Genomic DNA, 230,686 nt, shown 5'->3' on the forward strand with positions numbered 1-230,686 from the left:
GAAAACCGTAACTTTGCGCGCTATTAAAAGTATGTGAATGAAAAAGGTTGTATTTTTATTGATGATGATGACTGTCTTGCTGTCTTCTTGCGGGGAGTATAACAAGATACTTAAAAGTACAGATTATGCATTGAAATATTCGTATGCAAAGAAATATTTCAATGCCAAGCAATATTCAAAATCTGCTACGATTTTAGATGAGTTGGTCCCTATTTTTAAGGGAACCGAATATGCCGAAGAATCATTGTATTTATTGGCGCAGAGTTACTACGGCCAGAAGGATTACCAGACCGCGTCGCAATATTTTAACACCTATTATTCGACTTATCCGAAAGGTGAATATGCCGAATTAGCGCGTTATTATTCCGGCTATGGTTTGTATCTGGATTCCCCGGACCCCCGTCTGGACCAGAAACAGACCTATGATGCAATTAACCAGTTGCAGCTTTATCTGGAATATTATCCGCAGAGCGAACGGGCAAAGGAAGCTCAGGATATTTTGTTTGAACTGCAGGAAAAACTTGCTTATAAGGAATTGCTTGCAGTCCGGTTGTATTTCAATTTGGGTACCTATATGGGTAACAACTATCTTTCAAGTGTGATTACAGCACAGAATGCCTTGAAGAATTATCCTTATTCCAAGTATCGCGAAGAATTTATGTTTTATATTATCCGTTCCAAATACGAAATGGCACTTGTCAGTGTGGAAGAAAAGCTACAGGGACGTTACCGCGACGTAGTGGATGAATATTATAACTATACGAACGAATATCCGGAAGGACAATATTTGAAACAGGTGCAGAAGTTCTACGACTATGCCAACAAGAGAATAACAGATACGTATTAACGATATAAATCAATAAAGTGTAAGTATGGATTACAGAAAAACGAACGCTCCAGCGAATACGGTTACCCGCGACATGATGAAGTTGTCTGCCGACACGGGTAATGTGTATGAAACAGTAGCTATTATTGGTAAACGTGCGAATCAAATTTCTGTTGAAATGAAACAGGATTTGGAAAAGAAACTCCAGGAATTTGCTTCTTACAATGATAATTTGGAAGAAGTATTTGAAAACAGAGAGCAGATTGAAATTTCACGTTACTATGAAAAACTTCCGAAGGCGACATTAATCGCTGCTCAGGAGTACGAAGAAGGTAAGGTTTATTATAAAAATCCTGCCAAAGAGAAAAATAACTTCTAAGAATTTTGGATTTGGGAATTGATGGTTGATGGATCAATTTCTCAATATACGAGATAAGGGGCAATTGTATGGCAAGCTGGTTTATGTAAGCTTGGTTTTACCAGTTGCCCTTTTTGTTCAACCTTCAATTCAGATATTCCGGTGTTCAATTTTTGATTACTCTTATGATACAAAGAATACAAACCGTATATTTATTTATAATAGCAATTTTATCTGTTGCAATGTTATTTATGCCACTTGCTGTTCTACAGTCGGGTGACCAGTTTATGTCTTTTGATGCAACAGGTATCAGTACAATGACAACACAACAGCCTGAGCTGATTTACCCGACATGGGGATTATTTGCTTTGAGTGCAATTGTGGCTTTGATTGCATTATTTACAATCTTCTTATTTAAGAAGCGTATGTTGCAGATTCGTCTTTGCGTGTTTAATGCTATTTTGATGCTGGGCATTTATGGTATGTTTGGCTTTTTTATCTGGAACCTGAAAGGGCAGATGGATAATGTGGCAGTGTCATTAAAGTTTGCTCTTGCATTTCCTCTTGTTTCTCTGATATTGGATTATCTGGCTATCCGTAATATTGGAGCGGATGAAGCATTGGTACGCTCTTTAAATCGTTTAAGATAAGGCGTCTGGTGATGAATTATTAATGCCGGTGGACTATCGGTTTTTCCTGAAATAGTAAGAGGATGTCTCAATCACTGGGACATCCTCTTTTTTGTAGAAAACCTAATAATCAATTTACCTAACCTAATACTCGATTATCAATTTTCCGCGTTAAGGTTTTCAGTCGTGTTTATTTGTCTAACTCTAGCATTTTCGTTTAATAGGGAGAAGTGTGGGTTAATCAACTATAACCTCATCAATATATACCCACGTATTTTGACCAGGGCGTACATGGTCTTTTGGACATATGCCCGGATTACCTAATTCAACCTTTAAATATTTACCTGTCGCGTTTATGTTATCAAATATTTTGTCTTCTGTCCGTATGCCTTTACGAAATATTTCGTCCGTAGTAAAAGTCTTTTCCCTGACTGTTGTGAATATGGTTCCGTCATTGGAAAGGGCCAACCGGATATATTTAGGTATATGGACAGCCATCCCGTAATTGGTGATACAACCGATTGTCACCTTATGGATCGTTTCTTCTTTTTGCAGGTCTATGATAAAGGATATGTCCTGGTTATACCATCCGCACCATTCGGAATCTGTATGTTTATCACTACCCCGTATACTATTGGTAATCCGGTAGACATCATTGTTGTCTTTACAAATTACAGGACATGCTGTTGCTTTATTCCATTGAAGGGGCAATACCAGTGTTTCTCCTTTTTGCTGTTCTCCGACAAAAGTTGCGGCCTTAATGGTCGTATTGCCGGTTATAGACAATGTATCACTATAAATTGGAGATGTGGCAACAGGCTCAGACTCATCTGTAGTATAACGGATTTCAACGTCCGGCCGGATACAGGAGAGAGATACATTCAGTACATTTCCGATTCCTTTGACGGAGTGGTCGAGGTTGTACATGGAATGGGCATAGTTAATTCCCATTATATCGTAATGTTGTGTAAGGTAGTCCAAACGTTTAAGGAAATCCGTCCAGTCTTTTGTGCCTTCAGGCGACCAAGCTGTTTCTGCAAATGCTGCCAAACGGGGGAACAGTAAATATTCCGAATCTTCCGGGGAACGGAGAAATTCTGTCCATAAGCAGGCTTCCATGCCAATCAGATTCTGTATGGCTTCCGGCTTCCAATCTTTTTGCACAGGCTCATAATCATAAACGTCTTTTAGTGTGTTATTGCCAAAGTAGGTACGGGGTTCGAACCATTGAGGACCTTGGTAACGAATCAGGTATAGGACGTTTGCTGGAGACATAATGAAAGGATGCCCCTGGAGCCCCGCCTTATATCCGGCTTCACCCATTTCACGCCAACCACAGATAATGGTGCCGTCGGGTATGGTACTATTTGTCAGTTCATCCCATCCGATAACTTGTTTGCCTTTGCTTTTTATATACTCGGCCATTCTGTTTATGAAATAGCCTTGCAAATCTTCAATATTAGTAATACCTTCTTTTTTCATCCGTTTCTGGCAAAGCGGGCATTTTTCCCAATAATATTTGGAAGCTTCGTCTCCGCCGATATGGATATAGGAAGATGGGAATATGTCTGAAACCTCATCAATCACATCTTCTAAAAAGTGAAATACATTTTCATTACCGGCACAATAAACATGCTTGGCGGCATCACCTCCCAAACCGGGTAAAACTCCGATAAAATCTTTTACCACCGGACAAGCCAGTGACGGGTAAGCCGCAAGTGCAGCATTGCTGTGGGCAGGCATCTCTATTTCCGGAATAATTTCTACGTTTTTATCGGCCGCATAATCTATAATTTCTTTCATCTCTTTTTGAGTGTAGAAACCACCAATGGGAGTTGGTTCACCTTTTACCGGATTTCTTCGTTGGGGGAAATCTCCACTTCGTTCAACGCGCCATGCTCCGATTTTCGTTAGTTCCGGATACTTTTTGATTTCAAGTCTCCATCCGTTATCATCGGTTAGGTGAAGGTGTAGACGGTTTAGTTTGAGCATAGCCATACCGTCAATTAGCTTTAATATATTTTCTTTAGGCATGAAAGTTCGTGCCACATCCAGCATCATTCCCCGGTATGGAAAACGAGGGCCGTCTTTTATGGTTGAAGAGCGTATTTTCCATTTCATGTCAGGGACCAGTGTCTTGCTTTCTATTTCCGGGGGAAGCATCATCCGTATTGTTTGTACTGCATAGAAAAAACCGCCGTTATCTGCTGCTGTTATCCGGATATGTATTGGGTTTATATCCAAAATATAATGTTCCGGTGCAATAGTCGTATCCGTATAAAAATTGATAGACGATAAGTGATAATTAGCAGGAGTTATCCTGATTTCAGGTGTGAACCCTGTTGGTTTACTAAGTAAATCAGCCAATTGCCAGGCAACAGTAACCTGCGTGTCATTTTCTATATTTATTACGGTATTGTCATCAAAATGGAAATAGGTGGATTTGGTTGCAATTTCTATAGGCTTAGGGGTAATATCCAACTGATTGTTTGTGGTAGTACATTGCACAAACAATAGAATAAAAACGATTGGTATAATTTTTTTCAAAATAAACATTATATTAGATGTTTTAGATCTGTCCGGTTAATTATATGGCGTATGTTTTGAGCAAAAGTATCTCTAAGACTTAATAATCATGTTCAATATTATCTAATAATGTTCCAAAATTGTCTTTTTTTAATATCTTTGTGATATTAATACGGTTAAAAGAAAAGACCACAGCTGCCATGAAATCTATATTGTTAAATATATTATTGCTGTTTATATGTATACCTTATATAGAGGCTGCTACCCAGTATTATTTTAAACAAATATTTTTAAAGAACGGATTATCTCAATCCACAGTAAGTGCAATCCTGACAGATTACAGAGGCGTGCTCTGGATTGGCACACAGTTCGGTTTAAATAGTTTCGACCAACAACAAATAACTCCTTATTATCAAAATAAGAATAATGACAATACACTTCCACATAATAATGTGCTTTTTCTGTGTGAAGACGAAAAATTAAATTTATGGGTGGGGACGGAAAACGGACTTGCCCGGTATAATAAAGAGAAAGACAATTTTATACGGATTACTGACGGAAATGAAGCCATTGTCGTTTATTCTTATGTATTGACAGATGATGGTATTTTCTTTTTTGGAAATGGTAAAGTTTATAAGTATTCATATATGGATAATGTATTGCATCCTGTTGAAATAGTTACCAGTGAAAAAATAGAGAGTGCCTTTACGGAAGCTTGTTTATATGATTCGGGTAGGAGGGAAATATTATTGGGATGTCGTTGGGGCGGAATGTGGATATATCATTATGGTACCGGGAGATTGCAAAAAGCACCTTTTACGCAGGAACAGAATATAACAGCTCTTTATAAGACTTTAGATGGGACTGTCTGGATTTCATCTTATGCTAGAGGGGTTTTTCATTATGATCGTGAAGGAATATTGAAAGAACATCTTACATCTCCCGGTTTGTTAAGTAATAATATTGTAATGGACATGAAGGAGAAAGACGGCAAATTGTGGATAGCTACCGATGGGGGAGGTATTTCTGTCTACGATCAGGAGTCTTGTTCTATGGAAGTGATAAAACATATATCCGGTGATCCTCATTCTATTCCTGTCAATTCATTCAATTGTCTTTATAATGATGCGGAGAATAATATGTGGGCTGGTAGTATACGTGGCGGATTAATAGGAATGAAAGAAATTTTTATTAATACCTATCAGGACGCGCCTTTGGGCTCATCAAAAGGCCTAAGCAACAGGACGGTTACCAGTATGTATGAAGATAAGGACAAAATGATATGGATGGGAACCGATGGTGAAGGACTTAACCGCTTCGATCCTGCTACCGAAATGTTTCGCCAGTATCCTTCCACGTATAGTGCAAAGGTTGTCTCCATAATCAGCCTTGGTGATTCAGAATTGCTATTGTCTTTGTTTGGAGACGGGTTGTACCGCTTTAATAAAAAGACAGGGCTTATAAATGAATACAGGGTTGCCGGAGATGAAAAATCGCGACAGATATTCCGTTCAGGTTTTACTGTGCATATGTATCGTCTGAACAAAGAACGGTTCTATCTTTTTGCAGATAGTGTCTATCTGTACGACCAGCCAAAGAATGAATGTACAGTAATCCCTTGTATGGATAAACAGGTTGCCTTATCCGCATTGCAATTGGTGCAAGGAACTGATACGGTTTGTTATTTACGGGGATCTGCCGGTCTTTTTAAACTGGATTGCCGGAATAATTTATTGTCTGCGTTTTATCGTCCGGACAAGTCTATAGGAACAATTAATGCAGGTTGTCCGGATAAAGAAGGTAATTTCTGGATTGGAACTACTTCCGGCTTGTATTGTTATGAGGTGGAAAAACATGAGATGGACTCGATAGAGAACGAACAGTTGGTAGGTTGTACATCTCTTGCCTTCGATTTTCATGGACGTCTTTGGGTTGGAACGCATGACGGGATGTTTGCTTATATGCCGGATGATCAACGTGTGATTAATTTTGGCGAATCGGACGGCGTTTTTGCCAAGGAATTTATTTTTAAATCACCATTGGTTTCTTTTTCAGGAGATGTTTATATGGCGGGTATAAGTGGATTGGTCCGTATTAAAAACGATTTGCAGTTTACGGAAAAAAAGGAACCTGTGGTCAATTTACTGGATATAGCATTGAATGGCATCTCTGTGGGAGCAGAAGTTGCAAGAAACAGAGGCTTGATAACTATCCCCTGGAATTATACCTCTCTCAATGCAAAAGTTATTGTAAAGGAAAACGACATGATGAGAAGGGTGTTATTCCGTTTTTATATACGGGGGGAACAAGAGGAGATTGTGCAGACTTCCAATCCAGTGCTTGCTCTTCACAACTTGTTTGTCGGAAAACATCATATATACGTGTCCTGTAATAAAAAGTATGGAGGTTGGAGTTCTCCGGTTAAAATATTTTCTGTAGTGGTTACCCCTCCCTGGTGGAGGAGTTCATGGTTCTATCTGTTATTTATCGTTGTTTTGCTAAGTGGTTTTGGCTGGTTAACTTATCAGGTAATCCGTAGGCGCAAACCTGAAGCAACTGCGGATGTAGAAACAATAATAATCAGTAATCCGAACGAACAGTTTTTGGCAAAACTGAACGAAATAATCAGCAATCATTTAACCAATCCTGATTTGGATGTGAATTTTGTGGCAGAACAAATGGCTATGAGCCGTGCCTCCCTCTATAGTAAGCTGAAACTTGTGGCAGATACCAGTATAGGAGATTATATAAATAAACTTCGGATGGAAAAGGCACTACTTTTATTAGCTGACAAGCAATTGAGTATTCAGGAAGTCTCGGAAAAAGCAGGTTTCACTCATCAACGATATTTCAGTACCGTATTCAAACAATTGTATGGAATGACTCCTTCCCGCTATCGTCAGGAACATTTTTCGTGATTATTTAATCACAGAAAACATATACGTTAACTTCACCGAAATAACCTGGTTGGATGATTTGGAGAAACGGTCTTCTTTCCGGCTGTTAAATATATCGCTAAGTCCGTAATAATAACGTCCTTCCAGTTGAAAAGAGCCGATACCAGTACGCAATTCCATGCCCGGCCCTCCACAGATACCCCAATCAAATCGCTTCTGTACGGCAAGATTATGTTGTTGGTTCTCGATATTAGGAGATGCTCCATTCAGGTTTTCGTCAGTACTTTCACTCAGGGCATATCCGATTTTCGGTCCTAAATTGACAAAAGCCCTGAAACGGTCGCTACCGAAATAGATATGAGTCAGGAACGGTATTTCTACATAGTTGATAGTTCGTGTATATTTATACTTAGTATCTTCAAACTTTTCATCCCAGCCGTATTGGGTAAAATTGATTTCACCTTGTAGTCCCAGATTTTTTTCTGTGATCCATCGCACGCTAACTCCACCGCTGTAGCCCAGTTTCATCTTTGTGTTCACTTTATAAACAGCGAAACTGATTTTTGAAAAGTTCGCACCAAAAGAACCTCCTATCAACAATTCTTTTTTGAAAGGTTTTTTTTGTGCCTGTCCACCGGCAGCCACAGTCAGTGCTATAATGAGTGTTACAATTATTTTTCGAATCATCTTATTTCGTTTCGGGTTACGTTATAATCGCTTTGATAGTGTACAATAAAAATATTTGTATTGATGAAACCGCCCCAGTTGTTTACACGGTGGAAATCAAAACCAGTCTGAATACTCTTATATTTGATATTATCCAGATTATTCTCAAAGTTTGTACCATATTTATTGATGGCTCCCAGGAAGAACATGCCGGTATCAAATCCCAGGATTCCGTATTTAGGGAATGTGTTAATCAGATTCTTACTGAACCAGGTTTTATAATGCGTATAGAAACTGGACACATCCTGCGAAAGGTTATCCGCATAGAAGTTACTGTAGATATAAGTATTCAATGCATAAAAGTCATCCAGGCATTCGCGGGTATAAGTTTGCCATTCCGGATATCCGAACAGAGTCATCATATATTCCGGTTTTGTTTCGGCAATCATGCGGAGCGGAGATTTTATTTTGTTCAATGCATTCAAAGAGCTGGAAGTCGGTACGACAATATTTCGTTTTCCACTTTCCAATACACTTGCTATATCTGTCTGGAAAGAATCTCCATTGTAATTCATTTCTTTATAACGGATATTACGTTGTCTCATCTCAGCTTTAAAAGCTTTGATAAAATCCGCTTTTTCGTCCTCATCCTTTATATTCAGTAGAATGATATTGTCTTCTGCAAACAAGTCGCAGCCTGCCTGTGAGGCGTTGGCATATAAATAGGAGTGAGGTGTATTTACTTGATATACGTATGCATTAGACAAAACATCGTCATTCTTGGAGGTAAAAGGGATCACATATTTGATTTTATTTTTCTGGGCGAAATTGGCAACCAGTTTAATTTGATCGTTTTGGACTGCACCTATAATCAGGTTGGTTTCTTTCAATGCATCCGTATTCAGCACCTCTTTAATTTTTTTTGTACCGTTCCCTGTGTCATAAACGGAAAGGTCAATAGAGCACCCGTTCTTTTGCAGGCTGTCTACAGCAAGCAATAGTCCTTCGTAATATTCAATAAAACGGGATGTTGTTGATGACGGATGGGGCTCTTCAGCCATAAACGGTAGCAAAAGAGCTACTTTTATAGTATTTACCCGTTTTATATTTTGGGGAGTTGCAAGCAATGCATTTACATCCCGTTCTGCAGGAGTTGCCTTCTCGACAGTTACACTTTCTTCTGTCTCTACCGGGATTTTAATGACCATACCGGCTTTAACGCCCCCTTTTAACTTGGGGTTTAGTTTGATAAGTTCATTGCTGGAAACGTTAAATTTCCGGCAAATACTGTACATCGTTTCTTTTTTCTCTATTTTATATTCGATTTCTTTCGTTACTGTCTGAATTTCGGTAACGGGCAGGCTTTCCAATGGAGTAGCCGGTATACGGATATTCTTGCCGATGGTGAATGTCGCGACGGATAATCCGGGATTAGCGTTTATAATATCTGCTCCCGGAACTTTATAACGGATAGATAAAGAATAGAGTGTTTCACGCGGTTGGATCGTATGGTAAATGTAGCCATCTCCTTTTTTATCGGTAGCCCCTGTCATCGTATCGCGTTGGGGTATTTTTAGAGTTGCTCCGGCTTTAATATACTCTTTGCTTCCGGGGTTCAAACGGTAAATATCATCAACTGTGACTCCATACATGGTAGCAATGGCATATACTGTCTGTCCCTGTTCTATAGTATGATAAAATATCTCATCACTTTGCCCGCTGGTTACGATAGTTTCAGGCTTGTTGTTTTGCGAATAAACGGTTACACTTCCAAAACTCAGAAAAGATATTAAAATGTAAATGCTAATCCTATTCATTTGCTGATTGATTATTTCACGCAAAGATAGAAATAAAAACCGAAAGATAATGCAGTAAGATGTATTTAGGGGAGTTCCCTGTCGCTGAACGAAACAGTTTACTCCCCTGAATAACTCTTATAAATTCATCAGGTCATTGAGCGATTCGCTCATGCTTGGATGAGTGAAGATGAAATCCCGGAGGAATGTATAATCTAATCCGGCTTTCATGGCGATAGCCACACTGTTTATCATTTCGCTTGATTCCGGAGAAAATAAGGTACATCCCAGGATTTTATTCGTATTTGCATCTATAACAACTTTCATCAAACCATCAGTTTCATCGATTGTTTTGGTTCTTGGGATGGAGGCAACAATAACTTTGTTCGTTTTTACTGTAAATCCTTTTTTCTTTGCCGTTTCTTCATTCATGCCGATATGCGACAGCGGCGGGTCGATAAAAACAGAATAACTTACCGGTTCGCGATCTCCCGTGTTCCGTTCATGGTTCCCGAACAAATCCTCTCTGATGATACGATAATCGTCCAGGGAAATATAAGTGAATTGTAATCCGCCTTTTACATCCCCGATTGCACGTATATTCGGAACCGTTGTTCTTAAATGATCGTCTACGATAACAGCTCCCCGCTCATCTGTTTTCACACCTGCTGCATCCAGGTTTAGTCCGGCTGTGTTAGGTCTTCTGCCTGTGGCAAGTAGAATTGCATCAGCTTCCAAACGAAGCGTTTCTTTTTGTTCCGTATCTTCGTATAGTACGGCCGTTTTATCTATAGACTGGACTTTGGCATTCAAATGGAATACAATTCCTTTCTTTTCTAAGGTCTCTTTTACCGCAGCTGCAATGTCCCTGTCTTCCCGTGGTATGAGTTCGGAATATCCTTCAAGTACTGTGACCCTGGAGCCGAAAGACGCAAACATGGAAGCAAATTCCAATCCGATATATCCACCTCCCACGATTACCAGATGTTCGGGCAACTCTGCCAGCTCCATAATGGATGTACTGGTATATACAGCCGGATTTTCTTTTATTCCGGGAATAGGAGGGATGACTGTTTCGTCTCCCGTATTGATGAATATTTGTGGAGCCTGTATATGGAATGTCTCTTCCTCGGTAACGACTTCAATAATTTCCGGGCTTATAAATGAACCGTTGCCGGTATACACCGTAATGTTGGGATTATCTGCCAGATTATGGTAATTTTTTCCTCGCAACAGAGTTGTCACCTGTTCTTTTTTAGCAATAGCTTGCCTGTAATATGCTTTCTTTTCATCCCATGTCGCTGTTTTAGGAGCCAGTTTTGCCTGGTGCACCAACGTTTTGGTCGGTATACAGCCTATATTTATACAGGTTCCTCCATACATTTTGTCGGAACGTTCCACCATAGCTACTTTTTGATTCCTTTTTGCCAATTCGGCGGCAAGGGTTTTACCACCTTTGCCGAACCCGATAATAATTGCGTCGTACTGTTTCATAACCGCTTTTATTTGTGTTGTTGTAAAATTCTTTTAGCACAATCCGATAATACAACGATTGCTCCGGCAAGAATGGCTGTGTCTTTGATAACCAGGCGTCCTGCTCCCGTTAATAGTGGAAAACCATGTTCGCCACTACCCAAATCCGGGACCCATACTTCAGGGGTGGTAAACAGGAAGGAAAGCGTGCCTAATGTCATGATAATCGCCAGTCCGGTACCTATTAAACCTATTTTAGGGAAGAAAGTTCCCAAAAACGTTAAGATTCCGATACTCATAATCAGGATTCCTAATCCATAAGAGAAGCCATATGTGTTGTTCTGCTTATGCCAGTCATGTTTTTCCTGATTAAATTCACCTTCTTTCAGTTTATATTGTTTGTATTCCGGTGCGCTGTTTGTGTAAAAGAAACTCATAAAAGGACTGTTTGCCACGAACGGAACAATTCCTTCGGCTTCATAATTCCAGAATTTCAGTCCGCCTATCCAGACGAAGATAATCAGGATTGCCACACGGATCAGGTTAATACCCAGTTTTTGAGTAGAAGCTGCCATATTCAGGAAAGCAGTAAAAAGAGTTTGTAATTTTGCGATCATTTTGCTTTATGTTTTTAGATGTTTAACTGATAATGCAAAGATCGATGGTTTTTCCTGTGTAATAAATGGCAATTTTACTGCTTAAGTTGGCAATTGTTCCCGTTTTTCCCTCTTCCTGTAGTCCGAGATACTTTCGTTTGTCATTTTCTTGAAAAAGCGGCTGAAAGCAGCCAGTTCTTCGAATCCCAGGATTTCACTGATTTCTTTGGCACTTTTATCCGTATAAAGTAAAAGACGTTTGGCTTCCGCTTCTATTCTTTCATGGATGATGCGCAGAGGCGAGGGGATTCCATATGAAGAAAAAAGATTCGACAAGGTTTTAGGAGAGCGGAATAAAAGGTCGGCATAATCCTGAACTTGTTTTTTCTCTTTAAAATGGTTGTCCACCAATACATAATATTGCCGGATAATATCAAAGCTCTTTTCTTTTTCAAGGTTGACCTCAAATTTCTCACGGGCGATACGGGTACAAGTAATGATGAAACGTTTCAGGATAATACGCAGCATTTCTTCCTGCAAATTATCCTGTATGGAACATTCACCCATGAAAATACGAATAATATCATGCAGGTTTTCCGCCTGTACCGGGCTTAGTTTTAAGCGGGCAATGTTAGAAGAACCATTGAATAACAGACCATTACAGGAGACTTCATTGTCGTGCCCGTAAATGCAATAGAAGTTGCTGTTGAACAGGAAAGTAAGATATTCTCCTTCTACTTTTTTTATTTCGATATGATGCAGCGGCGTCAACGAAATTATTTCATCTTTTTCAAGATGTATGATTACGTGGTCTATTTCTATATCTAATGAACCTGCCTGTACCCAAATAAATTTGTAAAGGCTCTTGTTATTTTGTAAAACAGAATCCTCATGGAAGCGGAAAGTCATTGCAATGTTTCCGTCAAGAGAGGTGTTTAGATGATATTCCATATCTGTCAGTTTTTAACGAGATTGTAAATATACGGACTTTTGTTATTTTTTGGCTGCGCGGAGCGGAAAGATATAGGGAAAAATTGTAACTTTGGAAGCCAAATCAAGGATAATATCTTACAGATGAAATTTACAAAAAATAGTATAATCAGTTTTCTTGCAGGAAGTGTAATTTGCCTTACCGCCTGCCTGTCTATAGGTTCCACCGATTCAGAAAAAGTGAAAGAAGAGCGTCCGCTGGTGTCTGCGGTAACAATGTCGCCGGAAGTGCCTGCGTCCGTTTCTTTTTGCGGGAAAGAATATGACCTGACACGTTATAATATGCATGAAGGTTTCGACCGTGAGCTGACAAGTTTTACTTACCAGCATTCTGTAACATTGTTGGTTCTGAAGCGTGCCAACCGTTATTTCCCTATCATAGAACCAATACTAAAAGCGAACGGTATCCCCGACGATTTTAAATATCTTGCCGTTATAGAAAGTTTTCTGGAACCGCGAACCGTTTCTCCTGCACGTGCTGTCGGAACCTGGCAATTTATGGAAGGAACTGCCAAGCAGTATGGGTTGACTATTACCGCTACGGTAGATGAGCGCCGGAATGTTGCTAAATCAACGGAAGCGGCATGTCGTTATCTGAAAGATGCCTATGCCAAATACGGCGATTGGGCCACAGTCGCCGCATCTTATAATGCCGGGATGAGACGTATTTCCACAGAGTTGGAAAAACAAGAGGCTGACAGTACGTTCGACTTATGGCTGGTAGAGGAAACTTCACGCTATGTATATCGTATCATGGCAATGAAACAGGTGTTTGAAGCCCCTTATAAATATGGCTTTGTTCTTCGTCCGGATGACTTATACCGGCTGATAGAATGTGACGAAGTAAAAGTTTCTTCCGATATACCCGATCTTGCAATATTTGCCAAATCGAAAGGGATTACTTATGCTGACCTGAAACGCTTCAATCCCTGGCTGATGGACAGGAAGCTCCAGACGTTAGGTAAAACTTATACACTACTTATACCAAGGGAAAAAGAAATGTATTACGACAAGTCCAAGACCAAAGTACACAATCCGGCCTGGGTTGTAAAATAGTTGTTGAATTTATATGAAAATGAACGATAAGAATGCATTGGAAGGAGGGCGCATTTCCGTTTTAGGCGCCCGTGTCCATAATCTGAAAAATATAGATGTAGAAATACCTCGTAATAAACTCTCGGTGATTACCGGTATGAGCGGTAGCGGTAAATCGTCGTTGGCGTTCGATACTATTTTTGCGGAAGGCCAGCGGCGTTATGTGGAAACTTTCTCCGCCTATGCCCGGAATTTTCTCGGAAATATGGAACGGCCGGATGTAGATAAGATAACCGGATTGAGCCCGGTTATATCCATCGAACAAAAAACGACCAATAAGAATCCGCGTTCTACCGTGGGTACCACTACTGAGATATATGACTTTTTCCGTTTGCTTTATGCAAGGGCAGGGGAGGCCTATTCCTATTTGAGTGGGGAGAAGATGGTAAAATATACCGAAGAACAGATTCTTAATTTAATTCTGGAGAAGTACCGGGGAAAAAAGACTTACCTTTTAGCTCCACTGGTGCGGAACCGTAAAGGACATTATAAGGAACTGTTCGAACAAATCCGGAAGAAAGGATATATAAATGTACGTGTAGACGGCGAGATGAAGGAAATATTCCATGGCATGAAGCTCGACCGTTACAAGATGCACAGCATAGAAGTCGTAATCGACAAAATGATTGTATCCGAAAGCGATGAACGCCGCCTGAAAGAAAGCCTGCGGGTCGCTATGAAGCAGGGGGACGGGCTTCTCCTTGTGTTGGATGCCGAAACGAACGAGGTGCGTCATTACAGCCGCCGCCTGATGGATCCGGCTACCGGGCTGTCTTATAGTGAGCCGGCTCCTCATAACTTCTCCTTTAACTCTCCTCAGGGCGCTTGCCCGAAATGCAAAGGGTTGGGACAAGTGAACCTGCTGGATATGGAGAAAATTGTACCCGATCCGTCACTTAGCATTTACAGTGGAGGAATTGTAGCCCTCGGTAAATATAAAAACTCCCTTATTTTCTGGCAGATTGATGCGATATGCCAAAAGTATGGCGTGACGGTCAAGACTCCAATTAAAGACATCCCGGAAGAGGCGATGGATGAGATTATGAACGGAACGGACGAACGGCTGCAGGTTAAAAATGAAATGCTGGGTTCTTCTAACTATTTTATGACCTATGAAGGGGTTGCCAAATATATCCTGATGCAACAGGATGGCGAAGCTTCCGCTTCTGCGCAAAAATGGGCGGGGCAATTCATAAAAATGGCGACTTGTCCCGAATGTAACGGGCGTCGTCTGAATAAGGAAGCCTTGCATTATCTGATTGCCGGAAAGAATATTGCAGAACTGGCGGAGATGGACATTTCCGAACTTTACGAATACTTGGACGGCATTGAAGAAAAACTGGATAAAAAGCAGTTGCAGATAGCCGTCGAGATTTTGAAAGAAATACGTTCCCGCCTTAAATTCCTGTTAGACGTAGGCTTGGATTATCTGGCGATGAACCGTGCTTCCGCTACTTTATCCGGAGGAGAAAGCCAACGTATCCGTCTGGCTACCCAGATTGGCAGTCAGTTGGTAAATGTTCTTTACATATTGGATGAGCCGAGTATCGGTCTGCACCAACGTGACAATGTCCGCCTGATAAACTCCCTGAAAGAGTTACGGGATACCGGAAACTCGGTAGTCGTTGTGGAACATGATAAGGATATGATGCTTAATGCCGATTATGTGGTGGACATGGGACCTAAGGCCGGACGTCTTGGGGGAGAGGTGGTCTATGCCGGAACTCCGGAAGATATGTTAAAAGCAGATACACTGACATCAGCTTACCTGAACGGGAAAGAAGAAATTGCCGTCCCGAAGAAGCGCAGGGAAGGTAATGGACAGTTCCTGACGATAAAAGGAGCTAGCGGTAATAACTTGAAGAACGTGGATGTTACATTCCCGCTTGGTACACTGATTTGTGTGACCGGTGTGTCCGGTAGCGGCAAATCGACATTGATAAACCAGACGCTCCAACCAATCCTGAGCCAGCATTTTTACCGCTCATTGGAAGACCCGTTGCCCTATAAATCAATCGAGGGTATAGATAATGTCGATAAGATTGTAAACGTGGACCAGTCGCCTATCGGTCGTTCTCCCCGAAGCAATCCTGCCACATATACCGGCGTGTTCTCTGATATCCGTAATTTGTTTGTGGAGTTGCCGGAATCTAAGATTCGCGGGTACAAACCCGGGCGTTTTTCATTTAATGTAGCCGGAGGGCGTTGTGAAACCTGTAAGGGAAACGGTTATAAGACCATCGAGATGAATTTCCTACCTGATGTCCTTGTGCCTTGTGAGGAATGCCATGGCAAACGTTATAACCGTGAAACGTTGGAAGTCCGTTTTCGTGGCAAATCTATTGCAGATGTGTTGAATATGACAATCAACATGGCGGTAGAGTTTTTCGAGAATATTCCTTCTATCTTAAATAAGGTGAAAGTCTTGCAGGATGTAGGTTTAGGATATATAAAACTGGGACAGCCTTCCACCACCTTGTCCGGAGGAGAAAGCCAGCGTGTCAAACTGGCTACCGAACTGGCAAAGCGTGATACGGGGAAAACGTTATATGTATTGGACGAACCGACAACCGGTCTTCATTTTGAAGATATCCGTGTATTGCTGGGGGTCCTGAACAAATTAGTGGAGAAAGGTAACACGATTATCGTTATTGAACACAATCTCGATGTGATTAAATATGCCGACTATATTATCGACATGGGGCCGGAAGGTGGCCGTGGCGGCGGACAAGTACTCTTTACCGGTACCCCGGAACAAATGATAAAAGCAAAAACAAAAAGTTATACGGCTCCGTTTTTAAAAGATGAACTAAAGAAATAAAAAAATGAAGAACCCGATTCAAATGATTAAGCAGTGTGTAGAAAAAGAGGAACCCTATTTTTTGTTACGGGGACAAGATATTTGTGCCCTGGCTGCGATTGAAACCTACTACGAGGAAGTAAAGAAGAACGTGAAAGATCCTTATTTTATAGAGGAAATAGAGGAAATAATGAAAGATTTCTGGGCTTTCCGGGAAGAACAGGAAACCCATATTCCGGATTGACGCATGGCAGACGACAGTTACAGAACCATTAAACAGATAGCCGAAGGATATTATACGGAAAAGCGCAGCCGTTTTATTTCGTATGCTATCCCGGTGCGTACTGTGGAAGAAGCAAAAGAACAGGTAGAAAAATACCGTAAAGACTATTATGATGCTCGCCATGTCTGTTGGGCATATATGTTGGGAGCAGACCGGAAAACTTTTCGTGCCAACGATGACGGGGAACCTTCCTCCACAGCCGGCAAACCGATTCTCGGACAGATTAATTCAAATGAACTTACTGACATTTTAATTGTTGTAATCAGGTACTTCGGTGGTATCGAGTTGGGTACCAGCGGGCTTATTGTTGCATATCGTACTGCTGCTGCCGAAGCAATTGCTGCTGCGGAAATAGAAGAACGTACTGTTGACGAAGATATTACGGTTTTATTTGAGTATCCTTTTTTGAACAGTATTATGCGTATTGTGAAAGAAGATAAGCCCACAGTCGTTTCCCAACGCTTTGAAATGGATTGTGAAATGACTCTCCGTATCCGGCAGGGAGACGCAGCCCGGTTGAAGTCGCGTTTATTGAAAGTTGATACTGCCCGGTTGAAGTAATTTATTAATAATCTGAAAGATGGTATTGCGGCTCTTTCAGGTTTGACCGGATTGTTGTATTTTTGTGTGCTGAAATCTAAATAAAAAACAGTTAGTAAAATAATGAAGAAGATCCTTTTATTTTCTTTTTTCCTTGTGGTTGGTTTAGTGGTTTCTCAATTTCTTCCTACAATGGTAGGAGACAGTTATATGTCAGTCAAAACGATATCCAACACACTTTTATATGTTTGTCTTGCTTTTATTATGATAAATGTAGGACGCGAGTTTGAAATGGATAAAACCCGCTGGAGATCCTATACCGAAGATTATTTTATCGCGATGGCTACCGCAGCTTTTCCCTGGATATTTGTTGCTTTATATTATATGTTCGTACTTCTTCCGGATATCTATTGGACAAGTGGAGATGCCTGGAAAGAAAATTTATTGCTGAGCCGTTTTGCCGCTCCGACTTCTGCCGGCATTTTGTTTACCATGCTTGCCGCCGCAGGGCTTAAGGCTTCGTGGGTATATAAAAAAGTACAGGTTTTAGCTATATTCGACGACTTGGATACTATCTTGTTGATGATACCGTTGCAAATCATGATGGTCGGTCTGCGTTGGCAGTTGGGAGTAATTATTCTGATCGTAATGGTTCTGCTTATACTTGGCTGGAAGAAGATGGGTTCGTATGATATGCGCCAGGACTGGAAAGCAATATTGCTCTATGCTGTTGTAACATTCGGTATCACACAGGTAGTGTATCTGGTTTCCAAACATTGGTATGGGGAAGATGCAAGTATACACATCGAAGTGTTGCTGCCGGCTTTTGTCTTGGGCATGATAATGAAGCATAAGCATATCGATACAAAGGTTGAACATAATGTGGCTACGGCCATTTCATTCCTTTTCATGTTTTTAGTCGGTGTCAGTATGCCGGTTTTCTTTGGTGTCGATTTCGGGGCTCAGTCTGCTGAGGCATCCACGATTACAGGTTCCCAGCCCATGATGTCGTGGCCGATGATAATAACACATGTCATTATTGTTTCTTTCCTTTCCAATATAGGAAAACTTTTCCCGCTGTTTTTCTATCGTGAAAGACGCAAGCGTGAGCGTCTGGCTTTGTCAATCGGGATGTTTACCCGTGGTGAGGTAGGGGCCGGGATTATTTTTATCGCTTTAGGATATAATTTAGGTGGACCGGCATTGATGATTTCCGTATTAACTATAGTGTTTAATTTAATTTTAACTGGTATATTTGTTGTCTGGGTAGAAAAGCTGACCCGCAGTGCATACGCACTGGAACAAGCTGAGATGCACAAGGTGCAATCATAAGAAAAAATCCTGGGGGAGATATTCAGCAAGTTATCTCCCCATAACATATTTGATACTGTATGGAGAATACCTTTAATGTTATCCTTAAACCGTTACGTCGTTTTGCCACACAGAAAACGAACGCCAGTCTTTTATTATTCATGGCGACTATCTTAGCCATGATTTTTGCCAATTCACCATGGGCAGAATCCTACCATCATATCCTTGCCTATCCGATAGATTTTAAAATAGGAAATTTTGTTCCTTTTGAACATCATGGGGCTCCAATGTCGATGCTTGCTTTTGTGAATGATGCTTTGATGGCCATGTTCTTTTTTGTAATCGGTTTGGAAATTAAACAGGAAGTATTGATTGGAGAACTTAGTTCCGTACGAAAAGCGCTGCTGCCGATTATAGCAGCATGTGGTGGTATGGTCGTTCCGGTGTTGTTCTATTATCTGGTATGCAATTCCGCTCCGGAGGTAAGAGGTGTGGCAATCCCTATGGCTACTGACATTGCATTTGCCCTTGCCGTACTGGGAATTTTAGGGAAGCGGGTTCCATTGAGCATGCGTATTTTCCTTACGGCTCTTGCTGTGGTGGACGATATAGGGGGTATTATTATTATTGCTTTGTTCTATAGTGGGCATATTTCAGTCCAGCCGTTACTTATTTCTTTGGCTCTGTTAGCTTTGCTTTACATTGGCGGAAAGATGAGGGTTAACAGCAATATCTTTTATTATGTTGTCGGCTTTTTTGTCTGGATGCTCTTTTTGGAGTCCGGCATTCATCCTACCATCGCCGGGGTACTGGTGGCATTTACGGTTCCGGCACGTCCGGTTGTTAAACTGGATGATTTCACCTGCGACATGACCGGTTATCTGAATATGTTGGATTATACCGAGGTACGCCATTCCAAAAAGGCGGAAGTGCTGACCTCTACACAGATACAAGTATTGAATAATATCCATTCCCTGGCAGATAAAACCATTAGTCCCTTGCAGAGTATTGCCGATAAATTGCATCCGATGGTGAATTTCTTTATATTACCCCTTTTTGCTTTTGTAAATGCAGGAGTTACTTTCGGCGATATTCAGTCGGAGTCATTGATGAAGGTTCCTTTGGCAGTATTTGCCGGATTGTTTGTAGGAAAATCATTGGGTATCTTTTCTTTTACTTACCTGTTTTCCCGTTTGGGGCTTGCAACCATGCCCAAAGGGGTTACAAAACGAAACCTTTTCGGAGTCTCCATGTTGGGCGGCATAGGTTTTACTGTCGCATTGTTTATTGCGAATCTTTCTTTTTCCGGAATGCCGGACATAGGAGCTGACTTGCTGAATCAAGCGAAGTTGGGAGTGTTTGCCGGTTCATTTATTTCTGGATTGTGCGGGTATCTTATTTTGAAATGTGTATTACCGAAAGAGGTACAATAGGTAGAGTTAGTTTTTTAACCTCTCTTTTTGTAAAGTCTCTTTCAATATACTTTTATTCAAAATTCTTTCCTTTGATTTGATCATATACAACGCACATTTCCGTACCACGTTAGTAATGGATCCGCCGGAAAGTTCGGTTTCGGCGGCAATATCAATCAGTTCGTCAGTATCCTTCCCCAGCCACATTCCGGGAAGCATTTTCCGCCACAATTCGGCACGCAGTTCTTTTGTCGGCATTGGAAAATAGATGATCGACTGGAAGCGGCGGGAGAATGCTTCATCAATATTCGAGCGTAAATTCGTCGCCAGGATTACCATGCCGGGAAAATCCTCTATCCGTTGCAGCAGATAAGCTACTTCCTGGTTGGCATGGCGGTCATTGGAGGTATTATTGGAGGTACGTTTTCCGAACAGGGCATCTGCCTCGTCGAAAAAAAGAATCCAGTTCCGGTTTTCGGCGAGGTCGAATACCCTGGCAAGGTTCTTCTCCGTTTCCCCAATATACTTGGATACAATCATAGACAAGTCTATCCGGTATACATCCATATTGTTCTTCTTTCCCAATAACGTTGCCGCCAGTGTCTTTCCCGTTCCGGGAGGTCCGTAAAACAGCGAGCGGTATCCGGCTTTCAGGATACGGGACAATCCCCAGTTTTCCATGATAATCTTACCTGAAGAAATCCAGGTATTGATCTCTTCCAGTTCGGTAGCCACTTGGTAATCCAATACCATATCTTCCCAATCCAGTTCCGTAGTGATACGTTTGGCAGGGAAACCGATCGTATAATCCGGCTTATATTCCTTGTCCAGTAAAACACGACTCAAAAACTCTTCCGACACCCGTAACTGTCCGCTCAAAAATGGTTCTCCTTCACCAGCTCCTTCCAGACGGAGGATATTCTTCGTATGGAACCAGTGGTCCCTCTGAAAGAACCGTATCACCTCTTTGCGTTTTTCCGTATCTTCGCCGGCAAGGATAAAGACTGCCGTTTCGCCGGTAGGCAGGAAGCCTCCGTGTGACAGTCCCTTCCATCCTCCGAACTCCGTATATTGCCGGTCAAAGTTCTTGTTTTGCACAAAGAATATGTCTAATATATGCGGACAGATATGAGGCATTAGCGCCAACATGACCACAATCCGTTCGCCGAATGTAACTTCCGGGACGGTTAGTACTTTTTGCAGCCAATCATCCGCAGGCAGCTCCACTTCCTCAAGCGAAGTATATTCACATTCTTGTTGGAAATAAAGCTGTATAGTCGTTGTCAGTACCCGGTTGAACCAATCGATATATTTATCCATATTCCCGGAATTTACATGCTATTCGCCTTTGTACCCATCACGTCCGCTTCATGTTCCAGGCCTGCATTGTCATTGACAGGCATTCCACCTATTTCCATAGTGGGTTCTACGCGTCCCGCCATCTGTTGTGTCACGTGCCACGCTTCATGCGGCAAATGTTGTTCTTGTCCGGGTGCCACATGGATATCCGTACCCTGCGTAAAGGCAAGAGCTTGTACAGTTGCCGGCTGCGAAGAGTTATAGTGGACTTTCACATTATCCATCGAGAAGCCCGACAAATCTTCTACACCCGCTTTTAAGTTATCCGGCAGTCCGGTGTTGTTCGGCTTCTGCTGCATAGTGGTATCCGATTTCATTTGCGAGATTTCGTCATCATCTTCCTCCCGTTGGATGGTCCCGTCAAATTTACCTTGGAGAGTATCTTCCTCTTCCTCTCCGATACGCTGTAACAACTGATTCGCCGGGCGGTTGTCGATAAACTGCAAAGTTCCGTTACCATCCTGCTTCTGTTGGATGGTGCGGGCTGTCTTTTCCTGATATACTTTTTCTGTTTCCATACCAAATATTATTTGTTGTTGCTTATTACTATGAGAAAACCGTTTAAAATTCCTGTTTTTCGTGCCAAAAGACCTGTATATATTTCTTCAGCCATGGGAAACGTATCTGCTTAAAACTCCACGGAACGGTATCAAGCAGTATATCATACGGCCGGTTGTCTACAGTCAGTAACCATCTTTCCTCTTGCTGTTCCAAGCGGCCTGTCCGGATTATGAAACTCTGTAGGAACCCTTTTTGTGAAGTATTGCGCATTTTCGGCCAATTGGCTTTCACGCCAACCATCATGGTTTCGGCTATTTGCTTTTCCCTATCGGTCAACATCAGATTTTCCGGTAATGGAATGTGCATTGGCAAGGAAACCAGTAGACGATTAAATGCCAGTTCCGTTTCCCGATATGCCTTTTCTTCCATATAGATGAGGTATTGCAGCAGGAATACGGCGCGTATTTTCGCTGTTGTATCCTTAAAGTCCCTTTTATCTTCATCCAAATAACCAAGCAGGTTTAACAGTCGGGGTAACCATGGAGTAAAAATACATAGTCCGGCATTACCGATGAAGAGGATATCAGAGAATTCTATCTGTTCATCTGCTGATGAATAGTTTTCTGCGTTTGTGATATTCAACGCCTCTTTTGTTTTTTGTATCATATCTTCTTTTTTAAAGTTCTGTATCATGTTTTCATTTTCCTTTTTTGCTTCTTCCTTTGGGGTAGGAAGCGATTGGATAAACGAACGAACTATTTCTTCCCTGCTGCTGTATACCAATGTTTCCATGTGGTTTACAATAAGACAGGTTGCCAGTGCGATTCGTAGGTCTTCTTCTTTAGCCAGATTGTTTTCCGACAAATAGTCCATGGTCTGGCTCAATAGTTCCGCCTGCGACAGGGATACATTTGCTACCAAATGTATCCACTCCCGAGTGTCTATTTCTTCCAGCCAATATGCCAAAGGCAATATATTCTGTTCCACTGTCTGACGGATATAATCTAACAGTTCTTTCGGTTGGAAACGGATGTATTTGTAAAGCAGTCTTTTCCGGATATTATCCGGCAGGGTGATGTCCGAAAGTCTTTCTACGGGCAGACCAATCTTATTTTTCATGAACAGGTGTGAAAAGAAATAATCTTCCATTTGTTCCGGTGTTTGTTTTCGCCAGTCTGTTTCCCTAATCCATAGAAGCAATGTACCGACCGTATCCGAAACCAATACCCGGTTGGAGGCAAGGCTGGTGAGCCATGTTATCAATCTTTTAAAAGCAATGGAATGTTCAAATCCTTCAACGGCAGGCAGAAACGTAGCCCATTGCTCCAAATTGGTTATATCCGATGCTGTGGCTATCTCTGTTATCGAAGAGATATCGGATTCTTTTTCCAGCCATGCCAGTATGTTTTCAGGTCGCTTGTAAGTGATGGGAACCATATCGGCAACGATCCGGTTTGACAAGTTCTCCCATTCCGTATTCTCCTGATACGTGGAGTTTCCGGTATAAACAAAATGCAGATACGACAGGAGTTTGTGCACTGTTTCCTTCTCCGTCAAAGCTCTTCCGCCACAGGTATCTTCATCTTGCATATAGAGCAACAGAGCTTGTGAAAGAGCCGTAGAAAAAACGACACTGCTTCCGCTCAGGAAAGGAAAGCGGTTTGTTCTGTTTCGCATCCATTCCACCGTCCGTGATAGTACCGACGCTTGACAGAAGTCTGCTCGTGCTACGTTTTGCAGGAGTAGGGTGGCGGGTAAGTCGGATGATAGTAAAAGAACCGCCTTACTTTCCCGGGGTTGCTTACGGAGCAGGCAAATCCACTCCTGTGGTTTCTCCGTAACTATTTTTTGCAACAGGTTTCGTCTGCTATCCGGGGAAACAGCCGTATCCTCCAGCCAGCCGATAAAGCCTTTATCAATATTCCAACGGTTTTCCAACAGTGCTTGGACAATGTTGGAATCGTATTCCGCTTGTCGGGTCCATTTTTCAAAATCAGCTTTGGCAGAACATCCTTTATAAGATAGCCCGGTATTTAGCAGCAGGCTCCATGCAGCTTCAGTATGGTAATATACTACATCGTCGCTATCCGTACCCGATGCAGCCTCTCCGAATATCTGTGCGATAACGGATGAAATGTTTTCGTTGCCAAACAATGCTATGAGTAGGGTATGGAGGTTTCCGGTTGCCGCCCTTTCCTCATCGGTTAGTGACCGGACTGCTTTTGCTAACCATACGAGCAATTGCGTAGTCAGTCCCATTGTCTTGTTTCTCAGACTGGTATAAACAGTCGTTTCGTGAACAGTCAGCCAATAAAGCAGAGGCAACAGTTCGGCCGTTCCCTGGGTCCGGACAGCCATTCGCCTGATGATTTCTTCCAGTACCGGTCCGTTTGTCAGGCGGATGACATTTGCCAACAGATTCCGTTCCTGTAAGGCCAGTATCGCATCCGCATAACTCTCCACATACTGTTCCAGATAAAAGAGAAGCAACCTGCGTTTTACCGGTTCTGCGATGCTATCATCTTCCAATATGGTTTGTAGCTTCTGCATGTAAGTAGCAGATGCAACCGTTTTTCTGTTTTCGGCAAGCTGCTTCAAGTCTTCTTCCGACAGATTCAGTACTGCCAATGCCCTCTCAACGTTATCTTCATCGTCTTTGCCAGTGATTTCACGGTAGACCAGATGCAACAATTGCCGGATACTTTCTGTATTCGATAAGTCCGGATATCCGTTTCCTATCCAGAGTAGTACCGCCTTGCGGACGGCAGAGTTTAGCCGGGATTCGGTCACTCCGCTTAGTCGGCCGGTTTCCAGTGCATGGCTTTGCAGATAATATCTTACCTGTTCCACGATTTCTACAGTGGTGAAAGAGATGGAAAGGAGTAGCCGGTTTATTGTTGCCATACCGGTCATATCCGTTATGGTAGAAACCAATGCATTTTCCTGTGCTGCCTCCGTTCGTAGCCAGTCCATCAGTATTTCCGGCTTTTCTTCTGCCAGCAGAGCAAGCAACATTCGCTTATCCGCATCGCTTCGTTGCGCATCTTTTAGCCAGACCGTCAGGGCAGCGGCATCAACCGGATAGGAGAGTGGTGTCTTTTCGGAAGCCAGAGCATCTTTCCTTTCCCCTGTAACCGGTGACCGCAGTAACGACAATCTGAGGAACATACGATATAACTCCTGATTGAAATAACTGTCATAAACAGGTGAACCATCCGTATGACGCGGCTGGAGACTATAAATAGCATTCAACACCTCTACATAATAAACAGAGCCGAACACCTCAAGCAGAAAACTGGTGGTCAGTTCCGCTTTGGAAAGGTAGAAGGAGTGATTTCGTTTGCGGATGAACGTGAGCAACTTCCGGTGCAGATGGAGGATAAACTCTCCCTTTCCGCCGAAGATGGCAAGCCCGTTGAACGGATAATATCGGATAAGCCACTCGTACAGGTAATGCCAGTATGGGGGCAGATCGACCTCAGCATGCTCTTCTGCTTCAGTTGTCATAATCCTGCGGACAGACACAGAGTCAAGAAGTTCCGCCATTCCGTACAGATCTTCATCACCTGCTGCCTCATGGATAAAGAACACGGGGATATCGGGCTTTACTTCCAAAAGCATTTCTAAAAAACGGCGTTTTTCAAGCTTTCCGAAGATGGGTTCGGACAGCATGGTGGTATAGAGCCTGAGAAGTGTTGTTCTGCCTTCTGTCTGCCATAGCAGGCGGTACAAAATATGTTTCCTGCCCAGACTGAGCTTTACAATCCTACCGGTATATTGTACTGATTGTGCAACTGCCCATCCGATTTCTTCCGCCAGGCTGAAATCCTCGTCCGCCCATTCCGTTTTCGGATAGCCGTGTTCCAGATAAAAGAGTAGGTTTTCCAGCCGGGCTGCCTCCGTCCGTTCCTCCTGATTTCCCGTAGCCGGTAAGCGGAAGGAGGGTAATATTTTCAACAGTTCCTCCCTCAACTTTCGTGGAAACTCCCGGTAGAAGTCTTTCTCCGGGATGCTACCTAAGTCTAAGTCGAGAACTTCTATTTCATATAATACTTTGTCTCTGTCTTGCGAGGTCATACATTCTTCTACCACTTTTTCAATACAGGTATGGCAAAAGCTGTCCCAGTCTGCATACAATTGGTGTGCAAACGGTTCGTCCTGCATGGTGAACTCGAACGATAAATTGTCAATACGTATCATCCAGTAGCTGTTTTTCTTTTGTTTTATTCAATACATCATCCATACTTTCCTGCAATATCTCTACGTCATCCATATAATGTCTTGCCAATGCTTTGCGCCACAGCCGGTAGCTGTCTTCGAATTCCTGCATTAAAGAGCCATCCAGCCAGTAAATAGTACCTTTCAGGTGGGCGGGTAGCAGCGAACGTAGCAATTCCCGGCAAACCTCGCGGAAACGAGGTATATGGAAACGTGCTGTCCACGATGGCAATACAAGCGAAAGGGTGAATGGGCGGGACGTGTCAGAGAGCACCGGCTCGACAATATAGAGTGTTTCGCAATCATGGTTGAGTTCCAACAGATAGCGGTGCAAAACATTAGCAAGCATATTCAGTCTAATCTTGTCATCGGTCCGTCCTAGGTTCATCCAATTGTTTTCCTCCCGGTTGCGGAACACCAACATATATTCATTCTCTGCAGCCTCCACAATCCGGTAGTTGTCTAACAGGATACCTCCACGGAATAAGCTGCTGCTGATAAGATTGTGGTTGAATACAGGCAGTTCTATGCGCAGCTTGTCGTATAGTTTCTTTTTCTCCTTGTCTTCTTCCGGTAGCTTTTCCGGTGTGATGGTTTCCACATAGTTGCTATCCAGCATCCGCTCGTTAATGAGCATCGCAGTCAGGCGGTCGCGGAAACGTTTACCTTTCTCGCCCGTATTCATCAACACGAGATTGTGCCCGGGCAGTACATTGCCCACCGACCGGCTCTCGTTGTAGCTGATGCCGAGTAGTAAGCAGAACCATTTCTTCGCCACGGCAATATTTTCTTTTTCATTCGTGTTTCCGATGTCTCTTGCCACGGCACGGTTCTTTGTCAGGTAAGCCACTTGACGCAGAAATCCTGTGCGGCGCCGGAGGATATCTTCTGTTGTTTCACCATAGCTGTCGAATTCGTTCATCCATACCGGTTGGCTATCCACATTAAAGAGCCGATCGAGAAAATCCAGATAACGGCTTTTCAACGTATAGAGATTTTGCACGGACGGATAATCTATGTCTTCCGTTTTAATGGAGAGCAAGCGTGGCAAGTCCTCTACTTCCTTCAAACCCTGCTGTATAGTCTGGTCGTACAATTGCAGGTAGGCTTTGAAAGAGGTAGAGATTTCCCCGTCAGGAGGGAAGTTATAGCATGGAGGAAAATCATCCACTATGGATGTATGGGTAAATATGTCCCGGTAAGTTTCCTGCGTGTTTTCCCATTCATATTCCTTTAGTTCTGCCTTCTTCGTGCGGAGACGTCCTGAGGTATAATAGAAGGCTTTCAGGCGTTCCATGAATTTTTCCATATCGACCTGCAACAGCGAGCATCCACAACGGATGCGCACCATCAGTTCTTCTTCTTTCCGGGGAATTTTAAGACTAAAACCATTGCTGAAATCTGTCAGCGGTTCGCCCCCTTTCATCAGGTAGCAGGTGCTGAACGAGCTAATACCTTCTACCAGGCAAAGCTCCTTGTATAATTCATATTCGGTATACTGTTGTTTCGGTATAACTACCCGAACAGTATCATCCAGTCCTTCCAGCCATTCTTCGGGCGACATGCCGGAGGCAACCAGTTCATCCGACGTGCTGATACGTACCGCACCGGAGAGATAGTGGAGGATGGTCCAGTAGACTTTTGCCAGCACAAGGGTGACGTCTTCGCCCGGTTTGATTTCAAATTCCGCCTGGAACTCCAGTTCTTCAGGCTGCATGATAACTACCTTATCCAGATACTCGCACAGGTTGCGGCGACTGTTATAGACCGTTGCGATCTGTTTTGCCACGTCCTTATGGTCGTTCTCGAAAGGAGAAAGTACCGCCTTGATCGTGTAGCCGCCAGTCATAGTATCGCACTCCATCCATACGTTTTCCAGTTCGGGAATACGGGAGAAGAATAGCCGTCGATAGTCTTCCGTCGTGATGGGTGCAGTGGTATAGACTTTGCCGGGTGAGAAGAGCCCGAAACGTTCCGATATGAAGGTTTTCCCATCCTCCATCAGATAGTCCATCAGCCCAAAGCCCAACTTGTAGTCCATCTCCGTCAGTGCATAGCATGCGATGTCTGCCAACGTAACGCCGGGGTCGTGGGGATTGAAGTCTGTCCATGCCTTTCCGGAAAGGCGCTGTACTTCTTCAAGCATCTGTTTTTGCAGGTGCGTGTACAGGTTTTCACCCTCCGCCTGTTGCTTGATATAAGGTTCTTTATTGTTTTTTTCCATCTGAATAGCCTTTTATTGCCAAGTTTCAATTAACAATTGAAGCTTATCCTTTGTACATCTCTATAATCCTGCAATGTATTTCGCCGGATGGCAGTTGTTTCTTGCTGCGCATTTGCAGGCAGGGTTTACCTTTTATTTCCAGCCAGCGGAAACGGATACCGCCTCCCCAGCCCCACCAGTGCTTTTGGGGCGATTCTATCCGTTGTTCCATCCGGTTCAGCCAAATGGCAGCGACGCGTGTCAGCCGGCAAAGTCCCGTACCTTGTTCCCGGAAGGAAGCATAGATGTGGTATACACGGCAACCGATACCCTCACGCGACATATCCAGAGGCAGGTCGTGCCACTGTTTGTCGGCGGGAATGTTTAGGTAATCTTCCCCACTGGGAACCGGTTCTTCGCCATTGCTTTTCACTGTCAGGCTGCCGGACAGTATAACCGATTTATCCTGTGATGCGTCAAGCACTGTTTCACCCATTTCGTTTTTTACCAGCAGATGTTTTTCGGATGTGACGGAAAGTGTCCATACAGGCGGCTCGTTTTCCTTCGTATAAAGCCCGATGTCCATACTGTCTGCCAGTGGCGGGTAAAACGCCCATCCGGTAGCGGTTCTTATCACTTGCCCGTCCTCCATGAGGTTCGGCATGGAGTCTATCAATTCGGCAAAGTGTTCTTCAGTGGGTGTTTTGCCTTTTTTGAAGTATTCCTTCAGTGTATTTCTGTCTTTTCGGTTATTCCGGTCCATATGCTATCCTATTATGAAGTTACTCCCGATTTCGGCTTCGTCGATACCGTCGTGGGGAGAAAGAAGTTCGATGTCTATTTTCGGGAGCAGCACGCACCATGGGTGATTGCTTCGAATAATTATGTCCTCCGTTCCTATATTTACATGCGGAAGGCTTTTGCCGTTCACTTCGAGGGTAACCAGTTTCATCAAGTCCTCGTGGTTCACCATCCGGGCATGTAGTTCTTTGTAAGAGAAGTGTTGCCCTGATTCGGGTATTTCCCTCTTCCGGTACCACGGCGCGATATAGTTCTGTGCCAACACCACGAGTTGCCGCAATGCTTTACCTTCATCCTGTACCCGAGGCCACAATATTGCCTTACAAAGGATGTTCACTCTTTCGTATATGGGATTGACTACCCGGAGGCGAACAAATGGTGACGCATATTGCACGATAAACCGCTGTATTTCCGCCAGTTTACATGCCGGAGAGAGGTAATAGCGGCTGTCTTCAGCATGGCTGAACACCACCAGGCAGACCTCAGATACTCCTTTATCTTGTGGAATGGGGATACACTGTGTTTTATCTACTTCGGGGAAGTGTTCCAGTACAAGCTGCTCATAATCCTTCATCGTGATTGCGCGGTGGCGATTGCCGATGCGCGAGCTCTGGTGCACGGCAACGCCTGTTTCCGTTTCTGCAGGTCTGCCTCCGAAGCCGTGCATGGGTTGGATGGCACTTTCAATCCGTTCGTCCGCCTCATTTGTTCCTTCTATTGTCCCGGCAGGCAGTGGAGTACCGTCGCCATTTTGTGCTTCCAGACGGATGCAATTTGTCCGGATACCACGCACGGCAAGGCAGGAAGACACTTCGCCTGATAAAGCGGCACGGAGCCATGTCCTGCCTTGTCTGTCTATGTGGGCTTCACTTATTTTCTGCGGCAGCCTGATTTCCACAAACCCACTTTGCGTTAGTCCCGAGGTTTCTTCGGCAATAACGGATTCGATGGGGATAGGCAGCCAATTGTTTCCGTCCCGGTATTCCCAAGTGATTTTTATGCTTTTGTCCGGTTGCGGGTTATAGAACGGTACGTTTTCTTTCGGCAATACCAGGTCTAAATAGAACCTGATTATTTGTTCTCCCCAGGCACGGACAAAGCTGAAATACAGTAAATGGTCCGTAGGGGCGGTAGGCAGGAACGGCAGTTCCTTTTTTGTTATGGGACAGGTATCTTGTTCCGGCAATGCCGTGATACGGCTCAGGCGGATGGTGGAGCGCTCTATCTCTGTCAGTGTCGTTTCTTCCGAAGCGATGTACGAGAGTTCCGCATCCGCGAGAATGGGTATAGTCGGCTCTACAGGCAGTTCCCGGCAATCCTTTTTTTTGCATAGGCTGTTGTGTATCATTGTTTCGGAGAAAAGCGTGCGATATGCATCTATGCCGAAGCCAATGCCGGGGGCTTGCAGGGTAACACGGAAGAAACCGTCCGTATTCCAGTTTAAGTCGAAAACTATGTTGGCACAGTTTATCGAACGGTTTTCCTCCTTGTCCGGTACGAACAAAGGCTGTTCTCCATTCTCATAGCGCATCCACTGCCGGGCTTCCCGCCATTCGGTGGCGATAGTGAATGAACTGGCATCGATGGTTTTACTGGCATCAGTATAACTTTTATATAGTCGGTTGAACTCAGTTTCCGTTTCGGGCAGTTTCTTCCAGAAACCTTTCAGGCAGACTTTCTGTAAGGGTTTTATTCCCATTTCCTCATTGCCAAAGAAGAACCATGCGCCTTTTTCTGCCTGTATACCGAAGGGAGAGAACGGTTGTGAGGTATCAGCTTCGCCCAATTCGTTGCAGAAGGTGAAGTTGTGAATGCCGTTTACATTTATCTGTATCTTTACCGCATTAAAACGAATGCGGGAAGCCTGGTCGTAAGGGCAGTATGTGTCGTCGGAAAGGATGCGAAGGGCAGGGTATGCAGTTGTCATGCCGTGTATTTCTTCGGCACAGGGTGTTAGGGCTTCGGCTTCTCTGCTTATCGTGAAGTCGAAGCAGAGTTGCCGGTAGCCGGCTGAAGTGTCTATGAGGCAGGTACATGCCTGCTCCGTCCAACCTGTTGCATTGCTCAGTTGCAGGGTAAAACTGTGGGGGGATAGCGTGTCGGCAGACGGTTCATCGGCGGTAATCCGGAAACCAATACGGACTACCCTTTCGCCTTCTCCCAGTACCAGCATGGGCGATTCCACCAACCAACCCAGCGGTAGGGCTTCGCTATGCCTGTCGGCAAACAGTGTTTCTGTTGTCGGTACGTCCCGGAACGGTACAAGCTGTTTACGGATACCGGTAACCTTTCCCTCTTTTCGCACAAGGTATACGGCATTTATTCCATCGCACTGTATCGGGCTGATGTATTCTTTCCGGACGGACCGGTAAATCAATGCTTCGCCTGCGGAATTTTGTCCGGCAGGGAACGGCTCTCCTGCGGGCAAAGTAAAACCGCTTATGCCTTCTGTCGGGGTAATGACGATATAGGCATTATCCTGTACTGCTTTCTGCGGTACAGCGTGCAGGAAGTTACGGCGGTAGAGTTCCGGCAATGTGGCAAGGCGATTATTGAAAGTATTGACAACACCACTGTAATTTTTCAGATGGGCAATCAACAAGGATAAGGCTGGGTCTGTATCTCCGCTTTCCTCTACTTGTTGCAGGTAGCAGTCCATATTTTCCTGTAAGGCAGTCACGGTACGGAGCATCCGGTAGTAAGCGGTCTTGTCCGTCTTTTTATTTTTGTCCTTGTCCGGCGAAGCATTTTCCAGATGGCTTTTCAGTAACCGGGTGACTTTGATGGCAGGACTGTTGTTGTCCTGTGTCTGCCAACAGTTGTTCAGGTAGACATCCAATTGTTTTTTCCAACTCTCGATGTCCCTTTTCAGTTTTTCTGCATAATTGTTCTGTCCTGCCGTCCCTTCTGCGCTGGTAAAAGTATCGCTGTAACCCGATAGCTTTTTTCTGGCGATGTCGGCAAGCACGGTCAGTACGTGGTTTTCCAGCAAAGCATTGAGTGTGCCTTCCCGTCCGTCCTTATCGTGGTAGCAGAAGGCATTACTTGCTTTCATCAATCGATGGAACAGCATATACCAGTCGCTTTCCATGACTGGGAAGTCATCCAACCGGGCATGGTCGGCTTGGTAGTCCGTGCGGAGCGTGCCGCTATGTTTGTTGTTCGTCATCATATAGTTGTTCCTTCATTCAGATAGAACGGATAAACCATGTTGTTGCGGTTGTTGGTACGAATAACGGTGTAAGTAAGCCGTATCAGCAACAAGCCCTCCGCCGCCTGTTCTTCGAACGACACCTCTTCGAGTGTGATACGCGGTTCGAAGAGCGTAACTGCCCGCACGATGTCGTTGCGCATCCTGACGGTGGTTTCTGTGGTTATCGGTTCGAAGACATAGCGGCGCAACGGGCAACCATAGTCGTAGCGGTTCACACGCTCGCCCGGCGAAGTGCTGAACAGTACGCGCAGGCTCTGCTCAATGTCTTGCTCGTAGGTAACCATATCCGCTCCGCTTTCTGTCAGCGTGGGAGGAAAACTCCAGCCTTTGCCCAGAAAGGCGTCGGAGTCCAGAAGGTTTTTCAGGTCGTCCATATTTTGTTGATTTGATTTCCAATTTATCCACCAATTAGTACCGTGGGACATCCGATGACTATCGAGCCACCGTGCGCAGTGCTGTCGCCCATTCGTGCAGCAGGCTTGCCGCCTATCATTACGGTGGACGAACCTTTTATTATCGTATCCGGTGGTCCCACGCAGACGCACATGTCACCCATGACGGCTGCCGGTAATTTCCCTATCAATACGCTTGGCACACCGGAACCCATTACCGGTCCGCCCACATGAGGTATCGGCGAGGGAAACGCCGGGGTCTGCATGGGGCAGGTATGCATATCTGTTAATCTTGCTGCTGGAGGCATATCGTTCTCCTTTCTTTTTTAGTTTATCATTACCAAAGTACCTTTTACGGTGGTCTGCCCACTTGCGGATAGTTCCGCTGTGGCATTGCCTTTCACCGAAGCGCCGACTTTTGCCTGTACTTTCACATTCAATCCTTCTATGCTGACATCTTGCTTGGCAGTTCCATTGAGCTTCATCGTGGCATCCATCGTGATGCTGCCTTTCGCTTTCAGCGTAATATCTTTGGAAGAGGAGAGAGTGATGCCACCACTATCCATTTTAATCTCGTTTTTGTGCTGGTCGGTCAGGCGGATACGCTTTGCATCGTCATCGATTTCCACCGTATTCTTTCCGGGAGTGGAAACCGTTATTATTTTCTTTTCCTCGTCAAATTCTATCCGCATTTTTTCGCGGGTGACGATGGCTTTCGTATTGTTTTTTGCTTCGTACTCGTAAGGAGGCTTGTGCTTTTCGCCGTAGAGTCCTCCGAGTATCACCGGGTGGTCGGGATCCTGGTTCATGAAGCCTATAACCACCTCATCGCCAGGTTCGGGCAGGAAGAAGGAGCCCATGCCTCCGGTCGCATACATCGTGGAGAAGCGTGCCCATAGCAGCTTATTCTTTCCGTCCATCCAAGGTAATTCCACTTGTACACGGTATGCTTTTTCCGGGTCACCGTCCAGTTTCTTCACCACCGCTGCATGAAGTCCCTGCAAGCCGGGCAGGAAACCGGAGGCGGAGGGAGATACAACGTCTGTTTCGTCGGTGATGTTCAGGGGTGATACGCCTGCACCTGCTTCGGTTGTCCATTCGTTGTCCTCGATAGTATGCGTTACAGAACCAATGAACAGGTTCCCGTTGAACCGCTTGCCCAAACCTTTCAGTTCGATGATGCAGCCGGGCTTCACCTTTGCGGAGCCATAGAAACTGCATGAGCCTTGGTAGCGCGCCAGTCCAGCTTTCAGCGCCATGCTATCCGCCCATTGCTTCAACGCCTTTTCGTCCGTCGGAGCATCGGTCTGGAGCAGCAGGTTATTGCCTGTGGCAATGGCTTTCTGCTGGAGGTCGCCTTGCTTGTTGAGCGCGGGTGTGGCGGCAGATATCTTGACAGCCTTTTGCGTTTTGGGGCACCACGACACTGCCTCGTATTGTGTGAACTGGTCGTCGGCAGTCAGTTCGAGGTCGAAGGCGATGATGTCTGTGCCGTAGGTTATTGTCTGCACGGGCGAACCATTTACTTCCGGCTTCTTTACCTTAATTTTGCTACCCTCGGTGAAGACAAACAACCCGCAGGCATCGGCACGCGAGAGAGCGAAATCCCAGTCCGAACAGTAATACTGCATAAGAGTGGGATGCTGGTAATCCGTGCCATCCACATCTACGCTGCCATAAGCGGAGAGCACTTCCTTGATGATGTCGCTGTCCTTTTTCTTTTCGAAGATGCAGTTCTTGCGTCCCTGTGTAGCGGAATAGGCGTGGTCGCGGCACTCTACCATCATGTAGGAACGGAAGTCTTTGCCCGTCATGATGCGCAACCCTGTGATTACACCGTCAAATAGGGTTTCTTCCTTGTCCGTGCCGCCTGCATCCAGACGAATCGTGTTACCCGGCTTGAAGAGGTCGGCATCGCTTTCGTCGAAAGTCTGCTTGTCCATGTTACCGGCATTAAACTTTAATGTCGCCTTACCGATGCGGTTCAGTTCCAGCCTTACCGAAGCGGACGCTAGCGAATAGGTATCTTTCAGTTTGCTTCCGTTGCAATAGACGGAGCAAGACAATACGCGATCTTTGTTTACAGAAGGTGATTCTGCCATATCCTTATTCTTTTTTTAACATTGGCAATAAGATTACCGTACCTGCCGGTATGTTCCTGTAGCCGTTCAAATTATTAAATCTCGCGACTTGCCCCACCAGGAGCGGGTCGCCATAAACTTCGTAGCAAAGGGCAGCCAATGTCTGTCCTTCTTTTAGTGTGACCAGTCGCGACACATCGGGCGAGCGTTTGGAGAAGTGCTTTTTCTCTTCCTGCTGGCTGCAATAGCCCGTCAGCGTCACTTTCAGTTCGGCGCGGAGCGGGATGCCCTCCGGATCGAACAGGGTGTATTCTGTTTCCAGCGTCTTGAGCTGTCCGAAGAAGGTGATGTTGCCGTACTGTACCTTGACGAACGAGGGGCGGTGGCCTTCAGTGTTGTAATCGTACAGCCGTTCTTCAAGTTCGTCTACCGCATCATGCACGGGTTTCTTCTCATCATCGTCTTCCATGGCATTGGTCATGTCGAACAGACAGTCGAAACTGAGGGTTTCGGGCTGGTAGCGCACATAGACGTTTGACCCGTTCAGGCTGCCCAACTGCTTGTCTTCCGCATAGCGGATTCCTTTGGCGAGCTTTACCTTAGCCGGATTAACAGGCAGTTCCAGTGCAGATTTGCATTCGTTGTTGAAATTGCCGTCCGTATAGGCTGTAATGGTCATCTTTCCCATGTAGCTCCTTTTTAATTGTTATGCTTGTTCGTTGTTACCGTCCATTCCTTTTCCGCCGTTGTCCGGCAGGCAGGCCTGTTCTTTCTTCTTCGGATAGCCTGTCCAGTACGTGGTTCTCTATCTTTCGGATGATTTCTTCCGGAAATTCCGCTTCCGTGACGATGCGTTTCTCTACCACGGTACGGATACGCATTTCTTTGATAATGACAGCCATATTATTAAGTTTTAAATTTTTATACGGTCCATGCGGTTACAACTCATGATGACTGATTCTGTAGCCAGTCCGCTTTTTTCCGCATTCAGAGCATCCAGGCTCCATTGTGTGGGATATGCATGCGAACATATCCATCCTGCCAAAGGCTTTCCGTCTTTGCCTAACAACTTTACAATCATGTCGTAAGGAATCATTTTTTTATCCTTGTCCGCCTGTAAGCTTTTGTCAATCCATTGGGTAAACGTATCATTGCTTTCCAGCGGAACCGGGCGTTTGAGTGTTATGTTTCCATATTTAGTTCCACCGGGCATTTTAATCCACATACCTGCATCACTGGGCTTTTCTTCCGTGCTCATCTGCATATTTAGACCCGACACTTCCGTGAATGAGGTCTGGAAGCGGTCAAACTTGCTTTGAAATTCCACCAGAAAGTAGAAATTCACAGGAAGTGCCCAATCTGATGCAGTGTTGTCTGCCATACTACTTGACAGTTACTCCTTCGTGTGCCAGAATCAAAGTTTCTATTGCCGCTGTGTTGCCGTCTGCTTTGAAACCTTCCACTGTGATTTTCTTGGGCCACGCGTTGGTCAGTTCCCAGGTCTTTACAGGCTTGCCAGCTTCGTCCAGTAAGCTGATTGTAACTGTTGCACGCTTGATCGTATTCAGCTTGACAGTGTTAATCCAGTCCCACATTGCCTTGTCGTCTTTGAAGATTCCTTTCTTCAAGGTTACGTCGCTGGTCTTTCTCATTCCCGGCATTTTCTGTTTGGTAAAAATCGGACTGTCGCCTGCACGATATTCTATCATGTCGTATTCTGTTTCAAGACCCGATACTTCGCTACACGAAATATCCCCTACATCGGTAACTGATACCTTGAAGTAAAAACTCGGTAACGGCCATGCTTGTGTACTTGCACTCTGTGCTGCTCCATCTTCTGCCATAATATTCTGATTTTTTGATTGTTAATGGTTTAATTCTTATATAAATCTCAGCTTTTTTGCATCTGTTGTTGGAATGTGATTTCGATGAACTCGGCCGGACGGGATATGGCTACCAGTACCGTGATGCGCAGGATACCTTCCAATATATCTTCTGCCGTCATCGTATCGCCCAGTCCGACGTGTACGCTGTATGCATCTTCGGGTGTGGCGCCAGGCAGTCCGCCGCGTTTCCACACACTACGCAGGAAGTTTTCTATCATGCACTTCATATTAATCCATGTGTTGGCATCGTTCGGTTCGAACACATAGGCGCGGGCGGCGTTTTTCACGGACTGCTCCAGAAAACTCATTGTGCGGCGCACATTGATGTAGCGCCAGTCCTGCGAATTGCCGTTCAATGTGCGGGCACCCCATACCTTGATACCTTCGCCTACAAATGAGCGGATGGCGTTGACGGCTTTGCCGCTCATCGGCATATTCAGTTCTTCTTGTGCCTTGTTGTCGATTATTACCGAAGGTTTGTTTACATAGTTGACTGAAACATTTGCCGGAGCTTTCCATACACCGCGTGTGTTGTCCACCATTGTATAGATACCTGCCATGGCAGCCGAAGGAGGGAGCAGGTTCAGATAGTCTTTCACTTTCTTTGCCAGCAACTTGTATTCCGGCCAGTTCTGTAGTAAGGCGTTATTGAGGTCGTTTTTCATTTGAAACAACTCCTCTCCAGTGTAGGGAACCTCTTCATCTGTAGTAGTATCGTTTTCTATTACCTGTATTATTTTTGTTCCCTTTTTTATCTTCTCCCAGGTTTTATTGATAAAAATATATATATCCGAATTTTCATCAAAAAAAGGTTTCAAATCTAATTGAACCGGTTTTGTATCAAACAACAACATTTCTCCGTTAATATCATTGTCGGATAGTACAGATGTTTCCAGCCAGGGATAGTAAGCCGCCGCATACGAGAGATGGCTACTACCGATAGCCTCGCGAAACGTATCGACAGCCTCGTTACCGGATAATGGGATATCCAATATAGCGAAACGGTTTTGTCCTTCACAATGTGCCAGTATATTCGTGTAAATGTCCATACAATCAGTTGTGTTCACCGCTTCGGGAACTACCAGCATGGTGATGTCCTGCACTTTCTTCAATTCTGGAAGCACACTATTTGCAATCGTGTTTTTGTTCAGTTGGTCACTTGTATAGTCACCCACCGATACGATGTAGCAGGTTCCTCCACCATTGGCAAAGAACATAACCAGATTATAATACAAAGTGCATAATTTACTTTCCAGTTCCGCTTTCAGACAGGCATCTTTTTCTTTATTACAGACCGATAAGTCCTTTTTAGTATCGGTAGCAGGTGGTTTGATAACCGAAAGCTTGAACTTCGGTATCGGCGCGCCGCCGAAAAACTTGTTATATTCCGTCATCGATGAAATCTTTACCGGCTTCATCAGTAACGATTCCGTTCCGTTTTCGGCTTTTTCCGTCAGCCCGATAAATACCGGAATGGCGGTTTCTGCTTCTACCACGGAATTTGGAAAAGCGTTCTTCTCTTTGATGTAAACGCCCGGGGTTTTGTATTCTCCCATGATTCTTGATATTATTAGTTTAACAATAGATTATCAACTCTTTTGCATCTGTTGCTGGAAGGTAATCTCGATAAATTCCGCCGGATGCGAGACTGCCACCAGTACGGTGATGCGCATGATACCATCCAGTATGTCATCGCCAGTCATCGTATCACCCAGTCCTACATGTACCTCATAGGCATCTTCAGGCGTAGCACCAACCAGTCCGCCGCGTTTCCACACGCTTTTCAGGAAGTTCTCTATCATACACTTCATATTCATCCATGTACCTGCATCGTTTGGTTCGAATACGTAAGCACGGGAGGCATTCTTCACGGACTCTTCGAGGAAGAGCAGCGTGCGGCGTACGTTGATGTAGCGCCAGTCCAGCGAATTTCCATCCAGTGTGCGTGCTCCCCATACTTTGATTCCTTCGCCCCGGAAAGGACGTATCACGTTGATGGCTTTGCCGTTCATCGGGGCATTTAAGTCTGCCTGTTGTTCATCGTCGATATCTTCTGTCGGGCTATCCACATAGTTCAGTGTCACGTTTGCCGGAGCTTTCCATACGCCCCGGCAGTTGTCCACCATGGTGTAGATGCCTGCCATAGCTGCGGATGGAGGAAGTCGGTTGATATATTTTTTCACAGCCTTCATGGCTTGTTGGTAAAGGATGGAACTATTGGTCAATACCTGGTGGAAATCATCCTTATCGGCTATATCTGTGGATATAAGAGTGATGGTTTTCTTGTTGGACGTTTCCGTTGTGTTTTCTTTTACTTTTACAGTGATTTTTTCACCCAGGTCCTTTTCTAAAGCATCTACTGTCACCTCTGTATATGTATAGTCCTTTTCTCCGATTTTTACCTTTTTATCCTGTTGGGCTTTATCCTGTTCGAACAGGATGGTCGTTTCCCTAAAATGCTTCACTATTTTCTGCAACTGGCTATCGACCCGCGAGAATTTCGCTATATGGTCGTATGCATCCGTCGTCCATTCAAACATTTTGCCATTCAGATCCCTGTCGCTCAAAACTGAGGTGTTCAACCACGGAAAGTAAGCCGCTCCGTAGGACAGGTACTTGCTACCGATATTCCCCTGGAACGTTTCTGCCCGGGTACCCAGCGGACTATTGTCGGGATATTTAGGCGGCATATCCAAAATAGTAAAGCGGTTGGCCATTTCTCCGCAATGTATCAGCATTAATTGTTGGATATTGGTGCAAGTCTCATTTTCTACTGCTTCCGGCACTATAATCATGGTGACTTCCTGTATTTTCTCCAAAGCGTTTAAAGCAGTTTCCACTTTTGTCTTATCCAGAGAGCCCTTGCCCTTGTCGTTATCCGGAGTGTTTTTGCCCTTGTAGATATAGTTTCCTGCCGATACCACATAGCAGTTTCCGCCGCCATTAGCGAAGAACAGCATCATGTTGTAGTATAAGGTATATTTGTTTTCTCCGTTTATGCAAAAAGCATATCCGTTGGTTTCCTCAACTTCGGTATCATTTTCCTTTTCCTTCAATTCCACCGTGTACTGGAAAATTTCTACCTCCGGTTTCACAACAGCACCATTGGGGTCAATCGTGCCATCTTCCTTTTTCTTTGCTTTCGGATTATACTTCTTGATATCCACTGAAAAGTTCAATTCCGGTGCTCCGCCGAAATACTGTATAAACTCCGTCATCGACGAGATTTTCCATGGCATACCTGTCAGGTCATCATTTCCGTTCAGGGCTTTTTCGGTTATACCGATAAAAGCCGGAATAGCGGTCGGTGCTTCTACCACCGAGTTTGGGAAGGCGTTCTTCTCTACGATATAAACGCCGGGTGTTTTCATGTTTCCCATACGATTTTATTTTTTAAGATTAAATGAATATAGCCGATTATGTTCAGACGTAACAGATCTGCCGGATGCAATCCTGTTGGTCCGTGTTGTATTTCCCTGGCTCAGGAAAGGGGAGAAAGCGGCTTACGGTCCGTTTTTTCAGCGATCTGTCAGCAAGAATCCCGGGAAGTACGCCGGAGAGTATTTCCGGTGGCAATTTGGAAAAATCTTCCGGCTGTATATCTTTGGAGAGTACTTCGGAAAGCCGCCTGGAAAGCTCTGCTGTCTGTACCTCAGACAGTCGAAGGTTGCAATCCGGATGTTCCCGGCAAACAACGGGGGATACAGAAACAATTCGCCAAGCTATTTTACTAAAAGAGATGTTAACCTCTTTCTCGGGAAGGGTAAAGAGAATCTGCCCGTTGGTATCTTCCAGCAAAAACGTCTTTGATTCGTCTGTACTTTCTTGACGAGGCACGAGCAAAAATTCCCAACGGTAAGCCGCCTCCCGGAACCGGAGCAGGTATTCCGGCGGTCTTCCGCTTTTTGCCTCTTTCAGCATATTGTCTGTCAACTTGATACTGATGTGGCAAAAATGAGATTCCCTCTTTGGCTCTTTTGTTGGCACAAGGGCAGAAGCGACATCTATCTCCCGGCTATTTTCGGGCAATGCCAACTGGTAAAACGATTGCGGACGATAATCTTGCAATTGTGTTATACGTATAAAATTGGTATCCTGCATCAGCAAAACCAATTCGAATTCATCACCTTTCAGAAACCCGGCACAATCGTTTGACAACAGCCATTGGCAACCATCTCTGGTTTGCCGGAACAATATTTCTCGGCTACGCATCAACTGTTCGGTTTTTATTGTGGGCAAAAAGCGTAGGTTTCCTGTCATGTTGGCATAGTAGGGGTGTACTGTCTTTATGTTAATGAATACGATGAACTGTCCCATATCTTTTTCATTTTATAGTTTTATATCCGGTTGTTTCATTGTTGCCCCGCTGCCGGTTATTTCTTCCGCATCTATCACCAGCCGGCGCAGTTTGCACACTACCGAAGGATAATACTGCCCGCCCAGCATCGTCCAGATGTTATTCAGGTCCTGCGATGATAGTGTTACAATTTCCACCGTGTATGCCATTCCATCCACTTCGAATATCGGTACGGACTGGATGAATTTCAGCGTATCGGAAAGGATATCGAGTGATTCGGCATACCGCTTCTCATCATATACGGCGGCAAGCATCAGGTTCAGATTCAGCAACAAAGGGGGAGCCTGCCGGATGTAACCTTCTGTCGTGCGTTGCATCGGGGAGGAGATGCCTCCTGCCGTTTCTCGTTCGATGTTGATAAGCGAAACAATCAGTTTACAAGGCTTTTCGTCTGTACTGTTGCCGATGACCCCTATTTCCGCCAGACCTTCGGGCTGGTGATGCAACCGGGATAGGTATTCGTCCAACCGGGAGGCATAATATGACAGTATTTTCTTTATCATAAACAATTACTATTTATGTATTTTACGATTCCTTCTGTGATAATATCGGTTACACACTGCTTGCCTTTTTCCGAGAGCAGGAACTTCACATCTTCCTCATTATCCTGAAAGAAGTTTTCTATCAGCACAGTTGGGCAATTGGTGTCTCGGCAGATGCAAAGGTTGCTGGTCCAGTAAAGTGTATCGGTACAGGGTTGACGCACCTTTATTTTTTTGCTTTTGGCTACTTCAGTCAGAGCCATGGCAAGCTGTTTGCTTTTTTGTGAAGCGTTTTCACTGACAAATACGCTCCACCCATTTGCATCCATCCATTTCGCTCCGCTACCCATAGCGTTGCAATGGATGGATACCAATATAGCTTGTCTTCCGGTTTCGATGTATATTTTATTTGCCCGGACTACACGAACTGACAGCGGTATATCCGTTTCTTCGGGAACGATGCGAAGGGCGTCAATGCCTGAGAATTTTAATTTATCCACTACACGGTTGGCTATTTCGCGGGTGTAGGCATACTCTTTAAGGCGTCCGTCGGGGGAACGCTTACCCGGAGTTTCCACTCCGTGACCGTTGTCTATTAATATTTTCATGGCATTTGAATTTTAAATTTTTCAGTTCAACAAGGTCTCTCTCTGCAGTCATTGGCCTCTTATTACTTTTCGTGTGCCACCGCTTCCTGCGAGAGAAGCAGTCGCTACCTTTATAGGTTACTCACTCCGGGCTTACGCATTCAGTGCCCGGCGGTGGCAACATTTTTTATAGTACTACTCGCTGGATATCAATAATATGTGCATCGCCTTCGGGTGTTACATGTATTTTCAAGATAGCTGGGAACTGATGCTCGCCTTGAACGGCAGGATGGCCATAGCAGAAGAAGCGGCAGTTTATTCCGCACACAATCTGTTTGGAAACTTTTACAGGGTCGTATTTTACGCCAACAAGTCCTTCCATAGCCTTATTGAATACAAGTTTGTCTTCAGCGGTCACTTCCTCGAAGGGAGACCAGGCTCCCGGAGTTGAGAGTTGATTGTCTGTAGCGGGCTCTACGTTAAAAGGTAATACCTCTTCAAAGATGACAGTTTCCATTTCGAAACTACGGAAATGTGCAAACTGTATTTCTGCCTTACCCGGACGCAGACACTGGAACGTGAAACGCTGGATTTCAGGAGTGCCGCATTTTCCTGGTTCCAATTGGATTACTTCACTGTCCAGCAAAGCAACTTCACCTGTCAAACGGACGAGTGCATAACGATAACCGGTACCACCCATAGTGATACGTTCGGCTGTGAAAATTTCACCTACTTTCATAATCTTGCATTTTTTAGATATTAAATTCAGTAAGGTTCTAAGAACCGGAATATCCGGTTTTGATTCAGAGGAAGTTTTCGGAATATCACTTTCGGAAACTGATAGGGTGTAATCTATATTTACTTCTGGTTCCCTTATAAAGAACAGTATGAGCAGGGATGAGGAACCATATCTGATTAGCGGAACCTATGCATAATCTACTGATTTCTTAATCGAGTTTAGTTATTTTGTCAAATGACAATGTCGTAAAATTTATTACTCCGGATATTGTGTACACGGCCTCTTTTTTACAGTCTCTTTTGTATTGGAACCATATATTGCCATGATCGTCACTTCCTGCAACCACATTTGCATAGGCATTAACCCAGGCAAGATCTGGAATATCCAATTCATCCAGATTAAGTCCTTTGTGGAAGCCGACTGTAATATTACCCGTTGATCCTATTCTTGTCGGATTGTCGTTCTTCTCCTTTTTATAATAGCATTCTAAAGAACAAACTGTACCTGATTGATTGTATAGTTTCAGGTGATCTACAAAATCTTCTCCATATTGGTCACTAATTGAGGAATATGATATTTTAGTCTTAAATGCTGTCCCTGTTACCTTGAACAAGGCTTTAGAACCATAGCCTTTTTCATAGATAAGCCATACATCTCCAGAGCTGTCTTTCCCTGCTCTCACGTTTGCATAAGCGGTAACCCAAACTCCATTTGGAATGTTCAGATCATCCAAATTCAAGGTTTTACTTTGTCCTACCGGAAATCTTCCGGTAGCTCCAATTCTTTTAGGAGCATCGTCCTCATTTACTTTGTAATAGCACTCTAAACTACATACTGTTCCAGATGCATTGTTTAGTTCAATTTTACTGATTTTGCTTTTCTGATAAGTTGCCATACTAATAAAGTTTTTTAGTGTTATAATATTAAATCCTTAATGGATACTTTATATAATAAGGAAGAAAGACTTGAAAATAAGAAAGTCATAAACTTGATTTACCCTATATTGCTTATTGTTATAGGCGAAAATACGGAAAGGAATTGAAAGAGCAAGATTTTCAAGGGATATTGTTAGGTCATATCGTCACCAATTTCGGTCATATCGTCACTGGAGTTGGGAATCAATGCTTTACAGGGCGTGTCGATATTCGTTCGGAGTCATTTTATATTTGTTTTTAAAAGTCCGGTTGAAGGTGGAAACGCTGATTCCGCACTGTTCCGCTACAATGGCTATGTTGTATTCGGGATGTTCTTTCAGTAATTCGACGGCATATTCCAGGCGTTTATTGCTGATGTACTCTGTTGAATCGGTGTCTGCATTCTGTTTCAGGATTCGTATTATCCGGTTTTTACCGACCCCGATACATTTCATTAACCCTTCGCGTGAGAAATCCTGTTGAGTAAACAGCTTTTCGGTCGTGACGATACGGTCGAGTTTGCGGAACAGGGCGGTATTTTCTTCCATTTCTTTATCGGAAATAAAGGGAGTGCTTTCTACTTGGGGTTCCTCTTCCTGCTCAGATTCCTGTCCTGCGTCATCTTGTTCATCCATAGCCGGTGTACTTGCCAAGGATGGTCTGGATAACCGGGCGTTCTCCGCTTTCAGGGTAGCCAGTTCTTCTTCCGTTTTGTATAGATTATCGCGGTATGCAAGCAGCTTCTGTATGGTGGCGGACATGCCAACATTTTTTTCGCGGATAGTGCGGGTATACTGTATATTCCTGACAAACAATACCAGCAGAATCATAAGGACTATTCCAGAAGAGAATAGCATCACATTACGCATCTTTACCCGCTCTGTCTGTTCATGTAATTCCGCTTCCCGTTCGTGTGTTTCATATACCGTGGCAAGTTCGATGGCGGAACTTTTCTGTTCCCGTACTTTCAGGCTGTCCGTCAGGATAGCGAGTGCGTCATAGTATTGCGACGCCAGCTTGTACTGCCCTTTGCCCTCATATGCTTTGGCAAGCGAGCGTTTTACCGCCATCATGTGGTAATTGATAGTATCATTGTTTGCATATAGGAAGGCTTCGCGTGGCGTGTACATTTCAATCACCTTATCGTACCGTTTTCTGTCCATCAGATAGGGGATAATCAGATAATCATCTTTTGTGTAGGCCTTTCCGATGGCTTCCCATGCCTGGTATGCTTCGTCCGCCTCCTTTATCCGTCCCAACCTGGACAGGACGACTGCTTGGTGCGCATGCATTGTTTTTATCTCTTTTTCTGTCAGATTCCCGATACCAGGTTCTTCATCGGTAGCCTCGGTTACCACTTTCTCCAGTTCTTGAAGCGTTTGAAGGGCATCTTCATAGCGTTTGTCCCGTTGCTGCATGATAAGCAGCGAATTGTAATTATACCGCAGGTTGTCGTATTTGTATTTGTAGTTTGTTTGCTTCATGAGAGAAATAGCTTCCTTTATCATCTGGTAGCCCCGTGGCTTATCTTCCTGGTAATAGACCATTTTCCCCATGTTAAAAAGAGCAATGGATTTCATTTCCATATTGCCGCACTGTTCCGCTTTCTGTAACAATAACCGTACGTAATTGGCTTTCCTGGTTTCGTCGTGCAGGCAGTCGTAGCAGGAAATCATGCGGTGTACCTGTTCCATATATTCCTTGTCATTGTTCCGTACGGAATCGCTTTCCAGCACCCGTTTATAAAATTTCAGTGCTTGCAGATACCGGCCCGTATTAAAGTATAAATCGCCTTCGGTCAGATCCATTCGGAATTGTGAATAGGTATTTCGTTTGCGTAGTTCCTTCATGATTTGTGTAGCTTTGTCAAAATCCGAAAAGGTATATTCATAGACATAATCATCAGTCAGCAGGCTGTCCGGTAAAGAGTTGTTTGCTGCATGTACATGTGTAATGTTAAGGCAGGCTGTTACAATTAACCACGTAAATATAAGTATAAGGTTGTTCATATCTTTTTTATTCCTTCAGTTTCTATTTACAAACGAATAAGCATTTACAAAAATAATATAAAATTATCCGTACGGTAACCATTTCCTGAAAATCTTTTTATTTTCTTGGAGAGGGTCTTGTTTCCGTATTTATGAGCTTTTATTTTAAGATATATCTTGCCAAAAGAGGTATGAGAGATATAGCAATAATTACCCGCGCAGACTGTTTTCACAATCTGCGCAGTTCTTTTCCACTACCCGGAACATCTTTTCTATTAGGTTCCGGGTAGTGGAAAAGAACTGCGCAGGTAGATTTGGAAGGGTGGAAACGAACTGTTTCTTGCGCGGAGTTGTTGTATTTTTACTCTAAAAAAGTACAACATGAAGGAATCTGATTTTTATCAATTAATGTATGAGCAGGAAATATGCAAACGTAAATCGGGTGCGGAAAGCACAGCCGATTTATACCGCGTAGTACGTAACCGGCTTAAATGTTATTGCCGGGGAAAGCCATTGACACTCCGGGGTGTGACAGCACTACTCGTTTCCGGATTCAGAAACTCTTTGGAAATGGACAGGCTCTGTACGAATACTGTGAATAGTTATATCAGTAATCTCAGGGCGATGTATAACCGTGCAGTAATGCAAACCGGCTTGAGGCGGAAGGAAAGCCCGTTTAAAGGTGTGCGGCTCAAGTATGAAGAGACGGCGAAACGTTCCATCCCTTTAGCCGCAGTGGAGCAGATTGCAGAATTGGACCTTTCGGGACATCCGCATTTGCAGGTTGCCGCCGATATGGCCTTGTTCAGTTTTATGGCATGCGGCATGCCTTTTGCCGATTTGGTAAGGCTGACAGGGAAGAACATCAGCAAGAATGGAAAATATGTTATTTACCGTCGTAAAAAAACAAATGCATTCATACAGGTAGAGATGAACCGGGGGATGAAGCAGATTGTGTCCCGTTACAGGAAAGCCGGTTCAAGCCTGCTTTTTCCGGTACTGCCAAAAGATGCGAAGCATGAAGAATATAAAGCACTTTTATCTTTATACAACCGGCATTTGAAAAAGATTGGGAATATACTTGGCATATCCGAACCATTGACTTCGTATGTTTTCCGGCATAGTTGGGCATCGGCGGCATACCGGTGTAATGTTCGCATAGGAATTATCAGCCAGGCTTTGGGACATGGTACGGAACAGATGACACGCAATTATCTTTCACTGCTTGACCCGGAAGAAATAGTCTCGGCAAACCACCGTGTTGTTGGAAAAGTAGAAACATTTGTCAGGGGAAGGAAAGAATACCCTTATTTATAAAATAAGGTGAGGGGAGGGAAGTTAGTCATTATAATGAAATGTCTTGCTTTTCAAAGCGCGTAATGGTGCAAAGGTAAGTAATAAAAAATTAATAGTAGATACTATTTAGATAATATTTCTAAGGCTAAAGGGCTTTGGTTGTTTTTGTATACTCTTATTTGGACTAAATTAAAGGTTAAACTTATTTTTTTACAGAAAAATAATAAATCTCCTTATTTTGGGATATAGTGATTTTAGAATGTCCCGTATTTAACACTCTTTTGTAACCTATTCTCTTTACTTATCCTTAAAAGGAATATCCGAAAACTTTTAAAAATTAAGCAAAAACAGCTTGTTGCAGGGCTTCACCTCCCTCACCTTATTTTATAAATAAGGTGAGGGGGAAAGGACGTAGTACTTATTAATCTTTGAAAGAAGCAGTTAAAACGAATAAGTTTAATCATGGTAAAGAAAAGGCAATTATGGCTTACAGCATTGTTTATCCTCTCTGTAGGAATACTATCAGCACAAGAAGCAATAAAAAGTTATTGGGTTTTCCATTTTGTTCCCCAAAAGGATATGTTTTATGTACCCTATAAAGGGAATGAAGCCGAGTTGAGAGACTTGCTGGATGTATTAACTGCGAATATGGAACATTTGCGTACCGGTGAAATGTATATTCACGTAAGCAGCTATGCGGTATCCGGCAGTGTGGAAATGTCTGCGAGGCATATGGCTTACCTGCGTGCCAGCCGGGTGAAATCCGCATTGATAACGAAAGGCGGGATAACAGAAGGAATGTTTGTTTCCGACCGCTTGTTCTCTCATGCCTGTGGAAGAGATAGTATATATAATAATGTAGTAGTCGTCTCTTTTCCTGCAAGTGTGGAAAAAGTGGAACAGTTAGCCGGCACAGCGGCTGCCGCTAAAGTCCGCATTTACAAGCAGGGAATAGACGAAAAAAGGAAATTGGCGGAGGTGGAAAAACGGGATGCGGAAGAAAAGGAACGCATTATCACACGGCCTAAGGCAATTGGACAGGAGCCGCAGGAAACAAAAAATAAACAAGAAGTAACTGTAGTTACTCCGGAAATGCCGGAACCTGGAATTTATACAACCGGTTATCAGGTAGCCTTGCGGACAAACTTGCTGCGTTGGGCAACGCTTACTCCCGACCTGGGAGTGGAATGGCGTATCAACCGGTATGTGGGTATCCTCGTGAATGGCTCGTGGACATCGTGGAGTTGGGATGACAAGAACCGCCGGTATGCCCTGTGGAAGGTATCGCCCGAAGTACGCTATTATATAGGTAAGGAGAAACGGGGGTATCTGGGGGCAATGTACCATATAGGTAATTTAAATTACAAGCTCGGCGGCACAGGCAAACAGGGCGATTATCAGGGCGGTGGTATCACAGGCGGCTATCTGCTGGAACTGAACCGGGCACTGTCGTTGGATTTCCATGCAGGTATCGGCTATACCCGTGCTGAATATGACAAATACCGGGTGACAGAGGGTGTCCGGGTACGGCAAGGCAATGAAACAAAGAATTACTGGGGTATCAACCAACTGGGTGTGACATTGGTATGGAAGCCTTTTTAATGAAGAATGCAAAAAGAAGAAGCATGAAAAAAACAATCATTCATAAAAGAGCCCGGGGCCTCCGGGAAATAAAAATGTCCGGTATGTACAGGGTGCTGGTTGTTGTTGCCATAACCTACTCATTCGGCGGTTGTGTGAAAGATGGCCTTTCTAACACCCCGCACCCCGGCAAGGGTGCAGTGGAAGTAACTACCGACTGGACGGGACGCTCGTCGGACGCCGTGCTGCCGGACAGCTATGTCCTGCGTATCGGCGCACAAGAGCAGACCGTCAGCGGGGAAACGAACGCTTTCGATGCCTTGTTCCCTCCCGGCAAGCAAGACTTGCTGGTGTATCACCGGACAGATGGGATTACCATTGACGGGGATGTAGCCACGGTGGACACACGGACGGACGGCACGCTGGAACCGTTGCCGGGCTATCTGTTCGCGGCAGCCGAAACGCCGGTAGTCGTGCAGGACGATACGGTAAAAGTAACTGTTCCCATGCAGCAATATACCCGCACGTTGACACTGGTACTGGCACTGGAACCCGGTGACGAAACCCGTATCGAAGGAACAACCGCCACCCTGACGGGCATCGCACCTTCCATCGACCTTGTCCGCGGGACGCTGGTGGCAACCGGAGGAAAAACAGTGGCTCCCGTTTTTGCCATCGGGACAGATGCCGGAAGGACACGTGCCGCCGGACAGCCGGTACTGGCTGCCACGGTGCGGATGCTGGGGACGGCGGGTGGAGAAAGGCAAGTACTGACATTCGTCATTACACGGACGGACGGCTATGTGCAGACCTTCACAAGCGACCTGACCGACGCCCTGAAGAATTTTAACGGAACGGACGTGGAACCGCTGGAACTGGATGCCACGTTGGAACTGCCCAAAGAGGCAGGCATGAGCGGAGCGATCAGCGGATGGAACGTGGTGGACAACGGGGAGATTAAGGTCGATTGAAATTAAAAACCAAAAAGGGCAAGAGAATATGAAGGAAAGGAAATTTAGTATGGGCATATTACCGTGTGTGCTGCATGGCATGGCCCTCTGTGCCGCCGTCTCCCTATTGACGGGATGCACCGGGGAAGAGGACGGGACAATGCCGGGAAAGGACGGGCGCGTAGCCCTCGAGGTGAGCAGCGGGATAGATGTACAGACCCGTGCGCATGACGAAACATGGGAGACGGGCGATGCCATCGGCATCTATATGCTGGACGGCGAAACCGTGGAAGCCGGCAACCGGGAGTACACCACGGCCTCGACAGGTAAAAGGGGGGATTTTGCCGCTGCTGCCGGACAAACCGTTTATTTCCCGGTGGACGGTTCGGCGCGGGATTTCATCAGCTATTACCCCTACCGCACGCTGCCGGAGAGCAACCTCTATACGGTGGATGTGGGCAGGCAGTCGGTACAGAAGGACATCGACCTGATGGGGAGCGGCAAGGCAACGGGCAAGACGAAGGACAATCCGGGCGTGCAGTTTGAGTTCCGGCACAAGTTGGTGAAACTGTACCTGGTTATCAAGCCGGACGGCACATCGCTATCTGCCGGTGATATGGAAGGGCTGGGGGTTTCCATTACCAACCAGAAAACCCAAGCGACATATGATGTAGTGAAAGGCGGTGACGTCGCCGTCGGCACGGAAGGCAATGCCGCCACGACCATCGAACTGCTGACAGATGCCAAAGGAACAAAATCCGAAGGTATCGTACTGCCCAACAGCAGCACCGGAAACATGCTATTCGGTTTTCACCTGAAAAACGGCACCTCTTTTACATGGGCGATCAACAAAGCCGCCCAATCACAGCAATTTACTGCAGGCAACAAATATGTGTACGCCATCACCATCGGCAAGACTGCCGTGGAAGTCACTTCCAGCGTGACGGACTGGACACCGGGCAACGGCGGTGGTGAAACGGGCAATGCCGAATAGTCCGGTCGAGCGGGAGCAGTCTCGATAAATGAGAGCCAAAACGTATGTATTGTAATATAAACAAAAAATTAAAAATGAAAGCGAAATTATTTATGACAATGGCAGCCGCCACGATGATACTGGCAGGTTGCAGCAACGACGGGAACGAACCGGCGGACAACCGGAACGGGGAGATATGCCTCACGAGCGGGGTGACGGCACAGACACGCGCCAACACGCAGGCGGAGCAGATACAGAGCGGTGAAACGGTTTACGTATGGGCGGACAAGACCCCTTCTACGCCGGATTATATAGAGGCATGGACGCTTGTGGCCGGCGGTGATGGCAACTTGACAGGCAGCTCCCAATATTATCCCACCGACGGCGGTACACTGGATTTTTATGCCCTGCACGGGAATTTTAAAGAGGCTGCATTTACGGAAAATACCACCCTGTTCCCTACATCTATCATACATTCGGTAGAAGCCGACCAGTCAAATACGGATATGTATGCCAAGTCCGACCTGCTCTATGCCGTCCGGACGGGTGTAACCCGTAGCAGCAGTGCGGTGCCGTTGGACTTCTACCACATGCTTTCTAAAGTAGAGGTGGCACTGAAATCGGGCAACGGTGGCCCGGACCTGAGGGGTGCTACCGTGAAGATTGTAGGGACAAAGTTGAAAGCGGACTTCACACCGGACAAAAGCGCAACTATGACCGACCAACCGGCTCGTGCAAGTATGATAGCTCTCACGGCAGCAAGCAATGCTGCTACTCCAATTACCATTCGCACGGTAACAACAGACAATCTCGACGCTAACACCGACTATGGTGAAGCGGTTATCCTTCCGAAGCAGACCATAAGCCAGAATACCCCATTTATCCAAGTGACACTTGCCGACAATGCCGTATTCAGCTACAAGATTCCCGATGTCGGTGGTCTGTCCCTTGAAAGCGGAAAGAAATATACCTATAAGATTACGGTGAACCAAAGCGGGCTGAGTGTTACTTCAAAGATAGAGGACTGGACATCCGAAGTAAAGACCGGCGATGCCGAAATGGATTAGGGTACAGCCATAAGGCGGGTACGAAAATCAGCCATCCCGTATAAAAGCGTAAGGTACGGAGGATGCAACCCATAGAGGTGGTAACCGGCAGCTTCGCCGCTGCCGATGGCACACAGTGATAATAAAAGGAAAAATGATACGATGAACAAATCAAATCCACTTAGAAATTTAGCGGTGGCCGGCTTCGTCTGCCTGCTCGCCGCCTCGTGCAGCGACTTGACCGATGACGACGGCACCACGTTGCCGGACGGTAAATACCCCATGACGTTTACCGCCAGCGTGGACGGGCTGACCGCCACCCGCGCCACCACGGACAACAGCAGCCAATGGGCAGGCGGCGAAGAAGTAAACATACAAGTAGGCAGCGATTCTAAAACCTATACCGCTGCCAGTAACGGCACCTTGACCTGCGCAGACGGTTTTTATTGGCAGGACAAAAACAGTGTAAACGTCGCCGCCTGGTATCCGATGAATTTCAGTCTTACAAATATTGCCGACCAGAGCCAAAGTGATAATTATGCAAAGCTGGATTTCCTGTATTCTCCTCAAAAAGAGGTTCCCTTCAATACCACCGCCACCCTGAACTTCGGGCATCGTATGGCAAAAGTCACCGCCACCCTGCAAGCAGGCGGTGGACTGACGAGCAGCGACTTGAACGGTGCTGCCGTAAAATTCTACGGCTACACCACTGCCACAGTGGACTGTGCTGCCGGTACTATCACTAAGCCCAGTAATAACAGCTGGATAACGGCTTACCAATCCGGCAGCAGTTATTCCGCCCTTTTGATACCTCAATCCCCTTTCCCCGGCGGAGAGAAATTTATCAGCGTCACCATAGGCAGCAATACCTATTATTATACTCCACAAAGCGGTGATGCAGATACCGAAGCCGGAAAAGCATATAATTACACCATCACGGTGCACAAAAGCGGAATACTTGTCTCTGCCGACGGCTGGCAAAGCATGGGCGAGGTGACGGGTACGAATGATACAAATCCTTCTTATACCATCACCGTTGTAACTGAAAACCTGACGGATGTTGCCATTACGAATACAACGCAAGAAAAGGTTACAGAAAGCAGCCGGTCCTTCCAATATGCGTTTAATGCCACCGAGAACCCTGTCCTCACCTTTAAGACCGGTAGCGGTTATGAAGTGACTGGTGTTCAGATGGAGGGAATCGTAAAGAACAATTTTGAGTGTATCTGTGAGAACGATACATATACATATCGATATACCTTGTCCGATGTTCATTCTGATGTGCGAATTGATGTAGCTACCGTATTATATAACCGGCCAGCAGCTCCGCAAGTAGGCGATTTCCTTTATGAGGACGGGACATTCTCACATGAGACATTGTACCTGAAGACATGTGCCGGTGTATTTTATAGTCAATACAATGCTGTGGCACTTCATAATGCAGGAAGAGTCTATTGGAGAAGCGGATATACTAATAGTGAAATGAATAACAAAATCAATGCATATCAGCCTAAAGTGAAAAACAAGAATTGGTATTTACCGGATAGAGGTACATGTCACGATCTTTCCAACGCCAACAGTCCAGACGGTAAGGTTGCCGCTGCAATAGCAAAAGCCGGTGGAACTTCTCTGGGTAAGGTTTGGACAAGTGATAATACTGGTGCCGGTTATCAGTCTTGGGTTGATCTTTCAACGGGAGAAGGAGACAATTCTAATGACGCGACTCTTGATGTTCGCGCTTTTTTGCACTACTAAAGAAAATACGACAATGAAATCAGTACATTACATATATAGCATTCTATTTCTGTTTCTTCTGACTGCTTGTTCGGAAGAAGAAACTGCCCCCATGATGCAGCAGGCAGGTACGTTCAGTATCGAAGTGTCCGACGGTGGTTTCCTTTCCGTAGAACCCGGAACTGCAACCCGTGCGGTCGAGAACGGTTATCAAACCGTGTTTACCAACGGTGACAAGTTGGGACTGATAGTGACTGGCAGTAGCGGCGAGTTAGTGATAGACAATAAACCCTTCACCTTCGACGGCGGCAAATGGACGGATGCAGCCGGTAATTTGGATATAACTTATGATGCAAGTTATAACTACCTTGTTTACTATCCATACAGCGAAACGATGAATGGCAAAAAGACGGCGGATGAAATAAAGGCCGTTTTCGTCCCCAAGGCCGACCAACGTAATTATGCCGATTATACCGCATCCGATTTAATGATTGGCAGTGGTACATTCAACCAAGCCCATAATGTTTTAAAAGTTACCTTGCGACACGTCATGACTTTGCTGGCGCTTGCACCTCAAAACACGTTTGAGGTTAATGGACAGACGTATTTATGGGTTTCGGAGCACGCCTCCACCGGAAGTTTCACCATTGACGACAAAGTGTACGTTCCCTGGCAGAGCGACACCAAAGAGATGCGCCTGTTGCTTCCCGAGTCTGTGTTATCAGCCAATAAGTCTGTCCGTTATTACTATTTGTATAATGATGACAAAAAAGCAGGTTCGGCAAATGTGAAAGCCGGTCAGGAAGGAAAGTATCAGCGGGTTGTTCCCGAAGCCATTGCATATACACTTGCCCCCGGTGCGGTTTATTACGCTGACGGAACGACTTTGCCTTATGCTGCCGGATATGCGGAAAGTTCTCCTGTCGGTATTGTGTATTGGGCAGGTAGTGAGGCCTACAATGACGACCCTTTGCTGAAGGAGAAACATCCCGGTTGTAATCATGGTTTGGCGGTAGCCCTGCATGATGCCGGTAACGGTACAATGTATTGGAGTACCGATTACGAAACGATCACAACCTATTGGGTAAATAAAGACGGTAATCCTTATAAAGATAAAGTCAATTTGCAGGCAAGCGACAAATGGTGTGGCTATTCCAATACGCTTGCCTTGACGGATTATAATGCCGGAATGTATGGCTCCAGGGTAAGTACAAGTAATAGCTATCGTGTTTTACCCATCGATGCCCTTCAGGAGTATGCTGCTGCCCATCCTGCTCCGGCAAATAGTAGCGGTTGGTACTGGCCTTCTGTCAATGAGTTGAAATACGTGTGTTGGGGGCAAGGCAGTGATGACCGAAGTACAGCAGGAAAAGACATGCTGAATGCCCAGCTTGCAAAAGTCGGTGGGACCATTTTCGGCGACGACTTCTACTGGTCGAGTACGGAGAAGGACATCTTTTGGTCGGCGTGGGGCGTGTCCTTCGGCGGCGGCTACAGCGGCAGCGGCGATAAGGACAGTGCCTATCGTGTCCGTCCCCTTTTTGCTTTTTAGGTGTGCGTAACTACATTAGAGATGGAAGTAGATCTTCCGCTATCTGCTTGCGGTGGGTGGAAACATGGTTGGTAACAAAACCAATGCGCCACCTGCCGACCCTGCCTGTGAGGAGCTTGGGGTGAAAGTTCCCGGGCTTACTCGATACGAACGAAAAGCATTGAAAACAAGAGCGTTCTTTGAAAGATTGTGTTGGAGATAAAGGAAGATTTGAAGGGAAAAGCCTACCTTTGCCGATGTTTAAACGAAAGGAGACGAAATGGCAAAGATAACAGTACTGGCTACTGACATTCACGTAGTGTCTATCAACAACGAAGATTATATCTGTATCACTGATATGCTGAAAGCCAAAGACGGTGATTTCTTCATATCCGATTGGTTGAGAAACCGGAATACACTCGAATATCTCGGTGTCTGGGAGCGTTTGTATAATCCGGATTTTAATTATGGCGAATTCGCCACAATTAGAAATCAGTTAGGATTAAACAGTTTCAAAATCAGTGTGAAAGAATATGTGGAGAAAACCCATGCCATCGATATTCAGGCAAAAACCGGACGTTATGGCGGCACTTATGCGCACAAGGACATTGCATTTGAATTCGCGCTGATATGAAAACGAATAAGGCTGAAATATATAAAAATGTGTTCCGGCTGTTCTTACAGGACAATTACGAGAAGGTGGCGGTGGTGAAACTGGAAAAAGCTATCGGATTATCGTGAAGCCTGCCGAATGGTTCTTCACGGTCGTTCTATACAACTTTAACACCGTGCCCGAACAACGAATAGCGAGACAATATCAAGATGCTGAAAGGAGTGTTTCATGATAAAAGTAATCACGTAAAAATAAATCCCAGATATGAAAGATATTGTATTATCCTTGTTGGGCATGTTGACCCCTTTGTTTTTACCCGGGCTACACGCGCAAGAAAATCTCAAGTTACCGCGTTTCACCGAGTTTCGCACGGACGCAGATTTCGATAAGGGGGAATGGCAAGATAAAATTGTTGATGAAGTCGAAATCGGGAATTACGTTGTACAATTAATCACGTCGCAAGAAAAAGGCGATTATTTTAGTGAAGGGCGGTACGTGCAGGTGTTGGATAAAACGAACCGACGACTTGTACAGGAAGAAATAGTCCTGGAAGGCTATGATAGTGTATGGAATGATCAGTTGTACGTTGATGATTATAATTTTGACGGGTACGATGATTTCTCGTTATTTCAAGGTTCAGGAACGCTGGATAACATATATTTTGGTTATTTTTTATACAATCCTGAAACCAAAACCTTTTTCGAAAGCGAGTTCGGCGGTACAAACATGGAATTCTATCCCGAATCAAAAACAATTACCACGAGAAACCGGAGTTATGCCGGTGCGAACATGACGTTAGAGACGTATAAAGTTGTCGGTTTTCGAATGATACTCTTGGAACGACATTGTTTAACCGCGGAAAGGATTGAAGATGAAGAAACTGGCGAAACATCGGTGTGCGTGGACGAGGAAGGAAATCTCGTTTTTGAAGAAGAAGATTGTTACGAGTATTATATGGATGTCGAACAGGAATCTGTCGGACTAAAGAAGAATTTCCAATTGCGGCTGGCTATTTACGATGAAGACATGGCTGGCGGCTTCGTGCTATATGAAGGTCAGAAAGAACGAATACCCATTTATTTAGACCGCTCGGAAATTGTAGAACAAGGCGAAGAGGGACGCCCTGCCACACGACAATTATTCTACAATGAAATGTACAGGGAGAAGGTAAACGGGGTGTATGTCGTCACGATTCAGGGTTCAAATATTATCAAGGTCTGTTATACCCGGGGGAAAGACAACAAAAAGTTCACCTTAAAAGAAATAGCGCGATGAAAATAACAGCATTCATGTTGGGGCTATTGTTTCCTTTGTTCTCGGTTTCGCCCTCAACACGAGAGAAACAGCTTCGAATCGAACGAAAAGCCTTGGATATCGGGGTTTACGATTATAGTAAAGTGAAAAAGTGCCCGTGTAAAATATATTATGATCGGGAGGCGGAAGATAAATTTCTCGAAGTATTAATGCGGAGCGAAAAACTTCTCAATTCAAATATCTTTGGTCAGTATGTGAAGAGAGAAAATGATAGTCTTGTTTTCGAGAGAGAAAATGAAGCCTATGAATATTGTCCCGAATTGAATTATGTGATAGAATCTGGCGGGCATGGTTTTGTAAGTGCGTATGATCTGGAAACTTTGGAAGAAATCTTCGTCAATCCCTCTACGTTTGTTTATTCCCCATCCGGCAACTATCGCTTCGGGTCATTTGAAGCCGACGGGACGAGGTATTATCTGGAAATAAAGAAAGGAGATAAGTGGACTTCACACCCTTTTGCAGATGGGACAATAATAGAGGGAGCCTATTGGATTGACAATGAAACGATGTATTATTTAGAAGAAAAGGAAAGACCGGATGGTTTTAAATACTGGATTGGGTATTCAATGAGACTTTATTTTGAAGACAATATGCGGGAAGTTGGGCGTTAGCGGTTAAAAATCCGAGTCAAGACTATACGTCTCTTCCTCTATAAACTGCTGTTCTCTTCACGTAGAACAGGACTTTAAAGGTGCTTCTCTTTGTTTTCATAACTCTAAATATTCGTTTGTAAAGGTAATTACTTTCCCGTTACCACGAGTGATGAAGAATTACGCAAAATAGTGAAACAAAACTTGTCACCTTTATGGTAGGGTGTCATGGATTAGGTAATGGCTTACTCGATACGAACGAAAAGCATTGAAAACAAGAGCGTTCTTTGAAAGATTGTGTTGGAGATAAAGGAAGATTTGAAGGGAAAAACCTGCCTTTGCCAGTGTTTAAACGAAAGGACGCGGGAAATGGCAAGAATAATCGTAAAAAATACAAGCGTCACCCTTGTAAAGGTAAACGGACAAGACTATATTTCTTTAACCGATATAGCTAAATACAAGACCGATGACGCATTTATCGTGATAGGAAACTGGATGCGTAATCGTAATACAATTGAGTATCTTGGCATTTGGGAAAGTTTGTACAATCCCGATTTTAAACCTATCGAATTCGATAGGTTTAGAAAAGAAACCGGCTTAAACGCCTTTACACTTTCTCCGCAGAAATGGATTGAAGCGACAGCCGCTATCGGTATTGTTTCCAAATCCGGTCGTTATGGAGGAACTTTTGCACACAAAGACATCGCATTTAAGTTTGCCAGTTGGATATCTGTAGAGTTTGAATTGTATGTTGTCAAGGAGTTCCAGCTCCTCAAAGAGCAGGAGCAAGCCCAGATAGGCTGGAGTGCGAAGCGCGAACTGTCGAAGATAAACTACCGCATTCACACCGATGCCATCAAGCAGAACCTCATTCCGGCAGAAGTCACCCCGCAGCACGAAAGGCTCGTGCGGCTCAACCGGATAGCCATTCAGCAGATGCAGGTACTGGAAGACGTGAACAAGAAGTATCTCAAATAATCCCCTCCCCGACACCCTCTTTCCGGGAAACGCTTATAACTGAAAACAAATTTATAAGCGATATGGACAAGAACAACTATTTACGGATCACCCGGCAAGGCCTGCGCCTTGCTTCGGCGGCAGCCGTCACCTGTCTGATTGCCGCCTCGTGCGGCGACCTGACCGGTGACTTTGCTTTCTGATCTTATTTACCTATTACGGCGTAGCCGTTCATTTATCTATTTAAACGGATAACCCGAGAAGCGGGTCGACAATATTTTTTTATGGCATTAACCGAAGAATCATCCATCCCGGCGGATCTGTTGTCCGCTGTTCGCGAGTATCAGGATTTTCAATCTGACAGATATCTTCGTCTAACCCTTTAGTTACCGGTTATGTGCCCTTTTCCAGGCGATAACCGGTATGGCAGGCAGGAGGGCAAACCAAACCCCTCCTTCCAAAAATAATGTATATAGATTTAAAACGACTGTTCGGGAGCGAAACGCCTTCCGTACACAGGTTTGAAGCGAAACTGAGTAGATTAACCAAAGAAGAGCGTGTCTTTTATTATCGTGCTGCTTATGAGACCGCATTTTGTGAATGGGATAAGGTCGGGGTGCGTTACCGCCTGTTCCTCCGCCGCCTGTTCCAGCATGATTGGCAATATGCTTTGAATTTTTTACTGGAACACACCGTATTGGGAACGCTGCAATATCCGTTGCAGGAACGTGAAATGCTGACGAAGCTTATCTCTTTGCTGGAAGGAAAGAAACGCGGGTACATGCCATCGTATAACCATCTCGCATTTGTATTGGAACTGGTTTTTCCTAATCCATACAAATTAAGCACGTTTGGCGATAAGCTCCGTTTCTGTAATCTGGATACGGATGAATTGCTCGACCTTTTTGCACGCCTGAAAATTCATGATATCGATGAGATGTAGCAGGATGAACCGGCGTAACGGATAGTTTTCGCTTTTTATTGTAATGGGTACCCCGTAGATTTCCGGTCTTTAATAATAGCTGAGCAAGCGAATGAAGCGGGTACCTTACAATTTTCAGCGAATCAGAGTATAGGTAATACTTATTTTATCCTCCCACCCGTTTTTCATTTATAAATTCCTCATATAAAGCTACAGCACCATAATGCCATAATTTGGTATTTTCTTTTTCTAAATTCTTATAGGTGTTAGAATGATAGAATTTTCGTATTGCATCTATAATTGGACCTCCGTGTTCTTTTACATATACCTGTGCAAATAGACTAACTTTTGAGGGTAATAGCAAATAAAGATTATTGTCTGTAATTTCTCTATTCATAGCAAGCCGTATTTGCGGTTTTTCTACTGTTTCTAAACTACCGTGATATAATTTCATAGAGTTTTCTCCTTTTCCTTTGTGATATAATCCTCTATTTCTTCTATCAACCATTGCCGGCTTTGGGTATGTAGTACTTCAAAGTTGTCCGACAAATATTGCAAGACATCATATTTCTCAAACAAACTCATTACTTCTTTGCCTGAAAAACCATATTTTGTTTTATATTGTTCGATACAAAACGAAATGAAGTAAGCAATATCTAAGTCCTTTTTGTCCATAATAACAGTTATTTCACGAATATACCTTACTTGGGTTCTATATCTCACAAAGATAAAAAAAATATAGAATAAAGCATGGATGTAAGGGATTCTTTTGTTCATATGACTCCATCAGAACAAAAAGAATATGCGAGCATTTATAAATTCCTCATATAAAGCTACAGACACATACTATAATTATAGAAGATATCTTTCGTCTTGAAAACCGATTAATAAAATATAAATAGATATATTGTAATCTTTTGTGTATCCTGTAATTATGGCAATTATAGGCTGGAATGCCTGTTGCTATATAAAAGATTGCTTGATATGTAATATATTGTATATTATTGTTGTGTGTATTTATTGTGTCTTTTATATGGCGTTTTATAGTTCGTATTCATATTATGTTTGTATTGTGTCCGATAACGGATATATAACAATTAAAAAACATTATTATGTCGGTAAAGTACAGATTGGTAGTGAGAAAGAATTTAGGTAAAGACAGTGAGCTGGTTCCGCAAAAATTGTATGCGCAGATTGTATCCGGTGATTTGGTGACTTTTGATGAATTTATAGAAGAAGTGGCGGACAGTAGCGGAGTAGGAAGCGCCGGAGTAAAAGCGGTTCTGGACCGTATGAATGTTGTATTGGTTCGCCATTTACAACATGGGCGGCGCGTACAAGCAGGGGAGTTGGGTAATTTCCGTTTAGCTTTAGGGTCGGGAGGTGCGGAGAGCGCCGAAGTTTTTGACCCGAATATGATACGGGAACCACGAGTCCGTTTTTTCCCGGGCAAGGCATTGCGAACGATAAAAGGGCAGGCAGTCTTCGAGAAGGTTGCCCTACCGGCGGCATCCGGAGATGACACCGGAGGTAGTGATGGAGATAAACCGTCGGAACTGTAATTACCGGAAAGCTTTGGAATGAAGAAGATGACTGTCCAGTTAGTCATGGCAATCCTGCTCACATTGAGTGGGATTGTCCTTCTCTTCTGTAGTTTCTGGGTAAATCCGCCGGGACTGATCGACCATAGTGTACTGGTGGCTTTCGGGGAAATCAGCACCTTCGCCGGGGCGCTTTTCGGAGTGGATTATACGTACCGGTTCAAAGTAAGGGGGAGTAAATAATAAAGGTATAGGGTGAATCTTATAAATGGGTAATATGAAAGGAAAAATAATGTTGAGCGAGCATTTTAGTTTGGAAGAAATGAGTTACAGCCGTATTGCGGTAGAACAGGCTATCGACAATGAACCGCCGGAAGCTGAACGTGAAGCAATGAGGCATTTGGCAATTCATCTGCTGGAACCTCTACGACTGCTATACGGTGCGCCGATTGCCATATTGAGCGGATTCAGGAACCGGAAAGTGAATCGCCTTGCCGGAGGAGTGGTGAATAGCCAGCATTGCCGGGGAGAGGCGGCAGACTGTTATACGCCGGATCTGGCAAGATTATTGACGGTTCTTCGTTCTTCCGGGCTGGTATTCGACCAGGCGATATACTATTGCAAGCGGAATTTCCTGCATTTGTCGTTGAAAAAGTCAGGGGCGAACCGGATGCAGGTCTTGTTTTATGTATGTTGTTTTGCTTTTTTGCTACAGGGATGTGGGTCTCACAGGCAAACTAATAAACAGAAACAGTTGGTTTATGCAGATACGACAGGGTTAAAGGTATTGCAGGCATTACATGGAAAACGGGATTTTCATTTGACGGACACAATGGTCTACCGGCTTTGCCAAGTGGTTTATTCGCCTCCCGACAGTTCAGGAGGGCAGTTTCCGAGGGTTGTTACAACTATAGAGACCGGGAGATACAGGCAAATTGCAGATACAGGGAAAGTGATGGCTTCTATTTCTGGGGATTATACCCGGCAACAGACAGGAACTGTCTCTACGGAAACAAAAACTCAACATATTTCTTCGGGTTATATCCGTCCCTTGCTTTTGATTATAGGGTTCGGATTGGTTGGTGTTTTCTTTGCTTATCGAACGGTTTCCGGATAAGTTTTACTTTACCTCAAAAAGAATCTTCCTTTGATTGCCCCAGTTGTCTATTAACGTAAGCATGTGTTTGCCCGGTGCCGGGGAACAGGTTATCTGATGCCTGTCTTTGGTTTCTCCCAGATATGTATCGTCAAGGTGCCAGTAGACAACAGCCTCGGGACGTGCGTGTGCGGCTTTAAATATGAACTTCTCCTGTTGGCCGGAAAAGCCTTTGGGAAGATAGAGCACTGCATTATGTTCTGGATAAATCAGTTCGATTTGGTGGCTTTGTGTTTGTTCGCATCCCGGTTTGATAGGGGGGAGCGGGGTGTAGCCGATATGATAATTCCGGTAATAGAATTCTTGCGACGGGGGCAGTACAAACCAGGGACGGGTTATCATACGGTCGACCGATTCGCAGGAACTGTTTACCCGGAACTTGCCGTCTGCCGAAAGATGTACTAATTGGTGATAAGGGCAAACTTGTGTATTAATGCCTGTGCGCGGCATATATAATGTATCAGTTTGGTCGCAGATAGGAGATGCTTTGTGCCCGCTGAGGCGGCAGATTACCATCGGTTCCATTTCGTCAAAAGGTTCGTCGAACCAGTTTCCGGCAGGTAACAGCGAAAAGAGGTCGAACATAACCGGAGCCGCGCTTCCCACACCGGTAAGGCCCGGACGTCCTTCTCCGGATGCGTTGCCAACCCATACGCCAACCACGTAGCGGGGCGTGGTGCCGATAGACCAGGCATCGCGTCCTCCGTAGCTGGTTCCAGTTTTCCATGCTACCTGTTTCATCGAATTGAATTGTTGCCAGTCGGCTTCTTCTTCCGGACGGTTCAGGGCCGACATGGCTTCGTATGTGAACCAGAGTGAGGCAGCAGAAAGCAACGGTTTATCCGTTAGCCGCTTGTCTGCAGGAGACAGGATAGGAGCTTCCTCCTCTTTTACAGGATAAGGGGTTAGTGGATGAATGTCGGCTGGATTATACCGGCCGTTATATTTACGGTAATGGGAGAGTACGCGCGACATGGATGCATACATGCCGGACATATCCCATAGGGTTCCTTCTGCTCCTCCTAAAATAAGGGCTGCCCCGTAATGGTCTTCCGAAAAACGTAAAGTGGTCATCCCATAGGATTTGAGCAGGGACATAAAGCGGCCGGTATTATATTCGGACAACATCCTGACAAGCGGCACGTTTAGTGAACGTGCGATAGCCTGATGGGCAGGAACCGCACCGTAAAAGGTCTTGTTGTAATTCTGGGGGGTAAATCCGTTTATGTTTAACGGAACATCGGATACCAATGTGTTCGGAAGTATTTGCCCGCTTTGCAACATGGCTGCGTAAAGAAATGGTTTCAGGATACTGCCTGTGCTCCGTGGAGAAGTGATGACGTCGACATGGTTACTCTTACGGGCATCCGCTTTGAAAGTCGCGTTCCCGGCATAGGCAAGCACTTCTCCTGTTTCCACATCGGCGATGATTGCCGCTATATTATGGATATGGTTGGAACTGTATTCAAGGGCGTAACGGTTTACAATGTCTTGTGTCTGCCGTTGTAACATTTGCCGTACAGAAGTGGATATGCGGGTTCCCGGTGCCTGGGCTGCCAGACGCTCCAATAAGTGAGGAGCATCATTCGGTAGGGGGACGGGAGCTTCGGGAAGGGGTTCCATACAGGCCAGTTCGTATTCCGTTTCATCCAGAATACCTCTTTGCTTTAAAGAGGCAAGCAGTTTATCTCGTTTGGCTTTCAGTTGCTTCCTGTTTCGTCCCGGATGAATAAGGGCGGGAGAGTTGGGAAGAACTGCAAGCGTTGCGCTTTCCGCCCATGAAAGGTCTGCGGCACTGCGCCCGAAATATCTCCACGAGGCTGTTTCAATGCCTATGACATTCCCTCCGAACGGGGCATGGGATGCATACAGGTTTAATATTTCTTTTTTACTGTAAACACTTTCCAGATAAAGCGCCCAGCAGATTTCAATGCCTTTCTCATAGAAGGTGCGTTCCCGGTTCCCTCTGGCGATACGGGCAAGTTGCATCGTAATGGTACTTCCGCCGCTGATAACTTTCCCTGCCTTGGCATTTAGGCGGAATGCCCGTGATATGGCTGCTATATCGATTCCGGGGTGCCAGTAGAAGCGTTTGTCTTCGTAAGTAAGCAGGCAGTCTATAAATTTTTCCGGCAATGAATCCGTTGCAGGAAAACGCCATTGTCCGTCCGGGGCGATACGCGCTCCCAGCAGGTTTCCTTCAGACGAATAAAGTAATGTGGAATAAGGTGCCCGGAATAACTTTTGAGGCACCCATATGTACATACATCCCCATAAAATCAATATGGATAGAAGAAAAGCTATCAGGGTTTTCTTCCTTCTTGAGGTTAATTTTATAGATATTCGAATGTGATACATATTTTTTAAAAAGGTCAGAATGGCGGAAATATGATTTCTGCTTTTTGTAATGCATTAGTTGCCATAGGTAATCTTCTTATTCGGTTTATACAAAGATAGTATTTTCCTTTGTATCATTTGTGAAAAATGTAAAATTAAATACTTATATTCGTGGACTAACTGTTTTAAAAGTATAGTAACCGTAAATTAATGGATTCTATGAAGAAGTATTTGTATTTGTTGTGCTCATTTTACCTGATATCATTGTTTACCGGATGCAATTCCAGCAGTGGAGGGGATGAAGAATTAATGTTCAATCCTTATGTGGAAGCCTTCACTTCCGGGAAAATTTCAAGATATACTCCCGTCTACCTTATTTTTAACCAGGAAATCCCGGCTGAGAAGATAAAAGAAACAGACTTGGACAAGCTTATCAAAATTAAGCCAGAAGTGCCCGGTAAATTTTCTTTTGAGAATAGCCGTACCATAAAGTTCAAACCGACGAAGGCACTTGACCGGAATACCACTTATAAAGTAAGTGCTGACCTTTCCAAGTGGTTTGATGTGGAAGGAAAGGAAAAGGATTTCTCATACAGTTTCTCTACATTGCCTTTATTAGTACGGGGTAACTTGTATGCAATGGATGTCAATAAGAAGAATGAAAACGGATATGATGTTGTCTGTTCTCTTTTTACCTCTGACAAGGAAACGCCGGAAACCGTAGAATCATTAATCCGTTTTTCAGAAAAAGCCGATGCAACCTGGGAGCATAGCCAGGATGGCAAGAAGCATCAGGTAACTTTACAAAATATACAGGCGGGAGCGGATGGCGCCCGTCCTTTTGCCGTATCTATAGCACAAAATAAGCAGCGTGTGCCCGAAGGAGAACTTTTTTCGGTAGATATTCCCGGTATGAATGATTTCAGTGTATATGACATACAATATGTAGCGGAACCGGAACGTTTTGTTGAGGTTACTTTTACCAAGCTGCTGGATGCGGCACAGGATATGGAGGGGCTTGCCTACATTAGCGGGAATAAGTCCGGATCTGTAAATGTAAACGGGAATAAGCTCCGGTTGTATCCGGATGCCCAACGTACCGGAGCCATGAACATCCATTTGTCTAAAAATATACGTAGTAAAAGCGGGCTGGTATTGAAAGATAATGTGGTAAAACAAATAGAGGTAAATAAGGATTTACCGGCTGTCCGTTTTACGGGGGAAGGGGTGATAATACCTCAGTCCACTCAGTTGCTCGTCCCATTCCAGGCTGTATATTTGCGGGGTGTGGTAGTCCGTGTTATCAAAATATTGGAACAGAATATCGGTCAGTTTTTGCAGACAAACGATTTGGACGGACAAAGTGATCTGATTCGTGTAGGGCGTTTGGTTGCCCGGAAAACGATTTTCCTGGATGACGATGCTACACAGGATTTATCGAAATGGAATACTTATGCCATCGATTTAAAACAGTTGATAGACCTCGAACCGGGGGCTATTTACCGTGTGGAACTTTCTTCCGATAGAGACTTGTCGGCTTATCCTTGTGAGGGACAGGAAAAACCATCCAAAGAACAAATACTGGCAGAAGATGAAATTAAGTTCCGTGAAGAGAGCAGCCGCTTCGATGAGGGGGGCTATTTTTATAATAGCGGCCTGGATTGGTCGGATTATAACTATATGGAACGGAATGATCCTTGCTCCAATAGCTACTATTTCAATATTTCAACAGGAAAGAATGTGCTGGCAACGAATCTGGGATTGATGGCTATGTCTGGGGAAGATAACGAAATGACAGTTCTGGTACATAATCTGTTGAATACGGAACCGGAAAGGAATGTAAGGGTGGTAGCTTATAACTATCAAAACCAGCAGTTAGGTTCCGGGTTGACAAACGATAAAGGACAGGTAACATTACCTTTGAAAAACGGAAAACCTTTTTACGTGATTGCCTCCCGTGGCGTAGAGCGTTCTTATCTGCGGGTAGATGGAGGTTCGGCTCTTTCACTCAGCTCTTTTGATGTTTCAGGTGAAGTCGTACAGAAAGGCATCAAAGGTTTTATTTATGGCGACCGGGGCGTATGGCGGCCGGGAGATACGCTCCATCTCAGTTTTATGCTGAATGACCGTTCAGGCAAGTTGCCGGCGAATCATCCGGTGGTAATGGAATTGTATAATCCGTTGAATCAGCTTTATCTGCGTAAAACACAAACACAGAGCGAACTGGGATTATATACCTTTGATATGCCTACGGAACCGGATGCTCCGACAGGTGCATGGAATGTAAATGTAAACGTAGGCGGAGTAAGTTTCAGCAAACGCCTGCGTATCGAAACAATTAAACCGAACCGTTTGAAAATAAATCTTTCCATGCCGGAGAAGGTGCTGCTTCGTGGTGAACCTCTGGATGCCGATTTGCATGTGGCTTGGTTGCAAGGGGCTGTGGCACGTAACCTGAAATATGATATCCAAGGTACATTTATCTCTACAACCACAACATTCGACGGGTTTAAGAATTTCTGTTTTGATGACCCTTCCAAAGTTTTTAATACGGAAGAAAGTAAACTGATTTCCGGAACGACAAATGAAATAGGGGATGCAACAGTAAAGGCACGGTTTGAAGTAGGTTCATCGGCGCCGGGCATGTTGCTGGCAAATTTTGTTACCCGTGTATTCGAAGAATCCGGCGATTTCAGTATCAATGCCAGCCGGATGTTGTATTCTCCTTATAAGCGGTATGCGGGTATTCATTCTCCCCAAGTAGGGAAGAAGCAGTTAAATACGGATAAGGCGTATTCGTATGAAGTAGCTTCTGTAGATTATAAGGGACAACCAGTTGCCAATACGGAAATCGAGGTAAAAGTCTATAAAATATACTGGTATTGGTGGTGGAGTTCGGATAACAGTATGTTGGCAAACTACGTTTCAGACTCTTATAATAAACCCATTAAGGAATTTACAGTCCGTACCGGAGAAAACGGTTTGACTACATTCCCGCTGATGTTCGATGCAGACGATTGGGGTTCTTACTTTATTTCCGTAAAAGATAAAGGTACGAATCACTCTTCCGGTATTGTGAGTTATTTTGACTGGCCGGATAGCGAAGGACGTCGTGATGCCAATGGCTCTTCTTCTGCAAATATGTTGATGTTTAAAACGGACAAGGATAATTATGCTCCGGGCGAAAACATTGTCGTTACCTTCCCGTCGACAAAGGGAAGCCGGGCTATTATAAGTATAGAGAACGGAACCCGTCTGCTTTCTTTGAATGAATATAACTGCAATGACCAGGAAACGACTGTGAAGATAAAAGCAACTCCGGACATGCAGCCGAATGCCTATGTTTACATTACTTTATTGCAACCGCATGGGATGACGAAGAACGACCTTCCAATCCGTATGTACGGGGTGGTGCCGTTTACCGTAACATCTCCGGAGAGCCGTCTTACCCCGGTTATCCGGATGGCGGATGAGATTAAGCCGGAAAGCAAGTATGAGGTGACCGTTTCCGAAAAAAACGGAAAAGAGATGGCTTATACGCTTGCTATCGTAGATGAAGGTTTGTTGGATTTAACCCGCTTCCAGACTCCTGACCCCTGGAAAGCGTTCAATGCCCGTGAAGCATTAGGGGTTAGTACATGGGATTTATATAATTATGTATTGGGTGCTTATGGCGGACGTATAGAACAAATGTTTAGCATCGGTGGCGATGAAGCATTGAACAGAGGGCCGAAAGCGATAGTGAACCGCTTCAAGCCGGTTGTGCAGTTCGATGGTCCGTTCCTTTTGAAGAAAGGAGAAAAGAAACGCCATTCTTATCAGATGCCGAACTATAATGGCAGGGTGAGGGTAATGGTGGTTGCCGGTAATGGCAGCGCTTACGGAGATGCTGATAAGTCCGTGTTTGTCCGTAAACCGGTAATGTTGCTGGGTACGTTGCCGCGTGTAATTGGTATTGGTGAAGAAATGGTGGTGCCAGCTACTGTATTTGCGACAGAAGAAGGAATAGGAGATGTACAGGTTTCTATTGCCTGCTCCTCTAATATGGAAGTAGTAGGAAGTGCGAACCAGGAATTGAATTTCCAAACCAAAGGGGATAAAGAAGCCTTGTTCCGTATTCGCGTAAAAGATAAACCCGGTGCGGGAAAGGTTACGATTACTGCTACGGGAAAAGGGGAAAAGTCCGTATATGAAACGGATATCGAAATTCGTAGTGTGAGCCGTCCGCAAGTGAAGGTTATGCCGGTAACGTTGGAACCGGGCAAGTCCTGGAAAGAAACGGTTAGAATGCCGGGGCTGGACGGTACAAATTCCCTGACTTTGGAAATGTCGGATGTGGAACCGATTAATCTATCTACCCGTCTGTCCTATTTGTTGGGATATCCGCATGGTTGTGTGGAACAGATCACATCCAAAGGTTTCCCGCAACTTTATTTGAAAGAATTTGCAGCGTTGACAAAAGAACAGGAACTGTCTACGGAAGATGCTGTGAAAGAGGTGATACGCCGCCTTCGTTCTTATCAAACTGTAGACGGAGCTTTTTCTTATTGGCCGGGAGGTACGAGCAGCAATGCCTGGGGAACCGTGTATGCTACTCATTTCTTATTATCGGCGGAAGCGAAAGGATATTTAATTCCGGATGCTATGAAACGGAATGTATTGAATAATTTACGCCGGGTGGCCCGCGACTGGAAACCTGTTCAGTCGTATTACTCCCGTTCGGAGGAAATGACGCAGGCTTACCGTCTGTTTGTTCTGGCAAAGGCCGGTTCTCCGGAAGTAGGAGCAATGAACCGTCTGAAAGAAACCAAGTCGTTAGCTCCGATGAGCCGCTGGTTGCTGGCTGCCGGTTATGCGTTAGTCGGACGTCCTGATGTGTCAAATGCATTAATAGAGAAGACTACGGCTTTGAAGACGGATTATTCCGGATATGACGAAACCTTTGGTAGCAATACCCGCGATCAGGCTATCCGCTTAATAACACTTTGTCTGTTAAATAATGGCAAGGAGGCAGCTATTCTGGCAAATGATTTGTCTAAAGCGCTTTCTTCAGATGATTGGATGAGTACCCAGACTACCGCTTTTGCATTGGTAGGGCTTTCTGATTATGTGCATAAATATAAGGTAGCAGGAGATATGGATTTCTCGTATACTTGTGGTAATAAATCGGAAAAGATAACCACAGCTAAAAACGTATGGACGGGGAATTTACTTTCCAAAGCGGCTTCATCCGCATCTCTTGAAATAAAGAATACAGGTAAATCGACTTTGTTCGCCCGTGTTATTACCGAAGGTATTCCGGCACAAGGTGAAGAAAAGGCTTATTCCAATGGATTATCGTTGGCCGTTAGCTATATGGACCAGTCCGGTCGTCCGGTAGATGTAGCGGACTTGCCCCAGGGAACGAATTTCATGGCTGTTATAACAGTTATGAATCCATCTCCGCGAACTTATGAGAATCTGGCTCTTACGGAAATCTTCCCGGCTGGTTGGGAAATTTTGAATACCCGCTTCCTGAATGAAGGAGCGACAGATACCAAAGCTGTAGGCGTAAGTTATCAGGATATCCGGGATGACAGGGTGTATAGTTACATCGACCGTCTGCCGGCAGGTAAGCAGGTAACCGTAAAGATTAATCTTTGTGCGGTATATCCGGGCCGTTTCTATCTGCCTCCGGTTTATTGTGAAGCTATGTACGACCATTTGGTACGGGCAAATACCGAAGGGAAAAATGTGGAAGTGAAGTAGAATCCGGGAATATCTCAGGCACATAAGTTTTGTGTCTAAAATTTGTACAGCAGTGTCTAATTTTTAGACACTGCTTGTTGTATGATGTGTTTTTATTTGGTTTATTTTTAGTCTGTTAAGTGTATTGGCACACTATTTGAATTAAGAAAGGTATAGCTTTGTTTTTCAAAGGTTGGATTTAGTTGTATGTTTCTTGAAACAGATAAAATATATGAAAACAATCATTCGTAATTTCCTAAGTGTGCTGAGGCGGTTCAAAATGGCGACGCTGTTGAATATCGCAGGATTGTCGGTTGCATTTGCCGCTTTTACCATTATTCTGGTTCAGATTAACTTTGAGCGGAATTTTGACCGTTGTTACTCGACTTCCGAAAGAATATACCGGATGGATTTGGTTGAACCGGGTACTTTCTCGACTATTTTGCCACGTGCTTTTATTGAGGCTGCCATCCAGTCGTCGCCACATATCGAAGCGGGGACACTTATCAATCCTTTTATAGCGCCTGTCTATTTCTCTGTAACGGAGAATGGAGAGAAACGGGGATTCAGGGAGACTATACAGACTTGTCACCCGGATTTTACGAAAGTGTTCGATATTCCTATAGTTGAGGGTGATGCGAACTGTTTGCATGAACCGGACAAAGTGATTATTCCACAGAGTCTGGCTCATAAATTGTTTGGTAACCAGCCGGCTGTCGGTAAGTCGATACATGCCGAAGAAGATATCTGGTCGAAGGAGAGAACGGATTTGACAGTCGGTGCCGTTTACCGTGATTTTCCGGGAAACACTCAGTTACGTAATATTATCTACTCAGCCATAGACCATGAGTTTGCTCTTACTAACTTTGGAGCAAGCAATTATTACTGCTTCCTCTTACTGGATGATGCCTCATCCGCACAGAGTGTAACCGATAATTTTAATCGACATTTTGATTTTTCAAAAATAGATCGTCCCAATCAGAAAATAAAACTGGTTCCGCTGACCGATATCTATTATTTGAATGAAGACCATGATGGCAATATTTTCCGGAGTGGCGACTCTGAAGTAGCAATGCTTCTATTGTGGATTGCCATTCTGATTATTGTAGTTGCCGCCATCAACTTTATGAATTTCAGTACGGCACTGACCCCTTTGCGTATAAAGAGTATCAATACCCAAAAAGTATTGGGCAGTTCGGATAACGTGCTTCGTGGGTCTCTGCTTGTGGAGGCTGTTATTATATGTATGTTGAGCTGGTTGATTAGTCTTTTTATTGTATGGGCACTCAATCAAACCGCTTCTTTGCCATTTATCGAAGCAGATTTGAGTCTTTCCGGTAATCTTCCCGTTCTTTTGCTTTCGGCTGTAATAGCACTGTTTACCGGGGTCATAGCAGGAGTTTATCCGGCTTATTACATAACTTCTTTTCCTCCGGCATTGGTTTTGAAAGGTAGTTTCGGGCTATCGACATCGGGGCGTAAATTGCGTACAACATTAATAGGTATCCAATTTGTCGTTTCCATCATGCTGATTATCAGTGCCTGTTTTATGCGTTTACAAAATAATTACATGAGAGGTTTCTCATTAGGGTTTGATAAAGACCAGATTGCCATAGTAGATATAGGTGGACAGTTGTATGATGAACATCATGAAACGTATGTGAATCGCTTAAAAGATTATCCCGGTATTGAAGATGTAGCATTCTCAATGCAAAAACTTGGTTCCAGGGATGGTTATAGTACCAATGGTAGTAAGTATAAGGAAAAACAATTCCAATATTTTCAGTTAGTCGTTTCTGATAATTTCTTATCGACAATGGGAATACCTGTTACCGAAGGACGAAATTTCCAACGTTCGGACGCACAGTCGGAAGACATGTTCTATATCTTTAATGAAACAGCTCGTAAAAGCATGGATATGGATGCCGGCGATTTGTTTGGCGGTTGGGGCGACCGTGTGGGACGTATTGTCGGTTTTACAGGAAATGTAAAATTTACTTCTCTCCGTCAGGGTGAGAATAATATAGGATTCATGGTGACGAAAGATTATAGTTTACCTGTTTCTTATATTCGCCTGAAAGCTGGCACCGATGTGCAGGCAGCCGTAGAGCATATCCGTGAAACGGTGGCTTCCATAGATCCGTCTTTTCCATTCAACATCGAATTTTACGATACACTGTTTAATAACTTATACCATCGTGAAGAGAATCTGCGCAGCATGATAACCATGTTTAGCCTGTTGGCTATAATCATCTCTTTGGTAGGCGTATTTGGCTTGGTTGTATTTGAAACGCAATATCGCCAGAAAGAAATCGGTATCAGGAAAGTACATGGAGCTACGGTGGGAGAAATTTTGGCAATGTTTAATAAAGCTTATATCCGGATTGTTGCGATCTGTTTTGTGTTGGCAGCCCCGGTAGCCTGGTATGGCGTAAAAGTTTGGTTGGAAAGTTTTGCCTATAAGACGCCGATGTACTGGTGGGTGTTTGTACTTGCATTTGTAATTGTGTCTGTTATTACAATAGCTACAGTGACTTTCCAGAACTGGAAGGCCGCAAATGCAAACCCTGTAGATAGTATAAAGACAGAATAGAGACTCAGCGAAATAGAATCCCTGGGATTTAAAAGGGGAGCTTGGATACTATGTATGATGAATATGTCATACATAGTATTTTTTTTGCGGATAACCGGACCGTGTGATTAGACTTCAATTGAATTATAACGTTTGTGGAATATTTGGGGAGAAATATACCATAGTTTTTACAGAACTATTTCGATTATATAGATATGTTAATCCAGAGTAACCATCTCTACAAATAAAGGTTAATAACAACTCTGATTTTTGATATCGGACACAAAAATAAATAAAATATTTTAATCAAGGGTGTGAAAAGTAAAAAAAATCAACAAAATTTTAATAGAGGACCTTGTGAAATATTTAATTTCTGCATTCTAATTTACCTTATAAATGCTACCGGAACCTGTGAATGGTATTTCTCTTTTTGCACAAAACCAACATATGTTTTTGATTATTAGTAGTATAACCCTGTTTATTTCTGAATAATAGGAAAAAGGATTAGGTTCTGTAAAGACTGAGGCTATTTCTAATTGCCTGTTTGTTAGTGTTTTTTAATGCGGATTAAATGTAATGAATACTTTTTCACAAAGAAAGATAAACTTAAATATACAGGACGGCACTTAGCTGTCATATTTGGATGTGTGAATTTAATTCTTGCCGGATATGATAAAGGAGATAAATAAAATTATAATGTCTAATTAAAAAGGGAAAGCCTATGATATATGGTGATAGATGAAATTTTGTGATGAAAAAGATTCAAGCCTGTAGGCTGAATCCTACTACTTAGAAAACTCTTATTATTAACTTTTATATGATAATACATGAAAATGCAACAAAAAAAGATTGGTGACATTCCTTTGAAATGGAATAGTCCTATGTCTCGCGTGGCCCATGTTACTTGTGGGTTACTAATCTGTTTGTCAACAGGTACTTTTGCAGCAAATGAGAATGCAAAATTGTTAACTGAAAATCGAATTGAAAGTGTTTCTCCGGACCAGGTAGGGAAAACGATTACTATTACTGTTTCTGATGCAATGGGCCCGGTGATCGGAGCGAACGTTGTAGTGAAAGGAACAACAAACGGAAACATTTCTGATATGAACGGAAAAGTTGTTTTGAAGGATGTTCCAAACAATGCGACCCTTGTTATTTCATACATCGGCTATGTTACCCAGGAAGTAAAGGTCGGCAGTCAGAAGTCCATTCATGTAACAATGGCGGAAGATACCCAGGCGTTAAGTGAAGTTGTTGTGGTCGGGTACGGTACATTGGATAAAAAACAGGTAACAAGTGCTGTTACTTCATTGTCTGCCGACGACTTGACGGTCGGTGTAAGTGGCTCTGATATTTCTACCGCTTTGCAAGGTAAAATCGGCGGCTTGGTTATGATAAACAATGGCGACCCGAATGCTTCGACAACCTTCCAGTTACGTGGTATGACTTCCGTAAAAGCCGGAAAATCCCCTCTTATTGTAATTGATGGTTTCCCCGGAGGCGATATCCGTTCTTTGAACCAAAGTGATATTAAATCCATAGATGTATTGAAAGATGCTTCTGCCGGAGCAATCTACGGTACACGTGCCGCCTCGGGTGTAATCTTGATTACAACGAAGAATGGTGCGAATACAGATGGCAAGGTGAAAATGACCTATAATGCGGAGTTGCGTAAACGCCAGGCGTTCGGTAAACCGAAAATGCTGTCTGCCGCCGAATATGTAGAGCACAATGTGGGTATCGATTATGGTGACGATGTAGACTGGTGGGACGAACTTTTGCAAAAAGACAATTTTTCACAGAAACATAACCTCACTCTGGAAGCCGGTACGGAAAAAGCACAGATTTATACCTCTCTGTTTTATGAAGACAACGATGGTATCTCCATCAATAACTCCCGTAAAGACTTCGGAGGACGTGTTAATTCCAATTTCAAACTGTTTGACGATTGGTTGGAAATACGTGCGAATGTAGATTATCGCCAAGCCGACCGAAATAATAACTTCCCGAACTTCCAGCAAGCCCTGCGTAACAATCCGACGCGCTCTCCGTATGATCCCGAAAGTGAAACGGGGCTGAATGTATGGACAAACGAATCACTCGATTATAACGTTGTAGCAGACGCCCGTCTGAGTACGTATGAAGGATTGGATAAATGGTTCAAACCGGAAGCAACGATTAAGTTGAACATTAAAGCTGTTCCGGGCTTGTCTGTACAACAGGTAGTCGGTTATGAGAACCGCCAGTGGGAATATCATTATTTCCGTTCTAAAAATCATCGTGACGAAATTAATAATTCCCGGAAAGGATATGCTAAGCTGGAGTTCAGCAAGACTGAATTTTTGACTTCGGAAGGCTTTGCTACTTATATCAAAGAATTTAAAGGCGGACATAACCTGAATGTTGTAGGCGGTTATTCTTATTTTGAAAAGAACAATGAGAATTTCTATGCTGAAAACTATAACTTCCCGGTAGACGGTGTTAAGTATTGGGATATAGGTGCAGGAACCTACCTGAGTGATGGTAAAGCCGGAATGGGCTCAGGCAAAGGTATTACCGAACGTCTGTTCTCCTTGTTTGCCCGTGCGAACTATTCTTATCAGGATAAATATATGTTGATGGCGTCTATCCGTCATGAAGGATCATCAAAGTTTGCAGTAGATAACCGTTGGGCTAACTTTTGGGCACTATCTGCAGGTTGGCGTATCTCGAATGAAGACTTTATGAAAGACATCAAATGGATCGATGACCTGAAAGTTCGTTTCGGTTATGGTGTAACCGGTAATAATGACTTCGGTTCCGACTATACCGCCAACACATTATCATCCGACCAGGACTGGATGCTTCCGAACGGCCAATGGGCGAAGAGCTATGGTAAATCCAAGAATCTGAACCTGCAATTGGGTTGGGAAGAAAAGAAAGAGTGGGACTTGGGTATCGACTATGCTTTCCTCGATAACCGTATATATGGTAAGTTCGACTATTATCGTCGTAAGATTGATAATATGCTTTATGAAATTAAAGTGCCTCAGCCTCCGTATCCACAAGGAAGTATGTGGAAAAACATCGGAAGCATGGAAAGTAAAGGTTGGGAATTTGAAGTTGGCGGCGATATCATTCGTTCGAAAGATTTCACGTGGAGTACAAACCTGAACCTGAGCCATAACACAGCAAAAATCCTGACAATGTCTGGTGATAATACCTATTTAAGTGCTGCAGGTTTCCCGTCTCCGGGTAACCCGGGTGACGCTCACCGCCTGGAAGCCGGCACGACGATCGGTAGCTTCTATATCTACCAGTTCGCCGGTTTTGATGACAAAGGTAACTTCTTATTATATAATAAAGATGGAGAAGTTATTCCGGCAAGCGATAAAGTAGAGCAGGACAGACGCTATATCGGCAATTATATGCCAAAAGTTATTCTGGGTTGGAACCATACCCTTGTTTATAAGAACTGGGATTTAGGTATTAACCTGCGTAGTTGGTTGGATTTCGATGTTTACAATACTATAGATATGTATTTTGGCATTCAAGGTGTAGACAACTGTAATGTATTGAAAGATGCATACGGTAAATTCGACCATATCCGCGGAGAAAAACAACAATGTGATTACTATTTGCAAGACGGTTCTTTCCTGAAAATCGATGCAATTACATTAGGTTATACACTTCCTTTGAGAAAGTATACGAAATATGTAAACCAACTGCGCGTTTACGGTACGGTGCACAACGTTGCAACTATCACAGGCTATACAGGTATCAATCCTGAAGTGAATGTATCCGGATGGGATGGCGGTATCGATTGGTTTACGGGTCTTTATCCTCAGGTTCGTACCTATACATTAGGTATTCAGGTTAGTTTCTAATTGGTTGGACATAAAAGTAAATAGCTAAAAATGAAAAAAGATATATTAAACTATATAGCTTCCGGTATTCTGTTATTGACTGCCGCTACGTCATGCAGCGTAGAGCCTACTTATTATTCGCAGGTCGTACCGGAAACTTTCTATGCATCACAGGAAAATGTATGGCAACGTTTTAACCGTCCGTTTACTCACTGGCGTTGGTATGTGGCACATAACGAACCTCGTTGGATGATGCAAGAGTTAGGAACCGACGAGTTTTGTTTGCCGACCCGTGGTAGTGACTGGTATAATGCCGGCGTTTATCAAAAATTCCATCATCATGAATATACTGAAGATATGACAGCTATCGAGACGGGCTGGACAAACTTTGGTATGGGGGTCGCTTTGGCATGGGATGCATTAGAGGATTTGGAAAAGGTTGATTTCAAGGCATTGGGATTTGAAGACGGCGTTCGCGAATCCATGCTGAACCAGCAAAAGGCGCTGGTTGCCTCTTTCTATCTGGATGGTCTGGATTTCTTCGGTGGGGTTCCTTTGTATACGACTACACAAACAGATGCAAAAGGACGTGCTACAGCTCTGGAAACATTCAACTTCATCGACTCTCTGCTGACAGAAGCAATACCGAATCTTCCTTTGAAGACTGAATTGGGTAGCTTTGAGAACGGTAGTATTAATCGTGCTACAGGAGCTGCATTAAAGGCACGCTTGTATTTCAATGCCAAATCTTATATTGGCAAGGAAATGTTTACAGAAACGGCTACTATCTGCCAGGATATCCTGGATGGTAAATACGGCTCTTATAAGTTAGATCCGGACTGGACAAACATCTTCGGTTTCTCCAATGAGACATCTACTGAAATCATATGGTCTGTACCGAGTCAGAATGCGAAGTTAGAGACAGACGGTATGCTATGGAGTTATATGGTTCCCTATAATTTCAAGAATTATTTGGGAGGATTGAAAGATTCCGGTTCCAATAACGGTTGCTGTTTGACTCCAAGCCGCGACCCGGAAGGTAACCTTTATAATTTCAACATAGGTAATCCGTATGAATCATTCCATGATAAAGACTTGCGCAAGCAATTGTATGTTTACGAAGGAAGTGGAAAATACCGTGGTATGTTTATCGTAGGTGAATTGAGAAATCCGTTAAATCCTGATTGGGTATGTACCGGCGACCGTGAATATAAAGACCAGGTAATCGTGGAACGCGACCAGATTGCTTATTTTGCCAAAGTCGGTAAAGAATATGCAAGTGTAAAAGATTTGCCCTCCACAATTGCTACTGCAGAGGAAAGTTCAGGCGTACGTGTAACCAAACGCAGCCCGCGTCCGAATCAGGATGACTATAAACGCATGTTCGACCCGGACGTTCCTATCATCCGTATAGCCGAAATTTATTACATGCTGGCTGAATGCAAAATGCGTGCAGGAGACAAACCGGGTGCGGCAGACCTGATTAACGAGGTTCGTAAACGTTATTTTGAAGGTGGTGCAGACCCGGACCCTGTAACTGCAGCCAATCTGGATAAATACCGCATGCTGAAAGAATGGATGGTCGAATTTCTGGGAGAAGGCCGCCGCCGTACGGATTTGATTCGTTGGGATGCCTATGTTACGGAAAACTGGTGGGATCATAAGGCTACAAACAATCAGAATTTAAACTTATTCCCTATTCACTATACGATTATCGGTGCTAATAACCTGATAGAACAGAACCCGGGTTATGGAGGCAAGAAATAACATGTTTCAAGTTGTGTTTTAATATATATTAAGAGAGAGAGGAAACACTATAATCAGTAGTTTCCTCTCTTGTTTTGTCTTATTCATATAATAAAGAGTAAAAAACTTATGAAATGGAAAGCACTTGCCTTTTGGCTTCTCGTTTTTGCGGGATTATTTTTCTTCTTCCGGTCGTTCAATATCTTTTTTTACCAGCAACAGGAAGAGATGCAACTGTTTATTCCGGAGTGGTTTTTTATTCGGGACCTATTGTTTATACCGGGAGGCTTTTGTTCCGTATCGGGACAGATGCTGGTACAATACTATCCGGATCTTTTTATTGCCATATCAGTCAATAGTTTATTGATTAGTTCGACAGGAGTCCTTTGCTATTTACTTCTACAAACGATAGCACGGCGGGAATACAACCTTTTGCTTGCCCTTGTACCCGTAGCAGCCTTGATGAAAGTACATATGAACCTTAATTATGTGCCCGACGGGACTATCGGGATTTTACTGATGCTGCTGTTACTGTTTCTTTTTACTGTTCTGCGCAGGAAACAGGTCTGGTTCCTATACAGCCTGGCAAGCACATTCGTTATTTATGTATTGGCCGGACAGATGGCGGCACTTTATGGTATTGCTTTAGCAGCTCTTAGCTTTTTTCAACGGAAAGAAAAATGGCCGTATGCATTTTTTGCATTATTCACCGGGTTGGGACTTTCATTTCTTTCTACACGCTTGTCCTTATCCATCCCTCTGACAGATGGAATTTATTCGATACGATACCAGGAAAAACAAATGCTGCCGGAGTCTTTCATCTATTTTGTATGGATTCGCTACACCCTGCTTCTGGTTATTTTATATCTCATAACCTATTCTTTAGATAAAATAATGGGAGGGAAGCGGCTTGGTAAAATTGTTGTAACCGGCAGTACCGCTATACTGGTCAGCTTGTTTATTTGTTTTTTCTGCCTGCCGGATAGACAGGATATGCAAAACCGCCTGATTTATGAACTCTCTTATTGGAAACGCCATCAGAAATGGGACAACCTTATACAAATGCACAAAGGAAAGAAAATCCCGAACCCGATTAGCCAAAACTATCTGAATATGGCATTGGCGGCAAAAGGGGAATTGGGTGACAAATTATTCCATTTCGACCAACAAGGGCCTCAAAGCCTGATAGCCCCCTGGGACGGTTCCTATTATATGAGCGCAATGCTTAGCGACATACATTATATGATAGGGGATATCAGTACCGCCGAAAGCTACGCGATGGAGGGCCTGACACTGGCTAAACGCACATGCAGCCCGCGCATGTTGCAACGTTTGATACAAACAAACCTGATACGGGGAGAATATGCCATAGCCCGGAAATATATCAATCTGCTTGAGCGGACACCCTATTACCATACATGGGCGGAGAAATATAAGATATACCTCTGTAACCCGGAAAAAATAGCTCAGGATAAAGAATTAGGAACCAAAAAACTACCTTCTATAGCTGATGATAACCTGTTATGCCTGGTTGGAATGGATAGCCTTTGGGAAAGACATTTGTCGGAACCAGCCGTCAACCGTATAGCATTGGATTATCTTGGATGTTCTTATTTGTTGGCAAAAGAAATGAATGCATTTAAGGCATTACTTCTACGGATTGCAGATAAAGCGGAGTGGCAGCCCCTTCCCATCCATTTTCAGGAAGCGGCATTGGTATTGTCTGTCGAGGATGCTTCTGTTTTGGAGAAGATAAAAGTCCGGCCGGAGATAATCCGTCGTTGCCGCCAGTTTCAGGCGGACATCAAACAAGCAAGGAACAATCCGGACGGCTTAGGGTTGCTTTACCATCAATATGGGAATACGTTCTGGTTTTATTATTATTGTAAACAACTGAATTAAGCATATGAATCGATTATACATATTATTGGCATGCCTGTTTTATTTATGCGGATGCAGTGAAGGCATTCCGGAGTCACAGCCAAAGGATACGTTACCGGAAATATTCCCTGATTATTGTAATGTAACGGTTCCCTGTAATATTGCACCGTTAAATTTTAAACTGAATACGCCCTCAGAATCCATACTTGTTATCTCGAATGGAGAACAACAGGTACGCGTTGATTCCGAACAAGGCGCTTTTCAGATTCCATCCGGGAAATGGCATCGTTTATTGGAAACCTCGGCAGGCGAGACCCTTCAGTTTCTTGTCTATGCGGAGGAAGGCGGTCAATGGATGCAGTATAAACCTTTTTCCGTACATATAGCCAAAGAACCTATAGATTCCTATCTGGTATATCGCCGTATAGCCCCGGGATACCGGATGTGGGGAGAAATGGGTATCTACCAGCGTAATCTGGAAAACTTTAAGGAAGAGGCATTGCTCAGCAATAACCTGACAAACAATAATTGTATGAACTGCCATTCGTTTTGTATGCAGAATCCGGGCCGGATGTTGTTCCACCAGCGTATGATACACAATGGTACCTATATGATTATCGACGGTGAGATAGAAAAGTTGAATACGAAGACCGAACAGACTATCTCCGCCCTGGTCTATCCTTCATGGCATCCTTCCGGCAAATATGTAGCGTTCTCCACAAATGATACAAAACAGGATTTCCACCTTTCGGACCCGAATAAAATAGAGGTATTCGATAACAAATCGGATGTCGTAGTATATGACGTGGAAAAGCATGAAATCATTACATCTCCGAAACTCTTCTCGGAAGAGAATTTTGAAACTTTCCCAACCTTTTCGCCCGATGGCAAGCGGCTCTATTTCTGTTCAGCCAAGGCAAAGCAAATGCCTGAATCTTACAAAGACATCCGTTATAACCTGCTCAGCATTTCATTCGACCCGGAAACCCGTGTATTCGGACGTCAGGTAGATACCTTATATAATGCGGAGAAGGAGGGACACAGTGTTAAATTTCCGCGCGTATCTCCGGATGGACGTTATTTGCTATATACGATTTCCGGTTACGGAAACTTTTCTATCTGGCATAAAGATGCCGATTTACGGATGTTGGAGCTAAATACGCTACAAACCGACTCTCTTCCCGGAGTAAACAGCAAGGATGTGGATAGTTACCATTCATGGAGCAGCAATAGCCGATGGTTTGTATTTAGCAGCCGCCGTGGCGACGGGCTGTACACCCGGCCGTATATTTGTTATATAAACGAGGAAGGAGTTGCAGGCAAACCGTTTTTATTACCTCAGCAAGATGCCGATTATTATGATTTATCTCTTTTCTCCTTCAACATCCCGGAATTAGTTAAGGGTAAAGTAAAGATAGATACTTATAAACTAACGCAAATCAGCAAATATGGTCCGGGCACGGATATTTCTTTTATGAAATAATCCTTTTGTCAAAACCTCCCTTAGTTTACAAAATGTCAAAATACCCCATTCCTGCGTCATCTGTATGGATACATGTCCGGAATGGTTTGTAAATACGCTACTCTCACGAGGTTAAGTTTTGTCTGTTTGTTGCAAAAAATAATGTAAGGCTTACTAATTGATTCGGATACAAAAGTTGATTTGTTAGGCACGGATTTCGCGGATTTCACGGATTAATAAAAGTATAACATGTATTTAATCCGTGAAATCCGCGAAATCCGTGCCTAAATATAATGTTATGTTTTATGAAAAATAATAATCAAATTAATATTCCTGTCAAGTCTGGTTTTATAACCATTCCAGAGCTGTGTTTCTGTTTAATAACATCAAAAAACGAAACATATATGCTTTGAAATCAAAACATATATGTTTTAAAGTTAAAATATAGGTGTTTTTATCTGCGCAGATAGTAGGATTTAGTACCGGTACTAATTGAAATTACCCTCCGGGAAAGTGAAAAAAGGTTCCGGGTAAGTATGAAAAGCCGGCTTTTTAACATGAAAAAGAGCCTGAATATTCCTGAAATGCCTTTTCGGTTTATATGCTATGTTATTATAAATAGCGTTATTTTATCAAAGTGTCATCTAATAAGGTGAAAAATAAACATTATAACAGTTCTGCAAGCACCTCTTTACATAGTTTTTCCAAATAACAAGCGTCTACTTTGTCAAAACTGTTCAGGCTGTCGCTGTCGATATCCAATACCGCAACTACTTTTTCATCCTTGATAACCGGAACTACAATCTCCGATTTCGAATCGGAGCTGCAAGCTATATGCCCCGGAAACACATCCACATCCGGAACAACCAGTGTTTTAGCTTCTTTCCAAGCTGTTCCGCAAACCCCTTTACCGAACCGGATACGTGTGCAGGCAAGCGGGCCTTGGAACGGTCCCAGTACCAATGTATCCTCTTTTACCCTATAGAAGCCTACCCAAAAGAATCCGAATGTCTGTTTCAGGGCAGCCGCGATATTAGCCAGATTTGCCACTACATCTGTTTCCGCACCTGTCAGGGATTTTATCTGAGGCAGCAATGTTTGATATTGCTCTTCCTTACTTCCTTGATTTATAACCAGATTTTCCGCCATAATAATTCTCAATTTGTTTAGGACAAAGGTACGTCATAAATTTTGTATCTTTGCACCCATGATAAAGCAGAATTCTCCTTTGGTTCTCGGAACCGAAAAAATTGGCAAACTACTTACTCAATACGCCATTCCTGCCATAATTGCCATGACGGCATCTTCTCTTTATAACATGGCAGACAGTATATTTATCGGACAGGGAGTCGGACCGTTGGCAATCTCCGGCCTGGCACTGACATTCCCATTAATGAATCTGGCGGCAGCATTCGGCTCGCTTGTCGGAGTAGGGGCCTCCACATTGGTTTCCGTTAAACTCGGACAAAAGGATTATGAAGGAGCTAATAAAGTGCTGGGAAATGTTCTGGTATTAAATGTCATCCTCGGATTGGCTTTTACGGTGATATTCATGTTCCTGCTCGACCCGATACTTTATTTCTTCGGTGCCAGTGAACAGACGATTACGTATGCCCGCGACTATATGAACATTATCCTGGTGGGAAATGTAGTTACACATATGTATTTAGGGCTGAATGCCGTACTCCGTTCCTCCGGGTTTCCCCGGTTGGCTATGTATGCCACGCTTGCTTCGGTGGTGATAAACTGTATTTTGAACCCGGTATTCATTTTCGGCTTCGGTTGGGGCATCAAAGGGTCGGCATGGGCAACCGTTATTTCACAGGTCATCTCTTTGACAGGGCAGATGGTTCATTTCTCGAGACCGACGCAGTTGTTGCATTTCAAAAAAGGCATTTACCGATTGAAAAAGGAAATCGTAAAAGGTATCATATATATCGGAATGTCTCCTTTCCTGATGAACTTCTGTTCCTGCGTGATTATTATCCTGATAAACCGGGGATTGAAAGAGCATGGAGGTGATATGGCTATCGGAGCATACGGAATCGTTAATCGCATCGCTTTTCTGTTTGTAATGATTATCATGGGATTTAATCAGGGAATGCAACCTATCGCCGGATATAACTTCGGTGCCCGCCAGTATTCGCGCGTGACTGAAGTTACGAAATTAACCATGATGTGGGCGGTAGGAGTGGCAACCGCAGGGTTCCTGATGTGCCAGTTGTTCCCGTCTGCCATTGTCCGCATTTTTACGGAGTATGACGAGTTGATAAATGAAGCTGTATATGGGTTGCATATTGTCTTTGCTGTCTTTCCGATAGTCGGTTTCCAGATGGTGGCGACCAATTTCTTCCTTTCTATCGGTATGTCGAAGAAAGCAATCTTCCTGTCGCTTACCCGCCAGATGCTGTTCCTGATACCTTGTCTGCTTATCCTGCCACCGCTGATGGGAACTCTGGGAGTCTGGATCAGTATTCCTATTGCCGATACGACAGCTACGATTGTAACAACAATAGTTCTGATAAACCAATTCAGGAAATTTAAGCAGGCGAACTGATATTAATTGATAAGAAATTATATCTTTGTGTATAATAAAAACACATTCGAAGATGGAAAACAAAATCATATTAACCATTGGTCGCCAGTTCGGAAGTGGTGGCCGCGAGGTTGCAAAGAAACTGGCGGAAGCTCTCGGAATCGCATATTATGATAAGGAAATGATGGCTGTGGCTGCTAAAGAAAGCGGTTTGAGTGAAGAATTTTTTGAAAAAGCCGACGAGCGTGCCTCCAGTGGATTGTCCTATGCTTTTACCGTTGGTTTTTCTTATATGGGAATGTTTACCCCTTATACCGATATCCTTTCCAACGATGGGCTGTTCAAGTTCCAGAGCGATGCCATCCGCAAATTGGCAGAACACTCGTGTGTGCTGGTTGGCCGTTGTGCCGATTATATCTTGCGTGACGACCCTGCCTGTCTGAGTTTCTTTATACATAATACAAAGGAAAACCGTATCCAGCGGATTATAGAATCCCAGGATTTGTCCGTGGAACAGGCAAAGGAGTTGATGACAAAGACCGATAAGTCCCGTGCAGCCTATTATAATTATTATACCAATAAAGAATGGGGCGTGGCATCGTCTTATAACTTCTCAATAGACGTCTCCGTGCTGGGAGTGGATGAAACGGTCGAGTTCATAAAAAACTTTGTAGAGCGGAAAATGGATAAACGGCCGCCTCATTTCGGATAAATTTCGATTGGACACGATATAGTAGCAACAGTATCGGGGCGGACAGATATCTTTTTGTTCTCATATCGCTTATACTTTATTATTATTCGTTGGTATAAGCGTTCAAAATGATTTAGTGGAAATATCAGATAGTACAGAGAAGAATATTATGTATCAAACTGCTTGATAAAGTTACGAATGGAGGATAATAGTGGCGTCAGTTCATTACTAATAATCCACCAAATCTCTTCGGCATCTACATTAAAATAATGATGAGCAATTATATCGCGAACCCCCATTACGTCACTCCAAGGAATAGTAGAGTCGGTAATCAAGAGTTTCTTTTCTGTTACTTTATCAAGATTTTTAAGGCTTTCGCCAATAGCGATGAGTAACATGCAAGCGGCATCCAACTTTTCCATACCGCCCGATGTAAGCAGAAAATCATCTGCACTATGTATTTCGGCTGTTCTGTGCTGAATCTTCACAATAGCTTCTTCTATCTGTATCAAGATATTATATGCTACTATTTTTTTATTAGAAGATAAAAATTCCATCTTTCTCTATTTGTTGTTTAAGAAAAGCGTTCATATTTCTATGGAAACGAATTACGTCAACAGAACACCCTAAAAGTCTTTCCAAATATTTCTTCATTCGCACGATTAGAAAAGGGTTGGGTGTTTCGGTATCGACACAAATATCAACATCGCTCGTTTCCGTCTGCTCATTGCGAGCTACAGAGCCAAACAATCGAAGAGAACGGACACCAAACTGCTGCTCCAACTCGTGTGCAGAAGATTTCAGAATATCAATATAGTCTTTCTTTGTTTTCATTCCTCATTGAATTTGGTAAAGGCAAAGATACAAAAACTTTCTTAAAGAATATCTTTTCACCGTGCTTCCTGCCGACTAGTATTCGGCGGCTACCAACGATACTTTCAACATTCTGCACTTGGTCTCAGTTTTATTTCGTATCTTTGCCTCCACTTATCATAGGGGTGCCTTACTATCAGGCTGAGATTATACCCATAGAACCTGCCCGGGTAATGCCGTGAAGGGAGAAAGGTAGAATTACTAAATAAAGGGGAGCGTTACCTCTATGTGCTTCCCGATGTTTAAACTCTAATTTTATTTGTAATGGAACAGATTGTTTCTACAGGGATTATTGACTCTTACTTTGCAAAGTTGAAGAGCAATTTATCTATTGATGTCGCTATTGTAGGTGGCGGGCCATCCGGTATTGTAGCTGCTTACTATCTGGCTAAAGCCGGGAAAAAAGTAGCCTTGTTTGACCGTAAACTGGCTCCCGGAGGCGGTATGTGGGGAGGTGCTATGATGTTCAATGATATTGTGGTGCAGGAAGAAGCAATGCCTATCGTTAAAGAGTTGGGCGTAACGTATAAGGATGCCGGCAATGGCACTTATATTATGGATTCGGTCCATACTACTTCCGCTTTGATTTATAATGCAACAAAAGCCGGTGCGACTATTTTCAATTGCTATTCTGTTGAAGATGTGGTCTTCCATAACGACGCAGTAGCCGGCGTGGTGGTAAATTGGGCTCCGGTTATCCGTGAAGGTATGCATGTCGACCCGCTGACTATCATGTCTAAAGCCGTACTGGAAGGTACAGGCCATGATTGTGAGATTGCCCGCGTCGTAGCCCGCAAGAATGATATTAAACTGAATACTCCGACTGGCGGTGTTATTGGCGAACGTTCGCTGAATGTGGAATTGGGAGAATCTACCACTGTAGAGAATACCAAGGAAATCTATCCGGGCCTGTTTGTTTCCGGTATGGCGGCAAATGGTGTAAGTGGAAGTTTCCGTATGGGACCGATTTTCGGTGGTATGTTGATGAGCGGTAAGAAAGCGGCAGAACTGATCTGTGCAAAATTGGATGCTGAATAGAAAACCGGCCGGATAAATCGGCTTGGATATTTAATGAAGAGGCTGAATGTGTCACAGTCTATATTAGGGAACGCAGAATTAGCAGACAGAGCGCAGATTTACGCAGACCATATTTTTTAATTAAAGAATCTGCGTAAATCTGCGTGTTCTGTGTCATCAGCGTTCGGTAATAGCTTTTTGACATATTCAGCCCCTTGTATTGGTATACATATTAAACTTATTGCCTTATCGGTGTTTTCAGACTATCAATAAGGCGATTATTGAATCGTTTCATTGCAATAAAATGAATTTTTTCTATATTTGCATTCGCAAGTATGAGAGCAAAAAAACGAATATATCAATATGTTATGCTGGTTGCCAGTATTGTGATGTTGTTGTCGGTTGTAATACCACACCATCATCATAGTAACGGTTTGCCTTGCTACAAATCGGTGAAGACGGAAGCTGCACATGGCGGACATGGCAGTCCCAATTCGCATGATTGCGGATGCAACGGGCATAATGTGGCTCTTTATACCTCTCTGTTGACTCATATTACGGATGTGGATATGGGGCATCAACTTTTTCCTCTACTTGTATTATTTGATTATATTAACCCTCCTGAACCTGCTTTCAACGGACAATTCTGTGAACGGGAGCAAGGCTTCTATGTTGAAACCCTGCATGGAACGTGGATAACATCTGCGTCAGGGCTTCGTGCGCCTCCTTCTTTCCCTATCCTTTAATGCTGTAAAGGACAATTTCGTTGTAGATATCCGGATTAGATTCATTTTTTTGTTACAAATTCTGTTTGATTAAAAGAATTTGTCATGTCTTGATATTTAGTCTGCGTTGTTTATCTCATTCGCGTCAGATACTTGTTGGCGCCGTCTTTTACTGCGAACATATGTTTCCCTAATCTGTTAAGTTGTTTATTAAAACCATTTTATAAAAATGAAGAAGATATATTTAGTAGGTATTCTGTTTGCCTATTTACTTGCCGGCTGTAGTGGTAATGCAGCAAAAGGAGGACAAGAACATGCTCATGAGCATGAAGAAGGACATAGCCATGAACATGAGGAAGAAGAAGGACATGACCATGAGCACGAACACGATCATGAACACGAAGCCGGCGGAGCGCATGCTGTCGGAGAAATTATTTTTAAGAAAGCATTAGCTGAGGCTGTCGGATTGAAAACAGTCAAAGTCGAGCCCGGAATATTTACGGATGTAATTAAAACAAGCGGACGAGTAATGGCAGCCCAGGGGGAGGAAACGACTATCGTCGCAACAGTGCCCGGAGTCGTGACATTCGGAAACCTGTCGTTTGTAGATGGTACGGCTGTAAAGAAAGGACAAGCGATTCTGAGTTTGGCTTCAAGTGGCTTATCCGATGGAAATGTGGCTTCAAGAGCCAAATATGCTTATGAAACGGCAAAGAAAGAATATGAGCGTATGCAGTCGCTTGTCGGTGATAAGATTGTTTCGGCTAAAGACTTCGAACAAGCACGTCTCAATTATGAGAATGCGAAGATAGCCTGGGAGGCGGTTGAAGGAAAACAGACGGCGAATGGTGTTTCTGTTGTTTCTCCAATGAATGGTTATTTGAAAAATCTCCAGGTAAAAGAAGGTGACTATGTAAGTGTAGGGCAACCGTTGGCTACTATCTCGCAGAATAGCCGTTTGGTGTTGCGTGCGGAAGTTTCTGAAAAGTATTATAATGTGCTGCCTGCCGTACAATCGGCTAATTTCAGCACTCCGTATGATAATGCAGTGTATCGGCTGGCAGATTTGCGCGGCCGTTTGATTTCATATGGTAAATCTTCGGATGCCAACTCGTTTTATGTGCCGGTTACGTTCGAGTTCGATAATAAGGGAGCGATTATTCCGGGTTCCTTTGTCGAGATTTATTTGCTTACGGCACCGATGAAAGATGTGATGAGCGTTCCTGTTTCCGCCCTGATCGAGGAACAGGGAGTTTACTCTGTATATGTCCGTTTGGATGAAGAAGGTTATTTGAAACATCCGGTAACTTTGGGTGCGAATAATGGTTCTGAAGTGCAGATACTTAGTGGTATCCATCCGGGAGATGAGGTAGTAACGGAAGGGGCTTACCAAATTAAATTGGCCTCTGCATCGAATGCAATACCGGCTCATACACATAATCATTAAATCAGTTGACAATTGATAGGTGACAGTTGACAGTTAAATACAGTTATCGATTGCCGATTAAAAACGAAGTATTCTTATGCTGAATAAAATAATATATTACTCGCTGCATAACAGGCTGGTGGTTCTGGTCTGCTCTTTGCTGCTGATGATAGCCGGAGCATACACCGCAACCAAGATGGATGTGGATGTATTCCCGGATTTGAATGCGCCGACAGTTGTTATCATGACTGAGGCGAATGGTATGGCTCCCGAAGAAGTGGAACGTCTGGTTACTTTTCCCGTAGAGACTGCAGTAAATGGTGCGATGAACGTGCGTCGTGTACGTTCTTCTTCCACGACGGGATTCTCTGTTGTATGGGTTGAATTTGATTGGGGAACGGATATTTATCGTGCCCGGCAGATTGTTTCCGAGAAGCTTGCTGTAGTAAGTGAAAGTTTGCCGGAAAATGTAGGGAAACCGACCCTCGGCCCGCAGTCTTCAATCCTGGGTGAAATGATGATTATCGGATTGACGGTGGATAATGATTCGGTAAGTGGCGGGGATAAAACTTCTCAAATCGATTTGCGTACGATAGCGGATTGGACAATCCGTCCCCGTTTATTATCGACCGGCGGTGTAGCGCAGGTTGCGGTTATCGGTGGTGAAATCAAGGAGTACCAAATACTGTTGGATCCGACCCGTATGAAACATTATGGCGTTTCGTTGGATGAAGTATTGACCGCTTGCCGTAATATGAACCGCAATGCAAACGGAGGTGTCTTGTATGAATATGACAATGAATACATCATCCGTGGGGTTCTTTCTACATCCAAAGCAGAAGAGATTGCAAAAGGGGTTGTGAAAGTTGTAAATGATTTTCCTGTTTTATTGGAAAATATAGCAACTGTAAAAATAGGCGGGAAGAGTCCTAAACTGGGTACCGCTTCAGAACGTACCAAACCGGCGGTTTTAATTACGGTGACGAAACAACCGAATACCAGTACAATAGACCTGACAAATAAACTGGATGCAATAGTTGCCGATTTACAGAAGAATTTACCGGCGGATGTGCATATTTCGACCGATATCTTTCGCCAGAGCCATTTTATAGACAGTTCAATCAACAATGTGAAGAACAGTTTGCTGGAAGGAAGCGTATTTGTTGTCATTGTATTATTCCTTTTCCTGATGAATATCCGTACAACGGTGATTTCATTGGTCGCTTTACCTCTTTCTTTACTCGTTTCCGTCCTTGTCCTGCATTTTATGGGATTGACTATTAATACGATGAGCTTGGGAGGTATGGCAATTGCTATCGGTTCATTGGTGGATGATGCCATTGTGGATGTGGAAAATGTGTATAAACGGATACGGGAAAACCGCCTTTTACCGCCGGATAAACAACGGTCGATACTGGAAGTCGTATATGATGCTTCCCGTGAAGTACGTATGCCTATTTTAAATTCGACGCTGATTATTGTAGTCAGCTTTGTTCCTCTGTTCTTTCTTCATGGAATGGAAGGACGTATGTTGATTCCTCTGGGTATTGCATTTATTGTAGCATTGTTTGCTTCGACTGTGGTGGCATTAACACTTACTCCGGTACTTTGCAGCTATCTGTTAAAAGGTAAAAGCCAGAATCAGACAACCGAACCTTGGGTGAGCCGTTCCCTGAAAAAAGTATATAGCAAGGCATTACAAGGTGCATTAACACATAAAAAGGGGGTGATAGGTTTTACTTTGGCTTTATTTATCGTATCTCTTTATACCTTCTTTACGTTAGGACGCAGTTTCCTGCCGTCTTTCAATGAAGGTTCATTTACGATTAACGTCAGCTCGTTACCCGGTATTTCTCTGGAGGAATCCGACCGTATGGGAAGGCGTGCCGAAGCGTTATTGATGCAGATACCGGAAATTCAAACCGTAGCCCGTAAAACAGGCCGTGCAGAGTTGGACGAACATGCATTGGGGGTAAATGTGAGTGAGATTGAAGCTCCGTTTGTCCTGAAAGATCGCAGTCGTGACGAGGTGATGAACGATGTACGTAAAAAACTGTCTACTATCAGTGGTGCCAATATTGAAATAGGACAGCCTATTTCCCATCGTATCGATGCCATGTTGTCTGGTACCGAAGCAAACATTGCCATTAAATTATTTGGAACAGACCTGAATCTGATGTTTACAGTTGGCAATCAGATACAGGCAGCTATTAAAGACATCCCTGGTTTAGTGGATTTAAAGGTCGAACAACAGATAGAACGTCCGCAGCTTACTATTACTCCCAAACGCGAGTTAATGGCAAAATATGGTATTTCATTGCCTGAGTTTGAGGAATATATCAATGTAATGTTAGGCGGTGAAGTGGTAAGCCAGGTATATGATGATGGTAAAACATTCGATTTGACAGTGAAAACATCTGATACGAGTCGCGCAACCATGGAAGATATTAAGGACCTGATAATGGATGCCGGAGGAAAGAAAGTTCCTTTAAGTTATGTGGCGGAAGTACGTTCCGTTACAGGCCCGAATACGATTAACCGGGAGAATGTACAACGCAAAATTGTCATCAGTGGGAATGTCTCGGAACGCGACCTTCGCAGTGTGGTGAATGAAATCCGTGAAAAGGTGGATGCTTCCATTCAATTGCCGGAAGGTTACCACATTGAATATGGCGGACAGTTTGAGAGTGAAGAGGCTGCAAGCCGTACTTTATTGCTTACCTCTTTGATGTCATTGTTGGTTATCTTCCTGCTTCTTTATAATGAATTTAAGAATGCAAAAGAGAGTGGAGTGGTCCTGTTAAACTTACCGTTGGCATTAATCGGCGGTGTGTTTATCCTGAAATTTACATCCGGGGTGATTAGTATTCCTGCAATTATCGGGTTTATTTCATTGTTCGGTATCGCTACACGTAACGGTATGTTATTGATCAGCCATTATACGCATTTAAGGACAGTGGAAGGCCTGCCGCTTCGCGAAGCCGTATTGCAAGGTTCTTTGGACCGTTTGAATCCGATTTTGATGACAGCGCTTAGCTCGGCTCTTGCCCTTGTCCCGCTTGCATTACAGGGAGATTTGCCTGGTAATGAAATCCAGAGCCCGATGGCTATTGTTATTCTAGGAGGTCTTTTAACATCGACATTCCTGAACGGATTTATTATTCCGATTGTTTATTTGTTTATGAATAAGAATAAATAGTATGAAACGATATTTGATAATAGCAACTTTGATTACAGCTACACTGTCTGCTACAGCCCAGACATCCATTGAAGATGTCCTGAGCAGCATAGAAACTAATAATAAAGAGTTGCAAGCCAACCGTCAGTTAATTACGGCACAAAAGCTGGCTTCGAAGTTGGATAATAACCTGCCGGACCCTTCCGTCTCTTATGTCCATCAATATGGAAATAGGGAAGGGATGGGAATACAAGGTGAACTGGTGGCTTCCCAATCATTTGATTTTCCTTCTGTTTATGTACAGAGGCATAAGTTGGCAAAAGCGAAGGGTGAAAGTTATGACCGTCAGGGTGCTGAAGTCCGTCAACAGATTCTTTTGCAGGCAAAAGAAGTATGTTTGGATTTAGTTTTTCTGAATCAGCAGAAAAGCCTTTTGGACCAGCGCCGCCAAAATGCCGAGCAATTGGCTGCATTGTATGAGATGCGCTTGAAAAACGGAGATGCAAGCATTCTTGAAACAAACAAGATTAACCTTGAACTTCTCAATGCAAAGAATGAAGCCCGTATGAATGAAGCTGCCCGTGTGGCTAAATTGCATGAATTAGCCACTTTGAATGGGGGAGTTGCCATTCATTTTACGGATACTGTTTATCAGCCGGTTGAGACACCGCAGTCTTTCGTGGACTTGCAACAGGAGGCTGTTCCTGCAAACCGTCAATTACTTGCTTTACAAGGTGAGAAGTCTGCTGCTTTACGTCAGTTAGGAGTAAGCAAATCTTTGTGGTTGCCAGGATTTGAGTTAGGTTACCGTTTGAATACGGCAACAGGAGGAGAACGCTTTAATGGCTTTTTAGTCGGCATTACGATTCCTCTTTTCTCTAATCGTAATAACGTAAAACAGGCAAAAGCACAAAGTTTATATACCGATTTGCAGATAGAAAGCACGACCACGACTGTAGAAAACGAATTACTCCAGCTCTATAATCAGTCTGTGGCACTAAAGACGTCTATCGATGAATATCAGTCTGTTCTGAAAAGCCAGAATAATCTGGCGCTTTTGAATAAAGCGATTCAAAGCGGGCAGATTTCAATGATTGAGTATTTTGTTGATGTAACGACTTTGTATCAGAGTATGCAGAATTATATGCAGTTACAGAATGAATACCAGAAGGTGATGGCGCAGCTGTATAAGCATCAGTTGTAATCTTTTTTGTGGTCTTATACTTGATTATATTTGGTGTTGTGTCTAATACCTGATTCTTTTAAAGAATATAGATACGTTTTCGGATTCATAGTTATGATTTTCCAAAAACCATAACTATGATTTTTTCGATGAATCCGTATTTTTTATATGGGTATCCCTTTCAAAACAGAGGGTATAAACATCATTTCTATTTATTTTTTGTTGTATATCCATTGTTTTTAATGCTTTATGCTCGAAAAGCCCTGGTTGGTAGATTTTATAGAAGAGAAAAGTTTGTAATCTTATATTTTGTAGCTACTTTTGCAGAGCTAAAGGGAAAACTATAGTTTTTGTCGATAGTTTTTCGTCATCCAATCGTGGGACTGACGAACTTTGTTGTGTATAAGCAAAACTAAAGTGACATGTTATTTTTTATTATTTTAGTATTTATAATTTCAACGATTTTATCTTCCTTCATCATTCCACGAATCTTGGTTGTGGCTTTCAGGAAGAGGCTATTTGATATACCCAATGACCGTACAGTTCATCATGGAACAGTACCCCGTTTAGGTGGTTTATCATTTGTGCCGACTATTATCTTCTCATTGGCATTTGCAATGAGTTTGAGGTATATTTATGGATTTCCTCTTGCTCCGAATCTGGTTCATATCGTTGTTCCGGAAGTTCTTCTGCTTATATGTGGACTAACGATCTTGTATATTTCCGGCATCAAAGATGATTTAGTCGGATTGCGTTACCGTACAAAGTTCGTAATCCAGATTATTGTCGCATCTTTTTTCCCTTTATCCGGGTTATGGATAAACAATCTCTATGGCTTATTTGGTATTTATGAACTGATTCCTTGGTTGGGTATACCTTTTACGATATTATTAACTGTATTTATTACAAATGCCATTAATTTAATTGATGGTATTGACGGTTTGGCTTCCGGACTTAGCAGTGTTGCTTTGATTATCCTGGGAAGCCTTTTTCTTTATAACAGGGTTTGGTTGTATGCCATGTTGTCTTTTGCCACCTTAGGTGTACTGCTGCCATTTTTCTATTATAACGTATTTGGACGTGTCGAACGTCACAACAAAATATTTATGGGAGATACCGGAAGCTTGACGCTAGGCTATATTTTAGCATTCCTGTCCATCCGTTATTCTTCCTTTAATCCGGACCTGATCCCTTATTCGGAAGGGGCAATAGTGGTTGCATTTTCAACCCTGATCGTTCCGATGTTTGATGTGATCCGGGTTATATTGGTACGTTTAAGAACAAGAAGTGCCTTATTTGAGCCGGACCGGAATCATATTCATCATAAGTTTTTGGATATGGGACTGAGCCACAGAAGGGCAATGCTGTCTATTTTGGGATTGGCTATAGGATTCTGCTGTTTGAATATTATATTGGTTCCTCATTTGGATAATAATGTATTATTTGTTGGGGATATTGTGATTTGGACGGGGTTGAATTTGTGGTTTGATAGAATTAGAGATAAAAGAAATTGAAAGAGAATTTTTTTTGCGTCTTTGTGAGAATTTCTATGTAAGAAGGAAAAATAAATATGTGTAAAATACAAGATGTTAAATTGATAAATTTGCCTAAATTTATAGACAGGCGAGGTAATTTATCCTTTATTGAAGAGCATAAGCACATTCCTTTTAAAATCGCTCGTTCTTATTGGATTTATGATGTTCCAGGGGGTGAGGTACGAGGAGGACATGCATATAAGAATAATGAGGAATTTATTGTTGCTATTTCAGGTAGTTTTGATATTATATTAGATGATGGTACAGAACGGAAGACCTATTCTTTGAATCGTTCATATTATGGTATTTATGTGCCTAGTGGTATCTGGAGGGAAATGCAAAACTTTTCTACAAATTCATTAGCTTTTATTTTAGCTTCAACTTTATATAGCCCTGATGATTATATTTACGATTATGAACAATTTAAGCAATATGTAAAATAATGAATACTTCTTCTGTTTATGATTGTACAATTATAGAGTTAGATAAACATCATCATATAAAAGGTAATATATCTGTAATAGAGAACGGTAGAACAATTCCGTTTGATATTGAACGAGCTTATTATCTTTATGATATTCCAGGTGGGGAGTCTCGTGGGGGACATGCTCATAAAGAATTGCAACAACTGATTATTGCTGCAAGTGGTAGTTTTAATGTGACATTGGACGATGGAAAAGTACGTCGAACTTTTACACTAAACCGTCCTTATCTGGGATTATATGTGGTTCCGGGTATATGGCGTGTGTTAGATGACTTTTCTTCTGGGGCTGTTTGTTTAGTTTTAGCTTCAATGGTATATAATGAGAGTGATTATATTAGAGATTACAAAGAATTTATTGAATATAAAAATGAATAAACTTTCTAAGGACTTTCATTTACATAAATATGGTATTGATGTTCGTTTAGTTAATGAATCAGATGCAGCTTTTATGATTGGTTTGCGTACAGACACAAAACTTAGCAGGTTTATTCATCAGACATTGCCAGATATAGAAGTGCAAAAAGAATGGATTAAAGAATATAAAGAGCGGAAAAAAAGGAAAGGAATATTATTTTATTTTCAGTTTTAAAGGCATTGATTATGCTGATATGAAAAAAAATAATAAGGCTATTGTTCGTTTTAATATGTCATTTGAACCTATAATCTTAAAAGAGGTTATGTTAAGTTTGATAAAGCTAACTTTTTGAAAAATAAAGTAAAGCATATAGATATTTGTACTAAATTATTGGGTATAGAAAAAGAATAAAAAATGCAGAAGAATGTAATAGAATATTTGGTAAGGACATCATCGTTGTTTCCTAAAAAAATAGCGGTTCAAGATGCTATGGAGCAAGTTTGTTTTTATGACCTTTTGCAAGTGGCTTATTGTATTTCATTAAGAATTTTATCATGTGACATAAAAAAAAGTCCTATAGGTATTTATATACCTAAAGGATGTAAAGCAGTGGAAGCTTTTGCTGGTGTTTGTATGAGTGGTAATTTTTATGTACCTTTAGATACTAAATCTCCAGACAGTAGAATACTTTCAATTGTGAATGTATTAGATGCATCTGTAATCATAACAGACAAATGCCATTATGAGAAGCTGCGTTCTTTTTATAGTAAAACTATTTTAGTGATTGATGAAATATTACCACTTTTAGAGTCGCAATTTGATTCATCTTATGTTTACAATTTGTTGAGTTCCCAAATAGATACTGATCCTGTTTATTCTATTTTTACATCCGGTTCAACAGGAACCCCTAAGGGTGTGGTTGTTTCCCATCGTGGTGTAATAGATTATATTGATTGGGCAGTAGAAACGTTTGGTATTAGTAATGAAACTGTTATAGGTAATCAAGCTCCATTCTACTTTGATAATTCAACACTTGACATCTATTTGATGTATGCGACAGGGGCTACTTTGAATATCATACCAGAAGAAAATTTTATGTTTCCTGCCAAATTGGTGGATTATTTGAATGAATATAAGATTACGTTTGTATTTTGGGTTCCATTTGCTCTTATCAATGTGGCTAATTTTAAAATTTTTGAAAGCAAGTTACCATTATATTTAAAAGATGTATTTTTTGCAGGTGAGATAATGCCTAACAAGCACTTGAATTATTGGAGAAAATATTTACCCCAATGTCGATATGTTAATTTGTATGGGCCTACAGAGATTACCGTTGATTGTACTTATTATATTGTTGAACGAGATTTTTTAGATGACGAATCGTTGCCTATAGGTTTTGCCTGTAAGAATAGTGATGTGCTAATTTTAGTAGATGGACGTGAAGCTGTAGTTAATGAGCAGGGTGAATTATGTGTTAGGGGTACTTCTTTGGCATTAGGTTATTACAATGATTGGGAAAAAACTCGTAAAGCTTTTATTCAGAATCCCTTAAATAGCCACTATCCAGAAACGATTTATTGTACAGGAGATATTGTCTATCGTAATGAATTGGGCGAGATTATGTATGTAGGACGAAAGGATTCCCAGATTAAGCATAATGGCTACCGTATAGAGTTAGGCGAGATTGAAATGGCTGTATTGGGAAGTCATATGGTTGAGAATTGTTGCGTGATATATAATTTTACTCTCAAGAAGATTGTACTTTTTTATCAATCGAATGAAGATCTGAATATGGCAGATTTTAGAAAAGTAATTATGACTTATATCCCCAAATATATGATGCCATCAGAATATCATCGTGTTGATATGATAAAGCAGAATAGTAATGGAAAAATAGATCGTTTATTCTATAACGCACAAGTTAATGGATAAAAGATTGAGAATTGTATTTTGTGAGGGGAATTTTTATTTATATGTAAGTGTCCAGAATTGAAGATATGCTTTTAATCTATAGTAAGAATATTATAGTTAATAAAGATTAGATGAATAAAATTGAATCCATAGATGAGTTAAACTGTTATTTTAATGACGTTAGACAGAAACGAGAAGGTTTTCTTTCTAATCTCTATATGAATCATTTTAAGTACACACTTTGGATTGAAAAGGGTGAACTTTATTTCATAAAGAAAAATAATTGCTATTTTATCATACGGAAAAGTGATGCTGTTAATAATCTCTTTTATATAACTACAGATATAGAGAGTTTGCAAGATGGCTTGGAAGCTGTTCTGCCTCAAATCTCTTTTCGAGTAATGATTGACTTGGTTGGAGATACCAGAGTGGAATCGTTAAAGCAATTATTTTTGGATAATGGTTTTGTTGAATATGAGTATATTTACCGTATGTGTAGAGTCGGTTCTCCTTGTTATAAAGAACCTCATGCAGATATTGTTTTTGCGATAGATAGTGATGCGGATGATGTTTATACATTGCTTTGCAATAATTTTGACTTTTTATCTGAACAAATTATTGAAAGGGAAGAATTGGATAAATTTATTTCGGAGAAGTGTGTGTTGCTTTACAAACAAGATAACAAAGTGTGTGGTTTTATAATATTTGAGTTGAATGGGTATACTTTGTATCTCCGTTATTGGTTTGTATCTCCAGAATATAGAAATTTGCATATAGGTTCTAAACTTTTTAATGCATTTATGTATCAAGGTAGAGAAACGAAACGTCAGATGTTTTGGGTGCTTGCCAATAATAAGAATGCTATAAAACGTTACAAGCATTATGGTTTCAAAGAAGAGAAAATGTATGATTATGTCTTAAAATTAAATTAAATAATGAAAGAGAAAATTGTTGCGATTTTGAATGGCCTGCGTCCTGAATTTGATTTTAATGAATCCGTTAACTTCATAGAAGAAGGCATGCTTGATTCTTTTGATGTAATTAATTTAGTTAATGAACTTGATACTAACTTTGGTATTTCTATTGATGGTGTTGATGTTATGCCTGAAAACTTTTCTTCAATAGAAAGCATTGAAAACTTATTACATAAAAACGGAGTTAAATAATGGACTTACGGTTTATTAATAAGAAAATATCTGGTATTCTTACAGTGTTGCCTTCAAGAGAGGTCTCTTTTGAAGATGAGATGTGTAATTATAATTTTTCAACTGCAAAATCTCTGAAGTTGAAAATGGCTATGGGATATAACAAACATCGTATTGTAGAAGATGGTGTTTGTGTGTCAGATTTGTGTTGTTATGGACTAACATACTTGTTTGAGCATTCATTGTTGAAAAGAGAAGATGTTGATGCTCTGATTTTGGTTACACAGTCTCCTGATTATTTTATGCCTCCTACAAGCAATATTATACAAGGACGAGTTGGCTTAAAACATGATATGATTTGTATGGATATCAATCAAGGATGTGCCGGGTTTGTTTTAGGTTTGATGCAGGCATTTATGCTTTTGGAACAACCAACAATTCGAAAAGTAGTTCTACTGAATGCGGATGTTCTAAGTCGTAAAGTATCTAAGCGTGATAGGAATAGCAATCCTCTAATAGGGGATGGTGCTTCTGTTACGGTTATTGAAAGATCTATTAATAATCAACCAATTTATGGTAACATAAAAATGGATGGAAGTAGAGCGGAAGCCTTGATTATTCCTGCTGGTGGATTTAAGGAATTCTCTTCAGCTGAAACATCAGAAATGAAAGAAGATATGAATGGAAACTTTCGCTCAAAAGAAAATCTTGTAATGAAGGGAGATGAGGTATTCAATTTTGTACAAACGGAAGTTCCTCCTATGATTGAAGCTCTTTTGAAGACAGCAGGGATAGGAAAGGACGAAGTTGATTACTATATGTTTCATCAGCCTAATCGTTTTATGCTTCAAAAATTAGCAGATAAAATAGGTATTAGCAGAGATAAAATGCCAAGTAATATTGTAGAAAACTTTGGTAATGCGAGTGGAGTTACTATACCGACTAATATAACCTTCAATATTGGTGAACGTTTATTCGAGGAAGAGTTCTTGGTCTGTCTTTCTGGTTTTGGTGTAGGACTAACTTGGAGTAGCTTATTAATGAAAATTGGAAATTTGAATTTTTGTACTCAAATTAATTATTAATTAGAAATGAAAACATTTATCGAACAAATTGCAGAATTATTAGAAGAAGACTCTGTTAATATGACAGATGAACTTAAATCATTTGAATCGTGGGATTCCCTTACAATTCTGTCTATAATTGCAATGGCAGATGAATTATATGGAGTGACTATTAATACATCTGAAATAATATCAGCTAAAACCGTTAAAGGTTTGAATGAACTGATAGAAAGTAAAAGGGCTGAAAAATAGGTCTATGGATAAACCCGTTGTTTTGGTTACAGGATCGTCTTCTGGTATAGGTCGGGTTATTGCCATTGAATTATCTAAGGAGTATACAGTGATTCTTCATGGTAGAAATCAAGCTCGTTTAGTGGAGACACAACAAATGTGCTTTAATGGAGCTGAATGTTTAATTTGGAATGAAAATCTAGCTGATATATACTCACTAGAGGAACGATTACAAGCATTTCTTTGTGACCATAATATTCAAATAAACAGTTTTGTTCATTGTGCCGGAATCATAAACATGCTTCCTTTAAAGAGTCAGCATGTTCAAAATATTATCGATGCTCTAAATATTAATCTCGTATCTGCCATGTTGATAACAAAAGTTTTGTCTTCAAAAAAATGGAATAAAGGGGCATTAGACAATATAGTTTATATTTCTAGTAACATTAGCAATAGAGGTGCTAAGGCTTTTAATTCTTATGCAGCAACTAAAGGTGCGTTAGATGCGTTTATGAGGAGTGTGGCTGTTGAACTGGCACCTAAGGTTCGGGTGAATTCAGTATTGCCAGGGGCAGTCCTTACAGAAATGACTTCTTCTATTTTTGAAAATAAAGAGGTTGAAGAAAGAATGGAGTCTACCTATCCATTAGGTTATGGATTTCCGCAGGATATTGCTAATGGTGTAAAATTCCTTTTGTCTGGGCAGGCACGTTGGATTACAGGTCAACAACTTACTATTGATGGTGGTAGAACCATAAATATAACGGGATAGTATGGCTTTGAATATTCATGTTATTGAAAATCAACCTATAAATTCAAATTGTTTTGTTCTATTTGATTCTACGCTGGGAAATCAATGTATTATAGTAGACCCAGGGACGGATGATTGTGAGCATTTGTTACTATATTTGAATAGGAGTCTGTTGATTCCCAATCTTATTATTGTTACTCATGAACACTTTGATCATATAGCTGGTATTGCGTTATTAAGAAAATATTACAATTTTGTTTTGTTAGCAAGTGAAGAATGTTCCAATGCTATTCAAGACTCTAAAAGTAATTTGTCATTTTTTAACGATGGTAAAGGTTTTGTTTTGTCTCCTGCTGATCAAATTGTAAAAGATGGTGAATCTTTAGGTTGGAATGGACATTCTTTGCAGTTTTATGTCACTCCGGGACATACTAATGGTGGTATTTCTATATTGGTTGATGATCGTATTTTATTTACAGGTGATACATTAATTTATAAGCTGAAAACAGTGACAAAGTTGCCTTTTGGATCAAAAGAAAAACTTAAATTATCATATAAATTTTATAAGTCATTAATCCCTCAAAATGTGCATGTGTATGCAGGACATGGTATCGATTTTGATTTAAGTGATTATGATTTTGAAGAATGACCAATGGAGTATAGTGATACAGAATTTGTACTAAAATATGGGTTACAAGTAAGGCTTGTAGTTGAAGAAGATGCAGAGTTTATAGTGGCTTTGCGTACAGATAAAAGATTATCCCGGTTTATAAGTGTGACAGATGCAAATGTGTCAAATCAAGTAGAATGGATAAGAGCATATAAAGAAAGAGAAAAGGATGGGAAAGAATACTACTTTATTTTTTTTATAAATGGAGTAAGGCTTGGTTTGTCTCGTATATATAATATTAAAGACAACCACTTTACTCAAGGAAGTTGGCTTTTTTCTCCTAATGCACCAGTGGGGAGTTCTGTATTGGGTAATATTATTAGTTGCGAGTTTGCATTTGAATTGCCTAATATGGAATATTTGATGACAGATGCAAGAAGAGATAACCACACACATAAATATGTACGTTCATTTCACCCTGAAATACTTGGTGAAAATGAGTTGGATATATTCTATCGAATATCCAAAGAAAATTATACTAAATATAAACATGCTCATATTAGGTTATGCGAAAAGGTGATGAAGCAGGAATTAGCTTCCATTTTTAAATAATTGTGATAAATTGATTAAAAATATGATAAAATTTCTGGATCTTCAAAAAATTACTCAGAAATACTCTGAAGAGATTCATGAGGCGGTTAAGCGTGTCGTGGATAGCGGCTGGTATCTTCAAGGAAAAGAGAATGAAAAATTTGAAGCTGATTATGCTCAATATATAGGAACGAAATATGCAATAGGTTGTGCTAATGGTTTGGATGCATTGATATGGATATTTCGTGCTTATATTGAAATGGGAGTAATGAAACCTGGTGATGAAGTAATTGTTCCTGCAAACACTTACATTGCTTCTATCCTTGCGATTTCAGAAAATGGTTTAAAACCTGTATTAGTAGAGCCGAATATTGAAAACTATCAGATAGATGATTCAAAAATAGAAGCAGCTATAACAAAACGTACTAAGGCTATCTTGATTGTGCATCTATATGGTCAATGTGCTTATACTGAGAATATTAGAAGTGTTTGTGAAAAATACAATCTGAAGTTAGTAGAAGACAATGCACAAGCCCACGGCTGCAACTGTAATGGTAGGAAAACAGGTTCTTTGGGTGATGTTGCAGGTCATAGTTTTTATCCTGGCAAAAACTTGGGGGCATTTGGTGATGCTGGTGCTGTGACTACGGATGATGAGGAACTGGCAAAAGTCGTACGTGCAATAGCTAACTATGGGTCTCAGAAGAAGTATATATTCAAATATTGTGGTCGTAACAGCCGTTTGGATGAGATACAAGCAGCTGTGTTGGATGTGAAGTTAAAGCATTTGGATGAGGATGTGGCAATCCGTAAAGAAGTTGCTAAATATTATATTAGGCATATAATCAATCCGGATATTATAACTCCAATTGTGAAAGATTGGAATGCTCATGTATTTCACATATTTACCATACGAACAAAGAAACGTGATGAGCTACAGAAATATTTGACAGATAATGGGGTACAAACTATCATTCATTATCCTATTCCTCCCTTTAAGCAGGAGTGCTATAAAGAATGGAATAATTTGAGTTTTCCCATCACGGAGCAGATTCATAGAGAAGAATTGAGTTTGCCAATGAGTCCGGTGATTACTGAAGGAGAAGTAAAGAAAGTGGTAGAATTACTGAATGCTTGGAAAGGCTAAGATTGTGCGTGAATTACTATTAAACTTTTTATCTCTTTGCCGACGTGCTACAAAAGCGGATATTGTCAAAGTATTTTCTTTTACTGCTATTTCTACGTTAGTAAAAATGTTGACAGGATTAATCAGTGTCAAAGTAGTGGCATCAATTATTGGACCTGCTGGTGTGGCATTACTGGGGCAATTAAATAATTTTGCTTCTATTGCAATGACAGTAAGCAGTGGTGGCATTAATAGTGGAATAACAAAGTATGTCGCTGAGTATAAAGAAGATGAAATTAAAATAAAGCCTTTATTATCTACCGCTCTACGCATCACGGTTTATAGTTCGTTAGTTGCAGGAATATTAATGATTGTTTTTCATTCTTTTTTGAGTGAAATAATCATGCTTTCTGACGAATATGGCTATGTTTTTGTTCTTTTCGGTATCACAATTCTACTATACGCGTTGAATATGATGTTGATTTCTATTCTCAATGGTTTTAAGGAATTTCAAAGATATGTGAAGATAAACATCGCAAATAGTATTTTGGGGTTATTATTTACTCTTTTATTTGTCTTGACATTAGGATTGAAAGGTGCTTTGGTTAGTACTGTTACTTATCAAAGTGTGATGTTGTTAGTTACACTTTGGATGATAAGAAAGCTGCCATGGTTGAAGTGGAGTTATTTTAAAAGAAAGTTAGATATTGCCATTACAAAAAAATACTTTCGTTATACCTTGATGACACTGACTACAGCTGCGACAGTTCCTGTATCCCAAATGTTGCTTCGCGGGTATGTGATATCGGAAATATCGGCTGTAGAAGCAGGTTGGTGGGAAGCTATGAATCGTATCTCTAATATGTATTTGATGGTAATAACATCTTCATTCAGTGTATATTATTTGCCACGTCTCAGTGAATTGAATAATCCTAAAGAGTTGCGTCATGAGATATTCAAGAGTTATAAAGTGATAGTACCCATGCTTTTGGGTGGTTTCGTATTGGTTTATTTTTTACGTACTATTGTTATTCGTATTCTTTTCACTCCCGAATTCTTGCCTATGGAAAATCTTTTTGTTTGGCAGTTATTAGGAGATTTTTTCAAGATATGTAGTTGGCTGTTGGCATTCTTGATGGTAGCGAAGTCTATGACAAAAACTTTTGTGGCGACAGAGATAATCTTTGCTTTGACGTTTGTAGGGTTAGGCTTTTTATTTATGCATTGGAATGGAGTAGTGGGTATTACACAAGGATATATGGTGAACTATGTACTGTATATGATTTGTATGATGATATTGTTTAGGAAAATAATTTTTTTTGCATAAGCATTTGAATTTATAAATGAAAATAGCATTTATTACTCAACAGATGATAGTTGGTGGGGCTGAGACTTATATTGTTCGTAAGGCATCATGGCTGATAGAACACGGTTATGATGTAATAGTCATGTCCAAAGGTGGTGAATGTGTCGAAATGTTGCCTAAAGGTATAACGCATATTGATATAGATTGTATGTGTCCTCCTTATTCTGTGGGATATCATAGTTTGAATAAAACAATTAAAAGATTAGGAAATATATTGCTAGAGGAAAATGTGGATTTGATAGAGGTTCATAATTCGTATCCAGCTATTTATGTTGTTATGTCTTATTGGTATCATCGGATTCCTTTCATTTTAAATGTATTGTTGGAATCGGATTATGATAATAATTATGCTTTACGTTTTTTAACGATTTTGTTGGATAAGAAAAAGCAGTATTGTACTTTAACAGTGGGTATGAATGCTTATATTGAGAAAAGGTGTAAGCATAAACTTTCGCCTCAGATATTTCCTATCCCTATTTTCCAACCAACCCCAAAGTTTTTGAAAACGGAAAATTATCTATTGACTGTAGGTCGATTAACAAGTGATAAAATGTATTTGAAATATTTAATACAAGATTTTAAAACATTACATATTAAAAATCAAATACCGAAGGAATTAAAATTGATCGTTGTTGGTGATGGGTTGTTACGTGAAGATGTTGCAAAAGAGGTAGCATTAGTTAATAAGGATCTACGGAGGGAAGCCATATTGATGAAAGGTATTGTTATGGGAGAAGCTTTGGATAGACTTTATGAGCAATGTCTAGCTTATATAGGTGTTGGTACTACCATACTGATAGCTGCTTCTTTTCGTAAGCCTGTAATTTTAGCAAGTGGTATCAAAAATTGTCAACCTTATGCTTATGGATTTTGGGGAGAGAATCCGGAGATTGACAGAAATAATTTGGGGGGAGACGAGAGTTTATTTAGTAAACGCACTTCTTTCTTGAAGATTATAAAAGAGATAGTTGTAGATGAAAAGCAAAGAGAACAGGCTGGAAGAAAGGCTTTTGCTCTTTTTGAGAGTGTTTATGATATGAAGTATATTATGAATGAGTGGGACAAATTTTATAAAGGTGGAAGTAACATGAAATATGATAAAATGATAAGTTACATGGGAAGATTTTTATATGTAGCTTATATTATATTGTCCCCTATATATTACATATATAGATTGTCTGTTAGACCATTGTTGAAATATAAAAAATAGTGTTTTATTAAAATATGTATACAAAGATTATAAAAAATGAAGAAAATAATGCTTGTTTTTGGAACTCGTCCTGAAGCAATAAAGATGGCTCCCCTTGTAAAAGAATTTCAGAAGTATCCGAATTTTTTTAAAATAATAGTTTCAGTTACAGGGCAGCATCGTGAAATGCTTGATCAAGTATTAGATCTATTCGACATTACTCCTGATTATGATTTAAATATAATGAAGCAAGGTCAAGATCTATATGATATTACTGCTCGTGTATTAGAAGGAATGCGTGAAGTATTAAAAGATGCACATCCAGATATAGTGTTGGTTCATGGAGATACTACAACTTCTATGGTGGCTGCATTAGCTGCTTTTTATCAACAAATCCCAGTAGGACATATTGAAGCAGGTCTGCGTACTCATAATATTTATAGTCCTTGGCCTGAAGAAATTAATCGACAAATTACGGGTAGAATTGCAGCTTTTCATTTTTCGCCTACATTGTTAAGCCGTAAAAACTTGTTGGCTGAAGGTGTTGTGGATAAGACTGTTATGGTTACGGGAAATACTGTTATTGATGCTTTATATATGGTTGTGGAGAAAATCAAAAATGATAAAAATTTGGATGAACAATTAGAAACTCTCTTATTAAAAGCTGGTTATAATATAAATAGGGTGAAAGAAGGACGACGTATGGTGTTGATAACAGGGCATCGTCGTGAGAATTTTGGAGAAGGTTTTATTCATATTTGTAATGCAATTAAAACTTTATCTGAAAAATACCCTAAAGTTGATTTTGTCTATCCGATGCATTTAAATCCGAATGTAAGGAAGCCAATTAGTGAAGTTTTTGGAGATAAACAGCAATCTAATATGTTCTTTATAGAGCCATTAGAATATTTGTCTTTTGTATATCTAATGGAAAAAAGTACTATTGTTTTGACTGATAGTGGAGGGATTCAGGAAGAAGCTCCTGGTTTAGGTAAACCTGTTCTTGTAATGAGAGATACAACAGAGCGCCCTGAAGCAGTGGAGGCAAAAACTGTTAAATTAGTAGGAACAGATTATAATAAGATTGTAAGTGAGGTTGAATTTCTATTAGAGGATGTAGTTTATTATAATCAAATGAGTACAGCTATTAATCCATATGGAGATGGAAAAGCAAGTAAACGTATTGTTGATTTTTTTTTAAATGAAGAAAATGTTTGATTTTTTAATAGTTTCTCCTTATCCAACTATAGATAATATTAAAGATGGTATGGTTCAGAGGATAAAAGCTGTAGATGATGAAATAAAAGATTGTAATAGAATCTATCTGCAATTATCTATTAAGGATTTTAGGAAAAAAAGTTATAAGGTAGAACAAAATGTTTGGATCTATGAGTTAAATGTATTTGTTCATTATTTCCAAATAAGGAGGTTGTTGAAGCAAGTAAAAAATATTTATGTTCATTCTATTTTGAATTATTTTAAATTTTCATTTTTTTTTGTAAACTCAGATGTGAATACCTTTCTTGATTTTCATGGAGCTGTTCCTGAAGAGTATGCTTTTCAAGGCGCTAGCTTTATAAAAGTGAAGATTGCTAATTTCTTAGAAAAGAAAGCGGTATCTCATTTTGTAAATTTAATTTGTGTTAGTTATAATATGAGAGATCATTTTCGGAAAAAATATCCTTTGAAAAATAATTTTAATTACATAATAAAACCGATTTTACCCACTAATATATTAGAGGAAAATACTTGTTTTAATCCATTAAGTTTTAAGGATGAGCTAAATATACGTGAAAATGAGGTTGTATTAATATATTCGGGCAATTTACAAGCTTGGCAAAATTTTGAATTAATGCTTAATATAATAAAGGAAACGGAGAATAATAATTATAAATATATAATTTTAACAAAGCAGGTTGGCGAAGCTTTTGATATGATAAAAATGTATGATTTGGACATGGATAAATTAATTGTTCGTTCTGTTTTGCCTAATGAGTTATATAAATATTATTCTATTTCTAATTATGGTTTTCTTTTAAGAGATGAGCATGTGTTAAATAATGTTGCTGCGCCTACTAAACTAATAGAATATTTGTATTATGGGATTATTCCAATATTAAAATATGCAGACATAGGAGATAATAATTATTATCATTACGATTATGTTGACTATAAAAGTAATGAATTACAGCATCTTGATAAAAGAAAATCATCTTTAAATAAGAAAATAGCAGAGAAAATATTAAATCTATCTATAAAAAGTAATATAGGATATTTAAGAAAATAGAGTTTTAATCAATATGATTATACCTGCTTATTTATTGTTTATATTAGTCTCATTTTTTTCTTTAGTAGGTAGAGAAAAGATTGTTTATAACAGATATATTTATGTTTTATTTGCTCTTATATTAATATTATTTGCAGGATTGAGGATTGGAGATGCGTTTCCTGATTATATTACTTATGTTGATTATTATTATAGGATTGTTACAGGTGATATTGTCTTTGTGGAATATTCATTTTTTCTTATAGCTCATGCTGTTAACTTTTTGACAGGAAATGTTATTTATTTGTTTTTAATATATGCTATAATTGGTGTTTCAATAAAACTTTATGCAATAAAACAATTATCACATCTTGTGTTTTTATCCATTGTTTTGTATATTGCTAATATTTATATAGTTCAAGAACTTATTCAAATTCGATCAGGAATAGCTTCCGGAATATTACTTTTGTGTATAAAACCTATTTTTGACAAAAACTTAAGGAAATTTCTGTTCCTTGTTTTAATAGCCGTTTTTTTTCACACTTCGGCTATAATGATTTTACCTTTATGGTTCTTGAATTCAAGAAAAATAAATGTTTACTTTTGGGCTGTACTTATTCCAATAGGCTATCTTATCGCTTTTTCAAAAATAACACTCCTTACATTTATCCCTGTACCTTTTATTCAAGAAAAATTAGATATATATCTTTCTTATAAAGAGTATGGTCAAGATGGTTTTAATAATATAAATATATTTAATGTACTGTTCTTGTTTAAATGTATATTGGCTTATATTATGTTAATCTATAGAAATAATATTTTTTGTTATAACAAATATTCGATTTTACTATTGAAAATATATTTATTGTCTTTATTCTGTTTTGTGGGGATGTCCTCAATTGCAACAGTAGCTTTTAGAATGCAAGGTTTTTATGAAGTTGTAGAGATTATACTTATTCCGTATATGATTTATATTTTTAAACCATTATATATTAGTAAATTTATACCAGTTATTATAAGTTTGTTTATTTTAACTGTTCTGATATTTAATTCTCATTTAATATTCTTTTGACTTTAATTGTTTTATTCTAATGAATATATTACATATTACAAATTCACTATCAGAAGGAGGAGTTGAAACACTTTTGTTCTCTTTATGTAAAGGTTTCATTTCTCAAGGTCATTTTGTCTCTATATTAGTTTTGGAACGTAATAAGTGTGATTTAATGATTGATTTTGAAAAATTAGGTGTTAAGATCATAAGAGGAAGGTATAGTTCTAGTTATAACATACTAAATATAATAAGTATTTATAAATTGATACCTGGTTTTGATATTATACATGCTCATTTATTTCCAACTCAATATTTAGTATCTTTTGCAGGTTTTATTTCACAATCCAAGGGTAAAATATTAACAACTGAGCATAATACATATAATCATAGACGCGATTTTAAGATATTTAGATTTATTGATAGTATATTTTATTCGGGATATTCAAAAATAGTAGGAATAAGTAATGCTACAACAATAGAGTTACAAAAATGGATTATTAGAAGTATATGTAAGTCTCCTATCCATACTATAAATAATGGCATTGATATTTTTAAGTTTAGAAATCCTATTATTGCGCTCAAAAGGAGTGAATTAGGGTTGTCTGAATCTGATAAAATTGTAATAATGGTTGCTAGATTTAATGAACAAAAAGATCATGAAACACTAATTCGTGCATTTTCATTGCTTCATTCTTCTGTTCATCTTTTTTTAGTTGGCTCAGGTGAAACAATGGATGTTAATAAACAATTAGTTTTGGAATTAGGTTTAGAGAAGAGAATTCATTTTTTAGGTAATAGAAAGGATGTTCCTGCAATTATAAAAATTTCAGACATAGGAGTTTTGTCTTCTTTTTGGGAAGGTTTTGGATTATCTGCATTAGAATATATGGCAGGTGGTATTCCTGCACTTGTGTCTAATCTTCCAGGTTTGAATAAGGTGGTTGATAATGATTTCTTGCTATTTGAACCAGGTGATTTTAAAGGATTAGCTAATAAAATTGTGATACTTCTTACAGATAAAAAGATATATAATAAAATGAGTGAATATTCTTTATGTCAATCAGATAAGTTTAGTATAGAAAATACTGTAAATTCTTATATTGAATTATATACAAGTTTGAGTAAATTTTAGCTATGAGTTGGAGTTATCTAAAGAGAATGTTTATTAATAGGGTAAAAGAGTTGTTGTTACTTCGATTTTATTCTTTTAATAAAATAGAGAAAGCAGAATCGACTTTATATATTGTAATGATTGATGGACGATTCTTTCATGGTGGGTTATCTGATAGATTGAAAGGTATAGTTTCTTTATATGCTTATTGTAAGGCTACAAAAAAGAACTTTAGAATAAATTTTTCTTCGCCTTTTAATCTTTCTCAATTTTTGCTTTCTAATGAATACGATTGGACTCTAAGAAATAATGAATTTATATCGACCAGTTTTTTTAGTGCTTCTCCTTTAATTATAATAAATGAATATAATGGGGAAAGGTTATTTAAGTTGAAAACGAAAAAGCAGGTGCACTATTATAATAATCGTGATATAGTTGATAAAGTAAATCAGGTATATAATCAACATTATGTTTGGGGTGACTTGTTTAAAGAATTATTTAAGCCTGTACCAGAATTGGAGGAACTTATTTCTTTTCATATAAAAAAAATAGGTGGACCTTATATTTCAATTGTTTTTAGATTTCAACAGTTATTGGGCGATTTTGAAGAATATAATTTTCCAGTATTGGATGAAGAAAAAAAAGAAATTCTTATTGATAAATGTTTACGATCTATTGAAGATGTAAAAAAAACTTATTCGAATTATTCTATATTAGTGACATCAGATAGTATATCTTTTTTAAAGAGAGCTAAGTTATTAGATGTTTATATATTGCCAGGGAAAATTGTACATATTGATGTTACAAAAGGGGAACAAGCAAATGTTTATGGGAAATCTTTTTTAGATATGTTCATGCTGTCAAATAGTAAAATGATATTTTCAATAGGTACTAGTGATATGTATCCAAGTGAGTTTCCTTTATATGCATCTAAAATAAATAATATTCCTTTTAAAAGAATTCTTTTAGAATAATTATGATGTATTCTGTGTTAATCTCTGTTTATGTTAAGGATAATCCTTGTTTTTTTAGACAAAGTTTAGATAGTATTTTGAATCAAACATTGTCTCCTGATGAGATTATTCTTGTTAAAGATGGTCCTTTAACAAAAGAATTAGATATGGTTATAGATGAATATGTTAATAAATATTCTATTTTTAAAGTGATCCCGTTGCTTTTAAACCAAGGTTTGGGTATTGCTTTGAATCAAGGTCTAAAGTATTGCTCTTATGACATTGTAGCTCGCATGGATAGTGATGATATTGCAAAATCAGATCGTTTTGAAAAGCAACTGCGAATATTTCAAAAATATCCAGACATAGATGTTGTTGGAAGTTGGGTTGATGAATTTGAAGTTGATATATCGCAAGTTATTTCTGTAAGGAAATTGCCGGAAACACATGATGAAATTGTGAGTTTTTCTAAAAAAAGAAGTCCTTTAAATCATCCAACTGTGGTTTTTAAAAAGCAAGCTGTAATTAAGGCTGGCGGATATAAACACTTTCTTTTATTTGAAGATTATTATTTATGGGTACGTATGATACAAAATGGTTCTAAATTTTATAATTGTCAAGAGAGTTTATTATATTTTCGCTCTTCTCAAGAGATGTTTAGAAGAAGGGGTGGAATACAATATGCATTGAATGAAGTTAAGCTCCAAATAAAGTTTAAGGAGATGGGCTTTATTTCTTTTATTGAATTTTATAGAAATGTAGTAATACGTTTTATATTAAGAGTTATTCCCAATAAAATGAGAGCTTTCTTATATAAAAAAATACTTAGAAGGTACTGATTTTATTAATGATTAAAATAGACTTATATATCTAAATAAATTCTTCTTTTTTTATTCTATGGGAGAAATATTTGATATTTTGTGATGTCTTGATTATATTTGCACTTTACATTGAATATACTTGATTATATGAAATTTTTATTTACGAATTTTTTTTTAATTGTTAATTTTCTAACTGTAATTTCCGCTAATGCGCAAGTCTCTCAAGATTTGCTGGATAAAGCTAAATCTTTAGGTATTAGTGATTCTGAAATACAACAGGGAGTTAGTAAGTTGCGTGGACAGAGTAGTAATTCTTTGGGAGCTGATATAGATCAAGAAGATGTTATTAATAGTGATATACTTCAGGATATTAATTCTCAGACTACAGGACAACAGTTAAAAATGACAAATGCCCAATGGGAATATTTATTGATGTTGCGTGAGGATTCTATCAAAAGGAATATCGGGAATATTGTATTTGGTCGTGAAATTTTTTTTAATAAAAAATTGACTTTTGCACCATCGTTGAATATTCCGACTCCTAAAGATTATGTTCTTTCTGCAGGTGATGAGGTTCGAATTACGGTATGGGGAAATTCACAATTAAATTTGAAGCTACAAATATCACCAGATGGAACGGTTGTTATTCCTAATTTGGGACCTGTTTTATTGAGTGGACAAACTATTGACTCTGCAGAAAAGTACCTTAAACAAGAATTGGGAAAAATAATTTCAGATTTAGCAGATGTGAGTGAAGCTGGAAATACTTTTCTATCTCTTAGTTTGAGTAAGGTTCGTAGTATTAAAGTAAATATCTTAGGAGAGGCTAATACACCAGGAACTTATACAGTGCCTGCTTATGCGACTCTGTTTAATGCTTTATATGTTGCAGGCGGGGTCAGTGACATTGGTTCACTACGTTCTATAAAGGTATTTCGTAATAGTAAAGAGGTCGCTAATTTGGATGTGTATGACTTTTTGCTGCACGGTAAAACAGAGGCGAATATTCGTTTGGAAGAAAATGATATGATTATTATTGGTCCTTATGAAAGTTTGGTCTCTGCAAAAGGAAAGGTAAAACGGAACCGTATTTTTGAAATGAAAAAAGGGGAAACTTTGAAAGATCTTCTTGATATGGTTGGTGGTTTTACTGGAGATGCATACACACAAGATGTACAGATAAAGCGTAAATTTGGTCGTCGTTATCAAATAGCAACAGTGGAAAAAGGGGATTTTTCTTCATTTATAATGCAAGATGGAGACATATTGAGTGTGGATTCTGTAATTCCATTTTATGAAAATAGGTTAGTTGTGACAGGATCTGTCTGGCGTCCTGGGGAGTATGAATTAAATGAAGATTTGCATACAGTTAAACAATTAATAAACCAGGCTGGAGGGTTAAAGGGGGATGAGTTTACAGGAAGAGCTCAATTAACTCGTTTGAATCCGGATTTTACTACAACAATTTTAGCTGTGGATGTACGTGGTATTTTGAATGGTACCAATGAAGATATAGAATTACAGAAAGAAGATAATTTACATTTTCCATCTATTTTTGATCTACGTGAACCTTATACAATTAAAGTTTGTGGTGCTGTAAATTTGGGTGATACTGTACTGCCTTATCATTATAACATGACGGTGGAGGATGCAATAGTTTTGGCTGGTGGACTTAAGGAAGCAGCAGCAACTATTAATGTCGAGGTTGCACGGAGAATGAAAGATACTGAGACTACAAATAACCCTACTCAGATCGCAAAACAATTTAATTTTACTTTGTCGGAAGGACTGCAGGTTTTATCTGGAGATACAGTTTTTACACTAGAGCCGTTTGATGAAGTATTTGTTCGTTTTTCTCCGGGGTATGAAACTCAACAGGTAGTAAAGGTCGGAGGTGAGATAATGTTTCAAGGGGATTATGTATTATCTAAAAAGAATCTTCGCTTAAGTGATCTTGTTGCAAAGGCTGGAGGTATGAAACCTGGTGCATATGTGAAAGGAGCAAGCTTAAAGCGTACTTTAACAGAGGATGAAAAGAGAAGAGTAGAGACTCTTCTTAAAATGAGTCAGAATAAGGGCAGTGCAGAAGCAATGGAAGGTATGAATCTGAATATTCAAGAATATCCTGTAGGTATTGATTTGGAGAAAGCATTGGCTAATCCTGGAAGTGCAGATGATGTAATTTTAAGGGATGGAGATAAATTATTTATTCCTCAACAACAAAGTACTGTTAATATAAGTGGAGCTGTAATGTATGAAAATAGTATTACTTATAATAAAGGGATATCAGTTAAAGAATATATTCTACAAGCTGGAGGATATCAGGATATAGCTCGTAAATATCCTATTGTGGTTTATATGAATGGAAAAGTGCAAACAACAAAACGAACATTTATTTTCTTTAAGAAATATCCAAAAGTTGAACCTGGATGCGAAATTTTAGTTCCAGCAAAAACGACTCGTGATAGAAGAATGAGTTTACCTGAAATTATAGGTATTGCAAACTCAACGACATCTATGGCTGCAATGATTACTTCTATTATGAATACTCTAAAGTAAAAGGATGTATGGAAGCAAAACAAGTAAATGTATTAAATAAAAACTCCCTGCAAGAAATAGATTTAGTTGAATTATTTCAGGTATTATGGAAAAAACGTTTCTTTTTGTTGAAATGTTGTGGAGTTGCTTTTGTTATAGGTTTAGTAATTGCTTTTAGTATTCCTAAGAAATATGAGACGAAAGCAAAGCTTGCTCCAGAAAGTACTGATCTTTCTAAAAGCATGGGGAGTTTGGGGGGATTGGCCGCAATAGCTGGTATTAATATGAAACAAGGAGTTGGTGCAGATGCAATTTCTCCAGATTTGTATCCAGATGTAGTCAAGAGTACTCCTTTTTTATTGGAGTTGTTCCCAATAAAAGTAACAACAATGGATAAAAAGCTCTCTATATCATTATATGATTATATTCTGCAATATCAACGTAAGGCTTGGTGGAGTTATGTAGTGGGTGCGCCTTTTAAACTAATAGGATGGACACTTGGACTATTATCAGAGAAACCAGAAAAAAAACAAGAGCTAAATGCTTATCTCTTGACTTCTGAGCAAGCAGGGGTTATTGCTATGCTACAGCAGCTTATTACAGTAAAAATAGATAAGAAGACATCAACACTGGAAGTTTCTGTTCGTATGCAAGATCCTTTGATATCAGCAGATGTTACTTGTATAGTCATGGATAAATTACAAAAATATATGACTGATTATCGCATACATAAGGTAAAGCAAGATATGGAATATACTCAGAAAGTGTTTGGAGAGGCTAGAGGTGCTTATTATAAGGCTCAAAAAGCTTACGCTGCTTTTGAGGATGCAAATAAGAATATTATTTCGGCTAGCTATCGTACAGAACAAGAACGTCTGAAAAATGAAATGACATTAACATTTAATGTATATAACTCTCTTGCTCAGAAATTAGAGCAAGACAAACTTCGAGTACAAGAAGAAACTCCCGTATATACAGTAATAGAACCTGCAACTGTTCCTTTAAGGGCTGCTTCTCCTAAAAAACTGTTGATATTGGCGGCTTGTGTTTTTTTAGCTCTTTTTGGTGGTTGTGGTTATGTTTTGATTAAGAATTTCTTTGCAGTAAAGAAAATATGAGATATTTCAGGTTTATAAGCCTGAAATATCTTAAACCACATAGCTATATATACTAAAATTATTTTATGTATTATTGTGGTACGATGTATTAATCTTTTTAGCATTAATAGTTAGTATGCTAATTAAATAGTTGATAATTTATTGTAACGCAATTTATACCCCTCTATCAACTCCCGCATCACCTCCTTCACTGTCTGTTTTTCCCTAAACAGCGAAGCCACCTGTCCGATTTCAACTTCCCCTTCTTCCAGGTTCCCTTCAAAAATACCTTTCTTAGCACGTCCTTTACCTAGCAGTTCCCTTAATTCTTCCGCAGAAGCCCCACGTGCCTCAGCCTCTTCTACCGCAGTCGTGAAACCGCCTTTTGCCAAGCGGGTAGGAGAGACCTTTTTCAGAAGCAGTTTTGTATCCCCTTCATTCAAATTCAGACAAATATTTTTAAAATCATCATGCGCAGAACTTTCTTCCGTTAAGGCAAAACGAGTACCGATTTGTACACCTTCCGCACCTAAAGCAAAAGCGGCCAGCATAGCTTCACCAGTACCGATACCGCCAGCAGCTATCAGGGGGAGAGAAGTAGAACGGCGTACAGCCGGAATCAGGCACATTGTCGTTGTTTCTTCCCGTCCGTTGTGGCCACCCGCCTCAAAACCTTCAGCAACAATGGCATCCACGCCAGCCTGTTCGCATTTAATAGCAAATTTAGAACTGCTTACAACATGAGCGACCGTCATACCCTGTTCTTTTAGGAAGCCAGTCCATGTTTTTGGATTGCCAGCAGAAGTGAAGACCACCTTAACATCTTCCTCTACTAATATTTGCATCAATTTATCAATTTCAGGATACATCAGCGGGACATTTACGCCGAAAGGCTTGTCTGTTGCCGCCTTGCATTTTTGGATATGTTCGCGTAATACTTCCGGGTGCATAGAGCCGGAACCAATCAGTCCCAATCCGCCGGCATTACTTACAGCCGAAGCCAGCCTCCAGCCGCTACACCACACCATTCCCCCTTGAATAACAGGGTAAGTGATATGAAAAAGCTCACAAATTCTGTTTGACATAGTAAAATCGAGTTTAATGTATAAAGATAAACCGGATAAATATAAATATCCGCGTGCAAGATAGTAAAAATAGTACCGTAATCCGGATAGCATTCTCTATATTTGCATTATAGAAAGATAAGTAGCGTTAAAAGCACAAAAATTAAAACATGAAACACTATTGTTTACCAATGGCTGGCATGCTTGCCGGCTTTTCTTCATTTACATTGCAGGCCCAGAATCCGTCCCAATTGCCGAATGTCGTAATTATTGTGGCCGATGATTTGGGATATGGAGACCTGAGCTGTTACGGAGCCACAGCTATCCGGACTCCCGGTATGGACCGCATCGCCAATGAGGGACTCCGGTTCACACAAGGCTATGCAACAGCCGCTACTTCTACGCCAAGCCGTTATTCGCTATTAACAGGACTTTATCCCTGGACGAACAAAGATGCCAAGATTCTTCCGGGCAATGCCGCATTAATCATAGACAAGGAACAAGTAACCTTACCGAAGGTGATGAAACAGGCAGGCTATGTAACCGGTTCCGTTGGCAAATGGCATTTAGGCTTAGGAGACGGTTCGGTAAACTGGAATAAAACCGTATCACCCGGGGCAAAAGAAGTAGGATACGATTATTCCTTTATCCAGGCGGCAACCAACGACCGTGTTCCCTGTATCTTTATTGAAAATGGAAAAGGTGTGGGGTTGCAACCGGATGACCCTCTCTATGTAAATTATAGAGAAAATTTTCCGGGTGAGCCTACAGGCAAAGATAATCCCGAGCTGCTCCGCATGCATCCCAGTGTAGGGCATGCCGGTTCTATTGTAAACGGAGTACCCCGCATCGGTTTTCAGAAAGGCGGAGAAGCTGCACAGTGGAAAGATGAGGAAATGGCAGAACTATTCCTTGCAAAAGCAAAGGATTTTATGAAAAAGAATAAGGATAAACCATTCTTTCTATATTATGGTTTGCATCAACCACATGTACCCCGCGTTCCGAATGCTAAATTTGTAGGAAAATCGGGAATGGGGCCCCGTGGAGATGTTATTCTGGAAGCAGACTGGTGCGTTTCCGAATTTTTGAAAGAAATGGATAAGTTAGGATTGACGGAAAATACCTTGGTAATCCTGACCAGCGACAACGGTCCCGTACTGGATGACGGTTATAAAGACCAAGCCGTGGAATTGGTAGGCAACCATAAGATGGCAGGCCCTAACAGGGGAGGCAAGACCAGCCTGTATAATGGTGGTACCTGCATACCGTTTATGTTACGTTGGCCTGCGGGAGTCGAGCCCGGAGTGTCGGATGCTTTGGTTTGCCAGATGGATTTATTGGCATCACTTGCCGCATTGACAGGACAAACCTATTCGGATAAAACAGATAGCCAGAATACATTACCTGTCTTTTTAGGAAAAAGCAGCCAGGGACGCAAGGAACTGGTACTGGAAGGATATTTCAATTATGCTTTGCGTTTAGGAGATTGGGTTATGATACCTCCTTATCCGGGATATGGGGATACGGAAGAAGATGAGTTCTGCGGCTTAAGCAATTGTTATCAACTATATAATGTAAAGGAAGATGTAGGACAACGTAATAATCTGGCAATTCAAGAAACCCGCCGCCTTCGTCAGATGATGATGATGTTTGAGAAATTGAAACGTGAAACAGGAAAGATTACAAATTATTAAATTATAATACAATGAATAAAATACTTATGGCTACAGGACTGGCAGTCGCTTTAAGCGCATGTAACGCAAAGAAGCCGGATTCGGCATCACTTGTTACAAATCCTTTCTTCGTCGAATACACAACTCCGTTTGGAGTGCCCCCTTTCGACCAGATAAAAGTCGAGCACTATAAGCCCGCCTTCCTGAATGGGATGGAAGAGCAAGCGAAGGAAATAGAGTCCATCGTAAATAATCCGGAAGAAGCCACTTTCGAAAATACGATTGTCGCTTTAGACCGGAGCGGAGAGTTGCTTAATAAGGTGATGTATGCCTTCAACGGACAGGCAAGCGTAAATACGAATGATGAAATCCAGGCGCTTCAACAGGAGCTTTCTCCGGTACTTTCCAAACATAGAGATGATATCCGTCTGAATCCGGAATTATTTGCCCGTGTAAAATCAGTTTACGACAATCAGGAGAAGTTCAACCTGAATAAGGAACAGAAGAAATTGTTGGAGCAAAAGTATAAGAGTTTTGTACGTGGCGGAGCCAACCTCGATGCGGACAAGCAAGTCCAGCTTCGTAAGCTGAACAGCGATATAGCCATGCTGGAGCTTACTTTCGGACAAAATGCCTTGAAAGAAACCAATGCTTTCCAACTGGTTATTGATAAGAAAGAAGATTTGTCCGGTTTACCGGAAGGTTTGATTGCCTCTGCCGCTTCAGCTGCTAAAGATGCCGGGATGGATGGCAAGTGGTTGTTTACCCTGCATAACCCGAGTGTCATGCCGTTCCTGCAATATGCGGATAACCGTGATTTACGCGAAAAGATATTCAAAGGCTATATCAACCGTGGAAATAACGGAAATGCCAATGATAACAAGGATGTGGTAAAGAAACTGGTTACCGCCCGTCTTCAAAAAGCCAAACTGTTGGGATACGAAGATTATGCCGCTTATGTATTGGAAGAAAATATGGCTAAGGACGAAAAGAACGTCTATAATTTGTTGGACCAGCTTTGGACTCCGGCCTTGGCAAAAGCAAAAGACGAGTTGGCAGATATCAATGCTGAAATAAAGAAAGAGGGAGGCAATTTTGAAGCCGAAGGTTGGGATTGGCGCTATTATTTCGAGAAAGCGAAAAAATCCAAATTCAATCTCGACGAAAATGAAATACGTCCCTATCTGGAACTGAACAACGTGCGTGATGGCGCTTTCTGGGTTGCCAACAAATTGTATGGGATTACTTTTACCGCATTGAAGAATATACCGCTTCCGGACCCAGATGCACAGGCGTTTGAGTGTAAAGATAAAGACGGGACTATTTTGGGCGTTCTTTATATGGACTTTTTCACCCGTCCGTCCAAAGGTGGTGGTGCGTGGTGTGACAGTTACCGGGAACAATCTTATGAAAAAGGAAAACGGATAATCCCGATTGTTACTACCGTTTTCAATTTCAGCAAGCCGGCAGAGGGACAGCCTGCATTACTGAGTGCAGATGAGGCGGAAACCGTATTCCATGAATTTGGCCATGCTTTGAACGGTTTGTTTGCGGATGTGCATTATGAGGGCGTATCCGGTATGCCGCGCGATTTTGTGGAACTGCCTTCCCAGATTATGGAACATTGGGTATTTGAACCGGAAGTACTGAATGTATATGCCAAACACTATCAAACCGGAGAAATAATCCCGCAGGCAATCGTAGACAAAATAATCAAGAGCGGTAAATACGGACAAGGATTTGCCACGACAGAATATCTTGCCGCTTCTTTATTGGATATGGATTATCATATATTGAAAGAAATCCCGTCTGATTTCTCAGTAGAATCATTTGAAGCGAATGCAATGAACAGCCGTGGATTGATTCGCCAGATACCGCCCCGTTACCGTTCGACATATTTTGGCCATACGATGGAAGGCGGTTATACTGCCGGATATTACAGTTACATATGGGCAGAGGTATTGGACTGTGACGCTTATGAAGCATTTAAGGAGACAGGAAATATCTTTAACCCGGAAGTAGCGACAAAATTCCGTACGGATGTTCTGGCGCCGGGACGTATCGATGAGGCTATGGATATGTATAAAAACTTCCGTGGCAAAGAGCCGGGCATCGAACCATTATTAAAGAACCGGGGATTGAACTAATATTTTTACTTATATTTGTCCTTGTCAATCAATTAAAAAGCAAAAAGAGAATGAAGAGTATTTTGGTAACTGCCGGATTGGCTGTTATTTTAGGAGCGTGTAGCTCGCCAGATAAAAAGACGGATGCTGCCGAGGCAGGAAATCCGCTCTTGTCTGAGTTTACCACCCCTTTTGGTGTTCCTCCTTTTGATAAGATTACCCTCGCAGATTACAAGCCTGCTTTTATACGGGGCATGCATGAACAAATGCAGGAAATCGATGCTATTGTGAACCAGCGTTCGGTTCCCGATTTTGAGAACACGATTGTGGCGCTTGACCAGAGTGGGGCATTGCTTCGGCAAGTCCGGGCTATCTTTTCCGGCCAGAACAGCGTAAACACAAATGAGGAGATGCAGGCGCTGAACCGTGAGCTGTCTCCGTTATTGTCCGACCATACTGACAATATCCGGATGAACGAACACCTGTTCGCCCGCGTAAAAGAAGTACATGATAACCAGGATAAGTTTAATCTGAATAAAGAACAAGCTAAACTCCTGGAAGAAACGTATAAGGATTTTGTGCGTGGCGGTGCAAACCTGCCGAAAGATAAACAGGAACAACTTCGTAAGTTGAACAGTGAACTCTCTATGCTGGAACTTACTTTCGGGCAGAACTTGCTGAAAGAAACGAATGCGTTCCAACTAATCATCGATAAGGAAGAAGATCTGGCCGGTCTGCCGCAGAGCTTGGTTGCGACTGCTGCCGAAACAGCCAAGAAAGCCGGGCAATCCGGAAAATGGATGTTTACCCTCCATAACCCGAGTGTGATGCCATTCTTGCAGTATGCGGACAACCGCAGCTTGCGTGAAAAGATATTTAAAGGCTATATCAACCGTGGGAATAATGGAAACGAGTTCGATAATAAAGCCGTTGTACGTAAGTTGGCCGCCCTGCGTCTTCAAAAAGCCAAATTGATGGGATACGAAGATTATGCCTCTTTTGTTTTAGTGGACCGTATGGCAAAAAATTCCGATAATGTATATGCTTTATTGGATGAAATCTGGGCACCTGCTTTGGCTAAGGCAAAAGACGAATTAGCAGATATCAATGCCGAAATAAAAAAGGAAGGCGGCAAGTTTAAAGCGGAAGGCTGGGACTGGCGTTATTATGCGGAAAAAGCCAAGAAAGCGAAATACGATTTGGATGAAAACCAGATACGTCCTTATCTGAAACTTGATAATGTGCGTGAAGGCGCCTTTTATGTAGCCAACCAGTTATATGGCATTACGTTTACCCCGATTAAGAATATTCCATTGCCCTATCCTAAAGCCGAGGCATATGAATGTAAGGATAAGGATGGCAAGCATCTGGGGGTTCTGTATATGGATTTCTTCCCGCGTGCAAGTAAAAAAGGCGGAGCATGGTGCGGAACCTATCGTTCCCAGACTTACAAAGATGGCAAACGGGTTGGTCCGGTTGTAACGATTGCCTGCAATTTTACCCCTCCGGCAGCCGGTAAACCTGCGTTGCTGAGTGCGGACGAGGCAAGTACATTATTCCATGAATTTGGCCACGGATTACATAACTTGTTTAAGAATGTTCATTATTATGGCGTATCCAGTGTACCTCGCGATTTTGTGGAACTGCCGTCGCAGGTTATGGAACATTGGGCTTTTGAACCGCAGGTTCTGAAAGTATATGCAAAACACTATGAAACCAACGAGATAATCCCTGCCGGTTTGATAGAGAAACTGGACAAGAGCGGTAAGTACGGCCAAGGTTTTGCAACGACCGAATATCTGGCAGCTTCTTATCTGGATATGGATTATCATACATTAAAGAATGTTCCTGCCGGAATGAACGTCATTGACTTTGAAGCCCAGGTATTAGGCAAACGCGGTTTAATCCGCCAGATACCTCCCCGTTATCGTTCTACCTATTTCAACCATACAATGGGAGGTGGATATACTGCCGGATACTATAGTTATATCTGGGCGGAAGTGCTGGATGCCGATGCCTTTGAAGCCTATAAGGAAACTGGTAATATTTTCAACCAGGAAGTGGCAGACAAATTCCGTACTTATATCCTGACTCCGGGAGGTATAGACGATGCAATGGATATGTATAAGAACTTCCGTGGAAAGGAACCGAATACGGAACCGTTGTTGAAGAACAGAGGATTAAAGTAAATCCGTATGTCTGCCATAGACCTCGACGATTTCAGGCAAGCTGTTTACCAGATGGTACAATATATCCCTTACGGGCGCGCTACCAGCTATGGAGCGATAGCCCGTGCGGTGGGATATCCTAATATGTCCCGCCTGGTAGGTAGAATGTTGGGACAGGTCTCGGATTCAGACCTCGACATTCCGGCTCACCGGGTAGTAAACAGCCAGGGATACCTTTCGGGGAAAGATGCATTTACTACGCCAACCCTGATGCAGGAGCTGTTGGAATCGGAAGGCATACGTGTCGAGAATAATAAAATAAAAAACTGGAAAATAGTCTTCTGGAACCCGATGGAGGAGTTGACATGACAGTTGACAGTTGACAAGTGACAGTTGACAGTTATTTCGGCTTGCAGCCGATTTTATAAGACCGAGCGCGAAGCCTAACTGTCAACTGTCACTTGTCAACTGTCACTTGAATTTAAATCCTTTTTCCGCCACATAAACGCCGGAAAGAATAAAAACGGAACCGATTAAGGCGATAACCGTGATGACTTCGTCGATGGCAATTGCCGATGTAAGGAGAGTAACCAGCGGAACCATATAAATATAATTTGTAGTACGGACTACCCCTAATTCTTTTACACTGGCATTCCACATGATGAAGCAAAGCAAAGAAGCGACGATGCTGAGGAATAATAAATTGATAATTACACCCGGTTGTATCAAAACTTCCGGTTGAGGTTTGAAAGAAGAGGCAAGTAAGAAGGGGATTAAAGTGATTACCCCATAGAAAAACACTTTACGGGTAATGAAAAGAGTAGGATAGCGCCCTCCCAAACGCCTTAGAATCAATCCGTAAACAGCCCATGACAGGGCAGCAAACAAAGTAAGTATGTCTCCTAACGGGTTGATTTGAAGAATGAAGCTACCATTGAATGCAACCAAAGCCACCCCCAGTAATGCCATCAGGGAACCGTAAATCAGGTGATTGGGTAATTTCTCCCCTTTATTAAAGAAGCGGGAGAGGAAAGCGGTCAGGATAGGAGAGGTACAAACGATCAGAGACACGTTCGACGCCAATGTGATTCCTAAAGCCGTATTTTCCGATACGAAATACAATGAACCCCCGCAAAGGCCGGCTCCGACAAACCATAACTCGTCTTTCCACGATTGTGCGAATAGCTTACGGGGACAAACAAACCATATGCCCAGATAGGCCAGGGCAAAGCGGTAAAGCATAATCTCTACAGGAGTAAGTCCGTTCCCGATAAGGACCTTGGTCGATACGAAGGTTGTTCCCCATATGATAACGGTTAAAATAGCAAGTAAGTGGTAACGGAAAGTTTTGTTATTTGTATTCATCCTCTCAATTTTTTACAAGGCCCGGAGTATTTCCGGTGCAAAGATAAAAAAACATCCGTCAGATGAACTACTGAGGATGTTTTTTGGGCAGATAGGAGAGTTTGAATCCTTTTATTTGGTCTCTTTTTTCTCGAGCCGGAAACTCAATGCGCCGGAAGGACAGTGATTGATTTGATTGATCAGTTCTTCGGTTGTCGCATTTTCTATTTTTATCCAGGGACGTTCTTTCGGATTGTAAACTTTTGGCAGCATCTTTACACAGATGCCGGCATGCTGGCAAATATCCGGTTGCCAGAGAATGGTGAGTTCACCATTTGAATATTCATGAATTTTACCCATAATAACAATATTTTTATTATCCAATATTAATGCCTCTCATAATAAGCCGCTTCCATTCCGGGTGTTTTTGGATATATCCGGCAACGAACGGACACATAGGAACCAGCCTGAGCGCTTGCCTGTCGATATCGTTCAGTACCTTCTTTACCAGTTGGGCGCCGATGCCTTGACCTTCCAATTGTGGCGGAACTTCCGTATGAGTAAGGTATATCTCACCATTCTTCGATTTAATGTATTCAATCAAAGGCGTATATTTGCCGATATGGAACTCATATTGTCCTCTCTCAGCATTGTCTATCAGTTCATATTCTTCCATTATTTTTTGTTTTAATTAATCTGGTTATTTATTAAACACTTGGTGAAGAGACTTTGTTGTATCGTCTACCGGCTTTTTTACAATAGCGCCCGAATGAATGCTTAAAAGATAAATTATAAGTTAATTGATATCTTTTGTTTCAATATGAAACAGATTTGTGGTGATTTGGAAAACAATTATCAGGGGTATTCTTGTTTACTTTGTAAGTATAGCTAAAATTTTCAAAGAGGATTAATACGTCATTCATATATAAAAAAGAGGTTCTATGTTTAAAGAAGTTGGTTTAGAGGCCGGTAAAATCTGGGCCCTGTTAGCAGAGAGAGGAATGTTGTCCATAAGGAAGATTGGTGAGGTTACCCATTTTAGTGAATCTCTGATATTTATGGCCTTAGGATGGCTGGCAAGAGAGAACAAAGTCCGTATATTTGAAAAGAGCGGAATTGTACATGCTGAGTTGAATACCTCTGTTGCGGAATTATATTATTCCTGATTAGGTTTATGGTTTTAGCACGCTAATATTTCGTGCTCCCCAAAAAAAGAAGATATCTTGGAAAAAGGTATCTTCTTTTTTTGTGTCTGTATGTGAAATAAATATCGATTTTTATTTATGGTGAAAAAAGTTGTCTTATGACAGGTATTATGTGGGATAAGTAACTTAGTTCTACATGAACTAATATGGTTTTATATATTTTTCTGCAAATATATGGTGTATTTTTTATAAATGCAAATTAGATCTTCTTTTTTATTACGTTTTTCACATTTAAAATTAGCATTTAACTAATATAAGAAACAATACTCTACTTGTTTTTATATTGATTGGCATGATAATATGTGTAATTTATATCTAATCTATCTATTCATTATCAATATATTATATACTTATTATTGTAGTCCATGTAGAACCATGTCAATGTTAATAATAATGTAATTGTTGATATGTGTAAATAAAAATAATTGGAACTGTTGAGATAACTATTGATAGTTAAATAAGAAATTTATTTGCGAGTATTAATAATCAACGCTTGTATTTTATAATGATTTATAGTTGTACGATTGTTCTCTGTTATATCGAATCTATTTAAATGGTTTTTTATGAGATTGTAATAGTAATAATGCTTTGTTTGTATATAATAATCAATGTAATTAATTATTTTTTATTAACCAATTAAATTATTTGTAATCATGAAGAGATTAATTTCATTACTGTTATTAATGACAGTGGTATTTGTAGGTTGTAAAAAGGACGATCCGGTGGTAGCCGAGTATATAGTCACTTTCGATTCGCAGGGAGGAAGTAGCATTACTGCCTTGAAAGTGGCTGAGGGACAGAAAGTAACCAAACCTGCAGATCCGACAAAAGAGAAGGCCACCTTTTCCGGTTGGTATAAAGAATCGGCATGTACGAATGTATGGAACTTTGACAGCGATCTGGTAACACAAAATGTTACTTTGTATGCCAAATGGATAGGCTCGGACCAAAAGACCTATACGGTTATGTTCGAAACGAACGGAGGCAGTGATATAGAGCCTGCTATAGTGGTCGAAGGTGAGACGGTTCTTCGCCCCGCAGACCCGTCAAAAAGAGACTATGTGTTTGATAACTGGTATAAAAATTCAGATTTGAGTACATTGTATGATTTTACGATTCCTGTAACTCAAAATATGACATTGTATGCCAAATGGACTACTTCCACATTCAAATTAGTTGACTTTGAACCGGGTTCCGATTTTGAATCCAATGGCATTGTTTGGGATGAAGCTACCCGTACCCTTGACATAACCAAGGCAACGGCAGGTTCGGTATTAAAATTTAATGCAATAGGGGCATCATCTTTAGAAACTAATATAGAGCATGAGTATGATACATATGCCTCTTCTATCGGTGGAGAAAATACATTGAAGAATATATTGGTTGTAGGTTCGTCGGTGAGTGGCAAGATTGCACTTAAGGTTAATGTTCCGGCCCAGACAATTAAGGTTCCGTTGAATGTTCAGGCTACAGTCCGTAGTTTTGATAATGATAAAGAGTTTGATGTGATAACAATCAAGAGTCGCCCGGATTATGCCGGTACAGGTATTAATCCTGTGTTGATGGTGAATCATACAACGAAAAAAGAATTCTATTGGGCTCCTGTAAATGTTGCTGCAACGAAAATACCAGTATTAGTGCCTGCAAGTGGAGATATAACGGAAACTTGCGGTCATCTGTTCCAATGGGGACGCAAATATGGCTTCAATGCGACTGCAGATGCATCTGTAACGGCAAGAGATACTACAGGAGTTCGTGCTTTAGGTTTTCCTGTACAATCCAGTCTTGCCGATATGAGTAAATGGAATGGTAAATTTATCTATTATAGTGCATCTGCTCCGAATAGTCAGGGAAACTGGTTGCTTATAAATGGTGCAGGAAGAGACAATCCTACAGCTAATGAAATGCAGGAAGGTGCATGGTACCAGAAATTATGGAATAGTGGCACCGAAGACAAGCCGGTTAGAACTAATGCCGATCCATGCCCGGCTGGTTGGCGCGTACCTACCGCAGAAGAGTGGAAAGCTATTGGTGCAGGAAATAATGATATAGTTAAGGAATGGGATAGTGCTAATAAACTGTTGACTATTGCTGGTGCGGAAAGCGGACAGAAACTTATTTTGCCTGCTGCGGGCTACCGTAACAACAGTACCGGCGCTTCCTTCAATCAGAGTATCTACGGTTACTACTGGGCGTCGTCGGTTCCGTCAGGCAGTGTCAACGCGAGCTACGTGTACTTCAATAGCGCTACGCTGAATGCGACATCTTCCAACCGTGCCAACGGGTTCTCGGTGCGTTGCGTCCAAGAATAAAAAAAGGTCGGCGAATTGCCGACCGCATTCGATTGATTTGATTGATTTGATTCTTTTATAATGCCCCGCCTTCAGGCGGGGCGATTTGGGTCTAAATAAAACAGGTATCATGAATCTGAAAGATAAATTAGAAGCTGAGCTACAAAATGAACCACTAATCTTTTTATATATGGAGGGGATGTTCTGGAAGGCATACGAACAATCGGCCATGCGATTTACAAAAGAGGTGAAAGCCTACAAATTGCAGAAACGTTTTGTAAAGATTGTGAATTGTGAGGTTGTCTCTATGGGCTTCCCCGATGGTAGCTTGCATGAGGTTTTAAAAGGGCGGGAGTTTTTGCAGATAGATGACAAGCGGATTTCATTTTATGTGGATATGGCTTTTACAGCTGTGGAGTTTGAAGAATGGAAGTCTACCCTTCCGGCTGAAAGTGAAAACGCTTTTCTTCCTTCTGCTATAACAACTATAGGAAGACCTGACATCTGTATTTCCGAAGCTGAGCGTAATGTCTTATCGCAGTTGGCTGCATTCAGGGTCGAAACAGCTTCCCCTTTACAATGTATGATGTTGGTTTCTGATTTACAGGCTTTGTTGAAGCAATGATTTATGATAACCTGCCTGTCTACAAGGCTACATACGATTTATTGTTGCTGGTATTCCGTATGAATCGGAATTTTCAGCGCGATTATCGTTATACATTGGGGGAGAATGTGAAAAATGAGCTGATAGCATTACTTGTCTGTATTTATCAGGCTAATTCCACAGCCCAGAAGATGGTTCATTTACAAAGGGCGAGAGAACATGTGGTTGTGGTAAAGTTGCAGATACGTTTATTAATGGACTTAAAGCAAATCAATTTGAAACAGTATGCTACTGCTGCCGAACAGATTGAATCTATTTCAAAACAATTGGCTGCATGGTATAAATCAAGCGAAAGAAAATAAATAGAAGGGCGATTCATGTCCGGAGTATCGGTGGTTAAGGCTACCGATAGTGAGACTTGTAAATTCAGTAACCTACTGGCAGAGTAAAAGAACGTGAGGGAATAAAGGCGTACCTTATGTTTCTGCTAGTTAATTACCCGGTTGTCATAATGTTTACTTAGGTGTATCCGTTTTGATAATTAATAAAGTGGTTACTTTTTTGCCTGCTGCGGGCAACCGTAACAACAGTACCGGCGCTTCCAACAATCAGAGTATCTACGGTTACTACTGGGCGTCGTCGGTTCCGTCAGGCAGTGTCAACGCGAGCAACGTGAACTTCAATAGCGCTACGCTGAATGCGACATCTTCCAACCGTGCCAACGGGTTCTCGGTGCGTTGCGTCCAAGCATTTACCGGTCGCCTTTTATTTATTAAGAATTAGTACATGAACTTGATAGAAGACATATTTAAAGCTTATTTCGATGCTCGGGACGGGAAACGGAATTCGACGAATCAGCTTCGTTTTGAACTGAATCTCGAAGAAAACCTGATAGCTCTTTACCATGAAATAGAGGAACGTAAGTACCAAGTGGGACGGAGTATTTGTTTTATGGTGGATTATCCTGTAAAACGTGAAGTCTTTGCCGCCGATTTCCGTGACCGTATCGTGCATCATCTGCTTTTCAATTATATTTCGCCGATATTCGAACGGATTTTTATTGATGACTGTTATTCTTGCCGGAAAGGCAGGGGAACTTTGTTCGGAATAAAGCGTCTGGATAAACATATTCGTAGCTGTTCGCAGAATTATACGCAGGATTGCTATGTGTTGAAGTTGGATTTACAAGGGTATTTCATGAATATTGACCGGCAGATATTGTATGATTCTGTTTGTAAAACTCTGGAGAGATACGGGCATCTGGAATTGCCGGACAGTATTCATTGGGAAGATTCAGAAGAGTATGAATTGGCAAAATATCTTTTGCCGCTGGTCATATTTAATGATCCCACCCAAAATTGTATACGACGTGGTGATGTATCGGATTGGGAAGGTTTGCCTCCTTCAAAAAGCCTGTTCCATTCGCCTACGGGGTGTGGTTTGCCTATCGGAAATCTGACATCACAACTGTTTAGCAATATTTATCTGACACCGTTCGATAATTATGTAAAGAGGATTTTAAGTATCAAACATTATGGTCGCTATGTTGATGATTTTTTTCTTGTTCATGAGGATAAGGAAGTACTGAAACGACTGATACCTGAAATTCGTAATTATTTATGGGATACCTTACACATAAGGTTACATCCGCATAAAATAGTATTACAGCATTATGAGCATGGAGTTGAATTTCTGGGTGCAGTGGTAAAACCCGGGCGTATTTACATTCAAAATCGTGCAAAAAGGAAGTTTGCGGCTGAAATGTATTATTGGGAGAGTAGTCTGGATACTAATCGTGCACCTCCCGAAGTATATCTGCGTGAGATGTGTGCATCCATCAATTCGTATCTGGGCATCATGCGGCATTTTTGTACTCTGAATATAAAAAAAGAAATACTGGGTCGTTGTTCGCTGGTTTTTCTGTATGGATATTTTGGTAATGGGTTGAATAAGTATATACTCCGAAAACACATAAAAAGTGTGCAATAAAGGACAGAGTAAATCGCGAATAACTGTTAGAGAAATGATTATTTATAATTAAAACAGGAATAATATATGAATAAAAGAAATTTTGTAAAACGTATATCGGAGCAGTTGTCTGTACCACAACAAGATGTTCATCATTTTATTGATGCGTTTAAAAGGGAATTGATGAAGATATTGAAGGAAGACGGTCATCTTGTACTGCAGGGATTCGGATCTTTCCACTTATGGATGCAGTCCGAGCGTGAAGGACGTAATCCTAAGACCGGTGAAAAATGTATGATTCGTTCCCGGTCGAGTGTGAAGTTCAAGCCCGGTAAAAAGATGCTGGAGAATCTGAATGGACAAGTAATTTCTAACTGACAGTTTCATAAACATTATTAATAAACAATGTAATCAAAATCTTAATTGGTTTTACACTTATACACAACAAATAATTAGTTTATGCGAACGTCTGGGATGTGATATTTCGGGCGTTCGTTTGTTTAAATTAAAATAATTGGACGGTAAAAGTGTTTTTAAATTAACTTTGCGGAAAATAAGAATATGTACGCTTCGTCCTATATCATACTGACTTTCGCATCGGCTGTAGCAATGACTTTGTTGGGAAGCATGCTGCTCGGCATCCGGATACGGCGCAGTAAAGAAATGGCGAAGTTGCATGTGGCCCGGGTAATACTGTCCATATCCTATTTCGTGTTGGCCGTACCTGCTTATCTGGAATACTTTTGCCATACGGAAACAGACACGCGGGTAATTGCCACATTTACACTGGCTACTGCCGCGTTCCAGTCGTTGCTTTTTACAGCAACATTGTTGACATTCATTCTGCCTCATTATGTAACCCGCCGCCGGACTCTTCTCCAGGCAGGTGCTGTAACAGCAGCCGTGGCGATATTCTTTCCCCTTGCCTTGTGTAGCCGGAATCCTATTCCTGTCCTCTGCATCGGCTTGGTTGCTTATGGTTGCCAACTGATTTATTACACACGCCTTTTCAGGCAAAAATATAACGAGAGCCTGCGTAAACTGGAAACCTACTATGATGAGGATGAGCATGCCCGTCTCAAATGGGTGAAAATCGGATTCTATGCAGCCTTGATTGTAGGGATTGCAGCCGCAGTGTCGGCATACCTCCCTCTATTATTATATAATGTATTCACGGTAGTTTATATTGTATTTTATACCTGGTTTGTTGTCCGCTTCTATAATTATGTAGCTGATGCCGGTTTTTACCTTCCAGCCGTCACCATGCCTACGAAAGAGCCGGATAGCACCGGAGAAGAACCGGAGGGTGCGGATATCCCGGAAGAAACACCGGCAGCGCCCACCCGATTGCAGGAAAAAGAACTGCGGTTGCAACAAGCCCTGGATGCTTGGGTAGCCTCCAAAGGCTACGTCAGGAAAGATATAGGAACAGCAGAAATTGCCGCCGAATTGGGTACCGACCTTCCCTTTCTGCGATACTATTTCCATACGTATCTTCCGCCTGATTTTCGTGCATGGCGTATGGAACTTCGTATCCGCGAAGCCCAGCAGATTATGAAAGCAGAACCGGATTTGCCTATTTCGCAAGTCGGCGAAAAAGTAGGTATCAGCGACCGTTCGAATTTCCGCTGCCAATTCATCAAAATAACAGGCGTACTTCCTGCCGATTACAAAGCAAAACTGAAAGCAGACAAATAAAAAGGGCTTACAGGCAGTTACCGAAAATCATGTTTAGAGCCTCAAATATGTGGTTTTTTGTTATCAATAACGAAAAACCACATGCTTGTTCTTGTGGGTATCTCATTTAACCGATAGTTTAGTGTTACGAAAAAGCATGAATTTTAAGTCTGATGATGCTTACCCGGTTGTCACGGAAAAAGGGGGATTCTGTGATGAAGAGGGGATAAACCGGGAAAAATAAGCTCGCGGGAACTCCTGGGTTGTTGAAAAACGTTTTTTGAAGCCTGTGGAATCTCCTGAAATGTTCAAAAAACAATTTTCGGCTTTTCAGAACTTTCCGATATCTTGAAAAAGCGTTTTTCAGGTCTTCAGGAACTCCCGAAATCTTCAAAAACGCTTTTTTAACTTTTCGGAAACTTCCGCGAGCTTCAAAAACGCTTTTTCAACTGGACAACAGTTGCCGACGACAAACCGGAATTTTTTTTAGCATATAAATAATTAAAACAACGATGTCATGAAAGAAATCAATTTGAAATTCGACCTTTCCCGTGCACGAATCGCCGCCCTCGGGCTGGCAGCGCTGCTGGCACTCGTTGCCTGTAGCAACAAAGAAGAACCTTACGAAAACATCGACATGACCTCCATGACTGCCGACGAAGTAAAAGCCGCCATCCGGGTCGCCCTCGATGCAGGCATCACCAGGTTCAAACTGACGGGCCCGTTCGAGAAGACGAGGATAGGCGTGGATGCCAATTTTGCCACCCCCGGAAAGAATCCCTTTGCCGGGTCTGGTGTAACGTCGATAGACTTTACCGGTGTGACCGACTGGCCCGATGTGGATGCGGATGAAGACCGCAATGCCGACGGCAAAGGCCTGCCGGCTTGGGCCTTTGGGGCGAGGGCATTCGATGAATCAAGGAATTTAATTCTGCTCTATCCCGCCCTTGTGGAAGTGAAACTGCCTGCCGGAGTGAAAGTTATCGGTTCTTATGCTTTTGAGTCTTGTAATGCATTAACCACTGTTGCGATGGACAATGTGGAGGTAATCGGCTATAATGCTTTTGGGAATTGTTGGGCCCTTTCTATTGTCAGCCTGCCCCGGGGAAAGAAAATCATGGGGCAGGCTTTTGCATGCTTGGATACTCTTCACTGCTCCTTGACGAAGGTGGACATCCCCGTCGCTACCACTATAGGGGCACATGCGTTTTTCAACTGTCGAAGCCTGGTGAAGGTAAACGCTCCGGCAGTGACGGAGGTAGGCGACAATGCTTTCGATGGCTGCAAAGCCCTGACCGACGGCGTGTCGTTACCCAGTGCCGAAAAGATTGGCCAATCGGCCTTCCTGGGATGCAGTTCGCTGACTACTCTTAAACTGCCTGCCGCTACTAAAATCGGTTCTCTGTTTCTTGCCAATTGCAACAGTCTGACCAACTTGCAACTGACGGTTGCCGGGACATTCGCCGACGTGTCCGGGAGTGCTTTCATTGGTTTCCCTAACGCTGCCCGGTGCGTCCTCACACTGAACAAGGACAAGAAGCCTGATGCCGCGGGGGATGCCGAGCCGAAAGCCACGGCAGACGGCAAGTGGTATTGGACACCGAACTATCAAGGTCAACCCCCGGCGATCACATGGAAGAGCATCCGCTACACCGGCAATTGAAGCCTGCCGGACTGACTAATCTGCAAGAAGAAAAGGAAACGGTGGTGGACCTCAAGCTGACCGACAGCACGCAGCTTGCCGGATAGATTCGGATTTTGAATGCCTGTTCGTTAAAAAATATTACTATCGCTACTAATCGAAATTACTACCGCTACTAATTTGAATTACATGCGGTAGTAATTTTTATTTGTAGGTGGGGGATTAAAACCAATCTTTCCTGCGCATATAGAACCAAGTGGCTATTGCTGTAATCAACATTACAAACCAAGCAATAGCATATCCGTACGACCAGTCCAGTTCCGGCATAATTTTGAAGTTCATGCCCCAGACGCCGACAAGAAATGTCAGTGGGATAAAGATTGTAGACACCACGGTAAGCCGTTTCATAATGGCATTCATACGCAGGTCGTTGTTGGAGATATAAAGGTCTACCAGTGAGGATATGATTTCCCGGCAGCTTTCCGTAGTCTGTATCACAAAGAGTAGCTGGTCGGACAGGTCGTTGTAGACGGGGAGCATATCGCTACTGATGATACCGTTTTCCGTACGGAGCAGTTTGGCAAACTGTTCTTTCAGCGGCTGGCTGTTCTTGCGGATAATCATGTATTCGTGCCTGCGTTGCTGGATAAGCGGCCCCATATTGGTCTGGTCGCTTTTTATGTCCAGTAGCGTCTCTTCGATATCTTCCAGCATTTCTTCCACTTTGGAAACCGACTCCACCAGATTGGCAATAATCGTATTGAGCAGGAAGGCGAGGAGCAACCCGCTTCCTTTTTTGCGGAGATTCAGCATATTGGATTCCAACGCCTTGTACGTGCTCTCGAATACGGGATTGTTGCTTTCCGTAAAGGTAATGACAACATTTCCTGTCACCAGAATACTGATGTGTTCGGATTTGATTTCCGTATTGGCATCATAGTAGGAGGAGTTGAGGACAATCAGCATATGCTTGTCGTATTCCTCAATCTTTACCACATGTTGCGGAGTAAGGATATCTTTTGCATCCAGGTTGTGCATTCCAAATTCGTTTACCATACGGGTGATGGCTTCCGAATTGGTAAGGCCGCTTACTTGGAACCAGTTGATGCAATTAGCATCTACATGCTTTTGGAAAGAGGCATCCCCCGTTTTGACATCATGGTTGCGGAGGATGCTCTCATTGTATTGGGTGAGACGAATATCAGTAACCGTTTCATGCTCGCCGGCATAAAAGTATTTATCTGACAGATGGCGGTTTGAAATATGTTTCCGTTTGTGCAGATGGGTGTTGTCTTTTCGTCTCATACGCTTTGTTTTTATTCAAGTTCAACTACCGTGATACCGGCGCCACCGAACTGTACATGTTCGTCGTGGTAGTTGCGTACCCCCGGCACCGAATGCAAGTAGTCGCGTATCAGTTGCCGCAGGATACCGGTTCCGGTACCGTGCAGGATTCGGATGCGTTCTGCGCCAACCTGGATTGCATCGTCTACAAAGTAGGTCACGGCCTGCAACGCTTCATCCCCCCTCATACCTCTAACATCTATTTCCTGCTTGAAGTTCAATTTCTTCTCGTGCATGTTGTCGGTAGTCAGGGTGCTGACGAACGTACTTTTCTGTATTTCCTTCTTGATTTGTCCTTTGCTGACCTTTTCCAGTTTATCCAGCTTGACGGTACTTTTAATCATCCCGAAGGCTACGAGGGCCTGTTTTCCCTGTATCTCCATAACCGTTCCGGCGGAAACCTGGCCTTTCAGGCGTACATTGTCGCCCACTTCGATGACGTCGCGGTTGAAGGCCTGTTTAGGTGCGGGCTGGTCCTGCTTTTTCTGTTTACGCTCTTTCCGTTCTTGCAGCTTTGCCATCTTGCGGGCAATCTTATCATCTTCTTCCTCTTTGGAGAGGACGGCGGATTTAAATTCTTCAAGCGCTTTACGTGCCAGCTTGGTCTGTTCTTTCTCCGCTTGCGCCTCTTTGATTTCCCGGATGGTATTTTCAATTTTGGCATTGGCTTCTGCAAGGATACGTTCAGCTTCCTCTTTTGCGGTCTTGATGATTTCCTTGCGCTGACGATTCACTGCATCCAAGTCCTGCTCATAGCGGGCGGTAATATCTTCCAGCTTTTTCTCCTGTTGGCGGATATTTTGCCGCTTACTTTCCCAATAACGCTTGTCGCGAACGATGTCTTGCAAATACTTGTCCATATTGATATAATCTGCCCCAACATTGGCCGAAGCATCGGCTATCACATCTTCGGGTAATCCGATTTTCCTGGCGATTTCTACGGCAAAGGAACTTCCCGGATTACCGATAGACAATTTGAACAAAGGTTGCATCAAATGGCGGTCGTACAGCATAGCGCCGTTCACAACTCCTTCCGTATCTTCGGCAAAATGCTTCAGATTCTGGTAGTGAGTGGTGATTACGCCGTAACTGCGGTTCCGGTTGAAACGGTCGAGTAGCGCTTCTGCGATAGCACCTCCGATTTGCGGTTCGGTACCGCTACCGAATTCATCGATAAGCAGGATCGTCTTTTCATTGCAGTTCTTCACAAAGAATTTCATGTTCGTCAGATGGGAACTGTAAGTACTCAAATCGTTTTCAATGCTTTGTTCGTCGCCGATATCGATGAAGATATGTTCGAATATGCCTGTACGTGAACTCTCATATACCGGAATCAGTAATCCGCACTGTAGCATATATTGCAGCAAACCGACCGTTTTCAGGCAGACGGATTTGCCACCGGCGTTCGGACCGGAGATAATCAGCAGGCGTTTGTCTTCTTCCAGCCTGATTTCGAGCGGTACCACCTGTTTGTCCTGTTTTTGCAGGGACAGGAAAAGTATCGGATGTACGGCACGAATCCAGTCTATCTGCTGCTTGTTCTCTAAAGTCGGCTTGATAGCGTGGATTTGTTCGGCAAACAATGCTTTGGCACGTATGAAATCTATCTCTGCAAGAAACTCGTAAGATTGCAGGATATCGGGAATTAACGGACGGACGAAGTTGGTAAATTCCGTTAGAATCTTCATGATTTCCCGTCGTTCGTCTCCTTCCAGCTCCCGGATACGGTTATTTGCTTCCACTACCACTTCAGGTTCGATAAAAACAGTCTTGCCACTGGCAGATTCGTCGTGTACGATTCCTTTTATCTTTCGTTTGAAAGCGGGGGCGACAGGAATCATCAGGCGCCCGTCGCGCATAGTGGGGGTTACGTCTTTATCTACTACACCATCCGACTGTGCCGCACGCAGGATAGATTGCAATGAACGGGAAATGCCGCTCATTGTAACTGTAATTTCTTTGCGTATCTGGGCAAGGGCGGGGGAGGCGTTGTCTTTAACCCTTCCGAATTTGTCGAGTATCTGGTCTATCTTTCCGATTAGTTGGGGAAATACCAGAATATCTCCTGCCAGTTCCGTTAGGGCGGGGTACAGGATTTCTTCGTCTTCTTCCATCGTAGGGCGAAAGAAGCGGATAATATCGTGTATGGTTTGCAGGGAACGTTTCAGGTCGAACAGTTCCTTTTCATCCAGCCAGGTTCCTTCCGGGCGTATCCGTTTCATAGAGTAACGTACATCGAAAAAGTAGCTGGCGGGAAATTCAACATCTCCATGCAGTATACGGACAAATTCGTCGGTTTGCTCCAAACGCTGGGTAATGGTTGCATAATCGTTGGAGAAACTCATTTCGGCTACCCGCTCTTTTCCCAGCGGGCTTAAGCATTTTTCGGAAATTAAATGACGGACTTTATCAAAGCCCGTCTTCTGTTCAAAGTTTTGTGGATATATCACGTGTAATTAATTCTTTATTTGATTTCGACCGTCACAGACCTTCGGATGGTGGGACGGACAATCACTTCCATTTTGTTTTTTCCACGTACAATATTGAATGTGCAGGTATTGTTTCCTGACAAGTCGATGTACGGAGCATAATAAAATAAGTAGGAGAAAGCCGCTTTATTCTTGGAACTCTGGAGTGCATCCGATACTTGGGCGTATTTGAATGTATCCCAGAACATACAATCTTTGAATCCGTTGCTGTCGGTAAAACGTGTTGCCGGATCACGATATTTCATTGTATTGCTTATGAATCCTTTATATGCGGCAGAAAACTCCTCGGCAGAGTAGTTCATCTTATTATCGTTAATCTTCTCGATAATGTCGGAATTGCGCAGGCCGGCGGTAGAAGCCGGAGAATTACGGTCTATACTGGCCACTTGTTCCAAACGGTCGATATTGTAGTTCAGACCTGTGTAATTATAGGTCTTCTGGTTTACCCGGAACGGCACGTTGCGTGTGTATTTCACATATGGAAACTGCATACACATCAACGGAACGAAGATGCGGGCATATTCATCCAAATGGTAGGAGCTTTCCAATAGCTCATTGGCTTCGCATTCCCATAAAATACGTCCTGACACATGGCTCTGGTCAATCAGGCGAATGCCGAGTTGTAACAGGTATTCAGCTTCGGCTTCCGGAGTGGAACTGCTCAGGAACGGGAACTTTTCCATTTTATTTCTCAGCATATTATACCGGTAAGTCGGGTCTCTTTCTATCTGTATTCGATTGACTCCTTTGAAATTCGGATTTTTATCAAAGAAATAGAATGTCTGTATCAATATGTCAGGGGACGAAGTATCTACGGTAAGCCCTTTTTTGGTCAATTCCTTTTCAATACATTCGTTGATGGTCGTTTCCAGTTTGCTGTTATTCTCGTCAATTTCGGAAAATGCAAAAGTTTTGAATTTGGTGAAATCGACAGGGTCTGCTGTAACACTTGTCTTGAATGGACAAACAAAATCCCGTTCACTGTTTGTTTCCAGGCTATACATGGAAAAAGCGGATGCCAATTGTTCTTCCGTAATCGCATTGCTTTTTTTGCATTCTTTCTTAACCAGAATTTCTTTGGACGGATTAGTGAAATTGCTTACAGTAAGTAATATTTCACTTTTTCCGGCAGGATTAAGCAATTCTTCAATTTCCTTAATCGATAGGTTGTTGGTTTGTACGCCATCAATAGTGAGGATAATATCTGAAGGTTTTATGCCTGCCAGTTCTGCCGGCGAATAAGGTGTTATCCCGGTTACAATGGGCCTGTCTTTTCCCCAAGTGTTATTTTTACTGATATCATATGAGATGCCTGTTCTGCAAATAGTGCGGTTTTGAGCAAAACCATTTAGAAAAGCAAATAATAATAATACGGACAAAATCGTTCTCTTCATAATCAAAATCTTATTATAATGCTATATGAAACACAAACATAGGCAAAGGTAAAGATATTTTTTGAAGTATAAGGGGCAGTTGGCAGTATATTTGCTGGTATAAAGGTGTAATAGTCTTACAATATGAAACCGTATGTGAAGATACGGATTTATTGTAGTGCACGTATACCATTGATAATTAAATAATAATAGAAAAATATAATTTCATATGAGTAAGAAAGATTTTAATAAACAGGAAGAAATGGCAGGCAATCAGGAACTTCAGGATACTGAAGATGCGACAAATTTGCAGAATGAAGCGGCAAATGCGGCAGAAGAAAATGGCGTTGCTGACAATGTGGCGGACGAACAGGACGGGTTGCAAAAGAAATATGATGAATTAAATGACTCCCATCTCCGTTTGATGGCTGAGTATGACAATTATCGTAAGCGTACTTTGCGTGAAAAGTCCGAGTTGATTAAAAATGGAGGCGAAAGTGCTTTGACACATCTTCTTCCTATTATTGATGATTTTGAACGTGCTTTGCAAAATATCCGTAAGACTGAAGATATAGAAGCTATTAACGAAGGAATAGAGCTGATTTACAATAAGTTTATGGGATATTTATCACAACAGGGAGTAAAGCCTATCGAAACCGTAGGCAAACCGTTCGATACGGAAGAAGCTGAAGCTGTTGCTATTATACCTGCTCCGGAACCGGATATGAAAGGAAAGGTTCTGGATTGTGTACAGACTGGTTATACTTTGAACGACAAGGTAATCCGTCATGCTAAAGTTGTAGTGGGAGAATAATAACCGGCAGACAGGCAAATAACGACAAATACAAAGATGGCTAAGAGAGATTATTATGAAGTGCTTGGTGTTTCAAAGAGTGCATCGGCAGATGAAATAAAGAAAGCGTATCGCAAAAAAGCAATTCAGTTTCACCCGGATAAGAATCCTGGTGATGCACAGGCTGAGGAGAATTTTAAGGAAGCAGCGGAGGCGTATGATATATTGAGTGACCCTCAGAAACGCCAACGTTATGACCAGTTCGGGCATGCCGGGGTTGGTGGTGCTTCCCAGGGAGGCGGCTTTGGCGGTGGAATGTCTATGGAAGATATTTTCTCGCAATTCGGGGATATTTTCGGCGGGCATTTCGGCGGTTTTGGCGGCTTCAGTGGCTTTGGCGGTGGTTCACGTGGCGGACGTCGTGTGAACCGTGGTTCGGATTTGCGTGTGAAAGTAAAGCTGACCCTGAAAGACATTGCCAACGGAGTTGAAAAGAAAATCAAAGTAAAGAAATACGTAAACTGCTCGAAATGTCATGGTAGTGGTGCTGAAGACGAGCATAGCGCCAAGACTTGTGATACCTGTCATGGCAGCGGTTATGTAACCCGTGTTGCCAATACGATATTGGGACAGATGCAGACACAGAGTACTTGTCCTACTTGTGGCGGTGAAGGTAAAATCATTACAAAGAAATGTACCGAATGTAATGGCGAAGGTATTGTTCGTGATGAAGAAGTGATCACAATCAATATCCCTGCCGGAGTGGCGGAAGGGATGCAGCTTTCCATGAGCGGAAAAGGGAATGCAGCACGTCATGGCGGTGTGAATGGCGATTTGTTGATTCTGGTTGAAGAAGAACCGCATCCTGAATTGATTCGTGATGAAAACGATTTGTTGTACAATCTGTTGTTGAGTGTTCCCCAGGCAGCTTTAGGTACGAACGTAGAGGTACCGACTGTGGATGGTAAAGCGAAAGTTAAAATTGATCCGGGTACACAGCCTGGTAAAGTGCTTCGCCTGCGTAATAAAGGATTGCCTTCGGTTAACAGTTATGGAACCGGTGATTTGCTGGTAAATGTGAGTGTATACATTCCGGAAACCTTGTCGCCTTCAGAAAAAGAAGTTCTGAACGGTTTGGAAAACTCTCCTAATTTCCAGCCTAAAAAGTCGGTGAAAGAGAAAATATTTGACAAGTTCAGACATATGTTCGATTGATTTCGTGTGTATGTTATTAATAGAAAAAGCCACTTGGTCCAATCCGAACCAAGTGGCTTTTTTACTGATATATCAAATTATTTTATTCCTGGATTTTTAAAGAGAAGTAGAATGTAGTTCCTTTGCCTTCTTCCGATTCGAACCATAGTTTGCCACCATGTTGTTCGATGAAATCTTTACATAACATCAGACCCAGTCCGGAACCTTTCTCATTGCTTGTTCCATAGGTCGTGAAGTGGGTATTCTGTTTAAGTAATTTGCTTTGGTCTTCTTTCTTGATTCCTTTGCCGGCATCTTTTACGCTTACAATAACAAAATCTCCATCTGCTTTGGAAGAAAGAATAATGTTTCCATTCTCATAGCTGAATTTGATGGCATTAGACAGCAAGTTACGAACAATTGTTTTTACCATGTCAATATCAATAGCTCCCATTAGTTCACTATCCATATTTTCAATTGTGATATGAATATTTTTCTGGGTTGCCATAGGGATGAATAATTGAGCGGTACTATTAATGATACCGTTGATATCTACAGTTTGTTTGTATATGCTTTGTTTGTTTAAGCGGTTCTTTGCCCATTTTAGCAGATTATCAAGCAGTTGGAATATTTCTTCCGATGTTTTATTCATCATCTGGAGCATTTCGAACACTTCGTCACTAACTTGTTTTTTATCCACCATCATCAGGATTGCATTATTCATCATTTTCAATGAACCCAAAGGAGAACGTAAGTCATGTGCTATTACGGAATAAAGTGTATCACGTGATTCGATAGTGTCTTCCAATTCTCGTTTGATGCGTTTAATACTGAATAATTCATAGCGGTGGGCAACACGTTTTACCAGTTCTTCGCGTTGGAATGGCTTTGTTACATATTCAATAGCACCCAGTTGATAACCTTTCACAATACTTTGCATGTCACTCAGAGCCGACATAATAATAACAGGAATATCATTTGTTTCAGGGTTACTTTTCAGATGTTGCAAAACTTCATAACCATCCATTTCCGGCATCATAATGTCGAGTAATATCAAATTAGGATGTTTTTCTTGTGCAATACGTAGTGCTTTGGCTCCACCGTCTGTTGTTAAAATTGTGTAGCCTTCCTTTTTTAAAATAGCTTGCACAAGCATAACATTCGTAGGCACATCGTCTACTATTAAAACCTTATATTGTGATGCTAAATTCTCCATGTGTTTTATGTCTTTTTGATAATCAACCACTATCGATTGACAAAAGTATTGATAAATTTCGAGAAAATAGGAATATAAGAACAATCAAATCCTAAATATTTTATTTTTCAACCCTTTTCGCTTTTTCCCATACTCCGGAACCTTGATGATGGGAGAGATAAAAAAAGCCTTTTATGACATTGATATTCATAAATGTGAAATAGTAGGGTACAAAAAATAATTTGTTTCGAATATGTTTTTGTTCCATTCGATGTCCTGCAAAAGCCGCTATATAAAACAAAATCTGTAAAAACAGAATCGTTATGTATAGTGTGGAACCGCTGCAGGCTAATAACAGATTAATTGGTAGTAAGAGGAAGAGTACGATAGGAGTGATGGTCCATCGTAACACACGGTGGCTGATATATTGGAAGCTTAATGTCCCGTATCTGAATAGATTCAGTAGATGACGTAATCGCCAGATGGACTGTATTCCTCCGGCTGCAATACGGATTTTACGTTTTTCTTCTTCTTTCATGTTCAGGGATGCACTTTCTAACGCATAAGCGTTTTTACAATAGGCTATTTTATATCCTTTTCCGGCAATTCTTAAAGAGAGGATAAAGTCGTCCAGCAGTGTATCGGACGGCATTTCTTCAAATAAAGCAGTCCGTATAGCGAATAATTCTCCTGCGGCTCCCACCGCGGAATATAGACGGTCGTCTAAATCTTTTAAAGCTGATTCATACTTCCAATAGATGCCTTCCCCGGCTGTAGCTCCCAAAGCTTCCTGTATTTCAACTCTTTTTTCTCCGGCAACACATCCTACATTTGTATCGGAAAATCGATTTATAATCTCCTTAATAGCAGCTTGGTTCAGCATGGTGTTGGCATCTGTGAAGATGACAAATGGGGTAGTTATATACGACATCCCCCGGTTTAATGCCGCTGTTTTCCCCTGACGTTCTGGTTGATATAAAACAGTTACATCCGGGTATTCTCTTAATAAATCATTGGTGGAATCATTGGAACCGTCTGTTACCCAAACAATTTTTAATTTATTCTTGGGGTAATCTAAAGAAAGACAATTCTCCATTTTTTTATGGATAATACTTTCTTCATTATACGCAGCGATAAAAAGAGTTACATCCGGTAATTCAACCGTTTCCGTATTCTTTTTCAAAGGATAAAAAGTCTCTTTTACCTTAACTAATAAGTATAGTAATATACTATATCCTAAATAGGTATAAAATACAATCCCCAGAAATACCCAAAATAGAATTTGGAAAGGATAATATAGATGTTCCATTATGAATGTCAATCAATAAATTGTCTGAAATATTCAATAGTCCGTAGGAGTCCGTCCTCTAAATGCACTACAGGTTTCCATCCGTCTAATTTTTCCTGAGCGAGTGTAATGTCCGGTTTACGTTGTTTCGGATCATCAGATGGCAGAGGTTCATATATGATTTTTGATTTACTGTTTGTCAGTTTGATAACCATTTCGGCTAATTCCTGCATTGTGAATTCTGCCGGATTTCCTATGTTAACCGGACCTGTAAAATTGTCATCGGTTGCCATCATGCGAATCATGCCTTCCACTAAATCGTCTATATATTGGAAACTACGGGTTTGCTGGCCGTCCCCATAGATGGTTATATCTTGATTTTGTAACGCTTGCATGATAAAATTGGAGACAACACGTCCGTCGTCCGGACTCATGTTCGGTCCATAGGTATTGAATATTCTAATGATTTTTATTCTTACTCCGTTTTTACGGTGATAGTCCATAAACAGTGTTTCGGCTGCTCTTTTCCCTTCATCATAACAGCTGCGAATACCTATGGGGTTTACATTTCCCCAATAAGATTCGACTTGCGGATGAATAATAGGATCGCCGTAAACTTCGCTGGTCGATGCCTGAAGTATTTTGGCCTTAACTCTTTTGGCAAGTCCCAGTGTATTGGCGGCACCATAGATAGATGTTTTTAATGTTTTTACCGGATTATACTGGTAATAAGGGGGAGATGCCGGACATGCCAGATTATAAATTTCGTCTACTTCTGCAAAAAATGGAGTAGTAATATCGTGGCGTATAACCTCGAAATTATTATTGTTCAACAAATGTCGGATATGATTTTTGGAACTACTGAAATAGTTGTCCAAGCAAATTACATCATGTCCATCATTTAGCAGACGTTCGCAAAGATTTGACCCTATAAATCCGGCTCCGCCGGTAACTAAAATTCTTTTAATTGGTGTTTTCATATAAAGAGAGTGTATAAAGCGACAAAGATAATAAAGTTTGTTGAAAACATATGAAAAACAAATGTTTTCACTCTTTATTTTTGTGGAAAAACATACTCGTTAAAGGTAAGAGGTAATGGAATTTAATATACTTTTGTAAAAAGTAAAAAAAACGGAAGAATGGAATGTTCCAATAAGAAGGTTTCTATTATCACTGTCAATTTTAATGGGTTCGGGGATACTTGTGAATTGATTGAATCCCTGAAGATGTACGAGACATATCCATATGAAATTATTGTAGTAGATAATGCCTCCAGGGAGAATGAAGCGGAAAATCTGCAAAAAAGATATCCGGATATTTGTGTGGTTCGTAGCCCTTCGAATCTTGGCTTTGCCGGAGGAAATAATTTAGGGTATCCGTTTGCCGGAGGCGAATATGTCTTGTTTTTAAATAATGATATCCTGATAGATAAGCCTTTCCTTCAAAAGTTAGTGGACCGGTTGGAAGCCGGTTTTGTCGGATTGGTCTCCCCCAAAATAAAATATGAGGAAAATCGGGAACGGATTCAGTTTGCCGGTTTTACCTCTCTGTCTTCAATAACTTTACGTAACCGTATTATTGGAACGGGTGAAATAGATAGAGGACAATATGATCATGCAATTATTACTCCATATGTACATGGAGCCGCGATGATGGGCAAAAAAGAGGTGATAGACCGAATTGGCTTGATGCCGGAACTCTATTTTTTGTTTTATGAAGAGTTGGATTGGAGTGTACAATTTCGAAAAGCCGGTTATACGCTTTGGTGTGAACCGGCCGCCGTAGTCTATCATAAAGAATGCATGACGGCGAAGCGTGGCAGTTCGCTCCGCCTGTATTATATGACGCGTTCGCGTTTGCTGTTTGCAAGACGTAATTTGGACGGTCTGGCCAAAGTATTATCATGTATTTATCTGTTAACCTTTCCTGTACTGAAGAATAGCCTGTCCCACCTTTTGCATTTGGAGTGGGTACATATTGCCGCTCTTTGGAAAGGAACTTGGAGAGGGCTGACGGATTCCTGGTGATTATTCTTTGGAATCTTCAGGATGCAGATCCAGGGCCTTTACTATTTTGTTCATCTGCTCTTTCCATGACAGGGAGCGTATCGAGTTTCTTATTTCCTGTGGCGTGAGTGTCTGCTGTTTAAAGAAATCGATGATTTTATGAATATCGATAGCTGTTTCATCTGCCGGAATTTTTAGGATATAAGATTTATTCTCGAAATCACTATCTGTTTCAGAGTAGATAAAAGAGAGTCCACGGGCTGCATATTCCCTATTTTTCAGAGTCTTTATATGGGTAATCCCACTACGATGACGGGCCAAGCTGCCTATTGCCATATCGGCTTGTTCGAAAAGCCGGTCCAATTCTTCTCCATGTTGAGCTCCGTGAAGGATTACATATTTTCCCAATGATTGTTCTTGGAGTAGGGGAAGGATTTCATTTCTTTCCTTTTCTCCGAAAAACTCTCCGACCATATGGAAATAGACCTTATAATCAGGTGATTCTTTGTAGTAATTAGCCAATCCTTTGATGAGCCGGTCAAAACCATGCCAGTAGTGTATTTCTGCCACTCCGATCAGGTGGAGTTCTTCTGTGGTGTTATTGATTGTTTGTTTCAGTTTTATCTGGCTGAAATCAATGCCATTGGAAATGCGTATGGTGTTGACTCCGAAAATGGTATCACAGTCAGAAAAAGTAATGATATTGCATAACTGTTTTGCCAGTTTATGCCTGAATAGTTTGTCTATAATCAGTTTTCTCTTGTCTGTATATTCTTGGTCATATGGGTATGTCGGTATTTCCATTACTACCTTAATTCCAGCTTCCCGCATTTTCTTCACCATACTGATAGTAAACGGGTTTGCATTATGGTTGGATCTTATATATACTAAACGGATATTTTCTTTAATTACATAGTTTACAATAGAAGAAAATTCGATGCGTTTCCATATTTTTCCTTTCATACCGTTTCCATACTTACAAAGGACTCTATTATCTATCATTCGCTGTTTATATCCTTTTTCTTCGTATAGATAACAGAGCTTCATGTCGAGCCCGCATTCTTTAAATGCATTTACCTGATAATGGATTTTTTTGCTAATGCCGTTTGCAGGATTGAAACCGTGGAATATGAGGAAGAGAGCTTTCATTTGTGTAATTTGGATTTGAGTAAGTGGATAATGTCGTATTCTTTACTTAGTTGAATGTATAGAACCGATATAAGCATACAGGATATCCCTTTTATCAAGGCAGATGCCAGTATCGGTAAATAATGACATAATAGGTTTATAGGCAACAAGACAGTGATCAGGATGATACTCATCAAAATAGGGGAAACAAGTTGTTTCCAGAAGGATGTCATTGCCTGTTTGAATGTTATTTTATACATCCAGATATAACACAGTACGAAATTAATAGTAAATGTTATGCAAATGCAGTAGGCTACTACTTCAAGTGTTTTGAATAGGAAAAGGCCCGTAATGAGACCTCCTATATTGAATATAGTGGAGAATACTCCGCACAGGAATAAACTTTTTGTATCGTTTGCAGCCTGGAATATGGAACCTGAGGTAGATAATATGATTTGTATGCCGACAGACATGGATAGTATTTGAAATACAGGAACAGATGGTTCCCATTGCGCCCCGAAAATGATTAAAGTAATCTCACGTGCACAAAACCAGAGGAGTACGGACAGGGGAAAGCCGATGAAGGCAAGGAACCGTATCACTTTTTCGTAGGAAGAGGACAGCTTTTTCAAATCATTTTGGAAACCTGAAAAAACAGGATGCATTACCGGAGAAATAACATGGGTGATGTTTTGTAAAGGAAGCATCATCAGGCGGTAAGACTTTTCATAATACCCCAGTTCGCTCATATTCATATATTTGCCGATTAGCAATTTATCTAAATTTCTACTGAAATAATTGATTACATTGAATAAAAACTGGTATGCGGAGAAGGTAAATATTTTTTTCATGGCTTGTAATCCAAATCCTCTGCATATTTTCTGTGGCTTTTTCTGAAAAGAGATAATGAAAATAAGAATACTTGATAGGATAGGATTGATAATCAGTGCATATAACCCTGCTCCCGATAGTGCTGCAATAATAGCAATACACCCTCCGATAGTTTGGATTGCTAAACTGCGATATGCAATAAACTTAAATTCTTTGCTTTTATATAATAATGCATTAGGAACAATATTTATAGCAGCAAAGAAAAGGTTGATGCTAAGCAACTGGCAAATAGTTAATAAAGTATGCTGCTTATAAAACCAGGATATAGGCCATGAGGACAGGAAAAACAGAAAAGAAATACCAATTCCCAGCCAGATGGTAAAAGTGAAGATATGGTGAAGGTCTTTTTCTGATAATTCTTTGTTTTGAATGATGGCTGGTGCAATTCCTAAATCGCTGAAAACATTAAAGAAAGCGATGATTACAGTAGCAATGGCTACTATTCCGAATTCTTCAGGAGTAATTAAGCGCGCAAGTATCCCGGCAACAACTAAAGATATAATGATCCCTGAATATTTAGAGATTGCAGTATATAATACTCCGGAGAGAAGTTCTTTTTTTGTATCAGACATAAATATTATCAGTTTATTTCAAGAAAGTAAGTTTTGCTGTTTTAGTTGTCTTTCTGTTATTCAGTGTTTTGTGTATAGAAAATAAGCTTTTGAATATATAATATAGAGGTTTTATTGATTTGTATTTTATCATATATTTTGTTTCATCTATTATTATATGGAAAAAAGCTTTTGTAATAGATTTAGCAAAACTGTTATTAATATTGTTCATGTCTACCAAGAAAGCACATGTATACTTTAAATAAAATAACTCAGATGGTTTTCTGGAACGATATTCTCTGTCATGAACACTTTGTGTATGAGGACAAATACCGGATTTATATTTATGATAATGTATACGTTGTAGAAAGTTATTATCTTCTCCATAGTGGTAAAATACAGGTGAAAAGCCTCCGACTTTCATCAGGCATTCTTTTGAGATGAGCCAATGGGCTGCCATCACAAAATCGACTTCGTATATATCTTTATATTTTTTTAGATACAAATCGGATAAAATATTATCCTTGTTAGGTGCAAGAGATAATGAAGCGAAGTAGTTATCTATCCTGTTTTTAGATGCATTCATTTGCATAGGGCTTAACACGCCGAATTCAGGGTTAGCCTTTTGATTTCTTATTAAGACTTCAAATGTATCAGGTTCAACCCAAGCATCTTGATTCAGGAGATAAATATAATCGGCATTTTTTTTAAGAGCATATGCGATGCCTATATTATTGGCTTTTCCGAATCCCAGGTTTATTTTGTTTTCAAATACTACAACAGTAGGATAGTACTTTTTTATATATTGAATAGTATTATCACATGATTTATTATCCACAACTATAACCGTAGAGTCTATGGTAGATTTAAAAACGCTGTCTATACATTTATGAATCCACTGTTCGCCATTGTATGTGACTATAATTACATATAAATTATCCATTTTGCCTGATCCACTCCTTTTTATTTATATCGTAACGTTTTATTACTTTGGCAGGATTCCCTACGGCTACAGAGTAATCCGGTATGTCTTTTGTAACAACACTACCGGCCCCGATTTGGCATCGTTTTCCGATATGGACTCCTGCAACAATAACGGCATTTGCACCTATATGAGAGTCGTCTCCAATAACCACTTCTTTTTTCACCAGTGCTTGTTCGTTTGAGTCGCGACTGCCATCTTCATATCCATGATTGAAGCCGGATATGAAGACATGCTGTCCCAGTCCTACTTTATTTCCGAAACGTACCGGACCGATTACAACGGAACCAATACCGATACGGGCATTGTTTCCGATAATAATATCGCCGGCCCCATTATTAATTGTTGTGAAATCTTCTATAAGCGTATTTTTGCCTATCGTAAATTGATTCCAGGGAAAGACATCAATGCGGGATCTTCTTCTGCGAATGGTTGTGCCTTTTCCCTTTTTGTGGACCCACGGATTAACAAACCATTTTATCCAACAGCGAGGTTTTGGATTTTTAGGTGATGAGATTAAGTATAAAATGAAATTTTTTAAAGTCTCATTCTGTTTTATTTTTTGTTTTATATTTTCCATGATAGTCTCTTTATAAAGATTGGTATATGTCCATCAGGCAGCGTGCGGTGTTCTCCCATGAAAAATGTTTCGCCCGGTCTAATCCATAGGCAACTTGTTTTTGATAATAATTATTATCTTCTTCTAATTGAATGAGTTTATTTGCAATCTCCATTTCATTAAAAGGGTTTACCAATATCCCTTCTTCACCTGCAATTTCCGGCATAGCAGAAATGTTTCCTGCTATAACAGGCGTTCCGCAAGCCATTGCCTCCAGCATTGGTATACCGAAACTTTCCCTGAGCGAGGTATATAAGAAGGCAAAAGCGCCATTATACAGATAAGCCAAATCCGTATTAGGGATATATCCCGGATAGGAGAGATAGGGCTTAATTTCTTCAATATGTTGTTCTCTTAAAATTTCATCCAGTTTGTCTTCATTTAAATCGGCGATTAAGAGCGGACGTTTCTTTTCTGAACGTGTTAGATATAAACTATAGGCTTTCAACGTACGGGGTACATTCTTTTTGGGATCGGTATTTCCTAAAAAGAAAAGATAATCGTTGGAATTGATATATTTGTGTGTAACCGGAGAGATATCCGATAGCGGCTGGAAATGCCGGCTATATCCGTTGTAAATTGCCGTGATTTGTTCTTCGGGCAAATGCAGTACATTTTGTATACGGTTACATTCGAAATGAGAAACCGTAATAATTTTCTTGCATTTAGGAAGTATATGGGGAACCACCATACGTCGGTAATACCATCCCATATTTTGATACCAGGACTTATTGCCTCCTTGACGAGGTTCTAAAAAAATAATATCATGCAATGTCAATACTAATGGTACAGGGCAGTTGACAGGCGCAGTATTACTGGTACAATGCAGTAGGTCCGGTTTTATTTTTGCTATGGCGTTGGGTAGCGCAACTTGTTCCCAGAGTGGATAAGTTGGGCATTTTACCTCGATAACATGTACATTTTCTGTTTCATCCAGGCAATGGTCGTCTCCCGGACTTACAAAAATATAATATTCGTTTTCGTGATCTATTTTTTGCAATTCCCGGATGCTTTCCAAGGCTACGAAATCCATACCATGCTTATTCGTACGGAAAATACGCTGTGCTTCGATGGCTATTTTCATATAGATTATTTTTTATCTCCATGACTGGTATGGATAAACTTCTTATCCGCACCGGCTAAACGGAAATGGTTAATTATCATCATTGCAAATAAAAGAGGAATCATAAATACAGCTTTAGATAATTTATAATTCATCAGATATTTGGGAATCGATTGTATCAGTGTTCCTAATAGTATCCCGGTCAGGCAGATCCATTTTATTCCGGCCGATAAATTCCAGCAGGAGATGCCAATTGCAAACAAAGAAACTATTCCGGTCAGGACAACGCGCGAAGGCATGGTCCATTGGAGAAGTTTGTCACAGTAATCCCAATTTCTATTTTTTAAAGCTTGGGGAAAGTCTTTGATACTAAGCGACAGGTTACTGATCTGCGTAGAAAGCCAACGGCGGCGTTGATTAAAGAATTTACTGGGTTTATTTATTTTTTCATCATAGGTATATACATCTTCCAGATAATCGATAAAAATACGCTTACGAAGTAAGGTGAGTTCCATCTGCTTGTCTTCACCCACATGTTCTTCATCTATTACCATCATTATTTCCCTGAACAGATTAAAATCGAATGCCATTCCCGAACCAATTAATGCGGACGATAATCCGGCACGTACATGTCCCAACCTGAAAATCGTATTATTGATTTCTTCACTGGCAGCATCCAATATTGCAATATTTGTTTGGGGGTCTTTGGCTGTACGATGCGTCTGGATAGCCAATTGCCCGGAAGTATATGCGTTGTTTATTTTTTTAAGAAAATCCTTTTCTACTAAATTATCCGCATCCAAAATGACAGCAATATCGTATGTGTTATTTAGTTGGCTAAGGGCAAAACGCAGTGCTTTTGCCTTCGTACTTCTTTTTAGCTGGACTCTTTCGATGGTTATCGGATATGCTTTCAGATTATCTAAAGTATCTTCCTGCATTTGGTCGGAGATAACAACTACATCATACAGGCTCTTCGGATAATTCTGCTTAAAGAAATTGGAAACAGCACTTTCTATTACAGCATCTTCTTTATAGGCTGGAAAGAAAATTACAAAACGATGTAGATTTTCACTCTCCGGATATTTCCTGTGTCCTTTTTTCCTGTAGGCTGCCAATGAAAAGAACAATAAGTAGAAAACAAGCAGTGAAGCATAAATAAAAATGATCCAGTCTGCTACTTGGCATATATATGCACAAAATGTTAGATTCATAAGCCGTTATGAATTACGTTTAAACCTACCTAAAATACTGAGAACGAATAATAATGGCGCCAGTATGATTGCCCGTTGAAAACGTTTGGTAATCATACGGTCCGGAATGCAGATGGACATTGTAATCAACATGATGAGGCAAAGGACGAACCATTTGATAGCGAGTGCCCAATCGATAATGAAGATGAATGCCGAGAACAGGAATAAAAGTCCCAATAGTATCAGGCGGGATGGCATAAGCCATTGGAACAGTTTATCTGCATAATCCCAATTTTCATTTATCAGCGCTTTAAGGATGTTCCATATTGCTTTGCGTCCGGAATCGGCGGATGCCCACCGGCGGCGTTGTTCATAAAAATCGGAAGAACTGCTAACTTTTTTATCGTATGTATATACATTTTCCAGGTAGTCGATATAGATATATTCTTTAAATAACATGGCTTCAATGGGTTTATCGAAGTCTTTCTTGTCCAGCATGAAAATATGTTTCCTGAACCAGTCGTAATCGAATGCCATCCCTGAACTTATTAAAGCAGAAGAGAATCCTAACCGGACGTGTCCTTTGCGGAAAATGGCATTGTTGATTTCTTCAATGAGAGCAGTTAATGCTTCTATATCTGTTTGTATGTCTTTACTTTGGCGATGGGTTTGGACTACCTGGCAACCGGAATAGTAGGCATCGTTAATTTTGGTCAGGAAATCCGGTGAGACTGTATTATTGGCATCCAGTATAACGATCATATCGTATGCTTCCGGCGGCAGCATACATGTAGCATATTGTATCAGGCTGGTTTTTGTGTCATCCGAATGGTCGCTGATAACCGTAATAACCGACATGTCCTGCAAACGGCTAATGGTATCTTCTTTCATATCTTTACAGGCAACCACAATGTCGAAACATTCTTTAGGATATTGCTGATTAAACAGGGATGTTACCGAATTTAAAATGATAGCATCTGCTTTGTAAGCCGGAAATAACAGAATGAAACGATGATTGATATCGGCAGGAGGATAGGGAGCATATTTCTTTTTCTGTGCCGCCAAAGCAAAAATAAACAGATATAAAACAGCTATGGAAAACAGCAGAAATATTATAGCGTCGATAAAAACGACAATATTATAATTCCCGTAGGTGGTTTTATTTTGTAATATGTCTAACAAATCATTGAAGTTCATAATTATAGCTTATTTTATCTGATTGTTGGAAATCTATTTCTTTTTGGTATAATTCTCCTTTCAGACAAATTGTAAGAAACATAAATGTCATGATATGGCAGGGGAATTGTCCGAACGAATCGGTCGTGTAAGCACTTCCTAAGAACCCGAATACTCCACAGACTAAAGCTGTCAGAAAACCTTTCAGTTCCTTGTCCCGGATTTTATACATGATGATGTAAGCACCATGTATTACTCCGTAAAGTAGAATCATGATATACAGGGTGAGTCCTACAACTCCCGTTTGAACCCAAATCATAACAAACCATGAGTCTGTGGGGATGGTAGTTGTATAAGCACTGGAATATTTTTGTGCATTTCCTCCTGCCATTCCAAGTCCGACTCCGAGCGGTTTGTTTTTCATATATTCCGAGAGTTTGGCTCTGTTTTCCTGACGGACGATAAAAGAAGCATCTTTCGTTGGATTGAATGCCGTACGCATCCTGCGTATTTGTGCATTCCCTTCTCCAATGGTAGTAAAAGCGAAAAATAGATAAACAAAAACGAGTAAGCTGCCTGTTGCTACCATTGCTTTGGCATTTTTGCTTGTAATACAAAAAAGAGCCAAAGCTCCTAAAGGCACAACGATTGCTCCCCGGGTTCCGGACAGGAACATCGCATAAATACTGAGGACAGAAACAATAAAATAATAGATTTGTATAGGCTTTTTCTTTATATAACAAGCTACAATTAAAAATACAGCTCCGGTGAAACCCATATTGGAGCCAAAGTTACTGGCATCCGTAAAAAAAGAAAAATACCGGATTCCACTCCGGATAATATGGGTTCTTGCACCACCTTCATTCAGCCATCTTATCTCATAAGAGTCAAAACCTACATATTTTTGATAGATAACTTTTACGATGGCGGCTAATGTAAATATGGAAAGCAGGAAGACGAGCGTTTTTACAATCCGGAACTCTTTGCATAAAACTGAGGTGAGGAATACACAAATAAATGTATGCACAATGAGCATACGCATGGAAATCCATGCACTGAATACTCCATAAGGATTTATGATTTCGAGTATGCAGAAAGCCATCCAGCAGAATGTACCTATTGCCATTCCGTTAATAAGCTGGTTCCAGGGTATATCTTGTTTATATACATGGTTTATACAAATAACAACGAAGATAAGCACAAAGAAAATGTCCATAAATACACTGAACCCGCTACCTGAAGTATAGCGGAAAACAGGCATTATAAAATAATTCAATGTAAAGATGAAGTAAAGTCCGAGAATTGGTTTGCGTAAAAGCTGGTTAAGTCCCAATATGGTAAAAGGAATGAAGGCGATTAACCCGACAAGGGCTAACTGGTTAAATACGACGGACAGGAATATACCCGTCAGCCCGATTGCTATTATTAACCATTCCATCTTATCCATAAAGAATACTTTAAATCAATTATTTAACAGCAGCATCTTCTGCTGTAAGTCCCAGTTGGGATATACGGTATAGTTCGCCCTTTTTGACATAAGGAGGAAGCTGGCCGATAAATCCTTCTACAATATCACGGCTTGCATTATTTAAAAGAAGCTGCATCGGAGTATCTCCCGATTTTTCTTTTAAGAAACGCAGATGGATATCATCGCTTTCTTTCCATACTCTTCTTGCATTAGCTATAATAAGGTTGATATCTGCCTCTTTGAGTAAAGCCGGAGGAATACTTAACTGGCTCAACGGTGGATATTCGACCAGTAGTATATCTATCTCTTCGTTCCCCAGATAAAGAAGCTCCCGTATGCTTTGTGCATATAGGTAATACTTACTAACCGGAGTGAAGTCGGTTTCATAAGATACATATTTGGCATTCACATCGATAGATTCCCAGTAATTCATCATGTATTTGGCTATAAAACTCTTTCCTTCCCCTTTCTCGAAACTGATAAGGTTTATAATCATCGGTTTGTTTTTTGTATGAAAAGAATCTATGTATGCACATATATGGCTGATTGTTTTTCTATTTGTTGCCTTGATATAACCACGGTATTTTAATTGTTTTCTACCGATGAAAGCCCCCAACACAGGTATTCCTGTCAGGCGTTTGGTTCTTTCCGGATCACGGAGCGTCCTGTCGGATAGTTCTATAACCAGGCAACAGCCCAAAATGAAAATGAAGCTGCCCAAAAATGTGGCCATAACGACAAGCGAACGTTTCCCTCCATCACTGAACAACGGGTAGGTTGGGGGAGTGATTGTTGTCAGTGAAGATGAAGATAATTGGATGTTTTTTTCCTTTTGCTGGGCGGCATTTAAACCTTCCAACGCACTTAAATAGGAGCGTTCTGTAATATTAATCTCTCTCTCTTTGCGTTTAATCTGAGTCCCAATAGGAGAGAATATTTCATATTTCTGGTCGAAGTCTGCCCTTCTTTCATCCATTACTTGCATTTCAGCTTTTGCTTTGGTATTCCGGATTGTTTCAGCCAACCATTCACTTACAACTTTATCCAAGGCAACCCCTTCCTTGGAGTATTTATATTCATTCATCTGATCTGCCAGACGGCTGACTTTTTGTTCTGCTTCTTTTAGCATTTCTCTATAATCCTGTAATTCCTGATTATTTGAGGCGTCATTATCGGTACTGAATATTTCTATCTCGGTGATTTTGCGGTTGATATTGGAAATTTCATCCAATGCTTTTACAAACTTTTCATTGCTTTTGCTTATTTTCTGCTTCAAAGACATTTGATTTTCAAACTGCTTGATTAACTCGGCAGAACTGTTATATGCTTTTTGTACTTCTTCATATCTGTTTTCGTAGTCGGTATATGAAATGGCAATAGCTTTCGTTTGTTCCAGATAATTTATAATTTTATTTTCAACATTATAATTTGTCAAGGCATCCTCCTGTGCATTTAAGAGGCGTTTATATTTTTCCAGTTGCTCTTCATAATATTTAGTAACATCTTTTGTCGACTTATAGCGTAGGTCGTCGTAGTTTCTTATTAATTCCTTATTGATTAACCTGATGGTATTTAATGCAATTCCAGGGTCGTTTGTACGATATGATATTTCGATAATGTCGCTACTTCCTAAACGCTTTACGGATACGTCTTTTAATGCATTGTAACTGTAATGAGGATTTCTTTGATTAAAAAGGTCGAACAGGAAATTGTTCGGTACTTCCTTTTTGTATTGTTTCAAATTGGCAATCGTTTTTTCCAGCGAAGTTTTATCAATTAATTTTTTTACATCATCCGGTACGATTTTCAAAAGGTTTCTATAGTTCAGGGCTGTTATATTTAAATTATCTATCAATGGATCTCCGTACATCATGTTTTGAGCAAACAGTTGGATAGATACATTTTCCAATGTTTTTTTTGCCCGGATTAAGTTTATTAAATTGTCGAAGGAATTGTTTAGCTGCACCCAATCGGTTTTGGTTTCGTTATCTATACCGCTATTACTTGCAAAACCGGTATAAATAGAGGTATTTACTGTATACGTTTTTGGCATGAAACGACTGAAGTACGCAACCAGCAAGGTGGTAATCAGTGTCCCTATAAATAATTTATGCCGGATTCTGTATATAAATTTCGATATGAAAAGCAATATATCCATTACCTATTTGTTTATTACTTTTACGTTCGTTAACATTTCCAGCAGGGTAATTGCATTGTGTAATGCAGCACGTCCTTCTTGATATTCCACAACAGCCCTTGTACGCCGACTTCTTTCAATGGAAAGCGTACTGATATCAATAGTCCCATCAATAAAATCCTGTTCTGTGATTTTCATTTGCGCATTGTATAAGGCAGCAGCATCCGATTTTGCTTTTAGTGTGGCAAGTTGTTCTACAACCTTGTTGTATGCTTCCAGAATACGTAATTTTCGTTCTTCAATATTGATTTCGGATGCATATTCGATTTGACGGATACGGGCTTTTTTAGCTCTGACTCTTTGTTTCTGTCCGGCAAGGTCACCTAACGGGATGGATAAGTTCAATCCGATGTTATATTGATTTTGCAGTTTATTGCTTAACACATAAGCGAGGTTGTCTGCTTCCGGTGTTTTGGATAATGAACTCAATTGCCCGTATTGGTAATATCCTGCCACCCGGAGGTAATTCATCCATTTTTTCTTTGTATCGGAAAGGTTTGCCTCTTCTTCTTCTCGTTGTGCTTCATAGACTTTTACAGAAGGATGTTCGTATACGGATTCCAGAAAGATAGAAAGGGGAGGCAGCTCTATTTGTTCGTAATTACTTACTCCGTCTGACGGCAAATTGGATGAACTGCTGTCTTTGGTTATAATAGCAGGATTTTCCTGTGCAATACAGAAAGTTCCCCATAACAGAGATATGATTACTAATATGATTTTCATGGTAATTTGAGTTTGTTAATTATACATCCTCTTTTTGGATAAACGCAGTAAACGTTTTGAGTATAATTTTCGTATCCAGTGCAAAAGAAAACATGTTTGCATATTTGATATCCAATTGCTTTCTTTCTTCGGCGGACATACTGCCACCGTTACCTCGTTTTTCTACTTGCCAGAGTCCGGTTAGTCCGGCCGGTGCCATAAAACGTTGTATATATTCGTCGCTTGTAAGCAGTTCAGCTTCATATAGGGGAAGAGGGCGGTTGCCGACAACAGACATATCGCCTTTTAATATATTGAATAGTTGCGGAAGTTCGTCGATACTGTATTTCCGGATAAAGTGCCCTACACGTGTGATACGAGGATCTTTTTCCAGCTTGAAGAACGTGTTGGAACGTTCTGTTTCTTTGCTTTTTAAGTAGTTGTCTTCAGTGGTTTGTTCGTGGTCGGAATATAAGACAATGTCATTATCGGAAATAAGAACATTTTCCGGTAACTCTTGCTGCGCAGCAAGACCCATAGAAGACACGTCTTCTATGGGATTTTCATTATATTGGTTTAGTTTTTTGTATTCAAATAGCCGTTTATCAGCATCGGCATACATTGAACGGAATTTATAGAAATCAAATATTTTATAATTGCTGCCGACTCTTTTCGACTTATATACAATACAACCTTTACTCTCCAGTTTGATACATAAGGCTGTTAGCAGGAAAATCGGGGATAATAGTAATATAGCAGTCGAAGCTGCCAGAATATCAAATAGCCTTTTCCATAAAGGCAATTGAAATTTGGACAAAGAATCAATTTTATCATTGGCCTTGAGTTTTTCTTTTTCCTTCAAGTCAATAATAACGGTTAGCAGCTTTGACAGTTGAGTTTGAGTAATATCCTCTTTTATCATGCTGTCTATTCCTGCCTTCAAGTATGGAAGTTTTTCTTCTTTGGTCAGTGAATCGCTGATTAAGAATATGTGTGCATAAGGATATTTTTTATTGACTTGGGCAATAGTCGGTATGTCCATTGCCGGTTCTTTTCTTTCAATAAAGATACAAAAGTCAATACCTTTTCCTTTACATTCCAGAGCCTTGTGGAGCTCTGCGAATATACTACATTGAATAATGTCGCAACATAAATTATCCCGTAGCTTGCTAATCAGCGAAGAGTTGCTGCCCAAAAAGATGTATGTCATGTCTTTTTATTTAAACATTCGTTTCACTCTCATCCTCAACTCTTCCGGGTTAAAAGGTTTTAAGAGAAAATCTTCCACTCCTTCTTCAAAAAGACGTATACGTACGTTACTACTCTCCACACTCGAAAGAATAAAGACCGGTATCTGTTTGAATAATTCGTTACCTTTGAGATAAATGAGAAATTCCTCTCCATTCATCTCCGGCATATTTAAATCTGACACGATTCCATCCGGCATATTACCTTCCTTTAACCACTTTATCGCCTCAATAGGGTTTGTTGCATATTTAATCTCATATTCCTGAGCTAAGTACAACATGATAATTTTGGCAATTTCGGGTTTATCATCCACTAAAAGAATTTGTTTTTTCATTATCAACATTTAAAAAATAACTCTACCCTTGATTAAAACTTTACAAAAATATGAATTAATCTGAAATAATGTATGAATTTCAATGATTTTCGAATCGAAGGAAGGTAAACCTGGCAAATAAAGTGCACTTTTATAATAAATAAAGACAACCTGTTTACTTTACCGGCTATCCGGATAGTGAAATATTATGGAAATATTCTTTAAGTTTGCATTCTGAAACAAAGGAATTTTCTTTTGTCTGGTAAATGTGATATGAAAATTTGGATAATAAGTATATGTTTTGTGTTGGCAGGGTTTGCCTGTAAGCCGGAACTTCCTGTGACTTCTTCTATTTCGGTTGATGCGGATGGCTTGGCTATTCCTGTAAATAAGGATTTATATGGTCTTACGATTGAAGAAATCAATCATGGAGTGGAAGGCGGGATATATGCGGAACTGATACAAAACAGAAGTTTTGAGGATGGAATGGCTCCTCTGAATTGCCGGTATGATGCGGCACGCAATGTTTTAATAACCCCAAATGGCTGGTCTATCCCGTTTGTTCGTCCGGATTCTATTCCCGGATGGCATCGTCTATCTCTTAATACCTATATATATCCGGATACGAAGGAGTTGATAAATGATAAGAACCGCCGTTCTTTGCTGGTTGGAGTTTCGGCATCGGCAGGAACAGTGAAAGGTGGAGTTGTTGCTGAAGGTTACAATGGCATTCCAATCCGTAAGGGGGAGAAATATAATTTCTCTTTTTATCTCAAAGGGGCTTCGATGTTGCCTAAGAATATCTATGTGTCTTTATCTGATTCATTAGGGGAAACGTCTTTAAGTGATGTTTACCGGATACCGACCGAGTACGGTTGGAGGAAACATGAGCATATCTTTACTGCTACGGAAAGTACTTCTAAAGCAACTCTGACGATAACAACGGATACGACAGCTGTTTTCTGGTTGGATGCTGTTTCTTTATTTCCACAGCAGACCTGGAAAGAACGCCCGAACGGATTGCGTCCTGAACTTATGGAGCTGATAGCCGGATTGAATCCGGGTTTTATTCGTTTCCCGGGAGGTAGTTTTGTTGAGGGGTATACAGCAGGAACTTATCCGGTTTGGAAGGAAACGGTAGGGGATATAGCCCAGCGGAAACATTTTTGGAATGTCTGGGCATATGGTTCTTCTAATGGAATGGGTTTCCATGAATATTTGCAGATGTGTGAAGACTTGAATGCTGAGCCAATCTATGTAATCAATAGTGGCGTAACCAGCCAGAGTCGCCGTCCCCGTTATGAAGATATTACGGCGATGGATAAACTGGTGAATGATGCGTTGGATGCAATTGCTTATGCAAATGCACCGGCTGATTCTTCGTTGGGAGCCCTGCGTGCTAAACATGGACATCCGCAGCCTTTTTCTTTAAAATATGTTGAGATAGGGAGCGAGAATTATGGACAGGAGTATGCTAAGCGTTTCGATTTGTTCAAAAAAGCGATTAACGAGGTTTATCCGGAAATTACGGTTATCAGTAGTTCCCAGATACCGGGAAAAATACGCATGGAATGGTCTGATACGCATTATTATGCCAGTGAGCCTTTTCTGATGTCCAATTATAGCAGATATGCCGGTGCCCGCTATTCGCGTCGTCTCCCGCCGGCTTTTATCGGCGAGTTTAGTTTGGCGGATGAAACCTTACAAGGAAGTTTGCGTGCTGCGATTGCTGAGGCCTGTTTCCTGTTCGGCATAGAGAATAATCCGGATGTGGTAAAACGCCTGGCTTATTCTCCGGTAGTAGGAAATACAAATTACCCGTTACAGTATTATCCTTTGATTCTGTTTGATAATATGCGGACGGTAGTAACTCCGTCCTATCATTTGATGCAAATGTTGGCCGCAAATAGGGGAGATGAGGTTCTTGAAACGGAAATAGAGACTTATAGCAAGCCTCAGATTGTATTCGGGCGTCCGGGTATCGAGTTGTTTGACAACAGTTATGAGTTCAATAATGTCATAATTGATGATGTTCCGGTAAAGGAAGCATCCGTACGTACTGGTGGTTGGAAGGTAGATAATGGTACCCTTATTCCTGATGCCAATCGTTGGAATTATCTGTTGATGGGAGATTCGTCTGCATACAATTATACTTTCTCTGCATCTATAAAAAGGACCAAAGGCAGTGGCTCCATCCAGTTCCGTGTACGTGATAACGGGCAGCCTGCTGAAATGAATGATTATATAGGAATGACGATAGGAGCGGGAGTCTGCGAGTTTTACCGTCAGGCTGGGGGAGTGAGGGATACCCTCAATGCGCCGGTTCCGTATGCTTTCCAGAACAATGAATGGTATCATGTAAAAATGGTCTGCAAAGATGATATGATTAGTTGTTATGTAAATGATTCATTGATTCATAAAGCTACGCTCGAACCGTTGCCTTCACTTGTTTCCGTAGCGACATTGGATAAGGAAAATCATACAATCTTGTTAAAGGTAGTCAATACGACAGCCCATGAAGAAAAAACAGAACTTCAAATAAAAGGGCATAGTGTGAAAGGCACGGCAGAAGTTATCCAGTTGTCAGGTAATCCCGAAAGCCGCAATACGTTTAGCCAACCGGATAAAGTCCGTCCCGAAACAAAACAAATATCTTTCGCCCTCAGAGGTCCTATGGTCTACGATTTTCCACCCAATTCCATTACGATTCTTAAGTTGGTAATTGATTAGTTTCTGATGGTGTACCTTTTCTTTGTACTCTTATTTCTTCACGGGTTTTATCGACAACTTGCTTTGAAACTACTTTTACTTTTTGTGCATGTATTTGAATAATGGAATTGATCTCATTAAAAATATAGGCTGACACAATCAATATAGCCAATATCGCTAAAATCTTTTTTATCGGTTTGTAGCGTAGTAGATAGCCTGTGAGGGCAAATACAAGATATATGATGTATATGTTCACGGTATTGATAGTTCTGCCATAAAATTCTTTGCGGTAGCGCTGTAATTCTGTTAAAGTATCCCATGATTGGGTTGCTTTTTGATATAGTACTCTACGTTGTATATACATCAGGCTGTCTTTATCGGCTGCCGGATGGGTGGTGTATTGATAAGCGATTCCCATTTTTTTCAATTGATAACTCTGGTAGGCATCCAGAGCTAAACTGTCCGGCAGGCTTGAAAGCAACTGTCCACAAGTAGCGGCATCCGTCTGGAAAGAGGTTCCCAGTGAATCCATTTGAATAATGAGTGTTCTTTTGGGCATTGCCATAGGTATTTGGTTTAGGATTTGTTTTTTGTCGATGTTAAATTCGTCTGCCAGCGATTCGGGATACATACTCTTTATTTCAATAAGCTTTTCTGCCGATGTAGCCATAATCTGAGGGCGGATAAACCAATCATAATAATAGGTCGTTGCCGACAAGGGAAGAACTATAATTAAACCGATAGCTAATGTGCGGAAAAAGTCTTTCCACTTGCTACTGTTCATTGCCCAAAAGGTCAGGAAGGTAGCAACACTCAGGCTGTAAGGTATTAAGGCGGTGAAAGCTGTCAGTCCAAGCTGTGTGCAATAGGATAAGGCCTCTTTTATGTCTAACTTATAGAATGTATCTTTACCCACTTCTTTAATTACAATGCCAATAAAACCGCATACCAGAACGATAGCAAAGGTGATTATAAAGTATTTACAGATTCTTTTTAAATTCTTCATATTATATATTTGTTGTTTGAATAGAGTTATGAGACATCTGGTAGTGTGCCGCACAGCCTTTTCCCCGGAGGTGCGGCACATTCCTATATTATCCGATGTAAAATTCAGAAGGAATCAACTTAAAATCCACAAACTGGTTCTCTTCCGGAGCAGATTTCAATAAGAAAGGCACTATGCCGTCAGAGGGTAATGCTTTGCGTGGCAAATCGGTCTGTTTGTCAAATTTGTAAGTGGCGCACCATGCGTCGGCATCACCGCAAACGCTGTGTCCGATACGGAAACAGAATTCACTGGTTTCGTCACGTAATGTTTCTATCAGTTTACGGCAATCGTCGGGTAAGCGGTCTGCATCCTGTAGTGCATGGATTGTCTCTGCCGTTTCTTTCAGCCACTCACTGTTGCGTATATGTTTTTCATCAAGAGCGAAAACAAACACAGCCGGATAATACTCGTTGTTGCCCGGCAGCCATAAATCTGTGTTGGCTTGTACCACAGCAGCATAAATAAGTGGAGCTTCCGTATATTTCTTTTTCCAGCGATCCTTGAACAGCCAAGGTGCACTGCCGGCTGTGGCTTTGAAAAACGGGGTGTCCATACTTCTTGGAATACGAGTGTAAGGAGCCAGTTTGTCGAGGGCTGTCGGATTTTGGAATGCAGCCCGTTCTTCTTCCTGTCTTTGTTCGGCTTCTTCTTCCTTTTTTTGTTGTTCGGCACGTTTGGCACGCAGTTCTGTTACATCGCAACCCTGTGCTTCCAGTTGCTTGATTTCCTCTTCTGTCATTTGGTTCTCCCAGTCGGACGCTGGATTTGTAAATAGCTTCATACTTTTTGTTTTTTTATTGTTGATACTATAAGCCGTGGCCAACCGACAATGAAGGAAGTTGAGCCGTTTGTTATATTTTATTGTGGATATTCGATTTTTAAACTCTTGCCTTCTAATGCAATACCCTCGCTAAGCGTGATGCCGAGTTTTTGTTCTTCGGAGAAACCAATGGTTTCACCATCTTGCAGAGTTACATTACAATCTAAAATGTATGTAACTATATCTAACAAGAAATCACGAATTTCATTCAAATCGGCATCAGCATACACTTCTATTTCTTCTTTTCCGAATTTCCTCATGCCATACGTATATATACCTGAATGTTTATCTGTGTGATAGATACCAAACCATACCCAATCCAACACTGGCAACGCTTCTTCGTCTTCTTGCATAAATGAAGCGACTTCTGTGTAAAACGAAGGCTGGAATACGGTACCATCCGTGTAGACCGTAATGGCATTTTGCTGTTTCAGGCAGGAAGAAACAGCTTTGGTAAATAACTTTCCACGTTCCAACAGGTCTGTATCTTTTCCCAATACGGAAATCAGAATATGTGCTTTGTGATTTTGGGCAGCTTTTACTGCGTCTTTCCACATATAATTTGCGTTCGCATAATGTTCGGCTTCTCCATTTGGAACCGGTGCCGGCATAATAGCCGCCGCAAGTGTCATCTCATCGATTGTAGCAACAAGTGCATCATCTGTGTCGTTATCAGACAAATCTATGTTCCAGTCGGTTTTGAAATCACTTATAAACTTCTTCTTATCCCATTGGTTTTGAGATAGTAGTACAAATGCAACAAAGCATCCGGTTTCATTATTTTCTTTATTCATATCCATTTGATTCATATTAGTATATGTTATTAATTATTTATTCTGTGTATAACGTCCGGCGATGTACCGTATTAAACGGTATTGCTGTCTGTTACCGTTTAAAATCAAACGTATAATTTATTTCTTCCAAATCACTGATTAGCTGTTCCCAATCTTCCATCTCCGGATTGACTGCCAGAACCATGCTCTCTGTCAATATTTCTCCACGGTAGATTTGCTCGATAATGTCCAGCGGAATTTCTTCTACTTCGAAATACTCTTCTGCCCATTGCTTATAGGTTATCGGATTTCCATCCAAAATATGCAATAATTCTTCTTTCCCATCAGCTTTGCCTGTTTCGTTATATTGCCATTTACCTTTCTCGTCCGTCCAAATGCAGAAGTTGGTTCCATAAGAGGCAACCGGTTCACCAAAAATGAACTCTTGATACATACCCGGCAACCCTTCGGTTAATATATTTTTATCGGCGTCTTTATAATCATTATGGACACCATTAATGACACAGCCTTTCTCTTTGAAGAGAATCTGAAAACGTTGCCCTTCCATATCCTGCATTTCGCAAAACTCTTCGCTTTCACTCCATTGTGAATTGTAGGAATAATAGCGATATTCCCATTCGGAACAAAGAATTGCATCTAAAACAGAAATCGCTTTACAAGTCTTTTGTAATATTTCTTTTGAAGGTAGCTTTTTTACAATATCCATTTTCCTAAATATTAATTGTTGATTCTTCTTCCACATCCTCGCCATAAGCCAGTTGAATGTCTATAAACTGAATGACTAATTGGCAAATAGCACCATCCTCGTCAATCCCCCAATATACGGGATAAGTTCCGTCACCAAAACCGGATTGGAAAATGGGCATATGATATTCCGTTTCCGGCACTTGCCAATTCAACCAGTCACCACCTTTGCGCTGATACTCCGGATGGTTGAGATAGTTTTCCTCAAAAAGAGAGGCAAAGTAGCCATCGTAAGGGTTATCATCGGGATGGTCTTTACGCCATTGTTCATCCCAATCACAATAGACACGGTGGAGCATCTCGTCACAGATACAACCAAGTCCGGCATCGACACAAAAACCAAAATAATCTCCATCTTCCAATGTATCAAGGTTCTCATTACCGATTAATGCTTCGTAGAAGCGAACAGCTCGTTTTTCAGAAAAGCGCAAACGGACAGCCGCATAGCGGTCGCAATCCTCGCCATCTGATTTGACTACACAAATTTCAGTCTGGTATCTGCCCGTAGGAGCAGTCAGGAAATACGGACGTTCATTATGGTTAGAGAGGTACACCAACGGATCTCTTACCAAGACCTTACCGCTGGGCAAATCACAAGAACCAATGTCCATTATTGCCAACGTTTTCCCTGCAATTTCTTTTTGCTCAAAATACATATTCAGGTCAACAGGACAAGCGGTCTTCTCTTTTACTGCTTCCCATTTTTCCATCCACATCCTGTCATTTAATGTTGTCATATATTTCTTTTTTATTGTTGTTATTTGATAATAATATCTGGTGGATAATCGACCACAGGGGAGGTCTATCCGCTATCAGTCGTTTAATCGCATCATAGTTTCTCAGGCAGCTTTTAAAAGCCCTTATGTTCTGTAATTAGAACTGTCATTCATCTCATTTGTCACGAAATGGCTGAATTACAGTTTGCTTAAAAAGAACATTAAAATTCCTATTACAAGCAGAACGCTTCCACTGATTCCAACCAAGATTCGAGCAACAGTTCTTCCGAACTTATGAGAAACCCATGCGATATTCATCATTCTTCCGTCGCCTTCCAGTACCCAATCCCAGTTTAGAATGGCACCAAGCAGAAACAACAGTCCACTTGCCGCAATAAATAAATATCCGTACTCTTTGCATAGTCTACTAAAAAACTCGCTGTCAATAGCTTCCATAATTTGATTTTTATGTAATTGGTAATGGGATGCTAACAGCGGAATCCCGCTGTTATTTTCTCTAAGTCTTTCATTTAATGTCTTTGTGGAAGTTTATCATGCGCCTACTTCTAAAGTCAAATCCCGCACGGCGTTATTTTTCCAGATAAAGCCGAAATAATCTTTTAAATCATCTGTTCTGACAAATGTTATTTCCCAACCATCGGTATATGGTATGGCCGGATTTACCGCATCAGGATAAAATGTGTCTTGCCAGGAAGCATATATTTCTTCTTTATGTGCCAACCTGCTTTCGTTAGGCAACATACTATCCAATTTAGTAATTACTGATTTCCAGTTTTGTAGTATTGTTTGTAATTCCAATACCTGCTGGGGTAATGGGGCAGAGGCATCCCCTTCCATTAAAAGAATGGTTTCCTTTGAATAAAAGGGCAATTGTACGATACCACTCCATGTATAGTGTTTGTCCTGATACCAATTACAAACCTTACAGGTGAAGATACCCAAATCTTTCACTTCATATTCTTTCTTAGTACCCAACAATTCATTTATAAGCATTTTGAATATTCCCATTGTCTTCGTTCTGTTGTATATAACGTAAAATTATATTCGTTTTTTCATTATGGCCTTTCCGTTCAACTAAGGACGTTTTTGCGTCATTTGAACTATTCCAAAGAAAATGAGATTGCGTCAAATGATTGGAGATCCTTTATCATTTGGCTTTGGATTTCATTTTCAGTCCAAGGCATACCCTCGATCAAAGCCAATCGTTTGATCGCATTGATTCCACGTTCTTTTAAGTTTGGTGAAATAGAACCGGTTATTTTTATCTGTGCAAAAGCCGTGGCATAAGTAACCATATCACTTTGAATCATATCCATTTTTTTGCGTGATGCCATCTCTTTTACTTTGTCGGCGTCGAGTGTATCAACAGGAATGTATTCCATATCCCAATCTTGCTCTATTAATTTCCGGGGAAAATCTGCAAAGTCAAGATTCGGGTTTTTTCTTATCGCTTCAAAGAGGAAGGATAAGGTATCACTTCCCTCATCACTGCCGAAAGGTGTTTCTTCGTCACCTTCCGAATAATAGATTTCGTCAATAAAGTGTTCGGCATATTTTGGATGCGAAGTTTTAGGATGAAGCCCATACTCATCACTGTCGATGTATAATCGGTTAAGAAAATCGAAACCGGTATCTTCCACATAGCCTTTTTTCACTTTTGAACGGATTAGCTTCTCTGCTTCCCTGAGACATTCTTCTTCTGTGTCAAATTCCTTGACTTCATATTTTCCGATGCTACCGTATTTACCATAGTTTACGGCAAAGCAACAACCACTATAATCAATCCACCAGAATTTGTGGGATTTCTCGTCTTTGTAAATAAAGGCTCTTTTCATATTGTTCCTGTTGTCAGTTTGTTCTTGATGTCCGGCAGCTAACTGCGTCTTTTCTTTTGTTTGCTATTTTTCATGTATATATTTTGTTGGAAATCAACATGTCCTATATCCTTTATACTAATATAGCAATAGAAAAGTATATAAAATAGAATAAATAAATGTTGATAATCAGTGAAATAAATTCATATATAATAATATAAGATATTTATATGCCGATAAAAATACATTATTCTGTTTGTGTAACCTACTAAAAGTAGCATTATTTTTCATTCTACACCTTGAAAATTATTTTGTAGCATACAATAAGGAGATTTCATTTTAATTTTATATATTTTTGCATACATAGAAAAAATAATATGGAACAACCAAAAAATAAACGCATACGCCGTACCCGTGCCGAACTGGAAGCAGACGTGTTCGATGCTATCCGGCAATTAGCAGGTGAAAAAGGCTTGGCGCAGATATCTTTTACGGATATTATGCAAAGAGCCGATATACAAATGTCCGTCCTGCTTAAGAACTATAGAAGTATAGAGCGACTGTTGGATAAGTACGCATATATTTCCGATTATTGGCTGCATGACCTTTTTAATGAAGAACATCCTACGGATAAAGCCGGCGAAGACCTTTTGAAAAGCACCTTAAAGGCTCTGGCTATTTACTTGTATGATAATACCGACATGCAGCATTTGTTGGTATGGGAACTCGAAGCGGACAATCCGACAACAAGGCGTATGGCACGGAGCCGGGAGAAGCATTACAAGGCAGCTATGGAAGAATACAGGCGTTTGTTTGAGGGAACGGATATCCCGGTTGATATAATAGTCGGGCTTCTTACTGCTGGAACCTATTACCTGATATTGCACCGCAAGCGTTCCACATTCTTTGATGTGGATTACCAGCGGAAAGAAAATAGGGAACGTCTATACAATACACTTGAATATCTTTGTAATTTGATATTCTCCGCACTCGAAGAACATAATCGAACCATTGAGATAGCCCGCAATTTCAAACAGAAAGGCCTGCCGGATGATATGATAGCAGAATGTACGGGTTTATCTGCCGGGGTGGTGCAAGGGCTTTAGATTTATGCTGTAGTTCCTGTCTTTGATTCGGGGAGTAAAGGTGTCTTTTATCAGGAAGATAAGATAAAAGCATAAAATAAAAAAGAGGGGACAGAGCGTGTATAAAATCATCTCTGTCCCCTCTTGATATAGGAAAAGGTTACCCTTTATTAATAATTACATCAGTGACTCAGCATATCAGCCGTAATCGGAGTAAACTTATCCGTATCGGCTTTACGTAATTTTACGCTACCGTCGTTCCAGTTGGAAGGCCAGCCGCCGATAATATGTCCTAAGAATACCACTTTGATTTCGTGCAAACCTTTACCCAGTGCGATAGAAGTATCATGACGGGAGAAACGTTTTACTTCACCGCTGTTGTTGATTAGCAACTTTCCGTCCACCCATACTTCTTCGTTATCGGAAGAAATATAATAAACGCCATCTTCCGGGATATTTACATAACCGGTTGCTACAGCCGCATATTGTTTAACACCACGCATGGATTCGTCTGTCTTGACAACACGTGTTAAATCGCGCAGGTCTTTTATCACGGACTTTTTCCACTCTTTGGCTTCCTTCATCTGGTCTGTGTTCAGGAACATGCCGTCTGTTACTTCCATCTGTAAGCCCGGAGTTGTTTTAGCCACTTCTTTGGCAGGAGCGAATTCCTGCTTTTCTACAGTAATGGTACGAACTTTGCTCATCTTACCGGAAGGTAATACGGAACGGATTTTCAATACACCTGATTCTGTAAATTCGATAGGAGCGGAATATACGGTCGATTCCGGAGTCGGTTCGCTACCATCGATAGTGTATACCATCTTAATCGGGCGAACCGTCTTGAATTCAAGCGTTGCTTTATCAGTGAAGGCAACAAAATTGCAAGAGCCGTTCGGCTGTTCCGGTTGAGGAATATGGTAGTTGATGTTGTGGGCATCCAGACGAACCAGTGCATTGTCCAGGCGACGTTCGAAATCTTTATAATCTTTGCGGTTTAACGGCGACCATGCAATTTCAGACAAAGCCAGGATACGCGGATAGATACGGTATTCCATAATGTCTGTATTATACATATATTCGGACCAGATGTTGCACTGTACACCCTGGATGTATTTGTCCTTACCGGCTGCAACCAGCGTATCAGGGGTCGGGTTGTAGTTGTACACTTTTTCCAGGGTAGCATAACCGCCGATGGTAACCGGTTCGATTTTATAGTCTCCCTGGTATTGGTCGAGGTACATACCGTTTGAACCCGGAGTCATAATTACATCGTGTTCCATATTAGCTGCGGCGATACCACCGGCTTCTCCGCGCCATGACATAACGGTAGCAGTAGGAGCCAGACCACCTTCGAGAATTTCGTCCCAACCGATAATTTTCTTTCCATGCTTTTCAGCCAGGTATTTTTCCATCCGTTGTACGAAATAACTTTGCAGCTTTTCTTCGGCAGAGTGTTCTTTGTCACCTTTCAAACCTTCTTCTTTGATACGTTTCTGGCAAAGTGGACAGTTCTTCCAACTGATTTTCGGACATTCGTCGCCTCCTATATGGAAGTATTCGCTGGGAAACAATGGAGCGACTTCGTCTATTACATCTTCCAGGAAATGGAATGTTTCTTCTTTTCCCGCACACATTACGATGTCTTCAACCCCCCAGATAATACGCGGAGTTCCCTGTTCGCCTTTGCAGGATAGTTCAGGATAAGCTGCAATAGCTGCCATTTCGTGGCCCGGAAGTTCGATTTCTGGAATTACCGTGATGAAGCGGTCTGCTGCATACTGAACGATTTCTTTAATTTGGTCCTGCGTATAGAAACCACCGTATTCGGTACCTTCGCCATCGATACGCTTGGAACCGATTTCAGTCAGTTTCGGATACTTCTTGATCTCCACACGCCATCCCTGGTCGTCTGTCAGGTGCCAGTGCATGCGGTTGATTTTGAACAATGCCAGTACATCCAGTTGTTTCTTAACATTTTCAACCGGGATAAAGTGGCGGCATGGGTCCAGCATGATACCACGGTAACCGAAACGGGGTTCGTCTTTTACCGTCACGCAAGGAGCATTCCATGCAATGTCTTTTACAATTACAGGGCTTTCGATTTCGGCAGGAAGCAATTGCATGAACGTTTGCATACCATAGAATAAACCCTGCGGAGTTTTTGCTTTGACAGTAACACCATCGGTGGTAACATCCAGCGTATACCCTTCATTGTTTACATCCAGCAGGTTGTCCAGCATAAGGGCAATGCCATTGGATGCGGATTTGTCGCTTACTGTTACATTGTAGCCGGTTGCCGTATTGATTTTGGATGCAAAAAATTCGGCAACGGTTTTTACTTCAGGAGTAGGAGCAGAGATAACTGTGTTTTTGTTTAGTTTGAAACTACCATCGTTTTGCACGAGGCTTACCGGCGTAGGAATTACATTGATACCCTGGTTGTAAGGCATCTCTTTAACCGTTCCTTCGCTACATGACGCAAGTATACAAAGTGCTGCGCCAGCACACATGGAAACAAGCTTTTTCATTTAGATAATGATGATTAATAATTGGTGTTTAATAATAAAGAAAAATGGAAAACCGGAAACCGGAACCCTGCCTGATGCAAAGCCGCCAACTCCCAATTTTCCATTTTGTATGAAGTCTGATCTTACCAAGCGAAGATCGGATATTCTTTCATGATACTATTTACTTTTTCGCGAACGGAAGCGATTGTCTTGTCGCATTCGGGAGCGGACAAAACTGTGTCGATCATTTCAACGATTTCAGCCATTAACGGTTCTTTGGCACCACGTGTCGTGATAGCCGGAGTACCGACACGGATTCCGGAAGTCTGGAAGGCCGAGCGGCTGTCGAAAGGAACCATATTCTTGTTTACTGTGATATCGGCAGCAACCAATGCTTTTTCTGCAACTTTACCTGTCAGTTCAGGGAATTTTTTGCGCAGGTCGATCAGCATGCTGTGGTTGTCGGTACCATCGGAGATGATTTTGTATCCCTTGTCGATAAATGCTTGTGCCATAGCAGCAGCATTCGCCTTAACCTGAGCCTGGTATGTTTTATATTCCGGTTCCAATGCTTCGCCGAAAGCAACCGCTTTAGCAGCAATTACGTGTTCCAGCGGACCACCCTGAATACCCGGGAATACGGCAGAATCCAATAATTGGGACATCTTTTTGATTTCGCCCTTTGGTGTTTTCTTTCCCCACGGGTTTTCGAAATCTTTACCCAACAGGATAATACCGCCACGCGGGCCGCGTAATGTTTTATGGGTTGTAGATGTTACGATATGCGCATATTCGAGCGGGTTGTTCAGCAAACCTGCGGCGATCAGACCTGCAGGGTGAGCCATGTCGATCATCAGCAGAGCACCCACCTTGTCTGCTATTTCGCGCATACGTTTGTAATCCCATTCACGTGAATAAGCAGAACCGCCACCGACAATCAATTTCGGTTTTTCGCGCAATGCCACTTCTTCCATCTGGTCGTAGTCTACACGTCCGGTATCTTCTTTTACATTATATTCGGTCGCTTTGTACAGGATACCCGAACTGTTTACAGGAGAACCGTGGGAAAGGTGTCCGCCATGTGCCAGGTTCAGTCCGAGGAATGTGTCGCCCGGGTTTAATACAGCTAAGAATACGGCAGCGTTAGCCTGTGCACCGGAGTGAGGCTGTACGTTAGCCCATTCAGCGTTGAAGATTTGTTTCAAGCGTTCGATAGCGATAGTTTCGCTCTGGTCTACAACTTCACAACCTCCATAATAGCGTTTGCCGGGATAACCTTCTGCATATTTGTTTGTCAGACAGCTACCCATAGCTTGCATTACCTGGTCGCTTACAAAGTTTTCGGAAGCAATCAATTCGATGCCTTTCAACTGGCGTTGATGTTCCTTCTCAATGATGTCGAAAATGATATTGTCTCTTTTCATTCCGTATAGAATTAATTATAGTAATGAACTCCCTTTCAAATAACAGGATCGACGCAAATTTACAATAAAAATCCATTATCCTGTGTTTCATCGATAAATTTCTTCGCTTTATCGATTTTGTTTGATTCTTTTTGGGGAGGTGCGTTATCTTTGGGATATAATTAAAAAAAGCAGTATATGAAAAGTAAAGTTGGAACAGTATTGATGACCGTTTTTTTAGTGTGCGGCATTTCTTCCGTTTTTGCCCAGGAAAAGGGATGGGAACCTCGTTTTCCGGAAGCACAAACACCTGAAAAAGTAGCAGCCCGCGAAACGGATGAGATGAAGGATGAATTGCAACTTACAGACAAGCAATATAAAAAGATTTATAAATTGAATCTTAAAGAGGAAAAACAACGGCAAAAAGCGATACAGGAAAATGTTAACGGGGGGTGGCGGCGTCCTCCGATGGGAGGGGGCAGACCTGGAATGGGTGGTGGTCCCGGCATGGGAGCTCCTGGTATGGGCGGACCGGAGATGGGAACTCCCGAGATGGGCGATATGGGCCAGCCTCCTGTAGATGGGGAAAATGGCCATCCGCGTGGCGAGGGCTTTCATCATCGGATGGGTAAACCGGCCCTGACTCCGGAAGCCATGCAAGCGTTGGCAAAGCAAGTTGAGAAGAAAGAGAAATCATTAAAAAAGATCCTCTCCTCCGAACAGTATGAGCAATGGCAAAAAGTGAAAAATAGCCGCCATAAACATCCGCAAAAAAAGCAACAGGAATTAGAGTTTTAGGATTATAATATAAACCAAAACCCAATCATAGACACACGTTTTTAAGGCAAGATTTAGGTAAATTGAAATCAGGTAGAATATCGGAAATAATATTCCGGATTCTACCTGAATTTATATAGGGATATTTATCAGCCGGATTTCCGGAATTATTGTATAGGTATCACCTTTTTTTCCCTGCTACTTAGATGGGCGGCTTCTATTAAACGGATGACATTCAGGATATCTTCAGGTTTTACCTCCAGCGGTTGGTTGTTGCGGAGGTGTTCGTAGATGTTAGTATAAAAGCCGGCGTAATCTCCTTTCAGGCTTGGGTATTTGTAGCGGGTGTCTACTCCGTCTTTTTGTGTGTGGAGCGTGCCCCAGATTGCTTCGTCCTCTTCGCCCCAGTGCGGAGTATCCGGCATAATACCGGCAGTAAGGTCTGCTTCCTGGCGGTCGAGCCCGTATTTTACGAAGGAACCGCTTGTGCCATGTAAAACAAAGCGGGGTTCCAGTTCGCACATCAGATAGCTCGCTTTCAGGGTGATTTTTATATCTGGGGCTTTCTGGCAACGGAGAAGATGAATGATGAAATAATCGTCTACCATACCGCCATCTCGCAGGATGCCGGTGTCTGCAAACAGAGCTTCAGGCATACCGAACAGTTGTATCGCCTGGTCGATTAAGTGTGCTCCTAAATTATAGGTAATGCCGCCTCCCTGCTTGCCTGTTTCCTTCCAGGTTCCGGGTTTGATAAAGTTGCGGAAACGGGGGAAAGTAGATTCAAACTCGACCAACCGCCCGGTCAGGCCTTTGTGGATGACCTCTTTCACCGTCAGGAAGTCGGAGTCCCAACGGCGATTCTGGTAGATACTTAGCATAAGCCCTTTTTGCCGGGCAAGGGCCGTTAGTTCTTCTCCTTGCTCTACGGTGGTGGTAAAAGGCTTTTCCACAATTACATGTTTGCCGGCATTCAGGGCGAGGCGGGCGTATTCATAATGGGTACTGTCTGGCGTATTTATCACAATAAGTTCCAAGTCTTTGATATTGACCAGTTCTTCCACACTGCGGACAATCTGTGCTGCCGGATACCGTTCTTTGGATAGCTCTTTACTGCGTTCCGTGATGGCTGTCAGTTCGAATCCCGGATGGGTACTGATAAAAGGGGCATGGAATATCTGCCCGGACATTCCGAAAGAGGCGAGGCCTGTCTTTATCTTTTCCATAAAATCCATTTTTTAAATTCATACCGTAAATATATAACAAAAATGGATAGCCTGTCAGAACCTCGGACGGACAAATTTATCATCCGGGGAAGTGAAAGACAATCCCGGAATTTCCCTACTCTCGTTAGGTAATGAATACTCCTTTATCAGGGAATAGTCCGAAGCACGCAAGGCATAGAAATGATCCTCCTTCTCTTTGCTGACTTTTACCGTCCAGTCGAAAAGGTTTCCGAAGATGGTAATCCCGTCTTTCGTCGGGTCAAATCCGGGGATAGCCGCTTTCACTACGGTACCGTCGCGTTCGATAACATAAAAACGGTGTTCCGTATCGCAAAGGAACCCCAGTGTCTTCCGGTTCCTGAACTCGGTTATAAATACCCAGTCCGCAACAACCCCTTCCGGCAGGTCGATGGCTTTTACATACGGACGTCCCTGTGTCTGTTTTAAATGGAACAGACGGCGGTTGGCATCCAGTACCAGATAGCCTTCATCATACTCCTTGCGGGTAGTAGGATTACCCGATGCACGAAGGGCGGGAAAAGCAAACCCTTTTTTGTTCAGCATATCCGTAAACAAGATGCTTTTTTCCGTATCTACCGTATTAGTATTCATATTAATAAACTCGATACCGTTTTTCGTAAACCGGAAAGCATCGTCCGGCATTTCCAGATCCACACGTTTAGACATGGATTCCAACAGAAAATAAATCCCCGTTTGCGGGACATTAACCGTAGAAGGCGTGCTGCGGAACGTGAACGAAGCATGCTGTACCTCCTTCGGGCTGACAGGAACGCCCAGCAAGGTATCCGGGAAACGTTCGTCGGCAACCAGTTGGCGCATAAAGAAAGTAGGAAGCAGGCTATCCACATCCTTCTGTGTATATTCACGGTCTTTCAGGTCGAAGCGAACCACATTTTTATCCCCTTTCTTTTGGGTAACGATAAAGTCGTCGATGATGGGGCTGTATAATATAAAAGGCGCATTTGCCGGTTTTGCCGTAAGGAAAGCATAGCACCAGGGCAGTTGCCATACCAACAGGATAAGCAGGGTACTATAAAGAAATATCTTACTGAATCGAATCATAGCTTTTTCGTTTTATAATCAAATTATTAATCTTGTTTTCCGGCTTTGAAACGGGTGACGGAAATCCACGACAAGACAGCCGTCAGCAACGTATAAAGCGTCAGCCACGGCAGGAAGCCGTTGTAAGATTCCGGTGCCGGAGCCAGGAAGTAAACACGGAAAACAATCGCCGAGACAACCAGGTTCAGTATCCGCCGCTTCCAGGTCGGTTCCAGGCAAGTCCATGCTATCAGCATATAGCCGGCAATACCGGCAAGATACCAGGGAACAGCCGATAGAAGGATGTGCCGTACAAGCTGCGAAGCAAATATCTGCGGGAGATAGAGCCCCATCACGATGAAATTGGCCGCAAAGCATCCGAGCAACAGGATAAGCCCGAATGCAAGCATAGAGAATATCATTTTCTGCTGTGAGCAGGGAAGGTGCAAAGTGAGTTTAAGGCATTTGCGTTGCATTTCGGGTACGAACTGTACCACCGCCAGCAGGATACCGGCAAGCAAGGGGACGTATTGTAGCAAGTCGATGAAGATAGCATCGCGCGTCACCATCACCTCCCAGATATGTCCGGCGCCTTTCAGGGTGATGGTACGGTTCAGTCGCAGCATCGTATAGCCCGCCATTCCGGTAGTGACCACCAGAGCAAGCAGGAAATACCAGCGAGTCTTAATCCATTCTTTATAGAAGATAGCTTTAATCATTTTTCGTTTTATTAGTAAGCAGTAATTAGTATTTGCCCGTCAGCCCGATAAAGGCATCTTCGAGTCCGACCTGTTCACCTTTCAGCCCTGTAAACGGAACCTGTAGTTCTTTCCAGCACTTTTCCACTTCGGCAGGGGCAAGGAAGGAGTAGGTTTCCAATGTATTGTGTAGCACGGACGGGTGATAAAACGTTTCCGGCAACCGGGGTTCATACTCCTCCGGTACGGTACAGGTATAACGGCGGAGGTTTTCCATCAGTTCATGGATAGGCTGCTGGGTCAGGATACGTCCGTAATCCATGATAATGCAGTCGTCAATCAGCCGTTCCATATCCTGAATGATGTGGGAGGTCAGAAATACCGTTTTGTTTTCCGAGCGGGCATAATCGCGCAGGTAGTCGGAGAAGAGGCGTCGGTAGCCCGGGTCGAGCCCCAAAGAGAAGTCGTCCAATACCAGCAGCTCCGGATTTTGTGCCAGGATAAGCCCCAGCGCCACCTGCGAGCGCTGTCCGTTCGACATGCGGGAAATCATTTGTCCCGGAGCTACTTTCAGTTTGTTCATCAAATCATAATAAGCTTCCTTTTTCCACTGTCCGGGATAGAAGGAAGCGTAGAACTTTTCGATTTGGGTAATATTCATGAACTGGTATTGCACATGCCCTTCCAGCAGCAAACCGATATTGCGCCGCAGCGACGGTTCCATCGTCTGGATATTCTCGCCGAATATGCGGCATTCGCCCGAACGGGGTTGCAGGTAACCGCTCAATATATTAATGGTCGTTGTTTTCCCCGTACCGTTTTTTCCCAGCAAACCGAGGATACGTCCCCGGGGAACTTCAAAGCTCAGGTTCTCGTATATTTTCCGTTTGCCGTAATAATGTGTCAGATTTTTACACTCTATGATTGCGCTCATTTATACAGTCCGTTTTAAAGGATTAAAAAAAGGATTGGAATAAGTATGCCGATGGCAAGTTCGATACCGCCGCGTCCCCAAAGCCCTTTCGAGCCTTTCACCATCCATATCCCGGTCAGGGTAATCAGGATGAGGGCGACAGCAAAGATATCGGCAAACCAGGTCCACCAGCCGCCGGGGTTGAAGTGCAGCTTCACCATCGGGGATATCAGCGGACGGCGTTTGACGGACTCGTATAAGGCTTGTCCGGTGGCGGTGTCTACAACCAGGCTCGAACCTCCTTTCAGGAATACTTTCATCTGCGTGGGAGCCGGGAAATAGAATTGGGTGAAGTTCTTTACCTCGCCCAGCGGTTCGAGCAGGCGGAGTACGGTCTGTTTGTCCATCTTCTCTTTGCCCGGCAGTGCCTCGTCTATTTTATATTCTTTTCTGTGAATGGAAAAATTCGGGTTGATATCGTTGCGATGGTTCATAAACAACCCCGACAAAGCGTAAATGACTATCATCCCGGCAAAGAAGAAAGAAAGGTCCCGGTGTATCAACCGGCACGCCTTTCTGAATTTTGCTCCCTTATTACTGAATTTCATAGGATGCTGCTTCTACAAAATAGAATGAGAGGTAATCTTTTCCGGTATCCGCTTTGCGTTTTTCTATCTTTGCGCGGAAATCGGCGATACGTGCTTCCGGCGTGTTGGCAGTTTCGCCACGTGCTTTCTTTTCAGAGTCGCATCCGGCTTCACCGTAGCCGTGGTTCTTGGCCGCTTTCGCTTTCAGTTGCGCTTCCCAGTTTTGCAGGTAGGCTTCGTCGATACGCTGTTCTTTCAGGGTACCGTTTACTTTTACCATCGAATTTACACACTGGGTGTCGAATGAACCGAGCGGACCTGCTTCCACACGGATTGTTTTAGTATCGTCGCTGCCCATCAGGAATATTTTTGTAGCGCCATGTTTACAGATATGGGTACATACTCCCTCGATGGTTACGCTTTTATTGGCAAGATTGTCCGCGTCCGTAAGAAGTTCGTCGATAGTTAAAGCCGTAGAAACTTCCTGTTTTTCCGAAGCCTGGGCATTGCTTTGTCCGTTACTGCTTTTGTTTCCGTTGCATGAAGTTGCTGTACATGCAAATAGGACCAATGCGGCGATAAGTATCTGCTTTGTTTTCATCGTTTCTCTCTTTTTATAAAGTTTATAATTAAAAAATAAATCCTATTGATACAGTTCCCTGCTGTGTATTACCGCACGCTTTGTATTGCTGCGTTTGCCATCCGGCTTGCAGGTACAAATCGTACGCTTTGTTCAGCTGGTAGTCGGCGCGCAGGGATGCGCCGGCATTCCAGAAGTTGTCGCTCAGGTAAGCGATGTTGTGCATTACTGCCTGCGAGGAGGATGCTTTCGTATCCATACCCGTCAGTTCCGCGCGGTTACTCAGGTTTGCAGCATAGCCGCCTGTTACGGATGCCGTCCAGAAAGTCCGCTTGAAAGCCCTTTGCAACTGTCCTTGCAGGTTCGCCTGCCAGGTGGTTGTCCGGAAAGAGCGTTTAGCCGTTTCATAGTTGGCGTCGATGTTATAAAAGCCCGTTTCCGGTTGCAGGCTCCATCCCCAGGCATGTGAAGCGTCGGCAGGGTGTTCCATGAAAGCGGAAAGGAAGACTTTTGCCTGTTGCAGTTTGAAGCCCGGCGTCTTTCCGATTACCGGATAGCTGTTGCCTGTTGCATCCCCGAAGAGGTTTTCCGTCCCCTTGCGGCTGGTGTAATCTGCGGTCAGCCGTATGCCGGCTTTCTTGCCGCCGTCATACGTGGTCTGGTAAGCTGTTTCGGCAGAGAGGTTATATTCCTGGGCCTTCACAAGCGGCAGGTAATAGAGGTTTGTCAGCTCTTTCACCAACCGGAGGCTGTTTGCCGACAACGTTGCCGACCAGCCGTTCCTGCCATCTTCCGGCAGCAGGTCGATACTGCCTCCCCAACGGGTAATCTTGTATTGGGAAGAAGTCTGGGAACCGGCAAAGCGGACGTAGTGCATCCCGAAACCTAACATCTGGTAGACCGGGGTCGAACCTTTGTCGGCAAGGAAACTGATTTTACTGCTCTGTTTGTATGTCTGGAAATCCACACGTATGCCAAGCCGGTAAGAGCCGATGTGCCGTGCCGCCCCGGCTGAGATATTCAGGTCGGAGATGATATTGCGCGGACGCGGGTCCTGGTCGCGGTAACTTGAAACGGCACGGTAACCTATTTTACCTCCCAGACTCCATTCGCCTGTTTCGCGTGCGTATCCTCCTTCAAACCTATACGTCTCTTTCTGCATGAAACCGCCGATAGAATCTCCGGTGACATACGGATAAAGCAAATCGAAATCGTCATTCTCATTCCAACGGATGTCCTTGGTGTGCTTGTTTTCGTAGGAGGCGGAACCGAACACCGATTCTTTTTCGTTCAGGCGGATGAAGGAGTTGACACGGGCATTCCACAGCAAATCCTTATTTCCGTTTTGCACCAGCGAAGCATTCCCTCTGTCCGTATACCGTCCGCCCAGGTTCAGGTCTGTGACGGACTGGCTGCTGTAGTAGTTATACAGTGCCGGATTGTCCCATACCTTACCCTGAAACAGGGTGGAGGGGGAAAGTATCGTTTTTACTTTGTCCCTTACCGGCAGGGGTACCTTTTCCTGCCCGTAAGCAGGCAGAAAGAGGGAACAACCGAGCAGGGACAATACAAAGGGAATGCGTCTCATATCGTTGCTTTAATCTTATTTGATTGAAGGTGAAGTGGAAGGGGTGAAGTCGATAGAGGAATTGTTCGTATCCTGCAATACTTCGCGGTCGCCGTCTTTATAGGCTACTTTACGGACAATGCTTTTTCCTGCATTTTCAGTAGTAGCATCCGTTTCACCGAAATAGGTGTGTCCCATGTCGAGTACGGGGGCGGTAATATTCCATACGTAACTGTTCACCGGGCCGATGTTTACCGCATCGATAATCCATTCGTTCGGGAACTGGTAACAGGTTTGTTCCTTGCTGCTCAGCCCCTCATTAATCATGTAGGTATATTTATAGACATAGTCTTTTATGTAGTTATCCTTGCCTACGGAAGAAGGAATACGTCCGATAGCATAGGCGCGATTCCCTTTCTTTGCCAACAGCCAGATACTTTTGGTATAATTGTAATACATCTCCAGGTTCGGGACATCCGGGTTATCCATGTCCGGGTTGCTGCTGCTTGTGGATTGGGTGTACCATTCGAAATCCGCTTTGCTCAGGTCGATGGAATTAGGATTGGCTTCCTTATGGTTCATGGCATTATCGCAGAGGATGATGGATTGGCCGGGTTCTACGGGATGCTCTTGTCCGTTTCCGGGAACAACGGCTACCACCTGTACGGCGAAAGCCTCATTCATAATGTCCGGTGTATAGTTGTATTTGCTGGTAGTCATGAATTTTGATTCCAGCAGTGCCAGCCCGTCTGCGTATAACGTCTTGTCCGAGTTATTGTAGATGCGGATGTACTGGTCGCCGTTGTATTGTTTATTTTCCGGAGTGAGGGTTCCTATCCCGAAAATCTCGGCAATCACAAAGTCCGCTCCGCTGTTTTGTACGTAGACCGGAATGCTCAGGTTACAGCTTCCGCCGCTTACCTGTACGTTTTGCTGTGTACCCTGGATATTCACTTCTACATTTTCCGTATTGTAGGCATACTTACCCTTTCCGATAAAGGTAACGTTATAGAGCCCGTCGTTCAGTTCGAAAGGCAATGAACCGTAGGAGACCTTGGTTTCCGTTCCGGTGTTGACTTCTTTAAATGTATATTCTCCGCTTGTGATAGCCAGCCCTTCAATCTGGTTCGACACAGACAGGCCGGGAGTAACGGATGAGGTGGCAATACGGTCGTCGCTGCATGCGCCCAATCCGATTCCGGCCGTAAGCAGGATGGCGAGTGATAAATACTTCATTTTCATTGTTTGACTTATTATTTGGTTTATACTACTATATATACTTTGAACGCTCTGGAGCATTCCTTTAAAACTTCAGATTCAATTCCATCCCGAAATAAGGAGTGGAGGAGCGCCGTATCAACTGTTCGCCCCGCCGGTAATCCGGATAAACACTCAGCAGGCGGTTTACGAACAACGCGAGATTGATATGTTTGCCGATGTCCTTAGTCGCTTTCAGGTTGATATCCATAGCAAACGGCACGGTAACCACATTGAAATAATCGGCGGCATAACGTTTCACGAGATGTTGCAAATAAGCATCTTCCTTGTCGGATTCGAGGAACGGATGTTCGGCGCCGGTGGCGTCGATATAGCTGACCGGCGTTCCGTTGTTCCACAGGTTCCGCGTACTGGTCAGCCAGGTACATTGTGCCGAGGTGGAAAGCGTCAGTCCCAAACGTTGCAGATAGGTATCGAACATAAAGTTCGTACGGAAAGACTGGTACTCAGTTCCGTCTTCCCAATCATACAAGCCTACATAGCTGTATTGTTTATTGTTCAGGATGATAGGCTCGGAACTGTAGGTCGGCATATTATTGCTGTATAAAGTCTTGAACCATGCCCCGTTGATGGTAATACGGGTTTTCAGCAGGTCGATACGTTTGGAACTGAACTGAAATTCGATACCTTCCTTATTGACTTTCGTTCCGTTGCCGGCCATGCTGTAAGCATCCAGTAAAGTTTCCTGTGTCCATGCGAGCTGGGAGAGTTCGGGAGGACCGTTCAGCTTGGACGGGTCGATGGAAGTGGCGTCATATTTTCTATAGGGCAATACCTTATAGTAGGTAATGTCGCGGAAGGCATTGTTCATCCGTTCGCGAAAATAAGTTACAGCCAGCCTGTTTTCTTTGTAGGAGACATCGAAGCGCACTTCCCATTTCATATTGCGCGCAGCTTCCAACCGATAGTTGGTGTTGTCCCATTTGTGGGTCATCAAATGGATACGGCGGAAATCCGGATTGGTAGAATAATAATTCAGTTCCGTGATGTCGATATACTTGGCATCCGGGAAAAGCTGTGCCGAAGTAGGCATCCTCGAAAGCAATCCCCAACCGCCGGAGAATAAGATGCTCCAGTCTTTAGATTCGGGCAGTTTCCACTGGATATTCAAACGGGGGTCTGCATATACCTTCCCTTGTAATGAATAAGCCTGTGATAAACCTAATAAGGTTTGCAGGCGTACGCCTGCCGTGATGCTGAAACGATGCCGTTCCAGCGGGAACTTTACGGTTTCTTCCGTATATAAAGCGAGTGGTTGCATGGCAGGTATATCATTATAGCTACGCGGGCGAACGGTCGTGCTGTAGTTTAGCGGGCGGTACGGGTCGTATAGCTGCCCCTCGCCGAAATTCTTCTGGTAGTCCCATTCCAATCCGGCTTGCAGGTCGTGCGAAAAATCATCGTGGCGGAAGCGGAACCGGGCATTGGCATGCAGGTTGGCATAGAACGGTTTTCCATCTACCACCATATTACCGATATAGCTGAAAGGTAGATAGATACCGTCGGCGTCTCCCTGTTCCGTACTGATAGGTATAGCTGTCGGGCGGCTTAGTACCACCGAGCGTGTTTCTTCCATGCGGTCCCACTGTCGACGGAGGGAAGCCCCGGCATTCACTTCACGTATGGCGGAATGGGAGGGGAAGGTCAGTTTCCATTTTCCCGCAAGCGATGCACTATGGTAAGAGGCTTTGAAGGCATCTTCTTTGGCTGTTGCATCCTTGTCGCGCTTGGTAGCGTCCAGAGAACCGGTATAATCGGCGCTGACGTTCCAGCGGATGAACTTGTCATCCCATTGGTAGCGGTTATCCCAACGCAGGGAACCGGTCATACGTTTATAGTTTTGCGAATTGTCGCGCGGGTCTATTTTGGAGTCGAGATAGCTGATATCCGCATTCAGGATATGCTGCCCGTTATCATCCAGACGGAAGCCTTTTCCGGCAGAAAACAACATGCTGGTCTGGTCTGCCTTGAAGCGGGCGGAAAACGGGCTTTCGCTGCTTTTGCGCTGGATAATAACCGTTCCTCCGGTGATATTCCCATACGCAACCGAAGGGATACCGCGTACGATTTCCACACTCTCTATATTATCGGTAGGGAGGGTACGCATATCCACGCCTTTGGATACGCTGCTTTTTCCCACGCCTTTGGTCGTACCGGGGATGTATTGCAGGTTTGCGTCATTGTTTTGTGTAACGCCGTCTACCACAAAGCTGACGCCGAGGGATGAAATATCTTCGCTGGTGGAACCGGCTTCACGCAGGCGTATCAGGTTGGGCGCACCCATTGCCGGGTCTACGGATTTCCCGCCCGGAACCAATTCCATCAGGTCGCTGAAACTGCTGGGTTGCAGATGCTTCATCGCATTGCGGTCTATCTTGGATGAACTGGTGGCTTCTTTCGATTCGGAAGCGGTGACAATCACTTCATTCAGTGAAGTGGCGGAAGAATGGAGCAGGATATCGAGCCGGCTGTTTGTGTGCAAGTCTACTGTCTGCTCGTCATCGTCATATCCAAGAAAAGAGATTATCAACTTGTAGGTATCCGGGGTAATCTGTGTCATCTGAAAATGGCCTTTGGCATCGGTAATCGTGCCGTAAACCATATGCCCGTCCTTCATAAGCCGTACATTGGCAAACTCTAAAAGTTCCTTTGTTTTTGCATCTCGTACATCACCACTCAACGTGCACGCATTCTGTGCAAGAATGGTTTGGATATTGACAAGTAAGAGCGATATTAACAGATATACAATACTTTTTCTTTTCATTGCTATTTTATTCGGTGCAAAGGTACAGGCAGGCAAAAAGTGGGGCAATACCTCGAATTAGGTATTCTAAAAGTTAAAGAGTGTACGTCTGTCACTATTCCTGGGTAAAATGGTACGGGTGTTAAAAAATATTACTATCGCTACTAATTTGAATTACTACCGCTACTAATTGAAATTACTACCGGTACTAAATTTCAGGTATGCCGGGCACCGGTTATACCTGAAAACAGTAGGCATAAATTAAACCTCGGATTATAAAACTTGATAGTTATCGGAGCCTCATCCTGATAAGGTAGGCAAACCGCTCGGGATGGGAGGTAAACAAAAATAAAACCATGCCGTTTGTATCAATCTTTCCGAATTGCTTAAATTTCATGGAAAATGGATGACACTTTGGTTGTTTATTTACTACTTTTGTTCGTCACCCACTGATTATTATACAAAGTTTTCAGAGATTTTGCGATAAACTTTATTCAGCGCTGGGATTTAATAGCAAAAACATGGATAGTAATTACAAAGCAGAATTAGAAGCGATGGGAGTTGATGTTGATTCGGCTCTTGGGCGTTTTTTGAATAATGAAAAAATGTATATGCGCTTCCTTTTAAAATTTCTTGATGATAAAAGCCTGGCATTACTTGAAAGTAGTATTGCTGAAGATAAACTGAAGGACGCATTTCTCTATGCTCATAATATGAAAGGCTTGACTGCTAATCTGGGCATAAACAGCCTGTCTGAAATTCTTACTCCTATGGTTGAACAATTGAGGAGAGGGGAAACAACATGCTTATTGCAGGCTTTACCGAAGCTTCAAGCAACGTATGATGAAGTGTGTGTGTTGATAAAAAAGATGAAACCGGATATTGCCAAATAGTTGCCGCCGGAAAAATACGGGATATGATTAATAGACGAGATATATGAAATAGAATGGATAAGCCCAGGACAAATATTGAGTATAATATGCTGATGAATATGACGGGAGTCAGTGTCAGCAAACATTTATTGGATGAGTATTTTACCCTTTTATGGGCGAATGATTCCTATTACAAGTTGACCGGTTATTCCAAAGAAGAGTATGAAGCCCTTTACCATAACCGGTGCGATTTGTATTTTGCCGGACATGAAATGGCATGGAATACTTTGGGGCAAAAGGTGTATGAAGCTGTAGAAAAGAATTTGAACGGGTATGAAATAGTTCTTCGGCTGCCGGTGAAAGGCGGGGAGAGATGGATAAAGATTTCTGCAACTTTTACCGATCAGCTTCAGGATGGCATCCCCGTTGCCTATACTGTGATGACCGATGTGGAAGAGCTTATGCAGGTTCAACTTGAACAGACGATTGCTTACGAGAATCTACCCGGTTTTATTGCCAAGCACAGGCTTTTGCAGGATGGTAGCTTCACTTTGATAGAAGCGAATGAAAAGTATATGAATTTTGCCGGTGCCGATAGGGAGGAATTCGCTTCTTTCTCTCCTTTTTCGCGGTTGGATGAAAAAAGCAAAATCGTACTGAACGAACATATTCCGCTTATGCGTGAAGGCAAGCCGGTGCATTTTACTGTACAGTCAAAAGACAAAAAGGGTAATGATGCCTGGATACAGTTAAATGGCGAATGTGTAGGTTGGGAAGGGAATGATCCGGTTTACCTGATTGTATATATAGATGTAACAGATATTACCGAACAGCGTGAGTTACAGAAAAAACTGGAAGAACAATCCCGGAAACTGAAAGAAGCTCTCGAATCGGCAGAAAAGGCGAACCAGGCAAAATCCGATTTCCTTGCCCGCATGAGCCATGATATCCGTACTCCCATGAATGCAATTATGGGGATGACGGCAATAGCCCGTGCCCATGTGGATGAACGGGAAAAGGTGAGCGATTGCATGGAGAAAATCAGTAGTGCATCCAAGCTATTACTTAGTTTGATTAATGAGGTACTGGATATGTCGAAAATCGAGAGTGGCAAACTGACTCTTATTGATGAGGAATTTAATATAGGAGAACTTCTGCAGGAGCTTGTTTCCATGATGCAACCTGAAATCAGCAGCAAGCAGCATACTTTGGATGTTCGTATTTTGAATTTGCAACATGAGAATGTGATAGGAGATACGCAGCGGATCAAGCAGGTTTTGATGAATATTCTTGCCAATGCCGTTAAGTATACCCCGGAAAATGGTATGATCAAAATAGATATCGAAGAAAGAGATACAAAGGACGGAGTAGCACATTATATATTTGTCTTTGAAGATAATGGACGGGGTATGAGCCCTGAATTTCTGGATAAGATATTTTTACCATTTGAGCGGGCAAGCGACAGGGAAATTCGTAATATACAGGGAACCGGGCTTGGCATGACAATCAGCCATAAAATTGTGGAGATGATGGGCGGGAGCATTAAGGTTCAAAGCGAATACGGAAAAGGCTCACGTTTTACAATCGATTTGCCGATGCGTTATCTGGCGAAGGTATCGGATGAAAAGATAGGAGTTGACGGGCTTCGGGTCTTAGTGGTGGATGATGACGAGGTTGCTTGCCAGAGCACTTGCAACTGTTTGCTCGAGATCGGCTTGGAATGTGACTGGGTATGTTCCGGTAGCGAAGCCGTTTCTTTAGTCCGCCAACGCTATCAGGAGAACAAAGGCTATTTTGCCGTGATTATGGATTTGATGATGCCGGAAATGGATGGGATGGAAACCACCCGGCAAATCCGGGACATTGTAGGAACAGAAGTACCTGTTGTTATCCTTTCGGCGTATGATATAGAGGAATATGAGGCAGCGGCAAGAGAGGTGAAAGCAAATGGTTTCATTATCAAGCCTATCTATAAATCAAAATTACTTCAGACTTTGAAACGCCTTATTGACGGGGAAGGCGAGCAGGAACCTGCCGGTTTGTTCAAACTGTCTGATGCAGATTTCTCCGGTAAACGGATATTGCTGGTTGAAGATAATGAACTGAATCGCGAGATTGCAGTGGAAATTATCGGTTCTACGGGAGTCGATATCGAAACGGCGGCCAACGGTCAGGAAGCGGTCGAAATGGTATCATTGTCGCCGGAAGGGTATTACCAAATGGTTTTGATGGATATTCAGATGCCGGTAATGAATGGTTACGAGGCTACACAGCGGATACGTGCTCTCGGCCGGAAAGATAGCAAGACTTTGCCAATCATTGCCATGACGGCAAATGCCTTTTCTGAAGATGTTGTTAATGCTTTGGAGTCGGGAATGAATTATCATCTTGCCAAGCCAATAGATATTTCCGCATTGATGACAGTTTTAAGTAACTATTTATAAAAGGTAAATCCGGATAGTAACTATTGCCGCTCGAATAAACTATTGGATTTTTTAATGGAGATATATGTTTTTTTCAGTCTTCATTTCTGTTGTATAACTATTGGAATAGGTTAATTTTGTGGGTCGATGAAAAAAATAGTGGTATTAATAATAGGATTGGCATGCTGCATGGCTGCCTGTCATATGCAGGCAAAGGAAAAAACAAAACAAAGAAAGGAAAGTAAAATGGAAAAGATGAATGAAATATATCTTGCCGGCGGTTGTTTTTGGGGAACGGAACATTTCCTGAAGCTGGTGAGGGGAGTGGAACAAACAAAAGTAGGTTATGCAAACGGCCATATCGAAAATCCTACCTATAAACAGGTATGTACGGATACGACAGGTTTTGCTGAAACGGTGAAAGTCGTATACAATCCCGAAGTCGTTAAACTGTCTCTATTGTTGGATTTGTTCTTTAAAACGATTGACCCTACCAGCCTGAACCGCCAGGGAGGCGATATGGGTACACAATATCGTACCGGTATTTATTATACCGATAAAGCAGACTTGCCGGTTATTGAAACGGCTCTCCGCGAACTTGCCAAAAATTATGACAAACCTCTGGTTGTGGAAGTGAAGCCTCTGGTTAATTTCTATCCGGCTGAAGATTACCATCAGGATTATCTGGATAAGAATCCCGGCGGTTATTGCCATATTCATCCGGGATTGTTTGAACTGGCAAAAAAGGCGAATGCTGAAACGGTCTATCAGAAGCCGGATGACGCAACTCTTCGCCGTACCCTTACGGACGAACAATATGCCGTAACCCAGAAAAGCGCTACCGAGCGTCCTTTCCAAAACGAATACTGGGATGAATTCAGGGAAGGTATCTATGTGGATATAACCACAGGCGAGCCGTTATTTATTTCTACGGATAAATTTGAATCCGGTTGCGGTTGGCCCAGTTTTTCCAAACCGATAGATAAGAGCCTGATAGAAGAAAATACGGATACATCGCATGGCATGGTTCGTACGGAAGTCCGCAGTAAAACCGGAGATGCCCATCTGGGGCACTTGTTTGAAGATGGTCCTGTAGATAAAGGCGGGCTGCGTTATTGCATCAACAGTGCTTCGCTCCGGTTTGTCCCCAAAGAGAAAATGGAAGCGGAGGGGTATGGCAAATATCTTCCGTTGCTGAAGAAATAAGGATTCGCCGGGTACACTTTGCAACCGGGTTGCATTCCGGTCCGGCTATCTTTGCATTAGAAATAATAACAAAGAGATATGGATATGGAAAAGACAACAGGTTGCAAATGTTGCACGATGAAAAATGTGCAGGTAAATGAGAGCCGGGAGGAAGCAAGCCTGTTCAGTGAATATTGGAGAATCGTATTGTCGGCAGTCATGCTGATTGCCGGAATTATACTGAATGCCACAGGAATTGCCTTTTTCCAAGGTGATTATGTGGCTTTTGTTTGGTATCTGCTGGCTTATCTTCCGGTAGGTCTTCCTGTTATAAAAGAAGCGTTTGGGAGTATGGCTCGCAAAGATTATTTCAGTGAGTTTACGCTTATGTCTGTCGCTACCATCGGAGCATTTTATATCGGAGAATATCCGGAAGGGGTGGCTGTGATGCTGTTTTATGCAGTAGGGGAAATGTTTCAGGATAAGGCAGTGGACAGGGCCAAACGCAATATCAGTGCCTTGCTGGATGTGAGGCCGGAGAAGGCTGCGGTGGTGAGAGATAGTAATCTTGTAGTGGTGAATCCCCGGGATGTCCGGGTAGGAGAAGTTATCGAAATTAAAGCAGGCGAACGGATTCCTTTGGATGGTACGATGCTGAGTGAAGTCGCTGCATTTAATACTTCGGCTCTGACAGGGGAGAGCGTTCCGCGGCATATCAGAAAAGACGGGGATGTACTTGCCGGAATGATTGTAACGGATAAGGTAATCTGGATAAAAGTAACCAAGCCTTTCGACAAAAGTACGTTGGCACGTATTCTGGAACTGGTGCAGGACACTTCGGAACGTAAGGCGCCGGCTGAGTTGTTTATCCGTAAGTTTGCCCGTATTTATACACCGGTTGTTATCGGGTTGGCTGCCTTAATCGTGTGTGTCCCGTTTGTCTATTCGCTGGTAAATCCATTGTTTACATTTTTATTTAATGATTGGTTGTACAGGGCTTTGATTTTTCTTGTGATTTCGTGCCCGTGTGCATTGGTGGTAAGTATTCCGTTAGGATATTTCGGAGGGATAGGTGCGGCATCCCGGTTAGGTATTTTGTTTAAAGGTGGTAATTATCTGGATGCCATTACCCAAATCAATACGATTGTTTTCGATAAGACCGGTACATTGACCAAAGGAATATTTGAAGTTCAATCCTGTATATCTATCCGTGTTCCTGAAGAAGAATTGACACGCCTGGTAGCTTCTGTGGAACAGGGGAGTACCCATCCGATAGCTAAAGCTGTGGTAGGTTATGCGGAAAAGCTTGGGGTAGGACTTGTCCGGGCAACCGATATATCGGAAATTGCCGGTTGCGGTCTGGAGGCAAAGATAGAAGGAGTGAGGGTATTGGCCGGAAATCTCAGGTTGTTATCAAAATATGGTATCGCATATCCCGAAGAGCTTGCGTCTATTACCGAAACAATTGTGGTTTGTGCGGTTGGGGAGGAATATGCCGGATACCTTTTACTCTCAGATTCCCTGAAAGAGGATGCCTGTACTGCCATCGAGAACCTGAAACTATTAAATATTAAAAACATTCAGATATTATCGGGGGATAAACAGAGTATTGTTAGTAATTTTGCCAAAAAGCTGGGTATAACAAAAGCCTATGGCGATTTGCTTCCCGACGGAAAGGTTGAGCATATAGAAGCTTTGCGCCGGGACGAAAGTAACCGGATCGCTTTTGTTGGAGATGGTATAAATGATGCTCCGGTACTGGCTTTAAGCAATGTAGGGATTGCAATGGGCGGACTTGGCAGCGATGCGGCAATTGAAACGGCGGATGTCGTTATACAAACCGACCAGCCGTCCAAAGTGGCGACAGCCATCAAAGTAGGGAGACTGACACGCCGGATTATCTGGCAAAACGTATCATTGGCTTTTGGTGTGAAACTGCTTGTCATGATATTAGGAGCCGGTGGTATGGCAACCTTATGGGAAGCTGTATTTGCCGATGTGGGTGTTGCGCTTATTGCCATATTGAATGCCGTACGGATACAAAAAATGATAAAATAAGAAATCTATGGAAGAACAAACCTGTCTGGAAATGCTTGCCAAAAGGGAGATACATCCTACGGCAATACGGATATTGGTACTCCGGGCAATGATGCAGGTGAACCGTCCCGTATCGTTGCTGGATTTGGAGAACGTGCTGGATACGGTGGATAAGTCAACGTTGTTCCGCACAATAACTTTATTCCTTTCCCACCATTTGATACATAGTATAGATGATGGTACAAAGTCTTTGAAATATGCGGTGTGTGAGAACAATTGCACTTGTGCCGTAGAGGATTTGCATGCCCACTTTTATTGCGAGAACTGTAACAGAACCTTTTGTTTAGAAAATATGCCTGCCCCGGTAATGGATATGCCGAAGGGCTTTACTCTTACAACTATCAATTATGTATTGAAAGGACTTTGCCCGGATTGCAGTTCGAAATCGTAGCGGAGAAATAACAAAAGTATGTTTCGGAACTGTGGTTTATGTATTTCGAAACTGTTTTTATACGCTACAGCTAAAAAGCCATTTGGGATTAAATCCGGATTGTATACGTTTGCAGTGTAATACAATCGATTTACATGGTTTTAAAGTATGGAAGAATTGGTTTTTGAATAATCTTAACTTTAACTGTTTTTTTAGTATAGATGATGATATTTTGCAAGATGAATTAGATATTAAAATCTATACTTTTACTTACGATGTGTGTTTTCAGGACAAAAGGAAAAGGTCCTGTTAGTTCATGGTTAAGGCGGAACGTCCGGGGTATAGAACAGCCTCGGACGTTCTTTTTGTATGTAAGTGAGAGAGTAGGCGGTATAGTTAGGATAATAGTAATGATGCTTCGGATAGATCTTTTGTTAACTTCATAATTGTTTTTGTACGCTACAGTAAAAATCTTACTCCTGGGAAATATTAGTTTGTATATGTTTGAGGCATAAAATGATTTTTTAGAGTACGAATAAAACAACTATGTTAAAAGTAAAATTTGGAAGAATTATGGAACAAAAAGAGATTAAAACTAAAACAGGTAGAGTGTTGTTTTGTGCACTATTTGTATTAGCAACAGTTTTTACAGGATGTTCAAAGCATGAAGATTTATCAAAAGCAGCAAATGAAGAACTTGTTACAAAATCATTCCCTACGGGGACAGAACGGGATGTTTATATCAGTATAGAAAATCAATCCAAACAAGAGGATTTAACGCTCCAGTTTTCTTCCCATTTGGAACATATATGGGGACATTATAAGTATTTTTGCAAGTCTGATAAAGTATGGAAGGATTTCAGCGGAGGATCTATAGGAGATCCGACTACTTATAATTATATAAGCAAAGAGACCACTTATTCTCCTACATTTAATGCAAATTATAAATTTGAAGGAAGTTCGGCAAATGACTGGATGCAGGAAATTTTGATTGGGGTGAAAGAAGACGATCAAATTAGATTAAAAATAGGAAGTACATCTGAAGCTAATTGTGGTGATTCATATTCGGAAATTCTATGGAAAAAAGAAGGAACGCCGGTTAAAGTTGAAGTGAAAAACATAGGTGAAGGCAGACCGGATGGCAGAGGTTCCTGGAGTGTGTACTATAAAATGGTAGTTACTGATGCGGATCCTGTGAAAAAACCGGAGGTGATAGATTATACGGCTAAAAAGATAGAAATAAAAACATCTGGAGATTTACGTTGGGTTGCAGAAGTAACAAATGTTGGTGACCATGATTTTGATGGTTATAACTATAATGGTTTTAAAGGTTGGACGTTGGAACAAACACAAAATATTGATTTATTCGGATGTGAATGGATACCGATCGGAAATTTAAATAAGGCTGAATTTAAAGGAATATTTAATGGAAATAAGCATAAGATTGAGAACATAAATGTATCTTCTTCTCTTGGTACTGGTATTCTGGGACTATTTGGGGCAACTCTGCATGCAACAATAAAAAATGTTATCTTGAATTCGGGGAGCATATGTAATGAAGACCGTATAACCGGGTCTATTGGGGGTATAATAGGGTATGCTTCACAAAGTCAAATTATTGCTTGCGAAAGCAACGCATTTGTAACCGATCATAAAAAATCTCATACAAATAGAGTCGGGGGTGTTGTCGGATCTCTTTCAGGATCTATTCTATTAGCATGTGAGAATAATAGAGGGAAAGTATCAGGTTGGGATGTCGGAGGAGTAGCTGGCCGTTGTTTTCATGGTTCAAGTATAATAGGTTGTACAAATAGAGCTGATATAGAGGGACAGAACTGCGGTGGAATAGCTTTTGAATTAGCTCAAGGTTCCATAGCTGTTTCTTGTGTCAGTCATGGATTTATTGCATGTGCAGCAGAAGAAAGTGTGTACGGATCTGTTTTTGCCATAATGAGTGACTATGATGTAAATAGAACAAAATATTTGTATAGCACTATTCAAAATGATCAAAAAGTTGCAGGTAGGGATGATGGCAATAAAGGATGGAATTTAAAAGGTTGTGAACATTTGGAAAACAAGGTAATAAAGAATTTAGACGAAATTAATTCGGCAATTGCTGAATGGAGTGCTAATACTCCAGCATGTACGTCAAGATATAAATTTGTAGTACCTTCTGACGATTTTTTCATAAAATGTGTTGAATATTAAAATGCAAATTGAACTATAAAAGAACGTCCGGGGATAGAACAGCCTCGGACGTTTTTAGTATATCTGAATCTGCCTTTTCATACCGGTTATCTCCTTGCAGCTCTTTTTTATATCGCCAGCATTTAATGGCATCTTGTAAGGACTTGTCCGGATTATCGGCAAAGAAATCTCTTATATAGGTGTTGTATTCAAATTGTTGCCCGATGGTTGTTTTTCCTTTTTTCTTTTCTTCCTGAATTTGGTGGTATGCTTCGATGGCATCCAGGTAAGTCTTTCCTGCATTGCTTTTCAGCCATTTCTGGAAAGCGACATTAAATGAAAAGCTTTTGCCTATAATCTGTTTGAAAAAGTTCCGGTGTTTTTCGGAACATACGAAATCCCGTTCTATTTCTGTTTCTTTGGTGATGTGGACAATAGGGCTTGGTTGCTTGTGGGACTTATAGGAGATTCTTGTTTTTTGGCCTGTTTCGAGGTAAGTGGCTATCCTTTCGGTTAGTTCGGTTTTACTTCCGGTTGTTTGCAGCCCTTCCTTCCTGCAAAAAGCAGCCAACTCTTCCTTCAGGTAATAATAGCTTCTGAAAATACAGCTATCCATATTTCTTTCTAAAACCGGTTTGTTATTCATTTCCTGAAAAATTGCTTATTGAGGTGGCAAATATAGCCGGGTTTTGTTTAATTTAAATCATCTAAGAACAAACAATCGGCTTTAAAAGCGTATATTTGTCATCCTATTTATTAAATATAGTGATAATATCACTGAAATTTAAGATTATCAATGATGATGATGGCATCCGGTACCTCTCAGGTAAAAGCAGAGAATATAAGTGCTCTCCATGTAAAAGAATATAAACTTCAGAATGGACTGACTGTTTGGTTGAATGAAGACCATAGCCAGCCAAAAGTCTTTGGAGCAGTTGTTGTAAAAGCGGGTGCAAAAGATAGCCCGAATACCGGGATTGCCCATTATTTCGAGCATATGATGTTCAAGGGGACAGATAAAATCGGAACGGTTGATTATGAATCGGAGAAAGCGCTTCTCGACCTTATTTCGGATAAGTATGATGCCTTGGCTACTACTGAAAACCCTAAAGAACGTACCCATCTGTTGAAGATAATAAATGATCTGAGTGTGCGTGCAGCCGATTATGTCATACCGAATGAGTTCAACCGTTTGATTACACAATATGGCGGTTCCGGACTGAATGCCGCAACTTCATACGATGCAACCGTTTATTTCAATACGTTCTCTCCACAGTATATGGAACAGTGGGCGGAAATCAATAGCGAACGTTTGTTGAACCCGGTATTCCGTTTGTTCCAAAGCGAATTGGAGACTGTGTATGAAGAGAAAAATATGTACGGAGATTTTATCGGAAGACAGGTAATGGATACTTTATTATCCCGTTATTTTGCTCCCCATCCTTATGCATATCCTATTATCGGAAGTACGAAATATTTGAAGAACCCGAGCCTGAAAGAAATGCAGAAGTTCTTTGAAAAATACTATGTCGCTCCTAATATGGCATTGATATTAAGTGGAGATTTTGATACGGAATCAGTGATACCTATCATAGATAAGACATTCTCACGTGTTCGTACAGGTGATATGCCTAAAAGGGCTACAGTTACACTGCCTCCGTTCAATGGGAAAGAGAAGATGAAAGTCAAATTTCCTATTCCTTTTATGAAGGGATTGGCTCTCGGATTCAGAGGGGTTCCCGCCAATCATGAAGACCAGGTTGCGCTTAATATAGCGGTAAATCTACTGAACAATGCCAACGGTACAGGTTTTCTGGATAAGTTGATGGTAGACCGTAAACTGGTAGGAGCCATGGCCTTGAACCAGAGTATGAATGATGCCGGGATTCTGGCTGTGGCAGCGATGCCCAAGCCGATTATCCAGTCGTATTCGTCTGCTGAAAAAATGATTTGGAAGGAGATAGACCGTGTCAAGAAAGGTGATTTTGACGGTGAGCTGTTCAGCAGCCTGAAACTGGAACAGAAACGTATGACCCTTTCGGCGCTGGAAGATATCGATTCCCGTTCCCGGGTACTGATGGATTTGTTTTCACAAGGAAAAGATTGGGATACGTATGTGAAATATATATCGGAAATCGAATCGATTACCAAAGAAGATGTGATGCGTGTGGCCAAGAAGTATTTCAGCAAGAACTACCTCTGTGTGACAAAAAGCACCGGAAAGTATCCAAAGGATGAACTTCCAAAGCCCGATTTTGCCCCGGTTGTCCCGCAACATATGGAGGCGGTTTCGGATTATGCCAGGAAGCTGGAAGATATACCCGTACAGGAAGTGAAACCCCGTCGTCTTGATTTTGAGAATGATGTGCAGACTATACGCCTGACTCCAAATGTTACGCTTTATGCTGCCCCTAATCCGGTCAACGATATTTTCTCATTAGAAGTATCTTATCGGATTGGATATCTGGAAGAGCCGGCACTTGTACCGCTTGCCGTCTATTTGCAATACCTGGGTACGGATAACCTGACATTCGAGCAGTTCCGTACACATTTACAGGCAATAGGGAGCACTGTTACATTTGAAGCTACCCACGATAATTTCATCCTGAAAATTGTCGGTTTCGACAATCATATAGAGGAAACCTTGGAGCTTGCCTCCGGATTTATCAGCCAAGTGAAAGCCGATAATAAGAAGATGAAACCGGTCGTAGATGAAGCAGAGATCGCCCATAAGTCTTTTTTCAAGTCAAGTGATAATATCGCCTATGCTTTATTGGAAAAAGTCAAATTCGGCGACCAGTCTTTCTACTTGAAAAAAATCCCTTACAGGCAACTGAAAAAGATGAAAGGCAAGGCTTTGCTGGATACCTTCCATAAAGTACGGAGAATGGCCTGTGACATACATTATTGCGGTACTTTGCCTGCAGATAAGGTGTCGGAACTTCTTTGGCAGAATTTCCCCCTGGAAGACGTAGACATCCCTGTTGTTTTGCCTTATTCCCGTAAATTGAAAACGTATGATAAACCTACTGTTTTCTTTTTTAATATGCCTACCGCTGTACAAAGTGTAGTTTACGGATATGTGAAAGGCGATCAAGTGGATGATTCTTATTCGCGTCATGTGGCACCTTTGTTCTCTGCTTATTTCGGAGGGGATATGTCGTCTCTTCTTTTTCAGGAAATCCGCGAATTTCGTTCGTTGGCTTATCGTACCAGCGCACGTTTCAAGCTACCATCCAAAATCCATACCGGATATGAAGGATGTCTGGATGCCATGCTGTCCACTCAGGCAGATAAGACTGTGGAAGCTATGGGTGTCTTGGATTCCTTAATCCGTGAAATGCCTTTGAAACCGGAACGTATGGAGACCTTAAAACAGACGCTTGTCAACCAGTTCAATAATGATTATCCTTCTTTCCGCAACTTGTCAGGGCGGATAGCCAACCTCCGCATAAACGGTTTTGAATATGACCCGGTGGAAGAATTATTGGAAGATATAGATAAAATGAATATGCAGGATATAGCCGGGTTCTATCAAAAGCAGATAAGCGGCCGTCCTGTTATTTATATGGTTGTGGGTAATGCGAAACGAATTGATATGGAACAGTTGTCCAAATTTGGTACCATAGTAAAGTTGGAAAGAAAGGATATTTACAATTAAACCGGCATAAAATATACTTCATTTCCCTGATTTCATTTCTAATATTGAAAGATATATGTATTTTTGAAGCGGATAAAAGAAAAGGAGAAGGGGTTGCATTCATTGCAACTTAAATTGTTAGATAAAAATACACGGGAAATGGGATGTGTTCGATTATTGGCATTAACCACACTGGATGGTTATATATCAAATAAAGAAGGTTTAAGAGAATGGGGATTAAACCGGGATGCCTATGGGATAACAGATTTGTATGAAGGGGCGGATTTTATAATATCCCCGGAAATGTCTGCCAGTGATATTACCAGCATATGCGATTCACGGGAAGGCTATTGTTTGCTGGAGGTAACTCCGAAATCCGTATCTATGCTTAAAGACTTGTTTAAGCATAAGGTTATAAATGAAATCATATTATATGTTTTTGGATATATGTCAGGTAGTGGCATCAAGTTGTTTTCCGAAGATATAAGTGTTTCCTCCAACTGGGAACTGAAAGAATGCAAGTCCTATAATAAGGAGATACTGCGTTTGCATTATGTCCGTACCAGTTAAAAAATAAGATATATATTTGATAAGAAAGGTGAGGGATGTGTCAAAAGCATATATTAGGGAACGCAGACTACGCAGACAGAGCGCAGATTTACGCAGACCATATTTTTTCAATAAATAATCTGCGTGTTCTGCGTAATCTGCGTTCAGTAATAGCTTTTTGACACATCCCCTACCTTTCAATGTATTATACTACATGTGCATTTTACCCATTAAGTCCTGGAGCTTTCCTGTATCCGGAACATTAACCAGATAGAATTTTTCGCAACTGCCGGCGCCGTACTGGCAATTTACTTTCCCAAAGTTATCGGTCTTTTTAGAGGGATTGTTGCCATCCATGCGTAGGTATACATTCGGGAATGCAGCCGATTCAATCGTGTATGAACCATCTGGTTGTTCATGCAATTTGAAGTGTTCCCATGCGTCCGCACCGAACTGGCAGTTTACCAGACCGGCTCCGGCTCCTGCAAATGAACGGATGCCATTGCCAGCCAGGCGAAGGTAAATACCTGGGTAAAGAATCGATTCGAAGGCTACGGCGCCATCATTTCTTTGATGTACTTTGAACTGGCCTGCTGCATCCATTGTTGTCTGGCAATTGACAGTACCGGCACCCGAACCAAGAGGTTTGCTAATGCCTTCGCCAACCATACGGAGGTAAATTTCTTTGAAAGCTACTGATTGGATAAGTAGCGGTTTTGAAAAATCAACTTTCTTCATCATAATTATACTAATTAAATCCTACTCTTTCTTCGGCTTTTCGGAAATCGCCGTGTTTAATTTTTATAAGCTTACAAGTGCAAAGTTGAAAAGCATGCAGTGGAAATGCCAATTAAATATGCGGATGGATACATTTCCGGTACAGGTTGAAAGGAGATGCCTGCGAGTGGAAAGAAATGATTGAGGCGATGCAGGAACGATTTACGAATCGCCCGGTTCCATTCTACAGCATGACCGGAATAACCGGTGCATCGTTCTCTTCATTACTATTGATTTTATTAAAATAGTCGGGCGCGACGATATGTATGATACGTATTTCCTTACATTCGGGAATATATACTTCCAGAACGGCAAATACTGCATCTTTGTCGGCTGTTTCATTCCCTTTGATACGGATGCGGATCTTTGCATCGGCGGAAACATAGGTACAATCATAATTGTTTTCTGTTGGTACGGTCATGCCCGTAATATCCGTGAATACTTCGCGCGGGCGATCGCCATTGGTAGTTACCACCACCCATTCATTCAATTCATAACTTTCCATCTTTGTGGCCTTGATGTTCTCGTCGTCATAGAAATAAGACCTGAACTTATTAATCACTTCCGAACTTGTCCCGCCGGATGTTGTTTCATCCTTTGTACATGCAGTGGCAAAAAATGTAAATATCAGTAATGTATAAATTAAATGTTTCATAACTGTCTGTTTTTATTGATAATCTATGTTTATAAGTAATGTTATTTTACTCGAATTTGTTTACCGGAAAATGCATTATTTATCCACTGTTTATCCGTTTGCTATTGCTCCCTAAAAAACGGAAACGGCTGAATACCGCCTGCCTGAAACCTGTACCGATTGTAAATCCTTTTCTCCGAAGGTCTTTAATCGTATCTGTGCCAGACATTTTTTTCTTTGGAATGCATATTACTCCGTGCGGATGGTTCCGCCGGTGAAAGAAATGAAAGGCTGTTGGCAAGTCTAAAATGTTTTTTTACCCGGATAATCAGTCGTTTTACACGGACAAGCGAACCGTTCCGGTAATATTTTTTTCGTAGTAATTCTATAAATATAGCTTTGTATTGCAAATCAGAAATAATGAACAAATACAAACTCGAATGAAACAAATGAAAAAAAAATGTATTTTTATTGCAGCTCTGTTCTTTGCTGTCAGTTGCTGTAAGCATTATGAAATTCCGTCCGGTTATTGGCAAAGTAGGGAGGGGAAACCGGTACTTCGTATCAGTAAAGATTCTTTAGGTACCCGGTCGGCTACAATTTACCACCGGATTGCCAGGGATGAACTCTGCCCACTTACTTACCCTATTGTAACAAACAATACTGGAACCTACATACAAGCGGAAGGACGCATATTTTTAACTTATAACCCTGAAGACAACACCCTTTTTTTATCTCCGGGAGGTAGATATTACCAGCATACAGACTCTATTATAACAAACAAGTAAACGACTCGAAAAGAAAGAAAAAATGGATACGAAAGAAAAAAATTACATAATTCCTGACTGCCACGTTGATGATGGCTTTTTTGTGCGGACAGGGGAATTTCATAGCAAAATATTATACAAAGATATTTTGTGGGTAAGTGCGAGTAGTAATTATACGGATATTCATTTACTGAATGGAAAGGCAATCTGTGTGATTTATCCTTTGGTGAAAGTGGAAGCCTTTTTGCCTGCTACGCTGTTTATCCGCATCCACCGGTCGCATATTATCAATATTCGGGCGGTAGACCGTTTTATCGGAAACATCCTGTATATTGGTAAACAGCGTCTGGACATCAGCCGGCCTTACCGTAAACTGGTCTTTTCCTGTTTCGACATACTGGAGGAACGGAAAAGGCCGTTTACCGGGGAAACCGAGTAAGCCGCACGGGTAATCCTGCACTTCCGATAATTAATTATCCGTGGGGTGTATCTCTCCGTAGTTTTGCACCGTAAGCTTACAGAAAAAACAAAATTATTTATTCATTAAAAACAAAATTGATTATGGCAGTAAATGATGCTCCGTCGAATATTGCATCCAATGCATTATCGGCAATACCTTTTAGTTCTATGATTGGCGGTCCGTTGAACGCTTGTATCGAAGCACAGGCTATGGCGGCTAAAACAACCTGGGATTTTATCCAGGAAGTAGGTTTGAACACCAATCCGGATACAGGTGAGAAGACGGCGGTAAACGTATCTTTCTCTTTCATGCAGGGCGGACGCATGGTACAGTTGAATGTGCCGTTGCTTACAATTGTCCCTATTCCTTATATCGCTATCCATAGTATCGATATCAACTTCAAGGCAAGTATCTCCGCTTCTTCATCCAGTGTCAGCGAAAACACCGAGAGCACTTCAAAAAGCGGAAGCCTGGAAGCCAGTGCCGGTCTGAAAGTGGGTCCGTTCCATATGGATGCCAAGATAAACGGAAGTTACTCATCCAAGAAAGACTCCAAAGCAACCGAGGAATCCAAGTACAGTGTGGAATACACTATGGATATTGCTGTGAAAGCAGGCCAGGACAGTATGCCTGCCGGTCTTGCCAAAGTATTGGAATTGCTGGGTAGCGCACTGGATGTTTCCGATCCGGCTGGTGTGTTGGAAGTAAATGCAACCAAGCTGAAAGCTACGCAGGAGTTGATAGCAACCTATAAGAATAAGGATGGTTTGCTGGCACCGAAAGATATTAAGATTTACAAAGCCAAAACAGACGGAACAGATAATGGAGAGGTTATAATTCCTCAGACAGCGTTTGTCGGCGATAATCTGGTATATGCACTCGGTGAGGGTACTTACAATGTGAAAGCGGGTGAAAAGGTTATTAAAGTAATAGTTGGCGAAACAGCAATTGGTGGTGGAACGACAACTGATGGTGAAACGACAGGTCACTAAAATAGTAGGTTAAGTATAACATTTGATTGACAATTAAAAAACTCATATTATGGCTCAGTTAAGTTCAGTAATCGGTTCGATATTACGGGATATTATATCCGCCCAACACGAAGCAAATCTCTACTCCCTGGCTCTCAGTGAGTCGTACGGCAAAGGCGGGAAGGTGAAAGATTTCCAACTGCCGAATGTAATGGTAAGCGATATGGAACTCGAAATGAAATACGGTGTGAAAAGCGCATCGGAAAGTCAGCAACAGTTTAATATTAAGTACAGCAAATTCCGGCAATTCCTCAAAGAACTTTGCGAGGAAACAGCAAAAGTGACGATTAGCAGTGTTGTGTCTACTGTAATAAACTCAGATATCGACCGGAATGAAAGTGACAAGCATTTCCTTTTTCGGCTGAAGAAAGAAGTGGCACTTCAAAAAGAATTTCTGGCTTTCCTGAGCCGCAATATGAGAAATTCTTTTCGTTCCAATATCTATGAGGCGGTAGATGCTTCCAATGGTGCGGTGAAGACGGATATTGTTGTAGCCAAACTGATGGACGTGGTTCGCAAAAAGTTCCTTTACGACACGGATTTGGACAACTTGTTTGCCGGTAACGACGGTGCCCGGCTACGTGAAGAAGCAGACCAGAATGCACAGAAGGTAATCGGCGCACTGGTGGAGAAACTGTCCAGGGACGCCAATTTCAAGAAACTGAAAAGTTTCCCCCAACTGGATGTGGCTGTTACAGCCGACGAACTGGCAAGTATGCCCGAAGAAGCGATCCATACCTTTAAACTGAAATTCAGTCCACGTACTTATAACATCAACCAACTGGATGAAGAAGAACTGACAGAAGATTTCGTCATGCAGTAAAAATGTAGTTGAATTATGGAAGATAAGAAAGTAAGAACAACCAGCAGCCAGGTGATGGAACTGCAACAACTCATAGCAGGCCCCCTGATTGCTACCATAGAAGCGGACTCCTTATCCGCCCAGAAGTATCTGGACTACCTGATGAGGATTGCATTCGAATCGTATGATCCGGCAACAGGCAAAACGGGCAAAATCCGTACCTTGACCTTCACCTATACCTCGCAGGATGTGAACGGAAGTAAGAAACAAAGTGTCAGTATCCCGGTACTGACACTCGTACCGCTCCCTTTGCTTCAGGTACAGGAAGCCGATTTCGATTTCGATATCAAGATTTTGGATGCCTTGTCGGAAAGCGTGGAAGAGAAATTTTCGCTGGAAGAGGGGAAAAGCCTGGGCGACCCGTCCGGCAACGGTGGAGGATTCAAGCTACGTGCTTCCCTGGCTCCCAAACAAGGCGAAGGTTCCGCCACAGGCAATATCCAGCAAAGCCTTTCGGCAAACATGAAGATTAAAGTGAAGATGAAACAGGCCGATATGCCTGCCGGACTATCCAACTTATTGCACCTGACGGCAAATAACCTGCAAGTGGAAGATGTGGAAGCCGAAGATGTAACCGGGGAAGGAGGTGAGTCATGAGCAGCATGGAACAACACGCCCAACAGCAGAAAGTAGGAATGAAATGCCCGCAATGCGGAGCATTCATCGAGACTACTATTTTCCAGTTGCTTACCGCATCTGCCCTGCAATGTCCCGAGTGCCATCTCAGGTTGTCTATCGACCGGATGAAATCCCGTACGGCATTCGACGCCCTGCGTAAAGTACAGCTTGCACAGGACAATCTGGATAAAACAAGTAAATTCAACCGATAAGCTGCCGTATGAATTTCAAGCAATTACTCAGGAAGGTAGCCCGTAAGATACAAGCCGTATTTAAAGGTGGGAAGAAGGAGGTACCGTTGGTTCCGGACATAAAACCGGAAGAAGGGAAAGTAGAAACAGCCGATGTGGAAGAGGTAAATGCACAGCCCTTGTCCTATATCGATAGTCTCAAAACTGTCCTTCTGGATAAAAGACTGAAAATCCATAGCCGTAGGCATCCCGATGTCCGCCTGTTCCCGGTAGAGAACTTTACAGACACCTACCGCTTCCTGCTGCGGATATGCAACCAGCGGTTACTGACCTTCCGCTATGTATCCGGATATTTCCATTGTTCCGTTTCTTTGATGGAAAACGAAGGCAAGCTGGAACTAACAGACCGGGTTGGCAACCGGAAAGGCGGGACTATCGCCGTATTGAAGATAGATATCGACGGGATTTCCCCGCAGGTTAAAGAAATCAGATTTGTTTCAACTAAAAAGAATCAAGAAAATGAAAACGATAAAAATAGGTGATTCGGGCGAAGATGTCCGTTACTTACAGGAACTTTTACAAGGGCAGGGATACGCTGTCCACGAGACAGGTACATTTGACGAAGAAACCAAAAATGTTGTCATCAAATTCCAGAAAGAAATGGGACTGGATACCGATGGCATCGTTGGCTACCGTAGCTGGGAAACCTTGATGTTTACCGGAAGGAAGACCGGCGAACGGCTTACGAATGATGATTTTGTCCTGGTGGCACACCTGCTCGATGTGGAAGTATCGGCTCTTAAAGCCGTACAGGAAGTGGAAACGGGAGGGCGTGGCGGTTTCTTTGCTCCCGGCAAACCGGCAATCCTTTTCGAAGGCCATATTTTCTGGAGCCAGTTAAAGAAGAAAGGCATAGCACCCGAAAAGCATGTGCCCGGCAATGAGAATATCCTGTATCCGAAATGGGAAAAAGGACATTATAAAGGTGGTATTGGCGAATATGACCGTTTGGAACAAGCCCGTAAAATCGACCGTGAAGCTGCGGATGCATCCGCTTCCTGGGGAATGTTTCAGATTATGGGTTTCAATTTCGCAGCTTGTGGCGAGAAAAGCGTGGCGAGTTTTGTGAAAGCTATGTGTGAAAGTGAACTTAAGCAATTGCTACTCTCCGCCCGCTTTATCAAAGCATCGGGAATGCACCAGGCTTTACAACAGAAAAACTGGGCTGAATTTGCCCGCCGTTATAACGGTCCGGCGTATGCACAGAACCGTTATGATGAGAAATTGGCGGCTGCGGATAAAAAACATTCTGCCTGTTAACAACAGTTTGGCTGTTTCTACGTTTTCTTCCATCTTTTGATAAAGAGCAAAATAAGCAGGAGTAAACAAAAGATACCGCCCGCCAGTCCTATAGGAAAGGGACGGAGGATAGTAGCTCGGGTTTCCAGGCTACTATCCTTTTGTTGCATATGGGTACTGGCTACGGATTGTGTGCGGAGGGTATCTGCCGTTAGTCCCGTTTGCCGGTAAGCGGTCAGGGTAGTGGTTATATCCTCCGGATATTGCCTGCCCGAACTGTCGGGCAGGGAGAGCCGTACCTGTTGGTTGTATTGTAGCAGTTGTCCTGTATACTCTTTCCTTTGGTGGAACAGCAGGCTGTCTTTGCTGAGTATATCGGAACGGAAATTTGCCGTTTGTTCCGTCCGGTGCCGTTTTCGTATCGAGCAAGCCGGTACGACAGACAAACAACCAGCGAGGCAAACGGCAAACAACCGGTAGCTGCATCTTGGATTCTGTTTATTTCTTTTCATGATGCAGGTATCTGTATTTGTACGTATAATCCACTCCGAATAATGCGCCGGCAAAAGTAGACACTTCTCCGAACCCGACCAGAACCGAACTGTCTATCTTTCCGGACGGACTGCACCAGAATCCCATAAATAACAGTGCGATTCCCGCCAATGTGAGTATGACTGCCATTGTTAATTGGCAGACAAACGGGTACTTCGTTTTTTTACAAGTCTGCATACTCTTCCTCCGCATTAAAACAGGGACATGCCTTGTTTGCTCCTAAGTCCCTGTGTCCGCAAATCCGGCAACCCGGGAAATGGGCGGTTAACATTAATAACAGGATACGGATCGCTTCTTTCTGTTCTTGTGTACGGGTGTCGGCAGGCTGTCCGCCGGAATCGAGCCCGCCTTCGTAACAAATGCCGATACTGTTCCGGTTGAACCCTTTGGCATGTGCCGGAATCTCTTCCAACGGACGCATCGGTACGATTTCACCTGTACGACGCACGTAGTAATTATATCCGGCACATCGCATCCCGCGCGCCTGATGGTCGCGTACCAGTTGTTCGGGAGTATAAGCTCTGTCTTCGCGGCTTGCCGAACAGTGTAAAACAATCAGATTAATTTTTCTCATAACTTAACTATTTAAAAGTGATGGTTAAAGATAGTCTGTGCTTACGTGAGCCTGTCGTCAGGTGTGGTTGAAGGTTGGCTGATACGGAAATTCAACGAAATAATTATGTATTGAAAGTTAGATATTTTGTTTTTATTCGTTTACGGACTTTGCCATCCGGAGTATTTTCTATAATTTTCCGCCTTTATTTGGTTGTACCTGTTAAAAGACAGGAGTAATGTTCTTTTTATGGAAATGTGGGGCTGTTTAAAATAGAGATAGAGATGAAAAAATCAAAAGCAATTTCGGTAATGGTTCTGTTGATGGTAATGGCAGGATGTACAGGGAGAAACAAACAATTTACGGATGATGTTATCACAGTAGATGTGAACGCAAGCTATCCCGAAAGGGAATTAATTCTTCAGGATATTATGGATGTGGAATACGTTCCATTAGAGACCACCGACGAATTTATTACCCACGGTTATGTCGAATCGGTCGGCAAGCATTTCTTTTTAGTAAGAAACCGGAACGACGGGGATATTTTTATCTTCGACAGGACAGGCAAAGGCATAAGGAAGATAAACCGTTTAGGGCAGGGCGCCGAGGAATATTCGCAGCTTACGGAGATTATCCTGTATGAGGATAACGATGAAATGTTTGTCAAAGACAATCCGGCAAGAAAAATACTGGTGTACGACTTATCCGGAAACTTTAAGAGAAGCTTCAAATTCGCAAATACCGGTTATTATAACTACCTGTTCAACTACGATCGCAATCATTTGATTTGTTATAATAGTTTCCCGACCCCGAAAGAAAACGAGCAGGCATGCCATTTACTTATTTCCAAGCAGGATGGGAGTGTAGCCCGCGAAATCCGGACGCCTTTTAAAGAGTTTAAAACCCCGGTGCTGACAAAGGATGAATTAACCGTAACCCCCGAATTTTACCTGACATTCCCGAATCATGGGGATTGGGCGCTTGTGAATACCTCCTCCGATACGATATACAACTATTCGGCAGACAACAATTTAACTCCCATTATTGTAAGGACCCCTTCCATATCTACAATGGAGACGGAAGTCTTTCTTTTTCCTGTTGTTATTACCGACCGCTATTGTTTTATGCGGACTCAGAAAAAAGAATTGAACTTTACCACGTTTAAAGGTTTCCCCACTACAGATTTGGTGTACGACAAGCAGGAAAAGGCCTTGTTCGAATATACCCTGTACAATGCTGACTACACAAACAAGGAGCAAGTCTCCTTAGGACAAAAAATAAATGGAATTGTAAACCAGGAAATCGCAACTTGTTATCCTTTAGAAGCCCCTGGACTTGTCGAGGCATACGAAAAAGGACAACTGACAGGCAAATTGAAAGAGATAGCCGCCGGATTGGATGAAGAATCAAATCCTGTGATTATGCTGGTCAAGTACAAGAAGTGACTTCTTGTTTTACTTTTTTTATTATTAGCTGCTTTTCCTCAAAAGTATACTCCATTAAAGAATATACCCTTAAATTTTTTTGTTTGATTTTGGGCGGTACAGGTGTGCCTTCTCTCATAATGGACTGGAAGGTAGGTGTATAGACGTGTCTCCGGATATTCTGGAACACATAGGGTGATGGTTGGCAAAACTTGTATCTCCTAATTATTTAAGGTACTATATCGTCTGGGTTTTTGAACATTTTGATATCCCGGATGATTTATCTACTTAAAGTATTTATTTATACATGGCGACAATCAAAGTAAAGATTCGCCTTTCTTCAGTCGAAGGGAAGGAAGGCACATTATTTTATCAAGTAATTCATGGCCGGGTGGCGAGGCAGATAAAATCCGGTTATCGGTTGTTACCCACCGAATGGGACGAGCGCTCGGAAAATGTTATTCTCCCGTTATTAGATGCCGATAGGAAAAACTATCTGCTCAAACTGAAAAAAAATGTGACAGAGGATATTCTCCGGTTAAAATATATTATCAGGAAACTGGAATGCTCGAAGGATACGTATACTTCCGACAAAATAGTGGAACTCTATCATGACAGGACAGCGTCGGAGGCAGGCGGGTTCATCTCTTTTACCGAGAATCTTGTGACGGAGTTGAAACGGATCGGCAGAGTTCGTACCGCTGAAACTTATACGACAGTCCTGAACAGTTTCATGCGTTTTTGGGGAAAACGGGACGATATCCCGTTAGACGGAGTGGATTCCAGTTTGATAGTGGAATATGAAACCTGGTTACGGGCAAAGGATATTTGTCCTAACAGCTCCTCGTTCTATATGAGGAATCTTCGTGCTATTTATAACCGTGCCATTGAAAAGGGACTGGCACAACCTCGGAATCCGTTTAAACATGTCTATACCGGTGTGGACAAGACCGTAAAGCGTGCCGTACCTTTGAAGGTTATCCGGCAGATACGGGAATTGGATCTGACGTTATCCCCATCTGCCAGTTATGCCCGCGATCTGTTTATGTTTTCATTTTATACCCGTGGAATGTCGTTTATCGATATGGCTTTTCTTAAAAAAAAGGATTTGCAGAACGGCATATTATCGTACCGCCGTCATAAGACCGGACAGCAATTGTTTATCAAATGGGAGAAACCCATGCAGGAGATTATAGACAAATATGATACGGGAAATACTCCTTATCTATTGCCGATAATCATGGATACCGGCAAGGATGAAAGGCGGCAATATAAAAATGCAGCACACCTCGTTAATGAGAAACTGAAACAATTAGGTATCCAACTGCTACTGGATGTCCCGCTCACAATGTATGTGAGCCGTCATTCCTGGGCAAGCGCCGCTAAAAGTAAGAATGTTCCTTTGTCTGTCATCAGTGAAGGTATGGGGCACGATTCGGAGAAAACTACCCGTATTTATCTCGCTTCTTTGGATACCTCGATAGTGGATAAGGCAAACAGTCTTATCCTGAAATCTTTGTAAACAATGAAAAACTAATGGATAGAATATTGTATGATTCCGGGTTTTCTTTTTAAGAGAGGTATTACAGTATACAAAGATATGCAAAATAAAGCAAATTGTATTTTTTTTAGACTGATTTTTTTCCGGAAAAACACGAAAATGTTGTGTAAATCAACAGCTTTGTTATACAAAATCTATATGTGAAGAAACGATATGTCCTGATTTTCCAGCTATTTGAAACGTCCTGTTTCTTATCCTATTTTTCTTAAAAAGAGATATAGCAAAATATAGTGAACATAACTATATGATTATGAAAAAATAAGCCATAAAAATATCAGCCCCATCGCTTGTCTACAATAGGTTCTGGATAAATGATGGGGACATCATATCAGGATGTGTAATAATGATTCTAAGTATAGATGGGAAAAACAAATTTGAAATTGTATGCAGTTTTGCTTTTAGGCTTTTTCTGTATGAAAGCACGTTGTCAGGACGTAGCAGTAAAAAGTAACCTATTGTATGATGCGGCAGCAACGGTAAATGCCGGAATAGAAGTCGGGCTTGCTCCAAAGTGGACATTTGATGTCTCGGCCAACTATAATGGCTGGACTTTTTCTAACGGCAAGAAGTGGAAACATTGGCTATTACAGCCGGAAGCACGTTATTGGTTTTGCGACCGTTTCGCCGGACATTTTATCGGTGCCCATGCTTTGGGAGGTCAGTACAACATCGGTAATTTGAAAAACAACATCTCTTTTCTCGGTACGGATTTTTCTAATCTTTCCGACAAACGCTATCAGGGGTGGTTTGTGGGAGCCGGTGTTGCTTATGGCTATGCGTGGATATTGAATAAACATTGGAATCTGGAGGCGGAGTTCGGTTTCGGCTGGCTTTACACCCGCTACGACAGTTATCCCTGCGCCAATTGCGGCACGAAGCTCGCCGATGGCAAATCGCACAATTACTTTGGTCCTACGAAGGCAGCAATCAATCTGATATATCTATTTTAATTCTTGCAGATTATGAGTATGAATAAGATAACAAAAATACTTTGTAGCAGCCTGTTTATCCTGATTTGTATAACGGAAGTAAAGGCTCAAACAATTATGGGTGGCAATGTAACGGTGTCCGGCCTTGCCGTATCCCGTTCGGGAGACAAATTGTTTGTCTCGATGGATATAGATGTCTCGAAATTGAAAGTGGAAAGTAACCGGGAGGTTATCCTCACACCCGAATTGTCCGAAAAAACGGAGAGCCTGGGGTTGCCTTCAGTGATGGTTGCCGGTCGCAACCGCTATTACCATCATCTTCGCAACGGCTTGCCTGTAGAAGATATGACGCTTTATCAAAGTGGTAAAATTTCGGTTGTCAACTATCATGCTGTGGTTCCATACACAGCTTGGATGAACCGGGCGACACTTGTCATGAACAACGAAACCGGCGGTTGCTGCAGTGAAGTGCTTTCCGGAGACAATGAACCGTTGCTCGCTTTCCAACTGGAACCCAAACGATTTGTTCCGTCCTATGTATATATCTGTCCGGAAGCTGAGCAGAAAATTAATCAGTTGGAAGGTTCCGCTTATATCGATTTCCCTGTCAGCCGTACGGAAATATACGAAAACTATCGGCGGAATCCAGCTGAGTTGCAGAAAATACTTGCGACGATCGATGCAGTGAAGAAGGATGCCGACACACGCATTATCTCTGTAAAAATCAAAGGGTATGCTTCGCCCGAAAGCCCGTATTCCAATAATGAACGCCTGGCAAAGGGACGTACCAAGACGCTGAAAGAATATGTGCGTAAACAGTATGATTTCCCTGATTCCTTATTCACCACCGACTATGAGCCGGAAGACTGGGGCGGCTTGGAACGTTACGTAGCGGGGTCGAACCTCGAAAATAAAACAGGCATTCTGGATTTGATACATAGCGATATGGAACCGGATGCAAAAGAATGGAAAATCAAGACAACCTTTCCTAAAGACTACGCTTTCTTGCTGAAAGAAGTTTATCCCGGTTTGCGCCATTCCGATTATGTCGTGAAATATGAGGTACGGACTTATACTGACGTGGAAGAGATAAAGCGCCTGCTGAAGACGCAACCGCAAAAGTTAAGCTTGCAGGAAATGTACCTGGCTGCTCAGGATATGGAACCGGGCAGTGATGAATACAATGAAACATTCGAGATCGCCGTGCGCATGTTTCCCGATGATGAGGTGGCTAACCTGAATGTAGCGAATGTGGCTATGAGCCGTGGCGACATGAAGAATGCCGGACGTTATCTGTCGAAAGCGAGAAATTCGCCGCAGGCTGTTTATGCCCGGGGCATTTATGCGGCCTTGGCGGAAGATTATGATTTGGCAGAGAAACTCTTCACGGAAGCAGCCCGGAAGGGACTGGCTGATGCGGAAGCAGCACTTCGCCAGATAGAGGAAATCAAACTTTGATAGAATAATATAAGGATTTTGTTCATTCCATGTCAATAATATTGAATTCTAAATGATATAAGATGTATAATAAAAAACGAAATATAGTTTTACGTTTCATCAGTACCCTACTTGGTACGGTTCTGGTGAGCCTTGTCTTTTCATCGTGCGAATCAATCTATGAAGATATCGCCCCATGTCCGCATGGCGTGTCGCTTCGTTTTATTTATGATTATAATATGGAATATGCCAATGCATTTCCCGAAAAAGTGGACTGTCTGACACTTTTGGTTTACGATGATAAAGGCAATTATGTGGATATCCGTATTGTAACAGGTACGGAGTTGCAGGACGAAAATTATCGAATGGTACTGGACCTTGAACAAGGGAATTATCATTTTGTAGCTTATGGCGGTCTGGCATGCGACAAGCACTCTTTCCATATGAACCATACCCCCGGCGAAGGAACACAGTATACCGATTTACGGGTGGAAATGGATCCGGAATGCCTGACGGTTCCCGAACGTAAGAATTTGCATGGCCTGTATTGGGGGGAACTCGTCCTCGCTACTTCCGACTTTTACAGCGAGGGAGTGGTCGAGATGATGAAAAACACCAACAACATTCGTATCGTATTGCAGCAAATAGATGGTAATCCGGTTAATGATAAGGATTTTGATTTTGAAATTACGGATGACAATACGTTGTTCAACTACGATAATAACTTGCTTGAAAACGGTATGGTGACATATACTCCCTGGTCACAAGGGCAAGTAGGGCTTATTGATGGTGGGAAAGAAGCCGTGGGGGCTTATGCAGAACTGTCCACATCGCGCTTGATGGTACGCGACTGGCATTCACCCAGGCTGATTATCCGTTATAAGGCGAGTGGGGAGGAAATAATCAATCTCCCCCTTGTCAACTGTTTGCTGATGCTTAGAAGCAACCTGTATGCGCATATGGAACCGCAGGAATTCCTTGACCGCGAAAGTGAATGGTCGATGGTATTTTTCTTAAGCTCGGATCTTGAATGGACTAAAACCATCATTAAGATTAACAATTGTGATGTGCGTCCTTATACCGGGATCGAGCTTGACCCAGGTTTCGGATTATAGAAACAGGAGACTCCGGATGAACCGGGTATATAAATAAATTACTTATACAGAAAACTATGAAACAGAAAATAATTTGTAGTCTTATAGGCATGCTGGTTTGTACTTTATATGCCTGTACAGACGATAGGCTTATTGATGAAGGCGGCTCCATGCCGGAAGGTGAAACCAGCGTAACAGCTTCGGTGGAGTTCATACCGTTCCGGAAGGCATTGGACACGAACACGCGTTCGGCAGGAGATGCCATTAAAGATATAGATGACCTTTGTGTATTGCTGTATGATAAGGATAAGAATTTTATGCAGTCTTATTATCTGCTTTCCGGCAACAAAGAGAACACGGGGGAATTTGAAGTTTCCGATGTCGACCGTACGGACGCAAACGCGGAAGGTGGTAAAACTGCGGAAGCTAAAACCAAGCGTGCCACATTTAAGTTGGATGAGATTCCTTATGGCTATTATTATATGTACGCCGTAGCCAATATGGGTAACCTGGCAGAGCAGGAAGATTATAAAGAAAAAATAAAGACCATCGATGGCTTGAAGTCCATCCATTTGAAATGGGAGACGGATTGGCTTGGAGAACAGGGGAAGAAGGCTGTCGGGAACAATCAGATGTTCGGCTTTTTCACGAAAGACGGCAGCCATAGTCAAAATGAGCAAGTGGCTATCGATAAAAAAGATATGAAATTGCACGCATGGATTCGTCGTGCCGCTTCTAAAGTGACTGTAGCCTATGATGCCGGCAATTTGAAAGAGGGTGTTTTCATCTATCTTAAATCGGTCCGGATTAAAGATATTCCCGCTAACTGTTATTTGGGAAAGACAAATACGCCGGCAAAACAGGAAGAACTGTTGGATGGGGAAACTATAAAATATTATCAGGGAAATGATGTACCGGCTTTTAATGAGTATTATCCGGTACGTTTATCCACCGGTAAATCGTATTATCCATGGCCTGTTGAGAAACCGGATGGTACTTTTGACAAAGGGCACGAAGAAGCATCCGACGCTTTGTTTTTCTTTGAAAACATGCAAGGGGCGGGAAAGGATATGCCGGATAAACGTCAAGATGCGGACGGGGATGGTAAACTTGATTTTCCGGGGGTATCGTCCGACGATTCCGGTTACAGGCCGAAAGATGGCGTACCTTACGGAACATACATCGAAGTGGATGCATATTATGTATCCGTCAATCAGGAAAAAGTGGGTAGTGGAGACATTAAATATCGTTTTATGCTTGGCAAAGATGTTATAAACGATTATGATGCCGAACGCAATCATCATTATAAACTCACGCTGAAGTTTAAGAATTTTGCCAATGAGGCAGACTGGCATATTGAGTACGACGAACCGGAACCCGGTATTGAGGCACCTAATCCTTACTATATCTCTTACCTGTATAACAGACAGATGGAATTTCCTATAAAAATAAATCCCGGTAATTATACCGTGCAAAGTGTGAAGGCGGAAATCATAAATAATGGTTGGTCACCTTATGGAGCGGATGCAAACGGATTTGACTATCATTATTTTGATGTGGAAGGGGATAATAAATGGAATGGATTTCTTTCTCTACGCCGTACCACTGCGACAATACTTGTAAACAATCCGAATGCACCCCTGTCGGAAGGTGTTGTTTATGCATCGGATAATAAGACATATTATGATCAAACCCAACGTGGAGAACGTGACTATGACGTAAGCCCCGGTCTTCATGAAGACGCGAAAGATGGTAATTATTCCGTACGGAGAGAAGAAGGCTCGAATATCCTGCATATGAGCATCCCTATGTATACACGGGCCAAACAGATGATTTCATCTACGGGGTATACGGGAAATAACCCGTATGTGGCCTATCAACGTCATGCAAAAGTGAAAATAACGGTGCAATTGTCGGGTGGGGGGGAACCGCTGACTGAGATTGTCGATGTATTTCAGGTGCGTCGTGTGGTTAATCCTAAAGGTATCTATCGGCGTCATGATAACAGCAAACCTTTTAATGTCGTTTTAAAACGTCTGCCACGGGAAAACGCAACGGAATTTGAAGATTTTCCATCCGAAGGACCGTGGGAAGCCGTTGTTGCGGCATCAACGGGAGGTAATTTTATCAGCTTGGAAAAAGATGGTAAAAGATACAATGCCAATGATACGCTGAAAGGTTTGTCCGGTTCGCATATTGATTTTAAAGTTTTATTTAACGGTACATGTAGCGAACAGGAATCACGCCATGCAGTGGTTCGCGTAAGCTATCATAATAAGACTTGCAACCATTTGATATTTATCCGCCAGGGATATGCCCCTGTGGCTTTGCTCGATAATGGAAGGGCTTGGCATGCGTCCAATATGCGGACAGCTACGGAAGAAGCGGATTCTCCGGTAGAAGAAGGTTCATTGTTTAAATGGGGGAATCTGGATGAGCCGATTGACGCATCGAACAACAAGCATGATAATAAGCCTTATTGGATAAATGTATCTCCCGAAGATTTTAAGGATGATGGAAATAAACTATTGAAAATTGCCGGCAAGGCCGAGACGAAAGTATGGAAAGATATTTCATCCCAGTCAGCAACTGTTCCTTTTGCTACGCCTGTTATAAACAATAAACAGGCAGAAGTCGCTAATTTTGAAGATTATGAATTATTATATGAAAGCAAAGATATAGAAATGGGATATGGTGTGCTTTATGGCGACGATGCTGATGGAACACTTTCCGACATTAATGAAGTATACGGGTACCGGCAAGGTGGATCCGGTACTTATGGGATGCGTGGTTGTTTTATTTATAACAAGAATGATGGACGGAATTTATTTTTTCCGATAGGGGCATCCGGCTATGGGCATAGGAAGCAAGGACGTGGTGATACCGGTAACATTCATGGAGAAACAGATAAAGAGATGGTACTTCGTTATGCTGCTGGCCGTGGCGACCGATATACTCCTGAAGCAGCGCGTAACGATAGGCCGTTATTTTATGATTTATATATGCGTCCCGGTGCTGTTTATTGGCTGCAGAAGGAGGTATTGAATGCGCGTCCCGGGGATTCTAATTTCAACAATGTTGTAGGATGGGACATTAATTATTTTACATTTGATTTTAATGCTCTTCCAAAAAGTAATGTTTTTGGAACTATAAATGGACAACCTGCCAGTGATGCTTGCTTTATTCGCTGTGTAGAACCGTAATAATAAATAACTTGGCTGTTTTAAAGGGGCTGTTCGAAATGAATTGAACAGCTCCTTTCTTGTATACTTACAATCTGTAATAAACAAGAATATATCATTCATAGGTGTATTTGGATAAACTTCAAGTAATTCATTGGCATATTGGTTTTACAGGCTAATAAATATCTTTCGACAAGAGCAACAAAGGAGCCAGGTAACCGGAAATCTGTTACCCTACGTTTTCGTTGTTATTCGACCGTCCAGCAGTCGGGAGCGCCTAAGTGTTCAAAAAGGATGTCGCGTTGCAAAGGCGTGTAGATGCGTTGGCCTTTCCGGTATCCTGCCTTTTTCAATGCTTCCCACAGTTCCTCGTCGCGCTGGATCCAGCGGGTTAGCTGGGTAGAGGCGGACTTGGGCAAAATATTTGTAAAATAAAGCAGGGCAAGTTCCGTATGCCCGTAGATTCTGTTTTTGTTGAATTTCTTATCCATTGTTTTGTTCCTTTCTTTTTTTGAGTTCGAGATATTCGTTGTAAGTAATGCCACCGCCCTGTGACGGTTTGCTGTTGTCTTCCGTTTTCTTCCGTGAAGCCTTGATACGGTTGATGTCCGCCTTCCGTTCATCCATAAAAGCCAGCAGGGCCGAGGTGATAAACAAAGCATCCACCATTCCGTAGAACCGTCCGTAGCGTCCGCATTTCAACCGGTGGAAGAATAAGAGCAATTCCGATACTTTCAGTTGCGGGTATTCCGCCAGGAACAATTCTGCCAGTTCCTTTTGGCGTGCTACCGGCATTTTCTCTTTTACGCCGGCGAAATTGTTGATATTCTCCACTTGGATACAAATCCATACGATGGCAGTCTGCTTGCCATACCCTTCGACAAGTATGGATAGCGTGGGAGCAGTTCCAAAGTAGGTCCGTTCCATATGTTGGGCGGCAACCAGTTGCAGGTCCGGCGTGAATGTTTTCAGGAATTGTTCCGGACTGCCGTATCGTTCACGCATTTTTGCCACATCCTGTTGCTTCGGCTGCCATGCGGAGAAGCTCGGCTTTTCGTTCGTCTTCTCCATTATCTGTTGAATTTTGATTTCCATAAAATTTTGAATTTTGAGTAGTTGTATTTCCTTTTTTATTTCCTTTTCCTTTTGTAGGGGTTTTTGCAGCAAAATCGGCAGTTATGTCAACATAATTGGGGGTTTTGTCTGCATAACCGGTAGTTATGTTGACATAATCCCCTGTTTTGTTTACATAATTCTCTATTTCGTCCGTACAGGTTTCCGGAGAATCGGATAGACATAAATTCAATTCCGGATTTATCGGATATGGAGTCCGTTTGTATACTTCATTAAAACGCATTTGTATCCCCTTCGACGAAAGAACATGTTTTTTGTTCAGTAAATCGGCGTCAAACAAATGAATGGCTACGCAGAAATCGATGATTTCCCGTACCAGTTGTTCATCCAGTTTAAGCGTAAAGCTGGTGTCGAAACAAAGATTCTCTCCAAATGGAATATAATATCCATTTTCCCCGTAAATATCGCAGAGGATACTCAAATAGATACAGATGCCGTTGCATCCGAACCTATGTATCAGGCGTTGGGTTTTCCGGTTGGAAAAGAAATTGCTATCCAACGGAAAATATTCCAGGCCTTTTTTAAATGGTCTAGCCATAAGTCTTCTTTTTTTAGTAAGTTAATAGTATTCACAGGTTAACATCTTTCCGGATATAAAAGAGAGGAGAAGAATTGATGAGGTTGTGGCTAACAATCGCAGGAAGTCCAGACTCCTAACTTTAATAAAAACTCTAGACTCCTTTGATCTTCAAAGGTAAATAAAAAAGTTTTGTTAAAAAATATTAGTAGCGGTAGTAATTCAAATTAGTACCGCTACTAATTCAAATTACTACGGGTACTAAATCCAAAGATATGCTATGGTTGACTATTCCTGAAAACAGTAGACATAAATTAAACCTCGGACTATAAACCTTGACAGTTATCGGAATCTCATACAGATAAGGAAGACTGGCTAAATCTGAAAATAGGGGCTAAGGTTTTGAATTTGTGATTGGCTGTCGTTTTTGACTTAGTTCGGAACGAACTAATGTTTGTATATTGATAATAAAACTCTATAAACTAATCAGGTAAACAACCTAAATAAGTTGTAAATCATATGATTGCCAGTTGTATTAATCGTTAAAGATTCTTTATTCAGTTTTTATATGTCAATTAAACAGTGAACAAAAGAACAACTACTTTAACTTTCTCAGCTCTATGAATATCTAAGTGCTTAGAAAGTTAATGTAGTTTCGTTTTTTACTGTTTCCTATATTAACTGACATAAAAGAATCTTTAACGATTAATACAACTGGCAATCATATGATTTACAACTTATTTAGGTTGTTTACCTGATTAGTTTATAGAGTTTTATTATCAATATACAAACATTAGTTCGTTCCGAACTAAGTTAGAATAGAGTCAAGTATAGTATCAATTAATTTTTATTGTGTTTTTATGAGAACAAAAGAAAAAGACCAAGAGGCTAAAATAGCCTATGAAAAACCTGTGATTGAAGTAGTGGAAATGGAGATAGAAGGCGCTATCCTGGATGGCAGTACTCCGGATTTTGGTGATGGAGGAACCTGGTGATAATTAAAGAACTACAAAAAGAACCCAATTAGAAAATCAATGAAGAAATTATTTATGTCGATGGCAGCATTATTAATGCTGCTGGCAGGATGCCAAAAAGAAGAAAACGGTAATAGGGGCGGAGAGAAGATAAACCTTACCGCCGACCTTTCCCAAGAAATGGTTACCAAAGTGGATGTGGACTTTAATACGGATAAGGCGGAAGTATTTTGGACAGACGAAGATGGAGTCAGTGTATTCGGTGCTGATGTCAACACTTCTGCGAATAAGTATTTAGGATTGATAAAAACGAGTCTTTCCGAAAGGGCTAAAAAGGCAGTTTTTGAAGGTCAGGTAGAGCAAAGCAGGAATAAATCATATTATGTTTTTTATCCCTATAGCGTTTCACATGTAGAAAACGATGGTTCGAGTATTCCTTTGGGCTTGGAGTCTCAAATAGGTAAAGTAGACAACTTTACCTATTTGTCAAATTACATGTACATGCTTGGTAAGGAACCTTGTGAGACGGATAGTGATAACCGTTTGGCATTTTCTATGGAACATACTTGTGCCATTTTACAGTTTAATATTATGTTGCAGGATGTAAAGGAAGGAATTACTTTAAAGCGTATAGCTATATCCGGAGATAATATTAAAAATAAAAAGGTATTGGATGTATATAATAAAAAGGTTGAAGATGTAGCAAGTGCCGGTAATAAAATAACTCTTTCATATCCTGATGGAGGTCCTGCGTTGAGTACGACAGAAGTCACTGTTGCAATGACGGCTTTTCCTGCTGAATCCGGAAATGTGGATGTGGTAGTAACTGTCGATAATAATGGTAAAGAGCAAACTATTACCATTCCGAGTGTAGTTGTTGCTTTCGAGGCCGGAAAAAGATATACGAAAACTTTAAAACTGGATGTTCCTGATCCGAGTGCTGAAACGATCTATGTGGCTGGACTTGATTATTCTACTTTAACCCCGCTTCTTTGGGAAAACGGAGTAGCTCAACAATTATCGGTTGATGGCATAAGTTATGCACAAGCCATGTCTGTGTATGTGTCCGGAAATGACGTTTATGTTGCAGGTAGTGCAAAAGAAAACAATCTCTATGTTGCAACTCTTTGGAAGAATGGTGTAGCTGAACACTTGGTTGAAGGGGCTACTAATAGTACATTAGCACAAACTGTGTATGTCTCCGGAAGTGATGTTTATGCCGCAGGATATGAAAGTTCAACTAATAGAATTGCAACTTTATGGAAGAATGGCACACTTATGCCGCTGAGTGACGGAGTTAATAGGGCAGAGGCAAAATCTATATGTGTTGCTGATGACGATGTATATGTTGCAGGATATGATGGGAATTATGCTGTTCTTTGGACAAATGGTGTAGCCCGGAATTTAACGGATGGTACAAAATATGCACAAGCTAATTCTGTATATGTTTATGGAAGCAATGTCTATGTAGTAGGCAACGACGGAGATTCTACAATTCTTTGGACGAATGGTGTTGCTGAGAAATTGCCCGATTTGAATAGTTCCGCAGCAGAAGCTCTTTCTGTACATGTGGTCAATGGCGATGTCTATGTTGCCGGATATGATGTAAATGATAGTGGTACTCCTGTAGGAATCTATTGGAAAAATAAAGTGCTCCAACAATTATCAGATAATAGTATGGCGTATTCTATTTTTGTGAAATAGTAGACAGTCAATACTTTTGAATAAGTGACGATCGACAGTCGCCCCGGCTTATACCAAACGTAAAGCCTGGCTATCGGTCGTCACTTCTTTGTTTTCTATATGGAAGTAGGTATTATTGGTTGTTTTAGGTTAAATTTAACTTAGTTCAAAATGAACTATTGTACATCTGTTGATAATTAAGCCCTGCGAAAAAATTGGGTGAAATATGAAATGCACTATTAATCAGAAGTGTAAGCAGCCTTGCTTTAATTGTTAATTACTGATTTTGTATTTCAGAAAGATAGCCTTTTTTGAAGATACAACTTCCTCTCTGTTATTTGATTTTCATTTATCCTTAGCCTCTTATTTTAAATTCATTAAGCCTTTTTATTATAAAACACAATAACAGTATTTAACCATTAAAGCAAACTTCAAACTTCTGATTAATAGTGCATTTCATATTTCACCCAATTTTTTCGCAGGGCTTAATTATCAACAGATGTACAATAGTTCATTTTGTACTAAGTCAGAATGTAGTTAAATAGAGTATAAATAAATTTTTATTGTGTTTTTATGAGACTGATGGAACAAGAACAGGCTATGAAGGTTGCCTATGAAAAACCCGTGATTGAAGTGATTGAAATGGAAATCGAAGGCGCTATCCTCGATGGCAGTACTCCGGACTTTGGCGACGGAGGAACATGGTAAAAACAAAGAATTAGGTAAGAAAATTATGAAAAAATCATTGTTTGTATTTCTGGCAGCAACATTGCTGTTAGCGGGTTGTCATAAAGATGACGATCCGAATAATAACGGAGGAAATGGTACGAAAGTACAGGTAAAAGCGACCTTGTCCCAAGGGGCAGTCACCAAGGTTGACGTAGAACCGGCTGAAAATGGAGCAGAAATTTTTTGGACGAATGGTGATAAGGTCGGTGTATTCGGAAACGATATAAATACCGGTTATTATTATGCCGGAGCATTGGCAACGACACTCGAACAAAGATCTAAAATAGCTTTGTTTGAAGGAAGTGTTATTCAGAACACGGTAAATGAGTATTATGTGTGTTACCCTTACAATGATGTTCATCAAACAAATGACGGAACAGCCATTCCACTGGATTTAACGATTCAAGAAGGAGTGGCAAACAGTTTTGAATATTTGTCGTCCTATATGCACATGGTGAGCAGGGAGCCCAGCCATTTGAATAATGAGAAAATGGCATTTTCTATGGAACATCTTTGTGTCCTGTTGCAGTTTAACCTGAAATTAAAGGATACCCGGGAAGGGATTACTCTTAAAAGTATAGAGATTGCGGGTGATAATCTGGAAAACAAAAAGAATCTGAATGTTTTCGATAAAAAACTTTCGGACGCAGAAGGCTCGAACCATAAATTAACCTTGTCTTATCCGAATGGGGGAACAGATATCGTTTCGGAAAAAGAGAGTATAGTAGCTATGACTACATTTCCGGTGGAAACGGGTGATGTGAAAGTACGTGTATTTGTTGATGATAACGGTACGGATAAATATCTGGATTTTGATGCCGTAACCGTTACTTTCGAGGCAGGCAAACGATATACAAAGTCGTTGGAACTGGATATGTCGAAGGCTAAAGATGCTTCCATCATGAAACCGGAAGTAATAGATTATGACGTGAAAACGGCACAAATTACGACTCGTGCAGAACTTGCCTGGGTAGCTGCTGCAACGAATGTAGGAAATGCCATTTATGACGATTATAATTATAATGGTTTTACAGGCTGGACCTTGACACAGATGAATGATATCGACCTTGAAGGGAGTGAGACAAAACAGTGGACGCCGATAGGACAGAATGTAGCAAGAGCATTTAAAGGAGTGTTTGATGGAAAAAGATATAAAATAAAGAATCTGTATATAAAAATAACAGGCACAAATTTAGGGTTGTTTGGATATACTTATGGGGCAACCTCTGATAAGGTTGTGATTAAAAATATAATTTTAGATTCTGGTATAGTTACGGGTAGTAGTAACTGTGCCGGAATAATAGGAAGAATGGGAAGTTATAGTTATGCTATCAGATGTTTAAATAAAGCGGATATTGTTGTAACTGGAGATTATATAGGAGGAATCACCTCCCAAATGGGAAGTCGTGATTATTGTCTTGCATGTGAAAACTATGGTAAAATAAATGGAGTGAGTCGTACTGGAGGAATAACAGGGTATATGTACCAGTCTAATGGAGTGGTGGCTTGTATAAATCATGGAAATATTAATAGTACGTCTTATGTTGGTGGTATAGTGGGACAGATAAATGGTGTGAGTATTTTATCCCCTTTTATGTGTTCGAATATAAATGAAGGTACAGTCTCCGGAAGCAGTTTGACCGGAGGTGTTGTTGGTATAATGCAAATTTACAATACAACAAGCACAAAAGAACTGTATTTTGTAAACAATGCAGACTTGTTTGTTACAAGTACTGATAATCAAAATAAAGGTTGGAATACCAAAGGCCCAAGCCTTGTTTCCGAATTGAACAGCGACGAAACAATCGCTTCCCTTAATGCTGCCATCGAAGAATGGAATACGAATAATCCTGACTATAAGAGTCCGTCTAAATTTGTGTCAGGAGGTGATGATAATACGATACCAAGGCTTATGCCAATCGAATAAGATTTTAACCAAAACCTTTTCATATTTCCTTTCCTGAGGGATGTGTCAAAAGCATATATTAGGGAATGCAGAATTTGCAGGCAGAGCGCAGACCATATTTTTTCAATAAATAATCTGCGTGTTCTGCGTAATCTGCGTTCAGTAATAGCTTTTTGACACATCCCTCTTTTTTGCCAAATACAAAATCATCATTCTATCGTCTTTTATAAACTGACGCTGGCCCCGACAAAGAAGCTTCTTGGCAGTGAGGGGCCGTATATATAATCGGAATCACGGTTCCAGCCCTTGTCAAAGTCTTTTTGATAGGCGTTGGTTATGTTTTGAATGCCTCCGTTGAGTTGTAAGGTAACACCTTTATATACGGTCATGTCATAAGACAACTTCAGGTTGATTGCAAAAAACTTCGGGGTGGTGACTGCAACCGGCTTGTCCACACCCGAACCTGCCGCGTGTCCCACCAGCATATTTCCCGTATAGGTGCCCGAGAAAGCTGCCGACAGATGTTTGAGCGGATTGAGTGTTGCCGTGAAGTAACCGTAGGTATTAGGCGTACGCATCATTTTTTTCTCTTTGGGAGCATCTTCATCCCATTCTATCGCTTCATCGTAACGGCTTTGTTGCAGTGTAAGCCCGGCCTGCAATCGGAACCAGGAGGTGAAAGCCGCTTTGCCTTCCACATTGATTCCGAAAACTTTTGCCCCGTAAGCATTATAGCGCTCAAGGATTTCGTTGCCCTGTTCGTCCGGCTGGTTCAATTTGCGTTCGGCAAATACATTGCTCAGGTTGGTATAGAAACCTTCCAGCAGGAGGTTGGCCTGTATGCCCCCGAAGGTATGGTATAAGTCGGCCGAAACGCTGAAACTGTTGGAGCGCTCCTCCTTCAGGTCTTTTGCCAGCCGCGTTACCACACGCTCGCCGCCAACCAGGCTGGTATGCAAATCTTCATCAAAAGTCTGTGGCGCACGGAAACCGCCTGCATAGCTGGCGCGCAGGTTGATTTCCTGTGTAGGATTGAAACGCAGGTTGATCCTCGGGCTGAATATCACATGATGAATCAGGTTGTGCTTGTCCAGGCGGCCTCCTAAGAGAAAGCCCCACCGGTCGTTTTTCCACTCGTTTTGCAGGAATGCGCTTCCTATCTTGACTTTTTGCTTGAAGTCTCTGTTGTAGCCGATATATTCATCCGCCAGGTTATCGTAGTTGTATTCTGCGCCGGCAACCAATTCGGAGGGCATGAACAGAAACCGGCTGAACCGGTGCATATATTGCGCACCGCCTACCACCGTCAGCTCATGTGTGGTTCCATAAGCCTTTTGGGCATTCGCTATGCTTTCCGGAGAATCATCTCCCGTTCCGCCGTAATAACTGTTGCGGGCTACATCGCCGGCAGAAAAGTAAGTGCTCAGATGATTGTTCCCGTCCGGTGAAAAAAGGTCGTATGTCAATCCTCCGCTGTTAATCGTATGTTCCGCCTGTTCGGCTATATTCGCCTCTTGCGGCGGCAGGTTCAACTTGTTTCCTCCCCGGCTGAATCCGTTGATGGCATGATACTCCAGCGTCAGTTTGGAATAAGTGCTGGGTTTAAGAAACGAATGCAACCCGATTACTTTGTTTTTCAATACAGGCAACTCCGTATATCCGTCCCCGTCATGGTCGTAACCGTCGCGTTGGCGGCTTTGGCCGAATAGATATACTCCGGCCCGGTTGTCGCCGGTGACGAGCGAGGCATTCAACGTCGTGTTATTATCAAAAGCATTACTGCCTCCGACGGACATCAAGGAATGGGAGAACTCCGCCGAATTGCGGGCCGGCTCTTTAGTTATTATATTAATCGTGCCGCCGATGGCAGATCCTCCGAATAACGCGGAACCGCCTCCGCGTACCACTTCTACACGCTGAATCATGTTTGACGGTATCTGTTCGAGCCCGTACACGCCGGCAAGAGCGGAAATTACGGGACGGGAGTCGATCAGTATCTGTGAATAATGCCCGTCGAGCCCGTTGATGCGTACTTGCGTATAGCCACAGCTTTGGCAATTGTCTTCCACCCGGACACCCGGCTGGAAGCTCAGCCCCTGCGCCAGGCAGACGGCATGTGTGTTCTCAAACAGTTTGGAGTCCATTACGTTCACCAGGTTGGGGGCTATGCGGCGCATCGTTTCGCTCCGGTTGGCGGAAACCACGACTTCATCCAGTGCGATGTTGTCTTCTTCCATCGTGAAATTAAGTTCCCGGGTGGAACCGGGCGTTACTTCGACTTCTTTCTGCAAGGTGCGGTAACCGATGAATTGTGTTTCAATAGTCAGCTTTCCCGTTGGCAGGTTTTTCAGGAAATAATGGCCGGAATTATCGGTGGTCGTACCGATGGTTGTCCCTTTCACATAGACGTTGATATACTGCAGGGGATTCCCGCTTTTCTTATCGGTGACGTGGCCATAGATATGGGCATCGCCTCCTTCCGAAGGTATGTTTTCGGCATAAACGCCCATGACGGCCAGCATCAGCCAACCGTAAAGGCAAATAATAAATTTATAGTTCATTTTAAATAGGTTCTGAGTCTGTTGTTTTTTATTTTTATCTCAACTCTGCTGTCAGAACCGGACGGGCGGGGCATGCAGGTAATACGGATAAAGTTGTGCCTTACAAACCTTATCCGGATATATTGCCTGCTCATAAATAGGAGCGGGGGGTATTCGGTTGATATGGAAAGTTTCTGCCTGTTGCAGGAAAGGAGAAAAAGTGAAATCACAGATCGGGCAGGGGCTGCATGGGGATTTGGGGCAAGACTGGCATTCATGGTGTGTTGCGGAATGTGTCTCCTCATGGTGATGAAAAGCTTTTATGCCAAAAAAGGAGATGAATGTTATGAGTAACAGCCATGCAATGTATTTCCTGTTTTGTTCTTCTCTTTTCATTTGCCTGATGAATGAAACAAAGATATGTTGTTCGATATTCTTTTTGTTATCGCTTTATCTTAATTAAGTAATCATATACTAATTTTACTTTGGGGTATCTGGTATATTTTCGGGTTCTATATCCCTGACAGTGTTTATGAAAGCCGCATTCAAATCCCTGATATAAATCCTTTCAAACAGGCCGGCTACATGATGGGCAATCTTATTTAAATGTTAAATTGATGTTTAATATTTCTGACTTTCAATAAATATCATTACATTCGTGAATATTCGTATCTATTATGAATAGAGACACACTTCTTAATTAAGATTGTATAAAATCTGAATTCACGTTGCAAAAATACCTTGTTTTTTCATACATCTATATACATAAAAGTCCAACAAGTTTTACAATTAGTCCATTTTGTTAAAAAAATATGTATTTATTGATTTTCAAGGTCGTTGTGTTCTATCAACTGCCTGGGTGTACAGCCGAAATTTTGTTTACAATACTGTGTAAAGTGAGACTGCGAGTCAAACATGAATTTTGCCATCAGTTCTTTCACCGTTGCGCCGGGATGCATTGCTTCATCCAATATTTTAAGGTTCTGTTGTTTCACAATCCAGCGTTTGGCTGTAATTCCGAATACGGTCTTGAATTTGGTAAAAAAACTGCTTCTTCCCATATTGGAAATGGAAATAAGTTCTTCTATGCTGCCTGCCTTCTGGTAGTTTTCTATAATCATTTTTTTAAATAAAAAATCCTGTCCTATGATGGGGTAAAATAAACCGGCAATTTCTTCTTTTGTATAAAATCCGCGGATTAAAAAAAACAGCTCTTTTTCCATTAATTCATGCAGGTGCCTGCAACTCAATCCCTTTTTTAAACAATAAGTAAGTACATCCAGATAAGGTGCAAGCGGATAACGGATTTCTGTGGCTTGGAAGTCATATTGAATTGTTTTGCAAATCTCTGACAATGATTGTAGTATAAACATATCACAACTGCCTGGAGGCGTCTCGAACGACAACGCTACCAGTTTGGCGCCGTCACTTCCCCAACCGCTGAATGTAGACATTTTAGGCAGTAAAACCATTGTCCCTGCATTAAACTTTCGCTTTTTGAATTGATCCTGGCTGATAATAAATTCTCCGTCGAGAAATATGAGTAAATAGTTCCAACATGCGCATTCCTTCTGTATAAATATCTCTTGATCTAACTCAATATATTTAAAACCGGATTCCGCTTGATTTAAATAATTCATGCACGAACGGTGTTCCTCGATGTAGAGCAACTCGTTAAGTAAAATTTCATGGTTCATAAGCCCGAAGATTCAATGTATTTTTATTTTTTGTTTCAGTATTGTTTCAGTATTGTTTCAGCGCCTGATGTCATAATATGTTTATTTTCAGAATATTATTGACATCCATTTTTACAAATATAATTCGTATAAAGTGTATGTCGTTTTATCTTACAATTAAAATATTTTGATAATCAACTGCTTAAGCAAATTCTAATTCAAATATTTCTCTATTCATAATAGAGCTATACTTGGAATTATATTTAGAGTTATTATAGGGGACTATTATCTTATTTATTAATTAAATATCTACGAATGAAAGTAAGAAGTTTATTATTGTCGATGTGCGCGATAGTGGCATTGGCAAGTTGTTCAAAAAACGACGATGGAATCCCAGGTGGTGGGAGCGATGCCCCGGAAGCTAAAGTTATCCTTAAATTGGTCGGAAATAGCGATCAGGTGACCAGCAAAGCGGCGGGTATACCCGGCGATCTGGATACAAAAAATGGTACGGTAAATAATCTTACAGTGTTTATCTTCAACCAGAGCGGAATCGTTATTACGAAGCAGTATATCGGTGCTCCAACTGCTGCCAATTCGATATCAACTACGACGGACGCCAAGAAAGTGGCGGTTGTAGCCAATACCGGAGACATGACGGGTGCGGGCGGGGCGTTTGCCTCTGTTGCAAGTGAGGATGCCCTGAAGGCTGTGCTGTCGGATATGCTTGTCACTCCTGATGTTCCGACCGGTGGCGTAACCCATACGGATGCGAATCTTTATATGTCGGGGATAGATGGTTTGAGTGAGTTTGCTAAAGATGGTGAAACTATGAAAGCTACAGCAACAGTACAGTTGCATTATTTATCAGCCAGAATACAACTCACGGAAATTACATTCAATGGTGGAGGTGTAAAGGACAATGTATATGCCCAGGCAAATGATTTTGCCACGAATACTAATGCAAACTTTACTATCACACGCGTCTACCTGATGAACGCACAGAGAGTGACACATTTCCTTCCTGCTACCGATGGCAACTCTGACTATATCACACAAGATTTGAAACAGTATACCGGTGGTGTAGCATGGGGTGATCCATGGAAAGGTCAAGCACCTAATCAGTTCAAACCCAATGATGAGTACACCATAGAGGCCGCTGCTGATAAATTTACTGCTGTAACGAATAAAATTTCGGATATAGGACATTGGTATACCTTCGCAAACACCGATGTTTCGGACATTGCCAAGCATCCGACAGCGCTCGTAGTTGAGGTGTTGTGGAGAAAAACAAAAGCTAATGAAGGGGAAGGAGTAGCAGAAGAACTCAAGCCTATGTATTTCACTACCTACTTCGGAGGCGGAGACAAGGAGGAACTTGCAGCAGGTAAGGCATATACTGTAAAATTGGCTTTGAACGGTAACTTTAAACCTACCAACGAAGGCGGTAGCGGTGGCGGTGGTACTGAAGATCCGACCAAACCGACTGTTAACAGTTCCGTAGCGGTTACAGTTAATGCAGCAACTTGGGTACTTGCAACGGAAATCTCCAAAGAATGGAAATAATTCCCGAATTAGATAGTATGATCGATATGTCCCTTCTGCAGGGCATGCATGCTTATTAATAAGCATCTGCCACGGACACTGTCCGTGGCAGATATTTTAAACTACAAAGAAATAAAATAAGAAAGAATATCCATTATGACAGGTGCCTATAAATTCCGGTTCGTGCCGGGGATATTATACTTTATGTTCACACTGCTGTTGTTGTCGGGGTGCATAGCCGAGAATACCGATGATTGTTTCAAGGGTATCCCGCTGAAGGTGAATCTGCCTGCAGACATACCGCAGGAAGCAATAAAAGATATGAGCCTCTATGTATTTGATGACAAAGACTTGCTGCTCGACATACTCCCTGTGAATAATATGGAATCTGTCATCCTGAACTATCCGGGTATTCCCACCCTGCATTGCGTAAGCTTGTGCAACGCGCAGGACGGTTCGATGCTCCTCTGCCCCCTGAAAAAGGGCGATTCATGCTCCGACTGTTTCATCTCGTTGAAACCTTTAGCCTCCGCAAAGGCAGGCGAACAGAGCATGTTTACCTCTCCCGCCGATTTGATGCACGGAGAGCTTAAAATAGAAAACAAGACAACGTCCGGTCGTGTCGAAGACCAAATCATGGAAATCTCCCGCATGACGGCGTCCATCAATATAACCCTGCGCGGACTGCAAAAGCTCACCGGTACGGACGATGAAAATTATTTGCTCGTTATCCATGAAACCTACAGCCGGATGGATTTTAGCTGTAATTACGGAGGCGAGCCAGCTTCCTTTTGCCCGCCGATGACCCTTGCCGCGAACAAAGACTTCGAAGTCTCCATGTGCCGTCTTTTCCCTACAATAAACGGTAAGGGAATCACGATAGACATCTACCACAACCAGTCTTTGCTTAAAAGCGTAACGACGGACAGCAGCGGCAACCCGATAGTCCCCGTTGTCGGCAAAACCACCAATCTTTTATTGAACTTTGAGAGTTCGGCGGATGTAAAGGTTGAAATTACAGGTTGGGGGGAAACGGTTGTCTGGAAAGAATACAATTGATTCTTTTATCCCTAATGAGATATAAAGGTTAAGAATATAATATGAAGATAGATAACAGATATATAGAAAGATTGAGCGGGCTGATGAAATCCCTTTGGATCATCCTTTTGCTGGGAGCTTGCCAGAACGATGACCGTTATAATGTACAGCAGGACGGTCCCGTCCTTGTGAAGCTTTCCGTATCGACATCCGATACCGGCATGGCTTCGGGGGGCACTGCGGGGACAGATGCGCAGATTTCTTCAATTTATATTCTTCAGTTCAATGCCAACGCAGATTCTTACGGAACCCTGCGTTACGTGGCGGAAGGACATAAGAATACCAGCGGAAGCTATACCGCCAACTTGTTGCAGAGTATGGGGGCAAATGATAGCTACAAACTGGTTATCCTTGCCAACCTGCCTGATTATGGATTCCTTTATGGCCTGTATGGCAAGAGCTACGAAGAGGTGCAGCAAGCCAGCCTGAGCGCAGTTGAACCCGGTCCCCTTGTTTTCGATGATGCCCACCCGTTTCCCATGTTCGGGGTGGCCAACGGAGGCAAATCAGTACAAGTGATGGAAGGTGCCGTTTACAATGAAGCAAAGTTGGTTCGCGCCGTAGCGCGTATAGATATAGGTGTCGGCACCAAAAAAACAGGTCCGGACGGTGCGATTACATCCTGGACGAATACAGGCAGTGGCAAACAGCCTTTTACGATGGCTGAAGTACAAGTATGGCGTGCAGGGCAGAGATATACATATATGCCTGTCATGGGGAACTTCCGCTGGAATACGGTTACGGCAGATGGCGCTTCATCCGATGAGATCGTGATAGACCGTCCTTCCGGCGTGGATGGCGGGACGACAACCACGAAAACATACAGTGGCGCCCCATATATAACGAACAATACTTATTGTTTAGGCCAAATCTATTTGCCCGAAGCCGGTTTGAATTGGGGCAGCGTGTATGACGGTCAACACACCAACCGCCTCGCCATTATCGTAGGTGGCTATTATAATGGCTCTCCGGATATGTCCTACTATCGGGTGGACTTTACCAACGACAACGCCGCCGCCCCCAATGACAAAATGGACATCCTGCGCAACCACATATACCAGTTTACTATCAGTAGCGTGAAAGCCGCGGGCTATGCCACCGCCGAACTTGCGTACAAGAGCATGCCGAAGAATTTAGGCTTCGAAGCCACTCTTGAACCATGGCAAGCGTCCGCAATGGGCTCTGTTCCTTCCATCTCGGGATATTACCTCATTTATCAGGGCTTTAACGGAGAGAATGTGAACTGGACTTACGCTGCGGGCTCCTCCATTGACATACCCGAAAAGAAGTATGCTTGGGGTAAGAATCCCAAACAAACATTCGACTACAATAATTTTTATGTCAAGGAAGGAAACAGCTTTTATGCTCCTAATATCACGGGAGGGCAAAACGGGGAGTTATATCCTACAGTGGAAAATGCCTTTAGCTTTGAAGGAACTTATCCCAACCTGATGGTTTCCGCCAACGATCTGGTGGACGACGAGGGTAATGAAACTTCGCAGTGGAAGACCGGAACTTCGTTGACCGCTTTGAACTTATGCCGCGATATGGAAGAAGGCGGATACGACGACTGGAGGCTTCCCCGGCTCTCGGAACTGGCCTTTATTTATGTGAATCAGGGAAGTTTGGAAAAATTGCGGGGGTTCACACCCCTGTCCGGCTCTTATTGGTGCGGGAGTGAGTATGAGGTACCCAATGCTACAGAGGATGAAAAGAAAAAGTCCGGTTGGGCGTGGGCTGTCGATTTTACCTCTACTACGGGATATGCATCGGCGCATCAGAAAACAGAGAAATTGAAAATCCGTTGCGTGAGACAGAGAGCGAGTAATGAGTAATTGAAACGGTATACAAAAATAAATATGGATACAAAGAATAAATATGCCTACCCCCATGCAATCATCCTGGCAGCCTGCTCTTTACTATTGGCAGGAGCCTGTGACAACCATACCTTCGACGGGATGGGACCGGATACCCCGGGAAGGGAAGTCCGTCTGGACTTCAATGCGTCCATAGAAAACATGGAGGGCGCCCAATCGAGGAGTATTACAGGCATAACCGATTTTTCCGGAAATTCCTATGCTTTCGGGATGTCCGTCACTAAAAGTGAGAACGGGAGTGAGATTTTCAAAGGCTCGTCGGACATGACAGCGACCATGGAGCGCTCCGGCTCCACCGCACCGTGGAATTGGTCTTTTTTAGACAATTCCAATCATTCAAGCGTCACTCCCGCGGGGCCGGAAGGCAAAGCATTAAAGGTGGTTGCCTACTATCCGGTTGTCTCATCCGCTACCAAGGATGTCTATACGACCGGCATCCCGTTTGATTTTTCCGCTAAGACCGACCTCAAACAGACGGATTTGTTTTATAATACCGCCACCCTCTATCCGTTCGCTCCGTCCGAAGGATCGGTGGCAACTGTTCCTTTAAACTTCCGGCATGCCTATACGTGGATCGTTCTTAACATCACGAAATACGTGGATAAAGGATCGGAGTTCAAATTGAGTAGTATCACTTTGGGTAACTTAGGGGGTAGCTGGATTAAGAACAAGGGAGCTATTGACCCGGAAACAGGGTTGCCGAAGGATGGAGCTACCGCCGG

At 41.9% G+C, this 230,686-nt stretch carries 196 protein-coding genes and 2 pseudogenes (1 of these 198 cut by a window edge); 111 read left to right on the top strand and 87 right to left on the bottom strand.

Annotated features, from left to right (window positions below; translation table 11 throughout):
- Window positions 1-37: 37 nt before the first annotated feature.
- The 3 genes from ACGE0T_RS06905 to ACGE0T_RS06915 all read left to right on the top strand — a co-directional run bounded on the left by ACGE0T_RS06905 (window position 38) and on the right by ACGE0T_RS06915 (window position 1,834).
- Window positions 38-847, top strand: coding sequence for an outer membrane protein assembly factor BamD (locus ACGE0T_RS06905; RefSeq protein WP_459189796.1), 810 nt, complete (start codon window positions 38-40; stop codon window positions 845-847).
- Between the two features lie 25 nt (window positions 848-872).
- The gene (locus tag ACGE0T_RS06910) at window positions 873-1,205 is read left to right on the top strand and encodes a DNA-directed RNA polymerase subunit omega (RefSeq protein WP_459189797.1); all 333 of its coding nucleotides are present in this window, start codon (window positions 873-875) and stop codon (window positions 1,203-1,205) included.
- 164 nt (window positions 1,206-1,369) lie between these two features.
- The gene (locus tag ACGE0T_RS06915; RefSeq protein WP_459189798.1) at window positions 1,370-1,834 is read left to right on the top strand and encodes a DUF4293 domain-containing protein; all 465 of its coding nucleotides are present in this window, start codon (window positions 1,370-1,372) and stop codon (window positions 1,832-1,834) included.
- Window positions 1,835-2,050: 216 nt separating this feature from the next.
- Here the strand turns inward: ACGE0T_RS06915 and ACGE0T_RS06920 are convergent, their stop codons facing one another.
- Entirely contained in the window at window positions 2,051-4,369 is a 2,319-nt protein-coding gene (locus tag ACGE0T_RS06920; RefSeq protein ID WP_459189799.1) for a glycoside hydrolase family 20 protein, read from the bottom strand.
- Window positions 4,370-4,539: 170 nt separating this feature from the next.
- Between ACGE0T_RS06920 and ACGE0T_RS06925 the strand changes: the two genes are divergently transcribed.
- Entirely contained in the window at window positions 4,540-7,257 is a 2,718-nt protein-coding gene (locus tag ACGE0T_RS06925; protein WP_459189800.1) for a two-component regulator propeller domain-containing protein, read from the top strand.
- On the opposite strand, the gene ACGE0T_RS06930 is transcribed toward ACGE0T_RS06925, so the two are convergent.
- From ACGE0T_RS06930 to ACGE0T_RS06950, 5 genes are all read right to left on the bottom strand, one after another.
- Complete coding sequence (locus tag ACGE0T_RS06930; RefSeq protein ID WP_459189801.1) at window positions 7,258-7,923, bottom strand: porin family protein; 666 nt, start codon at window positions 7,921-7,923, stop codon at window positions 7,258-7,260. It lies immediately after the preceding gene.
- On the bottom strand, window positions 7,920-9,719 hold the full coding sequence (locus tag ACGE0T_RS06935) for a LysM peptidoglycan-binding domain-containing protein (RefSeq protein ID WP_459189802.1): 1,800 nt from the start codon (window positions 9,717-9,719) through the stop codon (window positions 7,920-7,922). Before ACGE0T_RS06935 ends, ACGE0T_RS06930 begins: the two co-directional genes overlap by 4 nt.
- Window positions 9,720-9,836: 117 nt before the next feature.
- Window positions 9,837-11,192 (bottom strand): FAD-dependent oxidoreductase, encoded by a 1,356-nt coding sequence (locus tag ACGE0T_RS06940; RefSeq protein ID WP_459189803.1) that lies wholly within the window; start codon window positions 11,190-11,192, stop codon window positions 9,837-9,839.
- An 8-nt stretch (window positions 11,193-11,200) separates the two neighbouring features.
- Window positions 11,201-11,788 carry a DUF417 family protein gene (locus tag ACGE0T_RS06945; RefSeq protein ID WP_459189804.1) on the bottom strand — a complete coding sequence of 196 codons (588 nt, stop codon included), beginning with the start codon at window positions 11,786-11,788 and terminating at the stop codon, window positions 11,201-11,203.
- Between the two features lie 81 nt (window positions 11,789-11,869).
- Window positions 11,870-12,718 (bottom strand): AraC family transcriptional regulator, encoded by an 849-nt coding sequence (locus tag ACGE0T_RS06950; RefSeq protein ID WP_459189805.1) that lies wholly within the window; start codon window positions 12,716-12,718, stop codon window positions 11,870-11,872.
- A 123-nt stretch (window positions 12,719-12,841) separates the two neighbouring features.
- Here ACGE0T_RS06950 and ACGE0T_RS06955 point away from each other — a divergent pair, with 123 nt between their 5' ends.
- From ACGE0T_RS06955 to nhaA, 6 genes are all read left to right on the top strand, one after another.
- Window positions 12,842-13,813 (top strand): lytic transglycosylase domain-containing protein, encoded by a 972-nt coding sequence (locus tag ACGE0T_RS06955; protein WP_459189806.1) that lies wholly within the window; start codon window positions 12,842-12,844, stop codon window positions 13,811-13,813.
- 19 nt (window positions 13,814-13,832) lie between these two features.
- Window positions 13,833-16,673: an excinuclease ABC subunit UvrA gene (gene uvrA / locus ACGE0T_RS06960; RefSeq protein WP_459190433.1), complete on the top strand. Its 2,841-nt coding sequence runs from the start codon at window positions 13,833-13,835 to the stop codon at window positions 16,671-16,673.
- Between the two features lie 4 nt (window positions 16,674-16,677).
- Window positions 16,678-16,896 (top strand): hypothetical protein, encoded by a 219-nt coding sequence (locus tag ACGE0T_RS06965; RefSeq protein WP_459189807.1) that lies wholly within the window; start codon window positions 16,678-16,680, stop codon window positions 16,894-16,896.
- A 3-nt stretch (window positions 16,897-16,899) separates the two neighbouring features.
- Window positions 16,900-17,496 carry an IMPACT family protein gene (locus ACGE0T_RS06970; RefSeq protein WP_459189808.1) on the top strand — a complete coding sequence of 199 codons (597 nt, stop codon included), beginning with the start codon at window positions 16,900-16,902 and terminating at the stop codon, window positions 17,494-17,496.
- A 102-nt stretch (window positions 17,497-17,598) separates the two neighbouring features.
- The gene (locus tag ACGE0T_RS06975; protein ID WP_459189809.1) at window positions 17,599-18,807 is read left to right on the top strand and encodes a cation:proton antiporter; all 1,209 of its coding nucleotides are present in this window, start codon (window positions 17,599-17,601) and stop codon (window positions 18,805-18,807) included.
- 59 nt (window positions 18,808-18,866) lie between these two features.
- The gene (gene nhaA, locus ACGE0T_RS06980; protein WP_459189810.1) at window positions 18,867-20,219 is read left to right on the top strand and encodes a Na+/H+ antiporter NhaA; all 1,353 of its coding nucleotides are present in this window, start codon (window positions 18,867-18,869) and stop codon (window positions 20,217-20,219) included.
- A gap of 6 nt (window positions 20,220-20,225) precedes the next feature.
- Here the strand turns inward: nhaA and ACGE0T_RS06985 are convergent, their stop codons facing one another.
- The 21 genes from ACGE0T_RS06985 to ACGE0T_RS07085 all read right to left on the bottom strand — a co-directional run bounded on the left by ACGE0T_RS06985 (window position 20,226) and on the right by ACGE0T_RS07085 (window position 45,941).
- Window positions 20,226-21,518, bottom strand: coding sequence for an ATP-binding protein (locus ACGE0T_RS06985; protein WP_459189811.1), 1,293 nt, complete (start codon window positions 21,516-21,518; stop codon window positions 20,226-20,228).
- 11 nt (window positions 21,519-21,529) lie between these two features.
- A complete protein-coding gene (locus tag ACGE0T_RS06990) occupies window positions 21,530-22,075 on the bottom strand; it encodes an eCIS core domain-containing protein (RefSeq protein WP_459189812.1) in 546 nt (181 codons plus the stop codon).
- Window positions 22,076-22,118: 43 nt separating this feature from the next.
- Window positions 22,119-26,258: a contractile injection system tape measure protein gene (locus ACGE0T_RS06995; protein ID WP_459189813.1), complete on the bottom strand. Its 4,140-nt coding sequence runs from the start codon at window positions 26,256-26,258 to the stop codon at window positions 22,119-22,121.
- Window positions 26,245-28,500: a hypothetical protein gene (locus tag ACGE0T_RS07000; RefSeq protein WP_459189814.1), complete on the bottom strand. Its 2,256-nt coding sequence runs from the start codon at window positions 28,498-28,500 to the stop codon at window positions 26,245-26,247. Before ACGE0T_RS07000 ends, ACGE0T_RS06995 begins: the two co-directional genes overlap by 14 nt.
- A gap of 43 nt (window positions 28,501-28,543) precedes the next feature.
- A complete protein-coding gene (locus ACGE0T_RS07005; RefSeq protein WP_459189815.1) occupies window positions 28,544-29,242 on the bottom strand; it encodes a hypothetical protein in 699 nt (232 codons plus the stop codon).
- A gap of 3 nt (window positions 29,243-29,245) precedes the next feature.
- Complete coding sequence (locus ACGE0T_RS07010) at window positions 29,246-32,452, bottom strand: hypothetical protein (RefSeq protein WP_459189816.1); 3,207 nt, start codon at window positions 32,450-32,452, stop codon at window positions 29,246-29,248.
- On the bottom strand, window positions 32,449-32,868 hold the full coding sequence (locus ACGE0T_RS07015) for a GPW/gp25 family protein (RefSeq protein WP_459189817.1): 420 nt from the start codon (window positions 32,866-32,868) through the stop codon (window positions 32,449-32,451). The genes ACGE0T_RS07010 and ACGE0T_RS07015 overlap by 4 nt, the downstream gene beginning before the upstream one ends.
- A 23-nt stretch (window positions 32,869-32,891) precedes the next feature.
- Window positions 32,892-33,194 (bottom strand): PAAR domain-containing protein, encoded by a 303-nt coding sequence (locus ACGE0T_RS07020; RefSeq protein WP_459189818.1) that lies wholly within the window; start codon window positions 33,192-33,194, stop codon window positions 32,892-32,894.
- Window positions 33,195-33,212: 18 nt separating this feature from the next.
- On the bottom strand, window positions 33,213-34,988 hold the full coding sequence (vgrG, locus tag ACGE0T_RS07025; protein ID WP_459189819.1) for a type VI secretion system tip protein VgrG: 1,776 nt from the start codon (window positions 34,986-34,988) through the stop codon (window positions 33,213-33,215).
- 4 nt (window positions 34,989-34,992) lie between these two features.
- Window positions 34,993-35,655: a LysM peptidoglycan-binding domain-containing protein gene (locus ACGE0T_RS07030; protein ID WP_459189820.1), complete on the bottom strand. Its 663-nt coding sequence runs from the start codon at window positions 35,653-35,655 to the stop codon at window positions 34,993-34,995.
- A gap of 34 nt (window positions 35,656-35,689) precedes the next feature.
- Window positions 35,690-35,869, bottom strand: coding sequence for a hypothetical protein (locus ACGE0T_RS07035; RefSeq protein WP_459189821.1), 180 nt, complete (start codon window positions 35,867-35,869; stop codon window positions 35,690-35,692).
- An 11-nt stretch (window positions 35,870-35,880) separates the two neighbouring features.
- Window positions 35,881-36,348, bottom strand: coding sequence for a phage tail protein (locus tag ACGE0T_RS07040; RefSeq protein WP_459189822.1), 468 nt, complete (start codon window positions 36,346-36,348; stop codon window positions 35,881-35,883).
- Window position 36,349: 1 nt separating this feature from the next.
- Window positions 36,350-36,811 carry a phage tail protein gene (locus tag ACGE0T_RS07045; protein ID WP_459189823.1) on the bottom strand — a complete coding sequence of 154 codons (462 nt, stop codon included), beginning with the start codon at window positions 36,809-36,811 and terminating at the stop codon, window positions 36,350-36,352.
- Window positions 36,812-36,858: 47 nt separating this feature from the next.
- A complete protein-coding gene (locus ACGE0T_RS07050; protein WP_459189824.1) occupies window positions 36,859-38,409 on the bottom strand; it encodes a phage tail sheath family protein in 1,551 nt (516 codons plus the stop codon).
- A 33-nt stretch (window positions 38,410-38,442) separates the two neighbouring features.
- Entirely contained in the window at window positions 38,443-40,233 is a 1,791-nt protein-coding gene (locus ACGE0T_RS07055) for a phage tail sheath family protein (RefSeq protein WP_459189825.1), read from the bottom strand.
- Window positions 40,234-40,276: 43 nt separating this feature from the next.
- Complete coding sequence (locus tag ACGE0T_RS07060) at window positions 40,277-41,170, bottom strand: hypothetical protein (protein ID WP_459189826.1); 894 nt, start codon at window positions 41,168-41,170, stop codon at window positions 40,277-40,279.
- A 12-nt stretch (window positions 41,171-41,182) separates the two neighbouring features.
- Window positions 41,183-41,713 (bottom strand): Pvc16 family protein, encoded by a 531-nt coding sequence (locus ACGE0T_RS07065; protein ID WP_459189827.1) that lies wholly within the window; start codon window positions 41,711-41,713, stop codon window positions 41,183-41,185.
- Window positions 41,710-42,300 carry an N-acetylmuramoyl-L-alanine amidase gene (locus ACGE0T_RS07070; RefSeq protein WP_459189828.1) on the bottom strand — a complete coding sequence of 197 codons (591 nt, stop codon included), beginning with the start codon at window positions 42,298-42,300 and terminating at the stop codon, window positions 41,710-41,712. Before ACGE0T_RS07070 ends, ACGE0T_RS07065 begins: the two co-directional genes overlap by 4 nt.
- Window positions 42,301-42,466: 166 nt before the next feature.
- Window positions 42,467-43,018: a protease inhibitor I42 family protein gene (locus ACGE0T_RS07075; RefSeq protein WP_459189829.1), complete on the bottom strand. Its 552-nt coding sequence runs from the start codon at window positions 43,016-43,018 to the stop codon at window positions 42,467-42,469.
- 208 nt (window positions 43,019-43,226) lie between these two features.
- Window positions 43,227-43,913, bottom strand: a complete 687-nt coding sequence (locus ACGE0T_RS07080; protein ID WP_459189830.1) for a hypothetical protein — start codon at window positions 43,911-43,913, stop codon at window positions 43,227-43,229.
- A gap of 231 nt (window positions 43,914-44,144) precedes the next feature.
- On the bottom strand, window positions 44,145-45,941 hold the full coding sequence (locus ACGE0T_RS07085) for a helix-turn-helix domain-containing protein (protein WP_459189831.1): 1,797 nt from the start codon (window positions 45,939-45,941) through the stop codon (window positions 44,145-44,147).
- Between the two features lie 360 nt (window positions 45,942-46,301).
- Between ACGE0T_RS07085 and ACGE0T_RS07090 the strand changes: the two genes are divergently transcribed.
- The 13 genes and pseudogenes from ACGE0T_RS07090 to ACGE0T_RS07150 all read left to right on the top strand — a co-directional run bounded on the left by ACGE0T_RS07090 (window position 46,302) and on the right by ACGE0T_RS07150 (window position 59,448).
- On the top strand, window positions 46,302-47,237 hold the full coding sequence (locus tag ACGE0T_RS07090; RefSeq protein ID WP_459189832.1) for a site-specific integrase: 936 nt from the start codon (window positions 46,302-46,304) through the stop codon (window positions 47,235-47,237).
- A gap of 441 nt (window positions 47,238-47,678) precedes the next feature.
- The gene (locus ACGE0T_RS07095; protein WP_459189833.1) at window positions 47,679-48,818 is read left to right on the top strand and encodes a DUF3575 domain-containing protein; all 1,140 of its coding nucleotides are present in this window, start codon (window positions 47,679-47,681) and stop codon (window positions 48,816-48,818) included.
- 23 nt (window positions 48,819-48,841) lie between these two features.
- Window positions 48,842-49,768: a FimB/Mfa2 family fimbrial subunit gene (locus ACGE0T_RS07100; RefSeq protein ID WP_459189834.1), complete on the top strand. Its 927-nt coding sequence runs from the start codon at window positions 48,842-48,844 to the stop codon at window positions 49,766-49,768.
- Window positions 49,769-49,796: 28 nt separating this feature from the next.
- Window positions 49,797-50,741, top strand: a complete 945-nt coding sequence (locus ACGE0T_RS07105) for a fimbrillin family protein (RefSeq protein WP_459189835.1) — start codon at window positions 49,797-49,799, stop codon at window positions 50,739-50,741.
- A gap of 74 nt (window positions 50,742-50,815) precedes the next feature.
- On the top strand, window positions 50,816-51,787 hold the full coding sequence (locus ACGE0T_RS07110) for a fimbrillin family protein (protein ID WP_459189836.1): 972 nt from the start codon (window positions 50,816-50,818) through the stop codon (window positions 51,785-51,787).
- 141 nt (window positions 51,788-51,928) lie between these two features.
- Window positions 51,929-53,521 (top strand): fimbrillin family protein, encoded by a 1,593-nt coding sequence (locus ACGE0T_RS07115; RefSeq protein WP_459189837.1) that lies wholly within the window; start codon window positions 51,929-51,931, stop codon window positions 53,519-53,521.
- Between the two features lie 13 nt (window positions 53,522-53,534).
- Window positions 53,535-55,052, top strand: coding sequence for a fimbrillin family protein (locus ACGE0T_RS07120; RefSeq protein ID WP_459189838.1), 1,518 nt, complete (start codon window positions 53,535-53,537; stop codon window positions 55,050-55,052).
- A 259-nt stretch (window positions 55,053-55,311) separates the two neighbouring features.
- Window positions 55,312-55,659, top strand: a pseudogene (locus tag ACGE0T_RS07125) (KilA-N domain-containing protein); the annotation flags it as partial.
- Between the two features lie 109 nt (window positions 55,660-55,768).
- Window positions 55,769-55,876 carry a DUF6688 family protein gene (locus ACGE0T_RS07130; RefSeq protein ID WP_459189839.1) on the top strand — a complete coding sequence of 36 codons (108 nt, stop codon included), beginning with the start codon at window positions 55,769-55,771 and terminating at the stop codon, window positions 55,874-55,876.
- Window positions 55,877-55,908: 32 nt separating this feature from the next.
- The gene (locus ACGE0T_RS07135) at window positions 55,909-56,919 is read left to right on the top strand and encodes an XAC2610-related protein (protein ID WP_459189840.1); all 1,011 of its coding nucleotides are present in this window, start codon (window positions 55,909-55,911) and stop codon (window positions 56,917-56,919) included.
- Entirely contained in the window at window positions 56,916-57,569 is a 654-nt protein-coding gene (locus tag ACGE0T_RS07140) for a hypothetical protein (protein WP_459189841.1), read from the top strand. Before ACGE0T_RS07135 ends, ACGE0T_RS07140 begins: the two co-directional genes overlap by 4 nt.
- Before the next feature lie 348 nt (window positions 57,570-57,917).
- A pseudogene (locus tag ACGE0T_RS07145) lies at window positions 57,918-58,446 on the top strand (KilA-N domain-containing protein); the annotation flags it as partial.
- Window positions 58,447-58,971: 525 nt separating this feature from the next.
- A complete protein-coding gene (locus tag ACGE0T_RS07150) occupies window positions 58,972-59,448 on the top strand; it encodes a hypothetical protein (RefSeq protein WP_459189842.1) in 477 nt (158 codons plus the stop codon).
- A 145-nt stretch (window positions 59,449-59,593) separates the two neighbouring features.
- Here the strand turns inward: ACGE0T_RS07150 and ACGE0T_RS07155 are convergent, their stop codons facing one another.
- Both ACGE0T_RS07155 and ACGE0T_RS07160 read right to left on the bottom strand, forming a co-directional pair.
- Entirely contained in the window at window positions 59,594-59,881 is a 288-nt protein-coding gene (locus ACGE0T_RS07155) for a hypothetical protein (RefSeq protein WP_459189843.1), read from the bottom strand.
- The gene (locus tag ACGE0T_RS07160; protein WP_459189844.1) at window positions 59,878-60,102 is read right to left on the bottom strand and encodes a DUF3791 domain-containing protein; all 225 of its coding nucleotides are present in this window, start codon (window positions 60,100-60,102) and stop codon (window positions 59,878-59,880) included. Before ACGE0T_RS07160 ends, ACGE0T_RS07155 begins: the two co-directional genes overlap by 4 nt.
- A gap of 437 nt (window positions 60,103-60,539) precedes the next feature.
- On the opposite strand from ACGE0T_RS07160, the gene ACGE0T_RS07165 reads away from it, so the two are divergent.
- Genes ACGE0T_RS07165 through ACGE0T_RS07175 form a run of 3 tightly spaced genes read left to right on the top strand, consistent with a single transcriptional unit; the run spans window position 60,540 to window position 62,085 of the window.
- Window positions 60,540-60,989 (top strand): HU family DNA-binding protein, encoded by a 450-nt coding sequence (locus ACGE0T_RS07165; protein WP_459189845.1) that lies wholly within the window; start codon window positions 60,540-60,542, stop codon window positions 60,987-60,989.
- 18 nt (window positions 60,990-61,007) lie between these two features.
- Entirely contained in the window at window positions 61,008-61,211 is a 204-nt protein-coding gene (locus ACGE0T_RS07170; RefSeq protein ID WP_459189846.1) for a hypothetical protein, read from the top strand.
- A gap of 34 nt (window positions 61,212-61,245) precedes the next feature.
- Window positions 61,246-62,085 carry a D-Ala-D-Ala carboxypeptidase family metallohydrolase gene (locus ACGE0T_RS07175; RefSeq protein WP_459189847.1) on the top strand — a complete coding sequence of 280 codons (840 nt, stop codon included), beginning with the start codon at window positions 61,246-61,248 and terminating at the stop codon, window positions 62,083-62,085.
- 3 nt (window positions 62,086-62,088) lie between these two features.
- Here ACGE0T_RS07175 and pbpC read toward each other — a convergent pair whose 3' ends face one another.
- Window positions 62,089-64,389, bottom strand: coding sequence for a penicillin-binding protein 1C (pbpC, locus tag ACGE0T_RS07180; RefSeq protein WP_459189848.1), 2,301 nt, complete (start codon window positions 64,387-64,389; stop codon window positions 62,089-62,091).
- 291 nt (window positions 64,390-64,680) lie between these two features.
- On the opposite strand from pbpC, the gene ACGE0T_RS07185 reads away from it, so the two are divergent.
- The 6 genes from ACGE0T_RS07185 (at window position 64,681) to ACGE0T_RS07210 (ending at window position 81,715) form a co-directional block, all read left to right on the top strand.
- Window positions 64,681-70,209 (top strand): MG2 domain-containing protein, encoded by a 5,529-nt coding sequence (locus ACGE0T_RS07185; protein ID WP_459189849.1) that lies wholly within the window; start codon window positions 64,681-64,683, stop codon window positions 70,207-70,209.
- A gap of 211 nt (window positions 70,210-70,420) precedes the next feature.
- A complete protein-coding gene (locus tag ACGE0T_RS07190; RefSeq protein WP_459189850.1) occupies window positions 70,421-72,781 on the top strand; it encodes an ABC transporter permease in 2,361 nt (786 codons plus the stop codon).
- Between the two features lie 812 nt (window positions 72,782-73,593).
- Window positions 73,594-76,626 (top strand): SusC/RagA family TonB-linked outer membrane protein, encoded by a 3,033-nt coding sequence (locus ACGE0T_RS07195; protein WP_459190434.1) that lies wholly within the window; start codon window positions 73,594-73,596, stop codon window positions 76,624-76,626.
- Window positions 76,627-76,656: 30 nt separating this feature from the next.
- The gene (locus ACGE0T_RS07200) at window positions 76,657-78,372 is read left to right on the top strand and encodes a RagB/SusD family nutrient uptake outer membrane protein (RefSeq protein ID WP_459189851.1); all 1,716 of its coding nucleotides are present in this window, start codon (window positions 76,657-76,659) and stop codon (window positions 78,370-78,372) included.
- Window positions 78,373-78,480: 108 nt separating this feature from the next.
- Entirely contained in the window at window positions 78,481-80,253 is a 1,773-nt protein-coding gene (locus ACGE0T_RS07205; protein WP_459189852.1) for a DUF6057 family protein, read from the top strand.
- Between the two features lie 4 nt (window positions 80,254-80,257).
- Window positions 80,258-81,715: a TolB family protein gene (locus ACGE0T_RS07210; RefSeq protein WP_459189853.1), complete on the top strand. Its 1,458-nt coding sequence runs from the start codon at window positions 80,258-80,260 to the stop codon at window positions 81,713-81,715.
- 645 nt (window positions 81,716-82,360) lie between these two features.
- Here ACGE0T_RS07210 and ACGE0T_RS07215 read toward each other — a convergent pair.
- Window positions 82,361-82,843, bottom strand: a complete 483-nt coding sequence (locus ACGE0T_RS07215; protein WP_459189854.1) for a GAF domain-containing protein — start codon at window positions 82,841-82,843, stop codon at window positions 82,361-82,363.
- A gap of 58 nt (window positions 82,844-82,901) precedes the next feature.
- On the opposite strand from ACGE0T_RS07215, the gene ACGE0T_RS07220 reads away from it, so the two are divergent.
- Together ACGE0T_RS07220 and ACGE0T_RS07225 are read left to right on the top strand one after the other, a co-directional pair.
- Entirely contained in the window at window positions 82,902-84,251 is a 1,350-nt protein-coding gene (locus ACGE0T_RS07220) for an MATE family efflux transporter (protein WP_459189855.1), read from the top strand.
- Window positions 84,252-84,303: 52 nt separating this feature from the next.
- Window positions 84,304-84,942, top strand: a complete 639-nt coding sequence (locus ACGE0T_RS07225; RefSeq protein ID WP_459189856.1) for a cytidylate kinase-like family protein — start codon at window positions 84,304-84,306, stop codon at window positions 84,940-84,942.
- Between the two features lie 146 nt (window positions 84,943-85,088).
- On the opposite strand, the gene ACGE0T_RS07230 is transcribed toward ACGE0T_RS07225, so the two are convergent.
- Both ACGE0T_RS07230 and ACGE0T_RS07235 read right to left on the bottom strand, forming a co-directional pair.
- Complete coding sequence (locus tag ACGE0T_RS07230) at window positions 85,089-85,478, bottom strand: HepT-like ribonuclease domain-containing protein (protein ID WP_459189857.1); 390 nt, start codon at window positions 85,476-85,478, stop codon at window positions 85,089-85,091.
- Complete coding sequence (locus tag ACGE0T_RS07235; RefSeq protein WP_459189858.1) at window positions 85,459-85,755, bottom strand: nucleotidyltransferase family protein; 297 nt, start codon at window positions 85,753-85,755, stop codon at window positions 85,459-85,461. Before ACGE0T_RS07235 ends, ACGE0T_RS07230 begins: the two co-directional genes overlap by 20 nt.
- Before the next feature lie 303 nt (window positions 85,756-86,058).
- On the opposite strand from ACGE0T_RS07235, the gene ACGE0T_RS07240 reads away from it, so the two are divergent.
- The 28 genes from ACGE0T_RS07240 to ACGE0T_RS07375 all read left to right on the top strand — a co-directional run bounded on the left by ACGE0T_RS07240 (window position 86,059) and on the right by ACGE0T_RS07375 (window position 115,542).
- On the top strand, window positions 86,059-86,832 hold the full coding sequence (locus ACGE0T_RS07240; protein ID WP_459189859.1) for a sulfide-dependent adenosine diphosphate thiazole synthase: 774 nt from the start codon (window positions 86,059-86,061) through the stop codon (window positions 86,830-86,832).
- 314 nt (window positions 86,833-87,146) lie between these two features.
- Window positions 87,147-87,557, top strand: a complete 411-nt coding sequence (locus tag ACGE0T_RS07245; RefSeq protein ID WP_459189860.1) for a DUF6769 family protein — start codon at window positions 87,147-87,149, stop codon at window positions 87,555-87,557.
- A 208-nt stretch (window positions 87,558-87,765) separates the two neighbouring features.
- Window positions 87,766-88,983: an efflux RND transporter periplasmic adaptor subunit gene (locus tag ACGE0T_RS07250; RefSeq protein WP_459189861.1), complete on the top strand. Its 1,218-nt coding sequence runs from the start codon at window positions 87,766-87,768 to the stop codon at window positions 88,981-88,983.
- 76 nt (window positions 88,984-89,059) lie between these two features.
- On the top strand, window positions 89,060-92,161 hold the full coding sequence (locus ACGE0T_RS07255; protein ID WP_459189862.1) for an efflux RND transporter permease subunit: 3,102 nt from the start codon (window positions 89,060-89,062) through the stop codon (window positions 92,159-92,161).
- A gap of 1 nt (window position 92,162) precedes the next feature.
- The gene (locus tag ACGE0T_RS07260) at window positions 92,163-93,344 is read left to right on the top strand and encodes a TolC family protein (RefSeq protein ID WP_459189863.1); all 1,182 of its coding nucleotides are present in this window, start codon (window positions 92,163-92,165) and stop codon (window positions 93,342-93,344) included.
- Window positions 93,345-93,745: 401 nt separating this feature from the next.
- Window positions 93,746-94,837, top strand: a complete 1,092-nt coding sequence (locus ACGE0T_RS07265; RefSeq protein WP_459189864.1) for an MraY family glycosyltransferase — start codon at window positions 93,746-93,748, stop codon at window positions 94,835-94,837.
- 56 nt (window positions 94,838-94,893) lie between these two features.
- Window positions 94,894-95,301: a sugar 3,4-ketoisomerase gene (locus ACGE0T_RS07270; RefSeq protein ID WP_459189865.1), complete on the top strand. Its 408-nt coding sequence runs from the start codon at window positions 94,894-94,896 to the stop codon at window positions 95,299-95,301.
- The gene (locus tag ACGE0T_RS07275) at window positions 95,301-95,717 is read left to right on the top strand and encodes a sugar 3,4-ketoisomerase (protein ID WP_459189866.1); all 417 of its coding nucleotides are present in this window, start codon (window positions 95,301-95,303) and stop codon (window positions 95,715-95,717) included. The genes ACGE0T_RS07270 and ACGE0T_RS07275 overlap by 1 nt, the downstream gene beginning before the upstream one ends.
- A complete protein-coding gene (locus ACGE0T_RS07280) occupies window positions 95,710-95,931 on the top strand; it encodes a hypothetical protein (protein ID WP_459189867.1) in 222 nt (73 codons plus the stop codon). Before ACGE0T_RS07275 ends, ACGE0T_RS07280 begins: the two co-directional genes overlap by 8 nt.
- Before the next feature lie 180 nt (window positions 95,932-96,111).
- The gene (locus tag ACGE0T_RS07285) at window positions 96,112-97,629 is read left to right on the top strand and encodes an AMP-binding protein (protein WP_459189868.1); all 1,518 of its coding nucleotides are present in this window, start codon (window positions 96,112-96,114) and stop codon (window positions 97,627-97,629) included.
- 110 nt (window positions 97,630-97,739) lie between these two features.
- Window positions 97,740-98,540, top strand: a complete 801-nt coding sequence (locus ACGE0T_RS07290; RefSeq protein WP_459189869.1) for a GNAT family N-acetyltransferase — start codon at window positions 97,740-97,742, stop codon at window positions 98,538-98,540.
- A gap of 3 nt (window positions 98,541-98,543) precedes the next feature.
- Window positions 98,544-98,774 (top strand): phosphopantetheine-binding protein, encoded by a 231-nt coding sequence (locus ACGE0T_RS07295; protein ID WP_459189870.1) that lies wholly within the window; start codon window positions 98,544-98,546, stop codon window positions 98,772-98,774.
- Window positions 98,774-99,838 (top strand): 3-oxoacyl-ACP synthase III family protein, encoded by a 1,065-nt coding sequence (locus ACGE0T_RS07300; protein WP_459189871.1) that lies wholly within the window; start codon window positions 98,774-98,776, stop codon window positions 99,836-99,838. Before ACGE0T_RS07295 ends, ACGE0T_RS07300 begins: the two co-directional genes overlap by 1 nt.
- Window positions 99,839-99,844: 6 nt before the next feature.
- Window positions 99,845-100,069, top strand: a complete 225-nt coding sequence (locus tag ACGE0T_RS07305) for a phosphopantetheine-binding protein (RefSeq protein WP_459189872.1) — start codon at window positions 99,845-99,847, stop codon at window positions 100,067-100,069.
- A gap of 4 nt (window positions 100,070-100,073) precedes the next feature.
- On the top strand, window positions 100,074-100,820 hold the full coding sequence (locus ACGE0T_RS07310) for an SDR family NAD(P)-dependent oxidoreductase (protein ID WP_459189873.1): 747 nt from the start codon (window positions 100,074-100,076) through the stop codon (window positions 100,818-100,820).
- A 1-nt stretch (window position 100,821) separates the two neighbouring features.
- Complete coding sequence (locus tag ACGE0T_RS07315; RefSeq protein ID WP_459189874.1) at window positions 100,822-101,448, top strand: MBL fold metallo-hydrolase; 627 nt, start codon at window positions 100,822-100,824, stop codon at window positions 101,446-101,448.
- A gap of 3 nt (window positions 101,449-101,451) precedes the next feature.
- Window positions 101,452-102,021, top strand: a complete 570-nt coding sequence (locus ACGE0T_RS07320; protein ID WP_459189875.1) for a GNAT family N-acetyltransferase — start codon at window positions 101,452-101,454, stop codon at window positions 102,019-102,021.
- A 22-nt stretch (window positions 102,022-102,043) separates the two neighbouring features.
- A complete protein-coding gene (locus ACGE0T_RS07325) occupies window positions 102,044-103,147 on the top strand; it encodes a DegT/DnrJ/EryC1/StrS family aminotransferase (protein ID WP_459189876.1) in 1,104 nt (367 codons plus the stop codon).
- Window positions 103,131-104,453: an O-antigen translocase gene (locus tag ACGE0T_RS07330; RefSeq protein ID WP_459189877.1), complete on the top strand. Its 1,323-nt coding sequence runs from the start codon at window positions 103,131-103,133 to the stop codon at window positions 104,451-104,453. Before ACGE0T_RS07325 ends, ACGE0T_RS07330 begins: the two co-directional genes overlap by 17 nt.
- 16 nt (window positions 104,454-104,469) lie before the next feature.
- The gene (locus tag ACGE0T_RS07335) at window positions 104,470-105,702 is read left to right on the top strand and encodes a glycosyltransferase family 4 protein (RefSeq protein WP_459189878.1); all 1,233 of its coding nucleotides are present in this window, start codon (window positions 104,470-104,472) and stop codon (window positions 105,700-105,702) included.
- Between the two features lie 36 nt (window positions 105,703-105,738).
- Window positions 105,739-106,899, top strand: a complete 1,161-nt coding sequence (gene wecB / locus ACGE0T_RS07340; protein WP_459189879.1) for a non-hydrolyzing UDP-N-acetylglucosamine 2-epimerase — start codon at window positions 105,739-105,741, stop codon at window positions 106,897-106,899.
- Window positions 106,883-107,968, top strand: coding sequence for a glycosyltransferase family protein (locus ACGE0T_RS07345; RefSeq protein ID WP_459189880.1), 1,086 nt, complete (start codon window positions 106,883-106,885; stop codon window positions 107,966-107,968). The genes wecB and ACGE0T_RS07345 overlap by 17 nt, the downstream gene beginning before the upstream one ends.
- Before the next feature lie 13 nt (window positions 107,969-107,981).
- The gene (locus ACGE0T_RS07350) at window positions 107,982-109,019 is read left to right on the top strand and encodes an EpsG family protein (RefSeq protein ID WP_459189881.1); all 1,038 of its coding nucleotides are present in this window, start codon (window positions 107,982-107,984) and stop codon (window positions 109,017-109,019) included.
- Between the two features lie 19 nt (window positions 109,020-109,038).
- Window positions 109,039-110,133: a glycosyltransferase gene (locus ACGE0T_RS07355; protein WP_459189882.1), complete on the top strand. Its 1,095-nt coding sequence runs from the start codon at window positions 109,039-109,041 to the stop codon at window positions 110,131-110,133.
- 2 nt (window positions 110,134-110,135) lie between these two features.
- Complete coding sequence (locus ACGE0T_RS07360) at window positions 110,136-111,086, top strand: hypothetical protein (protein WP_459189883.1); 951 nt, start codon at window positions 110,136-110,138, stop codon at window positions 111,084-111,086.
- A gap of 2 nt (window positions 111,087-111,088) precedes the next feature.
- Window positions 111,089-111,904, top strand: a complete 816-nt coding sequence (locus ACGE0T_RS07365) for a glycosyltransferase family 2 protein (protein WP_459189884.1) — start codon at window positions 111,089-111,091, stop codon at window positions 111,902-111,904.
- A gap of 129 nt (window positions 111,905-112,033) precedes the next feature.
- A complete protein-coding gene (locus ACGE0T_RS07370) occupies window positions 112,034-114,445 on the top strand; it encodes an SLBB domain-containing protein (RefSeq protein WP_459189885.1) in 2,412 nt (803 codons plus the stop codon).
- 8 nt (window positions 114,446-114,453) lie between these two features.
- Entirely contained in the window at window positions 114,454-115,542 is a 1,089-nt protein-coding gene (locus ACGE0T_RS07375) for a Wzz/FepE/Etk N-terminal domain-containing protein (protein WP_459189886.1), read from the top strand.
- 122 nt (window positions 115,543-115,664) lie between these two features.
- Here the strand turns inward: ACGE0T_RS07375 and ACGE0T_RS07380 are convergent, their stop codons facing one another.
- Entirely contained in the window at window positions 115,665-116,606 is a 942-nt protein-coding gene (locus ACGE0T_RS07380; protein WP_459189887.1) for an NAD(P)H-dependent flavin oxidoreductase, read from the bottom strand.
- Window positions 116,607-116,755: 149 nt separating this feature from the next.
- Here ACGE0T_RS07380 and ACGE0T_RS07385 point away from each other — a divergent pair, with 149 nt between their 5' ends.
- From ACGE0T_RS07385 to ACGE0T_RS07400, 4 genes are read left to right on the top strand one after another with little or no spacing between them, the layout of a single operon-like run.
- On the top strand, window positions 116,756-118,279 hold the full coding sequence (locus ACGE0T_RS07385) for a sulfatase-like hydrolase/transferase (RefSeq protein ID WP_459189888.1): 1,524 nt from the start codon (window positions 116,756-116,758) through the stop codon (window positions 118,277-118,279).
- A gap of 11 nt (window positions 118,280-118,290) precedes the next feature.
- The gene (locus ACGE0T_RS07390; protein WP_459189889.1) at window positions 118,291-120,405 is read left to right on the top strand and encodes a M3 family metallopeptidase; all 2,115 of its coding nucleotides are present in this window, start codon (window positions 118,291-118,293) and stop codon (window positions 120,403-120,405) included.
- Window positions 120,406-120,455: 50 nt separating this feature from the next.
- A complete protein-coding gene (locus ACGE0T_RS07395; protein ID WP_459189890.1) occupies window positions 120,456-122,573 on the top strand; it encodes a M3 family metallopeptidase in 2,118 nt (705 codons plus the stop codon).
- 6 nt (window positions 122,574-122,579) lie between these two features.
- Complete coding sequence (locus ACGE0T_RS07400) at window positions 122,580-122,921, top strand: MGMT family protein (protein WP_459189891.1); 342 nt, start codon at window positions 122,580-122,582, stop codon at window positions 122,919-122,921.
- 102 nt (window positions 122,922-123,023) lie between these two features.
- Here ACGE0T_RS07400 and ACGE0T_RS07405 read toward each other — a convergent pair whose 3' ends face one another.
- The 3 genes from ACGE0T_RS07405 to ACGE0T_RS07415 all read right to left on the bottom strand — a co-directional run bounded on the left by ACGE0T_RS07405 (window position 123,024) and on the right by ACGE0T_RS07415 (window position 124,575).
- The gene (locus tag ACGE0T_RS07405) at window positions 123,024-123,917 is read right to left on the bottom strand and encodes a DMT family transporter (RefSeq protein WP_459189892.1); all 894 of its coding nucleotides are present in this window, start codon (window positions 123,915-123,917) and stop codon (window positions 123,024-123,026) included.
- A gap of 111 nt (window positions 123,918-124,028) precedes the next feature.
- Window positions 124,029-124,256 carry a (4Fe-4S)-binding protein gene (locus ACGE0T_RS07410; RefSeq protein ID WP_459189893.1) on the bottom strand — a complete coding sequence of 76 codons (228 nt, stop codon included), beginning with the start codon at window positions 124,254-124,256 and terminating at the stop codon, window positions 124,029-124,031.
- Between the two features lie 16 nt (window positions 124,257-124,272).
- The gene (locus tag ACGE0T_RS07415) at window positions 124,273-124,575 is read right to left on the bottom strand and encodes a GNAT family N-acetyltransferase (protein WP_459190435.1); all 303 of its coding nucleotides are present in this window, start codon (window positions 124,573-124,575) and stop codon (window positions 124,273-124,275) included.
- A gap of 262 nt (window positions 124,576-124,837) precedes the next feature.
- On the opposite strand from ACGE0T_RS07415, the gene ACGE0T_RS07420 reads away from it, so the two are divergent.
- From ACGE0T_RS07420 to ACGE0T_RS07460, 9 genes are all read left to right on the top strand, one after another.
- A complete protein-coding gene (locus tag ACGE0T_RS07420; RefSeq protein ID WP_459189894.1) occupies window positions 124,838-125,062 on the top strand; it encodes a winged helix-turn-helix domain-containing protein in 225 nt (74 codons plus the stop codon).
- Between the two features lie 692 nt (window positions 125,063-125,754).
- Window positions 125,755-127,413, top strand: a complete 1,659-nt coding sequence (locus ACGE0T_RS07425; protein WP_459189895.1) for an InlB B-repeat-containing protein — start codon at window positions 125,755-125,757, stop codon at window positions 127,411-127,413.
- Window positions 127,414-127,522: 109 nt separating this feature from the next.
- Complete coding sequence (locus ACGE0T_RS07430; protein WP_459189896.1) at window positions 127,523-128,017, top strand: hypothetical protein; 495 nt, start codon at window positions 127,523-127,525, stop codon at window positions 128,015-128,017.
- Window positions 128,014-128,358 carry a four helix bundle protein gene (locus ACGE0T_RS07435; protein WP_459189897.1) on the top strand — a complete coding sequence of 115 codons (345 nt, stop codon included), beginning with the start codon at window positions 128,014-128,016 and terminating at the stop codon, window positions 128,356-128,358. Before ACGE0T_RS07430 ends, ACGE0T_RS07435 begins: the two co-directional genes overlap by 4 nt.
- 172 nt (window positions 128,359-128,530) lie before the next feature.
- Window positions 128,531-128,779 (top strand): hypothetical protein, encoded by a 249-nt coding sequence (locus ACGE0T_RS07440; protein WP_459189898.1) that lies wholly within the window; start codon window positions 128,531-128,533, stop codon window positions 128,777-128,779.
- Window positions 128,780-128,782: 3 nt separating this feature from the next.
- Entirely contained in the window at window positions 128,783-129,985 is a 1,203-nt protein-coding gene (locus ACGE0T_RS07445) for an RNA-directed DNA polymerase (protein ID WP_459189899.1), read from the top strand.
- Between the two features lie 66 nt (window positions 129,986-130,051).
- Window positions 130,052-130,342, top strand: a complete 291-nt coding sequence (locus ACGE0T_RS07450) for an HU family DNA-binding protein (RefSeq protein WP_459189900.1) — start codon at window positions 130,052-130,054, stop codon at window positions 130,340-130,342.
- Window positions 130,343-130,525: 183 nt separating this feature from the next.
- Entirely contained in the window at window positions 130,526-131,662 is a 1,137-nt protein-coding gene (locus ACGE0T_RS07455; RefSeq protein ID WP_459189901.1) for a helix-turn-helix domain-containing protein, read from the top strand.
- Between the two features lie 496 nt (window positions 131,663-132,158).
- The gene (locus tag ACGE0T_RS07460; protein ID WP_459189902.1) at window positions 132,159-133,304 is read left to right on the top strand and encodes a leucine-rich repeat domain-containing protein; all 1,146 of its coding nucleotides are present in this window, start codon (window positions 132,159-132,161) and stop codon (window positions 133,302-133,304) included.
- A 201-nt stretch (window positions 133,305-133,505) separates the two neighbouring features.
- Here ACGE0T_RS07460 and corA read toward each other — a convergent pair whose 3' ends face one another.
- The 3 genes from corA to ACGE0T_RS07475 are packed head-to-tail and all read right to left on the bottom strand — an operon-like array spanning window position 133,506 to window position 138,510.
- On the bottom strand, window positions 133,506-134,588 hold the full coding sequence (corA, locus tag ACGE0T_RS07465; protein ID WP_459189903.1) for a magnesium/cobalt transporter CorA: 1,083 nt from the start codon (window positions 134,586-134,588) through the stop codon (window positions 133,506-133,508).
- Between the two features lie 11 nt (window positions 134,589-134,599).
- Window positions 134,600-137,077, bottom strand: a complete 2,478-nt coding sequence (locus ACGE0T_RS07470) for an endonuclease MutS2 (RefSeq protein WP_459189904.1) — start codon at window positions 137,075-137,077, stop codon at window positions 134,600-134,602.
- A 14-nt stretch (window positions 137,078-137,091) separates the two neighbouring features.
- Window positions 137,092-138,510, bottom strand: a complete 1,419-nt coding sequence (locus ACGE0T_RS07475) for a DUF4136 domain-containing protein (RefSeq protein ID WP_459189905.1) — start codon at window positions 138,508-138,510, stop codon at window positions 137,092-137,094.
- 208 nt (window positions 138,511-138,718) lie between these two features.
- On the opposite strand from ACGE0T_RS07475, the gene ACGE0T_RS07480 reads away from it, so the two are divergent.
- Together ACGE0T_RS07480 and dnaJ are read left to right on the top strand one after the other, a co-directional pair.
- Complete coding sequence (locus ACGE0T_RS07480; RefSeq protein ID WP_459189906.1) at window positions 138,719-139,303, top strand: nucleotide exchange factor GrpE; 585 nt, start codon at window positions 138,719-138,721, stop codon at window positions 139,301-139,303.
- 36 nt (window positions 139,304-139,339) lie between these two features.
- Window positions 139,340-140,497 carry a molecular chaperone DnaJ gene (gene dnaJ, locus ACGE0T_RS07485; protein WP_459189907.1) on the top strand — a complete coding sequence of 386 codons (1,158 nt, stop codon included), beginning with the start codon at window positions 139,340-139,342 and terminating at the stop codon, window positions 140,495-140,497.
- A gap of 82 nt (window positions 140,498-140,579) precedes the next feature.
- Here dnaJ and ACGE0T_RS07490 read toward each other — a convergent pair whose 3' ends face one another.
- The 3 genes from ACGE0T_RS07490 to ACGE0T_RS07500 form a co-directional block, all read right to left on the bottom strand.
- Window positions 140,580-141,692: a hybrid sensor histidine kinase/response regulator gene (locus tag ACGE0T_RS07490; protein ID WP_459189908.1), complete on the bottom strand. Its 1,113-nt coding sequence runs from the start codon at window positions 141,690-141,692 to the stop codon at window positions 140,580-140,582.
- A 100-nt stretch (window positions 141,693-141,792) separates the two neighbouring features.
- Window positions 141,793-142,980, bottom strand: a complete 1,188-nt coding sequence (locus ACGE0T_RS07495) for a glycosyltransferase family 2 protein (protein ID WP_459189909.1) — start codon at window positions 142,978-142,980, stop codon at window positions 141,793-141,795.
- Window positions 142,981-142,988: 8 nt separating this feature from the next.
- The gene (locus ACGE0T_RS07500; protein WP_459190436.1) at window positions 142,989-143,927 is read right to left on the bottom strand and encodes a UDP-glucuronic acid decarboxylase family protein; all 939 of its coding nucleotides are present in this window, start codon (window positions 143,925-143,927) and stop codon (window positions 142,989-142,991) included.
- 171 nt (window positions 143,928-144,098) lie between these two features.
- Between ACGE0T_RS07500 and ACGE0T_RS07505 the strand changes: the two genes are divergently transcribed.
- Entirely contained in the window at window positions 144,099-144,986 is an 888-nt protein-coding gene (locus tag ACGE0T_RS07505) for a glycosyltransferase family 2 protein (protein WP_459189910.1), read from the top strand.
- Here ACGE0T_RS07505 and ACGE0T_RS07510 read toward each other — a convergent pair whose 3' ends face one another.
- Genes ACGE0T_RS07510 through ACGE0T_RS07565 form a run of 12 tightly spaced genes read right to left on the bottom strand, consistent with a single transcriptional unit; the run spans window position 144,987 to window position 158,517 of the window.
- Complete coding sequence (locus tag ACGE0T_RS07510; protein WP_459189911.1) at window positions 144,987-146,114, bottom strand: glycosyltransferase family protein; 1,128 nt, start codon at window positions 146,112-146,114, stop codon at window positions 144,987-144,989.
- A complete protein-coding gene (locus tag ACGE0T_RS07515) occupies window positions 146,111-147,556 on the bottom strand; it encodes a lipopolysaccharide biosynthesis protein (RefSeq protein WP_459189912.1) in 1,446 nt (481 codons plus the stop codon). Before ACGE0T_RS07515 ends, ACGE0T_RS07510 begins: the two co-directional genes overlap by 4 nt.
- A gap of 13 nt (window positions 147,557-147,569) precedes the next feature.
- A complete protein-coding gene (locus ACGE0T_RS07520) occupies window positions 147,570-148,478 on the bottom strand; it encodes a glycosyltransferase family 2 protein (RefSeq protein WP_459189913.1) in 909 nt (302 codons plus the stop codon).
- Window positions 148,471-149,097 carry an acyltransferase gene (locus tag ACGE0T_RS07525; RefSeq protein ID WP_459189914.1) on the bottom strand — a complete coding sequence of 209 codons (627 nt, stop codon included), beginning with the start codon at window positions 149,095-149,097 and terminating at the stop codon, window positions 148,471-148,473. Before ACGE0T_RS07525 ends, ACGE0T_RS07520 begins: the two co-directional genes overlap by 8 nt.
- A 10-nt stretch (window positions 149,098-149,107) precedes the next feature.
- On the bottom strand, window positions 149,108-150,220 hold the full coding sequence (locus ACGE0T_RS07530) for a glycosyltransferase family 4 protein (protein WP_459189915.1): 1,113 nt from the start codon (window positions 150,218-150,220) through the stop codon (window positions 149,108-149,110).
- Between the two features lie 5 nt (window positions 150,221-150,225).
- Window positions 150,226-151,413: a glycosyltransferase family 2 protein gene (locus ACGE0T_RS07535; RefSeq protein ID WP_459189916.1), complete on the bottom strand. Its 1,188-nt coding sequence runs from the start codon at window positions 151,411-151,413 to the stop codon at window positions 150,226-150,228.
- A 6-nt stretch (window positions 151,414-151,419) separates the two neighbouring features.
- Complete coding sequence (locus tag ACGE0T_RS07540; protein ID WP_459189917.1) at window positions 151,420-152,589, bottom strand: glycosyltransferase family 2 protein; 1,170 nt, start codon at window positions 152,587-152,589, stop codon at window positions 151,420-151,422.
- Window positions 152,576-154,015: an O-antigen ligase family protein gene (locus tag ACGE0T_RS07545; RefSeq protein ID WP_459189918.1), complete on the bottom strand. Its 1,440-nt coding sequence runs from the start codon at window positions 154,013-154,015 to the stop codon at window positions 152,576-152,578. Before ACGE0T_RS07545 ends, ACGE0T_RS07540 begins: the two co-directional genes overlap by 14 nt.
- Before the next feature lie 19 nt (window positions 154,016-154,034).
- The gene (locus tag ACGE0T_RS07550; RefSeq protein WP_459189919.1) at window positions 154,035-156,194 is read right to left on the bottom strand and encodes a GumC family protein; all 2,160 of its coding nucleotides are present in this window, start codon (window positions 156,192-156,194) and stop codon (window positions 154,035-154,037) included.
- A 3-nt stretch (window positions 156,195-156,197) separates the two neighbouring features.
- Window positions 156,198-156,956 (bottom strand): TolC family protein, encoded by a 759-nt coding sequence (locus ACGE0T_RS07555; RefSeq protein ID WP_459189920.1) that lies wholly within the window; start codon window positions 156,954-156,956, stop codon window positions 156,198-156,200.
- 19 nt (window positions 156,957-156,975) lie between these two features.
- Window positions 156,976-158,145 carry a sugar transferase gene (locus ACGE0T_RS07560; protein WP_459189921.1) on the bottom strand — a complete coding sequence of 390 codons (1,170 nt, stop codon included), beginning with the start codon at window positions 158,143-158,145 and terminating at the stop codon, window positions 156,976-156,978.
- Between the two features lie 6 nt (window positions 158,146-158,151).
- Entirely contained in the window at window positions 158,152-158,517 is a 366-nt protein-coding gene (locus ACGE0T_RS07565; protein WP_459189922.1) for a response regulator, read from the bottom strand.
- Window positions 158,518-158,769: 252 nt separating this feature from the next.
- On the opposite strand from ACGE0T_RS07565, the gene ACGE0T_RS07570 reads away from it, so the two are divergent.
- Window positions 158,770-161,226, top strand: a complete 2,457-nt coding sequence (locus tag ACGE0T_RS07570; RefSeq protein ID WP_459189923.1) for an alpha-L-arabinofuranosidase C-terminal domain-containing protein — start codon at window positions 158,770-158,772, stop codon at window positions 161,224-161,226.
- On the opposite strand, the gene ACGE0T_RS07575 is transcribed toward ACGE0T_RS07570, so the two are convergent.
- The 8 genes from ACGE0T_RS07575 to ACGE0T_RS07610 all read right to left on the bottom strand — a co-directional run bounded on the left by ACGE0T_RS07575 (window position 161,207) and on the right by ACGE0T_RS07610 (window position 167,183).
- A complete protein-coding gene (locus ACGE0T_RS07575) occupies window positions 161,207-162,211 on the bottom strand; it encodes a hypothetical protein (RefSeq protein ID WP_459189924.1) in 1,005 nt (334 codons plus the stop codon). The two genes, ACGE0T_RS07570 and ACGE0T_RS07575, sit on opposite strands and share 20 nt — an antisense overlap.
- Before the next feature lie 88 nt (window positions 162,212-162,299).
- Complete coding sequence (locus tag ACGE0T_RS07580) at window positions 162,300-163,034, bottom strand: hypothetical protein (protein WP_459189925.1); 735 nt, start codon at window positions 163,032-163,034, stop codon at window positions 162,300-162,302.
- A gap of 77 nt (window positions 163,035-163,111) precedes the next feature.
- Window positions 163,112-163,882 (bottom strand): DUF4261 domain-containing protein, encoded by a 771-nt coding sequence (locus tag ACGE0T_RS07585; protein ID WP_459189926.1) that lies wholly within the window; start codon window positions 163,880-163,882, stop codon window positions 163,112-163,114.
- Between the two features lie 76 nt (window positions 163,883-163,958).
- Window positions 163,959-164,573 (bottom strand): hypothetical protein, encoded by a 615-nt coding sequence (locus tag ACGE0T_RS07590; protein ID WP_459189927.1) that lies wholly within the window; start codon window positions 164,571-164,573, stop codon window positions 163,959-163,961.
- Between the two features lie 4 nt (window positions 164,574-164,577).
- Window positions 164,578-165,348 (bottom strand): DUF4241 domain-containing protein, encoded by a 771-nt coding sequence (locus tag ACGE0T_RS07595; RefSeq protein WP_459189928.1) that lies wholly within the window; start codon window positions 165,346-165,348, stop codon window positions 164,578-164,580.
- A gap of 177 nt (window positions 165,349-165,525) precedes the next feature.
- The gene (locus ACGE0T_RS07600; RefSeq protein WP_459189929.1) at window positions 165,526-165,783 is read right to left on the bottom strand and encodes an immunity 17 family protein; all 258 of its coding nucleotides are present in this window, start codon (window positions 165,781-165,783) and stop codon (window positions 165,526-165,528) included.
- A gap of 96 nt (window positions 165,784-165,879) precedes the next feature.
- Window positions 165,880-166,356: a hypothetical protein gene (locus ACGE0T_RS07605; RefSeq protein WP_459189930.1), complete on the bottom strand. Its 477-nt coding sequence runs from the start codon at window positions 166,354-166,356 to the stop codon at window positions 165,880-165,882.
- Window positions 166,357-166,448: 92 nt separating this feature from the next.
- Entirely contained in the window at window positions 166,449-167,183 is a 735-nt protein-coding gene (locus ACGE0T_RS07610; protein WP_459189931.1) for a WGR domain-containing protein, read from the bottom strand.
- A 356-nt stretch (window positions 167,184-167,539) separates the two neighbouring features.
- Between ACGE0T_RS07610 and ACGE0T_RS07615 the strand changes: the two genes are divergently transcribed.
- Window positions 167,540-168,268 (top strand): TetR/AcrR family transcriptional regulator, encoded by a 729-nt coding sequence (locus tag ACGE0T_RS07615; protein ID WP_459189932.1) that lies wholly within the window; start codon window positions 167,540-167,542, stop codon window positions 168,266-168,268.
- Window positions 168,269-168,429: 161 nt separating this feature from the next.
- On the opposite strand, the gene ACGE0T_RS07620 is transcribed toward ACGE0T_RS07615, so the two are convergent.
- Window positions 168,430-170,778: a family 20 glycosylhydrolase gene (locus ACGE0T_RS07620; protein WP_459189933.1), complete on the bottom strand. Its 2,349-nt coding sequence runs from the start codon at window positions 170,776-170,778 to the stop codon at window positions 168,430-168,432.
- A 122-nt stretch (window positions 170,779-170,900) separates the two neighbouring features.
- Complete coding sequence (gene glyA / locus ACGE0T_RS07625) at window positions 170,901-172,181, bottom strand: serine hydroxymethyltransferase (protein ID WP_459189934.1); 1,281 nt, start codon at window positions 172,179-172,181, stop codon at window positions 170,901-170,903.
- A gap of 177 nt (window positions 172,182-172,358) precedes the next feature.
- Between glyA and ACGE0T_RS07630 the strand changes: the two genes are divergently transcribed.
- The gene (locus ACGE0T_RS07630) at window positions 172,359-172,958 is read left to right on the top strand and encodes a DUF4890 domain-containing protein (RefSeq protein ID WP_459189935.1); all 600 of its coding nucleotides are present in this window, start codon (window positions 172,359-172,361) and stop codon (window positions 172,956-172,958) included.
- Window positions 172,959-173,104: 146 nt separating this feature from the next.
- Here ACGE0T_RS07630 and ACGE0T_RS07635 read toward each other — a convergent pair whose 3' ends face one another.
- From ACGE0T_RS07635 to ACGE0T_RS07675, 9 genes are all read right to left on the bottom strand, one after another.
- The gene (locus ACGE0T_RS07635; protein ID WP_459189936.1) at window positions 173,105-174,163 is read right to left on the bottom strand and encodes a Gfo/Idh/MocA family oxidoreductase; all 1,059 of its coding nucleotides are present in this window, start codon (window positions 174,161-174,163) and stop codon (window positions 173,105-173,107) included.
- Between the two features lie 54 nt (window positions 174,164-174,217).
- Window positions 174,218-175,246 (bottom strand): DUF4857 domain-containing protein, encoded by a 1,029-nt coding sequence (locus ACGE0T_RS07640; RefSeq protein WP_459189937.1) that lies wholly within the window; start codon window positions 175,244-175,246, stop codon window positions 174,218-174,220.
- A gap of 26 nt (window positions 175,247-175,272) precedes the next feature.
- Window positions 175,273-175,944, bottom strand: coding sequence for a hypothetical protein (locus ACGE0T_RS07645; RefSeq protein WP_459189938.1), 672 nt, complete (start codon window positions 175,942-175,944; stop codon window positions 175,273-175,275).
- Window positions 175,945-175,969: 25 nt separating this feature from the next.
- Complete coding sequence (locus ACGE0T_RS07650) at window positions 175,970-176,857, bottom strand: ABC transporter ATP-binding protein (RefSeq protein ID WP_459189939.1); 888 nt, start codon at window positions 176,855-176,857, stop codon at window positions 175,970-175,972.
- A gap of 14 nt (window positions 176,858-176,871) precedes the next feature.
- A complete protein-coding gene (locus ACGE0T_RS07655; RefSeq protein WP_459189940.1) occupies window positions 176,872-177,444 on the bottom strand; it encodes a PepSY-associated TM helix domain-containing protein in 573 nt (190 codons plus the stop codon).
- Window positions 177,431-178,024: a hypothetical protein gene (locus tag ACGE0T_RS07660; RefSeq protein ID WP_459189941.1), complete on the bottom strand. Its 594-nt coding sequence runs from the start codon at window positions 178,022-178,024 to the stop codon at window positions 177,431-177,433. Before ACGE0T_RS07660 ends, ACGE0T_RS07655 begins: the two co-directional genes overlap by 14 nt.
- A 28-nt stretch (window positions 178,025-178,052) precedes the next feature.
- Window positions 178,053-179,591 carry a DUF6850 family outer membrane beta-barrel protein gene (locus ACGE0T_RS07665; protein ID WP_459189942.1) on the bottom strand — a complete coding sequence of 513 codons (1,539 nt, stop codon included), beginning with the start codon at window positions 179,589-179,591 and terminating at the stop codon, window positions 178,053-178,055.
- Between the two features lie 15 nt (window positions 179,592-179,606).
- Window positions 179,607-180,812: a DUF4876 domain-containing protein gene (locus ACGE0T_RS07670; RefSeq protein WP_459189943.1), complete on the bottom strand. Its 1,206-nt coding sequence runs from the start codon at window positions 180,810-180,812 to the stop codon at window positions 179,607-179,609.
- 61 nt (window positions 180,813-180,873) lie between these two features.
- A complete protein-coding gene (locus ACGE0T_RS07675; protein WP_459189944.1) occupies window positions 180,874-183,612 on the bottom strand; it encodes a TonB-dependent receptor in 2,739 nt (912 codons plus the stop codon).
- A 500-nt stretch (window positions 183,613-184,112) separates the two neighbouring features.
- Here ACGE0T_RS07675 and ACGE0T_RS07680 point away from each other — a divergent pair, with 500 nt between their 5' ends.
- The 6 genes from ACGE0T_RS07680 (at window position 184,113) to ACGE0T_RS07705 (ending at window position 192,746) form a co-directional block, all read left to right on the top strand.
- Window positions 184,113-184,484 carry an Hpt domain-containing protein gene (locus ACGE0T_RS07680; RefSeq protein ID WP_459189945.1) on the top strand — a complete coding sequence of 124 codons (372 nt, stop codon included), beginning with the start codon at window positions 184,113-184,115 and terminating at the stop codon, window positions 184,482-184,484.
- A gap of 53 nt (window positions 184,485-184,537) precedes the next feature.
- Complete coding sequence (locus ACGE0T_RS07685) at window positions 184,538-186,907, top strand: hybrid sensor histidine kinase/response regulator (protein ID WP_459189946.1); 2,370 nt, start codon at window positions 184,538-184,540, stop codon at window positions 186,905-186,907.
- A gap of 183 nt (window positions 186,908-187,090) precedes the next feature.
- Window positions 187,091-188,092 (top strand): peptide-methionine (R)-S-oxide reductase MsrB, encoded by a 1,002-nt coding sequence (msrB, locus tag ACGE0T_RS07690; RefSeq protein WP_459190437.1) that lies wholly within the window; start codon window positions 187,091-187,093, stop codon window positions 188,090-188,092.
- Between the two features lie 117 nt (window positions 188,093-188,209).
- A complete protein-coding gene (locus ACGE0T_RS07695; protein ID WP_459190438.1) occupies window positions 188,210-190,129 on the top strand; it encodes a heavy metal translocating P-type ATPase in 1,920 nt (639 codons plus the stop codon).
- Window positions 190,130-190,136: 7 nt separating this feature from the next.
- Window positions 190,137-190,559, top strand: a complete 423-nt coding sequence (locus ACGE0T_RS07700; protein WP_459189947.1) for a Fur family transcriptional regulator — start codon at window positions 190,137-190,139, stop codon at window positions 190,557-190,559.
- Window positions 190,560-191,084: 525 nt separating this feature from the next.
- A complete protein-coding gene (locus ACGE0T_RS07705) occupies window positions 191,085-192,746 on the top strand; it encodes a hypothetical protein (RefSeq protein WP_459189948.1) in 1,662 nt (553 codons plus the stop codon).
- Window positions 192,747-192,759: 13 nt separating this feature from the next.
- Here the strand turns inward: ACGE0T_RS07705 and ACGE0T_RS07710 are convergent, their stop codons facing one another.
- Window positions 192,760-193,371 carry a DUF6434 domain-containing protein gene (locus tag ACGE0T_RS07710; protein WP_459189949.1) on the bottom strand — a complete coding sequence of 204 codons (612 nt, stop codon included), beginning with the start codon at window positions 193,369-193,371 and terminating at the stop codon, window positions 192,760-192,762.
- Between the two features lie 150 nt (window positions 193,372-193,521).
- On the opposite strand from ACGE0T_RS07710, the gene ACGE0T_RS07715 reads away from it, so the two are divergent.
- Together ACGE0T_RS07715 and ACGE0T_RS07720 are read left to right on the top strand one after the other, a co-directional pair.
- Window positions 193,522-196,386, top strand: a complete 2,865-nt coding sequence (locus tag ACGE0T_RS07715) for a M16 family metallopeptidase (RefSeq protein ID WP_459189950.1) — start codon at window positions 193,522-193,524, stop codon at window positions 196,384-196,386.
- A 138-nt stretch (window positions 196,387-196,524) separates the two neighbouring features.
- Window positions 196,525-196,935, top strand: coding sequence for a hypothetical protein (locus ACGE0T_RS07720; protein ID WP_459189951.1), 411 nt, complete (start codon window positions 196,525-196,527; stop codon window positions 196,933-196,935).
- A 189-nt stretch (window positions 196,936-197,124) separates the two neighbouring features.
- Here ACGE0T_RS07720 and ACGE0T_RS07725 read toward each other — a convergent pair whose 3' ends face one another.
- From ACGE0T_RS07725 to ACGE0T_RS07735, 3 genes are all read right to left on the bottom strand, one after another.
- Window positions 197,125-197,655 carry a fibroblast growth factor gene (locus tag ACGE0T_RS07725; protein ID WP_459189952.1) on the bottom strand — a complete coding sequence of 177 codons (531 nt, stop codon included), beginning with the start codon at window positions 197,653-197,655 and terminating at the stop codon, window positions 197,125-197,127.
- 220 nt (window positions 197,656-197,875) lie between these two features.
- Window positions 197,876-198,346, bottom strand: a complete 471-nt coding sequence (locus ACGE0T_RS07730; RefSeq protein ID WP_459189953.1) for a hypothetical protein — start codon at window positions 198,344-198,346, stop codon at window positions 197,876-197,878.
- Window positions 198,347-198,425: 79 nt separating this feature from the next.
- Window positions 198,426-198,554, bottom strand: a complete 129-nt coding sequence (locus ACGE0T_RS07735; RefSeq protein WP_459189954.1) for a hypothetical protein — start codon at window positions 198,552-198,554, stop codon at window positions 198,426-198,428.
- A 211-nt stretch (window positions 198,555-198,765) separates the two neighbouring features.
- On the opposite strand from ACGE0T_RS07735, the gene ACGE0T_RS07740 reads away from it, so the two are divergent.
- The 8 genes from ACGE0T_RS07740 (at window position 198,766) to ACGE0T_RS07775 (ending at window position 203,574) form a co-directional block, all read left to right on the top strand.
- Window positions 198,766-199,113: a DUF3876 domain-containing protein gene (locus ACGE0T_RS07740; RefSeq protein WP_459189955.1), complete on the top strand. Its 348-nt coding sequence runs from the start codon at window positions 198,766-198,768 to the stop codon at window positions 199,111-199,113.
- A 22-nt stretch (window positions 199,114-199,135) separates the two neighbouring features.
- Window positions 199,136-199,531, top strand: coding sequence for a LytR/AlgR family response regulator transcription factor (locus ACGE0T_RS07745; protein WP_459189956.1), 396 nt, complete (start codon window positions 199,136-199,138; stop codon window positions 199,529-199,531).
- Window positions 199,532-199,653: 122 nt separating this feature from the next.
- On the top strand, window positions 199,654-200,544 hold the full coding sequence (locus tag ACGE0T_RS07750; protein ID WP_459189957.1) for a DUF2589 domain-containing protein: 891 nt from the start codon (window positions 199,654-199,656) through the stop codon (window positions 200,542-200,544).
- Window positions 200,545-200,593: 49 nt separating this feature from the next.
- Window positions 200,594-201,406 (top strand): hypothetical protein, encoded by an 813-nt coding sequence (locus tag ACGE0T_RS07755; protein WP_459189958.1) that lies wholly within the window; start codon window positions 200,594-200,596, stop codon window positions 201,404-201,406.
- A gap of 15 nt (window positions 201,407-201,421) precedes the next feature.
- Window positions 201,422-202,042, top strand: a complete 621-nt coding sequence (locus ACGE0T_RS07760) for a DUF2589 domain-containing protein (RefSeq protein WP_459189959.1) — start codon at window positions 201,422-201,424, stop codon at window positions 202,040-202,042.
- Window positions 202,039-202,275 carry a hypothetical protein gene (locus ACGE0T_RS07765; RefSeq protein ID WP_459189960.1) on the top strand — a complete coding sequence of 79 codons (237 nt, stop codon included), beginning with the start codon at window positions 202,039-202,041 and terminating at the stop codon, window positions 202,273-202,275. The genes ACGE0T_RS07760 and ACGE0T_RS07765 overlap by 4 nt, the downstream gene beginning before the upstream one ends.
- Window positions 202,276-202,283: 8 nt before the next feature.
- Window positions 202,284-202,796, top strand: a complete 513-nt coding sequence (locus ACGE0T_RS07770; protein ID WP_459189961.1) for a hypothetical protein — start codon at window positions 202,284-202,286, stop codon at window positions 202,794-202,796.
- Window positions 202,774-203,574 (top strand): N-acetylmuramidase domain-containing protein, encoded by an 801-nt coding sequence (locus ACGE0T_RS07775; RefSeq protein WP_459189962.1) that lies wholly within the window; start codon window positions 202,774-202,776, stop codon window positions 203,572-203,574. The genes ACGE0T_RS07770 and ACGE0T_RS07775 overlap by 23 nt, the downstream gene beginning before the upstream one ends.
- 17 nt (window positions 203,575-203,591) lie before the next feature.
- On the opposite strand, the gene ACGE0T_RS07780 is transcribed toward ACGE0T_RS07775, so the two are convergent.
- The 3 genes from ACGE0T_RS07780 to ACGE0T_RS07790 are packed head-to-tail and all read right to left on the bottom strand — an operon-like array spanning window position 203,592 to window position 204,679.
- On the bottom strand, window positions 203,592-204,065 hold the full coding sequence (locus ACGE0T_RS07780) for a hypothetical protein (protein ID WP_459189963.1): 474 nt from the start codon (window positions 204,063-204,065) through the stop codon (window positions 203,592-203,594).
- Window positions 204,052-204,297 (bottom strand): hypothetical protein, encoded by a 246-nt coding sequence (locus tag ACGE0T_RS07785; protein ID WP_459189964.1) that lies wholly within the window; start codon window positions 204,295-204,297, stop codon window positions 204,052-204,054. Before ACGE0T_RS07785 ends, ACGE0T_RS07780 begins: the two co-directional genes overlap by 14 nt.
- On the bottom strand, window positions 204,269-204,679 hold the full coding sequence (locus ACGE0T_RS07790; protein ID WP_459189965.1) for an N-acetylmuramoyl-L-alanine amidase: 411 nt from the start codon (window positions 204,677-204,679) through the stop codon (window positions 204,269-204,271). Before ACGE0T_RS07790 ends, ACGE0T_RS07785 begins: the two co-directional genes overlap by 29 nt.
- A 263-nt stretch (window positions 204,680-204,942) precedes the next feature.
- Between ACGE0T_RS07790 and ACGE0T_RS07795 the strand changes: the two genes are divergently transcribed.
- The 6 genes from ACGE0T_RS07795 to ACGE0T_RS07820 all read left to right on the top strand — a co-directional run bounded on the left by ACGE0T_RS07795 (window position 204,943) and on the right by ACGE0T_RS07820 (window position 214,306).
- A complete protein-coding gene (locus ACGE0T_RS07795) occupies window positions 204,943-206,103 on the top strand; it encodes a 6-bladed beta-propeller (RefSeq protein WP_459189966.1) in 1,161 nt (386 codons plus the stop codon).
- Window positions 206,104-206,389: 286 nt separating this feature from the next.
- A complete protein-coding gene (locus tag ACGE0T_RS07800) occupies window positions 206,390-207,604 on the top strand; it encodes a tyrosine-type recombinase/integrase (protein ID WP_459189967.1) in 1,215 nt (404 codons plus the stop codon).
- A 398-nt stretch (window positions 207,605-208,002) separates the two neighbouring features.
- Window positions 208,003-208,593: a DUF3575 domain-containing protein gene (locus tag ACGE0T_RS07805; protein WP_459189968.1), complete on the top strand. Its 591-nt coding sequence runs from the start codon at window positions 208,003-208,005 to the stop codon at window positions 208,591-208,593.
- Window positions 208,594-208,611: 18 nt separating this feature from the next.
- Complete coding sequence (locus ACGE0T_RS07810) at window positions 208,612-210,030, top strand: DUF3868 domain-containing protein (protein WP_459189969.1); 1,419 nt, start codon at window positions 208,612-208,614, stop codon at window positions 210,028-210,030.
- A gap of 62 nt (window positions 210,031-210,092) precedes the next feature.
- The gene (locus ACGE0T_RS07815; RefSeq protein WP_459189970.1) at window positions 210,093-211,124 is read left to right on the top strand and encodes a FimB/Mfa2 family fimbrial subunit; all 1,032 of its coding nucleotides are present in this window, start codon (window positions 210,093-210,095) and stop codon (window positions 211,122-211,124) included.
- A 56-nt stretch (window positions 211,125-211,180) separates the two neighbouring features.
- Complete coding sequence (locus ACGE0T_RS07820) at window positions 211,181-214,306, top strand: DUF4906 domain-containing protein (protein ID WP_459189971.1); 3,126 nt, start codon at window positions 211,181-211,183, stop codon at window positions 214,304-214,306.
- A gap of 227 nt (window positions 214,307-214,533) precedes the next feature.
- Here ACGE0T_RS07820 and ACGE0T_RS07825 read toward each other — a convergent pair whose 3' ends face one another.
- The 3 genes from ACGE0T_RS07825 to ACGE0T_RS07835 are packed head-to-tail and all read right to left on the bottom strand — an operon-like array spanning window position 214,534 to window position 215,957.
- A complete protein-coding gene (locus tag ACGE0T_RS07825; protein ID WP_459189972.1) occupies window positions 214,534-214,776 on the bottom strand; it encodes a DUF4248 domain-containing protein in 243 nt (80 codons plus the stop codon).
- Window positions 214,769-215,356, bottom strand: coding sequence for a DUF6633 family protein (locus tag ACGE0T_RS07830; protein WP_459189973.1), 588 nt, complete (start codon window positions 215,354-215,356; stop codon window positions 214,769-214,771). Before ACGE0T_RS07830 ends, ACGE0T_RS07825 begins: the two co-directional genes overlap by 8 nt.
- Entirely contained in the window at window positions 215,283-215,957 is a 675-nt protein-coding gene (locus tag ACGE0T_RS07835; RefSeq protein ID WP_459189974.1) for a DUF4373 domain-containing protein, read from the bottom strand. The genes ACGE0T_RS07830 and ACGE0T_RS07835 overlap by 74 nt, the downstream gene beginning before the upstream one ends.
- 839 nt (window positions 215,958-216,796) lie before the next feature.
- Here ACGE0T_RS07835 and ACGE0T_RS07840 point away from each other — a divergent pair.
- The 4 genes from ACGE0T_RS07840 (at window position 216,797) to ACGE0T_RS07855 (ending at window position 221,249) form a co-directional block, all read left to right on the top strand.
- Entirely contained in the window at window positions 216,797-216,931 is a 135-nt protein-coding gene (locus ACGE0T_RS07840; RefSeq protein WP_459189975.1) for a hypothetical protein, read from the top strand.
- A gap of 39 nt (window positions 216,932-216,970) precedes the next feature.
- The gene (locus ACGE0T_RS07845) at window positions 216,971-218,614 is read left to right on the top strand and encodes a fimbrillin family protein (protein ID WP_459189976.1); all 1,644 of its coding nucleotides are present in this window, start codon (window positions 216,971-216,973) and stop codon (window positions 218,612-218,614) included.
- 552 nt (window positions 218,615-219,166) lie between these two features.
- Entirely contained in the window at window positions 219,167-219,301 is a 135-nt protein-coding gene (locus ACGE0T_RS07850; protein WP_459189977.1) for a hypothetical protein, read from the top strand.
- A 25-nt stretch (window positions 219,302-219,326) separates the two neighbouring features.
- Window positions 219,327-221,249, top strand: a complete 1,923-nt coding sequence (locus ACGE0T_RS07855; RefSeq protein WP_459189978.1) for a fimbrillin family protein — start codon at window positions 219,327-219,329, stop codon at window positions 221,247-221,249.
- 203 nt (window positions 221,250-221,452) lie between these two features.
- On the opposite strand, the gene ACGE0T_RS07860 is transcribed toward ACGE0T_RS07855, so the two are convergent.
- From ACGE0T_RS07860 to ACGE0T_RS07870, 3 genes are all read right to left on the bottom strand, one after another.
- Window positions 221,453-223,789 carry a TonB-dependent receptor gene (locus ACGE0T_RS07860; RefSeq protein ID WP_459189979.1) on the bottom strand — a complete coding sequence of 779 codons (2,337 nt, stop codon included), beginning with the start codon at window positions 223,787-223,789 and terminating at the stop codon, window positions 221,453-221,455.
- A gap of 51 nt (window positions 223,790-223,840) precedes the next feature.
- Complete coding sequence (locus tag ACGE0T_RS07865) at window positions 223,841-224,164, bottom strand: hypothetical protein (RefSeq protein ID WP_459189980.1); 324 nt, start codon at window positions 224,162-224,164, stop codon at window positions 223,841-223,843.
- 422 nt (window positions 224,165-224,586) lie between these two features.
- Window positions 224,587-225,465 carry a helix-turn-helix domain-containing protein gene (locus ACGE0T_RS07870; RefSeq protein WP_459189981.1) on the bottom strand — a complete coding sequence of 293 codons (879 nt, stop codon included), beginning with the start codon at window positions 225,463-225,465 and terminating at the stop codon, window positions 224,587-224,589.
- 294 nt (window positions 225,466-225,759) lie between these two features.
- Between ACGE0T_RS07870 and ACGE0T_RS07875 the strand changes: the two genes are divergently transcribed.
- The 4 genes from ACGE0T_RS07875 to ACGE0T_RS07890 form a co-directional block, all read left to right on the top strand.
- On the top strand, window positions 225,760-227,010 hold the full coding sequence (locus tag ACGE0T_RS07875; protein ID WP_459189982.1) for a fimbrial protein: 1,251 nt from the start codon (window positions 225,760-225,762) through the stop codon (window positions 227,008-227,010).
- A 135-nt stretch (window positions 227,011-227,145) separates the two neighbouring features.
- Window positions 227,146-228,048, top strand: a complete 903-nt coding sequence (locus tag ACGE0T_RS07880; protein WP_459189983.1) for a FimB/Mfa2 family fimbrial subunit — start codon at window positions 227,146-227,148, stop codon at window positions 228,046-228,048.
- Window positions 228,049-228,089: 41 nt separating this feature from the next.
- Complete coding sequence (locus ACGE0T_RS07885) at window positions 228,090-229,922, top strand: Lcl domain-containing protein (RefSeq protein ID WP_459189984.1); 1,833 nt, start codon at window positions 228,090-228,092, stop codon at window positions 229,920-229,922.
- A 24-nt stretch (window positions 229,923-229,946) separates the two neighbouring features.
- Window positions 229,947-230,686 carry the start of a fimbrillin family protein gene (locus ACGE0T_RS07890; protein WP_459189985.1) on the top strand. Its footprint extends 979 nt past the window's final position, so only the first 740 of its 1,719 coding nucleotides appear in the window; its start codon is at window positions 229,947-229,949; the stop codon falls past the right edge of the window.

This window comes from Parabacteroides sp. APC149_11_2_Y6 (assembly GCF_054506995.1).

What these genes read in the sequence shown, in the direction of transcription:
- ACGE0T_RS07300 (WP_459189871.1), top strand. Translation starts at nt 98,774, where the DNA reads ATGGACTTACGGTTTATTAATAAGAAAATATCTGGTATTCTTACAGTG.
- ACGE0T_RS07350 (WP_459189881.1), top strand. Translation starts at nt 107,982, where the DNA reads ATGATTATACCTGCTTATTTATTGTTTATATTAGTCTCATTTTTTTCT.
- ACGE0T_RS07330 (WP_459189877.1), top strand. Translation starts at nt 103,131, where the DNA reads ATGCTTGGAAAGGCTAAGATTGTGCGTGAATTACTATTAAACTTTTTA.
- ACGE0T_RS07655 (WP_459189940.1), bottom strand. Translation starts at nt 177,444, where the DNA reads ATGAAATTCAGTAATAAGGGAGCAAAATTCAGAAAGGCGTGCCGGTTG.
- ACGE0T_RS07060 (WP_459189826.1), bottom strand. Translation starts at nt 41,170, where the DNA reads ATGGGACAGTTCATCGTATTCATTAACATAAAGACAGTACACCCCTAC.
- ACGE0T_RS07530 (WP_459189915.1), bottom strand. Translation starts at nt 150,220, where the DNA reads ATGAAAATAGCCATCGAAGCACAGCGTATTTTCCGTACGAATAAGCAT.
- ACGE0T_RS07550 (WP_459189919.1), bottom strand. Translation starts at nt 156,194, where the DNA reads ATGGATATATTGCTTTTCATATCGAAATTTATATACAGAATCCGGCAT.
- ACGE0T_RS07110 (WP_459189836.1), top strand. Translation starts at nt 50,816, where the DNA reads ATGAAAGCGAAATTATTTATGACAATGGCAGCCGCCACGATGATACTG.
- ACGE0T_RS07430 (WP_459189896.1), top strand. Translation starts at nt 127,523, where the DNA reads ATGAATCTGAAAGATAAATTAGAAGCTGAGCTACAAAATGAACCACTA.
- ACGE0T_RS07455 (WP_459189901.1), top strand. Translation starts at nt 130,526, where the DNA reads ATGTACGCTTCGTCCTATATCATACTGACTTTCGCATCGGCTGTAGCA.
- ACGE0T_RS07780 (WP_459189963.1), bottom strand. Translation starts at nt 204,065, where the DNA reads ATGAAAAGAAATAAACAGAATCCAAGATGCAGCTACCGGTTGTTTGCC.
- ACGE0T_RS07020 (WP_459189818.1), bottom strand. Translation starts at nt 33,194, where the DNA reads ATGCCTCCAGCAGCAAGATTAACAGATATGCATACCTGCCCCATGCAG.
- ACGE0T_RS07580 (WP_459189925.1), bottom strand. Translation starts at nt 163,034, where the DNA reads ATGAAGCTATTTACAAATCCAGCGTCCGACTGGGAGAACCAAATGACA.
- ACGE0T_RS07255 (WP_459189862.1), top strand. Translation starts at nt 89,060, where the DNA reads ATGCTGAATAAAATAATATATTACTCGCTGCATAACAGGCTGGTGGTT.
- ACGE0T_RS07175 (WP_459189847.1), top strand. Translation starts at nt 61,246, where the DNA reads ATGAAAGGAAAAATAATGTTGAGCGAGCATTTTAGTTTGGAAGAAATG.
- ACGE0T_RS07645 (WP_459189938.1), bottom strand. Translation starts at nt 175,944, where the DNA reads ATGATTAAAGCTATCTTCTATAAAGAATGGATTAAGACTCGCTGGTAT.
- ACGE0T_RS07280 (WP_459189867.1), top strand. Translation starts at nt 95,710, where the DNA reads ATGAATAAACTTTCTAAGGACTTTCATTTACATAAATATGGTATTGAT.
- ACGE0T_RS07310 (WP_459189873.1), top strand. Translation starts at nt 100,074, where the DNA reads ATGGATAAACCCGTTGTTTTGGTTACAGGATCGTCTTCTGGTATAGGT.
- ACGE0T_RS07855 (WP_459189978.1), top strand. Translation starts at nt 219,327, where the DNA reads ATGAAAAAATCATTGTTTGTATTTCTGGCAGCAACATTGCTGTTAGCG.
- ACGE0T_RS06945 (WP_459189804.1), bottom strand. Translation starts at nt 11,788, where the DNA reads ATGATCGCAAAATTACAAACTCTTTTTACTGCTTTCCTGAATATGGCA.
- ACGE0T_RS07620 (WP_459189933.1), bottom strand. Translation starts at nt 170,778, where the DNA reads ATGAAAAAGCTTGTTTCCATGTGTGCTGGCGCAGCACTTTGTATACTT.
- ACGE0T_RS07845 (WP_459189976.1), top strand. Translation starts at nt 216,971, where the DNA reads ATGAAGAAATTATTTATGTCGATGGCAGCATTATTAATGCTGCTGGCA.
- ACGE0T_RS06975 (WP_459189809.1), top strand. Translation starts at nt 17,599, where the DNA reads ATGAAGAAGATCCTTTTATTTTCTTTTTTCCTTGTGGTTGGTTTAGTG.
- ACGE0T_RS07570 (WP_459189923.1), top strand. Translation starts at nt 158,770, where the DNA reads ATGAAAATTTGGATAATAAGTATATGTTTTGTGTTGGCAGGGTTTGCC.
- ACGE0T_RS07480 (WP_459189906.1), top strand. Translation starts at nt 138,719, where the DNA reads ATGAGTAAGAAAGATTTTAATAAACAGGAAGAAATGGCAGGCAATCAG.
- ACGE0T_RS07070 (WP_459189828.1), bottom strand. Translation starts at nt 42,300, where the DNA reads ATGAAAATATTAATAGACAACGGTCACGGAGTGGAAACTCCGGGTAAG.
- ACGE0T_RS07555 (WP_459189920.1), bottom strand. Translation starts at nt 156,956, where the DNA reads ATGAAAATCATATTAGTAATCATATCTCTGTTATGGGGAACTTTCTGT.
- ACGE0T_RS07040 (WP_459189822.1), bottom strand. Translation starts at nt 36,348, where the DNA reads ATGGCAGACAACACTGCATCAGATTGGGCACTTCCTGTGAATTTCTAC.
- ACGE0T_RS07785 (WP_459189964.1), bottom strand. Translation starts at nt 204,297, where the DNA reads ATGCGGAGGAAGAGTATGCAGACTTGTAAAAAAACGAAGTACCCGTTT.
- ACGE0T_RS07190 (WP_459189850.1), top strand. Translation starts at nt 70,421, where the DNA reads ATGAAAACAATCATTCGTAATTTCCTAAGTGTGCTGAGGCGGTTCAAA.
- ACGE0T_RS07095 (WP_459189833.1), top strand. Translation starts at nt 47,679, where the DNA reads ATGGTAAAGAAAAGGCAATTATGGCTTACAGCATTGTTTATCCTCTCT.
- ACGE0T_RS07260 (WP_459189863.1), top strand. Translation starts at nt 92,163, where the DNA reads ATGAAACGATATTTGATAATAGCAACTTTGATTACAGCTACACTGTCT.
- ACGE0T_RS07680 (WP_459189945.1), top strand. Translation starts at nt 184,113, where the DNA reads ATGGATAGTAATTACAAAGCAGAATTAGAAGCGATGGGAGTTGATGTT.
- ACGE0T_RS07400 (WP_459189891.1), top strand. Translation starts at nt 122,580, where the DNA reads ATGTCTGCCATAGACCTCGACGATTTCAGGCAAGCTGTTTACCAGATG.
- ACGE0T_RS07590 (WP_459189927.1), bottom strand. Translation starts at nt 164,573, where the DNA reads ATGGATATTGTAAAAAAGCTACCTTCAAAAGAAATATTACAAAAGACT.
- ACGE0T_RS07135 (WP_459189840.1), top strand. Translation starts at nt 55,909, where the DNA reads ATGAAAGATATTGTATTATCCTTGTTGGGCATGTTGACCCCTTTGTTT.
- ACGE0T_RS07880 (WP_459189983.1), top strand. Translation starts at nt 227,146, where the DNA reads ATGACAGGTGCCTATAAATTCCGGTTCGTGCCGGGGATATTATACTTT.
- ACGE0T_RS07010 (WP_459189816.1), bottom strand. Translation starts at nt 32,452, where the DNA reads ATGATGACGAACAACAAACATAGCGGCACGCTCCGCACGGACTACCAA.
- ACGE0T_RS07360 (WP_459189883.1), top strand. Translation starts at nt 110,136, where the DNA reads ATGAGTTGGAGTTATCTAAAGAGAATGTTTATTAATAGGGTAAAAGAG.
- vgrG (WP_459189819.1), bottom strand. Translation starts at nt 34,988, where the DNA reads ATGGCAGAATCACCTTCTGTAAACAAAGATCGCGTATTGTCTTGCTCC.
- ACGE0T_RS07035 (WP_459189821.1), bottom strand. Translation starts at nt 35,869, where the DNA reads ATGGCTGTCATTATCAAAGAAATGCGTATCCGTACCGTGGTAGAGAAA.
- ACGE0T_RS07665 (WP_459189942.1), bottom strand. Translation starts at nt 179,591, where the DNA reads ATGAGACGCATTCCCTTTGTATTGTCCCTGCTCGGTTGTTCCCTCTTT.
- ACGE0T_RS07715 (WP_459189950.1), top strand. Translation starts at nt 193,522, where the DNA reads ATGATGATGATGGCATCCGGTACCTCTCAGGTAAAAGCAGAGAATATA.
- ACGE0T_RS07560 (WP_459189921.1), bottom strand. Translation starts at nt 158,145, where the DNA reads ATGACATACATCTTTTTGGGCAGCAACTCTTCGCTGATTAGCAAGCTA.
- ACGE0T_RS07735 (WP_459189954.1), bottom strand. Translation starts at nt 198,554, where the DNA reads ATGTCTGGCACAGATACGATTAAAGACCTTCGGAGAAAAGGATTTACA.
- ACGE0T_RS07225 (WP_459189856.1), top strand. Translation starts at nt 84,304, where the DNA reads ATGGAAAACAAAATCATATTAACCATTGGTCGCCAGTTCGGAAGTGGT.
- ACGE0T_RS07575 (WP_459189924.1), bottom strand. Translation starts at nt 162,211, where the DNA reads ATGAAGAATTTAAAAAGAATCTGTAAATACTTTATAATCACCTTTGCT.
- ACGE0T_RS07510 (WP_459189911.1), bottom strand. Translation starts at nt 146,114, where the DNA reads ATGAAAGCTCTCTTCCTCATATTCCACGGTTTCAATCCTGCAAACGGC.
- ACGE0T_RS07460 (WP_459189902.1), top strand. Translation starts at nt 132,159, where the DNA reads ATGAAAGAAATCAATTTGAAATTCGACCTTTCCCGTGCACGAATCGCC.
- ACGE0T_RS07105 (WP_459189835.1), top strand. Translation starts at nt 49,797, where the DNA reads ATGAAGGAAAGGAAATTTAGTATGGGCATATTACCGTGTGTGCTGCAT.
- ACGE0T_RS07150 (WP_459189842.1), top strand. Translation starts at nt 58,972, where the DNA reads ATGTATATAGATTTAAAACGACTGTTCGGGAGCGAAACGCCTTCCGTA.
- ACGE0T_RS07860 (WP_459189979.1), bottom strand. Translation starts at nt 223,789, where the DNA reads ATGAACTATAAATTTATTATTTGCCTTTACGGTTGGCTGATGCTGGCC.
- ACGE0T_RS07080 (WP_459189830.1), bottom strand. Translation starts at nt 43,913, where the DNA reads ATGGCAACTTATCAGAAAAGCAAAATCAGTAAAATTGAACTAAACAAT.
- ACGE0T_RS07610 (WP_459189931.1), bottom strand. Translation starts at nt 167,183, where the DNA reads ATGAAAAGAGCCTTTATTTACAAAGACGAGAAATCCCACAAATTCTGG.
- ACGE0T_RS07535 (WP_459189916.1), bottom strand. Translation starts at nt 151,413, where the DNA reads ATGAATCTAACATTTTGTGCATATATATGCCAAGTAGCAGACTGGATC.
- ACGE0T_RS07230 (WP_459189857.1), bottom strand. Translation starts at nt 85,478, where the DNA reads ATGGAATTTTTATCTTCTAATAAAAAAATAGTAGCATATAATATCTTG.
- ACGE0T_RS07220 (WP_459189855.1), top strand. Translation starts at nt 82,902, where the DNA reads ATGATAAAGCAGAATTCTCCTTTGGTTCTCGGAACCGAAAAAATTGGC.
- ACGE0T_RS07365 (WP_459189884.1), top strand. Translation starts at nt 111,089, where the DNA reads ATGATGTATTCTGTGTTAATCTCTGTTTATGTTAAGGATAATCCTTGT.
- ACGE0T_RS07730 (WP_459189953.1), bottom strand. Translation starts at nt 198,346, where the DNA reads ATGAAACATTTAATTTATACATTACTGATATTTACATTTTTTGCCACT.
- ACGE0T_RS07390 (WP_459189889.1), top strand. Translation starts at nt 118,291, where the DNA reads ATGAATAAAATACTTATGGCTACAGGACTGGCAGTCGCTTTAAGCGCA.
- ACGE0T_RS07195 (WP_459190434.1), top strand. Translation starts at nt 73,594, where the DNA reads ATGCAACAAAAAAAGATTGGTGACATTCCTTTGAAATGGAATAGTCCT.
- ACGE0T_RS06930 (WP_459189801.1), bottom strand. Translation starts at nt 7,923, where the DNA reads ATGATTCGAAAAATAATTGTAACACTCATTATAGCACTGACTGTGGCT.
- ACGE0T_RS07245 (WP_459189860.1), top strand. Translation starts at nt 87,147, where the DNA reads ATGAGAGCAAAAAAACGAATATATCAATATGTTATGCTGGTTGCCAGT.
- ACGE0T_RS07750 (WP_459189957.1), top strand. Translation starts at nt 199,654, where the DNA reads ATGGCAGTAAATGATGCTCCGTCGAATATTGCATCCAATGCATTATCG.
- ACGE0T_RS07325 (WP_459189876.1), top strand. Translation starts at nt 102,044, where the DNA reads ATGATAAAATTTCTGGATCTTCAAAAAATTACTCAGAAATACTCTGAA.
- ACGE0T_RS07395 (WP_459189890.1), top strand. Translation starts at nt 120,456, where the DNA reads ATGAAGAGTATTTTGGTAACTGCCGGATTGGCTGTTATTTTAGGAGCG.
- ACGE0T_RS07445 (WP_459189899.1), top strand. Translation starts at nt 128,783, where the DNA reads ATGAACTTGATAGAAGACATATTTAAAGCTTATTTCGATGCTCGGGAC.
- ACGE0T_RS07810 (WP_459189969.1), top strand. Translation starts at nt 208,612, where the DNA reads ATGAATAAGATAACAAAAATACTTTGTAGCAGCCTGTTTATCCTGATT.
- ACGE0T_RS07420 (WP_459189894.1), top strand. Translation starts at nt 124,838, where the DNA reads ATGTTTAAAGAAGTTGGTTTAGAGGCCGGTAAAATCTGGGCCCTGTTA.
- ACGE0T_RS06970 (WP_459189808.1), top strand. Translation starts at nt 16,900, where the DNA reads ATGGCAGACGACAGTTACAGAACCATTAAACAGATAGCCGAAGGATAT.
- ACGE0T_RS07425 (WP_459189895.1), top strand. Translation starts at nt 125,755, where the DNA reads ATGAAGAGATTAATTTCATTACTGTTATTAATGACAGTGGTATTTGTA.
- ACGE0T_RS06905 (WP_459189796.1), top strand. Translation starts at nt 38, where the DNA reads ATGAAAAAGGTTGTATTTTTATTGATGATGATGACTGTCTTGCTGTCT.
- ACGE0T_RS07515 (WP_459189912.1), bottom strand. Translation starts at nt 147,556, where the DNA reads ATGTCTGATACAAAAAAAGAACTTCTCTCCGGAGTATTATATACTGCA.
- ACGE0T_RS07685 (WP_459189946.1), top strand. Translation starts at nt 184,538, where the DNA reads ATGGATAAGCCCAGGACAAATATTGAGTATAATATGCTGATGAATATG.
- ACGE0T_RS07285 (WP_459189868.1), top strand. Translation starts at nt 96,112, where the DNA reads ATGCAGAAGAATGTAATAGAATATTTGGTAAGGACATCATCGTTGTTT.
- ACGE0T_RS07165 (WP_459189845.1), top strand. Translation starts at nt 60,540, where the DNA reads ATGTCGGTAAAGTACAGATTGGTAGTGAGAAAGAATTTAGGTAAAGAC.
- ACGE0T_RS06920 (WP_459189799.1), bottom strand. Translation starts at nt 4,369, where the DNA reads ATGTTTATTTTGAAAAAAATTATACCAATCGTTTTTATTCTATTGTTT.
- ACGE0T_RS06910 (WP_459189797.1), top strand. Translation starts at nt 873, where the DNA reads ATGGATTACAGAAAAACGAACGCTCCAGCGAATACGGTTACCCGCGAC.
- ACGE0T_RS07375 (WP_459189886.1), top strand. Translation starts at nt 114,454, where the DNA reads ATGGAAGCAAAACAAGTAAATGTATTAAATAAAAACTCCCTGCAAGAA.
- ACGE0T_RS07320 (WP_459189875.1), top strand. Translation starts at nt 101,452, where the DNA reads ATGGAGTATAGTGATACAGAATTTGTACTAAAATATGGGTTACAAGTA.
- ACGE0T_RS07865 (WP_459189980.1), bottom strand. Translation starts at nt 224,164, where the DNA reads ATGAAAAGAGAAGAACAAAACAGGAAATACATTGCATGGCTGTTACTC.
- ACGE0T_RS07030 (WP_459189820.1), bottom strand. Translation starts at nt 35,655, where the DNA reads ATGGGAAAGATGACCATTACAGCCTATACGGACGGCAATTTCAACAAC.
- ACGE0T_RS07235 (WP_459189858.1), bottom strand. Translation starts at nt 85,755, where the DNA reads ATGAAAACAAAGAAAGACTATATTGATATTCTGAAATCTTCTGCACAC.
- ACGE0T_RS07085 (WP_459189831.1), bottom strand. Translation starts at nt 45,941, where the DNA reads ATGAACAACCTTATACTTATATTTACGTGGTTAATTGTAACAGCCTGC.
- ACGE0T_RS06995 (WP_459189813.1), bottom strand. Translation starts at nt 26,258, where the DNA reads ATGATACGTATTGACAATTTATCGTTCGAGTTCACCATGCAGGACGAA.
- ACGE0T_RS07290 (WP_459189869.1), top strand. Translation starts at nt 97,740, where the DNA reads ATGAATAAAATTGAATCCATAGATGAGTTAAACTGTTATTTTAATGAC.
- ACGE0T_RS06965 (WP_459189807.1), top strand. Translation starts at nt 16,678, where the DNA reads ATGAAGAACCCGATTCAAATGATTAAGCAGTGTGTAGAAAAAGAGGAA.
- ACGE0T_RS07115 (WP_459189837.1), top strand. Translation starts at nt 51,929, where the DNA reads ATGAACAAATCAAATCCACTTAGAAATTTAGCGGTGGCCGGCTTCGTC.
- ACGE0T_RS07760 (WP_459189959.1), top strand. Translation starts at nt 201,422, where the DNA reads ATGGAAGATAAGAAAGTAAGAACAACCAGCAGCCAGGTGATGGAACTG.
- pbpC (WP_459189848.1), bottom strand. Translation starts at nt 64,389, where the DNA reads ATGTACATATGGGTGCCTCAAAAGTTATTCCGGGCACCTTATTCCACA.
- ACGE0T_RS07170 (WP_459189846.1), top strand. Translation starts at nt 61,008, where the DNA reads ATGAAGAAGATGACTGTCCAGTTAGTCATGGCAATCCTGCTCACATTG.
- ACGE0T_RS07120 (WP_459189838.1), top strand. Translation starts at nt 53,535, where the DNA reads ATGAAATCAGTACATTACATATATAGCATTCTATTTCTGTTTCTTCTG.
- ACGE0T_RS07385 (WP_459189888.1), top strand. Translation starts at nt 116,756, where the DNA reads ATGAAACACTATTGTTTACCAATGGCTGGCATGCTTGCCGGCTTTTCT.
- ACGE0T_RS06955 (WP_459189806.1), top strand. Translation starts at nt 12,842, where the DNA reads ATGAAATTTACAAAAAATAGTATAATCAGTTTTCTTGCAGGAAGTGTA.
- ACGE0T_RS07835 (WP_459189974.1), bottom strand. Translation starts at nt 215,957, where the DNA reads ATGGCTAGACCATTTAAAAAAGGCCTGGAATATTTTCCGTTGGATAGC.
- ACGE0T_RS07100 (WP_459189834.1), top strand. Translation starts at nt 48,842, where the DNA reads ATGAAAAAAACAATCATTCATAAAAGAGCCCGGGGCCTCCGGGAAATA.
- ACGE0T_RS07660 (WP_459189941.1), bottom strand. Translation starts at nt 178,024, where the DNA reads ATGAAAACAAAGCAGATACTTATCGCCGCATTGGTCCTATTTGCATGT.
- ACGE0T_RS07520 (WP_459189913.1), bottom strand. Translation starts at nt 148,478, where the DNA reads ATGGATAATTTATATGTAATTATAGTCACATACAATGGCGAACAGTGG.
- ACGE0T_RS07720 (WP_459189951.1), top strand. Translation starts at nt 196,525, where the DNA reads ATGGGATGTGTTCGATTATTGGCATTAACCACACTGGATGGTTATATA.
- ACGE0T_RS07640 (WP_459189937.1), bottom strand. Translation starts at nt 175,246, where the DNA reads ATGATTCGATTCAGTAAGATATTTCTTTATAGTACCCTGCTTATCCTG.
- ACGE0T_RS07670 (WP_459189943.1), bottom strand. Translation starts at nt 180,812, where the DNA reads ATGAAAATGAAGTATTTATCACTCGCCATCCTGCTTACGGCCGGAATC.
- ACGE0T_RS07650 (WP_459189939.1), bottom strand. Translation starts at nt 176,857, where the DNA reads ATGAGCGCAATCATAGAGTGTAAAAATCTGACACATTATTACGGCAAA.
- ACGE0T_RS07850 (WP_459189977.1), top strand. Translation starts at nt 219,167, where the DNA reads ATGAGACTGATGGAACAAGAACAGGCTATGAAGGTTGCCTATGAAAAA.
- ACGE0T_RS07345 (WP_459189880.1), top strand. Translation starts at nt 106,883, where the DNA reads ATGAAGAAAATGTTTGATTTTTTAATAGTTTCTCCTTATCCAACTATA.
- ACGE0T_RS07335 (WP_459189878.1), top strand. Translation starts at nt 104,470, where the DNA reads ATGAAAATAGCATTTATTACTCAACAGATGATAGTTGGTGGGGCTGAG.
- ACGE0T_RS07475 (WP_459189905.1), bottom strand. Translation starts at nt 138,510, where the DNA reads ATGAAGAGAACGATTTTGTCCGTATTATTATTATTTGCTTTTCTAAAT.
- ACGE0T_RS07275 (WP_459189866.1), top strand. Translation starts at nt 95,301, where the DNA reads ATGAATACTTCTTCTGTTTATGATTGTACAATTATAGAGTTAGATAAA.
- ACGE0T_RS06915 (WP_459189798.1), top strand. Translation starts at nt 1,370, where the DNA reads ATGATACAAAGAATACAAACCGTATATTTATTTATAATAGCAATTTTA.
- ACGE0T_RS07755 (WP_459189958.1), top strand. Translation starts at nt 200,594, where the DNA reads ATGGCTCAGTTAAGTTCAGTAATCGGTTCGATATTACGGGATATTATA.
- ACGE0T_RS07815 (WP_459189970.1), top strand. Translation starts at nt 210,093, where the DNA reads ATGTATAATAAAAAACGAAATATAGTTTTACGTTTCATCAGTACCCTA.
- wecB (WP_459189879.1), top strand. Translation starts at nt 105,739, where the DNA reads ATGAAGAAAATAATGCTTGTTTTTGGAACTCGTCCTGAAGCAATAAAG.
- ACGE0T_RS07050 (WP_459189824.1), bottom strand. Translation starts at nt 38,409, where the DNA reads ATGGGAGAATACAAAACCCCGGGCGTTTACATCAAAGAGAAGAACGCT.
- ACGE0T_RS07695 (WP_459190438.1), top strand. Translation starts at nt 188,210, where the DNA reads ATGAAAAATGTGCAGGTAAATGAGAGCCGGGAGGAAGCAAGCCTGTTC.
- ACGE0T_RS07800 (WP_459189967.1), top strand. Translation starts at nt 206,390, where the DNA reads ATGGCGACAATCAAAGTAAAGATTCGCCTTTCTTCAGTCGAAGGGAAG.
- ACGE0T_RS07540 (WP_459189917.1), bottom strand. Translation starts at nt 152,589, where the DNA reads ATGAACTTCAATGATTTGTTAGACATATTACAAAATAAAACCACCTAC.
- ACGE0T_RS07820 (WP_459189971.1), top strand. Translation starts at nt 211,181, where the DNA reads ATGAAACAGAAAATAATTTGTAGTCTTATAGGCATGCTGGTTTGTACT.
- ACGE0T_RS07595 (WP_459189928.1), bottom strand. Translation starts at nt 165,348, where the DNA reads ATGACAACATTAAATGACAGGATGTGGATGGAAAAATGGGAAGCAGTA.
- ACGE0T_RS07160 (WP_459189844.1), bottom strand. Translation starts at nt 60,102, where the DNA reads ATGGACAAAAAGGACTTAGATATTGCTTACTTCATTTCGTTTTGTATC.
- ACGE0T_RS07765 (WP_459189960.1), top strand. Translation starts at nt 202,039, where the DNA reads ATGAGCAGCATGGAACAACACGCCCAACAGCAGAAAGTAGGAATGAAA.
- ACGE0T_RS07435 (WP_459189897.1), top strand. Translation starts at nt 128,014, where the DNA reads ATGATTTATGATAACCTGCCTGTCTACAAGGCTACATACGATTTATTG.
- glyA (WP_459189934.1), bottom strand. Translation starts at nt 172,181, where the DNA reads ATGAAAAGAGACAATATCATTTTCGACATCATTGAGAAGGAACATCAA.
- ACGE0T_RS07675 (WP_459189944.1), bottom strand. Translation starts at nt 183,612, where the DNA reads ATGAAAAGAAAAAGTATTGTATATCTGTTAATATCGCTCTTACTTGTC.
- uvrA (WP_459190433.1), top strand. Translation starts at nt 13,833, where the DNA reads ATGAACGATAAGAATGCATTGGAAGGAGGGCGCATTTCCGTTTTAGGC.
- ACGE0T_RS07745 (WP_459189956.1), top strand. Translation starts at nt 199,136, where the DNA reads ATGGATACGAAAGAAAAAAATTACATAATTCCTGACTGCCACGTTGAT.
- ACGE0T_RS07015 (WP_459189817.1), bottom strand. Translation starts at nt 32,868, where the DNA reads ATGGACGACCTGAAAAACCTTCTGGACTCCGACGCCTTTCTGGGCAAA.
- ACGE0T_RS07525 (WP_459189914.1), bottom strand. Translation starts at nt 149,097, where the DNA reads ATGGAAAATATAAAACAAAAAATAAAACAGAATGAGACTTTAAAAAAT.
- ACGE0T_RS07000 (WP_459189814.1), bottom strand. Translation starts at nt 28,500, where the DNA reads ATGGAAAAAAACAATAAAGAACCTTATATCAAGCAACAGGCGGAGGGT.
- ACGE0T_RS07840 (WP_459189975.1), top strand. Translation starts at nt 216,797, where the DNA reads ATGAGAACAAAAGAAAAAGACCAAGAGGCTAAAATAGCCTATGAAAAA.
- ACGE0T_RS07700 (WP_459189947.1), top strand. Translation starts at nt 190,137, where the DNA reads ATGGAAGAACAAACCTGTCTGGAAATGCTTGCCAAAAGGGAGATACAT.
- ACGE0T_RS07825 (WP_459189972.1), bottom strand. Translation starts at nt 214,776, where the DNA reads ATGGATAAGAAATTCAACAAAAACAGAATCTACGGGCATACGGAACTT.
- ACGE0T_RS07505 (WP_459189910.1), top strand. Translation starts at nt 144,099, where the DNA reads ATGGAATGTTCCAATAAGAAGGTTTCTATTATCACTGTCAATTTTAAT.
- ACGE0T_RS07490 (WP_459189908.1), bottom strand. Translation starts at nt 141,692, where the DNA reads ATGGAGAATTTAGCATCACAATATAAGGTTTTAATAGTAGACGATGTG.
- ACGE0T_RS07630 (WP_459189935.1), top strand. Translation starts at nt 172,359, where the DNA reads ATGAAAAGTAAAGTTGGAACAGTATTGATGACCGTTTTTTTAGTGTGC.
- ACGE0T_RS07795 (WP_459189966.1), top strand. Translation starts at nt 204,943, where the DNA reads ATGAAAAAATCAAAAGCAATTTCGGTAATGGTTCTGTTGATGGTAATG.
- ACGE0T_RS07725 (WP_459189952.1), bottom strand. Translation starts at nt 197,655, where the DNA reads ATGATGAAGAAAGTTGATTTTTCAAAACCGCTACTTATCCAATCAGTA.
- ACGE0T_RS07315 (WP_459189874.1), top strand. Translation starts at nt 100,822, where the DNA reads ATGGCTTTGAATATTCATGTTATTGAAAATCAACCTATAAATTCAAAT.
- ACGE0T_RS07090 (WP_459189832.1), top strand. Translation starts at nt 46,302, where the DNA reads ATGAAGGAATCTGATTTTTATCAATTAATGTATGAGCAGGAAATATGC.
- ACGE0T_RS07005 (WP_459189815.1), bottom strand. Translation starts at nt 29,242, where the DNA reads ATGGACCGGAATAACCGAAAAGACAGAAATACACTGAAGGAATACTTC.
- ACGE0T_RS07615 (WP_459189932.1), top strand. Translation starts at nt 167,540, where the DNA reads ATGGAACAACCAAAAAATAAACGCATACGCCGTACCCGTGCCGAACTG.
- ACGE0T_RS07240 (WP_459189859.1), top strand. Translation starts at nt 86,059, where the DNA reads ATGGAACAGATTGTTTCTACAGGGATTATTGACTCTTACTTTGCAAAG.
- ACGE0T_RS07605 (WP_459189930.1), bottom strand. Translation starts at nt 166,356, where the DNA reads ATGGGAATATTCAAAATGCTTATAAATGAATTGTTGGGTACTAAGAAA.
- corA (WP_459189903.1), bottom strand. Translation starts at nt 134,588, where the DNA reads ATGAGACGAAAAGACAACACCCATCTGCACAAACGGAAACATATTTCA.
- ACGE0T_RS07635 (WP_459189936.1), bottom strand. Translation starts at nt 174,163, where the DNA reads ATGGAAAAGATAAAGACAGGCCTCGCCTCTTTCGGAATGTCCGGGCAG.
- ACGE0T_RS07065 (WP_459189827.1), bottom strand. Translation starts at nt 41,713, where the DNA reads ATGATAAAGAAAATACTGTCATATTATGCCTCCCGGTTGGACGAATAC.
- ACGE0T_RS07585 (WP_459189926.1), bottom strand. Translation starts at nt 163,882, where the DNA reads ATGAATCAAATGGATATGAATAAAGAAAATAATGAAACCGGATGCTTT.
- ACGE0T_RS07565 (WP_459189922.1), bottom strand. Translation starts at nt 158,517, where the DNA reads ATGAAAAAACAAATTCTTTTAGTGGATGATAAACCCGAAATTGCCAAA.
- ACGE0T_RS07185 (WP_459189849.1), top strand. Translation starts at nt 64,681, where the DNA reads ATGAAGAAGTATTTGTATTTGTTGTGCTCATTTTACCTGATATCATTG.
- ACGE0T_RS07250 (WP_459189861.1), top strand. Translation starts at nt 87,766, where the DNA reads ATGAAGAAGATATATTTAGTAGGTATTCTGTTTGCCTATTTACTTGCC.
- ACGE0T_RS07270 (WP_459189865.1), top strand. Translation starts at nt 94,894, where the DNA reads ATGTGTAAAATACAAGATGTTAAATTGATAAATTTGCCTAAATTTATA.
- ACGE0T_RS07775 (WP_459189962.1), top strand. Translation starts at nt 202,774, where the DNA reads ATGAAAACGATAAAAATAGGTGATTCGGGCGAAGATGTCCGTTACTTA.
- ACGE0T_RS07405 (WP_459189892.1), bottom strand. Translation starts at nt 123,917, where the DNA reads ATGAATACAAATAACAAAACTTTCCGTTACCACTTACTTGCTATTTTA.
- ACGE0T_RS07410 (WP_459189893.1), bottom strand. Translation starts at nt 124,256, where the DNA reads ATGGGTAAAATTCATGAATATTCAAATGGTGAACTCACCATTCTCTGG.
- ACGE0T_RS06935 (WP_459189802.1), bottom strand. Translation starts at nt 9,719, where the DNA reads ATGAATAGGATTAGCATTTACATTTTAATATCTTTTCTGAGTTTTGGA.
- ACGE0T_RS07740 (WP_459189955.1), top strand. Translation starts at nt 198,766, where the DNA reads ATGAAACAAATGAAAAAAAAATGTATTTTTATTGCAGCTCTGTTCTTT.
- ACGE0T_RS07705 (WP_459189948.1), top strand. Translation starts at nt 191,085, where the DNA reads ATGTTAAAAGTAAAATTTGGAAGAATTATGGAACAAAAAGAGATTAAA.
- ACGE0T_RS07355 (WP_459189882.1), top strand. Translation starts at nt 109,039, where the DNA reads ATGAATATATTACATATTACAAATTCACTATCAGAAGGAGGAGTTGAA.
- ACGE0T_RS07210 (WP_459189853.1), top strand. Translation starts at nt 80,258, where the DNA reads ATGAATCGATTATACATATTATTGGCATGCCTGTTTTATTTATGCGGA.
- ACGE0T_RS07295 (WP_459189870.1), top strand. Translation starts at nt 98,544, where the DNA reads ATGAAAGAGAAAATTGTTGCGATTTTGAATGGCCTGCGTCCTGAATTT.
- ACGE0T_RS07770 (WP_459189961.1), top strand. Translation starts at nt 202,284, where the DNA reads ATGAATTTCAAGCAATTACTCAGGAAGGTAGCCCGTAAGATACAAGCC.
- ACGE0T_RS07495 (WP_459189909.1), bottom strand. Translation starts at nt 142,980, where the DNA reads ATGGAACATCTATATTATCCTTTCCAAATTCTATTTTGGGTATTTCTG.
- ACGE0T_RS06950 (WP_459189805.1), bottom strand. Translation starts at nt 12,718, where the DNA reads ATGGAATATCATCTAAACACCTCTCTTGACGGAAACATTGCAATGACT.
- ACGE0T_RS07215 (WP_459189854.1), bottom strand. Translation starts at nt 82,843, where the DNA reads ATGGCGGAAAATCTGGTTATAAATCAAGGAAGTAAGGAAGAGCAATAT.
- ACGE0T_RS07140 (WP_459189841.1), top strand. Translation starts at nt 56,916, where the DNA reads ATGAAAATAACAGCATTCATGTTGGGGCTATTGTTTCCTTTGTTCTCG.
- ACGE0T_RS07885 (WP_459189984.1), top strand. Translation starts at nt 228,090, where the DNA reads ATGAAGATAGATAACAGATATATAGAAAGATTGAGCGGGCTGATGAAA.
- ACGE0T_RS07450 (WP_459189900.1), top strand. Translation starts at nt 130,052, where the DNA reads ATGAATAAAAGAAATTTTGTAAAACGTATATCGGAGCAGTTGTCTGTA.
- ACGE0T_RS07075 (WP_459189829.1), bottom strand. Translation starts at nt 43,018, where the DNA reads ATGAAAGTAGGTGAAATTTTCACAGCCGAACGTATCACTATGGGTGGT.
- ACGE0T_RS07545 (WP_459189918.1), bottom strand. Translation starts at nt 154,015, where the DNA reads ATGGATAAGATGGAATGGTTAATAATAGCAATCGGGCTGACGGGTATA.
- ACGE0T_RS07055 (WP_459189825.1), bottom strand. Translation starts at nt 40,233, where the DNA reads ATGGGAAACATGAAAACACCCGGCGTTTATATCGTAGAGAAGAACGCC.
- ACGE0T_RS06990 (WP_459189812.1), bottom strand. Translation starts at nt 22,075, where the DNA reads ATGGAAACAGAAAAAGTATATCAGGAAAAGACAGCCCGCACCATCCAA.
- ACGE0T_RS07710 (WP_459189949.1), bottom strand. Translation starts at nt 193,371, where the DNA reads ATGAATAACAAACCGGTTTTAGAAAGAAATATGGATAGCTGTATTTTC.
- ACGE0T_RS06985 (WP_459189811.1), bottom strand. Translation starts at nt 21,518, where the DNA reads ATGGATAAATATATCGATTGGTTCAACCGGGTACTGACAACGACTATA.
- ACGE0T_RS07805 (WP_459189968.1), top strand. Translation starts at nt 208,003, where the DNA reads ATGGGAAAAACAAATTTGAAATTGTATGCAGTTTTGCTTTTAGGCTTT.
- ACGE0T_RS07380 (WP_459189887.1), bottom strand. Translation starts at nt 116,606, where the DNA reads ATGTCAAACAGAATTTGTGAGCTTTTTCATATCACTTACCCTGTTATT.
- nhaA (WP_459189810.1), top strand. Translation starts at nt 18,867, where the DNA reads ATGGAGAATACCTTTAATGTTATCCTTAAACCGTTACGTCGTTTTGCC.
- ACGE0T_RS07265 (WP_459189864.1), top strand. Translation starts at nt 93,746, where the DNA reads ATGTTATTTTTTATTATTTTAGTATTTATAATTTCAACGATTTTATCT.
- ACGE0T_RS07200 (WP_459189851.1), top strand. Translation starts at nt 76,657, where the DNA reads ATGAAAAAAGATATATTAAACTATATAGCTTCCGGTATTCTGTTATTG.
- ACGE0T_RS07045 (WP_459189823.1), bottom strand. Translation starts at nt 36,811, where the DNA reads ATGGCAGAAGATGGAGCAGCACAGAGTGCAAGTACACAAGCATGGCCG.
- ACGE0T_RS07790 (WP_459189965.1), bottom strand. Translation starts at nt 204,679, where the DNA reads ATGAGAAAAATTAATCTGATTGTTTTACACTGTTCGGCAAGCCGCGAA.
- ACGE0T_RS07870 (WP_459189981.1), bottom strand. Translation starts at nt 225,465, where the DNA reads ATGAACCATGAAATTTTACTTAACGAGTTGCTCTACATCGAGGAACAC.
- msrB (WP_459190437.1), top strand. Translation starts at nt 187,091, where the DNA reads ATGCAGGCAAAGGAAAAAACAAAACAAAGAAAGGAAAGTAAAATGGAA.
- ACGE0T_RS07830 (WP_459189973.1), bottom strand. Translation starts at nt 215,356, where the DNA reads ATGGAGAAGACGAACGAAAAGCCGAGCTTCTCCGCATGGCAGCCGAAG.
- ACGE0T_RS06940 (WP_459189803.1), bottom strand. Translation starts at nt 11,192, where the DNA reads ATGAAACAGTACGACGCAATTATTATCGGGTTCGGCAAAGGTGGTAAA.
- ACGE0T_RS06925 (WP_459189800.1), top strand. Translation starts at nt 4,540, where the DNA reads ATGAAATCTATATTGTTAAATATATTATTGCTGTTTATATGTATACCT.
- ACGE0T_RS07205 (WP_459189852.1), top strand. Translation starts at nt 78,481, where the DNA reads ATGAAATGGAAAGCACTTGCCTTTTGGCTTCTCGTTTTTGCGGGATTA.
- dnaJ (WP_459189907.1), top strand. Translation starts at nt 139,340, where the DNA reads ATGGCTAAGAGAGATTATTATGAAGTGCTTGGTGTTTCAAAGAGTGCA.
- ACGE0T_RS07370 (WP_459189885.1), top strand. Translation starts at nt 112,034, where the DNA reads ATGAAATTTTTATTTACGAATTTTTTTTTAATTGTTAATTTTCTAACT.
- ACGE0T_RS07155 (WP_459189843.1), bottom strand. Translation starts at nt 59,881, where the DNA reads ATGAAATTATATCACGGTAGTTTAGAAACAGTAGAAAAACCGCAAATA.
- ACGE0T_RS07305 (WP_459189872.1), top strand. Translation starts at nt 99,845, where the DNA reads ATGAAAACATTTATCGAACAAATTGCAGAATTATTAGAAGAAGACTCT.
- ACGE0T_RS07875 (WP_459189982.1), top strand. Translation starts at nt 225,760, where the DNA reads ATGAAAGTAAGAAGTTTATTATTGTCGATGTGCGCGATAGTGGCATTG.
- ACGE0T_RS07600 (WP_459189929.1), bottom strand. Translation starts at nt 165,783, where the DNA reads ATGGAAGCTATTGACAGCGAGTTTTTTAGTAGACTATGCAAAGAGTAC.